Here is a 230,686-nt window from a genome sequence, read left to right as displayed (position 1 = left end):
ACCTACCCAGTTAATTAAATTAGCAGGAGGAGAATTATAAAGATTATAGTTTGTAAAAGCGATTGAGAAACTGAATAAAATTGGAAAAACAACTGAAAAGATCAGTAATAATAACGCCGGTCCACTAATTAAATACGGATAACCTTGATCTATTAAATTGAGATATTGTTCTTTTAAAGTGAATAAAGGTAATGACTCATCTCTTCTTTTTCCCACTCGGTATGCATCTCTTATGTTGAATCCATAGAAAGCTATACCAAACGCGACGACGATTACTGCTAAAATTCCCTGTGCTAATAGGAAAACAGAATTATCTCGAGGAACTTCTGTACCAAGTGTCACAATTCCCCATAAACCAATATTGAGTAAATCTGCAAAGACAAAGCCAAAAGCTATTGTCAGTACCAAAAACATAGCGCCTTTCAGCCATTGTCGATTGTAAAGTTGTCCCAATCCCGGAACGAGAGACAAAAGTGCTGCCTTATTTTTATGTTGCATGTTTCATGACCACCTTTTCCTTCTTCTTAACAGCAAAGGTATCTCCCTTAAGAGATACCTTTTACAAGCTCTATTAATTTCCGCTATGGTTTGCTTCTATCTGACTCTTGACTGACTCAACTGCCCCATCTAGTGCTGCTTTTGGTTCTTCAGAACCTGTCGCAATTGTTTGTAGTGCTGAATCTACAGGGGTCCATACTTCATTCATTTCTGGAATTCCTGGCATCAATTCTGCATATTGAGATTGCTCAGCTATTGCTTGTGCTGACTCACTTTCAGTAACGATTGGATCGTTAGCTAATGCTTCGATTGCAGGTACTTCCATTGTCTTTTCGTAACGAGTTAATTGATTTTCTTCGTTCGTCAACCATTCAACTAATTCTTGAGCAAGTTCAGGATACTGTGAGTAAGAACTTACGTTGTAACTTTTAACCCCTACAAATGAACTCATCTGATTGCCATCTCCTAGTTTAGGAAGTGCCATTACACCATAATCGATTCCGGCTTGTTCAAATGGCCCAAGGTTCCATGGTCCAGATATAACTGCTGCTGCTCTTCCTTCGCTGAATAAAGAATCCAAAACATTAATTCCTTGCTCCCCGATAATCCCACTTGGGAAAAGACCTTCTGCATAGAATTTTTGAATATATTCAGCTGCTTCAATTGCCCCTTCATTGTTTAAACCAATATCACTTGTATCGTAATTACCGTCATCATCCATACCGAAAACATAGCCGCCGTAACCACCCATAATACTTTGCGCGTAATAAATTTGATCCCATAATGCTAGGAATCCATAGTCATCGCCTTCAGTAGCCTCTTTAGAGAACTCATACCATTCATCCAGTGTTTCTGGTAGATTTTCTTCATCCACTAAGTCGCGGTTATAATATAAAATAGTCGTTTCAACTGCGTAAGGCAATCCATATACAACCCCATCTACTGTCTGAGACATCATAGCGGAATCTGTATACATACTTGTAACTTCTTCATCGACATTCAAAGCTTGAACCAAGCCTTCTGTTACAGCAGTGCCAAGGTTGTCATGAGGCATCGCAAAAACATCTGGTCCTGTTCCACCCGGTCCATCTAAGCGCAAGTCTTCAATATTATCTCCATAAGGTTTTTCTTGAACTTCTACTGTTACATTGTGTTCTTCCTCAAAAGCTTTAATGGCTTCTTCTGTCCCAACCATTTTGTCAACGTCTTCCCACATGACGATTGTCGCGCCGTCACTGTTTTCTGGGTCTGTTGACGTTTCACTACTAGATTCTCCAGGTCCACACGCTGCAAGAAGGGAGCTGACGATCAAACCACTACTCAATAAGTAAAATTTATTTTTCATAAAGTTACATTCCTTTCATCTCTTAAATCGATTGTCATTTAATTTACTTCTAAAGTATATAAAACCGTTTACCATATGTAAACGGTTTTATTTTACTTTTTTAGTAAAACATTTTACCGGAATGCAATCATATGGTTGTTTTCCGGACAATTAAATCAGATTCTATAAATAATTTTTTCCTGAAGGTTCTTTCTTCGAGAATTTGTTCCGACAAAAGCTTCATCGCATTCGATACTAAGGCGTTTACATTTATACTAAAGGTTGTCAGCGGCGGAGTAACGAATTTAGCTAAGCTGATATCATTGATGCTAATGATGCTGACTCTTTTAGGCACAGCGTACCCCCGCTTGTTCAAAACTTGAAGACATCCTAAGGCTATAGCATCAGACGCAACAAAAAACGCCGTTGGCATCTGATCATTCAGTTCGGAAATAGCCTGTTCCATTAGTTCAACACCTGTCTTAAATGTAAAACCGCGTTTAGTAAAAATATATTGTCTGTTCAACAACTGAATTTCTTCCATTTTCGCTACAAACTCTTTTTCTCTAATATCGGGATAATCTTTGTCTATATTTCTATCTACATAAGTTCCACCGATAAATCCAATCTTTTCGTGACCACTCTGAACGAAGTAATCAATTGCTCGGTCTGTTATTTCAAACAAATCAGGTCTAACAGAATCGTACTTAGTGGTTTCTGGAGAAGTATCTATGAAAACACCATTTTGAGTGATTGATTTCAAACGGTCTAATTCTTCTTTTTTAAAATTCCCTACTGCTATAAACCCTTGAATTGATGTTGGAACAACCTCTATTCCTTCTTCAATCGTATAGCAAGTAATTTCAATATTATATTTTTTTGCTTCTCTTTCGATTTCTTGCCTCATTTCTCCAAAATAGACATCTTCAAGTTCTGATTCTTGAGTCAACCAATAAAGAAAAGCAATATTTAATAGCGGAAAATCAAAGGTTTTTTTCCGATAACCTAATTTTTTTGCAGATTCAATCACTCTTTTTCTAGTAGTTTCCATAACGTTCAAGCTAGGATCGTTGTTCAATATTCTCGAAACCGTCGCTATAGATACTTTGGCATCTTCAGCCACTTTCTTTATTGTACTCATACCTTCACCTTCTCAATCTGTTTTACTATATAACTTGTGATGAGAGTATATTATAAAAGACGTCTAATAGTCTATTGGTAATAATACTTCAATTCACTGATCATCTCGTCAAGCAGCATTTCTTGGCAAGCTGGATTCCTTCTATCTTTCAATTCATCTTTTAAACAAGAGAAAATGTCCAAAGAATAGGTATTCAGTGTCTCGAGATCTTGGTCATTCAAGTGTTTATCTTTAGATCTCGAAGCGAGATAAGATGGAATGTCCATTTTCCAAGGTTGAGAGTTTTCTGGATACCGCATCAGTATGGTTTCCGCTCGCTTAATGCCTTCTGGGGTAATGTCTCCACAATATCTAATATCTGTTTCTTCTTCAGCAAGACGATCCAACAGTTCCATTGTTGCCAAGGTCAGCTTCCCTTGCGTACAAATCATAGGGACATTTGGAACTTCATCCAGAATACTTGAAAATACGACCGGGTTCTCAATCACCCATACAATTTGAGCTTCATGAGCTGGATAAGCAGCCACAATATTGATTAACTCTCGTATCGGAGCGTTCATCACACTATGTAAATGTGCGGCAGATTCCCACATAGGATGATATCCTTCTATCGTTTCTGCATAAAGATTCACTAGTGTTGTGTAGTTGGTAACATCGTCTCTCAAGATATTGAACTTTAATAAAAGCTGGTTCACTTCTTCGCTGCTCCCAGGAATGGTGACCGGCTCTATCGCATGGTATCTTGCATCTTCAGCAAGCACGTGAAGAAAAAGCTTTCCAAGAGTCGAATGGCGTTCGAAAGCGTGTGGTTCTCCGGCAACGATCTGCCCAAATAAGGCTAAACGGATGGGTCTTTCCGGTAATAGTCGAATGGCTTCAGAAAGATGTAGAACATGGTCTTCAAATACCTTCGGTGATTCAGAAATCAGCTGATAAATCCATTGGCTATCGTAGGTTCCCCTTTTAAGGTAATTGAACCAGCTTGTCAGTAGAGCATATTCTTTTTCAAGATAATCAAGGAAATTCTTCATTTCCTGATGCGGCTGCTTTCCTTCTGTTTCTTTAATACTCAGCATATCTTGGAAGTATTCTGTCAGAAACGCATCCAGTGATAAAGACAAATCGAACTGTTCCTGCATTCTGGCTTCAAACAGATTCGTGTCGATCGTTACAGTTTTATTATCTAAATCCAGGTCGGTTTTTAGAAATGTTTTAACAGGCTCAAGCTCTTCTTCTGTAAACTCTGAGACATCTACGGGTCCTAAAGGATGCTTAGCAGCGTCATATTCATTTTTGAATAACAAAAATAAATGAAAGAAGATTTCATTTGATTTGAAGTAGGTTAAAGCTCTTTTTATGGATTCAGGTCTATTCATGGGTCATTACTTCCTTTTTATTGAATTTATAAGTTTGATTAATAGAATATTCTTTATACTAAGCTGATTCTTTTCCTCTCAAAACACTTTATTTTCCTGATAAGGTCATTATAATGGATCGATAAGGTTATTCTTTAACAAAATATGTCAATTCCCGTTACAATTTGAAAAAACAGAGTGATTTCTCTCTAATATTGTAACACGTCTATGATAAGATATTTTTAATGATTCAAATGATTATCATGACAATTTGATAATTTTAATGACAAGATTCAAAGGAGATTGTTTAGTGAAGAAGCTTATACTTAAATTTGGTTCACTGTTTTTAGCATTTATATTTATATTTACACTGCTCGCTCCAACATATTCTGTTTTAGCTAGTAAAGAAACGGCTGACAGTGGCGAACTCGTTGATATCATCGTTCGTTATGAAGAAACCGTTCCAGATGCTGAAACGCTTGATCCAAGCTATCAAAATGTACGAACGCTCGACTTCCTACCGATTCAAACGATGACCGTTCCTGCTTCAGCAGTGAAAGAAATTAGCCAGAAAAAAGGCGTCAGACGAGTCAGTTACGATCAGGAAATGACAACTTCTGAAGACACGGAAGTTTCTAGTAGAGCTTTAACAGATAATGATTGGAATAATGAAATGGTCGGAGCTTTCGATGCTTGGGATGAAGGTATTACCGGAGCAGGCAGAAAAGTAGCGGTTATCGATACTGGATTTTACGATCATCCTGATATCACCTACGCTGGTGGATATAGTATTTTTGGAGAAGAAGATCCCTACACGAGTGATACAGATGGACACGGAACGCATGTTGCGGGTGTTATTGGCGCTTCTGCTCAGTCTTCTGTTCGAGGTATCGCTCCAGGCGTTCAATTATTTGGAGTAAAGGTGTATCCTTCTGGAGAAGGAAACTCTACTTCAGCCAGTAATTTATTAGCGGGTATTGAATGGGCTATTAGCCAAGGTGTTGACATCATTAACATCAGTTCTGGTTTTCAAAATCCGAATCAAGACATTCACGATGCTATTATTTCTGCCACAAATGCAGGTACCCTTGTTGTTGCCGCTAGTGGAAATGGATCTTCTGGTATAGATTATCCAGCTGCGTACCCAGAAGTGGTTGCCGTTTCTAGCGTGGATAGAAACAGAACAATTGCTAGTGACTCTAAGATTTCACTTGAAAATGAGTTGGCTGCACCTGGCCGTTCTATTAATAGTTTAAACAATACCGGAAGTGGTTACGTCGAAAACTCTGGTACCTCTCAAGCAACGCCGCATGTTGCGGGAATCGCTGCTTTATTAATGCAAAAACAAGGCACTCGACAAGTTCGTTCACTTCTTCGAAGCAACGCTACTGACCTTGGCCCTGAAGGTAGAGATGACCGTTATGGGTTTGGACTAGTGCGTTATTCAAAAGAAGTGCCTATTGAAGAAGAACCAACGGAAGAAACTCCAGAGGAAACCGTCCCTGAAGAAACGGAACCGGTTGAAGAAACCCCTTCTGAAGAAGTTGAAGAGGAACCTGAGACAGAACAACCTCAAGAAAACGAAGAAGAAGTAGAGACACCAACAGATTCAGAGCAACCGAGCACTGGAACTGAAACGGAGAGCCCTTCTGAATCTACAGATGTCCCTGAGGAGACAACACCTGAAGAAACTCCAGAAAACGAAGAGACCACTTCAGAAGAAGAACAACCTGTAGATATTTCTGAAAATGCTGTCTGGATTCGTCCGTCAGAAAGTAATGGAACAGCCTTGCTTTCTGAAGAAGACTTCGCATCTGTCGCAGACAATGGCGTAATCGCTGTTTCATTTGATGCTACGATGGAATCTATTGATCAACTTTCCTTAACGTCTGAACAAGTTCTTATGTTAAGAGAAAGAAACATCAGCATCTTGATTGCTAAATTGGATATGGAATGGCTCATTCCTTCAAGTAATTTCCAAGAAGGAGAAACGGTTTTAAGGTTCAGCAAAGATCTTTCACAAGAGGTTTCTAACATCGAAGAAGCTAAAAGCCCTCTTTATCAAATGAATATGACCGTAAATGGCGCAAGTATCACAGAATTCGAATCCGACATGACGTATCGCTTCTTTTCAGATGCTTCAGAAGAAAATCAAGATCACTTATATATCTGGAGTAACGATGAAGAAGAATGGATCATTCTAGATAGTACTTATAAAAATGGTGCTGTCGTTTCTAGTTTAAACGAAGTTGGAACGCTGGGTGTCTTCTCTCCTGCTGCTTTTGAAGAGACTGAAGAAGCAGAGGAAGAAGATATTGAAGAAGAAACAGAAGTCGACGAGGAAGAAACAGACGAAGAAGCTGTAGTGTCTGAAGATACACCGGCCAACAATAATCAAAACACAGAAGAGACTGAAGACACAGAAGCGAATCAAGCTGGCGTTTCTGATTCTGTAAACATCCCCAAGCCAGTTGTTATCATTAGCGTGGTGACCCTCGCATCATTTGGCGGAGGATTCTATTTCTTTGGTGGTAAACCAAAAATAAAATAGCTGAAATAAAGAATAGGAGAACCGAGCGATAGACTGCTCGGTTCTCCTATTTTTATAGTTAACTGAATCGATAAGACCCTCGACGTTTTTGCTTATTTCTAATGTAGTAAATGAGAGGATTTAAAATACTCAGAAATAGTATGGCTAAGTAAGTGTAAAAGCTGATAGAATCGCCTTCCAAGGAAAATCTATCTAGTAACTGATTTTCAATTACAAGCAGTACGCTAGCTATGACCAAATGAGTTACTGAAATCAACAAGATAGAGACCATGTTGATTTTGGAATCTCTTCCTTTGGGAATAAGAGAGACAATCAAAGTCAGCACCAGAAATCCTAGTAAAATATAAAAGATCGGACGAAATAGTGTAAAAGCTTCCATAGTTGCATTCAAGCTCCTTTCTCAGTAGTCTAAACTATATTTTACAGCGTACTGAGAACAAACACAATATCCGTTTGATGCTGAACAGATTACAATATACCTTCTAATATCCTAAACTCGTCCCTTTCGTCGGCTGGTGCCCTAAGTTCCAATTCTTAAACACTTCTGAAGGATGAATAATCGTGACTGGAATATCGCCCGATGCTTGATCGGCATCTGTTTGATTGATATAAAAAGTACTCAAATAAACTGGCGATTCAGCTATAAATCCTAACGATTCAAACCGATTATCCAATAGTCGGAACTGACTACCTGAAAGATGCGTCGGTTCGTTTGTATAAACGACCTCTCCTGTATAACGCCAAGCATATTTCTCTTCGTCTCCCATAGAAAAATAATGTTGCCGCCCAGTTGTTCCCAAATAGGTATACTCTATTTGTTCTTCTACTGGCTGTTCTTCGTACATATCCAACTCTTGAAAACGATCCAGCAGGTTCATAGACTGATAACTTTTTACGAGTTCTGGACTTTCCAAGACTTCGTAACCCATTATTTCGTAACGGTCTCTAACCCCAGCATTGACTAGGCTAGATTGCTCTAGCCAGTGACGATAGCTTGTGTGCTGAAAGTATCCATATCCAATAGCGCCTACTGCAGAAAGCAAAACAATCGCCGCTCCTATTTTTCTATTCTTACTTTTTTTATCTGTATAGTAAAAAAGAAATACGATGACAATTAAAAGAACCATTAAAACAACAAGTAATACCGGCAAGATCATCGTATAAAGCGTTTCTCCTTTTACCCAAAATTCATACATTTGTTTACCTTCTTTTTATTCAAATTTAACGCTGCAACCTCGTTACGATGTAATCCATTCTGTGAATGCCTCTGAAAACGGAAAAACTTCTGACGGAATCTCTTGTTCCGCTTGGTCAAACTCTTCTTGATTGATATAAATGGTTTCTAAATAATTCGGGGTACTTGGTGTGAATCCAAGCTGTTCAAATCGGTCATCATTCAATTCAAAAGAAATCCCTGTTATATGAGTTGTCTCTTCCGTAAACTCGACGTCCCCTGTATACCAGAAGGCATACCGTTCGTCGCCACCCAGCGAAAAGTAATGACGGTTGTCTCTTAAGCCTAAGTAGCGATTCGACAGTTCCCTGCTCTCTTTACGAACACGATACATATCTAACTGGCTATATTGTTCTCTTAAATCAATTCTCTGATAAGCTAAAGCCATCTTGGGATCTTCTAGTACAACGCTTCCCATAATTTCTCTCTGATTTCGAACACCGGGGTTGATATAAGCCGACTGCTCGATCCAATGTTGGTACTTTATGTGTTGCCAGACAGAAAAGACTAAGCTCCCTACAAAAATCGTTAAAAACATGCCCCCCATAATCTTTCTCTTCTTGCTATGTTTAGTCGTATAGTAAAAGATAAAGAGACCAACAATCAGGACTATAAAAAAAATAATGGCTACGATCGGCAACACTGTTCCATAAAAACATTCTGCTTGCTTCCAGAATTCGTACATCTTTTTCTCCCCCTTATGACCTTCTTATTCCCTTACTTCTATATCATTCTACTTTGATCAACTCTAGTGTATGAACCATCGGTAGAGATAAACGATCTCCTGTCTCAAGGTTCACTGTCGGTCTTTGGGTTTCAGCTTGTTCTATCGCTTCAAGTTGAAGCTGATATTCTGTTTCATTGAGATAACCGGCTTTTCGTTCCTCTGCGAGTTCTTCTTCGGTCATAGTAGCTTGAGGAACCGACAATTCAATAATTCTAGGTATCTGATCCCCTTGAAACCAGTACATGACGCCTACTCCAGGAGTAATGACGTTCGCAATTTCATATGTACCGGGATCAATCTGTTTTCCTACTTCATATTGACCAGTTATCAGTGTTGTACTCGTATCTACTTGCATCGAATCCTCATAATTAACCATGATTTCCGGATTTTCTCCGACTACTTTAATCAGATGACCTTCACGAAGATCTATATAGGCTTCTTTGATCCCTGCCGCATCATTGAACAAAGTTTCAAAGTAAAGATTGTCTTCTTCATCCATTATCGTTACTGTCCCTACATGAATGATCCGCTGATCAGGAGCAAAATTACTGTCTGCCCCCCTCATATAAACTCTACCAGCCGGTAAATCTTCACCAATTGTATATTGACCGGATTCTAAAAGAACGGGATCTCCCTCGGTAAAGTCCAGAGCCGGCTCGTTCAACGAAGGACTAAAGGGTTTTTGTAAATACAGTTTTTTATTCTCTCCAATGATTTCTCGGTGGTCTCTATAAGCAGCGACAGCTTCTTCGTCTATTTGGACAGGTTCTCCGTCATAAGTTGGTGTTCTAATACCCGCATAACCCGAGCATCCAGACAAGAACCCTATCAGCATAATCGTTCCAACCATTTGAGTGAGTTTACTCTGCTGTTTCAGCATTCGTCTGACTCCCCCTATCAAACGAATGAATTTCTAGTCCATAAATGTGCGAGTAGTATTCAGACGTGCCTAGTGGTCCGACTTTTAACTCTGTATTTTTCAGCGACCTAATTTGTCTAAACAACACTATCTGTTCTTCTTCGGTCAATGCGTCAACCGGAATACAAAGCATACTATTGCCTAAATGAATGGTCTCTTCAGGTAATAACATTGTCTGTTCCAAAATACGCACTTGTTCCTTTGAACAAACAACCTTGTAAAAATCCGGTTTCTGCTCATGATGATCATTGATTCTGAATAATGTCTTGTCTTTTAAGAAAAAGACTTTATCGGCATACTCATCTAAATTGTCCAATAAATGAGAAGCAACGATGATGATTTTCCCAGATTTCCTTAATTTAATTAAAATATCTGACACTAGTGAAACATTTTCTGGATCCAGACCATTCATTACTTCATCCATAAACATGACCGGTGTATTAGCAGCAACCATCATAGCAAAACAAAGTCTTTGTCGCATACCAAGAGAATAGGTTCTTACAGGTCGCCCGACATAGTCTCTCATCTGTAATTGATCAATAATATCATCCACAGCTAATTCTTTTCCTGACCAAACTTTTGCATACATTTGAATATGTTCGGTACCGGTAAAGTTTTCATATAGGTCATCTTGATTTGGAAAAAAAGTGATTTGTTTATGAAGTGCTAGTACATCTGCTTCTTTTTCTGTATATTGTTTCTCGTTCAAATAAACTTCGCCTTCTTGGACTGGAATAAAACGCATCACTGCGTTAAATAGAGTTGTTTTTCCTGTACCATTTGGTGCGACTAAACCAATGATGGTTCCTTTATCTACTGTAAAGCTGATATTTTCTAGTACCGTTCTCTTTCCATAAGCAATCGTTAAATTTTTCACGGTCAATGTCATAATGATTTTCTCCTTTTCAAACCGAGCGTCTGTGTCGGAATCAGATTAAAAATATAGTTGAAAATAAGCTCCAGAATCACCCAGAGTAAAAACAGGACGATTGGTAATTTCCAGATTTCTATTGCTTCTAATCCGTATAGTCTAGCGCTCGTTCCCTGAACGACTTGCTGAATATTAAAATAAAAAGAAGGTTGCCAAGAAGAGACGGACGTTAATTGCCCCCCAATTGCTGGAAGAAAATATAAGCCTGTTACAAGTAATATGGTTAAATAGATATTTCGAATCATCCAGCTTAGCCCATTCGCAATCAGTAATACGATAAAACTCAAAATCATGCCCGAGCTTAGCAAAATCAATGTATATTGCCAAATCGGAAGATATTCTATGGTCTGATTTAAATAAATGGGGACTGGATAGTTTAATGTTCCTGATGTCTCAAAAAACAGACTACTTAAATAGCTTGTAGCGACTCCTAGAAGTGTCACAGACCAGATGATTCCCCACAACATCAAACTCCGTGACCGCCATTGCCGCTTCCAAGAGATTGGAATTCCTTGAGTCACACTCCAGTTTTTGACTTGGTCTCTAGTAAACTGATCCCCCGCTAGAAGTGCGATGAAGATGAATAAAATGACTCCTGTTACTAACTCTACTTGCTGTTTCAAAATTTGTGAGGAGGCTAGCGGATTCCATTCAATATTCAAATCATCGACTTCAAGTGCTTCATAAAATTTCAAGTCTTTTTCTATTTCTTCTTCTGCTGGTAAATACACTTCTTTTAAAAGATCGAGTGACTCAAATTCCGTCGCGTTGTACAAAAATTGGTTGTTTTCAGCAATCTGACGACCGTTACTTAAATAATCAGAAACGACCTTTTCCACACCAGATACTGTATTTCCTTCTTGTTGTGCTAGTATGTATTGATTCAGTCCTATCAAAGTTGCATTTCGACCAAGTGCGCGCTGAACGTCTTCGCCCGTCTCCCCTTCAAAATGCTGATCGGGTATAAGCCTGAAGATTTGCTGTGCATCTGCATATTCTCCTCTTAGTTGCATAACCGGCAAAACCACTTCTTGCTGGCGATACAATAAAGAAAAAGTTCCGAAGAATAATAAAAACCCTACCGCTATGACTCTGGTTTTCCAATCTCGTACAATCTTTAACCACTCGAAATAGGCAATTTTTTTCATCCGACTCTCTCCTTATCGTACAAATTTCTGTCTTGTGATGTGTTTAGCAGTCAAATAAACCAGAACTTCCGCTATCAGGATTGTTATGCTTAAGACGAGTAGGCCTCGCATGTAAAAATCTCCTTCTAACATTGCTTCATTGACTCTTCCTGTAACAATTTTCCCAAAATCTAAATAGGTTTGAGGAAACCAGCTGATGTTGATTCCTAAGAGCTCAGTTGTTTCTACTCCATAATACAATTGTTGGAATAAAATCATGAAGGCACCACTGATCAAAACAACGACTTCTTGCTTGAATAGGAGACTAAAGATTGTATTCAATTTACTGATCAAGTAAAGAATCAAAAGGAAAAATGGAATTATCCTAATTAGAAACTGACCGATAGAAAACAGCTCTAGCGGACTCGTATAGATACTTTGATTCGTCTGATCAAACTGGAACAGACCTACAGGTAAAGAAAGGGTCCCGAAACCATAAAGGAGTCCGTTTAAGATAAAAAATATACCCGCAGAGATTAGATAAAATAGCAGAACAAACGACACTGCAGTTATTGACTGGATAAACAAGTAACCGGCCCACTTCATAGGCACGCCTGCTTTTTGAGTTGTTAACTTACGGTCTTTCACCGTAATATCGCTGATCATAAAAATTGCACCTAAACATAAAAGAACGGGTCCTAGACCGATGAGAAAAAGATGAATTTGCTGAAGACTCGTTCGATCGTGTACGATATGGAAATTCAATGCGTCTACTTCATATATGTATGCCTGATTCTTTATAGGCTGGAAAACATTCTCAGCTTCTCTCCCCATCACTGGAACGTTTAAATCAAGTGATTCCTGTACGATTACGCGCTCCGTAATGTCTGGCCTATAGTTGATTTCTAGATACCGCCTTGCATCTCCCTGCTGAAGCGCCGTGAGTAGTTGTCGTTGATTAAAGAATTCTGTACGAGCTGCTTCATAAGCTGAAGTCCCTGTCATAACAGCCGGAACAGTCTGCCCTTTTAGCAAAGCATCTTTGTACGTTTGCTCATTTCCAAGCATTTCTCGTTCAAGTTGCTGAACATCTACCTCTTCAAGACCGGCTGTATTGGGTAAGAGGACTATTGAGTACGCCAGCATCACTCCTAAAGTTAAGATCATGAAAAGCCGGTTCTTTTTACTACGCCACATATATTTAATTGTTTCAAATACAACTTCTCTGATCATTTAAAAAGCTCCTCCAAAATCTAAAAATGAATGGTTTATCATTTTATTCTCATCCAAAACTTACTAGATAAGTGTACCACAACCCAGACCTAATAAAAGGAACAATTTAACACAAACTTTTAGGGTATTGCCTTTTATAAACGGTTATATGCATAATATGTTTTAGTTACCTCATTTTCGTTTTGCTAATGAATTCTAGAAATTTTCTAAAGACTTTAGAATTGTAAGATTATTTAGATAGTTTTTTTAATAACCATGTATCACACGCTCCGTGTTCAGAACCTTCTAATGGTTGACTTAACGAAACAAATCCGTATTTTAGATAAAGTTGATTGGCAGTATCCAGTGACTTGAACGTCTCAATATACAGTTCTTCGTAGTCCTGTTTAGCACTCTCAATAATTTGCTTCATCAGCATACGCGCGTACCCATTTCCTTGTTCTTCGTCAAGAATATATAATTTCTGTAGTTCTCCGATTTTTTCATATTGGCCGAATGGACCAAAACCGCCGCCACCAATGATTTTTCCGTTTTTTTCTAAAACCCAATAGTCTGATCTTTTTGCTTTGTATACTTCAGATAAATGAAATAGATAAGGATCAAAGTAGGCTGTTCCAGAAATCGCTAGCCCTCTGTTTTTTAAACTCCTCTGAACAATTTCACCCATTATTTGGTCATCTTGTGGCTCAATTTTTCTAATCGTCAAACTCATGATCATCACTCCTTTAGCTAAGCATTATAATGAAGTATTGTCTTGTTCTCAAGACATATTTGTACAGGTCGTGGAATTGCTTTTGATATACTTAAGGATATAAGAGAAATTTTAAAGGAGCAGATAAATGATACGTTTTGAGAAAGTACATAAACGATATAATGAAGAAGCAGTCGTGTCAGATTTTTCTTTAGAAATTAAAGAAGGTGAGTTTTTCGTACTGATTGGTCCAAGTGGAAGTGGTAAAACAACTACTCTCAAAATGATCAATCAGTTGATCGACCTTTCAGAAGGTTATATTCGGATTGAAGGAAGACCCATCAGCGATTATGACTTACAGGAACTTAGGTGGAATATTGGATACGTTCTACAACAAGTAGGGTTATTCCCAAATATGACGATCGAAGAAAATATTCTGGTTGTACCAGAAATGAAAAAGTGGTCCAGAGAAGATATGACGAACCGCGTAACGGAGCTACTAGAGAGTGTAAAAATGGATCCTGATAGCTACAGACATCGTAAAACAACAGAATTATCTGGTGGTGAACAGCAACGAATCGGCGTCGTCAGAGCTTTGGCTGCTGACCCAGATATCATTTTAATGGACGAGCCTTTCAGCGCATTAGATCCAATAACTAAAAATAACCTTCAAAAAGATGTACTGCATTTACAGCGTCAACTTAAGAAAACTGTTGTCTTCGTTACACATGACATGCAAGAAGCCATCACTCTTGGAGACCGTATTTGCTTGATGAACAAAGGTAAGATTGAACAAGTCGGAACAGCTGAAGAAATTCTGAAGCACCCTGCCAACGATTTTGTTCGCCAATTTATTCAGACAGGTCTTCCAAATTATAAAGAAGAAAAATACGTACAGGACTTAATAGATGCAGGATTTTATAGTCAACCTCAAAACTTACCAAAAATTTCCGTTTCTGCCCAAGCAACTGTTGAAGAATTGACGATACTTCTTTCAGATCATGAGACAGTTTCCGTCAATCATGAAAATGAAGCACTTACTTACGCCGTATCCAAATCTAATCTGATCAGCTTTCTTGCAGGAGAAGCATCTGCATCAAAGGAGGCTAATAGTTAATGAATCTTATAGAAACCTTCCAGCAGCGCAGTGGTGATTTTTGGACAGCGCTCCTTGAACATATGCAATTATCGTTCATCTCTTTACTGATTGCCGTTTTAATTGCTGTTCCTTTAGGCATTATCCTGACCGAACATAAACGAATCGCAGAACCGATTATTCAGGTCACAGCAATTTTCCAAACAGTTCCTTCGTTGGCTCTTTTAGGACTATTGATACCGCTTATCGGAATCGGAACTTTACCAGCCGTCATTGCACTGGTTGTCTACGCTTTACTCCCTATTCTTAGAAACACGTACACTGGACTAGCAGAAATCGATCCAGCTATAGATGAAGCTGCTGACGCTATGGGAATGAGTCGTTTTAGAAAACTCATTCAAGTCCAAATTCCTATTGCACTTCCTGTTATTATGGCCGGAATCAGAACAGGTATGGTCTTGATTATAGGAACAGCCACAGTCGCTGCCTTAATTGGTGCTGGTGGACTTGGTAGTCTAATCCTTCTCGGAATCAACCGGGGGAACAACTCCTTGATTTTACTTGGTGCTATACCGGCTGCCTTATTAGCTATCTTTTTCGACTGGTTACTGAGCTACCTTCAAAAAACTTCCGTTAAAAAGACAGCCATTATATTAGGGTCCGGTCTTGCCTTAATCATAGGTATCATCTTTGTGCCACCCCTTCTTAATGAAGAAGATGATTTGATTATTGCCGGTAAATTGAATACCGAACCAGAAATTTTAATGAACTTGTATAAATTATTGATTGAAGATCAGTCTGACCTTACTGCTAGAGTTGAACCAAACTTTGGAGAAACGTCTTTTGTATTCAGCGCTTTACAATCAGGCGACATCGATATCTATCCAGAATTTACTGGAACTGTTATGGCTACTTTCTTTGATGATGTCCCTGAACCCGGCGCTTCAGCTGAATCCGTTTATATGGATGCCGCTGAACAATTGAATCAAGAATATGATTTGGCCTTTCTTGAACCAATGGACTACAACAATACCTACACTTTAGCTGTTCCAAGAGCGTTCGCAGAAGAAAACAATCTAGAAACGATTGCTGATCTTACTTCAGTTGCGGATCAAGTCAATGCGGGATTCACACTAGAATTCAATGACCGCGAAGATGGTTATCCAGGTATCCAAGATATGTACGGTATTTCTTTTGGAAATGTCCAGACGATGGAACCGCAGCTGAGATACACTGCCGTTGAGCGTGGTGATATAAACTTACTCGACGCTTATAGTACAGATAGCCAAATCGAAGAATATGATCTTGTTGTACTAGAAGACAATGAAGAATTATTCCCACCTTATCAAGGAGCTCCACTACTGAAAAATGAACTTCTAGAGGAATATCCGGAGCTAGAAGATATATTGAATACATTAGGTGGTCAAATTACTGACGATCAAATGCGTGCTATGAACTATCAAGTTGATTACGATGGTCAAACAGCAGAAGACGTGGCTAGAGAATTTTTAATTGAAGAAGGCTTAATAACAGAATAATATGCGTTAAAAAGACCCCAACTACCCGTCAGTTTTGAACAGATGGATAGTTGGGGTCTTTTTATACGTTTATCCAGTAGCGACTAAACATTTTTTCGTCTTTAATATCTGAGGAGATTTTTTGTCCCTGATGATTTTTGATCGTTCGTACACTACCCAAATTATCATCATCGGCTGTCAGTAATACACGCTCAATTCCTTTCTCTTTGAAGAGCGGTAACGTTTTACCCAGTATCAGATGAGCCAGCCCTTTTCTTCTGTGTACGGGAGATATTCCATAGCCAATATGACCACCGATATGTTTTAACTGGTCATTAAGCTGATAACGACAATTTATGGCACCGGCTATCTCTTGTTCTTCAAGAAACAGAAAGTATGTTTCAGAGGGTACCCCTTGTTCTGTTCCTTTTTCTGCTTGCATCAGTTTTTGTAGAAAATCTTGATATGTTTTTTCACCATGATCCGAAGAAGTTGGAACAATCTTTTCGTTTCCCCAAGTTTTAATGTAGTTTATATACGCTATTTCATCTGTAACTTTTAATTTCCTCAACTCCAAAACGAGGAAACCTCCTTTAGAACTTAGAATTGAACTCTGCTTTTACATCGGCTAAGAGTTGTTTGTCCATTATCAAATCAAGAGCTGTCTGTGTAAAGGCTGCAATGGTTTTTTCCATTCCTTCGTAAGCTGGTTCTGTCTTTGTATATTCTCTAAACTCGACTGTGTGTGCAGTCACGCTATTTCCGTTGCTAATCTCAAAATATGGATTAATAGCTGGAACGACTTGACTCACATTCCCCATATCCATGGAACCCATAGAATCTTTTTCTTCTGTGTCCATTTCAATTCCTAAACGCCTCATGTTCTCATTGTATTTTTCAGAAAGGGTTTTGTTTGTAATGAGATTTTGATAGCTTGCTTCGTAATGGCCCCACTCCATCTTGCAGTCAGCTGCTAGTGCTCCTGCTTCGGCACATTGAATCACCTTTTGTTTGAGTTCATTCAAATAGGGCATATCCATCGCACGCACATAAAACTCTGCTCTTGTGAAATCTGGAATAATATTTGCTGCTTCTCCACCTTGTTTAATGACACCATGAACACGTGCTGAAGGGTGAAGCTGCTGTCTAAGCGCATTGATGTTGTTAAATGTATTTAAACAAGCATCCAACGCATTTTTTCCTTCAAAAGGAGAAGCAGCGGCATGAGCGGTCTTACCGTGGAAGCGGAATTCAATCGCCTCCATCGCCATAGATGTTCCACTTGCATAATACCCGTCAGATGGGTGTGTGCAGAAAGCAACATCGATATCATCAAATGTTCCTGCCTCTACCATCGTCACTTTGTCGCCATTCGTTTCTTCGGCTGGTGTACCTAAGACAATAACCGTTCCGCCGACTTGATCGACCAATTTTGAAAGGACAATACCCGCTCCTGTATCCGTCGCCCCCAATAAATTATGACCGCATCCATGGCCAATCCCAGGTAGTGCATCATATTCTGATAAGTAAGCAATGGTCGGTCCCTCTCCCTTACCTTTATACACTGCTTTGAATGCTGTATCGATTCCAAGATATGGATATTCTACTTCAAATCCATGCTTTTCAAGTAACTCGACATGCGCTTTTGAAGAAAGGAACTCTTCGTGCCCTAGTTCTGGATGATCATAAATATATTCGCTTAATTTTCTTAATTCCGGACTTACGGACTGGATCAATTCTTGAATGTTTTCTGTATACTGATTCACTGACATAAAATTCTCCCGCTTTTAAGTTTTATTGATTAGTTTAATCTTGTTCTACTCGAAAGTCAATTCATTTTGCATAAATATTCAAATTTTATACAAACATCTCTTAATTTTTCAGGTGATTCCGTATAATATAATTGATCTAACAACATCCAATGCGTTAATGCAAACAATTCCTAATAGAGCCCAGTCGATCTTTTTTTCTGAACTTGTTCGCTCCTCTTCATTAGACTTTTTATACCTTATTTCATCGTAAACTTGCATGCTCAACCATCCAAAAATAATTACGATATAAAAGGGAGTCGCCTCTCTTATCATTGCATCTATAAAGTAACTATAGACCATTAAAATAACCATTATTACGACATATATAAACTTAAATATATATCCTTTCTTCAACTACAGCCACACCTTTCAGTCTTCTTAGCTTTAAACAACGAGCGTTTTAAATTCTTATTTCACTTTTTTTCATAAAATGATAGAGATTGAATATAAACCAGATGAGATGAATGCCGAGTAAAAAGACAGGCTGCCATGGCCAATTACTAAAGAATTGTATTCTCAGTTTATACTGTTCGTAACTTAGGTAAGCTACATACAAATTGCCAATCATCACGACAATAAGAAAAAGCTTTCTTCTCTCTATTTCATCTCTTCTCATTTTATTCACTCCTATTCTTTACTATAGTTGTGTTTCATCTTATGTATAGACTACTATAATGATACGCAAAAAGGGAGCAACGATTCGTTGCCCCCTTAGCTCTTCGTACTATTTTTCTATTCTGGTGATACAGATGCTTCATAGATTGAACTGATTGCATCCGATAAATGTTGATTAAATTCTTCTGTTGTCTGCTCAGCATTCAAGTCTTCAGATAAGGCTCTAGAGAAACTCGCAATCAATCCTTTGTTTTGAGAAAGTTTTTCATTTGCTTCTTCTCTACTGTATCCACCTGATAATGCAACGACACGCACAACATTTGGATGTTCCGTGAATTCAACGTACGTATCCACTTTACTTGGAATCGTCAGTTTGAGCATAACTTTTGTCTGTTCATCTAACTGATCCAAGTGTGTTTTAATTTCAGCTTTCAAAATTTCTTCTATCGCTTCTTTATCTTTACTGTAGACATCTACTTCAGGCTCAATGATTGGAACGAGTCCTGCTTCAAAAATCTGTTGCGCTACTTCGAATTGTTGGTCTATAACTTTTTTGATTCCTGATTCATTCGCTTCTTTGATTACTGAACGCATTTTAGTACCAAATACGTTGTGATCTACCGCTCTTTTGAGTAACTGATCCAAGTCAGGCATTGGCTTCATAATTTGAACGCCATCAACTTCTTCTGCTAGACCTTTATCGACTTTAAGGAATGGCACTACACCTTTTTCTTCCCATAAATAATCTGCCGTGTATTTATCATCAATCATACGGTCCATCGTATTTTCAAATAAGATAGCGCCTAGAATGTGGTCGGAAGTGAATGAGGGACTCTTGATTACACGCGTTCTCATTTCATGAACAACCGTAAACATCTCGTCGTCTGTGGAATAAGCTGTCTCCGGGACACCATAGGCTTCAAGTGCTTTAGGTGTACTACCACCACTTTGGTCCAATGCAGCAATAAATCCTTTCCCAGATTTCATTCGTTCTAATTGTTCTTTATTCAATTAAATCCTTCCTTTCATCTAATAACTTCTATTTTCTACATGTTAATTATAACGCTCATTTATTAGATTTTTAAAGGAAAGACACTTATCCTAGAGAAGTGTTAATTTTTTATGTGTGCTGTACTCCCTGTAGCCGTTTTCTCAACAACAATGTGCGCTGGAATTCTTGTTTTCAGTTCATCAACGTGTGAAATGATTCCAATCAAGCGACCTTTTTGATGTAAGTCTAGTAAAGTTTGAACAGCCATATCTAGTGAATCTGAATCAAGTGTTCCAAATCCTTCATCAACAAATAGCGTATCTACACTGACTCCGCCATTTTGATTCTGTATGACGTCACTGAGACCTAGAGCTAAGGCTAGAGACGCTTTAAAGGTTTCGCCTCCAGATAATGTATGCACACTTCTGGTCTTCCCTGTATAGTGATCAAACACTTCCATATCCAGTCCTTGTTTTCCAGAACCCTTACCTTTTTCCGTTTGTCTTTGAAGCTCATACCTATTATTAGTCATCTGGCTGAATCGTTGGTTGGCTGCTATCAGGATTTCTTCAAAATAGATGCCTAAAACGTATCGTTCAAATGAAATATAATCGGTTTGCTTGGCACCATTCGCCATGTCAGACAACATACCATATAGCTGGTACTCTTTTTCTACTTCACTACTCTGATTGTAGTAACCTTTGATTGTTTCTTCAGCTCGCTGATTTTGCGAAGTGGTTGTTAATAGTATATCTCTTTTTTGGTCCAATTCCTGAATTTTAGTTTTAATGTCAACTATTGCTTCTTCATAAACTGTTTTTTCTTCTAGTGACTCCAGTTGGTTTAAGTGCTCATCTAGTTGATTGATTCGATCTTGATTGACCAGTACCGATTGCTTATATGTTTCCACTTCTTCAGACCATGATACTTGTTGAGATTCTTCTAAAACATAGTCAGCAAACTTGTCTCCTAAGCTACTGACCTCTTTTATTTGCTCAAAATCTTTTTCAAGCTTTTCTTTGCGCAAAACGATTTCTTTCAGTTGAGATTCTGTTAATTCGATCGCCGTTTTCGTTGAAGCTAACTCACTTCTCAATTCATGCGTTTGATTTTGAAGTTGTTCATATTCCTTTTCCGTTTTTTCAATTAACTGTTCTTTTTCTCTGACTGCTTGTTTTAGTTCTTCTTTGCTTTCGCTAGATAGCTTATCTTTTAGTCGTTCTTTTTCTTCTATTATTTCCTGAAGTCTAGTCTTCGTGAATTCGATTGTCGACTGACATTGTTGCTGTTCTGTCTGAAGCGACTGCGCTTGCTTGCGTAATGCTTCTAGCTGTTCTTTCATTTCTGCTTCTTCACTAACCTCTTGCTCTGCTGTTTCAAGTTCTATTGCAAATCCGTTGACTGTTTCATTTATATTTTGTTCGTCTACTTTCGCTTTTTCGTATTCTGTCTTTGTTTGCGACTGTTCGATCTCAAGCTCTTCACAGCGACTAATAATATCTGCTTGAATATTATCTAATTTAGTCTCTATTTGCACAAAAGCAGTATTCGCTTGTTTTTCTTCTAATTCTAATGCCTCTACTTGTTCTTTTGTTGAAGTGCTTGCACTTGTTGTTGCTTTGTTTGGATGGTGAACTGATCCGCATACTGGACAGTCTTCTCCTTCAACCAAGCCTTCTGCAAGTGTACTGGCTAAATTCGTATAATACTCAGCTTTTCCTTTAACTAGTTTGAGATAGACCTGTTCCTTTTTTTCTTTAGCTGCTTCGCACTGAACGATGGCTTCCTGCTCTTTTTGTTGAAGCGTACAAACCTGCTCGAGCTGTTCTTTGCGATGACTCAGTTTAGTTAAAGTTTCTTTGGAAACGACCATAACTTCTTTTAATTCACCAATTTTAGTGCGTAGTTGTTCTATTGAGTCTAACGTCGCTTCACTTTTTTCAATACTCTTTGTTACTTTGATGAACTGCTTTTTCAACTCTTCTATCGTCTGCTGGTTTTTATCGATTGTCTTGTTTTGTTGTTCGATCAATTGATCTTTCTCATCAATTTGATCAATAATCGTTAACGCTTCATTCAATTTCGAAATGGCTTCTCGGATATTTTTCAGGTTATCAAAGTCTACTTTAACTGCTTCTAGTTTCACCGACTGCTCTGTTTCCTGCTTTTTCAGTGTCTCTTGTTGCTCTTTTAACTCAGCAAGTCTCACTTCTTGTTTCTTGAGTTGCGTTAAACTTTCTTCTAGCGTTGCTTTAGCATTTGCCACTTTTATAGCTTCTATATGTTGCTTTAAAGCGACTTCTTTCTGCTCTATACTTTGTCGTTTTAAATTGAGAATTGTTTGCTCTGCTAGATTCTTTTCTTTCTGTTCCAGCCAACTTAAAATCTGTTCCTGTTCTTTTAATGCCTGTTGGAATGTAAAGATGGTTTCTTTCGCCGAGTTCAATTCGTCTGATTCTTCTACAATCGTCTCTCTTAATATTTCTAGAATTCTTTTAATATCAAACTGCTCAATTGCTTTTGTCCACGTTTCATTCTCTTCTATTTCAATCGTTGAGAACGCTTGTTTCATTGCTTGTTCGTTACTTTTATACTGATCTGATAGAACTTTCGCTTTCGCTTTTAATCGGTCTTGAAATTGTTCGATTTGTTTTGTCTGAAAGATATTTCGGAAGATTTTCTCTTTGTCTCCACTATCGGATTCCAGCATTTTTTTAAATGACCCTTGTGGGAGCATGACGATTTGTCTGAACTGATCATACGTTAAGCCAATAATGTGTTGAATTTCGTCATTGGCCTCTTTTACTTTAGTCGTCACTTGATTACCTTTATGAAAGGCCACGTTGGATTGAATTTGTTTTGTTTTCGACCGCGTTCCAGGGCCAATTTGAGTGGGTTCACGGCGAATAAAATAGCGGTTTTCTCCTAATTCAAATTCCAGTTCCACGTAACTGAGATCCGTATCCTTGGCAAATTGAGATTTGAACGTATCTTTTTGTCTTGTATCTCCACTAGCTTGATCAAATAACGCATAAGCAATCGCATCAAAAATGGTTGTTTTACCAGCTCCAGTTGGTCCGCTAACTAGGAACAGAGATGATTGAGATAACTGTGTGAAATCAATTTCTACTTTCCCTTTATAGGGACCGAAAGCATTCATGACTAATTTTAAGGGACGCATTATATTTCTCCTTTTTGTACATCGTGCATAATCTGTTCTACTGCTGACTTTTGTCTGGTATCTAATGTTTCTTGATTGTACGTAGCATAAAAATCTTCAAATAATTCAACCATCGTTTTTTTCTGCAATGTTTGCTGGGTCTGTTTCGCTGCGTCTACATCTGAGCGTTCTCGACCAATATATTCCAGCCCCATCGCGAAAGGATAGCGTCTTCTTAACTGATTCATTGCGTCCATTACATAATCTTTATCTTCCAGCTCAAAAAACACATAGTCCTTTGATTCACTTTCCATTAGCGTATTAAAAGAGCCTCTAATCACTTGCATATCTCTCAGTGGTTCGATTTCAACGGGCTCAATATCTAATCGATCTTTCTCTATTTCTACAATCCAACTTTTCTTTTTATGCGGAACTTCAGATTTTGAATATTTCAAAGGTGAGCCACTATATCTGACTTTATCCCATTTCACTTTCTGAGCTTTATGCAAATGACCAAGCGCCACATAATCAAAGTCCTCGAAAATACTGGCATCCACAAATTCAGCGGTTCCTATACTTAGAGGTCTTTCAGATTCTGAATCTTCAACAGAATCTTTTGTCTGATTCACAATGTAACCATGAGCAATCAGGATATTGACTTCATCCAAGTTCATCTCCGCTTTGATCAATTCCACTTGCACTTTTGTAGCATCCTCTAGATCTTTGATATCTTCTCTTTCTAGTAATTTCCTGATTGTTACGTGATCCGCAAATGGCAATAAATAGAAGTTCACCCCATTAATGGTTACTTTTCTAGTAGTCTTTTTCAGTGTTCCTTCTATAAAAAGATCACTCGTTTCAAGCAATTCTGCACCGTATTCTAAGCGCTCGTTGCTATCATGATTGCCTGCAATCGCTAGAACAGGGATTTTCACTTCTTTAATCAAACGAGTGATGATTCTATTAGCTAATGTGACGGCTTCTTTTGGTGGAATTGCTCGGTCATATAAGTCTCCTGCCATAATAAGTACATCAACGTTCAATTGCTTTACTTTGTCTACTAATTGATTTAAATAATATTCTTGATCTTCTAGCATCGAAAATTCATTCACGATTTTTCCAATATGCCAGTCAGCTGTATGTAAAATTCTCATGTAACCTTCTCCATTCTCTGTTTGGTCCTCGCCTTTATTTTAACAAAAACCCTTTTCTATAGAAACATATATTTGGTTTACAGTAATTTAACTGTATTTACATTTTGAACCTGTTATAATAGGTTTACCGCTTACATCATTTAAAGGAAGGTGTCTTTATTATGTCACTAATCAAAAACATACGTATACCAGAATCTGAAAAAGGCTACGGTACCTTTCAGATTGATGCGATGGGCGATTTGTTTTTCAAGTATGAAATTACGTTGACTGGCCGCCCCAAACTATTACCTGAGCTTCTCATGGATGATTCTGTATACTTGAATCAGCAAAGTATTCGTCTAAATCCCGACTCTAATCTATTTAAGACAGCCGAACGTAATCTTACACACTATTTTGAAGAAAACGAAGAAACGCTACGGGAGTAGTTGATACCCGCAGCGTTTTTGTTTACTCTATTTCTATTTGTGATTGTTTTAAATAACTTTTGTTTTTCTCTGTAAATCGTGTGTTTGAAAACCAACTGATTCGTTCCACTAAATTGAATTTAATCAGTACAAGTGAAGTGAGATGAGTAGCAGCTAATGTACTCAAAAAGACGACCCAGCCTGAATGAACCCCGATCTTTTCACTCAAATCTTTTGAAAAGAGGTTCGCAAGCTCTATAAAAATCGGATGAATAAAGAAATAATAGATACTGAGCTGTTTTAATATATGTAAATTTTTATGCATCCAAATTGACGTGTTTTTTGCCCAGATAAATAGAAACAATGTTACTGGTATAAAAGATAGCATAAAGTTCTTATCTATCCCTTGATTAAAGTAAATGATACTCCCTTCCAAGCAAAGCAACACTAAGGATAAACACAATTTTCTCTTATAAAAATATTCAGAGAATAGCCCTTTTTGTTCTTCACTTGCAATAATGTATCCTGCGCAAACAAAGACCGGAACATAAAACAAGCCATTCCGACTCGTTAGAAAGACTGTTCGGTAGAGTTGATACCCTTCAAGTAGGATAGTGTTCTGCAGATACCCAGAATAAGTTTCAATCGAACCGGTTATGTATAAAGCTAACGAAATCATTAAAACAATTCGCATACTAAAGTACTGTTTCAGCTTATTAACTAAAAAAACGCCAAACAAGTATGCCGGAATGTACCACAAGTGATACCAGACTCCTGAGTAGATCATCCCCACAATGACCGCTAGTGGCGCCGCAATCATCGGCAAAGCCAACTCCATAAAATAACCATAACCTAAAGGTAAGTAAAAAAAACTCCACCAGATATATTGAACGATTGACCTCTTGAAATACCCTTCTTTTCGAGCCTTCCGCTTGTAAAAAGATGCCGAACAAATCAAAAAGAATGGAACAGCTAATCTACTGAATATACTCTTTTGGGTGAAGTGAAAAACATCGTTATAAAAGACTCTATTGGAATGCAATAAAATGACTAAAACCGAAAAAATAAATTGCATAACACTAATCATCGCAAAATTTAACGGGCGTTTATTTTCGATAGAAAATGCCTCCTTTTAAATTAATATCTGCGTTTATTTATACATAAACTATAGTATAAAATCAGCGAGCTCACAATCTAATTATTTCCTATATTCATAATAATCTAAAGACCTAACCGATTTTTGGTATACTAAATGAACGATAAACAGACTCATAGAATGAAGAGGGATAAAATGAGAAATATTAAAATGACCATTGAGTATGATGGTGGCCGCTATTCAGGTTGGCAAAGACTGGGTGATTCAGATAAGACCATCCAAGGCAAGATTGAAAACATCCTTTCAGAAATGACAGGAACAAAAATTGAAATTGTAGGATCAGGGCGTACGGATGCTGGAACACATGCTAGAGGACAAGTGGCTAATTTCAAGACAGAGTCGACGATGGATCTTCAAACCATGCAAGCGCATCTGATTCGTTACCTTCCGCAAGACATTATCGTTAAGGAATTAAAAGAAGTCCCTGAACGATTCCATTCTCGCTATCACGCTAGCGGGAAACAATATAGCTACTATATTTGGAATCAGGTCGTGCCTTCTGCATTTGAGCGTAACTATAGCTTTCACTATCCTGAGCAATTAGACCTAGATAAGATGAAGTCTGCTTGCGAGAAATTACTTGGAGAACATGACTTTATTGGCTTTTCCGCACTCAAAAAAACGAAAAAATCGACCATTCGAACGATAGACGAAATTACGATTCAAAGAGAAGGGGGTCTTTTGCATTTCACTTTTGTAGGTGAAGGCTTTCTGCATAAAATGGTGCGCATCATCATGGGCACTTTGCTAGAAATCGGTACAGGAGACTTGGAACCTGAAAGTATCGACGAAATCTTTGAAAGTGGCATTAGAAGCCATGCCGGAATAACCGTTCCTTCTCAGGGATTGTTTTTGGACGAAGTGTATTACAAATAACCTTTTAAAAGGAAGCTTGACTGCACAAACAGTTCAGCTTTCTTTTTTTACGCTGTTATGGCGCAAGTCCATAATATAGAATCAAAAAAACTAATTGGCCTAGATACACGATTCCACCTAATGCACCTGCATAAACACTAATGACGATCCCTCTTAACCAGTAAGACTGAATGTGTCTTACGATTATTTTGATAATATACCTTAAAAGAACGATGACAAATGGAATCGCTAATACAATATAGGCGATTTCTACAAATTGAGCAAACCTCTCATATGCCGGAAAGCCTACATTTGACGTAGTCATGAAATAGACCGATTGTCTTAACCATAGAAAAAGAAACACGCCTTGTAATACACCTGCTGAAATGGTCACACTTAACTTTATAGATTTCTTTTCCTTTCGAACACATATGTAGACAATTCCTACATAGATAAACGCCGATACCATAGCGAAGAATGGTTGCAAAGAAAACAAACGCTCACCCCAATTCATTTTTATGTAATTGATTAATAGTTTGAAAAAAATGTGATCCTAACTTAAAAATTCAGTGTAACTTTAGCCTCACCCTCTTTAAAAATATCTGCAATACTTTTACTTTCTATAAACCTTTTGATTAAGCGTTGACTCCAAACGCAATTGTCCATATCAGTAAATAGAGTGCGCCAAGTATAACTAAAATCCCTAGTATCATACTTACCAAAGCTGAAGATCTACTTTGTTTCCGAATTTTCATTCCAATAATTATTAATGAAATTCCACCAATTAAAAAGAGTACTCCTAGTAGAATCATCGGTCCTCTGGTTTCTAAAGCCTTTTGTATCGCTGTTAACATTTCCATGTGTCACTCCCAAATAGCATGCTTTTATTAAAAAAACACCAGCAAAGATTATCTAAAGTTCAGGATTTCTTTGCTGGTGTGTTTATTCTTCTTATAAATAAAATGGACAATGCGCTACTATGTTTATTCTTTATTTCTTGAAATCATACAATTTCGCACGTTTAATATCTTCTACTGTCTGCGTTCCTGCAAGTTGCATCACACGTCTCAAATCTGTTTCAAAATATTCGAGTACCGAGCGCACGCCTTTCCATCCGCCAAGTGCTAATCCATAAAGCATGGGACGACCGAGCGCGACAATGTCCGCTCCGCTAGCTATTGCTTTAAAAATATGTTCTCCACGGCGAACACCACTATCAAAGATAACCGGAACTTCTCCTCCAACAGCTTTAGCAATGCCTTTAAGTGTATCGAATGAACCTGGTGCCCCATCTAACTGACGGCCTCCGTGATTGGATACCCAGATACCTGCGGCACCTGCTCTGATCGCAATTAAAGCATCTTCTGGTGTTTGAATGCCTTTCACGATGATGGGTAATTCAGAGTAACTCGCTAGAAACTCCACATCTTTTGGACTGATTTTCTGCTTAGACTGTGCGTAAATATTATTCAAAGACATGTTTTCTCCACTACCCGTTAAATAACGAGAAACGATGGGCATACCAAATGGATAAACAAACTGATTTCGGATATCGGTTTCTCGGTTTCCACTTAAAGTCGCATCTGCCGTAAGGATAATTGCCGTAGCACCGTCTTTTTTTGCTTCATCTACAATCAATTTGTTCAATTCATCGTCTTTACTCATATACAGCTGGAACCAGCGTGGTGCACCATTTAGACCTTTTTCAATTTCTTCAAAAGTCGCCCCTGAATATGCACTGATAGACATAATTGTTCCAAATTCGGCAACACCTTTTGCTGTTCCCGCTTCTTTCGTTTCGTGCGCTAATCCATGTGCTGCGATCGGTGCCATAATAAACGGCGCTCTGATTTTATGTCCTAAGATGGTTGTCTCCAGATCAGGGTTCTCAACATCTGCTAGTACACGTGGCAGGACCCCTTTGTGGTTAAACGATTCAATATTCTGTTTCTTTGTAAACTCATCTCCGGACCCTCCAGAAATATACCCGTACCCACCTTTAGGTACAACTTCTTTGGCAGCTTCTTCCAATTCATACGTGTTCACGATATCCAAATCTTTAATTTCTGTTGGTGCTTGATAGTTTTCTTGATTTTCTATTGACATATTTTCACCCCTATATTTTGTAAGCGTCAATCGTATAGAATCCCTTTACTTTATTAAACGAAAATCCTCTGTCAAATATGCTTATACTTATTGTAAACCGTCATTTTTTAATAACTAACACTCCAGCACAGTGGGATTTAGCGTAAAATTTACAACTAGCCACACCTTTCAAAGCTTCTGTAATTTCATCGGCAACTAGGTAAAATTCCTCCTCATCCCAAGAATCCTGATAAGTTTGCCTGGACGCATTTAACGCTTCTCTTGTTTGATAAGCAACGTCTCCAATAAACAGTTCACCTTCATCTTTCAGTATACTGATCAACTTTTTAATAAAGGTCACTTTATCTTTATCAGATAAATGGTGGAGTGCATATGTACTGACGATAAAGTCACACTGATTTGTCGTGACCTTTTCAGGTAATCCATTAGAAATATCCCACTCCATTAGGTTGGCTGAGGGCATTTTCTCTTTTGCAATAGCAATCATTTTAGCTGAAAAATCAATTCCGCTTATTTCATGGCCTTTTTCGTATAACTTTTCCGTCAACGTACCTGTACCAAACCCTATATCCAATACTTTCGAATTTGGACGCTTCATGATCTCGTTGTAAATACTGTTCAAGACACTTTTATACCCAGCGAATGGATACGCATTATTTTCTTCCGTTACTTCTACTGTTTTATCATATTCTTCCGCCCACAAATCAAAGCCTGTGCTATCTAACAAATCATTTCCCCCTATGTTTCAAAAATCTTTACCTTTTTTAGTTGTTCGGATGGTGCTCTATCACAACTCTACCTTGTGCATCCAATAAAGGCGTTATACTACTCCCAGCCCCTACCCATGTTTGTAAATAATGTACGCCGGTTACTTGATCGACGACAATAGAATATTGTCCTAGATCATCGACTGCTTCGGTCGTTTTCACAACAAATCGTTTTTCAGTTGTATTTTCTGCATTATTTTTGTCTTTTCCAAACATCAAGGCTCACTCCATTCTTAATCTACTAGATAAGTCTACTGTATACCTTTACATCTATTATTTCAATCATCTTTAACAAAAAAATCTACAGCTAAGAGTTCTCATTCATTAACTGTAGATTATCTTTTAACGACCCATTTTGAATGTCTCTCGTAACAGCGGAATCAAATCATCTAGCGAATCAACGATATAATCTGTGTAAGCCGAAAGTTCCGCTCGTGTTCCCGCTCCTGACAAAACCGCGATTCCTGCGTGACCATGCTGGGAAAATTCCATATCCGCTACAGAATCCCCAATATGAATCACTTCATGCTTCTCTAGTCCCGTACTCATACAGAATGCATCCAGCATCTCAACATCCGGTTTCGCTCGGAATTGCTCACTTGTCCCTAGAAAGTCAATATCCTCTCTAACCCCAAGATACTGCGCCGTCCACTCTGTTACATCCAGGTCATCTGCCGTAGCGATTCCAATCTTGAAACCTGCTGTTTTCAATTCTTGAAAAAGGTCTTTTAATTTTGTCAGCGGAATCAGTGCTTCTGGATGCGCAATCGTCCATTTGTGGTAATGCTCACGCAACTATTTTAAAATGTCTTCTTGATCCATCTTGTTTTCTGACGAAATCACCTCAGCGATATCCATCGATGTCCCGCTAGCAATCGGACTATTTTATGTGTGTTTTACATGTAAAAACCAAATAACCCCACAAAGTTTAGTAAGCTATACACATAAGAAACGATACAACGAGGGACAGTATGAACGCAAGACAAGAAAATATCGTTAAATACTTTCCCACTCACCGAACGGTCAAAAACAACAAACTTGCAGAAGAGTTCAATTTTTCACTGGAAACGATCCGTAGAGATCTCATGTACCTTGAGAAACAAAACATCATCATCCGTATGCATGGCGGTGCTTATTTGAATAGAGAATTTGTTCATGAAACAGACTATTTATATCGTGCCAACTTGAATTCTGTTAAAAAGAAAGTCATCGCTGAAAAAGCCATTCATTTTGTGAAAGAGAATGAGGTCATTAGTCTGGATGTTAGTACGACAAATACTCAAATCGCTATTGAACTGACTCAGCATTTTAAAAATCTGACGATTCTGACAAACTCGATTGTAATCACCATTGAACTAGCGAAAAGAAGTTCCTTTCAACTGATTTTGCCAGGAGGTTCCGTTAGAAACGAAGAACTCTGTTTTGTAGGAGAATCTAGTGCGGGGTTTTTCAAGCAATTCCACATGAATGTGTTTTTTATGAGTTTCAGTGGTGTATCCTTGGAATCAGGATTTACAGATTACGGTTTTGGGGAATCACAACTAAAGAAAGCGATGTTCAAGCAAGCGAACCGTATCTACGGAATCGGCGACTCAAGTAAATTTAGTATCCATTCCTTACTGAATGTTGCACCCTTAATGGGGGAGGGTATTATTACGGACGACGCTCTTGAAGAAAGCACCCGTCATGATTTTGAAGTTTGTGGTGTAAATATTTTTTAGTAAATTAAATAAATAGTAGTATCTAATACTTACTGTCTATCCAAATACAACTAGCTTGCATCTAACCAGAATTTTTCGGTATATTAAAAGACAATCCTTTAGGGAAAAAAGAATATGAAGGATGCAATGTATGAAATATTTTATCGCAGATATGCACTTCTTTCACGAAAATGTCATTGAGTTCAGCCACCGACCTTTTGAGGATGTAGCTGAAATGAACGAGCAACTGATTGATAATTGGAACAGTGTCGTTCATTCTCCGAAAGACGAAGTTTATATAGTAGGAGATTTCTTATATAGAGGGACTGGCGAGCAAGCCAATGCCATATTGAAAAAGCTACGAGGTAAAAAATATTTAGTTAAAGGTAACCATGAACAATATCTTAAAGACAAAGAGTTTGATCCTAATCATTTTGAGTGGGTCAAAGATTACCACACGCTTAAATACTATAAAAGAAAATTTGTCTTGTTTCATTATCCTATTTTGGAATGGGATGGCTATTTCCGCGGAGCAATCCATCTTTACGGCCATGCACACGATACACAGACGCCTCACTTTGAAACAACCTTAGGACCAAGAGCCGTCAATATCGGAGCAGACATGATTGAGTATAAGCCTATTAGTATTGATGAGGTTATGGAACTGGTAGATACTAGGTTATCTGCAGAATGATCAATTAAAAAGTACGCAACAAGGTGACATCTGACAAACACTATAATGATTGAAAAAATAGACCTGCAGAAGAAATCGAAAATGATTTCTTCTGCAGGTCTATGCGTTTAAGTGAAACTTTGATTGTTTATAATACTTTATCTAAGAAGTCGCGTGTTCTTTCACTTTGTGGATTGTTAAAAATCTGTTCAGGTGTACCAACTTCAACGATATGTCCTTCATCCATAAAGACGATACGGTCTGCCATTTCTCTAGCAAAGCCCATTTCGTGTGTAACGACGACCATCGTCATTCCTTCTTGCGCTAATTTCTTCATTGCTCCAAGTACTTCTCCAACCATCTCAGGGTCCAAAGCACTTGTCGGCTCATCGAACAACATAATGTCAGGATCCATGGCTAACGCTCTGGCAATTGCCACACGTTGCTTTTGTCCACCTGATAATGAACTTGGATAAGCATCAGCCTTATCTTCCATACCAACGCTTTCAAGTAACTTCATAGCTAGCTTCTTACTGTCTTCATTCGACAGATTCAATAATTGTTTTGGTGCTAACGTAATGTTATCTGTAACGGATAAATGTGGGAATAAGTTGAATTGCTGGAACACCATGCCGATATTTTCACGAACTTTATTGATATTTTGAGAAGGATCTGTTAGGTCGTGATCGTCTACAATCACTTTCCCTCCGCTAACTTTTTCTAATAAATTCATACAGCGTAAGAAAGTACTTTTACCAGAACCAGAAGGCCCGATAATGACAACAACTTCCCCTTCTTTCACTTCTATATCAAGTCCTTTTAAGACTTCAAGATCTCCAAAACTTTTTCTTAATTGTTCTGTTTTAAGCTTAATCATTTGCTACTAATCTCCTTTCAATCAGATTAGATAGTTTCGTTAATAGGGTAATGACAATAAGATAGATTAACGCCACAATAATCCACATTGAACTAGATTGGAAATTACGGGCAATGATAATTCGACCTGTCTGTGTCAATTCTACGATTCCAATAACGGAGAGGATCGATGTATCTTTCAATGTGATAACGAATTGGTTAATCAGTGACGGAATCATAATCTTAATGGCTTGCGGTAATACGACTTTACGCATAGAAACTCCATAAGGTAACCCCAGACTACGTGCGGCCTCTAGCTGACCTTTTTCAACTGCAGCGATACCACCTCGAACTTGCTCTGCAATATAAGCCGTCGTATTCAGACTTAATGTAATAATCCCGGCTGTAAAAGCTGTAATTTGCAATCCGAACAACTGAGGAATCGAAAAGTACATAAAGAATGCTAATACAATCAACGGAATACCTCGTAAGATTGTTACATAGATATCTGCAATGACATTAAGCACTTTACTCGGTGTTGCACTGAACAAGCCAATAATTGTTCCGGCAAGGAGCGCAATTGCGAATGAAATCAATGTCAATACTAACGTGCGTCCCAAACCAGACATTAAGTTGCTAAAATTACTTTGTAGTAATCCGAGGAAGCCACTTGCTTGACCAGTTTGTACGCTATCTCCTAAATATTTTTCTGTAATTTCTTCATAAGTACCATTTTCTCTAATATTCACTAATCCAGCATTGAACATTTCAATCAACTCAGGATTCGCGCCCTTATTAACTGCAAATCCATAAGAATCTCCTTCTTCTGGTTGAGTTGGAAATCTTAGTTCTAACCCTTGCTGAATCGCATAAGCCATAACGGGATAATCTTCAAATACTGCGTCAGAGTGTCTAGAAACGACGTCTTCATACATACCTGACGAGTCTTCGAACTGGTTGATTTCAAAGTCATAACTTTCTTGAAGCTCACTAGCTAATTCCGCTCCAGTTGTTCCAACTTTTACTGCAACTGTTTTACCTTCAAGATCTTCGTATGAATCAATTTCTTCATTGTCTTCGCGGACGGCCATAACGGGACCTGCATCAAAATAAGGATCCGAGAAATCAAATGCTTCTTCACGTTCAGGCGTAATACTCATCGCCGCGATCATACCATCGACCTGATTCGATTCAAGCGCTTGAAGTCCTGCGCTGAAGTTCATCGGTCTTAAATCAAATTCAAATCCCTGATCTTCTGCAATGGCTGTAAGTATCTCAACGTCTATTCCTACATAATTTCCATCTTCATCCTGGAACTCAAATGGTGCGAATGTTACGTCTGTTGCAATGTTATATTGCTTCACCGGTTCTGCTGCATCCACTTTTACAGGAGATAAGGCTAGATTTAATAACAATGTAAATAAGAACAATATTCCTATTGTGACTTTATTTTTCCTTTTAATTTTCATAGTATTCATTAGTGCCCCTTTCAATTTTCAATACGACAATTATTTAATTATACAGCATGCATGCAACTGAAACAATCAAGAGAACCTCCTAGAACATTACAATTATTAAATAAATATGAGAATAACTTTAGATTATTAGTAAATACGCTTTACATGTCAATCGTTTTTTTTTAATACGCTACTATTAATTAGATAATAATGAATAGTATTAACTGAATACAATCTAAACTAATTTCCAAATTTTACAATTTTTTAGTATAAATATACAATTAAATGTATACGTTTATATCTAAACTCATTGATTCCAAATAAAAAATCTATCTTATACTAACGATAGATTTTTTAAGAGTTCTTTTATTAAGATATTCGATTGCCCGATTGGTAGTAACGCTATACAAATCTTGTTGCTCATACGCTTGAATCATTTCAAGATTATCTACAGTCCAGACAGATAATTGTATATTATTCTGATGACAAAGTTCAATCCACCCTTTTGAACAATACTCATAACAAAGATTCAGAGTATGCAATTTGTGCTTCCTACAAAAGTAATGTCCACATCAAAGTGAGCTCTCTTTAATTCCTTAACGGTATAAATATTGGGTAGACAGTTTTCAATATTATAAAAAATTTTATCTCTATCCCATACAAAAAGATGCGAAGGTTCAACAGTTCCTGAAAAGACTACTTGATCAAATAATTCTCGCTTCTCCGCAGTCCATTGTACTTCTGCCTCAAGCCCTTTTTCTTTCAAATTGCATTTGATTCGGATTCTTGAAGATCTTTTAGCAATATACTTAAAAACAGTGTCCAAATTTAATAGACAAGAAGTTAGATCTAATGAATATATCGGATCTTGACTCAGATAAAGTTGACCATTTTGCGCACGTCTTACATCTAGTTCTAGACAATCTATATTATAGTCAATCATTTTATCAATATATTCTAGACTATTGTTTGGTGTAGCATCACTTCCAGAATGAGCGGTAAGTAGCATCTGAGATTCCTCCCTTTCTTTAATACAATTTAAGTATAAAAATGCTTTGTAAACTTAATGGCCTATTTTTCGTTAATTCAATTACCTTTATTTATTAAATGAGTAAACCCTCTATAATCTATTTAATTGAGTTTATTTATCACTTTGATATTAATAAAAAATAGAAGATGAGCGATATATCACTCTTCCTCTATTTTTCACTTCTCTAATGTGTTAATTCAGTAGACTGTTCTTGTATTTCTTTCAGTCTATCTGGGTAGTCAGTTATAATTCCGTAAAGATTTGCAGCATTCGCTTTTTGCAGATCCGATACTTCATTGATTGTCCATGTATTGATTTTTAAATTCAATTTATTGATATGCTCAATGACTGTTTTATCCAGTTTACTCGCCAAAGGATGTAGATAATCCATTTCTAACTCTAGAGCTTTTTGGACAGTCTTTTCGTCACAATCGATTACTAACAGCCCCGTCTGAATTTCAGAGTCTAACTGTTTCACTCGACTCATATTTTCTACATGAAAAGAAGAAATGATAATCTTTTCTTTTACATTGAATAAGTCTATGAGCTCAAGAACTTTCTGTTCTAAACCAGTAGGATCACCGGAAGCTGTTTTTAATTCAATATTTGTTAATAATTCTGTGTCGGATACCCAATTTAAATACTCTCGAAGTGTTGGTATCTGTTGACCTAATACTTCTTCACATTTCTGAGAACCGATGGATAGCTGTTGAAGTTCTGCTAACGTAAAATTCCTTAACGTTCCTGTTCCGTTCGTCAACCGTTCCAGTGTATCGTCATGAAAAATGACAACTTCTTTGTCCCTTGTTAACTGAACGTCCAGTTCAATACCATCAGCCCCTGCTTCAACTGCTTTTTCAAAAGCGAGCATGGTATTTTCCGGGAACTGGCTACTGAAGCCTCTATGCGCAAAATTCAAACTACTCATGATATTAGAACCTCCTCTTTAGATGTTTCTTCTGATTCAAATGGCACACGGAGTAATGTTTGTTCTGTTTCTTGATCAAATAGATGCCACTTGTTGAAATCGACTTTCAAATGAACCCGATCTCCATAGGTTACGTCCGTATCTGAAGGTACTCTAGCAATCATTAACTGTTCTCTATCTTCTACATGAAAAAAGATATACGTATCGCTTCCCATATTCTCAATGTTTTCTACCGTGACATTGATTGTCTCACCATTTTCATCTTCTGAAAGTTCGAAAGCTTCTGGTCGGATACCAGCATAAACAGGTTGCGTTACCACTTGTTTCGGTAGTCTATTTTGAATACTACTCCCCATAGTCATGCTTTGGTTCTGGAAGTAGATATAACTTTTGTCATCCTCTACATGTAAAGTTGTAGGGAAAATATTCATTTGTGGACTACCGATAAACTCTGCAACAAATTTTGTTTTTGGGTAAGCATACAAATTCAGTGGCGTGTCTGCTTGTTCTAGTTCGCCATCATTCAAGACAACAATCCGGTCTCCCATTGTCATAGCTTCAGTTTGATCATGAGTGACATAAATAAAAGTCGTCTGTAGCTTACGATGTAATTTGACGATTTCAGAGCGCATAGCAACTCTAAGGTTGGCATCTAGATTTGATAATGGCTCATCCAGTAAAAACACTTTAGGATTACGAACCATCGCTCTCCCTAATGCGACTCGTTGACGCTGGCCGCCTGAAAGAGAAGCCGGTTTTCTATTTAGATATTCGGTTAGACCCAACACTTTTGCCGCTTCCCGAATCCGTTCATCTCTCTCTTCTTTTTTGATTTTCTGCATCTTCAAAGAAAATCCAATATTGTCGTAAATGGTCATGTTAGGATATAGTGCATAATTCTGAAAAACCATTGCGATATCGCGATCCTTAGAAGGAATATGATTCACTAATTGATCTTCAAAATATAATCCACCATCAGTAATCTTTTCTAACCCTGCAATCATTCTTAATGTTGTTGATTTCCCACAACCAGAAGGTCCAACAAAAACAACGAATTCTTTATCTTTGATCTGTAGATTCAATGGCTTTACTGCGACTGTATTTTTGTCATAGACTTTACTGACTTGTCGCAATTGTACTTCTGCCATGCATACACGCTCCTTTTAATTACTCGGGGGAATTTACTAAGTTATAGTTCTCTAACGCTTCGTTGATCTGATCAGCCATTTCTTGAGCAGCTGATTCGGGAGTAGCTGAACCATTTAGCATATTCTCAATTTCATTTTCAACAATTTGACGCGCTTCTGGAAAGACACTTAGGAAAGCACCTTGAGATTCTGGATTAGAAGCATGTAACTGGTCAATGGCTGTTTGGAATTGTGGGAATTCTTCGATATTTTGTTTAAATACTTCTTCTTCGTGAGTCGCTGTTGTAATTGGGAAATAGCCTGTTGCGGAAGCCCATTCAGCTTGAATTTCTGGCGTCACAAGATATTTAATAAATTCCCAAGAAGCTTGTGCCTTATCTGAGTCTTCGTTATCCATAGCCCATACAGATGCACCACCGATTGATACGCCACCTTGATCTTCTTCAGAAATAGCAGGAAGATAAGCTGTTCCAACTTCAAACTCTCCACCGACCTCACTCATTATAGAAGAAAGACTAGAAGTTGAACCGATCATCATTGCAGACTGACCAGATACGAACTCAGGAGACCCTCCGTCACGTCCAACATTCGGCGCTGCGCCTGACTCATATAGCGCATACCATTCTTCAAGAATATTTTGCATTGCGCCATTTTCAATGAATTCTACTTCTGTCGGAATCGCTTCACGACCATTTCCATTGTTTACAAATTCTTGTCCTTGTTTAGCAATGAATTGTTCTACAAACCAACCATATATAGTCAATGAAATCGGCATTTGCGCACCTGCTTCAGTTAAAGCATCTTGCATCTCACCAATTTCCGCTAATGTAGACGGCGCTTCTTCAATACCAGCTGCTTCAAATAATGCTTCATTATAATAAAGAACAGGTGTAGAAGAATTGAAAGGCATAGAGTATAAGTTGTCTTCTACAGTATAGTAAGCAGCAATATTCGGCTCGATTTGAGAAACATCATAGCTTTCTGCATCGATAAACTGTTGCATTGGAATCGTCAAATCAGAATCGATCATATACCGTGTTCCAATATCATAAATCTGAACGACATCAGCCTCCATGTTTCCTAAGGAAGCACTTCTCAATTTTGTGATTGCGTCATCATATGTTCCTTGGAATTCAGATACGACGGTGATGTCTTGATCGTTTGTTTCATTGAAGTTATCTACGATCGCTTCAAGTGCTTCTCCACCAGCACCACCCATTGCATGCCAGAACGTAATCGTTTGGCCTTCAGCTGACGCGTCTTCAGTGACAGTCTCTGATTGCTTGATTCCCGTATCTTCAGCCTGAGCTTCTGTATCTGCGTCGCCAGTTGAACATGCCCCAAGAGCAAGTAAACTTGTTGCGGATAAAGCAAGTGTTTGAATCCAATTTAGTTTTTTCATTATTTTTTCTCCTTTTTTTGTGTACGATTATTTTTATATCATTAACCTTTAACTGAACCTGAAAACAGACCTTTAACGAGTGATTTTTGTCCAACAACAAAAATCAGTAGTGACGGGATTAATACGATAACCACTCCCGCTAACATCAGCACAATCGATTCCGAATCTACGCTGTTCATCATGCTAACGCCTATCTGTACTGTCCGGTATTTATCCGATCCGGATACGAGTAGCGGCCACATATACATATTCCAGGCATTGATAAATGCATTTACAGATACGGCTCCTATTGCTGGTTTACTCAAGGGTAGAAGTATCTGGAAAATAAAGCGCAAATTACTACAACCATCTATTTTAGCTGATTCATATAATGCAATCGGAAAACTTTTGAAGAATTGTCTGAACAAAAAGATCGTTGTTGCCGAAGTCAAGAACGGTACAATCAGTGCCGGAAAACTATCTAACCATCCCCACTGACTAATTTGCAGATAATTAGAGACAATCGTTGCTTCTCCTGGAACCATTAAAGTAGCTAGAACTAAAGCGAACATCACTTCTTTTCCTTTAGAGTCTAAGAACTCAAACGAGAAGGCTGCAAGTGCTCCTGAAACTAACTGACCGCCCGTAATGGCTAATGCTACGACGAAAGAGTTGAAGATATACCTTCCTAAAGGCGCTACATTAAATGCATCTCTGTAATTAGAGAACTGCCACGTCTCTGGTAAAAATTGAAACGTTGAACGGTAAACTTCTGATGGTGATTTCAGTGACATTGTAACAGCGTAAAGTAGTGGAAATAGTACAATACTGACTAATATGATATTGATTCCGAGCAGCATGAATTTAGTTAAATTCTGTTTCATTTCCTGCTTTTTGATTAAGGCTAATTGTTCTTTATCTAAAACAAATGGTTGCGTACTTTCTTCTATATGAACAGCCAACTTAATTCCCCTTTCTCTGTGTTCTAAACATCAGCACAGTTAAAATAGAAATAATGATAAATAAAATGACTGATTCTGCTGATGCTAGTCCGAACCTGAAATTCTGAAAAGCATTGCGGTAAATATCATGTACGATGACATTCGTCGATTGCCCGGGTCCTCCAGAAGTCAGGATTCTAATTTGTCCAAAAGATTGAAAAGCTCCAATGATATTGACAACAATGACGTAGAAAGAAATATGCTTCAATCCAGGTAATGTGATATAGAGAAACTGATTCCATCCATTTGCTCCATCAACTGAAGCACTCTCGTACAAACTACTATCGATATTCGACATGCCGGCACTAAAGTACAAAAAATTAATGCCACTATTAAGCCACCCTGTTAACACGGCTACACTGATTAAGGCCCATTTCGGATCTGCCAGCCAGTTGATATTCGTTCCCAGCAGCTGATTGACTGCTCCGATATTTTGATTCAGCATAATTCCAAATACCATAGCAATCCCACTGGAAGCAATTGCCATAGGCATAGCGTATACAGTAGAAAAGAACCGAATACCAGGAAACGTTTTGTTACATAAAACGGCTGTTAAAAAGCCAAATCCCATCCCAATAACCAAGACGATAACCACGTACTGCATAGTGACCATCAAACTATTCATAAATGAAGCAGACGTTAATAGATCCGTATAATTTTTGAATCCTATAAAGACTTTTTCAATACCTCGGTTATCTGTCAGAAATAGACTACGGTAAATCGTTCGCAAGAATGGCCAGTATGTGAACATAAAAAAGATTCCAATAGCTGGTATTAAATACATATAAGGTTCTACAGACCATTTGCGTTTCTTATCTTTTGGGTTTATACCTTTTCCTTTGTCAGTAATGAGTGGTTGTTGATTGAGTTCCATAGCGTTCCTCCAATTAAAAATCCGTTTTCAATTCTTCCAACAGGATTATCTTAACAAGGCTATGTAAATTTTCAGCTCTTCTCCTTTGGTATTTTTGTTAAGATTGTAAATTTTTACTACATATTTATAGATTGCGTATTCTTTGTAAAATTACCGTGAATACCCTATATAACTCAGTCTTTATACGTTATGCTAATAGTTAACACACTTTGATAGGAGACTTGAATTTTATGTTTCGAAAATATCTTTCTGCCTTTATCGTTCTATTTTTATGTATTGGGATTGTTGTCTTACTTTATACAACAGTTTATTCAAAAAGATTTTCTCCTAAGCTACCTAATAACTTTGCTCTAATTGCCCATAGGGGGGCTAGTGCCTATGCACCTGAACATACTCTACCCGCATTTCAAATGGCATTTGAAATGGATGCTGATTATCTAGAAATCGACTTGCAGCAAACTAAAGATGGTGAACTGGTCGTCATGCACGATGAAACGCTGGAACGTACGACAAATGGCCAAGGATATGCGAGTGACTATACCTATGAGGAAATAGAAAACTTGGATGCCGGGACCTGGTTTAATGAAACCTATCCAGACAAAGCAGACAAGCAGTTCGAAAACACCCCGATAGTCCGTTTAGAGACGCTCTTTCAAGAATACGGACAGGATGCAAACTACTATATCGAAACAAAAAGTCCAGACCTCTATTCAGATATGGAAGAAACCCTATTGGCTCTCTTAGAGAAATATAATCTCTTAACTCATTCGGAAAAAACGAAAAATATTCTCATACAATCGTTCAGTGCTGATAGTCTTAAAAAAATACATCAGCTCAAACCTGAAGTCCCTTTAATTCAACTATATAATTTTAAAAACACACCAGCACAACTGACACCAGAAGAATGGCTTGATGTTTCCAGTTACGCTACTGGAATAGGCGTTAATTACACCGCATTAAATAAAGACTTTTCAGAAGAGATCACTTCTAAAAATTTATTACTCCATGTATACACAATCAATTCATACAAGGATGGTCTCTATGCTTATGAGATGGGCGCCGATGGCATTTTCACTGATGACTTAAAAGAATTTGAAAACAAGGATTAAAGCAGAATTAATAGGAATCTATTTTTCGTCAAAAAAGACTTATGCAGTTGCATAAGTCTCAAACGTCTTCTTTATCGAGTTATCTAATTTCTTCAAGAGCAATTCATCACGCTTAATGAGTCACTTTATTATTTTGTAAGTGACTCACTCTATTGGGATAATCCGTGATCAAACCATCCACTTCATTTGCCAGCGCTTCTTTTATACTCGCTTCTACGTTAATCGTCCACACATTAATTTTCAATCCCATTTTATGAATATGTTTAACAACCGTTTCATTTACAGCGCTTCCGAGTGGATGAATGCAATCTATACCCATCTCATAAACTTTTTGAATCTCTTTCTCGCTGCAATCCAAAACAAGCAAACCCGTTTGAGCCTCAGGTGCTAATTGTTTTATTCGGGCCAGACTTTCTTCGTGGAAAGAAGAGAATAAGATTTGATTCATACAGTTAAAACTACGTAGTGTTGTCACGACTTTTTGTTCTAGACCATTATCTTCACCTGAAAGGGCTTTTAACTCTATATTGGTTAACAATGGTGTACTTACTGACCACTCTAAGTACTCGTTCAAAGTTGGAATTTTGTAGTTCTCTGCACCTTCTCGTTCTTCTACATCAAAGGATAATTGGTTCAGTTCTTCTAATGTATGGTCCTTTACAAATCCGGATCCATTGGTTAATCGGTCCAGTTTATCATCATGGAAAACCACGACCTCTTTGTCACTTGTCAGCTGTACGTCTAACTCGATGCCATCAGCTCCTGCCTCAAGTGCTTTTTCAAAGGCAATCATGGTATTTTCCGGATATTCTCCGCTGAATCCTCTATGCGCATAATTTAAACTCTTCATCTTTTTTACTCCTCTTTTACGATTGATGCTAAAAATAATTACTTCAACAATCAATTGTCCATGTCATACTTTTAAATACTGGGCTCTCAGACTAAAAAAGCAGGGTAGCTTAAGCCACCCTGCTTTTTATTTTTTTAGAATAAGCTTTTTTTGAGTTTTTTGATTTCCATTACTTTTTTGACTTCCATTGCTTTTTTAACTTCTATCACTTTTAACGCTGCTACTGCAGCTCCAACCGTCATAAGTCCAATGGTTGAAAGTGCGGGATGTTTTTTTGCTTTCACCATAAGACTTTTCGGTCTATGCCAGCCTAAATTGCTACCTCTTTCGTATAGATCTTCTTTAGACTCGTATAAATTTCCTGCTTCTGGAGCCGGAGATGCTTGATCATCATCATAGTTTGTTTGGAATGTATTGATTTCCATCATTTTATCCGTAATTCTTGGATGTACCATCCCGAAGATAGAAAAGAATTTTGCTTGTGTACCTACATACATGTCGCGTTTTGGATGTTCAGCTACATGTAAAATCGCTTCTGCGACACTTTCTGGTGGGTAGACAATTCCTTTATGTGTTGGTTTTTTATCGATATAGCTGGTTGCGTGATCTGTATATGGTGTATCCACTCTTGCTGGATGTATCTGAGAAATAACGACCGGCGCATGCTCTTTTTCAAGTTCCATACGGATTCCATCTGTAAATCCTCTGATAGCATGTTTACTGGCAGAATAAATCGATTGTACTGGGAAAGCACGGTTGCCGACTACACTCCCTAGATTGATAATCGATCCTGGTTCTCCTTTTTCTTTGTAATGCGCAACGGCTTTTCTAGTTCCGTATACAATACCCCAGAAATTGATATCAAATAGATGACGCATATCTTCTACTGGTATCTCTGCAGAATATCCATATAGAGCTACTCCTGCATTATTTACCCAAGTATCAAATCCACCAAAGTGTCCAATAGCTCTATCTGCAATTTTATCGATATCTTCTTCCTTAGAAACATCTGCCACTACGTAAACAGACTCTGTTCCCCTTACTTTCAACTCTTTTTGAAGAATATTCAAAGCCTCTTCATTTCGAGCCGCAAGTACTAGTTTAACACCTTGTTCCGCTGCCATTCTTGCAGTAACAAGCCCAATTCCGCTTGTTGCTCCAGTGATCACCATCACTTGATTTTTTAATTTTTTCAACTTCAATTTCATACTGTTCAAAGGCATACCTTTATCAATTGTTCTCTGATTCACTTTCATACTCCTCCTTATAAATCGTTCGACTAGTTACTTTCTATCTTAAGGAAAAAATGTAGACGTATACAACTAATACGCTTAAAGTACGTACGATTATTTTTAACTTTTTTCTACTATCAGAATTTCACTGAAAAACTTGAACCGGTTTTATAAATCAGCCAATTTTTTAACACAAATGTCCATTAAATACTGTATACTGTGTATATCGTCATAATCTAAATCCAAAAGGTGAAATCCATGTCTGATAAAACAAAATCCAAAACCATTTCTTTTCTTGCTGCTTTTTTACTTATTCTAGGTCTTATGTTCTTAGCTGCAGAACCTTTGCAAAATCTTTTAGTGCAGCGGAGGAGCGCAGAAACATTAACAGTCACTACATCGGATATAGAACAAAACCTTTCTTACGATGGGGATTTTGATTTTGAATCCGTTGAAGAAGTCTCTATAACAGACGTTCTCAAAGCGCAGTTGTCTGATTCAGATTTACCTGTGATTGGTTCGATTGCCATTCCGGAAGTCGGCTTGCACCTTTCTATTTTAAAAGGTCTATCAAACAACAACCTTTTGAGTGGCGCAGGAACGATGAAACAAGATCAACAAATGGGACAAGACAATTACTCCCTGGCAAGTCACAACATGAAAGATCCTACTTTACTATTTGCACCTCTTCACAGGGCCGAAACAGGTATGAAAGTTTATCTGACAGATGCTTCAAATTTTTATGTGTATGAAATTGTTACCCATAAAATCATTGACCCCACGCAAGTATCTGTAATTGAAGATACAGATGAAGCCTTGGTCACCTTGATTACCTGTAATTATGATGGTGATAAACGACTTTTAACTCAAGGCACCTTACTAGACACTATTCCCGTTGACGAATCAGAAGAAATTGCCTCCTATTTTGATTTAAATGAATCTATCTAATCTAATTTTCATTTCACGCTAAAAAGCCACTACCCTAAATTTTCAGGGTAATGGCTTTTTTAGTCTTTGCTTAGTTCATTTTACTATTCTTATACTTGATTTTTTCTTTTTCTATTTTTGAAGAACAATGCTCCAGCAAGTCCGATTAAGCCTAAACCAATAGCTGTCAGAGTGATTGTATCTGCACTAGAAGTCTGAGGTAAGAACCCACTAGGTCTAGATGATGGTCCACGAACACTATCTCTACCTGGTACGATTCCAATTTGTCCTCTTCCTCCAGACATAACAACCGCGTCACTTCTCATTTCTTCACCGTCTCTTGTTACCTCAGTGTAGACTCTAATAACTTCTCCTGAAGCAACTGGTCTTCCTATTGGAATACTGAAACTTCCATCAGGTAATACCACTATAACTTCAATTTTAGAACCTTCTGGATAAAATGGAAAGGTTTCAGAAATCTTAATAATAGTTGGAAGATTCCTGTGGTATGATATTAGGGAGTATTTTTTAAAGAATGGAAGGAGATAAGATGTCAGTGATCGTTTTAGCAGGTATGATCGGCGCAGGTAAAAGTACATTTACAACATTTATTTCAGAGGAATTTCAAAGTAAGGCTTTTTATGAGCAAGTAGTTGATAATCCTATTCTTGAAAAGTTTTATGCTGATCCAAAGAGATGGGCCTTTTCTTTACAGATTTTCTTTTTGAATACGCGTTTTAGAAGTATCAAAGAGGCCTTAGTCCATAGACACAATGTTTTAGACCGCTCAATTTATGAAGATGCTTTATTTACTAAAATTAATTATGAAGAAGGCAATATGAGTGAGGCTGAAATGATTCTTTATACAGATCTTCTGGAAAATATGATGGAAGAGCTTCAGGATATTCCTAAAAAAGCCCCAGATTTATTAATTTATCTGCGTGGATCTTTGGAAACGCATTTGAATAGAATTCAAAAAAGAGGACGCTCTTTTGAACAAGTTGATGGTAATCCTGAATTGTTGGAGTATTATACTAAATTACATAGTCGTTATGACGATTGGTTTAATGCTTACGATCAAAGCCCTACATTAGTGATTGATATTGATAAGATCGATCTTGACCGCAATGAAGATAAAATTTATGTTATGCAAGAAATCAAATCTGCATTGACTGAGCATTCTATTTAGTAAAAGATGACTGAAACGTAAGGAGGAACTCGCATGCAGACAGAACTTTACTTTTCAGAAGTCGTTTATGACCATTGGTCGTTTTACATTCTCGCTAACAATAATGGATTGATTTTTGTGGGGTCTTCTCCTAAGAATAAAGAGGAACTTGAAGGTTGGGTGAGTCGTTTACCGTTCAAGACGACTTTAGCGAGGGACGATCAAAAACTTTTTCTTTATATTCAGCAATTTGAAGAGTATCTTTCTAAAAAAAGAGAAAATTTCACTTTTCCTGTCGAACTCATAGGTACACCATTTCAGATAATGGTTTGGAAGGCGTTGCTTGGGATCCCTTATGGCCAGACAGTCACCTACAGTGATATTGCAGCTACGTTAAACAAAGGTGCCACTCATTCCAGGGCAGTTGGAACAGCTATCGGTAAGAACCCTTTACAGATTGTTTATCCTTGTCACCGTGTGGGACCAAAAAACGGTGCACCTAGAGGTTTTCGAGGTGGGTTACCGATGAAAATGGACTTGCTTGAATTAGAAGGCAACAAATAAAAAGACCGTAATATCCTCTATTTAAACAAGAGGATATTACGGTCTTTTTTTCTTTTTTATACGACTGCGTATAATGCTATGAAAGCTATAGAATTATTTAACATATGATAAAAAATAGAAGCTTCTACACTTTTTGTTCGTTTAGCTGCGTAAGCAAACATGAAGCCCATACCGATATAGGTAAAGGCAGACGGGATATTCGTTGGGACGTGAAACGCTCCAAATATAATTGAGCTGACAATAACAGAAATCCAGGAAGCATCCAGTGAATCACGACGGAATAAAATCAACCCTCTAAACAACCATTCTTCAACGATGGGAGCAGCAATCACAACCATTAAAAACATCACCCATGCGGGCGTCACTCCAACAAGTTCTTCGATAGCTTCTTGATTAATAGCTTCTGAATTCTCGAAAACCATAGACAGTAATGTACTTCCGATATTCAAAAGAATAAATGAAACAGGTATGTACCAAGCTAAAAATTTCCAATCCTGTGTATTTAATCCCGGGATCACTTTCCAATCTTCACGACTAAGTTGTTTTCGATTGATTAATGGAATCTTTCTACCAAGAATGATTAAAGGTAAAATAAATAACGGTAATATAGAAGCAACTGAGCCTACGACATTTAATACTGGCTCCATAGCCTCAAGAAGCTCAGCTTGTGAAAGACTTGCGACAGCGTCTGCATTGGTTGCTAAAAGAAGTATGGGAACAATAATACCTAGTATTAACTGCAATGCAATCGGAGAAAGCAACCACATTAACGCTTGTTCTCTCTTTAATATCTTTCTTAAGGGATATCCTTCAAAAATGTTCATTTCATTCTCCTTCAAATTAAGTTTATACCTTATAGAATAGCAAACTACCCCTTTAAAAGATAGTCTATTTTAGTACAAAAAAAGCATCAAGAATAGTCTCGATGCTTTCAATCATGGTTTTAATTATACTGAATAGTTTGGTGCTTCTTTTGTTATATGAACATCATGCGGATGGGACTCTTTAAGACCCGCTCCAGACATTTCGATAAACTGTGCATTTTCTCTCAGTTCTTTCAAGTTTGCTGCACCAACATAACCCATACCAGAACGTAATCCGCCAACTAATTGGAAGATAATATCTTGAACGCTACCTTTGTACGCAACGCGTCCCTCGATTCCTTCTGGAACCAATTTATTTGCTTCTGTTTCGCCACTTTGGAAGTAGCGGTCACTTGATCCTTTTTGCATCGCTCCTAGACTTCCCATACCACGGTAGGTTTTAAAACGACGACCTTGATAAATTTCGAATTCACCAGGAGATTCATCTGTTCCCGCAAGCATACTTCCGAGCATGACTGCATGTCCACCCGCAGCTAGTGCTTTTGCAATATCACCTGAATATTTGATTCCGCCATCTGCAATGATTGGTTTACCATATTCTCTCGCAACTGAAGCTGAATCGTAAATCGCAGTAATTTGAGGAACTCCAACACCTGCAACCACTCTTGTTGTACAAATTGAGCCAGGTCCAATCCCAACTTTTACGACATCCGCGCCAGCTTCAAACAAGGCACGTGTACCTTCTGCTGTTGCAACGTTACCTGCAATCAGTGTAACATCAGAAAACTCTTCGCGGATTTTTTTCATTTCTCTTAATACACCCGCGCTGTGGCCGTGTGCTGTATCGACTACAATAACATCCACTCCAGCGTCAATCAGCGCTTGAGCACGCTCAAAGGTGTCTTTGGTAATACCTACAGCAGCACCTGCTAATAAACGACCATGTTTATCTTTTGCTGCATTTGGAAACTGCGTAATTTTTTCAATATCTTTGATTGTAATTAAACCACTCAACCAGCCATTTGCATCAACCAAAGGTAACTTTTCGATTTTGTGTTCTTTCAATAAAAGCTCTGCTTCTTCAAGTGATGTACCTTCAGGAGCGGTCACTAAATTCTCTTTTGTCATCACGTCTTGAATTTTTTCATTCATATCTGTAATAAAACGCATGTCGCGGTTTGTTAAAATCCCAACAAATTTTCTATTTTCCATTGTTTCTACAATCGGTACACCACTGATTCGATAAGTTGACATTAGTTTTTCAGCTTCCGAAACCAAATGTTCTGGAGTAAGGAAGAATGGGTCAATGATGACACCAGATTCCGAACGTTTTACTTTTCGAACTTCTTCGGCTTGTTGTTCTACTGTCATATTTTTATGAATGATTCCAAGACCACCTTGACGAGCCATCCCAATGGCCATCCCTGATGCCGTAACAGTATCCATACTAGCACTTAGAACCGGTAGATTTAATTTAACAGAGTCTGATAGTTCTACTTGTAAATTGACATCGTTTGGTAAAACGTGACTTTCTGCTGGTAGTAACAGCACATCATCAAACGTAAATCCTTTTTTATTGAATTTCGTTTCCCAATTTCCCATATTTTCTCCTCCAATTATACTTTATCCCTTAGCTATCGTAATTTTTAATAACTAAATTACCACCCATATCTGGTCAGGTCAACACCCATTTCACCCATGTAAGAACTTTCTAATAAACTTAATAGAGAATTTCATTGTTAGCGCTACAATAGCGAACTATTTGTCTGCAAATTAATTTATAATACGTATTTAAAACCCCAATTTAGATTGCATTTACTCTCTATGGATGCAAAAAAGAGCCTTTCCAAAGTTTAATTTGCTTCGAAGAGACTCTTTTGCAATTTACTTTTAAAATAACGTTCCTTGGGTATTTAACTTGCGTTTCAAATACCATTTAGCTGCAATTGCCACAACACCTATGACTAAAGTAATTGGTGAAGGAATAACTGGATTGATTGCTTCTGGAATCAGCGCTCCTAGAGAGATGAAAAGTACAAAACCCATCATCGCTAATACTGTCGCCAGAATATACTTGATGAATCCACCTTTTTCTCCTGGTACCGGTGCATACTTGGTAATGATCATAAAGGCAAAACCACCTAAAACAAAGTTTAGAATGAGTACCATTAATTGCATACCTACTGCTTGACTATCTCCTCTACCAAACATTCCAGAAATCCCTGAAAGGATCGCAAACATTCCACCTAACAGTAATCCACCATCAATGTACAGCTTCCAAGGTTCTGATCGAACGACCTCTTTTTGTTCACTGGATGTTGGATTCTCTGTTAAATAATTTGCTTGGTCTGTTACAGTTCCGTAAATTTTACGAGCTGTAAGGTGATGATCTTGTTGTTCAACAATGTTCTTCAACATATCATTAAAGATGAGTGTTTTTCTTTCTTCTGAAACACCGCGCTCATCCAAGCTTCGGTTTAGTTTCAACATATACTCACTATTTTTATTTGTAAGCTGTTCTCTCATTCTTGCATTTTCTTCTTGCTTAGTCGCCAGCTCAGCGATTTTTTCTGGCTGTTCGACAGGCTCTTGTTTCTTTTTATTGAACAAGATGATGTCCCCCTTTAAATATGTGCATTCTTATACGTTGAATCTGAAAAGAATGACATCTCCATCTTGTACGACATATTCTTTTCCTTCTGAACGCAATTTACCCGCTTCTCTTGCCGCTTTTTCGCTTCCTAAAGCGTCGTAATCAGCATAGGCAATTGTTTCAGCACGAATAAATCCGTGCTCAAAGTCACTATGAATCACACCTGCAGTTTGTGGAGCTTTCATGCCTTTACGGAATGTCCACGCCCGTACTTCTTGTTCGCCTGCAGTAAAGAATGTTGCAAGTCCCAGTAAGTCGTAAGAAGAACGAATCAATTTATCTAGTCCAGGCTCTTCTACGCCAAGATCTTCTAAAAACATCGCTTTTTCTTCATCGTCTAGTTCAGCGATTTCTTCTTCGATTGCTGCAGAGATGGTTACAACTTCTGCTCCTTCTTCAGCAGCAATACTTTTCACTGTTTCCAAGTAGGCATTACCTTCTGCATCCGCAATGTCTTCTTCTGCAACATTGGCTACGTACAAAACAGGTTTACTTGTTAACAAGAAGAGTGATTTCACAATCGGCAATTCTTCTGGTGTAAATGAAAGCATTCTGACTGGTTTGCCTTCTTCTAAAACAGGAATGATTTTTTCTAGTACAGCTACCATTTCCATAGACTCTTTGTCTTTGGATTTAGCTTGTCTTTTAACGCGATCGTAGCGTTTTTCCACTGCGTCTAAGTCTGCAAGCGCAAGTTCCAAGTTGATAGTTTCGATATCATCAGCTGGATTTACGGATCCAGATACATGCGTAATGTTTTCATCTTCAAAACAACGAACCACGTGACAAATTGCGTCTACTTCACGGATGTTAGCTAGGAACTTGTTTCCTAGTCCTTCCCCTTTACTGGCACCTTTTACAATACCTGCAATATCTGTGAATTCAAAAGTAGTGGGAACTACCTTTTTAGGATTAACGAGTTCTTTTAATCTGTCTAGTCTACGGTCTGGTACTTCTACGATTCCTACGTTGGGGTCAATAGTCGCAAACGGATAATTTGCTGCTTCGACTCCTGCTTTTGTAATGGCATTAAATAATGTCGATTTTCCGACGTTTGGTAAACCGACGATTCCTGCTGTTAAAGGCATTCTTTGTATTCACCTTTCTTTTCCTCATAATTTTTAGTCTAGCTATTTTACAGAATAATTAAGATTCAGTTGCATCTGCTTTAACTAGAACCTTTTTCATTTTTCTTTCAAACTCTCGTCTAGGCATCAGTACTAACTGGCCGCATCCCTCACATTTTACACGGATGTCCGCGCCCATTCTAATAATGGCCCAACGGTTTACACCACAAGGATGCTTTTTCTTCATTTCAACGATGTCATTCAGTTCGTATGCTTTATCCATTTGCTTTTGCCTCCTGAATCAATCAAAATCAATATTTAAATCTTCTAATATCCGATTCAAATCATCTTGAGAGACATACTCAATTTCAATCTTACCTTTTTTACCTTTTTCTCGTATCACTACGCTCGTTCCAAATTTATCTGTTAACAATTCTTCCGAACGTTTGATGTAAATAGATTTATCTACTTCTACTTTTGCGCTAGGCTCTGTTTTAGGCTTCTGATTTGCTTCCGCTACCAGAAGTTCTAATTGTCTTACTGTAAGGCCTTCTTTAACCGTACGTCTTGCAAGTTTTGTTAGTTTTTTCTTATCTTTAAGACCTAGCAGTGTTCTCGCTTGTCCGTTAGACAATTTGTTTTCCTGAAGAAGATTTTTCACTTCTATCGGTAATGTTAATAATCTCAAATGATTGGCGATGTAAGAACGGCTTTTGCCTAGTTTTTCGGCTACTTTTTCTTGAGTCATAGACAATTTTTCCATCATCATATTATAAGCTTCCGCTTCTTCAAGTGATGTCAGATCTTCCCGTTGCAAGTTTTCAAGTATCGCAACTTGCATCATAACTTCTTCGTCTAATTCACGAATGATAGCTGGAACCGTCTCTTTTCCAGCAATCTTAGATGCTCTAAAGCGACGTTCTCCGGCTATAATTTCATATCCTTTTACGGAAGATTTTCTCAGGATAATAGGTTGAAGTACACCAGATACCTCGATAGAACTCGCAAGCTCGTTCAGTGCTGCCTCATCAAAATGTCTTCTAGGTTGATAGGGATTCGGACGAATTTCATCAAGTGCAATCAATTCTACACGCTCGTCGTCACGATTCACTTCTTTTTCGAAATCTGGCACATCAAACAATGCATCGATTCCACGGCCTAATCCTTTTTTCTTATTTACCATTCGTCATCACTTCCTTCGCTAACTCTTGGTAGACTTCTGCACCTTTCGACCTTAAATCATAGTCAATGATCGAAAGTCCGTAACTTGGTGCTTCGGACAAGCGAATGTTTCTTGGGATGATTGTATTGTAAACTTTTTCGCGAAAATATTTTTTCACTTCGTTAACGACTTCGAATCCAAGGTTTGTTCTTGCATCCAGCATCGTTAAGAGTACGCCTTCTACTTTCAATTCTTTATTGAAATGTTTCTGAACAAGGCGGACCGTATTCAATAACTGACTCAATCCTTCAAGCGCATAGTATTCACACTGAACCGGAATCAAGACAGAATCACTCGCTGTAAAAGCATTGATTGTCAAATGACCCAAAGATGGCGGGCAATCAATCAATACATAGTCATAACCTTCATCAATGGTTTCAATCGCTCTTTTAAGTCGTGTTTCTCTAGCCATAAGACTCGTCAGTTCAACTTCTGCTCCTGCCAGTTGAATCGTAGCAGGTACAATAGAGAGATTTTCTCTACTAGTAGGCAAAATGACTTCTTCAAGAGGTACTTCGTTAATTAAAACATCGTAAATATCTCTATCAACTTCTCCTTTACGAATGCCTAATCCACTTGTAGCATTCCCTTGTGCGTCCATATCAATCAATAATATTTTCTTCCCTGCATAAGCAAGTGATGCACCCAAATTGACAGTCGTAGTTGTTTTACCTACACCACCCTTTTGGTTCGCAACGGCAATAATCTGCGCCATTTGAATCCTCCAGACTTTCATTTTCTAATTATAATGGGGTCTTGTTTGGTGTTCCTGGTTTTCTAGGGTATTTGTTTGGTGTTTCTTTCTTTTTGTCGATCATAATAATGTGTCTTTCGCCTGCTTCGCTTGGCAACTCAAAAGAAAAGTCATCTTTGATCTTCCCACCAAGTGTAGCAATGGCTTTTTCTGCGTCCTTTAATTCTTCAGGCGCATGTGCTGCTTTCATCGCAATAAAGGATCCACCTTTTTTAACAAGTGGCAAACATAATTCAGCAAGAACGCTCATTCTAGCAACCGCTCTAGCGGTTACAAAATCATAAGTTGCTCTATACTGTTTGTTTTGACCAAACGTTTCAGCGCGGTCATGCAAGAGCTCTACACCCGTTAAGTTCAGTGCATCTACGACAACTTCTAAAAAGTTGATTCTTTTTTTCAGTGAATCTACGATTGTGATCGATAATTCTGGATAAAGAATTTTCAGGGGGATACTGGGAAAGCCAGCACCTGAGCCTACATCGCATAAGCTGTGGACCCCTTTACTAAAATCTACATAAAGTCCAGCTGTCAAAGAGTCGTAGAAATGTTTTAGATACACTTCTTCTTGCTCTGTAATGGCAGTCAGATTGATTTTTTCATTCCATTCTTGAAGTAGTTCTAAATAAAGTTTGAATTGAGTCATTTTTTCGTCAGTGATTGGCAAACCACGACGTTCTAACTCGGCTCTAAATTCTTCTGGATTCATAACCAAAACTCCTTTTATATTGACTCGTGAAACAGCTATTTGTTTCACAAAATCACTCTCTTCACTTTATACTAAATCCCTTATGAATACAATGCTTTGAGCGTAATTGTTTCATAAAAACCACAAAAAATCGGACACACTTCTGTACAAAATTCAATCGTAATCAAAATTCACTGAATTCCTTTGTATCTCTTTAAAAAAGTGTTCTACTTTATTTAATCAGCCTGTTAAACGATCTTACAATATAAATGAAATATCTATATGTACATTTGGTATGTCAACACTTTTTTGAACAAAAATTATAAGGTGTAAATGATGATTGAGTTCACTTTCCTTCTGCCTCTCTAACTGAATGAGAGGCTAGTTTCGACCAGCTGGGGAACAACGGATTTGCAGACTTCCATTTCAGACTGTTCCTGTTCCCAATCTTTTCGATAATCGATAGGAGATTCGTAGTCCAATGATCCATGTGGGCGAAAATGATTCCACCAATGGACGTAGTCCATAAGTTGGACCTGCAGTTCATAGAGTGTATGGAATGTGTTGTCGTAGACAAATTCAAACTTAAATGATTTATACGTGGACTCCGCTACGGCATTGTCGTAAGGATTCCCTTTTCTACTTAACGAGCGCACAATATCAAAGGTATCCAGTAACTCATCAATAGTATGGTTGTCGAATTCTTTTCCCCGGTCAGTATGGAACACGTTGACCGTATGTAAATCACCCTTAACTGTAGCGAGAGCCTGCAGGACTAAGTCAGCTGTCTTATTGGGACCAGCAGAATACCCGATGATCTCGCGGTTAAACAAGTCTAAAATAAAACAAACATAGAACCACTTATTGGCAACTTTGACATAGGTCAAGTCCGTGACGATAGCTTTCATCGGCTCTTTCGGATTGAACTCACGGTTCAATGCGTTTTCAATCTTCGCTTGATTGACTCCACTCTTTTGTGGTTTGTATGATGGTCTATCATACTTGGACACCAGATGAAACTTTTTCCTAATGTGTCCAATTCTCCGACGAGATACGATAAACGCACGCTTCTTCAATCTTTTCTTCAGTTTACGCGTGCCATAATTGTTTTTGCTTTTGGCAAACTCTTCAATAATCGCTTGTTCGAGTTCCGCGTCACTTTCTTTCTTTATTACTTCGTAATAATAAGATCCTCTACTGATCTTAAGGGCACGGCACATCGCTGATATAGAATAGTTATGTTTGTTGCGTTTGATTACTTCGACTTTCGCCCGAATATCAGCGCCGCTTGCTTTAAAATATCATTTTCCATCTTAAGCTGGGTATTTGCTTTCCTTAATTCTTTCAATTCTTTCTGTTCAGGTGTTAAGTTATCTCTTTCTTTGAATGAACCGGTTTGACTATGTTGACGTACCCATTTGTCAAAAGCCGATCCTGTAAGATCATATTCTTCTATGATTTCTTTTCTTGATTTTCCTGCTTTGTGTAAATCAACAATTTGTTTCTTAAATTCTTCTGTATAAGTTCGACGTGGACGACGAGTAGACATGATAGATTCCTCCTGTGTATGTTGTGTTTAGTATACACACCTTATCTTTTCTGTCCAACTGAGTGTAACCTATCCAATTTAACCCTATTTCAAATAGTTAAAATGAATCGTTATATGGTAATCCAATCCAATAAATAGTATAATTTTAATAAATTGAACTTAACAAAAGAGGGTAACTATGGATCATTTCGAAGAGAACCAAGCACCTTTTAATCAACTATCCGGAAAGCTACTTCGAAAGATACGAGAATCAAAAGGGTATACTCAAAAGCAAGTTGCTCAAGGCATCATGCGTCAATCTACTTATTCTAAAATTGAGCGAGAAGAGACCGAACCTTCTGCTCCAAAATTGTTCGCAATCTTAGATCGCCTTGAAATGACAGTGGAAGAATTTTTATTCATTCAAGGAAACTACAGCCATTCTAAAAAAGGTACGCTCGTTTATGCATTTATTTCTCAAAGTTACAACGATCCTAAGGAATTAGAGAAATTGAAGGACGAAGTTTCTCATTACTTGAAATACAATGAGGACCCCATTATTAAAGACATCGAAGCAATCTATACCGGTTTAATCGTCTTTGCTCAAACTCACGATATTCGACTAGCTAGAAAATATGTTCAGCCTGTCTGGAATCGTCTTGAACGCTTTGATGAATGGAGACTCACTGAAATTTATCTAGTAAATAATATCTTGTACTTTTTCAATGCAGACTCAGCCATCCATATCTCAGATAGAGCAATCACCCAATTAGATAAGTACGAAGACTATAGAGCTAGTAACGATTTAAGATTCAATTTTCAGTTTAATCTTGTTTACTTATTGATCGATAACCATCAATATAGTAAAGCTTTAACCTCTTTAGAGAATTTGATTCTTTATGCAAAAGAATTAAAAAAACATGATATGCTTGCGGTCTGTTATGCCAGAAAAGGCGTCTCTTTGATCCAGTCTGGAGATCCTACCGGAGAAAAATGGATCCGTAAAGGAACAAATATACTCGAAGTTATAGAAGAAGAGAATTTGAAGCAACGCTTAGAGGAAGAAGTTCGAGTGTTTTTAGCATGATCCCTTTACGCAATCTTTACTAAACACCCTCAAAAGGGAACAAAAAAATCAAATTGGTATAGCTTGTTCCCCTTTCTCAACAAATTTTAACATTATATGACTATAATTTAAAAACCGTTTTCTTTTGTAGTACAATTAGACACAAGTTATGAAATTGACGGCTTGACTCCTATCTATTTTTTCTCCTTGCTTAAAGCCGATATAAGTCGATTCGTAGCATGATAAATGCCTCTACCCTAGCGTGTATAATGCCTCTCAACTTTATATGCGCGACCCTTAAAAGAGTCTGGACTGAAAAGTTCAGGCTCTTTTGTTGTGTATAAGGATGTTTAATTCTTTTATTTTTTTCGTCAGCTAAGAGCAATTTGCTCGTTTTTCTCCTTTTCACTTCAGATAATTAATCTCCTAAATCAAACCACAACCAATCACTTCTTATTCGTAAGTAGATCAACTCAAAATCCCCTCTGTTAATGCCGTTCTTACGCCATTTACCTCGCTTGATTCGTTTCCAAAATAGTCCCTTTAAAATGACATTTGAGAATCTTTTTATTTTATGTATACTGTACAGGAAGAACAACATTTCGCGAGAGGGAGCTAACTTCTCATTTACTGAAGGTGCGCAGCTTAAAGAGCTCGTCATCGACTAGGAGGATTACTTTAATCATATGTGGCAGTTTAAACAATTAGAAGAATTAAGCGCTAAAGAGCTTCATTCGATTTTAAGAGAACGTACCAAGGTTTTCGTTGTAGAACAAGGAGCCGCTTTTCAGGAAGTGGATGATATTGATCTACAAGCTATCCATTTGGTTAAACGGTGTAAAGACACCATCAATGCTTATTGTCGAATCTACTATAAAGACAATAAGATCTGGCTTGGTCGTGTTCTTGTACCTGAGCATTCCAGAGGAATCGGAAACGGAAGAGAATTACTTAAAGTCGCTTTAAATTACATTTCCGTTCGTTATCCTAAAAGAGAAGTTCAGATTCAAGCAGAAGCTTACTTGAAAGATTTTTACGAATCATTTGGGTTTGAAATCATTTCCGATATGTATTACGACGAGAACATTGCTCACTACGATATGTTGCTTAAAGTAAGAGAACCCATTGCATTGACAGAAATTTAAGCACCCCCACTAATATTGGTATATATAATACAAATTGGTATAGGCATCTTTCTGAGGAAAGATGCCTATATTTTATGATTTTCTAGTTTTTATAGATTTAACGATCATATCTTGAAAAGGCAACACCGGTTTCTTTTCCGTTCACCTTTGTAAACCCATTTTTCTCATAAAATTTAATCGTTTTTTCCGTATCTTCTGTCATTAATACTTTTTGAGGAATCTGTTTGTTACCAGATAATATCGTTTGTAATAGATGACTTCCGATCCCTCTCCCTTGATAAGCTTTTTTCACTAAGATATCTTGAATGTACATAATATAAACACCATCTCCAACAGTTCTAACTAATCCTACAAGTTCCTCTCCCTCCCAAGCAGAAATCACTTGTAGTGCGTTTGGTACGATTGCATCAATGATGTTCTTTTTTTCAGTATATGCCATCCACCCAGCATCTACGTACAGTTCTCTGACTTTCTCCGTCTGTATAGCTTTTGTTTCTTTATATGTAACCGTCATTTTTTACCTCTTTCTTATATTTTACTTAATAGTTCTATCTTCATTCTACTAAACTATTATTGTAAGATAAATGAAAAGAACAGATCCGGCTAAAGCCTTATCTGTTCTTCACGCTTCATTCTACTTATTAAAATCAAACCATCCTTGTGTTTGATTCGCTACTTTTACCAGCATCAACATGACCGGCACTTCTACAAGAACACCGACAACCGTTGCTAATGTGGCACCGGAATTAAGCCCAAACAAAGAAATAGCAACTGCTACTGATAGTTCAAAAAAGTTACTTGCGCCAATCATTGCAGAAGGTGCTGCGATATTATAAGGTAATTTACAAGCATATGCTCCAAAGTAGGTTACCCCAAAAATAAGCAACGTCTGCAGAATCAGAGGAATTGAGATCAGTACTATGTGTACCGGATTCTGAACGATTCGCTCTCCCTGAAAAGAGAAAATAATGATCAGTGTCAATAATAATCCGGCCATCGTTACTCGGTCAAACTTACTGACAAAGGTTTTTTCGAAATAATTCTCTCCTTTATTACTGACAACAAGCTTTCTAACAACGATCCCTAGCACTAGAGGTACCACTACAAACAAAACGGTTGATAGTAATAATGTATTCCAAGGAACAACTACATTTCCAACACCGAGTAGAAGTGCTACGATCGGTGCAAAAAGAACTAAAATAATGATATCATTCACCGACACCTGAACCAGCGTATAGGCAGGATCTCCATTTGTCAGTTTGCTCCATACAAACACCATTGCCGTACAAGGTGCCGCTCCGAGCAAGACTGCTCCCGCAATGTATTCTCTCGCTAGTTCACCTTCAATCATTCCATTGAATACAATCAGAAAGAAAAAAGAAGCGATAAAAAACATTGTAAACGGCTTGATCAACCAGTTGACGGTCGTCGTCAGAAAGAGTCCTTTAGGTTTCTTGGTTGCGTTCATGATGCTTGCGAAATCGATTTTGAGCATCATCGGAAAAATCATAATCCAGATTAAAATGGCCGTTGGAATCGATACTTGGTAATACTCAAACCGACTTAACAGTTCTGGAATCTGCGGAACAAATTGTCCAATCATAACCCCTATTACCATACATAACAGAACCCATACGGTTAGATATCGTTCAAATACACTAATGTCTTTCTTTGCTACTTTACTCATCATTTCCTCCAATTTACTTCATCAATATTTTTTGATTAAGCTCTCTAAAAAAATCGCTATCTCCGACCATGTCTCCAGCTGATTACGCAGAAGACATGATTGGATAAGCGTACTATTTAATGTTTGATACTATTTTTATAATACTGATAGTTCGTATGTCCACCAGATAATACATAGACAGTTTTAAATCCAACGTTCAGTAATACATTTTGGGCAGTATTACTGGTTACGCCTTTGTTGCAGTAAACGACTGTTGGCAGATTCTTATCAAGCGCTTCAAGTCCTTTACGCAATTCCGGCATAGAAAGATGCATCGCTTGTTCTACATGAGCTTTTTCATACGCCGACTTAGAACGCACATCAACGATTTGAATCGGTTTCTGTTCCTTCAAGTGCGCCAACAGTTCTTCAGGTGTTATCACTGGAAGTTCATGACGGGCATTTTCCAGTACCATCCCTGTATAATGCACGGGATCTTTGGTTGTACTGAATGGCGGCGCATAAGCCAAATCCAGGTGGAATAGGTCTTCTGCATTTGCCTTAAAAGTGATAGCTGTTGCAAGAACGTCGATCCGCTTGTCTACACCCTCTGGACCAACAATCTGCGCTCCCAGCACCCTACCAGTCTCTTTGTCAGCGACACCTTTGATCAGAAGATTTTTTCCGCCAATATAGGTTGCATGAGCCGGTTTGATATTATGAATCACAATTGGGTTGAACCCTGCTTTTTGAGCCTCTGAATAGGATAATCCTGTGTAGCCAACCGTTAAGTCAAACAAGCGGAAAATACCCGTTCCAAGCGTTCCTTTAAAGGATAAAGAACCTCCTGTAAGATGATCACCTACTATTCGTCCCATTTTATTTGCTGTAGATCCTAATGGATGATACGTTGGTTTTCCAGTAATCAGATGATAACTTTCAGCAACATCTCCAACAGCATAAATGTCTTTTTCGGACGTCTGCATAACCGTGTTGACGCTTATTGCTCCTGTATCACCAAGTTTGATTCCTGCTGCTTCTGCTAGTGAAGTACTAGGTCTAACACCTACTGCCAAAATGACAAGATCTACCGGAATATCCTTTCCGTTAGCTGTGTGCAGCTGCGTTACTTTCTGATTTCCTTCTAAAGTTTCTACTTTATCTCCCAAGTAAAGATCCACTTCATTTTCTTTTAGCTTTTCTTGTAAGTGATAAGACATATCTGGATCGATTTTTGGAAATACTTGATCTGCTAATTCGATGATCGAAACGTTTATCCCTTTTTGGGTAAATTGTTCAGCCATTTCTAAACCAATAAATCCTGAACCAATAATCGCCGCATGTTTGACTTCATTATTTTGCATATACTGATCGATTTTTTTCGTATTGTCCATCGTCTTTACATGAAAGACATTTTCAAATGTCCCTTGATTGAATGGCGGAGGTGTCAATGAGTAAGATCCAGTAGCTAAAATCAGTTTATCATAAGCTTCTGTTTTCGTATTTCCAGTTTCTTTGTTGAACACTTCTATTTCTTTTATTTCAGGATGAACTGCAGTAACACGATGATTTGTATGAATATCAAATTCGAACCGTTTTTTGAACCACTTTGCATCTCTGGGAATTAGTTCGTCGACCGTATCCACTTCTCCACCTAAAAAATAAGGCATTCCACAAACTGAATAAGATATATCATGACCTTCTTCATAAACGACGATTTCAGCTGTTTCATCATTTCTTCTTGCCTTTGCAGCGACAGAAGTTCCTGCAGCAACTGAACCGATAATAACGATTTTCATAAATTAATCTCCTATTAGCAGCAGTCTTCCTCTGCAGATTTTAAAAAGTAGCAAAACTGATCAGAAAGTAGTTCGTTTGTTTTATCTTCGTCTACCCAATAATAACTCCATGTTTTTGAAATTTCTTTCTGGATTAACTCGGCATTCAATAAAATTTTCAAATGATAGGACAGCTTGGACTGCGGTAAATCGAGTAATTCTTCTAAATCACAAACGCAAGATTTCCCATTCATTGCTAGTAAGTGTAAAACGGATAACCGTATTGGATCGGACAGTGCTTTGAATTGTTTTGCGTAAGTCGCTACATCCGGTAAATCGATTTTTGTCGTTTTAATATGAGACATCGCTTATCTCCTTAATCAAATCATTTTGATGAAGCAATCATATCAATTATAATTTCAAATTTCAACCAGAGAATTGTAAAGTTTGTAAATTTCCCTTTAAGCATAGATATGCCTTTCTTTTTATTGTATCTTTGAATAGACTGTACAATACACTGACAATAAGGAGTCTAAATCATGCAGCAAACTTTAAAAAATTCTACGATTACTTGGAAAACTTTTCTGATTGATATTTTCATCTGTTCTCTGGGAGCATTCGGTGGACCCGAAGCACATTACAGTGTTTTTACCGACCAACTCGTCACAAAGAAACAGTATCTCACTGAAGAAGAATTGGTTGAATTAATCGCCTTATGTAGTTTCCTTCCAGGACCGAGCAGCACTCAGACAATCGTTGCCATTGGTCACAAGACGGGCGGCCCTTTGCTGGCTTTTTTGACCATGCTTGTCTGGGCATTTCCTGCATTAGTGATTATGACCATATTATCTTTTTTATATCAGTTTCTAGATATGCAAGATATCTCAACTGATATCTTACGCTACATAGGACCGATGGCTGTTGGTTTCATTATTGTAGCCTCTTACCGTATCGGTAAAAAAGTCATCAAAGATCAACTCACTTTAGGCTTACTCGTTTTCGGTGCTACAACAACTTACTTTATAAGAGATCCTTGGATTTTCCCTTTAGTATTGACCATCGGTGGTCTGGTGAGTGTCTTCGCTTCAAAAGAAAAGCAATTATGGAACCGTGTTGCACTCAAACCGCCTTATGGTTATCTCGCTTTATTTTTATTTTTCACAGGCATTTCTTTGATTCTCGCTACAGTTTTCCAAAATGAACTGATTCACATTTTCGAGCGTTTCTATCGTTATGGCTATCTTGTCTTTGGTGGTGGCCAAGTCATTATTCCCGTTATGTACAGCGAACTTGTAGAAGTTAATCAGCTGATGAGCAGCCAGGAGTTCTTGACGGGTTACGGCTTAGTTCAAGGTATACCCGGGCCTATGTTTAGTTTCAGTGCTTACGCAGGTGGCTTATCCGTTCAAGCAGACTCTGCTTTTCTACAAGTTTTAGGTGCGATTGCTGGTGGAATTGGTATTTTTCTTCCCGGTCTACTGTTGATTTACTTTGTCTATCCTATGTGGGCATCTATCAAAAACATTAAAGGATTTAAAATTGCTTTAAAGGGTGTAGCTGCAGTAGCCGGTGGACTGATCGCGATAGCGGCTGTCTTATTGACTCAACAAAGTGGTCTGAGTTGGGATAATCTTCTGATTACAATAACCACTGTATTACTACTGATTACAAGAAAAATCCCTGCTCCAATCATTGTTTTGATTGTACTATCTATCGGCTTCTTTTTCTAACCGTAAAAAGTAGTTTCGTATTGTTTAAGAACGTGCCTGAAACCCGCATAAAATCGAGGTTTGTTGAAAGCTGATTGTGTATCGTACATTTTCATTTTGGCTTTTATCGCAAATTAAAACACCGGATAAACACCAACTATTTCTCTAAAAGTACACTTTTCTATAAAAAATGTGCTGCAAGGATTATTTTAGCCTTACAGCACACTCGAATTTGCAAAGTGTACCCGCTTGGAGCACACTAATTTTATTCAAATTTTGGTAGTCTTTTCTTCTAGTAATCTTCATTTCTACCTCACATCATCCAAGGCTTGACTGATGGCACTGGCTACCTTCTCCGCTGTTGCATTGTAGACATGGGCATAAATATCTTCTGTGGTTTTTGTGTTGGAATGCCCTAAATGCTCTGAGATGAACTTGATTGGTACTCCGGCATTGATGAGCAGTGAAGCATTAGCATGGCGCAAGTCGTGAACGTGTAAGTTCGGTAAGTCATGCTTCTTCAGCAGTTTCTTCAAGGTCGAGTTAAGATAAACCCCGCTAATGTATTCTCCCTCCATACCTGTTACCACCGCTCCTCGTTCAATCCATTTTGACCCTAGCGACTCTTTGTATTCTTCTTGCCACTTCTTATGCTCTTTTAGAATGGTAATGAGTTCAGCGGGTATCGCAATCATTCTTAGACTTGATTTGGTCTTTGGAGTTGACAGCTTGTACTGCCCGTCTGCCCGGTAAAGGGTGTATCGAACATGAATGGTTCCCCTTTCCAAGTCAACATCTTTCCAGTGAAGCCCACAAAGTTCTCCCGACCGCATGCCTGTGTACATTAGTGTGGTCAGTGCCACTCTTGCATTGTTGTTGGGTACCTCTTCTAAATATTTTAGAAGCTGCTTGCATTGTTTATCATCAAGGAACAGTTTTTCCTTTTCTGTCCCCCTTGGCGAAGTGGCGTGTACCACCGGGTTCTTCCATATAATATCCTTCTTAAGTGCGGTGCTAAATATGGATGATGTGGCGGTTCTGACTCTGGCAATAGAAGTGCTATCAATTCCCTTTTCTTCATCAGCTCTTTCTTCCTCGATAAACAGATCGTTCAGCTTTTTGCCAAATGCCCCTGCAATCTTCTCGGCGGTTGCCTTGGACACACGACCGCCTCTAGCGGCTGTTTTGATGGTACCTAGGGAAAGACCAGCCTTTCTTGCAGTCGGCCTTCTTGTCCCGTCACCAAGCAACGATGGGTCTTTCATGATATAGAATCTGCTGATTTTCCCTCGCTTGTGGAGATGGTTCAGCATTTCATCAATTCTAGCGGTGGTAATGTCCTTGAGTTTCAAATGCCCGATGTATGGCAGGACATAACTCTTCATCAATTCCTTATTGGTGTACAGCGTTCTCTCCTTTAACTTGTGTGGTGCGATCTGTTCAAAGTACCATTCGCACAACTCGGAAAATCGCATGTTCTCATTGAAGTTTGTCATTCCCATACATTTTTTCTCAAATTCATAGGCAAAGGCTGTGGCTAGTTTTTCCGCTTTTTTCTCCGTGACATTTGGCGGTGGTGTAAATGTGGTGGTCTTTCTGATTTGCTTGCCTTCCATGTTATAGCCGAGAGAAACCATAATTCTATAGGTATCCCCTCGCTTTTTGATACTTGGCATTTCGTTTCCTCCTTCCTAGTGAGAATTCATTTCTCTTATGGTATCTATCACTCTAACGGTGTTATAAATCAAGTGAATAAACACCATTCTGTGTGACTATTTTCTTTAGTCCTCACGCAAAGAAATCCCCCGTTTTTCTAGTTCCTTCTTAATGAATTCATTTACATAAGCGTTCAAATCCCATGCCCAGTAACCCTCAACATTTAGGCCGGACATCATCTTTTCCTTCTCGTCTGGTGACATCTGCGCCAGCTTTTTTAAATTCTCCATTTTAAACGACAAGTCTTCTAAAAAACGATAAAAGTCCACATCTGATAAAAGCTCATCCAACACCGGTACAACTTCTGAATAAGATCCGAATTTGTCTGTATCATGTGCTCTTTTAATAAGGTTGACCGATCCTTCTGACAAACCAAGGATTTTATGTATCTCCTTGTTCTCAGAGCTGACTCCTGTTAGTAGATAATCCACAGATACATCAAAGTATCTCGCAATCTTATACAAGTTATCTGCAGTAGGCTGAGTAGAGCCATCCATATACAAACTAACGGTCTGTGGACGGATACCAATGGCTTTGGCCAGTGCCTTTTGTGTGGTTTTCTCCCCAGTGTGAGGATGCTCTTCCATCATGCTTCTTAAAGTTAAGGCAAAAATATTATCGAACCCTTTGAATTGATTTCCCACTAAACCCACCTCTATTTTTCTGTTTTACTTGAACTTTACTATTCTAGTTCTCTTATGCTTGTTATTTTGTTTTATCTGAATTACCATAAATTTATCAGATGAAACGAAATACTTCAAGCGAAAGTAAAGAGAAACAGAATTTATAGAAGGAGGTATGTTTCATGGATAAAAACACACTTGAAGCCGCTGCATGGGAAGAACGATTAAAATATTTTCGAGAGTGGCGCCGCAATAACGCTGATAAGGTGAAGAAACACAACCAGAACTACTGGCTGAAAAAGGCGGAGAAAAAACTCAAGGAGGAGAAGAACCGTGTCGGAAAACAAGAAACCAACCATGCTGACCGTAAGGGAAACCGCTAAAACAGGCATCCTCCCTGAACACGCCTTAAGGCTTTTACTTAAAGCAGGTAAGCTTCCCGCTATCTTCGTGGGCAAAAAGGCATACATCAATTATGAAAAATTATGCGAACAACTCAGTCAACTTGATGGCTCAGAAAAACCGGAAGGAGATGATATTTATGGATATCAAAATCGAATGTAAGAACTGCGATTATGTTGCCACAGTTGATGTAAACGGATTGATTAAATCCATGCATGACAGCATCGACAACGATTCCATCTATGCTGGATTTCTATGCAAGAAATGTGCAGATGAACTTTTTGATGAAGACTAAACGAAGAGGAGGTCGGCGGCTATGGAAATCAACGAATTAAAATAACAAAAGATTTGGGTATGTTGGCGTTATGAAATGCAAAAAGGCCGCCGTACCAAAGTCTTATACAACACCAAGGGCTATAAAACCGGCACTACAGAGGAGTATCAGTCTCAATGGACAACCTTTGATAAAGCTAGTGAAGCTGTAGAGCTTCATCAATTTGATGGTGTAGGTCTTGTCCTTCCATCTGGTATTGCTGGAATTGATATTGACGATATCGGTGCTGATAGTGAATTAGCTCAAGAAGTTAGAGTGCTGATGAACACCTATGAAGAACTTTCTCCAAGTGGCCAAGGCACCCATCACCTCTTTGAGGTGGATATCAATCAGATACCAGTTTCAATAAATAGTAACTCCATTAAGAAGCTGTCCAAAGATTACTATAGCAAGAACCCACACAACCAGATGGAAATTTACATCGGCGGACTAACTAGTCGCTACCTTACTTTTACAGGAAATGCGATTAGCGATCAGCCTTTAATGAATAGAACCAATGAAGCGCTCACCTTCTTGAACAGATACATGAAAAAAAGTAGTTTCATAGAGTCTGAGAATGTTGGTTTCACAGTTAATAACAATTTCGATATTATCGTCACCGCCAGAAAAGCCAAGAATGGCGAGAAATTTATAGCTCTTTTTGACAAAGGTGACATTTCGGACTACGGCAGCCATTCAGAAGCCGACCAAGCATTATGTAATATCCTCGCATTCTACTGCGGTGGGGATATGGAACAGATAGATAGTCTGTTCAGACAGTCCAAGCTATACCGGGAAAAATGGGAGCGTGATGATTACCGCACATCTACCATCGAAAAAGCCATTGAAGGTTGTCATGACCAGTTCTATACGGGCAGTAAGGACATGCCTTCTTACATTTATTACGATGAGCGTTCCAAACGCATAAAGGTTAACTGTCCCTTACTGGCAAGATACATTCGAGAAAACCTTCACTACATCTTCGTTCGTGATAGTGCCAAAGGTGGCGTTTTACGATATGTCTACGAGGATGGATGTTACAGGCTTTATGCGGATGAAATGTTAAAAGGCATCATTAAAAGTTACATTACATCCATTGATGAAAGTATCTTGCAGATGCGGGATGTAGATGAAGTGTTTCGTCAGATTACCACTGACTTGAAATTCAAAACCCATGGGGAACTGAATGCCGGTGAGGACATCGTTAATTTCCAAAATGGCCTACTTAGGCTTTCTGATATGAAGCTACTACCCCACAGTCCTGATGTGTTAAGCACCATCCAGATTCCTTGTGATTGGCTGGGCGAAGCTAAACCTACACCAGTCTTTGATCAGTTCATGGCTGACCTTACCAACAGTGATGAGGCAGTGCAGAATTTGCTCCTTGAGTTTATGGGAGTGACTCTCTCCAATGTAAAAGGACATCGTATGAAGAAATCACTTTTCATGGTTGGTAAAGGTGATACCGGGAAGTCACAGCTAAAAACTTTGACAGAACGATTATTGGGAAATGGCAACTTCATCGGGATTGATTTAAAAGAGATGGAGTCCCGATTTGGCACCGGTAATCTCTACAACAAGCGTCTTGCGGGAAGCTCCGATATGAGTTTCTTGACCGTTGGTGAACTTCGCATCTTCAAACAATGTACCGGTGGGGATAGTATCTTTGGAGAGTTCAAAGGACAAAACGGATTCGAGTTTATCTATAAAGGACTTCTCTGGTTCTGTATGAACCGCCTACCTAAATTTGGTGGCGATGATGGGAAATGGGTCTATGACCGCATCATGCAGGTCAACTGCAACAACGTCATTCCAAAGGACAAACAGGATAAGTTCTTGCTGGATAAAATGTATGCCGAGCGTGATGGCATTGTTTATAAAGCAATCATGGCGCTCAAGCAAGTCATTCAAAATGGATACATCTTTACAGAACCACAATGTGTTGAAAATGCCAGATCAATTTATATGGCGGATAACAATACCATCATTGCTTTCTTTAATGAATGTATGCAGCCTAGACCCTTTGAAAAAATCAAAGACAGCTGCACCACCGGTCGAGTCTACAAAGTGTATAAGGCATGGTGTGCAGATAACAATCATGGCTACGCAAAAACTGCAAAAGAGTTCCGCAATGAACTGGCAGATTATCTTGGCACCACTTTTGCAGATATGACCGTTCGCAGGGGCAAAGGCGGTACATTCTATCGTAGCTATACCTTAACAGATGAGGCAAAAGTCAATTATCAAAGCGCTTATGGCTATGATGAGTTGCCGCTTCTTTCATCCAACTAGTGACAAAGATGAATGTCAGGTGGAAGTTTTGATGACAGTAATTCCACAATATTTACTCTGACAAACCCAGTTATATCAACACTTTAAGAAAGGTTAGTGACAGTAGTGACAGTTCTTTTAACTTCTAAGGAAATATATAAAAATAAAATATATATAAGAAATGGTAGATATAAGAGTATAAAGGTAAAGTTGATGAAGTTGTCACTTCTGTCACCAAAATCACTTAATCCCTTGATATTAAAGGGTTTTAAAGAGTATTGCACATTCACACAACTGTACCTAACAATCACCGAATTGATAAAACTGTCACCAAATTTATGGATTGGGAGGTGAAGACCATGGAAGAAATCGATAAACTGCCAAGCCGAATAAGAAAAAATCTGGACTTAGAAAATTTTGAAGTGTTTCACATCATCCCACTGGGCAACTCGCATCCCGTTGTGGTGATGAGAGATAAACGGTCAGATGCTAAAGCTCATTGGTGCATCCAATACCAAGGCTCCGGCTATTACTTTCAGACACTGAATGAAGTCATACATTATTGCATTTCCCGTAACTGGGTTAAAAATCATAAAAATTAGGAGGAAACAAAATGACAAATCAAACTACTTATAACAAAGCATTCTGGAACACAATGAGAGGTCAAGTGGCCTATCCGACTGTGAGGGACATGGCTGATAGCACCGGGAGCTATCCTGCCCCAGATGAATTCATTGACAGCTACACGACAGCCCTTGAAAAGGAAAATCTATTTAGAAGAATCGCAACTGTGGTTAAAACTACATCCACAGAAGGAAAAATTCATGCGGTCACTTCAACCGGTACGGCTGCATGGGTAGACGAGAATATTGCCATCCCCGAAAGTGCCGACACGGTTACACAGTTCGCATTAGAGTCTTATAAACTAGCAAGTTTGACAAGGCTGAAGTAATCCTTTGTCAGTGACAACAAGTTCGACTTGGAGAAATATCTGAAGAACGAATTTGCCCGCAGGTTCGGTAGAGAGGAAGAAAACGCCTTTATAAACGGGGATGGCATCGATGCCCCTACTGGCATTTTGCACCCCACAGAAGGCGCACAAGTCGGCGTAACAGCGACAGAAACCGATGCCATCACCTATGATGAAGTGATCAAGTTGTACTTCTCACTTGATAAGCATTACCGTAAAAATGCAGTGTGGGTCATGAATGATGAAACCGCTCTTTACCTTCGAACGCTAAAAGACACAAACGGAAACTATCTGTGGAATCATGTAGATAACACCATTCTAGGAAAGCCGGTCGTGCATTCACCTTATATGCCGGGCATCGAGAGCGGCGAGAAAGCCATTGCCTTCGGTGACTTCAGCTACTATTGGGTGATTGAGCGTCAGCCGCTTACGATGAAGGTGTTAAACGAGAAATACAGTCTGGAAGGTCAGATTGGCTTTGCGGCTTTTAAGCGACTGGATGCCAAACTAATCATCCCAGAGTCTATCAAACTACTACAGTTATTATAATAGAAGAAAAGCGGGTAGGAGAAGACGTCAATGTCCACACTCCTACCCGCTTCTTTTTAGTTTGCATCCTTTTTAGGTCTCCCATGTTTAAAGGCTGCGTTGCCTGTTAGGTTTCGAAGCAAGAACTTCCTAAGCGCCTTGTACTCGTCCCCGATAAACCCTAGTCTTAATAGAAAGCATCTGAAATCGTATTTCTCATTCTCGCTTTTCTTTGGTGTGGAAGCCACTCGGTTTCGCTCGATGGCCATTTTGCATAAGGCTTCGGTGAACTGAGTGTAATGGGTCACTTCCTCGCTGTCCTCTGTTTTTGGAAACCATGGGAACTTTACTTTCACATCGTTTTCGATGATTCTTAAGTCCATGGTGCCGATGGCTTTGCTGATAAGTTCCCCTTTGGCATTTACGATCTTGTGCAGGTTCTCGATCGCCTTGTCTGTAAACATCTCTCTTGGCATGGCTACCTCAATGCCGTCAAAGGCATTCTCACCGTAATTTGTGGGCATGAAACCTTGTTCTTCGAGCACCGTGACCATTTTGTCCACCTCTGCGGGGGTCATGCTGTTATTTAGAATAACTGCCCCTTCCCGGTCAACTACTAAGTCTCCGATCTCATAAGCACATGTGGGAACGCCTTTATATTTGGGTATGGTGTTTAAGAACTCGCTGATCGCATGTACTAGTGCCTTCCTTGGTTCTCCTTTGACTTCATAAGTGATTTTAAATTCCATTCCTTATCATCCTTTCGTTTTTTGGTTACACCATATATCACTCTGAAGCCACAGAATAGCAAGTTATTTGTGTACGAAAAAAGAGACCATCAAAAGATGATCTCTTCTTCAACTAATGCGCCCGATTGGGGAAAATGAGATAATGTTTACTTCCAATAGCTTTTTTAATTAAAGCCCCCAATATAGTAAGCAAAGAAATAATAAAAAATCTTAACCAACTATATTGGGGGCTATTCTTAATACTCCTGTTATTTTAGTTAACGTCCATTCTTGTCCCAGTCTTCATACGAATCAAAATTATGATCAGGATCTACAAAGTCTCTTGCAGCTTCCATTAAGCTGCTGACACATCCTTTACATAAAGTCTCACCTTCTACCAGTAATTCTGAATCGAGTTGATTTTTGGAGAATTCTCCTCCACACTCATTACAAATATACTTTTTCATAAGTCTCCTCCTTTTCCAATTTAAAGAGCGTATCAAAATATCGATTATACAACAATAGTAATATAGCTTTTAATGAGTTGCAATTATAATAAAACATTCATCCTATTCAGATGAATTTTAACATAAAATCCATATTCTTTGTGTAATTGTTAAACTCTGCAATAACGGAACTATCTATCTCAAAACCCGCTCTCTGAATGTTTTTATTCTTCAATAGCAGTGTAGCGAGGGTATTCATACCCTTCGTTGTTGACTAATATTCGTTCATCAGTTTCCACATTTTTTACTCGGATGCAGCGAAGTTCCCCGGCTGCATTGCTACCGCCATTGTCTTTTTCTATCCAAGGCTGATCATCTAGAAAATCACTGCAAAACCTCATAAACTCGTGGTCACTTAATTCTACTTCTCGGATGACTGTGTAGTTTGAGCCAACCACCCCTCTTTTCTTTGCATCTTCCGTAGCTTCCTTTAGTTCCATGACATTAGTGAACTTTCGACCAAATAATGCTTTCATTGAAGCACCTCCTGTATTTTTTCATTACATACATCACTTAATTTTGCGAAAACGTCAAGTCAATTTCCACATTTTCCGGGCCAAAACAGCCTTAAATCGGGGTTTTAACAGGCAATTTAATAGCAAAAACATATACTATCAGACGAAATAAAAATAGCCACATAACCCGCAAACCCTTTAATAACAAGGTTTACAAGGCTATGTGGCTCTATTTTGGCACTTTCAGGGTACCCCCCTATCGAATTATGCGATTTTTCGCGTGTGGCTGGGGCGCGGTCGCCATATTGAAAGATGTAGAGATTTGACTCCCCCTATGGGTTAGAGGGTGAATAAAAGATTGCATATTTTCAGCTTATTGATAAGTTGTGATATTTAACAAAAGCACCCATTACTTTAAGTACACTAATTCACAATCCAAATTATAATTTTAACATAAATTGCCAATTACTTAGTTATTTATCAGAGGAATTAGCTTAGTTATTAGGGGGTGTTTTGCTAATGAATTATGCAGTTGACACAAGTTTATGTCATCTTGGTAAAATAAGTGCCAAATAAGTAGCCATTTCTCTTTCTTTTTGTAGATAAACATTGTTAAATCAACAAAAATTAGCAATCCATTTTATATGCTAATTGGATTGCTAAAAGGTTTGTTATTTTATGTTTTGTACTATTAAACTTAACACGTTAATGATGGCACGCTACTCTGCTTATATTTATTCAGTATGAAGTAACAATTGATCTAAATCCATTATTTTAATTTTCTTTTTCGGTAACTGTTTAATCAATCCAAGTTCTTCTAGAGTAGTAAATTTACGGCTGATTGTTTCTGGTGTGGTACCAAGATACGAGGCTAAATCCTTTTTGGACATTGGTAAGATAATCGTTGGACTATTGCCACTTCCCTTTTCAATATTCTCAGCTAAAAAGGATATAATGCGGGTTTCTACATTTTCAATCGCTACTTGTGTGGTTTGTTTTTCAGAATCCTTTAAACGCATCGTTACTTCTGACAGTATTTTTAATGAGATCTGCGGATATTCCACCAAATACTTCTGTAAATCACCTCGTTTAATTAAACAAATAGATGTATTTTGTAGTGCTTCCGCATAATTCTCATGAATACTTCCAGGTTGGAAAATGGCGACTTCACCTGTAAAATCACCAGGATTTAAAATGCGAACAAGTTGTTCTTTTCCAGAATCCGATAAGCGGTAAATCCGAGCCTTACCTGAATTGATAATATATAAGGTATCATCTTCCTGATCTGCACGGAATAACATTTCCCCTTTTTTAAGATGAAGTGTCTTGGCAGATTCCGCAATCAAATCCATTTGTGAGTCTTCCAAATGGTTGAAAATGGGAACAATACGAATACATTCTGCATGTCCATGTTGGTGATGACAACATTGGTTTTGTTCCAAAATAACCTCTCCCTTTTATAAAAAGCCTAAGAGGGCATCCTAGGCTTCCTTTCTATTCACTCGATTAAGCAGGTTTTACCTTTGATTTGACAACAGGATATCCTAAGTCTTCAATTGCCTTTTCGATATCGTTAATAGCGACTGCTTCTGAATCAAAATCTACTTTTACTTTACTTGCATTGAACATTACTTTCAAGCTATCTTGATTCACACCGTTTATTCCTTTCACCGCATTTTCAATCTTTTGGAGACAAGATGGGCAAGATAAGGTTTCTAATTGAATCGTTGCTTTTTGCATAAATCATTTCCCCCTTCATTTTTTAACGACCGTAAACCAATCTATTCTTTTGTTTTTGAGTTACTTTAAGCCTGATATGCTTTATCTACTTCTGATAACATCTCGAATGTGCCTGCATACGTTTCACATACATCTCCAGGAATGGTGTAGTTGTCTGTGATTTTTCGTAATTGAGCAAATTCAGCATCTAAGTCAGGTTTGTTCGTACCTGCGTCTTTTACTTTTCCACTAATTGTTTCAAACAATTCACGTACTTCAAAGGCTTCTGGGTGATTCTTACCATGGGCACGTGTAATTGCAGTGGTGTATAAATCCAGCTTTTCAAAATGGTTTGTTATTACTTCGTTAAATGTTTGTTCAGACATTATTCGTTCCCTCTTTCTTGTGGTTTTTTGGTCTTAGGCCGATTTTACTTTTGATTTGACGACTGGATATCCTAAGTCTTCAATGGCTTTTTCGATATCGTTAATGGTGATCGTTTCTGAATCAAAATCTACTTTTACTTTACTGGCATTAAATAATACTTTTAAGCTATCATGATTAACCCCGTTTAATCCTTTCACCGCATTTTCAATCTTTTGCATACAAGATGGACAAGATAATGTTTCTAATTGAATAACTGCTTTTTGCATGAATTATTTCTCCTTTCATCTTATCTTTGATTTTTTTGTTTTCCCTCTTCTTCTTTACAATTTAAGTATAGTTCAGGTTCAACGAAATGAATTTGATGCAAATCAAGTTTTAAGAAAAAGTAGGGGAGTATTTTGTTCTTCCTACCTGAATACTTCCCCTTTATCATTCATCAAGACTGCTTTCTATTAAAATTATTCTCTCAAACGGTATCGAAGCAATCTCATACCATTCAAGATGACTACTAAGATACTTGCTTCGTGAACCAACATCCCGATTGACATATTCATCCATTCACTAAATAGTAGGCTGGCAAGTAAGACTAATACCACACCAACTGCTATGGTAATGTTCTGTTTCATGTTTCTTGAAGTTGATTTTGTTAAGCCTAATGCGTGTGGTAAACGACTAAAGTCAGAATTCATTAAAACAACATCTGATGTTTCAATTGCAACATCTGTTCCACTTCCCATGGCAATTCCGATATCTGCTAAGGCTAGTGAAGGACTATCATTCACTCCGTCACCGACAAAGGCAATGATCCCGCCTTCTGCTTGCATTTTTTCGATATAAGCAGATTTTCCTTCCGGTAGCATATGACCATGTGCTTCTGTTAACCCAAGTTCTCGAGCAACTAAATCTACGGTTCCTTGGTTGTCCCCAGAAAGAACGACAAGGTTTTTGACCCCTAGTTTTTTCAGTTTTTGAAGATCTTTTTTAACACCTGGACGGATTTGATCCCGAATACCCATCAGAACGTTTAATTCTCCGTCGACCGCAGTTAACACAAGAGAATTCCCATTTTTCTCAAAGCGTTCGACGTCTTTTTTAGCTTTTTCGCTTAATTTCACATTTTCCTTTTCCATTAAAGCTACGTTACCAACGGCTATACGATGAACACCTATTTTTGCTACAATTCCGCCACCTTTAACGACTTCGGTTTCTTCAACAGTAGAGAAAGTTGTCTCGCCAATATCCTGTAGGACAGCTTTCGCTAGTGGGTGGTCCGATTCACGCTCCACACTTGCTAAATATCCTAGAACCTCTTCAGTATTTTTTCCGTAAAATTCTTTTTCGGCAACTTCAGGGTTTCCTACTGTCAATGTTCCTGTTTTATCAAAAACGATAGTATCTACTCTGCTAAAGTCATTGATAACTTCACTACCTTTTAAGAGGACACCATTACGTGCACCGTTTCCGATACCGGCAACGTTGGATACAGGAACCCCGATAACTAATGCACCTGGACATCCTAAAACAAGAATCGTGATAGCTAGTTCAATATCTTTTGAGAAAAACCAAACAATAAAACCAAGGACTAACACAGCTGGTGTATAGTATTTTGAGAATCGGTCAATGAAACGTTCTGCTTCTGATTTGGAATCCTGTGCCTCTTCCACTAATTCGATAATTCTACCAAATGTTGTATCTTCTCCAACACGATCAGCTCGAATTTGGATCGTTCCATTTTCTAAGATAGATCCTGCAAATACTTCAGAATCAACCTTTTTACTTACAGGTAGAGATTCTCCAGTAATACTTGCTTCATTAATGTGACCTTCACCAGTTAACACTGTTCCATCTACCGGAACTTTTGCACCCGTTTTAACTAATAAAATATCACCTTCGTCTACATCATCGACATCTACTTCTTCAAATTCTCCGTTTTCCATTTGCTTTAAAGCACTTTCTGGTGCCAGCTCTGTTAATTCTTTAATGGCAGAACGTGTTTTGTTCAAGGTACGCTGCTCCAAGTAAGAACCAAATAAGAATAAGAAAGTAACGATGGCTGATTCCTCATAATTTTGAATCAATACTGCCCCAATAACTGCAATGGTAACTAAAACATCAATACTGACAACTTTTACTTTTAATGCCTGATAGGCTTGGATTGCAATCGGCGCCACACCAAGAATGGATGCAATGATGAGCGACCAATTGAAAATGGCCATGTTGTCTAAGGAAAATCGTCCGAAGAATGCAAGTGCAATCAAAATTGCACTGATCAGTGTAATGGAATTCTTTTTACTTAATATATATCTTTGCATGTTGATTCCCTCCAATTTCATTTTCATTTGTATTCCTTGTTGATGACTCTAGTATAGGATGTTTCTATGAAATAAAAATTGATTCGAATCAAGTTCTATTGTAAAAGTGAAAAATTATAAAAGAACAGCAAAACAAAACCAACTGTTTTACGGAATAACTCTTATATATTATCGAACACCGACATACAATCACAAAAATTCAATATATTGTACATTCTTTATTCAGCAGGCTTTAGAAAAGTAGTTAGTTTAAGTGTACTCTTTCACATTATCCATTGGCGTTACTCAGAATTTGCTCCAATTACTAAACAAAAGCTAATGAAGATTGTGGAACAAGGTGCTGACCCCCAAAAGTTAGAGTTTTAATATTATGCAGCCGACTGGCTGGCTTGAGTTCGGTATTCTACTGGACTTAAGCCAGCCAGTTTTTTCTTTCTACGAGTGGTATTGTACCACTCAATATATTCGTCAATCTGTTCTCTTAGTTCTTCATAGCTTACTTTAGGTTCTCCGTGATACATTTCTTGCTTCATAATCCCAAAAAAGTTTTCTATAACGGCATTATCAGAACAGGTTGCTTTACGAGACATGCTCTGGAAGATTTTATTCTGTTTTAATAAATTTACCCGTTTTTTATGTTGATAGTGCCACCCTTGATCGGAATGAATCGTAGTGCGAACAGTAGCTTTTTGCTTTATCGTTTTAATAGCTTCTTTTAAAGGTTCCATTGCTAAATCTAAAACAGGACGCTTATTAATACTGTAAGAAATAATTTCACCATTATACAAATCTACTATGGGATTAAAATAAAGTTTTTGATCTCCAGTACATTTAAATTCAGTGATATCAGTCACTAGTTTCTGTAAAGGAATTGACGTATTAAACCGGCGGTTTAACTTGTTCTTGGCAACTTTTCCTACAGTTCCTTTGTAAGAGTTATATTTTCGAGTCTTACGTGTGAATTTAATACATTTCAACCCTAACTCCTTCATTAAGCGATCGACCTTTTTATGGTTGATTACTATTCCAGTGTCATTCAATTCGTCCGTGATTCGCTTATATCCGTAACGCTCTTTGGATTGATAGAATATATCAGTAATCTGTTCTTTTAAAGACAAATCGTAATCTTCTGCGCCTGTTCGTTTTATATGATAATGGTACGTAGCCTCAGGAATGCCCACAACTTTGAAAATATCTTTCAATCTATATCCTTCTTTTTTGAGCTCAAATGCCAACCTTGTTTGTGCTCTGCGAGGAAGGCATTTGGATTCTCCTCGTAAGCTTTTACCTTTTTTAAATAAGCGTTCTCTAACCTAAGAAGTTCATTCTCACGCTCTAGCTCTTGTTCTCTAGACATACTCTGACTCTTATTCACTTTTGTTTTTTTAGGTAATTTAGACATAGAAGGTCGTCCCTTTTTTTTAGGTTTCAGGCCTTCTATCCCTTCTTTGTTAAAAGCTTGATTCCAATTCGCAATAACAGAAAGTTCTCTGATTCCGAAGGAATTAGCCGTTTCTTGGTAGGAAGAACCTGTTCGTTTCATAAATTGTAATACATCTAATTTGAAATGAACAGGATAGACTTCTTTCGATTTCTTTGGGCTTAATCCTTCTTTTCCATAAGTTTTATAAAGGTTGGTCCATTTTCTAATAGGAGAAGAATCTGGTATACCGTACTTTTTAGCTAGTGATTTATATCCCAATTTGCCATTTTCGTATTCTTTTACAAGTTTTAATTTGAATTCTTGACTATATTTCGCCATGTAAAAAGCCCCCAAAAGTTAGAATGTTACTCTAACTTTTGGGGGTCGGTACACAACCTGATCCAGTTACCGGGTTTTTTTGGAATATCCGCCATGGGCTCAAATAGTTTGTTTAACAAACAGCTATCATCCTAATCACCTAAACAGGTAGTTTTGTTTAACATTTTGTCACGAATGTGTGAATAACTCAACTATTTAACGAAACCCTCCAAGCTATAATAAAAAAATGGTGCTCATCCAAACACTAACAGAAAGTGTAAAAAGGGCCGTTTTGTATTTCATCATTAATTTTCGTTTATTATCTTTAAACACCAAACAAACACCAACTCTAAATCAAAAGCGCGTAAGATAGCGTGTTTTCGGTCTTTGTTCCGTATCAGTGTGAATGTTTTCTAATATACTATAGCTAACTAAAATAAGATTAGGAGCGATCCAGATGTTAGATTTATTGGAAATGGTACTAGAATTTGTATACTTTTTAGTAACTTCGATGACTCGACACTATTTCAAGAACCAAAAAATCCATTCTTCTATCCGCTTAATTTCAGCACTGATTCTATTTGCTTTACCTCTTTTACTTTTAATGTATGCTACACCCACTTTTATAGAGTTAAATGAATGGTGGATCTATCTACTAGCGTTTTCACTAGAATTGTATCTAGGTTATCTTACCATCAAGTACGTTCGAGGCATTTTGCTTGGATTTGAAAAAGAATCTTAAAAAAATAGGCAGTCCTAATACCAGTTAGGATTGCCTATTTTTTCTATTTCATGATTTTTTTGATGATATCTATCCCTCTTTTAGCATTGGGATATCTAAAAGGATTATCAAATTTAGTTGTTTGCTTTAACAGACTTTTTTGATGCGTAAACGCATCAAAACTGCTTTTCCCATGATACGTACCCATCCCACTCGTTCCAACGCCTCCGAAAGGAAGATAAGGTGTAACGATGTGGAAAATCGTATCATTGATACAGCCTCCACCAAATGATAGAGAATTCACAATCTTATTCTCTATCTGTTTATTTTCTGTAAACAAGTAGAGCGCTAGCGGGTTAGGATTTTGTTTGACACCTTCTATGACTTCATTTATATCTGTGTATTCTAAGATCGGAAGTATCGGTCCAAAAATTTCTTCTTGCATGACTGTATCATCAAAAGTTACTTTTTCAAGAATCGTTGGTTCAATCACTAACGCTTCTCCTCTATTTTTCCCTCCATAGACAAGCTGTCCTTCTTTCAAGTAGCCTTTTAGTCTATTAAAGTGTTTTTGATTCACAATATGCGTGTATTGCTCGTTCTCGATTGGTTCGTATCCATAGAGTGCTTTCGTTTCTTCGATCACTCGTTCAAGGAAAGCTTGCTTAATATTCTTGTGTACATACACATAGTCTGGCGCCACACAAGTTTGTCCGGCATTCATAAATTTTCCCCAGGCTATTCTTTTAGCCGCCAGTTTTAAGTCGGCATCTTCGTGAACAATCCCGGGACTTTTCCCGCCCAACTCCAAAGTGACCGGCGTTAGGTGTTTTGACGCTGCTTCCATAACAATTTTCCCAACAGGCACACTACCTGTAAAGAAAAGATAGTCAAACTTTTCCGATAGTAGTGCTTTCGTTATTTCAGCATCTCCCTGAACAACAGTGATATACTCTGCAGGATAACAATCTGAGATCAACTCTGAGAGCACTTTTGAGGTCTCAGGAGTCAATTCGGATGGCTTAATCACTGCACAATTACCACCAGCAATCGCTCCAATTAATGGAGACAAGATGAGTTGAATCGGATAATTCCAAGGACCGATAATCAGTACAACTCCATAAGGGTCAGAATAAACAACCCCTTTGGAACCTGTATGCGTAAAGGCCGTTTTGACTCGCTTTGGTTTGATCCATTTTTTTAAATTTTGTGTGATGAATCTGATTTCTTGAAGAACGACACCAATTTCAGACGAATACGTTTCAAAAGCGGATTTATTCAAATCTTTTTTCAAAGCATCTATCAGTCTTTGTTCGTTTGAAACCAAGGCTTCTCTTAGTCGTTTCAATGCTTGTATTCTAAATTCCAGTGTTTTTGTTGTGCCTGATTCATAGAAAGCTCGCTGCTTAGTCAAAATTTCTCTATAGTTTTTCATCAGATCACTCCTACCTCTTTATCTGTTTTCTATAAGTTTAGTCTACAAGATAGAGATGAAGATAGTATTAAGACTTATCGATAAAAATAGAGAACGCAACAACATTATTTTTGACGAGTTAAATAATCGTTTCTAATTTACCGGCTTGTTTCTGGAGATTCTGAGACTCCGAATCGATTCGATTGAATTCCGTGATGGTTCCATCAATTTGTTTTTCACTCATCAAAATATGATCTTTTAACTGATCATTTCCTTCTACAACTAGATCAATATTATTTGTAACGGCTAGAATATCTTCTCCGATCGTATAAGCTGACTCAGAAACTTTTTGAGAAAGATTCTTCACTTCCTGAGCGATGACTCCAAATCCACGTCCATAATCGCCGGCATGAGCTGCCTCAATCGATGCATTAATGGCCAACAAGTTTGTGTTTGAAGCAATATCTTGAATGGTTTCAACGATACTCTGAATAGATTTATTTTTTTGTTGTAGTTCACTCAGATTACTTGTACTAACCGTTGATAAATCAATCATTCCTTTGCTTCCCGCTAATAGTTCCCTACCTTTTTTGATCCCTTCTTGAGAAGACTCTGTTAGCTTGCTAGACATATCTAGCAAGTCTGTTGTGACTGTTTCAATATTTTTTTGTCTCTCTGTAATATCTGTTGCTACTTTTGCGACCCCCACAACTTCCGTGTTGTCTGTATTATAGATTGGGAAATAGGTCGCCTCCAACCAAACTTCTTCTGCGTGTACATTACGACGAACAATTTTATCTTGAAAGCTCACACCATTCAATAAACTCGTCCACAATTCTTCATAGGCAGGACTATTTACAAATTCAGGGAAGCAGAACAATTTATGTTCTTTTCCGTATAATTCTTCTTTATGATACCCTAAAACATTCGCAAAATTATCATTCACATAAGTTACTCTTTTATTTGTATCAAAGCGAATGATTGCAATATTTTGTTCTAGTGCATTTACAATCAATTCATCTTGTAAACTACTTTTTTCAATACCTATACTCTCCATCATTTTCAAACGACTCCTCTATCTTCTTAGACTTTTCTATATTGTTGCCCAAGAATGCAAGATTTTAAGGGCGTCAAAAGTTGAAAGTAAGATTATTATATGTTCAAAATAGTTAAATGTCATTTAATACGAATTAGGAATAATGAAAATTCCTTTTGTTCATAAGTAGACTGAACGAAAAATTTTACAAAAATCGTTTATTCATTTGATATTTTTGTACGGAATAGTATAACTTATGAATAAATTCATCTTTTTTTGGACAATCTAATTGTACACAACAGATAAATTGTGACAGTTTTAAAAAATCAATCTTTTTTTCTTTTTCCCCTCTCATAAACAATGCATTATTTTGAAAATGACGTATAATAGAACGTAATGGGCATAAATTGCCTTATTGCGGTAAAGATCAAAAAGAAACGAGGCTATCATTAAATGATCACAGTAACAGATGTAAGTTTAAACTTTTCAGATAGAAAATTATTTGACGATGTGAATCTACAATTTAACAATGACAATTGCTACGGTGTTATCGGTGCTAACGGTGCTGGTAAATCTACCTTCCTAAAAATACTTTCTGGAGAAATCTCTCCAACTTCTGGAAATGTCTCTCTTCCAGCTGATAAACGTATGGCTGTTTTAAAACAAAACCACTATGACTTTGAAGAACAAACTGTTATCGATACAGTTATTATGGGACACAAACGCTTATATGAAATCATGCAAGAAAAAGATGCGATTTATACAAAAGCAGATTTCTCAGATGAAGACGGTATTCGTGCTGCTGAACTTGAAGGCGAATTCGCTGAATTAAATGGTTGGGAAGCTGAACCTGAAGCGATGACTCTATTAAAAGGTCTAGGTATTCCTGAAGCTTTACACAATCAAAAAATGAGCGAACTAACAGGTGGACAACACGTTAAAGCCTTACTTGCTCAGACATTATTCGGAGATCCTGATGTTTTGCTACTAGATGAGCCTACCAACGGTTTAGACGCACAGTCAATCAAGTGGTTAGAAGAATTCCTGATTAATTTTGATAATACTGTTATCGTTGTTTCCCATGACCGTCACTTCCTAAATAAAGTTTGTACGCACATGGTTGATGTCGATTTTGGTAAAATCAAATTATTTGTTGGTAATTATGACTTCTGGTTAGAGTCTAGTCAGTTAGCTTCAAAACTTGCTGCAGATTCTAATAGCAAAAAAGAAGAAAAAATAAAAGAACTTCAAGACTTTATTGCTCGATTTAGTGCAAATGCTTCTAAATCAAAACAAGCGACTTCACGTAAAAAAATGCTAGATAAAATCACTCTAGATGATATTCAACCTTCTTCTAGACGTTATCCATTTGTTGGATTTAGTCCAGAGCGCGAAATTGGAAATGACCTTCTGCGTGTAGAAAACCTTTCTAAAACGATTGATGGTAAAAAAGTTTTGGATAATATTTCCTTTAACCTTGGCAGAGACGACAAAGTTGCCTTCACAAGTCTAAACGACGTGGCTATCACGACCCTTTTCAGAATCATTATGGGAGAAATGGAACCTGATACCGGATCATTCCAGTGGGGTGTAACTACTTCTCAATCTTATTTACCAAAAGATACCTCTTCTGAGTTCAATAACAGTAGTTCAACAGTCTTAGACTGGCTTCGTCAATATGCTTCCAAAGAAGAGAATGACAATACTTTCTTGCGCAGTTTCTTAGGCAGAATGTTATTCTCGGGAGAAGAAGTATTAAAACAAGTATCTGTCCTTTCCGGGGGAGAAAAAGTTCGTTGTATGCTGTCTAAAATGATGTTAAGTAAGTCAAATGTACTCGTAATGGACGATCCGACAAACCACTTGGATTTAGAGTCTATTACGGCACTGAATAATGGATTGATCGACTTTAAAGGTGCTATTCTCTTTGGATCGCATGACCACCAATTTATTCAAACATTAGCTAACCGCATCATTGAAATTACACCTAACGGGGTCGTTGACCGTTCAGAAACAACTTATGATGAATTCCTAGAAAACAAAACTGTACAAGACCAAATCAAAGCGTTATACGCTCAATAAACAACGAAAAAGCCAAGTGCCGATTAGCACTTGGCTTTTTTTATAGGATAAGTACGTTCACTTTTGAAGGAACATCAGGTAATCATTTCTACTTTTCTAACTTTTTTAAAACAATTAAAACATCCAATTTTTATTTTGTTATTTTTCAGTTATATTATTTTTGCATTTTATCTAATATTGAAGCAAGTGATTGAGCAGGAGAAAACACATATTCTCCTGCAACGAATATACGATCACTCGTAAACCGTGCATAATAATTGAAGACAAAGGCACTTTGGATCACACCTTCTCTCTCTAACTTTCTCGCAATATCAGCGCGAGACTGACCTCTATCAATCTGTACAACAATTTGTTCTGTACTCGTTTCGTCTAATGGTTCAATCGCACCAACCCAATATCGATAACCTGACACCCCTAACAAAACGACTAAGAAGAACAAGAGATACTTGATCCTCCGGTAAAGCAAGTGCACTGATACAGTTTCTTTTGCACCTGATTTTAGATATTCAGCGCCTTTATTCATAACTATCTGAACCAGCTAGTGCTGATCCACTCCGCTTCTTCAAGTCAGTTTGTGGGTAATCTTTACTATATCGACCATCATCTTCCGATTCGTCTAACACGTCTTGGGCTTCAACGCCATCAGTAATATCATTAATGGTTTGCTCTTCCAATTCTAATGACTCAGATAAAGACTGTTGAATGTCTTCAAAACTACTTGGTTCAATTTTCACCAGGTCTCTTCCAGCATTTTTAAAGCTTGTCCATTCGAACACATGAGATTCTGTATCAAACGACTCATTCAAACCTGTCTGCAAGACACTTTTGATCTCGTTCATTTTCATGTTGGTTCTCATATTCGAACCGATACCTCTTAGAATATCATTGTACTTTGTAATAGAACCTAAATCAGTTGCTTTGTTAATAACGGATTTAATGACCAATTGCTGTCTTTGACCACGAGCAATGTCATCATCGATTTTTCGCGTACGTGCCAAAGCTAATGCTTGTTCACCATCTAATGTCTGCAGGCCTTTTTCAAGTGTAACGGCCTTGCTATTATCTTTAGAATCCATTTCTACAATATCGACCGGGACATCAACATCTATCCCTCCAAGTGCATCAATCACATCTAAAAACGAATGGAAATTAAAGGTAGCATAATAATTAACAGGTAAACCTAAAAAAGTCTCCACTGTTTCCACCACTGCATTTTCTTCTCCAATAGCATAGGCCGTATTAATCCGGTCCATCTTCACTTCTTGACCCTTATTCATAATCGGAACATAAGTATCTCTAGGAATTGAAACCATATCCAATTGATGCGTTTCGGGATTTACTGTCGCATAGATAATCGAATCCGCTCTTGCAGAACCAAGCCCTCTTTCATCATCGTCGTCAATCCCCATTAGTAAAATCGATATCGGCTCTTCAATCGGATTCACTTTTTCAACTGGTTCAGAACGCTCAATTTCTTGATAAGACGATTCGAGTATGTTCTCGGTTGTTTTGAAAAGATTCGCTGCATACGCAGCCCCACCTGCCAAAAGCATAACGAGCGGAACCACGAACAATAATATAAAACCTGTTCTTTTCTTATTCAATTTACGACTGCTCCGATTATGAGCATTTCTTTTTTTAGACATTTATAAAACTCCTTAAACCCATTTTAATAGAACGATGCGTGTTAAGTTTAGCTTTGAATGTAACAACCGTCACCGTACTTCAATCATTTAATAGCTTATCAGATGAAGATAAAGATTCTATGAAGATTGTTTGTGTTTAATTTTTCAACTAAAAATATAACTAATATCGAAATAAATATAACTATTCAAAATGTTTATATAGTCATATTAATATAGAATCAATGGAAAATTTTGGAGGAAATGGAAAGGAAATCGGAAAAAACAATGTAGAAAAACAAGTATCTGTCAAAAGAGAAAACAAGCACGTCGCACATAAAATCAATAGTAGAATTCTAAAAATCATCTAGTTATTCCAATTTTATGTCTCATCAGAAGGTACAAATGATTATAAAAAATGTAATAATGGAGGTGCAACAAATTGTAGCAGCCCGTCAAATCAACCTTCTTGATAAAAATAGTAAAACTAACCTAGCATTCCTTAGCTGTCTAGTTTTATAATGATGAAAAGGCAAATAGGAGAGTGGATAATGGAAATCGGTGAGCGTTTAAAAGAAAAAAGGTTATCAGCTTCACTGTCTCAAAAAGAATTGGGTGATATTTTACATGTGTCTAGACAGACCATATCTAGTTGGGAGGTTGGAAGAACCTATCCGGATCTTGAAATGTTAGTAGCAATCAGTGAATATTATCAAGTTCCACTGGATGAATTATTGAAAGAAGATTCAAATATCATAGAAGAAATTTCACGGAAGGTAAAAAAAAGTGAACGAAGAAAAGTATTAAATGTCGTACTCAGCGCACTATTATTGATCGTCATAGGTTTCAGTACAGCCTACTATTTAAATACGCGTCAACATACTCAAGTCAATGAAGAAGGATTAAGTCCGAATGACCTCATTGAATCTTCTTGGGAGTTGAATTATTCTCTTTCAAGAGAACTAGATCAGTCCTTCTTATCATTTGATCAAAATAGTGTAGCAATATATAGCTCTCATGGTTTCAATGGTACTTTGAGAAGTGATCAAGCGGAAGATGACTTACCCCTTGGAGCAAAGGAGTTACTTGAGAAAGGCATCGAAGACGGCACAAAAGAATATCTAAATATGACAATTAAATTGGATAAAAATTACTACGTCGTAGCAGCGAATGGTTATTCGCAACGGTTCAAAAAATTAAGTGACAGTATGATTCAAGACTTAGAAGGTAATGAATATCATAGAGTCGCTTCTGAGAATATCCATGATAGTTTACGTTGGATGGATGAGGTCATGCAGGAAGAAATGGCAAATGACTAGTTCAAATGGCCTCAAGAAATATTTATGATTTTTCAGCAGAAAAAGCTAGACATCGTTGAGTTGTTAAATCAGCGGTGTCTAGCTTTCTCTATATCCTTTAAGTACTGTTCACACTCTTTTGGGTGCTTGAACACAATTAACTTACAATCAATCGGTAATCCCGATTGAACAAGCTTGAATAACCTTTCCCGTCTCTGTGTTTTGAAATTCCAGACATATTTTAAAAATGGTAAATCGATTCTTTCTGGACAGCCCGGTGCCATATCCTCTCGGACTTTCCCGTAAGTACGAATTAATCGCTTCAAAACTCTATGAGCATAGATTCTACGCGGGTAATCAAGAAAAAATACATGGGTGCTTTTGGATAGTCTAGAAGGTAGCGTTATTCCGTAATTACCTTCTATAATCCAGCACTCATTCTCATCGAGAATACCATTTACCTCTCCCATTAACTTTTCTTTTGACTTCTCAACCCAGCCTGGATCAAAAAACAACTGATCTATATGGAAAACAGGTAATTCAAAAGCTTCCCCTAATTGTTTAGCTAACGTAGATTTTCCAGAACCTGAAGGTCCTACAATCGTGACTCGTTCCATCAGTTTCCCCCCTTAAAAAGCTTTAGGGTACTATTCTATAATTTTATTAAACGAAACGTCAACGGTTTCTAGATGGAATCACCTCCTAATATACCTGATTTATAGAAATACTCTTAAAGGAAAAGCTAAATATACTAACGCTGTTATTCTCTCACTCCAATATTTTCCATTCCTTCTTGCGCTTCAAATATTGGAATATCAAAGATTTGCTCGTTTGAGTAGTCTCCTTGAATAGAAAAACGAAAAACTGATTTATGGGTTAAATCATATGGACTGAGATTAATGGTAAAGAACCCTTCTGTATCTATATCCGGAGAAAACTCTAACTTTTCATATTCCGGTGGTGTATCCGCAGTAGCAAGAGAAAGTTCCACAGTATCTCCAGCATTTATCCTACCTTCATAAAACGTAGTATTCTTATGCACACCTGGAAGCATCAACTGTTCTAAGACGCTTTCATCTATACTTTCTCCTTCGGCAACCAGTTCTCGGTGATGTGCTTTTCTTTCTTCCTCACTCATGGAGGCAATTTCACTGGTGGCTGTATTCAGATCGTAAGGTCCTACCTCAATTTTTTTTACTTCACCTGTGGTTTTATTGATTTCATGCATTGAAATGATTGGCGCCCCTTTTGTTTCATCTGTAGATACAGAGGTATACATTGAAGCCGTATAAACCTCCCCCTCATCCACTATATTGAAATTATAAGACTCGGCTTCTGTAGGTCCACTTTGTTCGTTTATATAAGCGATCACTTTCTCTTTAGCCTCTTCTTCCGTCATCTCCGTATCTTCTTGGTTTGATTCATCTGATAAATCACTATCTGAGTTTTCTGAAGAATCTTCCTCAGCTTCTGTTTCCTCAACATCAGCGTCTTCTTGAGTCTGATTTGAGTCCGTTATTTCAGAAGTTTGTTCACTCTTTAATTCGTTTGTTTCATCGGTTTCAGCTGTTTCGTTATTCCCGCAAGCTGATAATAATAGTATCAATGTACTGAACAAAAACACTTTTTTCACCTAGTAATCTTCCTTTCGTCTAAATAGAATGTCTCTACAAAAAAAATTAGTACAAATCATAGTGGTTCTCATACTCTCTTACAAAAAACATAACAATGATACGCTACATTAACAACTCATATGATCTGCATTTATTTCACCTATTAAAGTTAGGATTTTTAAAAACCAGTATGCTATAGTTACATTACATAATACCCAGTTAACAGTCTGTAAACTGATGATTTCGCACCGCTTGATGATTTCAAATAATTGAAGGGAGATACATACTATGAAGATTAAATGGTTATTTTCTACACTATCACTCGCTGTTTTTCTAGCGGTCGGTGGCTGTTCCGATACAAATGGAGAAGTTAATGGAATCGAAAACACAGAGCAAGTTAATGAGACTAGTTCATCCTTTGTTTCTTTAGATTCCTCAGATATTAAGCCTCCAGAGTTAACCATTCATGCTGGAGACGAAGTTATTGAACCGATACTTGGTACATACAGTTGGAGTATAGAAAATGGTCAGGGAATAGAGGCCGATAGCGATAGCCCGCCAGAACTCGTCAAACTGATCCAACCTACATCTATAGATGCTCCTACACCGCTTGAACTAGACTTTGAAGAACAACCAAACACTATACATTAAACATCTGGAATGAAGATGGAACGGTTGAAAGTGTTCGGGATGGCGATATTTCTTCGATAGAAGGAGAAGCTGTCTTTGAGGTTTTGGCACAATGGGACGCTGGTTCAGCGAGATATGTATTTTTACTAGACATCGATTAATTTTTCTTATAAAAAATGTTTATACATCAAAAGGCAGTAACGTTTTCTCCATGAGAACGTTACTGCCTTTTTTGAATCGTTACTTATAATAGTACTTACCAGGATCGAACCAATGGTGCCTCCCTTTAAATAGCTTAAGAGCAAAAAAGTACCTCCATCAATGTCGAGATGCGATAATGAGCAGACTTAAAAACAGTAAGCAAAAAAATAAGCTTATTATTATACTGCTCCAACCATCTTTTTAGTTATCTTGGCTTCTTTTTAGTTCTAGTTTGATGGTCTTCTTCACGCGCCTCTACCCAAGTATGATTATCTTCAGGTACTTCTGCCTTGGTTTCCTTCACTGGAACAGCTCTATTGCTACTTTGGTCTTGAGATAACTTTGCATTTAGTCGTTGTATTTCAGCTTCTTTTTTCTGCAATTCGATCTGAGTTTCTGCATCTTGTTTCACTTTATCAACGGATTCTTTTCTTTCTGCCTCAGCTCGGTCCATCTCTTCTTCTTTATCTTTTAAAACTTTTTTGTTACGTGCAATCACAGAACTTGCTAACAACCCGGCTATGACCATACCTATTAAAAGCGTACCGACAATAAGCAACCATACTGGGATATTAAAACTAGTAAAATAAAGATCGATCATGACCATTTCTGCTATATTTAAATATGCAACGACACCCACTAATAGTAATAAAACGATTGCTAATACGATCATTTCTAATTCCTCCTATAACATAATGAATTGCAAACTCTTTATATGTTCATTTTAATTCTAAACGATAAAAAAACATAATCATACGCATGCAATGTACAGGGTAACTACTAAATATATTCTTTTATATAAGAAAATAACTAGTCTTAAGGAAATAAAAAAAGCCTTATAATCTTGTAAACCAACAATTGGTCAACGATTATAAGACTTTTTCAAATATGATGGTCCCTACTGGGCTCGAACCAGCGACCCCTACCTTGTCGATATGACTTGAAGCTTATATAAGAATTATAGTTTATTAACTCAAAATACACTGCTTTAACTTCTATCTATCTTGTGTCATTTTAATGAAACGTTTTGCTCCAAAATAACCCATTACGAGTATACTTACGCTTATACCTATTAAGCTATATAATAGTGGCATATGATTAAACTCTGGCGTTAAGACTGCTCTTAACGCTTCATTAACGTATAGAAGAGGGTTTATTAATACTATTTTCTGAAAGATGGGTGTTGCACTCAATGTATCCCATGAGAAGAAAATTGCTCCAGTAAATACTAAAGGCATTAAGAACCCTGGAAACATTGCGGCTACTTGTGTTGGCTTAATGATTGTCCCTACTAAAAGCCCTAAAGTGGCAGAACAGATACCTGCTAATATTAAAACAGGAAGTAGTAAAACTGCTTCTCTAAGTGACATTGTTATATTTAGAAATTCTGACATAAAGAGTAAAGAAATTGGTAATACAATCAGTCCACCAATCCAAGACTCAAGAAATCCTACAAACATTTTTACTAACGCAACTGTCCTTACATTTACAGGTGCTTGTAAACGATCTTCAATTTCTCTTGACATATTAAAATCCATTGTTAACGGCACTGCAGTTCCATGAATACCAGTTACTAAAATACTCATTCCTACCATTCCAGGGAACATTTGGTTAGGAAAATCTTCTTGCAAAATTCCTACCTTTGGAAGTACATATCCATAAATAAGAATAAGAATAAAGGGTAACATTGCTACTCGGAATACAAATTCCCACTTATCTCTTAGTTGAATTACTAAATCTCGTTTAATCATCGCTTTAATAGTTATATACTTTGAAGACTGACTGTTTTCCATATTAAATTTCATCCTTTCCAGTTAGATGAATAAAGACATCATCAAGAGAACTTGTCGTTAAACTAATTGTATTTAATTCCGCATCTAGTTGATTAATCCATTCTAAAATTTTATTAAAATCTGGATGGCTACTATCCATATACAAACGTAGTTGTTCATCATGAATATCCGCATTTTTTACTTCGGACATTTCTTTTGCTTGATCAACCCATTCAGGTTTTATATCGCTCATTTCTATATTGATTATACTATTACTTGGAATTAACTCTTTTAATTCACTTAATGTTCCAATTGCTTTGAGTTCACCTTCATTAACAATAGCAATACGATCACAAAGTTGCTCTGGTTCTTCCATGTAATGAGTTGTTAGAAAAATGGTAGCCCCATTCTTATTCAAATCTAAAATTTGCTCCCATAAAATCGAACGATATCCTGGATCTAATCCAGTAGTGGGTTCATCTAAAAAGATGATTTCTGGTTCATGCATAAGTGCTCTAGCAATTTTTAATCGTTGAGCCATTCCACCTGAATAAGTCTTAACATAGTCATGCTGTCTATCAGTTAAACCAAATTTTTCAAGATAAATATCTGCTCGTTTATTAGCAGTTTCTTTATCTACACCAAAATAATTTGCATGATAAATTAAATTTTCTCTAGCAGTTAGTCCTCTATCTAAATTGTTATGTTGAGCAACTAGACCAATTTTACTTCTTGCTGAGACTGGATCTTTTATAATAGATTTTCCATCAATATATATGTCTCCTTTTGTTGCACTCAATTGTGTAGTAATCATATTAATTGAGGTGCTTTTACCAGCACCATTAGGTCCTAAAAACCCAAATATTTCACCTCTATTAACTTCAAAACTAATCCCTTTAACAGCTTTAACCCCTTTGTCCTTTGAATTTCCAAAAGTTTTTGTCAAATTTTCTACTTTCAAAATTGGTTCAGACATTTTCTTCCTCCTATTTTATATAAATTTAATTAATTTATTATTCTATTTACTATTCCTATCTTCACTTGATTTATGATTGTTTCGATAAGTTTAATTTACTTGGAGTGAAGCCCTTTAGTCTCAAAGCATTCAACAAGACTGATATTGAGCTGAATGTCATGGCGAATGCTGCAAACATTGGGCTCATCAAAGGACCACCAAATATATACAATAACCCCATCGCAATCGGAATACCTACTACGTTATAGATGAATGCCCAAAACAGATTTTGCTTAATATTTTTAAGGGTCGCTTTACTTAATTCAATCGTTGTATTTACTTCTTGTACGTCGCTTCTCATTAAAACAACATCTGCAGACTCAACAGCTACGTCTGTTCCTGAACCAATGGCAATTCCAACATCCGCTTGAGCTAGTGCAGGTGCGTCATTAATTCCATCTCCAACCATCGCTACTTTTTGACCTTTTTCTTGTAGTTTTTTCACTTCATTGGATTTATCTTCTGGAAGTACTTCACTTAGAACTCGATCAATATTTGCTAGTTTGGCTACTGCATTTGCTGTTCGTTCATTATCACCAGTAATCATGATAACTTCAATATTTTTATTATGAAGTTCTTTGATTGCTGCGACACTTGTATCCTTTAATGTATCTGCTACAGCAATAATCGCTAACACACTGTCTTCATAAGCTAGATACATTGGTGTTTTTCCTTCATCTGCTAACTGATTTGACTTAGATAATAAGTCTCCTATTTCAAGTCCTATTTCTTCCATTAACTTTTTATTCCCAAAATAAACGAGTTTGCCTTCTACGCTGGCTTTTATACCACGTCCAGGAATAGCTTCGAAGTCTTCTGAGTCTATGATTGATATATTTTGTTCTTTAGCAGCACCTACAATTGCTTTAGCTAGTGAATGCTCACTCCCCTTTTCTGCAGAAGCAGCAATTTTTAAAATTTCACTTTCTGTTAGTTCACTATTGTTATTTAAAACAATATCTGTTAATTCAGGTTCTCCTTTTGTTAAAGTACCTGTCTTATCAAAGATAACCGTATCAACATCATGAACCGTTTCTAAAGCTTCTCCACTTTTAATTAAAACACCGTGTTCAGCCCCTTTACCAGTCCCGACCATAATTGCTGTCGGTGTGGCTAAACCTAATGCACATGGACAGGCAATAACTAGAACAGAAATTGCAATTGAAAGTGAAAATATAAAGGATTGCCCGAATATAAACCAAAGTATACTACTGACTAAAGCTAAAGCAATAACTGTCGGAACGAAGTATCTTGTAACAATATCCGCTAATTTAGCAATTGGCGCTTTTGATCCTTGAGCATCTTCAACAAGTTTAATGATTTGCGCTAAGGCTGTATCGCTACCTACTTTTGTTGCTCGATAATCAATTGACCCATTTTGATTAATACTAGCACCAACAACTTCATCCCCCTCCCCTTTTTCAACAGGGATACTTTCACCAGTTAACATAGACTCGTCCACAGCTGTTCTACCACTAATTACTTGCCCATCTACGGGCATTTTCTCTCCCGGACGTACGCGTATAATATCTCCAGCTACTACTTCCTCAATGTCTACTTCTCGCTCCTCTCCGTTATAAACAACACGAGCTTTTTTAGCTGCTAAACTCATCAACGTTTTGATTGCTTCTGACATTTGTCCTTTAGAACGCTCTTCAAGATATTGACCTAGAGAGTGCATCGTAATTAGCATAGCTGTTAATTCAAAGTAAAGCATCATTGCCAAATCATGTGAAGGATTTAGAATTATTCCGATCGTTACACCAATACTGTATACAAAGGCTGCTCCAGTACCTAACCCGATTAAAGAGTTCATATTAGGATGCCCCTTAATTAGGGTTCTAAAACCTTGTTGGAAATATTCTTTCCCAGTAACAATCACTGGAATGGTTAATGCTAATTGTACAATTGCAAATCCAATTGGATTTAAATGAGGGTCTATAGGTCTTGATAAGGTTATCCCGAATACCATTGGTCCCATTGCTAGTACCATTAGGGGGATCATAAAAATAAGTTCTATCCAAAATATTCTTTTATAGTGTTCTTCCTTCGACTCTTTATTATCATCTTGTTTACTTTGATCAGGATTTTGTATCTCAGATTTGAGACGTGCTTGGTATCCGGCATCAGAAACTTCTGCCTCAATATCTCTAACAGATACTTCAAGAGGATTATAGCCAACTGTCATTTTTTCACTCGCAAGATTAACATTAACTTCTTGTACGCCATCCATCTTATAAACAGTTTTCTCAATAGTTGATGCACAGCTTGCACACGTCATTCCTTCTAAAGCAAACACTTTTTTCTCCATTTCAGGAAGAACTAGTGTATAACCAGACAGATAAACGTCTTTCTTAAGCTGCTGGGGATCAAAGCCCTCCTCAGCCTTAATATTTAATTTTTCAGAAGCTAAGTTTACATTGGCAGAAATTACTCCAACTGTCTTCTGAGCTGTTCTTTCAACCGTGGATGCACATGTGGCACACGTCATTCCCTCAACAGGGTATACATTTGAACTCATCTTAATATCTCCTTTTAGTTTTTTATTGAAAATTTATAATACTTAAGACTAAAAATTATTTTAATGAAACTTCAACATTTTCCAGAAGAGTATATTCTTCTGGGTGATGGCATGAACACTGACCCTTGATACACTCACAAGTGATCTCTTTCGGAGCAAGTTTTCTTTTAGTGTATAAAATGTCTTCAATTACTTTAATATCTTCTTGTCCAATTTCTGCATCTTCAACCATCATTGCTATTACACTACCAGCTTTTTTATTACATACTTGAGAAAGTAAAGCTCTCCCTTCATTTTCTACACTTTCCTTTTCCGTTACAGCAGGAGTGTATATATAATGTCTACCTTGTAAATCAGTATTTAACATGCCTTTTTTTACTAATCTACCAATAACAGTTTTTGTTGTTCCTAATTTCCAGTCCATTTCTTTTCTCAATACAGAATGAATTTCATTACTTGTAGTCTCCTTCATCGCCCAAACAACACGCATCACTTCCCATTCCGATGGACTAATATTCGAACCTATCATAAGAACACCTCTTCATTTGGTTTACATTTGTAATCGTATATTTGAGTTAAAGTTTACAGTTGTAATCTTAAAATGTCAAGTACTTTTCTCTGGAAAATGTTATTAGGCTATTTGTTTACAGTCGTAATCCTATATGCTATGTTTTAAGTAGGATTACGACTGTAAACTTTTGTGATGTTTTTCAGGAGGAGAGGAATGATGTTAATTTTATTTTTTTCTCTATATAACCTTACTAAGTAAAAAGACAGTTCCTTCTTTAATAAATACTCTTAATATATTTGTATTGCCTAATTGCAAGATTGCAATTAGGTTTTTTTATGTTTTAAAACTTTTTGAAAATTATGCAACATTTTACTCTTTTGTGTCGGGCTATTGTATGAAGGGGGTGAAATGTGATGAAACCTTCCACTTTTAAAAGAGGGATTGAAAAGGAATTCGATTATATCTGTAAGCAACCCATTCGTGATGAACAAAAGGATTATCGAAAGTATCTAAGACGTCTTTCAAAGAAAGAAACCACTTTCTCCATGTTTGATGAACACTTCATCAATCAATTTTCGACAACTGACCATAAACCTTCTGACTATCATACTTTTTCCATTAATCAACTTCCTATCCATATAGAAAATGATTTATTAGCGAATGCACTCAAACAATTATCAAGCAAAAAACGAGAAATTCTCTTACTCTATTACTTTTTAGAACTAGACACCCAACAAATCGCAGATATTCTAAAACTCCATCGTTCAACCGTCTATCGCAATCGAAAGGATGCATTAAAGAGTATCAAACAATTTATGGAGGAGAACGCTAATGAAAACTTACCCTAAAATTTCCTTTGAGATTATTGTTCCCGCAACAGATGGTGATTCAAAATCTATTCATCAAATCCTAAAACATTATGAAGGCTATATCGCAAAACTTTCCTTACGTCCAATGACGGATGAATATGGTAACCAACGGATGATGGTAGATGAAGAATTACATGGATTACTCACCACACGTTTAATCAAGAAAATACTCGACTTCGAAATTGACTAAATAAAAAGTTTGCTTTCAATAATAGGAGTGATCATTCATATCTTACTCAATTATCTATGCTGATCCGCCTTGGAAATACAGACAAAACAAAGGAAAAGGAGTCGCTGAAAACCATTATCCTACTATGACGACTACTGACATCTGTAACTTAGACATTCACTCTATTTCAGATAAACATGCGACATGCTTTTTGTGGACAACTTTTCCTAAGCTGAAAGAAGGTCTCAAAGTACTGGAGGCTTGGGGCTTCTCTTACAAAACGGTTGCTTTTGTCTGGGTGAAACAAAACAAAGTAAAAAAGACCTTCTTTTTTGGACTCGGTTACTGGACACGATCAAATGTTGAAATCTGTTTGCTTGGAGTCAAAGGCAAACCTAAACGAGTTTCAAACAAAGTGCATCAGCTAATTATTAGTCCCCTTGAACAACACAGTAAAAAACCAGATGAAGCCAGAGAGAAAATCGTGGAACTGATGGGCGATTTACCACGAGTAGAATTATTTGCCAGAAATCAAACAGATGGATGGGATGTTTGGGGAAATGAAGTCCATTCCTCCCTACAACTCAATACACAAATAAAAAGAAAAGAGGAATAAATATGGAACTAAAATTTGTTGTACCCAATATGGAAAAAACATTCGGACAGTTGGAATTTGCTGGGGAAGGCGAGATTAATCAGCGAAGAATGAATGGCGAAATGATCGTTCTCTCCCGCACTTACAATCTCTACTCAACCGTTCAACGAGCCGATGATATTGCGGTCACTCTACCTGCACGAGCTGGGGAAAAACTGTACGAATTCGAAGAAAGGGTTGCGCTAATCAATCCACGTATTACCGCAGAGGGCTATAAAATTGGTGAACGAGGGTTTACCCGTTATATCCTACAAGCAGACGATATTGTGAAAGCTTAAAAACAAAAAAACTATAAAGGAGATTTTTTATATGAGACTTGCGAATGGAATTGTATTAGATAAAGATGCCACGTTCGATACCTTAAAATTTTCAGCCTTACGCCGTGAAGTACGGGTTCAAAATGACGACGGTACGGTATCCGAGAAAATTAAAGAACGCACTTATGACCTAAAGTCCAAAGGACAGGGATGCATGATTCAAGTCAGTATTCCTGCCAATGTCCCTTTAAAAGAATTTGATTACAATACAGAAGTGGAATTAATCAATCCTGTTGCGGATACCGTTGCGAATGCGACGTTCTTTGGCGCTGAGGTCGATTGGTTTTTAAAAGCCGATGATCTTGTCTTGAAGAAAAATAAAGGCAATACCCCACCAAAACCGCAACCGAAGAAAGACTAACATTACTCACTTGAAAGGAGCACCTCTGCCATGATCCATTTCTTTACTCGTGGAAAACGTATCAAGCCAAAAGATAAACACCTTGTGTTAAACACGAGTTTATCCATTCTATTTCCACTCTTTTTAACGATTGTACTTCTCTTTCATGGCAGAGAGTTGGCTCAAATCGAGTGGAAAACCCTCCCCGAAACCCTACAAAGAGGAAATCTCCCCCCCTACCTTTCTTCTCTCCTCTTTTCTGTGGGGATCGCTTTATTCTTTTGTTTACTCGTTACGTTACTGTTTATTTATTTTCAAAGAGACCGAGTCAAACAACTCTATCATCGTCAAAAACTGGCTCGCATGTTACTGGAAAACAAATGGTACGAGTCTGAACAAGTGAAAAAAGAAACCTTGTTTGATAAAAGCAGTCAAAAGACCAAAGAAAAGATTACGCACTTTCCAAAACTTTACTACAAATTAAAAGATGGACTCATTCATATTCGAGTAGAAATTATCTTAGGAAAATACCAAGACCAACTACTTCATTTAGAAAAGAAATTAGAAAGTGGGCTTTACTGTGAATTGGTCGAAAAAGAACTGAAAGATTCCTATTTGGTGACAGCGTTTCTCAAGGGCAACGGATTGGCACCATGGGAACAACAGGAACCTCTACAGGAGTGCATTTAGATTTTAAAATTATGCTTAATGGGGAACATGTCGACCCCGCTCCATATATCGGACTCTAACTTAAATCACGGAAGAAGGGATAAATGATTATGTTCTTTAAGAAGAATAAGAAAAATAAAAAAGTAAAAGTAAAAGAGAAAAAGGCAAAACAACTGACTATCAATCCTAGAAAGAAACTCGTACTTTCATTGTGGATTTTATTAGGGATAAGTTTTTCCTTTGCGATTTATAAGCATTTTACAGCAATCGATACCCATACCATTCATGAAAACACAATAGTGGAGCGTGAACTTAGAGATACCAACAGTATTGAAAATTTCGTCTGTGAATTTGTGAAAGTGTATTATGCATGGAATGGAAATGAAGACGAGTTGGAAGAAAGACAGGAAGCATTGGAAAACTATTTACCGGAAGACTTGCTTTCTCTTAATAGTATTATGTTAGACAGTGACATCACAACTACTTCCTCCATCCGAAATGTTCAAATTTGGTCAATTGACCAACAAACAGATAATGACTTTGACGTGACGTTTTCAGTCACACAACGAATTACAGAAGAAACAGAAGAGGACGAAGAAGAAACCATTCATACCGCTTTTGAAATCAGAGTGCATGTCGATGAACAAGGAGATCTAGTGATTGTTAATAACCCAACTCTCACTACTATTCCTTCAAAATCTCTATATCAACCCACTCCCTTAGAAAATGATAATTCGATCGACTCTGACACACGAGAAGAAATTGACGAGTTCCTCTCGTCCTTCTTCACCCTGTACCCAACTGCGAGTCAAAGCGAATTGTCTTACTATATTGAGGACAATATTTTACCCGCAATAGATAGAGAGTATATATTCTTAGAATTAATTGATCCTGTTTATGTACAAGAAGATGAAAATGTTCGAGCTACGGTCACAGTACGGTATCAAGATGATATTACACAATCTAATCAGCTATCTCAATACGACTTTCTATTAATAAAGAATAGTACATGGAAAATTATCGAGTAAATACTGGTTTTTATAAAATAGAAAATTGATACTCTGACTACAACGTTTTTACTCTCCCACATTATATATTCCCTTCTTAAAATAATTCCACGAAAGGACAGATTATATTATGTCTATAGAAGAAAAACCCTTTCTCCAAATCAAAATTGACGACAGGATTATAGAAAATCATGTTAAAGATCAAATTCAGAAAAAACTAGAAGCAATTGGTACTGAAAAAGTCTTTTATACGTTTAATGACTTACAACAAATTACTGGTATGAGCAAAGGATTTATTGATAAAACATTCTTCCATGACTCTCGGTTCGAAAAAATACGTAGGAAAATTGGTAGGAAGTGGTTGTTCCCTGTCAAAGAGACACAATCTTTCTTGTTAGAGTGGATAAAAGAGCAGCCTCATCATTGAAATTACAAAGAACAGCTTATATACTTACAGTATGTAGGTTGTTCTTCTTTCATTCTTGAAAGGAGAAACAATTATGGCAATTGAACAGAAGAAATTAAAAAATGGAGAGAAAAGATACAGAGCAAGTGTTTACCATCTAGGAGATAGAATAAAGGGGGATTGGCACAAGCTTAATAATCAAGCTAAATATGATGAGGCAGTTTTGACTAAGGAACTGTCCGAAGGTCTCTTTGTTAAGAAGACATCTAAATTATTTAGTGAGATAACAGAGGATTACTTTTCTCTAATTGCTCCCAGAAATATGAATGAAACAAATTTGTATAATGAATGGTCTTTATATCAAAAACATATTGCGCCTACTTTTGGCTCAAGAAAAATTACTTCAATTAAGCCAATTGAGATACAAAAATGGCTTGCTACAAAAGAAAAAACATATGCCAATAGTTATGTCGTGCGTATGTGTCTGATTATGAATAAAGTGTTCAAACAAGCTCAATCATGGGAGTTTATGAAATTTAATCCTATGGATAGAGTAGATAAACCTAAGATTAAGTATAAGCGCTTTGATACTTGGACTAAAAAGGAAATCACGAAATTTCTTAACCAAGCAGAAGGCTACCATTCATATATAGTCTTTTGGTTAGCTATAAATACTGGGATGCGATTAGGAGAAATTCTTGGCCTTCATTGGTCAGATATTAATTTTCACGAAAAATATATTGACCTTACCGAAGGATTAGATCGACGGACAGGAAAAAGAACGTCTTTAAAAACAAAAGCTTCAGAGCGATATATTTACCTGTCAAAAAGTCAGATAAATATATTAAAAGAGCACAAAGTTTCTCAGACAATAGATACAGAAATTGTGTGTGCATCTAAAGTTGGGAGCTATATGATGCATCGTAATGTTCGTCGAGCAATGGAAACTATATGTAAAAAATCCGGGGTAAAGAAAATCAGGTTTCATGATTTGCGACATACCCATGCCACTCTCTTATCTCAAATTGAAAAAAATCCGCGAATTGTTCAAGAGAGATTGGGGCACGCTGATGTCCGTATGACTTTGGACGTGTACACCCATGTTCAAGATACCTCTCATAAACAATCGGCGAATTCTTTTTCTGATTTTTTGACGAAAAAATAAATCGTACCCTATGTCGTACCCGCGAGGTACTTTTTAAACAAAGGACTCTTACAAATGCTGTTATATCTAGTGGTCCCTACTGGGCTCGAACCAGTGACCCCTACCTTGTCGAGGTAGTGCTCTCCCAACTGAGCTAAGGAACCTTTTTTTCGTACTTTATTAGTATACTTCTTTTTATGATGCTTGTAAAGATTCACTTAAGTTAAAAAGATTCAATCCTTTTCTTTTTCTGCTTTGTACCTCATAATGAGAGTAACGAAATTCAGAAGGGACAGAACCAGATGGATACGAGCAAGTTAACGAAATTCTATAAAAAAATACATGAAGAAAAAGTTGTGGCACTTAAAGAGGCAGGTGTGATTTCTTTAGAGGAAGCCACTCTATTAACTGAAGAAGGTCTGGATTTAGATCCCTCAGTTGGCGAGCATATGATTGAAAACTATATTGGAAATTACTCTCTTCCTTTAGGAGTTTCAACTAATTTTGTAATCGATGACGAAGAGGTTCTTGTGCCGATGGCAATCGAAGAACCATCGGTCATCGCAGCGGCTAGTTTTGCGGCGAAGATGATTGGATCTGCTGGTGGCTTTACCACTGCAGTGACCGATCGTTTAATGATTGGTCAAGTGACTTTGAAGAACGTTCAGCATATAGAAAATGCTATTTCTGAAATCAAGAAAGCTGAACAAACGATTTTGGAACGTGCTAACGAAGCGCATCCTTCTATTGTCAAGCGTGGTGGTGGGGCAAAATCAATTGAAACACGCGTACTTGAAGCGGATCCTGAAGAAGGAACGCCAAGCTTTTTAGTCGTTCACCTTCACATCGATACACAAGAAGCAATGGGTGCCAACATCGTCAACACGATAATGGAAGGTATTGCGCCTTACATCGAAGAGCTAACTGGTGGCAAAGCATTATTACGCATTCTTTCCAACTATGCGACTGAGTGCTTGGCAACAGCAACTTGTACCATTCCGGCTCACAAATTAAAAACCGGTACGTATTCTGGAGAAGACGTGCGTGATCGGATTATTGAGGCGGCTCAAGTATCCTGGGCGGATCCTTACCGAGCGGTCACACATAATAAAGGCATCATGAATGGCGTCGATGCAGTCGTCATCGCGTCTGGAAATGACTGGAGAGCTATCGAAGCCGGTAGTCACGCCTATGCCGCTCGTTCTGGACAATATCGTGCACTTTCTAAGTGGCATGCCAACGATCAAGGAGATTTAGTTGGGACACTGACTTTACCGCTTGCGGTTGGAACCGTTGGTGGTTCGATCAGTATTCATCCTGGTGCTAAATTAGCTCGAAAAATCATGATGGATCCCGATGCTAAAAGATTAGAAAGCATTTTAGTATCCGTAGGTCTTGCTCAGAACTTCGCTGCCGTTAGAGCACTGGTTACGGATGGTATTCAAAAAGGACATATGGGATTACATGCTCGTTCACTTGCAATCAGTGCTGGCGCTAAAGGTCCACAGGTCGAAAAGGTTGCGGAACAACTGAAGCAAGCACCGCACATGAATTTACAAACAGCAAGAGACTTTTTAAAAGAGTTAACGTAAACAGGATGCACTAAAAAACGACCGAACCGCAGATCACGTTTCTGCTATTTGGTCGTTTTTTATTTGTTGTATCAACTAATTTTCGTCCCATTGGGTACTGCTTCATCCAGATTCAATAAGACGACTTGTTCGTTTGCGAGTACCCCTCCGAGAATCAATACTTCAGATTTATAGCCCGCAATCCGCATAGGCGGGAAATTGGTGACCGCTACGACTTGTTTTCCCACAAGCTGTTCGGATTCGTACCGATCTGTAATTTGTGCAGAACTCTGTTTAACGCCTAACTCATCGCCGAAATCAATGCGTACTTTATAAGCAGGTTTTCTGGCTTCTTCAAAAAACGTCGCTTCTAGTATCGTTCCGACTCTGATATCCAATGATTGAAAGTCGTCAATGTTTGCCATAAAAATCGCTCCCTACTGTTATTTACACTTTATGGTAGAGAACTGTCCAGACTTTTTCAATGATCTTTTTTATCGCTTTTCAACAAAAAGACGCTAGGAGATTTTTCTCACAGCGTCTTTCGCTTTATTTTCTTTTTTTATTCCAGAAAAACATACCTAAGCCACTACTTAAAAATAGGGATCCGACTAATCCGGTAATCGGGACCGCCATTCCTGTTTTAGGTAGCATCTGTGCTTTAGTCACATCCTCTTTTCCGTGAGAACGTGTGGGTTCCTCCGTTAATCGTACATGATGAGCTCCTTCGCTACTAGAAATAGCTTCACTCCTGCCTTCAGTTGCTTCTTCATTTAAATCCTCTGAAGTGTCTTCATCGACAGCTTCCGGACTTGTTTCCGGTTCCGTTACCGTTGGACTTTCCGTTTCAGGTACGGTAACCTCTTCGTCTGGTTGTGTCGCTGGTTCTTCTTCAACGGGCACTTCTGGGTCAATCCCTTCTCCAGGTACTGCTTCAACCGGTGCTTCAGGCACTTCCTCTACTGGAAGCTCTGTCTCTGGTTCCGGTTCTATCTCTGGATCTGGCACGACTTCCGGTTCTTCTTCCGGTACATCCACTGCCGTTATAGCTTGGCCACTGATCACACCATCTTGAACGGTCAATTGATACTCAATCACTGTTCCATCATAATAAGTAAAAGTTAAAGTATACAGGTCATCTGACAGAATTGACGTATATCTTGCCAGCATATCCACTGTATTTTCCTCTTCATTGGGTAAAAATTCACTACTGTGTTCTAGGAATCCCCACCAGTTGTTATTTGAAACAATGGCTCCTGCTTCATTTTGAGAAACCACTGACTTCAGTTGGCTTCCATTGAATGCTGTTGGGATACGGATGCCTTCGCTGACCGTGCCTTGTGCTTCAGACATCACCGGTGCTTCGCTATAAACGAGCGTTTGATACCAGTCTGCGCCACCGTTGAATTGCATTCTAAGGCTTGTTTCGCTTCCTGTCACACCACTGGTTCTTTCTAGCAATTGATTTAGATAAGCTTCTGTTAGTTGAAGCGTCGTTCCTTGAATCGTGTAATCCACACCTTCTGTTAAGGCAGTATCGCCTTCACTAATCACTTCCAGTGCTCGTCCATTCAATGTCAGCGGAATACTCACACCGCTTTCAAGGTCTGTAGGATTCAAGAATATTGTATCCAATCCTTCTGAATAAGCAGAACGCCCCTCCATTGAAGCTTCAATCATATTCCCAAATAACGCATTTTTCCATTCGTACGTATATCGATCGATATGCTGACCATTATCCCAAAGAATCAGGTTGAATCCTTTTTCCTCAGCATAGAAATTGATAAACTCCAAGAATTTCAGCGTTTCACCTAACTGGTTTACCTCGTCACCTTTATCATAACCTAGTAAACCGTACTCTCCGACCACTACACCAATTCCATTTTCCGTAAAGGTCGCAGCAATGCGGTCAAACACACTGATCAAACTGGTTCTGGCAGTGACACCATCCCACAATTCTTCGTCAAACTCCGTTGTTCCCAAGTTTGCACTGAATACCCACTCACTATAATAATGAATCGTCGCAATAATATTCTCATCTTCAAATTCAATGATTTGTTGGTACAAAGCATCCAATCTATTTTGCGCTGCATCAGTCACTAATGTGGGTAAAACGAGCATTCTTTCTGCATTTTGTCCACCTGAGTTTCGAACGATCGTATGGAACGAATCGTTGATTGTTTCAAGATGACTTAAAGCAGTCGCTTCATCATCTGTATAGAATTGTGGTTCGTTAATCGATTCAAACATGACACGTTCGTCATAGTCTTTAAAATGATCTGCCAACTGTTCCCAGATTCGAACGTATTTCGTATAGTCTTCTGATTCTGTACTACCATCCCAATCTGCTAGCCAAATCCACGAATCATGGTGCACATTGACCATGACATACAGATCCTCTTCCAATGCCCAGTTGACAACTTCTTCATAGCGATCAAGGAAGGCTTCGTCTAGTTGATAATCAGACTCCGCTCCTCCAACGCGCATATGGGCCGTGAACGGCAGTCGAATACTGTCGTAACCTTTGTCTTTCACGCTGCTAATCAGTTCTCTTGTCACAACTGGGTTAGACCAAGATGTTTCGCCGGTATCCCCCGCTTCATCAAAGCCATCAAACGTATTTCCTAGATTCCATCCACTACCCATCGCCTCTACATAACGCTGAGACGGCGTATCTTCTGCTGCATGAACTTTCTTCGTTGAAGCCCAAGGTATCACGACCATTAAAGTAGCGAGTATTGCCATCAATCTTTTCATCATTGACTGTCCTCCCGGTTTTTTAGCAGTAAAAACATCGGATGTCGTTCTAAATGATTCGTCTGATTATGGTGCGATAAGCAAGTTTACCGCAAAAGGTTCAAGCGTTACCGTCTTCTCCACGGTCTCATCATTCAGCAGGTTCTTGTATCCTTCGAATGGAAGATCGATCTCGTGACGTGTTTCAGTATGATTCATCACAAAGTAATAGTGTTTCTCTTCTTTTACGCGACAAGCAATTTCTACCCCTTCTGGTAGATCATCAAAACCTTCAATGGCTTTCTCATTTAGTATATGTCCAATCAATTCATTCAGCAAACCTTGTTCCGGTACGGTCGCAACATACCAAGCTTCACCTTTGCCAAATACATTTTTCGTTACAGCCGGCATTCCTTTGTAGAAATCGGAGCCGTATTCCGCCACGACCTCTGCAGCTTCTGGATGAATGAGAACACATAACATCCGACACGTATAAGTCGATTGTTTGAAAAATTCTGATTGTGTATGCACAGCATTCGTTTGGTCAGGTGCTAAAGCATCGATTTCTTCTGCCCAGATACCTAGTACATTTCTTAGTGGACCTGGATATCCGCCTAAATGAACATTGTCACTTTGATCCACAATTCCACTCATAAAGGTCGTAACAAAAGTCCCGCCTGCTTCAACAAACTGCTCAAATTTTTCTGTCAGTCCTTCTTTTACCATATATAAAACAGGCGCAAGAACGACGTCGTACTGACTAAAATCGGACCCTTCATGAAGCATATCGACCGCTACTTGTTTAGCGTAGCATGCGTCGTAATAGTGCTGGATTTGTTCAACATAACGCAGATCAACCGTCGGACCACTTGTATACTCTAAAGCCCAGTAGGTATCCCAGTCAAAATAGATCCCTACTTTGGCTTTCGTTTCTGCACCAATCAACTGATCACCCAGTTGTTCCAATTCTTTTCCAAGCGCCGTGACTTCTCTAAAGACACGCGTATTTTCATATCCCGCATGTTCAATAACAGCGCCATGGAATTTTTCTACGGCACCTTTTGAGCGGCGAAGCTGGAAGAATTGAATCGTATCAGCGCCATGAGCAATTGTCTGGTAACTTTGCGCACGCATCTTACCAGGACGTTTTAATGAATTATAAGGTTGCCAGTTTTGTTGGCTTGGCGTTTGTTCCATCAACATGAAACTTTGTCCATCTTTCAGTCCACGCATTAAATCATGATTCATCGCTACATGACTAAGGGGGGTATTGTGACTTGGATAATTATCCCAAGAAACAATGTCCAACTCTTTTGCCCACTTAAAGTAATCAAGCCCCTTGTAGCTTCCCATCAGATTCGTTGTTGCGGGTGTTTCCTCGTCAAACAAGCGAATAATATCTCGTTCCATCTTGTAATTATCCAGCAGACCATCCGAATTGAATCGACGATAATCAATCGACAATCCTGCAAAGGCTGCGGCTGTATCGCTGATCCCATCACCTAAATAGTTTGGAGGAATAATGTCGTCAAAACTATAGAGTGTGTGGCCCCAAAAATGCATGTTCCATGCTTCATTAACTGCTTCGATAGAACCGTATTTGTTTTTTACCCAAACACGGAAAGCTTTTGCACAGTTGTCACAGTAACATTCGCCACCATATTCATTGGAAATGTGCCAAAGTTTGATACTTGGATGCTCTCCATACCGCTTAGCGAGTTTATAGACCAGTTCACTAGCGAATCGCTTGAAGTTTGGGCTGTTCGGACAATGATTGTGTCGATGTCCGAATCCATGTTTTCTACCTTCGAAATCTACTCGAGTAACGTCAGGATATTTTCTACACATCCAAGCTGGCAAAGCCGCTGTAGAAGTCGCTAATACAATATCCACGCCATCATTTGAGAGTCTTTCAACGATTTCATCCAGCTCTTCAAAATGATATTCTTCTTCAGATGGCTGTAGTTTCGCCCATGAAAAGACGTTGATCGTCGCTGAATTGATATGGGCTTTTTTAAACATACGGAGGTCTTCGTCCCAAATTTCTTTTGGCCATTGTTCTGGATTATAGTCTCCTCCGTATAGCATGCGGTCAAACAATTGTTTACTCATTGATGCCCTCCTGAAATATCTTATTTCGTTAACTGAATCTTACATTCTGATCCATCTAGATAAACCATTGTACCCAAATCAGTCGCTTCCATCTTGCCACTTTCAACTGAATCTACATCATGAACATTATGGAATAAAACAGCTTTTACATCTATGTTTTCAGCATTAACTGTATAAGCACCTTCAGAAAATTGAACGTGTGCTGTTCCGATGACTTTACCTGAACGGTCTACAATACGCGTTTTGGCTATTGCACCAACAGACAATTCAAAGACATGCAAAGTAACGGCTTCGGCATAGTTATATTCTGCTTGTGTATTTTGATTTCCTTCAACAATAATACTATTCGGTCTAGCGAGTAGTGGCAATCTATCATAGCCGTGTGTTTCGTTATGCCATTTTCCACCTTCGATTTTCTCATTCGTCAAATAGTTCGTCCATGTGCCTTCAGGTACGTAATAACTAACCGTTCCCTTATCATTAAAAATTGGCGCTACTAATAAAGAATCACCCAACATAAATTGTCTATCGAGCGTATGGCTCGTCATGTCTTCTGGGAATTCAAGAACCATCGAGCGCATCATTGGTATTCCTTCAGTCGCTACAACGGCTTGATTCATCAAGTACGGCATCAAGCTCAATTTCAGTTTTGTAAAGCTACGTGTGACATCTACTGCTTCTTCATCGTAGATCCAAGGCACTTTGTATTCTTTACTACCATGGTACCGACTATGAGAAGAAAGTAGGCCAAATTGTGTCCAGCGCTTGTACAAGTCAGGTGTACACCCTTCTTCAAATCCACCAATGTCATGACTCCAATAACCAAATCCGCTCATACCAAAGGATAAGCCCGCTCTTAATGACTCTGCCATGGATGGATAATCTGACGTACTATCTCCGCCCCAGTGGACTGGGAATTTCTGTCCCCCTACTGTCGCAGAGCGAGCAAAGACAACCGCTTCGTTGTTTTCGTTTTTAGATTTTGATAAGTCAAAAACAATTTGATTGTACAATTGTGTGTAATAGTTGTGCATCCGTTCAGGATCTGATCCATCATAGTAGACAGCATCTACTGGAATCCGTTCACCAAAATCGGTTTTAAACGAATCGACACCCATATCCATCAATTTCGCTAGGTGATTTTGATACCACGTAACGGCTTCTGGATTGGTAAAATCAATAATCGCTAGTCCTGCTTGCCATTTATCCCACTGCCAAACGTCTCCATTAGGTCGTTTGATAAAGTAGCCTTTTTCCATTCCTTCGTCAAATAATGGTGATTTTTGCCCAACATACGGATTGATCCAGACACAAATTTTAAGCCCTTTTTCCTTAAGTCTTGTCAGCATTTTCTGTGGTTCTGGGAATGTACGCTTGTCCCATTCAAAGTTGACCCATTCATATTCTTCCATCCACAGGCAGTCGAAATGGAAAACTTCCAAAGGAATGTCTCGGTCAATCATGCCATCGACAAAGTGATTGACCGTTGCTTCATCGTAATCCGTCAAGAAAGAGGTACTCATCCATAACCCAAATGACCAAGCTGGTGGAAGTGCCGGCTTACCGGTCAAATTCGTGTAATTTTCAAGCACTTCTTTCATCGAGTCACCTGCAATGATAAAGTACTCCATTTCTTCTCCAGGCACGCTGAATTGCACGCGAGATACTTTTTCACTCCCGATTTCGTAACTGACTTTTTTAGGACTGTTGACGAATATGCCGTAGCCTCTATTTGTCATATAAAAAGGAATATTTTTATAGGCTTGTTCTGTTCCTGTTCCACCATCTGCATTCCAGATATCGACTGTCTGGCCATTTTTAACGAAAGAAGTAAAACGTTCGCCTAGTCCATAAACCAGTTCACCTACGTCGATGGTTAGTTGTTCACTGATATAAGATTGATTTTCAAGTGGCTTGCGAATATACGCTTGCCCTCTAGATTTACTGGAGGTTAACACTTCTCCGTCTTTTTCAAAACTAATTTCAAATTGATTGCCTTTTTTAACGTGAGCAGAAAGTGCGCCACTTTTCAGTGAAGCTTCTGTTTCTCCATCCGTAATTTCAACAGAAGGATTTTGTTTATTCAGTTCAAATGATGGGCCTACTGCAACAGATCCTTTGTGATGATAAACTTTGACACCTATAATATTTTCGTGTGGTGAACTCAGTTCTACCGTCATCATGCCTCCATCCAACGTACCACCTTTATCTGCGATATGTCTGAATGGTGCATACACGGTTAGTTTTTTATCTGTTTTTCTTGTTGCATATACATGGGCTGGGTAATCAACTTCGTATCCTTCTTTAACCAGCCATCCTCCGTCTAGAAACTTCATCCTGTCACTCCTATTTTATATTTTCGCCATTTTGTTCGATGACATCTTTGTACCAGAAATAGCTTTTCTTCGGTATTCTCTTCAAATCTTTTTCATCTTGTTCTGTTCGGTTGACGAAAACAAAACCATAGCGTTTCTTGTAGCCATTCAACCAGCTTAGTAGATCCGTGAACGACCAAGCACAATAGCCAATCATTTCTACGCCATCTGTAATGGCTTTTTTCATCTCGACAACGTGTTGATTAAGGTAATCAATGCGGTAATCGTCATTGATCTCGCCTTCTTCTGTCAGCATATCCTTTGCACCTAAGCCGTTCTCTGTTACGAAAATCGGAAGGCCATATCTTGCGTAAACTTGTCTAAGTGCTAAACGGAAACCAACTGGATCGATTTCCCAGCCCCATTCTGTTTTTTCAAGATATGGATTATCAAGTGATTGATACATTGGAATCTCAGGACTTTGCGATTGTTCTTCTTTTGGTTGCATCAAGTAAGGATCCGTTGACGAGAATTTCTTATCCTGTTCATTATCCTGCGCAGGCTTTTCAATCTTATTCTGCTTAACCGTTCCACCGTGATAATAATTGATTCCAAGAAAGTCTGGTTTTGCTTTTTTTAGTAGTTCCTTGTCTTCTGGTGTTACAGTCGGTGCGATACCTTTGCGCTCCAGCTGTTTGAAGACCGCTACTGGATATCTCCCTTTACAATAAACATCTAGCCACCAACTATTGCTAAATTCATGCGCATTTTCTGCTGCTAGCACATCACTTGGATCTGCAGTCAGTGGATAAACCGGGCCGTAACCGAAGCTTGGACCAATCTTTCCATTAGAAACCATTTCTTTGAATAAAACAATAGCTTCTGCATTCGCCAGATTGATAATGTGATTGGCTTCAAACATCCGCTTCGTATCCGTTACATTTGGCGGATGTGTTGCCCATCTATAGCCCATGCTTGTAAAGACATTCTGTTCATTAAAAGTAACCCAATAACGCACCTTTTCTCCTAATCGTTCATAAAGCACTTTACAATATTCTTTGAAAGCCGAAATCGTCTCTCTAGATTCCCAGCCATTATATTTTTCTTGAAGTGCAAGCGGTAAATCCCAGTGATATAAAGTCAACACCGGTTCAATTCCGTATTTGTTCAGTTCATCTACTAGATTTTCGTAGAAAGCTAATCCTTCTTCGTTAACCTGACCTTCTCCATCCGGCAATATTCTAGCCCATGACACGGAGAAACGGTAAGCTTTTAATCCCATATCCGTCATCAGTTTGACGTCTTCTTTGTAGCGGTTGTAGTGATCGATTGCCACATCTCCATTGGTACCTTCGTACGTCTTGCCTTCTATTTTAGTGAATTCATCCCAGATAGACGGTCCCTTTCCATCTGTATCATACGCCCCTTCTATCTGGTAAGCCGCCGAAGCTGCTCCCCATAAAAAAGATGACGGGAATGCATCTAGTTTCTCTTGATACATGTTAGGCTCCTTTTTCTTCGCTTATTTTTGTATTGATTTTATCTATTAAAAAGATCCACGCTCCAATAATACCCGCATCGTTTCTATAAACTGCTGTTTCGATTTCTGTGCGGTGGTCATCCCAGTGAATATTTTTTTCCAATTGCTTTTTGAGGATTGGAAGCAGTTTAGGATTCGCACTAATCCCACCGCCGATAACGATTCTTTGTGGATTAAACGAGACTGAAACATTGAATAGGCCTGTCGCTAGGTAATACGTCCAGCGATCAACGAGCGCGTTAACTTCATTATCCGTATTCATCTCTTCTAAAATCGTTCGAGCATCCACCAATGTTTCTTGTGAAACATTTTTCAGTGCTTTATATTCTCGAATCAAAGCGGCAGTAGAAGCGTATTCATGCATCGTTTTGTCGGGGTGTTGGTCAATCCCCATACGCATCATGCCAAACTCTCCGATTTTGTACTCATTTCCATACAAAATATTTTGGTCATAAGCAACGGCGCCTCCGATTCCTGTCCCTACGGTCATCAAGACAACATCTCTCAGTCCTTCGGCTGCACCAAATGTTAGCTCAGCCATTAATGCACATTTTGCATCGTTCTCCACAAAAATTGGATACGATATGTACTGAAGCAACAATTCTTGTATGTTTTTTCCATACAAATGTAAAATTGCTCCAGCTGTAATCAGTTTCCCTGTACCTCTTTCCACTACGCCAGGAATACTCACGCCTACTCCTTGAATGGTCTTTGTTTTTTCATACAAGAGGATCTGATTAACCATCGATGCGACAAAATTTTCTGTATTAGTATGAATTGTTGGAAAAAATCCTTGTTTTAAAATATCGCCCTTATCATTGATTAAAGCGTGCTTACAGTTGGTACCACCGATGTCAAAACAAATATAGGCCATCGTTCATGCTCCTTCACAGTCTGATAAAAAAAGAGATGAAAAGTATATGTTCCTATAAAAGGAGGATATATACTTTTCATCTGGTTGAACAAGTTATTCAGTTTCTCCCCATAGTTCTAGTCTACCTCTAATGATTTCCGTCATTTCAGCATTTGCATCTTCAATACCCATTGATTCCAATTCAGCTTGCATTTCTTCCCAGATACCATCAAAATCTGCTGGATTTGCTAGGATAGCTTCTGTGATTTTTTGAGTTGTGTAGTCATCTGCTCTTTGTTGAATCACATTAACGTTACTTCCTGTCGGTAAAGCGATCTCCCAAGCACGACCATGTTTCGGTGTTTCAAGGTCTTCAGTTGCTGGGAATAAATCTACCCAAAGATCAACCCCATATCCTTCCAGTGCTTCTTTTTCAGGTTCAGAATACTGTGCGATAATGTCATCTGCGCCCATTCTACCGATTGTTTGTCCGTTAGAATCTTCTGCTGCAGAACCCCATTGTGGGAACGGGTGGATATAAGCTCCAACTCCTGATTCGATTGAATAGTTTGGATTCGTTTGAGCATTTTTAAGGTCTTCTTCTAATTGAACGCGTTTGCCGTCTACGATTTCATAATGGACGCCTTCAACACCCCAGTTCATTAAGATCTGAGCTTCTTCTGTTGCAAACCAATCTAAGAACTCAAAAGCTTCTTCTTGATGTTCTGATCCAGATGTAATAGACACACCTGTCATCCCTGTGAAGCCATAATCTTTCAATGTTTGAACTTCAGTATCTTCGTCCAAACCTACAGGTAGTGGTGCCCATAAAGACCACTCATCTTCATCTGCTCTGAGTGCTGCTTCTGCTTCTGTGAAGTTCCAGTCCTGATCGGCAATACCAAGTACATTACCAGAAGAAAGTTTAGATACGTATGTGTCATTTGTATGTGTGAATGACTCTTCATCCAACATGCCCTTCGCATTCATGCCGTTCAACCATTCAAAGTATTGTTTTAACTCTGGACGCTGGAATTTATACGTTGCTTCTCCGTCATCTGCTACATACCATTGACCATCACCTTCAATACCGCCTACTGCACTTGCTGGATCTCCAACTGTAATCAACCAACGCCAGTCACTACCAGAAAGAGACAGTGGAATCCATGGTTCGCCTTCTTCATTAGTTGGATGCATTTCTATATATTCTGTTAAGGCATTTTCGTAATCTTCAAGCGTATTGATTTCTGGATAACCAAGCTCCTTTAAAACTTCCATTTGAAGTCTCAAAGTACCACTTGTTTCTAGATACATATTTTCAACACCAGCAGTTCCTACATGGTAAATACTTGGATCATCTGAACTACGTCTTAAACGATCTAACTGATCGCCGTACATGGCTTTAATATTGTCTCCCTTTTCTTCGATCATATCTTCTAAAGGAATCACACCACCAGAATCAATTAGTTGATTGATTCCCCCTTTTCCATAAATCAAGTCTGGATAATCCCCACTGGCAATCATCAGTGCAACAGCTTCTTGGTCATCTCCCCCAACTGGATAAGAAAATTCGAGTTTCACACCTGTTTTTTCAAGAATTTCTTGTGCCACAGCATTATCGAATGGGTCATTTTGACTCATATCTGCACTGAACATAGTGAGTGTCAGTACGTCATCATCACCATCAGCTGATCCTGAATTGCCTTCACCATCACTGTTACCATTACCACAAGCTGCTAACAAGAATAAACTGGACAACATAATTGTGCTTTTTAACGTAAGTGCTTTCATTATTTTCTCCTCTTTTCCTCTTCTTTTTTAAAACTGCTCAAGCTCATTGATTATTTTACTGCGCCAAGCGTTAGTCCAGATACGAAGTATTTCTGGAGGAATGGATATACACAGACAATCGGGAAGGTTACGATGATCGTGATGGCCATTCTAATGGATTCAGGATTGACTCGTATGGCGGTTCCTCCTGTTTGACTTAGACCACTAACATCCGCGGCTCTCATAGAAGAGGCATTGTTCAGAATCTGCATCAATTCATACTGCAAGGTTGTCAAATTGACATTGGCCCCTGCATAAAGATAAGTATCGAACCAGTTATTCCACTGCCCAACAGCTACGAACAAGGCAACGGTCGCAAGTACTGGTACACAAAGCGGCATGATGATTTTAGAGAAAATTGTAATCTCGTTTGCGCCATCCATTTTAGCGGATTCTTCCAGTGCTTCTGGTAAGCCATCAATAAAGGATCTTATCACTATGACATTGAAAGCATTAATTAGTCCTGGGATAATGTATACAGAAAATGTATTGACCAGCCCTAAACCTCTAATAACCAAGTAAGTTGGAATCAAGCCTCCACTTACATACATCGTTAAAACAAGTAGAATACCCAGTGGTCTTCTTAATACATAGCTTTTTCTACTTAAAATATAGGCTAATACCGCACAACAAAATGTTGCTGAAATCGTTCCAAGAACGGTTCTTAATACGGAATTCCTAAACGCAATCAATAGATTATTATTAGAACCAAATACCTCCCGATAATTCTGTAAAGTGAATTCTCTCGGGAAAATCGTTAGCCCCCCTCTTGCTGTATCTACAGAACTATTGAAAGAAATTGCAAGTACGTGTAGGAAAGGATAAAGTGTCACGATGACAACGATAACCATCAGTACTGCAATCGCATAATCTAGTGGGGTTGCGCGGTCGCTCCATTTTTTCTTCTTTTTCTTTGTCACAACTTTTTTCATTGGTGTATCCATATTGACCCTCCTTTCTACATAATTGAAATGTCGCTGGTTTTCTTAGCAATTGAATTAAAGGTGAAAATCAAGGCAATAGAGATAACAGATTTGAAGATCCCAATCGCTGTACCGTAAGAGTACCTAAACATTCCGATACCGTAATCTAACGCATATTTTTCGATAACAATCGCTGCATCTGCTACAATGTTATTTCCTAAAAGCATTTGTCGTTCAAATCCGATATTGATAACATTTCCGATATTCATAATCATCAGAATCACGATAATCCCTTTTATTGATGGTAACGTGATGTGCCACATTTTCTGGAGACGACTTGCCCCATCCACATGAGCGGCTTCGTACATTTCCTGATCAATACTTGTCATCGCTGATAAGTAAATGATGGCATTCCAGCCTGTTGACTTCCAAACATCTGCACCTGTTACAATTCCCCAGAACATATTCGGTTTAGCCATAAAGTTAATGGGCGAACTTGTAATGTTTAAGAATTGTAATAGCTCATTGACGACACCTGTATTGGCTAGAACGGTTGTGACTAAGTTTGCTACAACAACCCAAGATACGAAATGTGGTAAATAGGAAATTGTTTGTGTGAACTTTTTGAACCTTGAAAATCTTAATTCATTCAGTAATAGAGAAAACGAGATAGCTGTACCTGTTCCGAATATGAGTCCTAATCCACCCATGCCTAATGTGTTTTTTAATGCTGTGTAAAATAGTGAGTCATTGAATAGTGCCGTGAATTGCTTGAGCCCTACCCAATCAGATCCGAAAAATCCGTTTTGCGGTCTGTATTCCTGAAAGGCTACCAACCACCCAATCAGTGGTGTATAAGCGAAAATCAATAACCAGATAACAAATGGTAAGGTCATTAAGATTAATAGTTTTTGTCGTTTAATAGCTGCCCATGTAATTCTTTTTTTCGGTATTTTTCTTGGCCTAGATTTGACCAATCCCTGCTTCTCCACGTCCATTACTTTGGAAGATTCCATCTATACCACCCTCTTTGTTTTATTTCTTATCCTTATAATAATTGATAACGCTTACAATTAATATAGTACTATTCAGCCCTCAACATAGTAAAAAATGGACACTTTATCAAAAAGTAACCATTTTTTACGGATAACCTATTCAACTCATTGAAAATCATGCATCAGCTTTTCCAGTACTTTATGATTGCTTCGCATAAAGTAATAGCTGGCGATCGCAAACAAGCACAATAGCGCATAGCCAGCGAATCCATAAAGGATCACTATAAAAGCGACAAGTAAAAACAATAAAGACAGTGAGTTTAGTTTATTTCTGAAGAGTAGTAGGATGGAAAAAATCATAAGATTTTTAGTGGTCACTTCAAAGCGCGCTAGAATTGAGAAAGCATAAATCATGGTCACCATCATAATCGCTAATACAATCAAGCTAACGACCGTTAAAAAAATCCACCCGCGTTCTAGTACGTATAAGATATCTACGCTTAAAACGATAAGTAAAGCAATCATAATCAACCAATACTTCGTGCTTTCCTTGAAGTTATCTAGGTAGGCTTTCCAGTAGTCCTTTGTGGGCTGAATCGTCTTTTCTCTGTAGAGTTTCCCCATCGCATAAAAAAGCGCAGTCAAGCTCGCACCAGTTGGAATCAGTGCCACCCCGTAAATGAGTACATTAGAAATACTCAGCGGTAATAGAATAAGCGCCAGTAGGATCAGTGTATTGCTGACTAGAAAATAGGCATTCGTTAATAAAAAGTAGTAGATGTGCTGAGTAACCTTATAAAAAAGTGTGTCTGTGGAACTTTTCTCTTTCATTCAACTTCCTCCTGCTGGTTTTTCTGGTAGCCTTTTGGACTAACCCCAAACTGTTTTTTGAATTTCTTATGGAAATAATCATAATTGGAATACCCAACCATCTTGGCAATTTCGTAAACGTACAGTGAACCTTCTTCTAGAAACTGCTTCGCTTTATTAAGTCTGATTGTATCCAGATAGTCATGGTAACTGACTTTCATATCTGCTTTGAATTTCTTCCCTAAATAAGATTGACTGTAGTTAAAATATTGTGCCAATTCTTTTAAATTCAAATTTAAATGATAATTTTTCCTTGTATATCGTTTGATCTCTTCTACGATATCTTGTTTTTCGAAAGCTTCGTAGAAAAATCTGCCAAAATCGTAGAAAGTGAATTTCAAGAAGTGAGCTGTCTGGTCAATAGAAGACTCTTTCCAGATAATAGATAAGATTTTATCTTTTTCAATTTCCTTGACTGGTTTATGCATACTTTCTTCTAGAAATTCAACACATTCAATAAAAATATATGACCAATCTCTTTTAACTTCTTCAACTGATTTGTTTGAATGTTGAAAGAACGCGACACATTCATCTAATACGCTCTCGATTTGTTTTTTATTGTTATCTTTGATCGCTTTTTTGAGTTTTGTCAGTAACTGATTGACCGAGAGTGGATAAGCCGCTTTCTTTTTTAAAAGAGAGCTGAGTAGTATTTGTTCATTCGGAAAAATATAAGATAAGTTATCCAGTCCTCTGATTTCGTCATAAAGGACCGGCAGTTCTTCACTTTTTTCGGTCACTGAGCTGATCTTCAACTGAACACTTTCTACTTCGCTGAAACGTCTCACGACACGCTCGAATTGATGCTGTTCTTCGCTACAGATCAGCAATAAGATTGTTCTGCCATCAGTATACGTATAAAAGTGTTCTTCTCCAATCAATGTTTTTTCAAAATCCAACAGCACCTGCAGATCGACACGGGCTTCACTACTAGAAATTTTCATCAATCGAAATGTCTGATATCGATTTAAGAGACTTAGATCAAATGCTTTTTCTCTATACATGATGTAAGAGAATAATTGATTTGCAAACAAGTATTTCTCTACATGTGTACGTTCTGTCTTTCTCGTTTGCTCTTCTTCAATTTGCGATTTGATTTTTCTCAAAATTTCTGTGAGCTGCACATCATCGATTGGCTTCAGTAAATAATGGAGCGCCCCTAAGGACACAGATTTTTGTGCATACTCAAAATCTGAATAGCCCGATAATACAATGAATTTCGAATGTAGTTGACGCTTTTTTGCTGCTTCGACCATCTCTAGACCATTTAATCCTGGCATTCTAATATCTGTGATCACTAGATCTGGCTTTTTTTCTTCAATAACATCCAGTCCTGCTACACCATTATCTACAGAATCGATAATTTGAAACCCTTCTTTTTTCCAATCAATAATATACGCCATGCCTTCTCTTACAATCGGTTCATCGTCCACTAAAACAACCGTGTACATGTTATTCCTCCTGTCGATTAAGGTGTTCTTGTATAGGTAATCTGATCTTCGCTACTGTGCCTTCTCCTTCAACGCTATCGATAGATAATCCAGAACTTGGACCATAGGTGAACCGTATACGCTGGTGTACATTGTAAACCCCTAGATGACTACTATCCCCATTAGAGGCCAATAGCGCTCGAATCTGTTCCAACTGATCTAACTTCATTCCAATTCCATTATCTTTTACTGTGATCTCAAGGTAACCGTCTACTTCTACTACTTTAATCTTAATATTCCCTTTATCAATCTTTGGTTCAATCCCATGAATAAAGGAATTTTCCACAAGTGGCTGAATGATCAATGGTACGATCGTGTAGTCGTGTTGGGTAGTATTTTCGATTTCGTAATCAATATGTTCACCGAATCTCAGTTTTTGAATTTGTAAATACAGTTCAGTGAATTCGAGCTCTTCACTCAATTTCGTTTCTTTCTGTTTTCTTTCCAATGATTTTCGCATCAGTTTACTGAGAATCATGACAATTTCCGCGACTTCTCGGTCCTGATTTCTTAGTGCTTTCATTCGAATCATTTCGAGTGTGTTATACAAGAAATGGGGATTGATCTGACTTGCGAGCATTTTGAACTGTGCGTCTTTTACTTGCAGCTCCCAGTCTTTCTCATTCACAATATGTTCCGCATTCAGTTTCATCAGGTCTTCGATACTTCTCGTTGTCATCACCAAATGTTTGTATACATCAGATAACTCGTCATTACCTTTGATGGAAGGCGGAATCGTAAATTGTCCGGCAGCCACCATTGTCATTGCGTTTTTCAATTTGATGATCCGTTTGTTAAAGGTTCGAATGAAAATCGCCAGCATCAATATGCTCATACTTAAAACCGCTAAAATGATCATGTAGGCTAATCGTAAATTTCTATTCACATCCTGCAATATACTATCCGTAGGTACGACACCCACGACCTGCATTTGAGAATCTAAGGTTTTAGGAATGTGAACGTCTCGAATGTTCAAGGTAAATTCTCGGTCATACCGCTGAGAGTCGAGTGCTTCATAATTGCCTTCTGTGTCTTCAACGGCGTCTAGAACGGGTCTATATTGGTTATACGTATCCTGAATATTGTCATATTCAGGATAGCTGTAAAGCGGGGTTTGGTTGTTCAATGTGATAAAGACGGTACTCGCTGAATCAGCTAGCAGACTTTTGACCATGTTCTCATTTACTGCAATCGTCAGCACACCGACTAGCTCGTAGTTTCGATAGACCGAACGAATCAGGTTCAAATGCTGATCTTTTGTAATCCCGTCTTCCAAAACGAGCCATTCGATGCCACCATTTCCACTTACACTGCTTTGGTACCAATCGGTATTTTTGATGGTTTCGTTAGCGTTATAAATGCCTGTCGTACTTGTCAGTGTGTCATTATCAACGTAAAAGCGAATGTGCTCAATTTCATCATAGTATCGCAAATAATCTTCAAACATCTGGTAGCGCTGGTAAGCTTCGTATACATCAAAAGGATTTGCGTATTGCGTTTGAACAAGATCAGCTAAGTCTCCATCCTGATAAATCCAGTCAGAAACATTCGTGACGGACGACAAAAGCGTTACATAGTCCATTTGGATCCGCTCGTTGTTATTTTCAATCTCCGCCATTTTATTGTTGATCAGATTGGTTCGGATACTAGCTGTCAAATAAATGCCAACAAGCAAAATTGGAATAATCAGCATGATGAAATAAGAACCAAGTAATTTTTGCTTGATCGAAATGTAACGTCCTTGTTTAGTTGGTTTCTCCATCAGACACATCCTCTAGCGTGGTGAACTGTAAGTCAATCGTTTGCGCTTTTTGATTGGTCAAAACGACTTGTATGTCATCTATATTTGTTTTTCTCTGAGTATATTGCTGCTGCAACTGAACTGAAACCGTCTGGTCTAGGTCCGACTGTAAGGTTAAACGGCAGGTTTTTTCTTTCCCTACTAAATCCCAATCCAGTTTTTCCACGCGTATATTTTTGGGCAAGCGAATCCCTTTTAAAGATCCCTTATTCAACCAACTCGGTGTTGCTTTAAATAATGTCAAAACGTCATCTGCCTCTGAATAGATCAGAGCATCATGAAGGACTTTAGGGAAAGAGCCATTTGCATCCACATTGAACACATGAGCTTGGTTATAGTGAGCTGTCGCAAGCGACGGGAAAAAAGATTCATTGATAACGAGTTCGCGCAACGCAGCTTCCACTTCATTGGGTCTTTCAAGCGCAATTCCACACATTGCTGCATGAATTCTACCGTGAGAAGAACTTGTATCGCCATCTTCACTCAACAACCAAGCTTCGATTCGTTTATCGAATGCTTTATTCGCTGCTTCCCATAAAATAGGTGATTTACGGTCAATTTCTTTGCTTTGAAATACAGGATACAAATTAGAAAAATGACGATGATTAAAGTGCTCGGCCTTGGTTTCATCAATCCATTCTTTTAAAATACCATCCGAATCCATCATGTAATCCGGTAGCTGGGTCAATAATACCTCATATTTTTCAGGGACTGGTTCATCAAGTAGCTGATAAGCTTTTTGTAGATTCCAAATCGTTTCTTTGATGACGGCGATATCCATTGTCGCCGTATCCCCCATTCCATTCTCAGCGGAGTAGCTTGGTCGCAAATGGACTTTTCCCTTTTGAATCGTTAAGAAATCCTCGTAGAACAAGAGTGTTTCAATATAAAAAGGTATCGTAACTTCTTTTAGAAAAATCTTGTCTTGTGTATATTCAAAATACTCATCGTAAAAGTGACTCATCCAACCCGCCCCGGCAGTCCATAGAACCATCGGCCATTCGCTATTCCAATGCACATGGAGCGCACGTGTACTTGCATGAACAGGCATTAGGTATCCGCGACATCCATAATAACGAGCAGCATTCTCTTTGAAATCCTCGTCATAGTCTGCCATTTTGTTGAACAAGCCATCAAACTGTTCAAACAATCCAAGACTAGCTAAAGAAGCAATAGCAAGCTGAACGTTGGTGTCCAAGGTGTAATCCCCACTCCAGGCAGGCGAAAAGTCTCCGCCCCAAATCCCTTGAAGGTTTGGCAGAGCTTCCCCAGTCATAGATTGGATGACATAACGACTTGCATCGTACAGTTTCTCATACAGCACCAAAGGAACAGTATGCGTTTCGCGCATCTCTTCAACAATTTCTTTCAAAGACTTTCTTCTCTCTTCATCATTAACAAGCGTTAATGAAACTTGATTGTAAGTTGCTTGGAATTCCTGAAGGTGCACTCGCTGAATCTGGTCAAAATCATCCACACTATTGGTTATAGCTTCCGGATGGATAGATAAAGCAAAACAGACGGATCTTGTCTGATTGATTTCAACTTGATTTTGATGAACAGCAACGGTTCCTTCTGAAATGGTCCAGTCCAAGCTAGAGACGTAACTAGTTTGATCAAGATAGGTCGATTTTTGAACGAGTCTACATTCTGTCATTTGAACGATTTCCTGATTCAGCTCAGGGTTCTGATAATCTTTCAGCGAAAAAGATACATCGAAAGGATCATTCGATTCAATTTTTAAATACAACGCTCCGTTTGCTTTGGAACAAAAGAGTGTCTTTTTGAATCGTTGCTTTTTTGCCTCAAAAGTCTCAATCGCTAGACCTTTTTCATAGTCTAGTTGTCGCTGAAAGTCAGTAACAAATTTTCCGTCTACTTCTATCTCTAACTGAATCTCACTGCCCGGATGGTAAGGATCACTCATCGTTAACCCTTGATAGCCTTTTTCTAAAGCGACTTTTTCAAAGTATTCGACACCTTTTTGATAACCTTCTGCTTCAATGACCGCTCTAAGCGAGTCCAAGTGATCTGACATATCTGGAATGTTGTTCATCTTATTTTGTTTTAGAAATAATGTGTGGTGGTTTGCGACTAAGCTGAATACATTTGGCGAACCAAATAATATGCCGCCCAAAGCACCATTCCCAACGATATAACCGTCTTCCCACTTCTCAGCTGGCTTCGTACTCCAAACACCTTTAGTTAAAAAATCCGTCAATCTAACCGCCCCTTATATGTAACCGCTTAATTTTTATAGAATTATAACATACAATTTCAGGCGTTTATAGATAATTTCATTATCCCCTTTATCTTGATGGATACAATTCGTCACAGTGATTGTCAATTTTTTTTAAAAATTTATGTAATTATCGTCATTTTATGTAAAAGAAGAGTGAAATCTTATAGCAGATTTCACTCTTTTTATTTTAACCAAATATTGCCTATTTTATCCCGTTTTTCTTTCCATGTTCATCTTAAAATTGTTTCATCAAGTTAGCCATTTCAATCGCTCCTGTAGCTACTTCAAAGCCTTTATTTCCTGCTTTGGTTCCCGCTCTTTCAATCGCTTGTTCGATTGTATACGTTGTGAGTACGCCGAATAACACGGGTACGCCTGTACTGTCAGAAGCTGAAGCCACGCCTTTTGATACTTCAGCACAAACATGATCATAGTGTGAAGTTGATCCTTTAATAACCGCACCAAGTGTAATGACTGCATCATACTGACCTGTAGCCGCCATCTTTTTAGCCACCAAAGGAATTTCATACGCCCCCGGTACCCATGCAACATCAATGTCCGTTTCTTTCATACCATGTCTAATGAGTGCATCTACTGCCCCGTCCAATAATTTGGACCCGATAAATTCATTAAATCGAGCAATGACAATTCCAATTTTCAAATCTTCTGCAATCAAATTTCCTTCTAATACTTTCATATTTTTTCCTCCATAAAAGGTATCATTATAAGTAATGACCCATTTCTTCTTTTTTTGTTCGTAGATAAGCCTGGTCATAGATATTTGATTCTATACTGATAGGTACTCTATTTTCAATCGTTAATCCATAGGCTTTTAAACTAGATACTTTTAAAGGATTATTTGTCATCAAATTTAGTCGATTGACTCTCAAATCATCGAAAATTTGTTTACACTCATGATACTCTCTAGCATCGACTGGTAATCCTAATAGTATATTGGCTTGAATCGTATCGTGACCTTGATCTTGTAGAGCATATGCTCTAATTTTATTGATCAAGCCTATGCCTCTACCCTCTTGTCTCATATATAGTAGAATCCCTCTACCTTCATCTGCAATCTTCTTCATGGCTAATTCTAGTTGTTCTCCACAATCACACTTTTTCGATGCAAAAACATCTCCTGTCAGACATTCCGAGTGCACTCTACACAACACCGGCTCTCCGTCACTGACATCTCCCATTACAAGCGCGATATGATGCTCATTCGTATAAGCATGCTGATAAGAGTGTATCGTAAATTCTCCGTACTTCGTTGGCAATTTCGCAACAGAATCCTTACTCATTACTTGTTCCGTTTTCTTTCGATACTCCACTAAATCTTTGATCGTACCAATTTTCAACCCATGCTCAGACGCGAAACTGATTAGGTCATCCCTTCTTGCCATTGTTCCATCCTCATTCATGATTTCACAACACAATCCAACTGGCTTTAAGCCGGCAAGACGAGCGAGGTCGACTGTCGCTTCTGTATGCCCAATTCTTTTTAGAACACCTCCTTTTACTGCTTCAAGTGGAAACATATGACCCGGATGCTTGAAATCTTTAGCTTCTGTTTTTTCTTCCACAAGCTTCAATGCTGTGATCGATCTTTCATAAGCTGATATTCCTGTAGTTGTATCTTTAAAATCGATTGAAACGGTAAAGGCAGTACCATGGTCATCCGTGTTTCGATTAACCATTTGAGATAAGTCGAACTTATTTGTATATTCTCGTGTCATAGGAATACAGATGAGTCCTCTAGCATATTTAGCCATAAAGTTAACATTTTCTGGCGTTGCAAATTCTGCTGCACAAATAATATCTCCTTCATTTTCTCTATTTTCGTCATCTACGATAATGACGTTTTTTCCGTTTTTGATATCTTCAATTAGTTCTTCTATATCATTAAACATACGTGTACCTCCGTCTAAATAAATCCAGCATTCAATAAAACACTCTCTGTTATTGAAGACTGATTTGTTGCTTTTTCACTTGATACTTTCAGCAGTTTTTCTACGTATTTCCCAATAAGGTCACATTCTAAATTAACCAAATCACCAACGCTATGTTTAAGCAATGTAGTTTCTTCAGCAGTATGTGGAATGATGGATACAGAAAAGGCCGTGTTTGTTACTGAAACGACAGTCAAGCTAATGCCGTCTAGAGCAATTGACCCTTTTTCGATTATATACTTGAGAATTTCGAGTCCAGTTTCTATGGTTACCCAAACTGCATTTTCTTCCTGGCGATAGCTTTTAATGATGCCCGTTCCGTCAATGTGTCCACTGACCATATGACCACCTAACCTTGTTTCTAAAGTTAATGCACGTTCTAAATTTACAGGAGATAGATTCATTAACTGTTGAAAATTTGTTCTAGTTATTGTTTCAGCCATGACATCTGCTTCAAAGGCTTGCGCAGTCATCTTTTCTACGGTCAAACAAACGCCTTGAACCATAATGCTGTCCCCGATTTTTGTTCCTTGTAAGGTTTTACTCGCACTAATGGTTATTCGGCTAGATTTTTGAGACTTTCTGATGTTTGTCACTGTTCCAATTTCTTCAACTATTCCTGTGAACACCTCAATTCCTCCTCTTACAAATATCCTTCTACCAAAATATCTTCTCCTAGTTGGCTTAGCTCATACGTTTTAAGTTCCAAAGCTGCGCTGATTTTCTGAATACCTTTCCCTCCAATAGGCGATAAGGCGTTTTGACCTCCAAATATTTTAGGTGCAATGTACACGGCAACTTTATCTACCACACCAGCTTCAAATGCTGCTGCATGAGTTGAAGCCCCGCCTTCAATTAGTAGACTATCGATACCAGCTTCCACTAAAAGCGTCATTAGTTTTTTGAAGTCGAATGTTCCGTCATCTAACTGCATTAATAAAACCTGCACACCCTTCTGCTTCAGTCGATCTATTTTCTCAGCACAAGCTGACTCGGATGTAACAATAATCGTAGGCGCTAGATCTAAAGTCCGAAGAATATTTGATGACTCTGGTATATTCAAGTTCTTATCTAACACAACCCTTATAGGATTCGACAATCCTTCAATGCGACAGGTTAGTAGCGGATTATCTTTAAGTACTGTTCCAATCCCTATTAATATTGCAGCTACCTTTCCTCTAATTTTATGCGTATGATTTCTAGATTTTTCAGATGAAATCCATTTGGATTCTCCTGATTCAGTAGCAATTTTCCCATCCAACGTCATTGCATACTTCATAATGACAAAGGGTTTTTTAGTTGTAATAAATTTATTGAATACCTCGTTTAACTTTTCACTTTCTTCTCGAAGTACGCCTTCTCTTACTTCAATACCTGCTTCTTGGAGAAGTTGAATGCCTTTACCGGCTACCAATGGATTGGGATCCTTTGCAGCTACGACAACTTTTTTTATCTTGCTTTCAATAATTAAATCCGTACAGGGCGGCGTTTTCCCGAAATGTACGCAAGGTTCAAGTGTGACGTAAATGGTTGCACCTTCCACCGGTTCAGTTGCGTTTTTAATAGCGTTAACTTCAGCGTGCGGTCTCCCGTATTGTTCATGATATCCATGACCTATGACTCTTCCTTCTTTAACAATAACCGCCCCAACGAGCGGATTTGGTGAGGTTTGTCCCCTACCTTTTTCTGCTAACATCAATGCGATTCTCATATAGAATCTGTCCATATAGATTCTCCTTCCATCAAAAAAAGCCCCAAATCTTTATGAGATTCAGGGCTTGGCTTTTGAAATTAATGGTATTCAAATAAACAGACTCCTAGTATACGATTGCTCCTATACAGTAGAGAACGCTAAAAACCCTGGAAAAAAAATTTCCCAGGGCATTCTGAATACAACTAGCTCTTATCCTAAAAGTCAAAAATTACAGACTCTCAGAATATTCACTATATCATTCAATGTCTTCTTTCATCCAGACTATACTGTCGGCTTCGGAATTTAACCGAATCTGCCTTGCGGCTCGTGGGCTTTACCACCGGTAGGGACTTTCACCCTGCCCTGAAGACTATTCACTTTTGTAAGTCTAAGAATAAAGAGTCAAAAATCTTTTGTCAATAATTTTTTTCTTTGTATAAACATCTCCACTTTTAAAAAAGCTAATTATTTATTAATCATTTCCACCATTACAGTCCATAATACGAATGTTTGATGTCTACCAAGTCTTTTTGAATAGATACTTAGAAATGCATTTAAATTCCAAAATTGATATTCAATGATTAGGATCGATTCGTGTATTTAACCTATTTAAGTTTTAGAAAGATTTGTAAATTTCCACATATCATAATAAATTTGAAAATCACTCAATTCTCTACTAAAAGTTACCGATTATATGATAGCTTTTATTATACGCTTATTTTTCTTAATGCGTTTGGTTAACATAACAAGTCTCTAAGAACCGTTACCCTATAAAAATAACCATTAATTTGTTCCATTACAGAACAAACTAGCGGTTATCATTAAGCAAAAAAGTTTATTGCTTTTTTAAATTTCTTTTTGCGGAACCTTTTTTTGCTTAATCCGTTTTTTCGGATTCATTTTGATCATGATACAGCCAATAACTACGGCTTCCGCCACTACATAAGAGGACCATACACCGGTCATCCCGTAAAGATGGCTTAATAATAATACAGCTGGAATAATAATAAACCCACCTCTAAGCAAGGAAAAGAATAATGCTAGCCTTGGTTGATCTGTTGCACTGAAATACGTCGTCAAAATTGTATTGGCTCCTGCGAAGAAAAATCCGATAAAGTATATCAAAAGACCCACAATCGCCATCTCTTTTACGTGGAGATTCTGGTCACTATTAAAAGCAGAAATAATACCGTCTCTAAATATAAAAGTCGAGACATAAATCAGTGTGCTAATAGAGAGTGCTGTGGCTATTGAGAGTGTTAATACGTGTTTCATCTTGTCCAAGTCTTTGAGCCCGTAGCTATCACTTAAAAGCGGCTGTGCTCCTTGTGCGACCCCTGTAAACAACGATAATACAACAAAGGAGATGTTGGCAACAATCCCGTAAGCGGCTAACCCTAGATTTCCTTCAAGCATAAAAATAATGGTATTAAAGGAAAACATAACAACCGCTGCCGCAATTTCATTGATAAATCCAGCTGCACCTAAGTAACAGATATCTTTCATTACTTTTAGTTGAATCCCTTGGAAAACAAATTTCAGCTGATTCGTCGGACGTCTAAAGTGAATGCTTAAGATAGCCAAACTACTAATTGGTGCAATACTCGTTGCTAGAGCTGCTCCAAACATTCCCATATCTAATGGGAAAATAAAAATATAGTCCAAAACAATATTCAAGAAACTGCCCAGTAACATGCCGTACATTGCTAGTGACGGGTCTCCATCATTTCTAACAAAAGATTGCATGGCATTATTCAAAATAAAAAATGGAGAAAAGAATAGTAGTGTTCTCAGGTAGATAGATGTATTCGCGAATGTTTCGTTGTTAGCACCAAGCATATGTGCAATATTGTCCGCTCCTATGACACCTATAACAGAAAACACAATTCCCACAATCACACCAAATAGAAGAGATTGTGTGTAAACACTTTGGGCTTCTTTGGTCTTTCGCTGTGCATTCAGTATACTAAAGCGCGAAGCACCACCTAGTCCCAGCATCAGCCCGATACCGTGAATCACGCCATAAGCCGGTATACTTAAATTCAAAGAAGCGATCCCGTTGGAGCCCAGAGCTTGTGCGATAAAAAAAGTATCCGCTAGAATATATAAAGAAATTCCGATCATACCTAAAACATTTAAGCTGACATATTTGAAAAATAATTTATTGGTATTCATTTAAACCCTCCGCAGCACGGTTTAATTATTCTCAACCGGCGCTTTCCACTTATAATAAAAAGCTGCATCTTTTCCAAGATGCAACTTCTCGAGTATACTATATTTTATTTTGTTCCGCTAACTAATCTAGATCTTAGTTTGTTTGAGAATAGTTCCACTAAAAGAATGAGTACGACTAACCCAATCAGAATAGATCCAACTTGGTTCCAACGGTAAGATCTCATGGCAAAAATCAATGGTGCACCGATACCACCGGCACCAACCAACCCTAAAATCGTCGCATCACGCAAGTTCATATCGAAACGATAAATGGTTGTTGATAGGAAGCTTGAGAATAGTTGAGGTAAAATACCATAACGAATTTTCTGATACGTAGTACAACCCATTGAAGTCATCGCTTCTAGTACACCGCGGTCTAGATTTTCAATAACGTCGACGTACAGTCTAGAAATCATACCAATCGAAGTGATCGACATTGTGAGTACCCCTGCGTAAGCACCTGGACCTGTTACACGGATAAACATAATCCCGTAAACCAGCGAAGGAATCGTACGAATAAAGATCACAACCAGTCTTGTGATATAAGCCACTGGTCCACTAACTACACTTGGCGCCATCAAAAATGAAATTGGAATAGCTAGTAAAGAACCAAATACTGTTCCCAGTAAAGCGATCGCAATTGTCTCATACAATAGATAAGGTACACCTTGCGTTGAAAAGTCGAATAAAAATTCTAAATCCGGCGTTACAATCCCTCTGACAATGTTGACTGCAAGGCCTGTTCCTTTTTGATCTAAGCCTGTAATATCGACCCCTATAAATGACCAGATTAGAAGAGCCAATATAATGATGGATATTGTCACAAAGTACAATTTACGGTTTGGAGCTTTGTTATATTGTGTTTGAATTGCTTCGTTCATTTAACTCTTCCTCTCTAAGACAATTTACGTCTGAAGTATTCACTGATACGTTCAATAATGAACACTACAATCATTAAGACTAAAAGAACCATTCCTACACTAGGATAGTCTCTCCAGCCCAGACGCTCATTAAGAACTAGACCGATACCACCAGCACCTACATATCCTAAAATTGCCGCGTATCTAACGTTTCCTTCAAATGCATACAGTGATACTGACAAGTATGTCGGCAATACTTCTGGAATAATCGCATATCTGAAAGCTTCTACCTTCGATAATCCCATCGATTCGTTTGCTTCAAAAGCGCCCATGTCGACATTTTCAATATGTTCATACATTAGTTTTCCGACATAAGAAGAGGTAAAGATGAAAATGGATAACATCCCTGCCATTGTCCCTAATCCGAATAAAAAGGTGAAAATTAATGCCAGAACCAATGTTGGTAAAGTTCTTAAAATACTTAAGAAGAATTTGAAAAATCCATTAACGAATGCATTCTTAATAATGTTGCTAGATGAAAGTAAGGCTAGTGGTACAGCTACTAGAGCACCAGCAAGCGATCCTAATAAAGACATTTGAATGGTATCGAATAAGGGTCCCCAAATGTTTGAAAGAAACTCAAAGTTAGGTGGGAACATTCCAATAATAATAACAAAAAACTGGTTACCACGTTTTAATAGTAAAGATAAGTCTGCACCGGTCGTTCTAAATGAAGCATACGTAGCAATCAGCACAAGCAAGAGAATCAGTGGCGTTCTAGAAGCTCTTTGTTTGACTGTTTTACCATTTTCCAATGTGTAAGTTTTCGGCTTGAAAATCTTATCGTAAACTGTTTCTTCCAATGTTTCTCCTCCTTACACTTTTGCTTCTTCAGGATCATCCATGTGCGGAACTTCAGTCAAACTACCATAGATGTTGTTCAACACATCTTGTGTCACATCTTCTGATTTCCCGTCATAAACGACTTCACCTTTACGAACGCCGATAACGCGGTCTGCGTATTCCAAAGCTAATTCAACGTGGTGAATATTGATCAAAATAGACATTTCCATTTCCTGATTGATACGTTTGAAATCGTCCATAACAACTTTTGCCGTTACCGGATCTAAAGAAGCTACAGGCTCATCTGCTAAGATGATTGAAGGGTTCTGAGCTAATGTACGCGCGAGCGCTACACGTTGTTGTTGTCCACCAGATAATTGATCTACACGGTTGTAAGCTTTATCTAAGATACCGACTTTATCCAATGCTTCAAGAGCTGCAATCTTTTTATCTTTAGGAAATAATCCTAATGTTTTTCTCCAAAAAGACAATTCTGGAACAGAAGAAACCAGCACATTATTTAATACAGTCGTTCTCGTTACAAGGTTGAAAGATTGGAAAATCATACCGATTTTACGGCGGAAGTCCCTAACTTGTTTTCCTCTTAAATTACTTACATTTACTCCGTCTACATTTAATGTACCTTCATTGATTTCATGCATACGATTAATACAACGGATCAAAGTAGATTTACCTGCTCCAGACAAGCCGATAATCGCTACAAATTCTCCTTGTTCAATCTTCAGGTTTACGTCTTTTAATGCAGTAACCCCATTTGGATAGGTTTTATTTACATTAATAAATTCAATCATAATTCACGTTGTCCTTTCTAAGACATACTCAAAAAGAAAGCCAGGAGATTGAGTCTCCTAGCTTGATCTTTGGGTATTGAGTATTAAGTTTAATGACTTCTATTGATTAGTTTGTTAGATCTCTAAGGATTTGTTGTGCTTCACGCTCAACATCATAATCTGAACTCTCAGATTTTTCGTATCCTTCGTGAGAGTAGATAGCGATAATTTCTTTACCTTCATCTGTGTTTGCAATGTTGATGAATGCATCTTGTAATGCTGCTTTTAAATCATCTGTCATAATATCAGAGTTTTTACTTACACTAATTGTATCGTTATAGATACCAGGTGTTACGCCAATTACGTCTGTAGAATCCCAAATTGTGTCTTCTCCACCGAAAGTACCTTCCCAGTCTTCAACATAGTCACGACGAGCATCTGCATACATTACTGCAACGTCTGCTTGTTCAGTCGCAAGACGAGATACTGAAGTTCCATATGAATCTGCTTGAGAGATTTGGCTCAAGTCAGATAGAGACTGTTCGTAATTTTCTTGCATCCAAATTGTTGGATAAATGTATCCAGCTGAAGAAGAAGAACTCATAACACTCCAAGAAGCAGAGTCTAAATCTTCCCACGTTAATTCTTCGCCATTATTTACTTTGTCTGCTAATTCACGGCCTTTTGCAGAAGGGCCTGCTACTAGGATTGAACGGTAGTAAGTTACTTGTTCATCCGTTGGGTCAGTTGGTTTATTTGCATTCCATTCAGCAGGGTCTTCAGAATCATTGCTTAAGCCTGCACGAGTTGAGGTTAAGATAACATCTGCTCCGTCATCGTAAAGGACATAAGTTCCACCAGGTAAGAATCCTACATCTACAGAACCTGCAGACATTGCTTCTCCAACAGCTTCATAGTCAGTTCCGACATCGATTTTAACGTTGCCAATTTCGTATCCTAAGTCAGCCATCTCGTCTTTAAGGATGTCTTCTAAGGGTGCAGTTGCAGCTACGATTTCTTCTGGATCACGTGAAGGTACGAATTGAACAGAAAGCTCTTCAATTGCTACGTTTCCATCTTCGTTTGTTTCTTCAGAAGCTGAGTTGTCGTCGCCACCATTTCCACATGCTGCTAGTACTAAAGTTGAAGCAAAAGTAATTCCTAAACCTTTTAACCATTTATTAGACAAAATTTTTTCCTCCTAGTTTTAACTAAGTACAACTTTACAATTATTTCAAATATGCATATTTCTTGTCCCTTTAGAATAGTAACATTCGATATTACAAAAGTCTACTCAATTTTGTGAATATTTTTCTATAAACGCATATTAAAACACGAACAATCGAGCCTGCTTTTATGACAAACTACTGCAATTTGTACAAATTCCCTTTTCTGGAGATTTAGTATACCCTTTTTTTAAAGAACCTTTCTATCAATTTTATGTAAAAATCGCGTAAAGAAAAATAGTGAAATTTGAAAATCTGCTCATTCTTCAGTAGAATGAAAAGGCGTATTTGCAATTTTATTTATAGAAAGGATTTTAATTACCTATGATCAAAGAATTCAAAGAATTTATTGCTAGAGGAAATGTACTAGATCTCGCTGTTGGTCTTGTAATGGGGTCTGCCTTTACTGCTATTGTTAATTCACTCGTAGAGTTCATTATTACACCTATCATAGTTGCTTTGACAGGTGAGGCAAAAATCGAAGATTTATCTATGGATATTGGTAAAGCGAGTTTACAATATGGAGAGTTCATACAAGCCGTTATCAATTTTTTCTTGGTGGCCCTCGTACTCTTTTTTATAATCAAATTTGTTAACACACTATCACGTAGAATCAAACCGGAACCAGAAGAGACACCTGTAGAAGCACCTACGGTAGAAGAGTTATTGGAAGATATTAGAGATTTACTAGCTAAAAAAGATACAGACTAATTAAAATAGAAGGTCCTCTAATCTAGTTTTAGAGGACCTTCTATTTTTGTTTTTTACTTTATCAGTTCTTTAAACTGACGAGCAGACTCTCCTTCGAGCCTGAAGACCGTATGTGTATCTACCCAATTCATTAAAGAGAGCTGAGTTGGATCTTCTTGCCACCAAATAGAATAGGTTTCAGATTCATCATCTTCCCATTCAACAACCATCTTATAGTTCGGATCTATCATGTCTACAATTCCATCCATCTGAGTTGCAGTAGACAACATCGAGTTTACGATTTCTAGTTCACTTTCATTTGAAGAACCATATAAGTACTTTTGATCAATATCGTCTGTTTCTGTTATGACTACACTAATAATTTCATTCGTTTCTTCTACTGGTTCGACTGTCTCATTTGTTTCTGGACTACTACATCCCATTAAAAACAAGGACAAGATCATCCATTTACCTATTCTCATGGTTTTCTCCTCATCAAAGCTTATTTTGGAATCTATTCGATACCTTGATTATATTGAAACCATTGATAAACGTCACCATAAAAATCCATTTAAAAACAAAAAAAGAAAAACCTTCATTTTTGAAAGTTTTCCTTTATCTGTTTAATCAACATCTGTGTTTCTAATGATTACAGCAGCACCCATTCCGCCACCGATACAAAGTGAAGCGATCCCGTATTTTAGTCCTTTGCGCTTCAATGTATATAACAAAGTCACTAAGATGCGGTTGCCGCTTGCACCAATTGGATGGCCTAAAGCAATTGCGCCACCATGGAGATTGGTTTTTCGTTTTAACGCTTCTTTATCTACTTCAAAAGCTTCAGACAATTCCTGAATCACGGCTAGACTCTGTGAGGCAAAAGCTTCATTCAACTCTAGCAGATCGATATCTTCAAAAGACAGACCCGATTTCTTCAACGCTTGTTTTACTGCAGGTACTGGTCCCATCCCCATAATAGAAGGATCGACGCCACCTTGACCGATTGCTACAATTTCAGCTAGCGGCTGGATGTCGTGCTGCGCCAAATAGTCTTCGCTCACGATGACCGTCGCGCTTGCGCCATCGTTTAAACCAGAAGCATTTGCTGCGGTTACTGTACCGTCTTTCTTGAATGCTGGTCTCAAAGACTGCATCTTTTCAAGATTCGCATTGCGATTTGGATATTCATCTGTATCTACAGTGATTTCTTTCTTGCGTCTTGAAGTCCAACTGACGGGTACAACTTCATCATTAAATGTGCCTTCATCCAGTGCAGTCAATGCTCTTTGTTGAGAATCATATGCGAAAGCATCTTGATCTTCACGAGATATTTCGTATTGTTCTGCAATATTTTCAGCTGTTATACCCATGTGATAACCTTCAAATGCGTCTGTTAGGCCGTCATGAACCATGTGATCAATAGTCTGGAAGTTCCCCATCTTGATTCCGTCACGTGTACGCCCTGGCAGCAAATAAGGTGCTTGACTCATCGATTCGGTTCCACCTGCTACAACCACATCATATTCTTCTGCGCGAATACCTGTGAAAGCATTCATGACCGTTTTGAGTCCACTACCGCAGACCATATTCGTACTGTAAGCAGGAGTCGTTTCCGGTATTCCAGCTTTAATCGACGCTTGTCTCGCTACACCTTGACCTTGACCGGCGGACAAAACGTTTCCTAAAGACACTTCATTGACCTCTGAAGGATTGATGCCACTTTGACTTAATACACCTTCAATAGCCGTTTTTCCTAAATCTGAAGCAGATACGTCTTTTAAAGCACCCAAAAATGAACCGATTGGTGTACGTTTAGCACCTGCTATATATACTTTTTGCATAAAAGAAACGTCTCCTTTATTTAAAGTTAACTTTTAAGTTCACACTGTTCAGCCGCCTGGTTAGTTTTTACCATAATGACGAATGTTCGCTTGAACACCTTTCAGTACAACCGTACCAGAAGTTGTTTCTAGAACGTCTAATTCGATGTCTGTTTCATCTTTTGGTAAGGCTTGTTGTAAAATATTTTCGTACTCTTCTATAGATAATTCACGACGATTACTCAGTAACGCTTCGTGTTCATCTTTCAACATGTGTTCTTTGTATCCAGTTTTAACTTTTCCACTAAAGAATTCTCCAACCCCACCAGAACCATAGCTGAATAAACCGATACGTGCGTTTTCTGGAAGTTGAGGTCCTTGTTCTAGTAAAGATAACAAGCTTAAATAAAGAGATCCTGTATAAATGTTTCCTACTGCTTTGTTGTAAGAAATGCTTGGCTCATAATATCCCATCAGACGAGCAGCATCTTCTTCGGAAGCGTTTTCCGTTAAAGCTTTTAATGCCTTTTTGCCCATTTTAGTGTACGGTACATGGAAGCATAATGCTTCAAAATCACTAAGGTCGCGGTTGTTTCTTTCTTTGTACTCACCCCAAACATCTGTTAAGAAGTTTAGGTAAGCTTGATTCGAGAATTTACCATCTACTATGGCATAGTCCGAGTGTAATGGACGCCAGAAATCCGAAATATCTTCTGACATAGATACACTATCCGTATCCAGTGCTAAAATGCGAGGATTAGCAGATAAGACCATTGCGACAGCACCTGCACCTTGTGTTGGTTCTCCGCCAGTATTTAAACCATATTTTGCAATATCTGTTCCTAATACAAGCACTTTGCGTTCAGGATGCAATGAAATGTGTCCCATGGCCATAGTAATCGCAGCTGTTGCGCTATAACAAGCTTGTTTCAATTCAACTGAACGTGCATACTTTTGAATGTCAGTTAAACGGTGTACCCACACAGCCCCAGATTTTGAATGATCCACGCCAGATTCTGTTCCTAATAAGACAAAATCAATAGCTTCTCTATCTTCTTCATCCAAAACTTCAAGTGCTGCATTCGCAGCCATGGTTACCGCATCTTGAGACAATGGCGCTACAGCCATTTTTTCTTGACCAATTCCGATCGTATACTTAGCCGGTTCGACACCTCTAACCTCAGCCAGCTTTTCCATATCTATAAAAAATTCAGGGGTATAAAACCCGATTTTATCTATTCCGATTTCCAAACGATCGTCCTCCTACGTTTCCTTTTTTATGCATCGTATTTATCATCTTGCCTCTATTATAAAGGAGCTTCTTAAAAAAAGAGTTAAGAATTATAAAAGCGCATTACTTGTTATGTGGTCAACTTCTATCAGATGAATTTTCTCAATTATATCGTAACATAGGAAATACCTCTAATTAGTATTATATGCTCAAAAACTATAAATTATCCTGCTGGTTAAAGAAGCGTACAAGATTAAACTCTATTTTCTAAGCTCGTTATCTACTGATCATAGGCAGCAAGACGTGATTGATGATTCCCATAAAAAATGAAATCCAGGTTGCCATCATAAAAATCGACCAGACATCCCGTTTTTCTTTAGGTGTTTTAACTCATTTCCACGTAATCATTAACGCTGCAATGAAGACTAAACTGGTTACTAATACGTACGGAAACTGAATCAGAAATAAATTTGTTTTAAAGAAAAACTCTAATAGTATAATCGGTAAAAGGATTAGCCCTATAAGCATTTTAGAAAGTAGGCGGTCTTTTCTGGAAGTCTGTTTTGCATAGATGCCTTTTGTAAAATATTGAATATCATTCCTACAGCAACCGCAATCCCCACAATCCGAACCACAAAACTGACAACATCAACACTTGAATTTCCTACTGCGAAAGTGAAGAAAAAGTAGAAGCTAAATACAACCCCAAGCATTTTCAAGACTCCTAGCCAATCAAATCTTAAGGTAGCTAACAATTCATCTGCCGATAACTTTGGATCTTTGCCAAAGTAACTTTCTGCTGATACACCTTCTTTTTGAGCTTTAAGTGTATCCTCTAGTACTTGCAGTAAGAATTCTTCTATTTCTTTTTCATTTTTGAAATAACTACCGTATCTAACGTAATCTGCTAATTTTTGATAATATTTTTGATTTTCTATGTACAAAGTTTTACTAATCTCTTCATTGCGTTCAACTAACGCTTTGACACTTTCTGTCTTTTTCATGGTTCGCCTCTTTCTATTCGACCGTCATTCATGAGTTTTACTACAGGTAATTCAGTGTTCCGATTATTAAAGAACCCCATAATAGAACCATGGCCACAAGCCAGTCTACTTTGCTCTCATTTTTGTAAACAAACATCAAAATCGTCACTCCTAAAGCAACCACAAATACTATACCCGCAAAAATAGCAAAAGGAATTTCAATTGTCCATGTTAAAAATTCTATCTGATCTCTTAAAATCCCTACTAGTGCGAATGCTATACCAGCTAACGCACCTCCAGCAAGGAGTCTCAACAATGTATCCATTTCACTAAAAACGTCCCACTGAAGCAACTTTTTCATGATCCCCCAGAAGACAGCTGTTTGCACGGTTAGCGTAATAAGATCAACGATATCTATTGAAAATCTGTTTAAAGCAAAATTGATTAAGAATACAACATACAAATAAACACCAACTGTTTTTAGAAGTTCTTGCGGTCTATTTTTTAGCTTGGATAAAAAGTTAATTGCAAATTCTTTGGGCTGATTGTTTACATATTCGTTAACAGTCTCTCCATCTTTTTGTGCTTCAATCAATTCGTGAAGAAAGCCATTCAGTTTAGTCTCTAATTCCATCGGGTTTTTAAATGTATTTCCGAATTGAATATAGCTTTCAATCTTAGCAAATTGTTTTTTGTTTTCTTCTGTGAGTCTTTTCTTGAATTGCTCATTTTTTTCATGTATTTCTGTATGTTTCACTGAATCTCCTCCTAAGAGTATTTAGACAACTTTTTCGTACTAACATTTAGAGAAATTTAATTAAACCGATAATTGAAGATGCCACTAAAAATAAAAGAGGTAACACCCACGCTTTACGTTCTTCTCTGGGTAACATAAAAAATTTCCATATAGTGCCTATTAAACATATAATCAAAATCCCCCAAGATACCGTAAGAGGTACGTTAAGAAGCAACTGATAAGGTAGCATCGTTTCAGCAATCATGCCCAGAGCAAATATGCTGAGAATGATTACCATAAATAGACCGTCTTTCCATTTTGAGGAGGTCTTCGTAAAGCTATCCATTTCAATCCACTTAAAGACTGCAAAAACAGCTACATAAATGAGGAATGATCTAGATAGTACCGTAACCAGATTTAAACGTGTAGCCATAGTGATAATATTATTTAATATATTGAGGACTAGTGTAAAACCAACGATCCAAGAGCCTAACTGCAAATGATCTACCCAATTTCGTTCTAAGTTAGTGAGTATCTGATTTGCATGAGATCTTGGGTCTTTTCCGAAGTATGCCTCAGCCGTGACACCTTCTCCTTGGGCACTGATTAGGTCTTGAAGAACCTGCATCAATATTTCTTCTACTTTTTCTTCATCCTTAAGCCAGCTTCTAACCCTCATATAAACAAGCATTTCTTCGTAATATGCTTTGTTTTCTTCAGTCAGTTCTTCTCTAAGTTCATTATTTTGCTGGATCACTAATTTAGTATCATTCATATTATCTCCTCCTTTAATCTATCAAATGATGAACGCTGCTTTCCAGCTCTTTCCAGCTCTGAACGAAGTCGTCACAATAGTCTCTGCCTTTCTCGGTTATCTGATAGTATTTTCGGTCTGGTCCATCTGATGACGGTTTTTTGACACTTGTCGTCAATTGATTTTTTTCGAGTTTTTGTAAAATTGGATAAACTGTCCCACCAACAATGTCTTCAAATCCAGATTTTTCAAGTTGCTGTACCAGTTCGTATCCATAGACTTCTTTTTCTTTAATAATCAATAAAACGCATCCTTCTAGGACACCTTTTAATAATTGAGTCTTCTTCATTCCATCACCTTAATCTTCACTAGGTTGTATTGCTTAGTAGTTAACATCATCTTACTTTATCTAATCTAAGTTGTAAAGCATAGTAGTAAAATGATAAAAACTCGAGCAAAGGAATATCCTCTTTTGCTCGAGTTTTTACTGTTACTCTATCGGTACTTCACTATCTTGATTTTTGAACTGCACTACACAATTTAAGAGATAACTTATAGGGTAAATTACAGTGTAAGTGATTAAGAAAAGATCTAGACGATCTCTTAATAAGAACAAAAGAATCAAGAAAATCACTAAGAATACGAGTTGCTTTTGCTGATTACACTTATCTTCAAAAAATTTATGTTTGGTGAATGTAACATATCGATTCATCTAGTCTAACGTCCCCTCAGTCTTAAAGAATCTCGATGATTTCCTTTTTGCTTGCAGCATTCGCTGGTGCATAACTGAAAATCAGACCGACCAGAGCGGAAACGCCGATACAGATAACAATCGTCAATACATCTATTCCCGTTGAAAAAGGTAAGAAAACTGAGGCGATGCCGGAGAAAAACCATCCTAGCAAATAGCCCACAATGCCACCAATACTCGTCATCATCACGCCTTCTAGAACGAATTGTGCTCGAATACTTTTCTGAGAAGCACCTAGTGCACGTCGAATCCCGATTTCTTTTGTGCGTTCAGATACAGAAATATACATCATATTCATAACGCCGATTCCAGCTATAAATAGTGAAATACCAGCCACACTTGCAACAAACAAGGTGATACCTCTCAATACTTGAGAAAGACCATCATCCAAAGCAGACATATCGAAATACTCGTAACTTCCCATATTACGCATCGTTCCATCTTCTTCTAAAAGGAACACTGTCTCATCCGCTATTTCTGAAGGAAGGTAGCCTCGGTCGACTGTAATACTGATTTCATTTCCTACAGAAAACTGATCATGATAACGTTTATAGGTGTTTAAAGGAATTTCGATTTCTTCAGACATAAAGCCACCTAAAAAACCTGATGTATCAATTTCATCTCCGTGCACACCAACAATCGTGTACAATTGACCGCCTAGCGTTAATCCTTTTCCAATCGCATCTTCTTCTGTACTATATACGTCTTGAATTAGTGAAAAAGGTACAACGGTCACTCTTTTTTCTCGATCATTATCAATAGAATCCAGCGATCTACCTGCTATTACTGGTCTTCCTTGCTCTTCTGTCAGCGTAGCATCTGCATAACCTTCTTCTCCATCAATCATTGTATCTAAAGAGGCATACATATAATCCGTGTTCACGACTTCTACATCATTCACCCCTGGAAGATAGCGAATGGATTGCAAATCCATATCAGAATATAAAGGTTCATTTGTCTCGTACATCCATTCTGGATCAGTTGACTGAAATTGAATATTGACAGTTAACAGTTCTCCTTCGTCAGGATTTAAAGAGTCCAGAACATAATTCTCAAATCCTCTACCGATAGACATGATTGTACTAACCGCCGCAATCCCGATGACAATTCCGATCATCGTTAAAAAACTACGTTTCTTATTTCTAAGTAGCGCGTTCCACGCGCCTTTAAAAAATACAATAGGCTTCATTTTCTTACCTCACTTCTTCGGTCAATACGCCATCCTGCATATGAACGACTCTGTTACAGTACTCGACCGTAGAAGGATCATGCGTGACTAAAATAATGGTCACGCCTTCTTCTTCATTTAATGTTTTGAATACGTTCATAATGTCACTGGATGTCTGTGTATCTAACGCACCTGTTGGTTCATCTGCTAATATGAAATCCGGATCATTGATGATTGCACGCGCGATTGCAGCTCTTTGTTGCTGGCCACCGGACAATTGTTTTGGATATTTCTTACCCTTGTCTCCTATTCCTAATTTCTCAAGGAGTTCTTGAACTTTACTTTTAGTCTGAGAATAATTCCAGCCATCATAAAGTAACGGTAATTCAACATTTTCTTCAATCGTTAAGGTCTCAATTAAATTAAATTGTTGAAAAACAAATCCTACCCGCTGATTTCGTAAGTGAGATAGATCTGCGTCTCCTTTAGACGTCACAATTTCTCCTTCAAGGTTGTAATTCCCTAAATAATGACGGTCCACAAAACCAATCAAATTGAGTAAAGTTGATTTCCCAGAACCAGAAGGTCCCATGATCGCTAGAAAGTCTTTTTCCCTCACTTCAAGATCCACATCTTTTAATACCGGAATCCAGTCGTTATCTGCTTTGTACGCTTTACGAATTTTTTCCAGCTTAATCATAAAACACACCGACTTCGTCTCCATCAGCCAGTTCCATATCCGGATCCATAATCACTTCTTCATCCATTTCAAGACCGGATTCTAGGATATACAAGCTTCCATCCTCAGTGACTTGAACCTCGCGGCGTTCTACAATACCTTCATTATGAACAAAGACAATAGTCCCTTCTTCTTCTTCGATTACGACCGACTGCGGTAAGTAAACGATCCCTTCATCCACTCCGATTTGAACAGAAAAGCCGTATTGAATAGATTCTTCTGGAATAACAGTAAAAGGATATCTGGAAGAAGAAGAACCTCCTTCACTACTTGCTTGCATGGGCAACGTACTCAGTTTTGTAACGGTACCGCCTAAAACTCTATCTGAAGTGATCAAACTGATTTCCACTGTATCCTCTAAAGTGATTTTGTCGTAATCATACTCAGAAACAGATGCATCGATTTTCTGTTCTTTTGACATCAAACGAATAACTGGTTCCTCACTTGCTTGAATACTTGAAATGTTCGGTTGATTCAACTCGATAATCCCATCAAAATTCGCTTGAACCGTTGTTGTAATATCTCCACGTAACCGCTCGATTTCAAATTCTATATCTTCCATCTGTTCGTTCAAATCTCTTATAGACATTTGAGCAGAATCAACTGTAGCGTCTGCTTCCGCTTTATCCGACTCGTAACGCAAAAGATCATTTTGAGCTGTGTCTAGTTCTGTATTCACCGTAAACTGTTCACTTTCTTCGTCTACCTGGTCTAATTGACTTTGTCCGGCAGATTCAATTGTACGGTTACTTTTAGTGATATTTGCGTCCGCTGTTTCGGATGCTTTACGCGCGTTAGCCAGTTCGGTTTCAGCTTCAGAACGCCTTTTTTCTAATCGACTATACTGACGATTTTGTTCATTTAATAATTGCTGATTTTCTTCATTTGTATATGTAAATAAGTCTGTGCCTTCTTCTACTTCTTGACCGTTTTCGACGAGTAGTTCACCAATAACTCCGTTTGACGCATCGTAATATTCTTCTTGAACTTCGGATGCTTGAACGATCCCATCAAATAATACTGGATCTTCTTCTCTAACGGTATAAATAGAATAAAACTGTTCTGTTTCAGTCCCAATAGCAGAACCCTGAAAAGCTTGAACGATAAAAAAGATGGCAATCAATACAGCAATGATGCCTACTGTAATTAACCCCTTTTTATCACCAACCCGCTTAGAAAAAGAGCGAGTAGGTGTTGGTTTAGTAGATTTTTTCAATTTTTCTGTCCTTCTTTCAATTAAAGTAAAATATTGTTTCCGATGGTTTGAATGGCAATCGCCAAGACAATTCCAATAACCAACCATGCTACTCGAACAATTATGATGGCACGTTTGATGTGACTTTCTTTTTCTTCACCTGAGAAATAAAATAGTAAAAATACCACAGTCGTTATTACACTGACTACAGACCCCAAAATTAAGTTTTCTGCATATCCAAGCTGTCCGACTATAAAGTTGATGACCGCTCCAATTGCACCTGAATAAAATAGCGCAGACCAGATGTCATATTTATAAACATATTCTTCTTTTGAGACCCATTGAGTTGGAAATTTTATAAAGGCGTATTGAATTGCTGTAGCAATGACCAAGAAAATTACACCAACTATTGCGCCAATGACTCCAAAAGCAGCCAGAGATTCTGTATCAATACCTTCTGGAATCATTGAATCTGTCAGAAACACTTCATATACTGCTATTCCAAGTACAACGACTACGTATATTGCTAGCGCCCCCCATGGAAAGGTCTTGCTTTGATTAACGGTTACTTCTTCATTCATTAAGTATGCTCCTTTAAATTTAATGATCTATTTTTTCCACAACTTATCCATAAATCGTCATTCGTCTCCCAATCAACACTCCTTTTTGACTTTTATTGTACAGCTGATTCTCGATGAGAAAATATGCTTAAAATAATTGAATAAAACGATCATCATGTGTTTCAACGTACAAAGTCTCGAACTATTAAAATTGTACCAAAACCTCAATAACATAACAATGTTCTTCTAAATAGAAACCGAACATATTTAACAGGTAAATCATACCTATCATTGAACATCACTAAATAATGTTTTTCTTGTATCTTATGTAAACACTATACGCTATTTAACTCAAAACAATGAGCAACGATTCGTTGCCCCCTTGTCAAATCAACTCAATCGTAACGAATTCTTATCTTGTCCTCTATTTTTACCCATTTTAGAAACAAGCTTTTAGATTTCGGCTAGTTTTTTTAGACGGATGTTATTTAGTTTAGAGTAGTATAAATTAGAAGATTTCATCTTCTTACCTTTTGTATTTTTGAATTTGTAAGTGCTTCTTGTTTGAAAGTTCGATAACATTCGCTATAATGAGGAGAAAGAACTATTAATGCAATTAGATATTAGGAGGAAATGACTATGAAATTTATCAAAGGCGCACTATTTGGTGCAGTAGTAGCTTTATTATTCGCACCTAAAAGCGGTAAAGAAACACGTGGAGACATTTCTAAAATGATGAACGAGAAAAAAGACATGGCAAATGACTATGCAAGCATGGCTAAAGGAAAATCAGAAGAAGTTTCTCATGCAGCAAGTGAAGCAACAGAAAACATCAAGATTACTTTAGCTAAAACAGCACAAGATCTTAAAGAACAATTGCATTCTGCATCTGAAGATATCAAATCTGAAGCTGTAAGTGCTTCTGAAGATGTAAAATCAACAACAAAACAAGCTGCAAACGACGTTTCAAAAGAAGTCGATAAAGCATCTAACAACTCTAACAACAACTAATCTTTTTAGTCTGAAATTAAAACCATCCAACTGGGTTGCCCCCATTTGGATGGTTTTTTTATACTACTATAGAAATATGCTTGAATATAAAAAGGAGCGTTCATAATGAAACAGAAAATCGTTGGCATTCTTTTGTTTAATGAAGTTGAAGTGCTAGATTTCGCAGGACCTTTTGAAGTCTTCTCCGTTACAGAAGATCATTCTGAAAAAGATAAACCTTTTAAGGTTGTTACGATTTCTCAAGATGGCCAGATGATTAAAGCTAGAAACGGCCTTCGCGTACTACCTGATTACAGCTTTGAGAGTCATCCAGATTTGGATATTCTTGTCGTCCCCGGTGGATATGGAGCACGTGAAATTGAACTACATAATCAAGACTTACATCAATGGCTAAAAGAACAAGATCAAAAAACGGACTATACGACTTCTGTCTGTACCGGTGCATTCCTACTAGCGAAAGCGGGGCTACTTGAAAATAAAACAGTAACGACGCATTTTAGTGCTTTAGACAGGCTAGCGGATAACTTCCCCTCGCTTAACGTAAAACGAAACACAAAATTTGTAGATGAAGGTCACATCCTAACATCTGCAGGCATTAGTGCGGGCATTGAATTATCCCTTTACCTTGTCGGTAAAATTTTAGGTGCTTCTACAGCCAAAGAAACCGCCAAACAAATGGAGTATGATAGTCAATATACAAATTAACGTTGGCAATTTCTCTATTTTTTCGAGGTAACCTGTGTTCCAGCCAAAAGATCTCCTAAATGACGTCGGTCTTTCCGAAAAAATCCCATCCCGAATAATATCAATCCTAGAAGAATACCCGCATTGGTCAACAGAATTGAACCAATCGTTTCAAATTCTGTGTAGATTCCTTCAATGACACCTAAGTGTGCAAGTTGCCAAGGAAGAAACTTAACAACATTTCGAATTAAGCTTCTCCAGAACGATCGGTTCATATACACCACTTCAAGCTTTGCTTTTCGCTTACCAAATGTTCCAAAAGGCTTCTTATAGTCCATGACCGTAAACCAAATAACAATCGGAATAACTGACTCTACCGTCGCAACGATTTTTGCTTGATCCATTGTAAAGTTAGGTACACCATCTAGTACGAAAAAATAAATAATCAAATTTACGATCAATAATCCTATTAGATAGACTAGGATTGCTACATAATCTACTACCAATTCTTTCAATCTAATACTCCAGTTTATCGAATTATACTTTTTCACAACAATCCCTCCAGTTTGTCGTAACGAATAGAACAAATACAAAAAAGCCAACCGTTCACGTCAGATTTCAATCCACTGTAAGTAAGTTGGCTTATTGTGCGTTATTTGAATTGTTTTACGGTTTCACACGACGTAAAAAATTTACGAACTATAATGCTCGATTTGCTCTCTTGAATATTTTATTTGATCAATAATTTTATCATAGTTTTTTGAAGCATACGCATAGAATAAGATATCTACTAAAATAAACTGAGCGTGTAAAGAACTGGTCGCGGCACTTCTGACGGCTCCTTCTTGTGCTCTAACGTGTTGTAGTGAGATGTCTGCCTTTTTCGTTAAACTATTTTTACCAAACTGGGTTAGTGCAATCGTTTGACTCCCATTTTCTTTAGCCAATTCCATGATTTTGACAATTTCCTTTGTCTCTCCTGAATTGGAAATCCCAATAAAAACCTGCCCTTTTTTTGTAGAAGACATTGCTGCAAGCAAGGCATGTGGATCTTTGAAACTGATACATGTTTTTCCGATTCTACTCCATTTGTGCGCAATATTTTCTGCTACCAAGCTCGAAGCACCGATTCCAAATAGATAGATGATGGAAGAAGCTTTCATAACTTCTACCGCTTCCAGTAAAGGTTGCTCTTGAATAACAGAAACCGTATCTTGCATCGTTTGAAACGCGTTTCCAAGCAACTTATCCATAATATCTTCCAGCGGTTCGTCTGGCGTGATATCTGAATAACCGACCGGATTGCTTTGTGTGACTTCTCTTGAAATCAGCACCTTGAGCTGAGTGAAACTTGAGATATCTACTCGCTTACACAACCTGATAACGGTAGCAGCACTCGAATCAGAAGCTTTTCCTAACTTGGAAGCCGTCATGTTCACGACTTCTTCTGGCTTATCTAAAATAAACTGAGCAATTTTCTTTTCCGCTTTGGGTAGTTGGTCTGCAATACTATTGATTCTTCCTAAAATGTTTTTCTCCGTCATATGATCCGTCCTTTGATGCTTCTAGTGAACTAGCTTTTATTGTGTTGATTGAATGGACTGACGTACGCGACCATTATGTTTTTCTAGCAGCGCATTTGCATTTTCCACGGTTGTGTTGGCTAGAATCTGAACGATGGCTGTTTTGACAGAACCGGATTCTTGGTAGTACTTTTCAGCTTCTTCAAATGAGCACTCTGTCGCTTCCATAATGATTCTTTTGGAACGATCAACCAATTTTTCATTTGTCGCCTGAACATCGACCATCAAATTCTCGTAAGCTTTACCCAATTTTACCATAGTCACTGTAGAGATCATATTCAGCACAAGTTTCTGAGCCGTCCCAGCTTTTAGTCTCGTAGATCCAGTTAATACTTCTGGGCCAGTTGCGACTTCTACAGGGAAGTTTGCCAGCTCACTGATGGCTGCATCTGCGTTATTGGAAATGGAACCAGTTTGAGCACCAACGGAATGCGCATAACGAAGTGCCCCTTTTACGTAAGGCGTTCTTCCACTTGCGGCAATACCGATCACGACATCTTTTTCGCTCAATCTGACACGTTTCAAATCTTCTTCGGCCAATTCTGAAGAATCTTCTGCTCCTTCTACCGCTTCTACGACTGCTTTTTCTCCACCGGCTATGATGCCTTGCACCCATTCAGGTGAAATACCAAAAGTCGGAACACATTCTGCTGCATCTAGTATCCCTAAACGCCCACTTGTTCCAGCGCCAATATAAAATAAGCGTCCACCTTTTTCCATACGTTCGAATACCGCTTCAATCAATTGGTTGATTGCATCAAGATTCTCCTGGATGACAGTTGGAACAGTCGCATCTTCTTCATTCATCAATTGCGTCATTTCTTTTATAGATAAGCGGTCCAATTCCATTGACTTTTGATTTCTATTTTCTGTACTCATTTACTCTGATTCCTCCATAAATTGAAATTTTACGCCTTCAGTAATGTACTCAAGTAATCCCACTGAGTTCTCTTGAATTCTTGCGAGTACATTGACTTTATCATCTGTAGGTAGCGCTCTTTTTGTGATCTGTAGTTCGCCCTTATATCTTCCATATAAATCGTTATCCAGTGTTACAGTTCCAATTGGTCGATCCTTCACAACACTTGGTTGAATGCTCTTTGTTTTCAGTACAATGCGAGAATCTTCTGAGCGAATCACATCTCTAGCCACGTCTTGTCTATTTTGATGGATAGCATAAAAGTTTTCTGGAAGCTCCTTCGACAATAATTGAACAGGAAGAATCATTAAACCTTCTTTTTCCCATTTAACGATTCTATCCAGAGCATTTTCGGTCATCATGATGTCTCCAATCAAAACTTCATCTACAAGGTAATGTTCCTTTAGTTCTAGATAAGCAAGTAAAGGATCCGTTTCTCTATGTGCTTCCAATGTTGGTAGTCCAGCATAAATCGGACCTCTTTTCTTTAAATCACCTGGAATAAAAGCTTGAATAGTGAATCCTTTTTCTTTTAAAAACTGATTTCTTCTGAGAAAAAAGGCCAAGTCCAATCCTGTGTTTTCTCTAGGATAGTAATTGTGGCATACCGTAATATTGGTGAGATCCAAACCAGCTTCTATTAAGGACTGGCACGTTTCTTCAGTAATTGTACTGGCGTTCAATACAATCTCAAAAGTGTCACTGAGTTGTTTGATTTCTTTGTGAGAAAAACCATAATCCATTCTCAAACTTGTCACGCCAAGATCTGTAAAAAAAGCTGTTGCTTCTTCTTTAGATAGACCGTACTGCTCAAGTGTTCCTGCTGAAACATCGACCGTAAGCGTCATATGATTCAATTGGATTTTGGATAGAATCTTTTTAAGTCCAATTAAGGTTTGTTTAGGATTCTCTTCTGGTATATGAAGAGAGGTGAATAGCTTTTTGATGCCTCTCATGTGTAAAATATCTATTATTTTAAGATTCATTTCTTCGCTCTCTGACAAATAAATCGATGCTCCCAGCATAATCGAACATCCTCTCTGCTTCGCAATAGTTCATTTCCACTTTATTATGTATGAAATGAAATAATATTTCAATTTTTACACTACTATTTTAGTGATTTGTTTTAATTTTAAATGTACTTGATGATCTGTTGACATTGTTATCCGATAGGAATAGAATACATTTATGAATATTATTACGAATTAGAGATAAATTTATATGAGGTAAATATTAGGAGGGTAAAAAATGAAAAAAACAACGAGTATTCATCACGTCTCCGCAATTGTTGGTAATCCTAAAGAGACTGTCGCCTTCTATTCATCCGTTCTTGGATTACGATTGATCAAAAAAACGGTAAACTTTGACGATCCAGGAACGTATCACTTATATTTCGGAGATGAAACAGGAAGCCCTGGAACGATCATGACCTTTTTCCCATGGCCAAATGCTTATAAAGGAACTGTTGGGACTGGACAGGTTGGTACGACCTTCTTTCAAGTGGATACAAGAGCGTTGGATTTCTGGTTAGAGAGACTCCAATCTTTTAATATTGAAGTTGCTCGCGAAACAGTATTTGATGAAGAAACACTTTACTTCAGTGATCCGCACGGCTTGAGTTTAGGTTTAATTGCACGTTCCGGATCCCTCGCTCATCCATGGGCATCTTCAGACATTCCCGATGATAAAAAGATTTTAGGATTCGCAGGCGCTCAATTATTATCAACGCATGTAGACAAAACATCAGAATTGGTCGAACAATTTTTTGGGTTTGAACAAGTAGCAGAGTCTGCCACCTATACTAGATTCAAAGCTAGCGAACAAGTTGGGCATACGTTGGATATCAAAAAAGTAGAACCCGTTACTGGAAGTTTCGGAGTCGGTACTGTTCACCATATTGCTTTTCGCGCAAAAGATGAGGCGGATCAATTAGAATGGCAAAACTTCTTAATGGATAATGGTTACCCAACGACCGAAATCAAAGATCGTGATTATTTCAAAGCAATGTACTTCAAAGAACATGGAGATATCATTATGGAAATCGCTACAGATACACCTGGATTTTCTGTCGATGAACCTATAGAGCAGTTAGGCGAAATGCTTCAGCTTCCTGAATGGTTAGAGTCAAAAAGAATACTGATTGAACATCACTTACCACCATTAAGCTAACGTAATAAAAAAGTATTTGCTTCTCTTTTAGTTAGATGTCTCATTTGCTTCTCTACAAAAAAAGGCACAGAATCGATCCTCCTGGGACAGATACTGTGCCTTTTTTGTGTTATCCATTCTGTTCTACTTCCGTTTCTGCCAATTCATCGATTGCTAGATTTGCCATTGTAACGAATCGTTCATTTTGTTGAATATCGAATATAAATGCAGCTTTCTTATACGATTCGACCGCTTGGCGAACTTGATCCAAATGTTCTAAACAATACCCTTTTTGATAAAAGAAATCCCCCAGTAAAAAGAGTGTATTGTTTTGGATCAGCAACTCAAGTCCCTGCAATACTTTCTCCAGTGACTCTCGATTTTTTTCTTGCTTGGAAAGGCATAAAGAATAGTTTAATAATAATTTTGCTTTTTTCTCGTGTCCCATCCATTCTGAGAAAGACTCGAATCCTTTTTGATAGTATTCTTCCGCTTTCTTGTATTCGTGAATTCTTTGATACTGGTTTCCGATACTATCAATGATTTCGACACGTAATTCCCCTTTTTTCGTGCCTTCTTCGATTGAGATCAGATGATTGAGCGCCTTTTTGTAATCTCCATCTCTGTGAGTATACAACAGCCCTTTAATCCACTCGAAAAATAGCTTATCATCCCCTACAGATATCGCTATTAACTCGTGGTTCGTCTCCACTAAGTACGCAACCGAATCATACTCTCTACGGTCAAGGTGTTGTCGAATCATTTTACCTAACTGACTCACTTGAGAATGTCTGATTTCCAAGGAATCTTCTCCATAAAAGAAGCTCATAGGTGTATCCATTCTATCCGCAAGTTTTTCCATCAGATCTCGACTAGGTCGGACTTTTTGTTTCTCAAGTCGACTAACCATAGCTTGCGTACAGATACCCTCAGCGAGATCGATTTGTGTCATGCCAATTTCTTTTCTTCTTCTTTTGATTTTCTCCCCTAATCTCATGTCATGATGCCTCGTTCCCTGTGTAATATAAATATAATTATAATAATCTCATTATACCTAAGCTCATCTGACATTTCTATACTTTTTTTTGGAAATATATAAGAGATATTGAATAGTATAGTTGGTTTCCTTGTATGAATCTTACAAAGTAATTGACTGATTATTTTTTTCACTGACTTTTTTTATAACTCATGATTTTTGAAAATAAAAAACCTGACCCACCAATTGAGTCAGATTTTTAGAAACTTTTTTATCTTTTAGATGGTTCAATCATGTGAAGATCTCTCTGTGGGAAAGGAATTTCGATGTCATGTTCATTGAATTTTTCAAATATCTTGAACCTCAAATCACTTGGCACACGGAATTCTCTTTCGTCCGTCTGCTGGTCGATCCAGAACCAAACCTTGAAATCCAAAGAGGAATCTCCAAAATCTTCGAAGAACACTCTTGGTTTTGGGTCGTTTAATATATTGTGCCATTTCTCTTCTCTTAATTCTACAACAGATTCTTCTAGCAATCTTTTTACTAGTTTAACGTCACTATCATAAGATACGCCCACCTGTATGGAAATTCTTAAACGAGTATCCGCATAGGAACGGTTGATAAATTTTTCTTCTAAGAAAAATGAATTTGGAATGATCATACGCTCGTTCGCTCTTGTCCGTACAATCGTTGCACGCATTTTAATTTCTTCAATGTCCGCAATCGTATCATCGATAATGATGCGGTCGCCCACTTTTACTGGACGCTCAAACAAAATAATCAGACCTGAAATAAAGTTAGACATAATATTTTGAAGTCCAAACCCAATCCCAACTCCTAATACACTGACGACCACGGTCAGGCTTGTTAGATTAAATCCTAAAGAAGAAAGAGCTACTAGAATCGCAATCGCTACGACCACATATTGAAATAATGTATTGAATGTTGCCTGCATGCCTCTATCTAACTCGTATTTAGAATATAGAGTAGGGAGAACGTAGCGTTTAACTGCATTTGAAAACCGGACAGCAATCACAACAACAAACAAAACAGCTAAAATCAAGAAAATTGAGACGTTCGTCTCTCCGAAAACAAACAGCGTATCGTAGAGCCAAGGCGTATTCGATAAGTAACTCAATAGGAAAATGATGAGTAGAAAAAGCGTACTCCAGTTGAGAAATGTTTTCCATAAGGCGACCAATCTTTCAGATTGAATCAATCGTTCTCCAATTTGCTTTAAAACAAGCCTGATAATAAATATTCCAATAACGCCAAAGATTCCACCTAGCCAGTACGATAATCCTACGTCATTTAAATATTCGATCCAATTCTCAAACACTGACACACACTCGCCCCTTTAACTTTATTTATTTACCATTGTATCAAATTATGCGCTAAACCTCTAAGAACTCGCTGGTATCTAATCTTTTAGAGGTCTGTTTACGCAAACGCATCATCTTGTTGTATTGCACTTTGAACAAGAAAAACGCACTATAAACACTGGCAACAGGTGCTGCTAATACAAAGATAAATAAACTCATTTCAAAGGTAGCATAGAGAATCAGTAAAACCACTAAAAGAGAACTGATAGAATAAAGGATTTTTGCAAAAACTAGCTGATGCATTCGTTTGAATTTCCACCAAACGGGCATATTAAAATGTGCTTGAAAAGAGAATAACTGGATTATCATGGTCAAGACATAAAAAAGTAAAACCAGAAAGATCGTGAACATCATAAAACTGATAGACCAGCTATAAAATAACCCTACTCCTACACCAACAAGTGCACCTGTAAGCATAATGCCCGTCAAGAAACTTTCTTTGTAATTTGTTATAAAGTAGGTCCAGAAAGATTTCAACGTTAAACTTCCTTTGTCTAAGATAAGATCTCTGACAACGCAGAACAAGGCTTGCGTACTAGGATAGAAAAATACCGGGAGTGTCCATATCAATAATGGTCCTAAAATATAATAGCTACCCAACTGAGTAACGACCAATATTTGCATAGTCAATAGAATCACTGGAATATTCAACATTAACCAGAATAAATTGAATAAAAAAAGTGTCGTCAGCTTATCTGAAAGCTCATATAATGTGAAATAGAATTTTCCTTTTGCCATTCGTTTACTCCTTTACTGGCGCTGCTCTATTTAACCGCACCTTCTGCTACACCTTCAACAATCTGTTTTTGAGAAGTGAAGTAAAAAATAATTACAGGGATGATTGCAATGGTTAATCCCGCTAAGGCCAAATGCCACTGTCTTGTATATTGTCCGAAGAAATAAAACATTCGAATCGGAATGGTTTGACTACTGTTTCCTAGTACTAGTGAGGGAAGCAAGTAGTCATTCCAGATCCAGATAACATTTAAAATCGCAACTGTTACGGATATTGGTTTAAGTAACGGGAAAATAATCCGCCAAAAAATCTGTAGCTTATTAGCACCATCCATTCTAGCTGCTTCATCTAGGGTAACGGAAATTCCTGTCATCGCTCCGTGATATAAAAAGATCGATAAACTACAACCGAAACCAAGATACATATGGATTAGTCCAACGCGATTCAACATGCCAATTTGACCAAAGTTTGAGGTCAACGGAATCATAACGGATTGAAAAGGAATTAGCATAGCCGCAACGAATAGCAGTAGAATCATGCTACTCAACTTACTTTTATTTCTCGCTAGTGCATATCCAGCCATTGAAGAAAAGAGAATGATAATGACCACACTCGCTACGGTAATCATCAACGAGTTGAAAAATGAACGCACAAACTGTAAATCTTCAAAAGCTTGCTGGTAATTCGCAAAATTCAATTCTGAAGGAGGGGTCAACACATTTGAAAAAATTCCTCTTGGGTCTTTGAAACTATTCACGATCATCAAATAAAATGGAGAAACCCAAACGAATCCCAGTAAAAGACCGAAAACTTCTAGTACATAAATCGACCATTTTTTCTTTTTCATTATAGGTCCACCTCTCTTTTCTTATTGTAGTAAACTTGACTCAGAGAAATGATTGCTACAATGACAAAAAACACAATGGCTTTTGATTGACCGTAAGCCATTTGATTTCCAGAAAAAGCAGTATCTACAATATTCATGGCAACCATTTGAGTGGAATTATAAGGTCCTCCACCTGTTAAAGATAAATTCTGATCATAAATTTTAAACGAATTGGACAACGTTAAAAACATGGTTACGGTAAATGCTGGTGCAATCAAAGGAAAAATAACGTGTCTGAATTTCTGACCTGGTGTCGCCCCATCAATTTCTGCAGACTCCATTAATTCTTTGGGCACGCCTTGTAAGTAGGCAATGTAAATGATCATAATATAACCTGCCATTTGCCATACCGTCAGAATCACGAGTCCCCAAAATCCCGTTGCCGGCGTCGACAACCAACCTTTCAGAACTTCGGCACCTATGACATCTCCTATTGTAGAAAAAACGCGGATAAAGATAAATTGCCAAATAAATCCCAGAATCAATCCACCAATTAGATTCGGCATAAAAAAGATGGTTCTTAAAAGATTGCGGCTTTTCAGCTTACTCGTTACTAGTAATGCCAGTCCCAAGCCAATAACGTTCAGTAAAATAATACTTGTTAAAGCGAATCGAACTGTAAACCAGAGAGATTGCAAAAATTGCTCATCGCCAATCAATCTACGGTAATGATCTATTCCTACGAATGCTGTGAAATTTAATCCGTCCCAATTCGTAAAAGAATAGAAAACGCCCATAAGGACAGGTACAATAACGACTAGTGATAAACTAAGTAGAACAGGGGTTATAAATAACCAGAATGTCATTTCTTTGTTTTTCATCTTAGGACTTCCTTTCTAACAATCATACATTCAGCTGATGATTAAATTGAAAAGAGCCATTTTTTAATGTACCAAACGACTCTCTTTCAATATCCTATTATTGTCTCATCGACTCCCAAGCTTCTTTTGAGGATTCAATAGCTTCTTCCCACGTCATTTCTCCGCCGATATAGGCTTGGAGGTTCGGTCCAAATTCATTTAACTGATACCCAGTCGGGAAGCCAGTAAAGACCCAACCTAACGTATCTCCACTCTGAGAATAGTCATAAACAATTTGAGAAAGTGGATCACTAATTTCCAGATCTTCGTATCCTTCATAAGCTGGAACGAAATTAAATTCTGATACGACAAAGTCTTTTCCTACATCGGATAAATACATCCAGTCTAAAAAGTCTTTTGCAGCTTGAACAGTTGCATCATCATTATTATCATTCACTGCCCAGTAATTTGGAACACCTACCGGTAAACGGTCTTCGTACCCTTCTAACGGAATCGGAATCATCCCTACATTAGACTCCGCAAATTCAGGATCCATTTGTTCTAACGTCGGATAAATCCAGTTTCCTTGTTGAATCATTGCAACTTGTCCCAATGAAAAATACTCTTCAACTTGTTGAGAATAATCCAGACTCAATACGGGTTCGATTGAATAATCCACCTGTAAATCTAGCATTTGCTGAAACTCGTCTGCTCTTTCAAAAGCCAGCGTTTCTGCATTGTAAGCTTCGAGTGGACTTTCGTTCAGTTCTGGAGATAAATAAACATTCGCCAAATGATCTCCCATAACCCAGCTTTCAGCTCCCGGTAAAGCAAATACGGCTTCGATTCCCAGCGTCTCTTTTTGACTGTCAATTGTCTCTACAGCATCTCTCAACTCTTCATAAGTCGACAGTGCTTCCGGGTCAATTCCTGCTTGTTCAAACACTTCCATATTGTAGACGAATCCGTATCCCTCAAGGTTATACGGAATCGCATCGATTCTTCCGTCATCATGGGTAACATTTTCGATCGTTCCTTCTAAGGCTGCCGCTGCTGTATCTGTGTCAGACATATCGGCCATCGTATCCTGGAATTGCTCAATTTCATTGGGACCCGCAACACTAAAGATATCCGGTTCGTCCCCTGATGAAAACCTTGTCGTGAGTTGTGTGAAATAATCCGTTCCTCCACCTACAGAAGTGATCTCGATTTGAACGTTATCATTTTCTGCCATATATTGATCTGCTAATTCATTGAACTGCGTGTTAAATTCAACTTTCCCTTGCATGATATTCAGTTGAATCGTCTCGCCACTTGAATCGTCGTTTGACCCCATACCACCTGGTCCAGCGCCATCCTCATTTCCACAAGCCCCTAAAAGTAATGCACAAGTTCCTACAAAAAACACTTTGCTACCGTTAGTCAAATTATCCTGTATTAACATATTATTCTCCTTTCTTATTACCCTAACGTCCCTTATCTGCCGATTAATCTTATGTGCTCAGTAAGATTCTATTTCTTAATAATTTAACTTTAATACAACCGCTTCCACTTTTGCAATTCAAACGATCATACTTTCTCTAGCTTCTATGAGTTTTGATTTCAAAAAAATAAATAAGTGGAGCCCGCATCCGTCTTCATTCTTATACCTAGCATAGCTTTGGAGTGATAATTTTAATTTTATTACGATTTTATTTATCTGACTGTTTGTAAACCCTTTCCATTAGTGACATAATAGGTTATCATGTAAAGTTTTTCCGTATATTTTTATTAAAAACAGGAGGTTGCAAATATGCTAAAAGAAACCGTTAGAACCATTGGATTTGTGAACAGTCATAAATCCGGCGAAAAGCGCATTGCCCTATTACCTAAAGACATTGTGCAACTCAAGCATACAAAAGCCTTATTTTTTGAAGAAGGTTATGGAAGCGATTTAAATATAACTGACTCGGAGTACTCTGAATTGGGTTGTCAAATCGTACCTAGAGAAATTGCTTTAGCTCAAGATATCGTCTGTGATCCTAAAATTGGAGATTCGACTTTTATTAAAGACTTACTTCCAGGTCAAACCTTATTTGGATGGGTTCATGCTGTTCAAAGTGAAGAAGTAACCGATACTTTAATTGATAATAAGCTCTCTGCTTATGCCTGGGAAGATATGTATGAGGACAATCGTCATTCTTATTGGCGGAATAATGAACTTGCAGGAGAAGCTGCGGTCATGCATGCTTACCAGTCCAATGGTGTTATGCCGTATGATACAAAAGTCGCTATTTTAGGACGCGGTAATACAGCTCGCGGAGCACAAAGGATCCTGACTAGCCTTGGCGCAGATATCAAAGTATATAATCGTAATCAAGAAAAACTGTTCCAGAAAGAAATGACAGAATTCGATGTGATCGTCAATGCCATACTGTGGGATACGTCACGCGAAGATCATTTGATTTATCAATCTGATTTAAATCGATTCAAGCCCGGCACGATGTTGATTGACGTTAGTTGCGACGAGCACGGTGCCATTGAAACCACTGTCCCTACTTCTCTTGAAGATCCCATCTATGAAATAGATAATGTCATCCATTATGCAGTCGACCATACACCCACTATTTTTTATCGTTCTTCATCAAGTGCTATCTCCACTGAAACAGTCAAGTATATAGATGATTTAGTCGAAAATCGTCCCAATGAAATTTTAGATAATGCCCTGATTGTCGACAACGGATTAATCATAGACGAACGCATCAATCAATACCAGAACAGAACGCTCTCTGAAGAAATGAATGTACTGGATACAGAAGATTCTACCTCACTTAGCTAAAATTAACTTTCAATAGAATCGTACAAAGTATAAAGGCCATTGTTATTAGGTGCCTATTCCCAGTAGTTATATCCATCTGACTACCTGGAATAGGCACTTGGTGATGGTAGTGAATACTATAAAAAACCACTGAACGTTAGATCATCACTCTAACATTCGGTGGTCTTTTTATCGTATACATTTTTGCTTTGTTTAATATAACTCTCCTTACTGTAACTTTACCAAACTAAACTCACTCCTCAGTGCTCTCGCTTGACTGAGCAAAATACACGTAGCATAATTAACAAAACGTATGTTACCAATGATGTACGGAATGGAGAGTGGATTATGGGTAAGAAAAAGAATAAAGCCAAAAAGAAAGAAGAAAAGAAAGCTAGAAAAAAAGAAAAAGAAAAAAGTGATTTACCCTTAGAAAAGAATCCAATAGAAGCAAAGAGCCTTTCAGAAGTAACAAAACTCTCAAGTTTACCCGAATTGGAAAAAGAAAAAAAGGGCTCCATGAACCTTTCAATTACTCCTACTAATAAAAAGAAATTAAAGGATATGGCTCAATCAGTCAATATGAGCGCTTCCGAATTGATTGCTTACTGGATCAATAACCAAAAAGAATAAACTTTACACTTAGAATCTGAAGAAGGCTTTAAGTTAGACTTTCATCCTTTTATCTTTATACTTTAAATTATATTAAAGAAGGAGGTGTTGATATGAAAACATTAGACAATATTGCTTTAGCTCTTTTAATTGTTGGCGGTTTGAACTGGCTCTTAGTAGGTCTTTTTGAATTTGATTTAGTAGCTACGATTTTTGGTGGAGAGACAGCGCTCTTATCTAAAATAGTTTATATTGTTGTTGGGGTATGTGCTCTTTATTCATTAAAATTCTTCCCTCTAATCAATTCTGATACAACCTCTACACGTAATGAGCGTTAATAAGAATATTAATTTTCTAAACATGAAAAAAGAGTAGAATCATACTCTTTTTTCGTGTTTTTTATGTTTCAAAATCCAATGATCATAATCAGATAAAAAGTACATTATCCTTGCTAAAAAAGGTAAGATGAAAATCATTTAGTTAAAGAATATTTCATTGTAATAGTAATCAATATTACCAGCGTCTTCATAAGTAAACTGTTTATAGAATGTTCCTCTTACAAAATCACATCCTTCTCTCACTTTTTTTATACATCAAAACATTAACTAATTTTCTTTACCTAAAGTAACAATAGGGTATACGATTGAACTACAATACTTTGAGACGAGTGACAACCTAATTACTATTTTTTATATGAGAAAAGTACAAAAAAGAGCAAAATCCAGAGTGAGATTTTGCTCTTTTTATTGTTCATACAGATTAAAGTAATAGCATTTATCAATTACATAATACCGTCATATTTTTTAATTTACATGTTTGACTAATATATAAGTGTTACTAGAGCTTCGCCATCTTTAAAGATATCTGCAACGCTTTTACCTTCTATATATAATTTGCTTAAATTTTCTTCAGTAACATCTGTAAATTCTTCACCTATCTGAGTTGTTTCTTTCCATAATACATGTTTATCTCCGTGAGCACTATCAAGGAAGTATTCTTTTCCAAGGTAATCGAATTGTACTTCTCTTCCCCATGTCAAACAAAATATCAAGGTTTCTAAATTCATTATACCCGTTGAATGTTCAATATCTTCGAGATTCACTGATCCTCCTCCTATCTTTGTTAATGTCCAGTCCTATTGCCGCCTGGAAAAGTATGTCTGTGGGGAAATTTATGCTTTCCAGGATGGAAATAGTCAATGTCTAAGTCGGCCTTACCATTTTTATCATAATACCTTCTTTGTTTAAGTTTACCATCTTGGAGTAAATCCTTAGAAGATAAACCACTACCAGTATACGGTAATGCGTTGTCTCTTTGTCCTACTTTTGTGCGCTTAGAAGAGTGATTGTTAGTTTTTGTTCCGTTTTTCTTATGATTGTTATATGCTCTTTCAGTGAAATAAACGCGTATTTTTGTGTACGCCCAAAATCCTACACCTATAGCAACTCCAGCCACAATAATAGTGCCTGCTTGAGTTATAACAACTGCACCAACTCCTGCAATAGCCCATTTACCAGCAACCACCGCTGTATACTTTATCCCCGGTGCAAGCGCAGCTCTAGTAAACATTTGTCCAGGTTCTGACTCCACACTTTCTTTTTCAAAATCTTGCAAGTCAGATTCATCTACTTCTACTTCTACAGCCGTTTCAAGTAAATCGCCAAATTCTTCTTGCGTATAATAAGTACCATTTATGCTTATTCCATATTCTGATAATATAACATCAGCTTGTTCATTTTCAATATCGCTATCTGTTATATCTTCTTCGTAAGTGTTTTCTTCATAAGTATCATTTACCATTTCATCTTCCGTAGTACTATCTGCTGAATCAATTTCAGCAGCGTAAACATATAATCCTGTAGTTCCGAAAATCTGAAACATCATAATAATTGTTAGCAGTGAGATTAAGCATTTTTTTAAAATCTTCATAAATCACCTCTTCATTTTATTATATGACGATATTACAAGGTGATTGTAGCATTGTATTACATATATATTTCAATATCATTAAAATAAAGTCAAAAAAATGAACAAAATGTGTCTAAACTCTTTTAGCTTAAATTTATTGTCTGCACATTCATTTGTAACAATAGGGTATAGTCTATTGTTACATACTCTAATAGTCGACCTATCAGCATTTTTTTCCGTAACAATAAAGTTGATTGGTTTAGAGATACTGAGAATCATAGTATTCAAATACGTAGAATTGAGTTTGATATTTTTGAGAACATAGAAGAGGAATATATTCTTGACTTGGGTCAATACGGTAGATAAATAAGTAATGACTTTTATCTAGTCAATGATACACAAATAACCAATTGAACTTAATAAAAACTTTTCTAAAGATTATAAGGGGCTGGGAAAAAACTCCCCTAAAATGAATACATCCCTCGACCAATTTTGAGAAAAAATGGTCGAGGGATGTTTCTTTTATAAAGACAAAATGAGCCCCACCGGCTATAATTGAAGTACCAACAGCAATTAAAGGAGGGGCTCACTTTGTATCAAGAGTATAACACAATGGAAACTGCTTTAACACTACAACTAGACTTCACTATTCCCGAGGATCACGAAGCACGTCTTATCAGTCGTTTCGTTGATTCTATTCCTGCGGAATTTCTTCTGGAAGAAACATCTCATACGGGACGTCCTGCGTTTCACCCTGCCATGTTACTTAAAATGTGCTTATTTGCCTGTAGTCGTTCTACTTTTTCAGGTCGTACGATTGAACGCATGAATGACGAGTCCATTCCAATGAAATGGCTGACCGGCGACACATCCGTTACCTATAAAACAATCAATAATTTTCGTTCGAGTGAACATGCCAAGCGCCTGATCAAATACGCTTTCGTCCTGTTCACGTCACTACTCCAAGAGAACGGCCTGCTTCAAGAAGAGGCCTTGTTTATTGACGGCACAAAACTTCAAGCCGATGCCAATATTTACTCCTTCACTTGGAAGAAAGCCATCGATCGTTATGAAGCAAAGCTGAACGAGAATGTCGAAGCATTGTATGAAACCATGATTCAGTCACAAGTGAATATCTGCCTTTCAAAAGAGCAGTTAGACACATCAGAAGGCATTGAAACGCTGATTGATGCGATTGACACCTCACTAGAAGCGGTTGAAGAATCTATCCAAGAAGAAACACAGATTCCCAAAGGTGGTTCTATACACAAACGACGTCGTCGTCTGTTAACAAAGCACCGCAACAAGTGTGTCAAAGATTACCTGCCGCGAAAACAGTCATACGAAGAAGCCCGAGCAACCTTTGATGGACGAAACAGTTATTCCAAAACGGATAAAGACGCTACGTTCATGTGTATGAAAGAAGATCCCATGAAAAACCGCGAATTGAAACCCGGGTATAACCTTCAAGTCGCTTCTAATAATCAATATGTTATTGACTATGATATTTTTTCAAATCCTACGGATACGCGAACGCTGCTTCCTTTTTTATCAACCATTTCCACACTGGACTTGTTCAAGTATATTGTCGCAGATGCCGGATATGGCAGCGAAGAGAACTATGAAACGATCATCGATGATTATGAAAAGGTTCCTTTAATCCCTTACGGCATGTATCACGCAGAACAAAAGAAAAAATATAAACGAGATCCGAAACGACGGGATAATTGGTCCTATGACGAAAAAGAAGATGCTTATACCGATCTAGACGGCGTGCGGTTTAGCTTTACCCACTACAGCACACGTGTGGACAAGCAAGGGTATACACGTCAGTTTAAAGTATACACAGCAGACAAAGAACAAATGGATGACCGGCTGAATGCTCTAGCCAAAACCCCGAAGGGGAACCAGAGACAAACATCGGTGAATTACAATTGGGAATACTTTAAACATCAAGCGAAAGAACACCTGGAAAGTGACTACGGAAGACGTATCTACGCCCAACGAAAGATTGACGTAGAAACCATTTTTGGTCGGATGAAAGGTGTCTTTGGCATGCGACGCGTTCATGTCAGAGGGAAACAAGCCGTTCATAATGACATTGGCTTGATGTTTATGAGCATGAATTTAACGAAACTGATCCTTGAACTCCGAAGAAAAGGAGGGCATACTTTTACTCCTTCAGAAAAAAGACAAAAGAACAATGAAGACCATCTAAAACCGACGGTTTTCATTGTTCTTTTTATTTGTCAGAAGCTGGTTTTTTCCCAGCCCCTTATAAGATAAAATAGCATAGTTTCCTTCTATAAGCACCAAACCAACCTCTGCAGTCAAATCGTATTCTTCATCTTTATCAAAACTCCAGAAAGTCTTGTCCAAGAGTACAGAACGAGGGATCTCTTCCTGTACTGATTCCACTTCGTCTTGAGATATTTGGTTTGGCTCTGCAGTTTCTTCTGACGTCTCTTGAAGATTGCTTTCTTCAGTCGCTGTTTTAAAAGCATCCTCTACCTCAGTGTCCGTTGAGCTACAGCCTGCTAGTAATCCTAAACCGATCATGCAAACATATCGCTGCTCTCCCTCATTGGTTTGATGGTCCTTCTATTCAAACTATAGCACAATAAGAATTCAAGAAACCACAGTTATCCTTAATCATTAATCTTTATCTCTATTTTGAAAAAATGAAGCGATAGTATCTTTTTACAATAAAAAAGATCACTGCCTTATTAAAACAGGCTAAAGCCTCGGAACTATCACTTGACTGAGTAATATGTACGTAGCATAATTGACAAAACATACGTTACCGCTTATACATAATAAAAAAATGGAGAGTGAATTATGGGTAAGAAAAAAAATAAAGCCAAAAAGAAAGAAGAAAAGAAAGCTAAAAAGGCTAAGAAAAAAGAAATAGAAAAAAGTAGTTCGCAATTAAAAAATAGTCCAAAAGAAGCAAAGAGCCCTTCCGAAATAACGAAACCCTCAAGTTTACCTGAATTGGAAAAAGAAAAAAAGGCTCCATGAACCTTTCAATCACGCCTACTAATAAAAAGAAATTAAAAGATATGGCTCAGTCCGTCAATATGAGCGCTTCAGAATTGATTGCTTATTGGATTGAAAATCAAGAACGATAATAGTTAAATTTAGAATCTGAAGGTAGTGTTTAACAAGTTTATCATAATTATTAAATAGTCATCCAAAATAAACACTATTCTTTTAAAGTATCTTAGACCACAATTAAAATGCAACATTCTATATAATGTTGTATGCAAAAGAACCTAACCATACTTTTTTAATTTAATAACGATTCTATCAATTTGTATACACCAATACAAAATACACTTTCCTGTAGGAAAGTCAGTTAATGATTATGGCTCATTTCCGTATATTATAATCCGATGTCTACTCTAATGTTATTGATAAGTATTAAAAAAACCGTTTGAAAATTTTTCTCAAACGGTTTAGTTAAAAGTAAAGTCAAAGATACGGAAACCTTACCTTGTTTTTATTGTTTTTATTGTTTTTATTGTTTTTATTGTTCGCGTAATCCATTTTTCAGTTTCTACAACCAAGAAAACAATCAAGCCAATCAGGACTGGGTACAGCCAATATTGTCCCTCAATAGAGACCGTTCCTAAAACAGACTGCATAAAGGGTAAATAAGTTACACCAATTTGAATGGCAATTAATAAAGCTGAAACAATAAAGGCACTTCTATTAGCAAAGAACCCTTTACCAAAGGCAAATTCAATTTCTTTTCTACAGTTAAACAAGTAGAAAATCTGAGAAATAACAATAGATTGGAAAGTGATGGTATTGATGATTTCTTGATTATAACCACTATCAATCATGGTCGTGTTCATAAATAAAACACTCCCACCAACCAAGACAGAAACATAGAAAATTCTGAAAATATAATACGGACTCAAAATTCTAGTTTTCTTAGGTCTAGGTGGTTTATCCATTGTACTAGGGTCCAATTTCTCAAACGCTAAAGCAAGAGAAATGGTTACGGATGTCATCATATTGATCCACAAGATTTGAATAGGCGTAAGTGGCATTGATAAACCGAGCATAATAGCTGCAAAGGTCAAAAGTGCTTCTGCTCCGTTTGTTGGTAAAATAAACAAGATAGATTTCTTGAGATTATCATATACAAGTCGACCTTCTCTAACCGCTTCAAAAATTGTTTGAAAATTATCGTCAACTAGAATCATTTCAGAGGCATCTTTTGCAACTTCTGTGCCTTTTATACCCATTGCGACACCAATATCTGCTCGTTTCAAAGCAGGTGCATCATTTACACCATCACCTGTCATAGCGACTGTAAGATCATTAGCTTGTAAGGCTCTCACTAATGCAACTTTATTTTCAGGACTAGTCCGTGCATAAATATCATATTCTAAAACAGCTTTTTTTAGTTCTTCATCAGACAGGTCGTCGAGCTCATTACCCTCAAGAGCCTTTTTACCGTCCCCGATACCCATTTGTTTTCCAATTGCCATTGCAGTATCGCGGTGATCGCCAGTAATCATTTTGACTTTGATTCCTGCTTTTTGAGCGCTTTTAATGGCTTTAATTGCATCTTCTCTAGGAGGATCAATGATTCCAGCCAGACCAACCACTTCTAATCCTTCTACTAAATCATCGTGATCAATAGTTTCTTTATCGCTGCTGACTTTTTTATAAGCAACACCGATTACTCTCTCTCCCTCTTGGGCCCTTTCAGACATCTTGTTGTTCCAGAAATCGATAGAGTCTTGCTCTGCATTAGAGAAAGCAAGATCGAAGAGTCTATCTGGAGCACCTTTGACCCAGATCATTTTTTGATTATCTACTTCAACTAGCGCAGCCATATATTTGTATGACGAATCGAATGGTATTTTTTCAATAATATCATGACGGGGAATTTCTTCGGTAGCCTTTTCAGATAGGGTAATTAAACACCCTTCAGTAGGGTCTCCAGATACAATCCATTGCCCATCATCATCTTGACGGATATGTGAAGTGTTAACTGTCTTGACCATACTTAAAAATTGTTTTAGTAAGTCGTTTTGTGAAGGCAACACAACTTGTCCATCCTGTTTAATATCGCCTTCTGGTGCGTAACCAGTTCCGGTTACGTTAAAGGATTCATTTTCTAGATGAACGGTCGTAACTGTCATTTCGTTTTTAGTTAATGTTCCAGTTTTATCGGAAGCAATAACGGAAACAGCACCTAACGTTTCTACAGAGGGTAAACTTTTCACAATTGCGTTTTGATCAGCCATCGATCTTACGCCGATAGAAAGAATGATAGAAAGGATAGCGGGTAAGCCCTCAGGGATCGCACCCACTGCCATACCAATAACATAAAGGATCAATTCATAAGAATCATAGTTTCCAATGAAATAACCATAAGCGAAGGTTAAGAGCGAGATTACGAGGATTGCGATGGAAATCATTTTACCTAGACTATCTGTTTGTTTGAGTAAGGGTGTTTTTACTGATTCCACTTCGGAAATGGATGTATTGATTTTACCTAGTTCGGTACTTTGAGCTGTTTCAACAACGATACCAGTTGCATAACCTGAAGCAACTGCAGTTCCTGAAAAGACCATATTCAATCTATCTCCAAGAGTTGTTTCTTTTGGAAGGGATTCAGCTGATTTTTCAACCGAAGAGGATTCTCCAGTTAGTGCAGATTCTTCTACATTGAAGTTCGAGGTATAGTCTAATCTTATATCGGCTGGAACTTTGTCTCCTGCTTTCAAGATCACAATATCCCCAGGGGCTAATTCTTTCGCGTCAATATCGTAGCGTTGACCATCTCTTAGAACCGTTGCTTGGGATGAAAGTAAATTTCTAATGTTGTTCAGTTCTTTTTCTGCTCGGCTTTCTTGGAAATAACCGATGGTGGCATTTACGATTACTACAGCAATGATGACAACTGTATCTAATCGGTGATTTAATAGGAAGGTAATGATTGCTGCGAGAAAGAGGACGTAAATCAATATGTCGTTAAAATGACTTATAAATTTTTTCCATTCAGGAATCGTTTCTTTCTCAGGTAGTTCGTTTCGACCGTGGGTCTCTATTCGTGCTCTTGCTTCTTTTTCTGTTAACCCTGATTCTAAATCGGTTTCCAGCGTACTAACGACTTCCGATGACTCTAGGTGATACCACTTTCTATTTTCAGGCATTGCTCATCTCCCTTTCACATAATACAAACCATTTATAAATTGTTATATACTTTATTTAGATGGTATGTATTAATAGTATAACAAAAAAGATAGGTCATTGAAACCTGTTACAAAAAGTAAGTGTTTTTATTTAAGCTGGAAAGTATACTTTAAAAATTTTTTTATAAAGAAAAAAATTCTCGTCTACCAACTTATTAACGGCGTATCGTAAACCAATATTTTTATATATGATTTTAATATTTTTATTTATAGTTTTTTTCGCAAATTTCAAGTCTAAGTTAGTCACTTAGTTAAAAAAGATATTTGACCTTAATTGTTAGTAGGTTGTTGAAGGATATAGTCGTCATTTCTTTAGCACTAACGTGCTTAGACCATTTGGGGCAACAAGCGTAGAGCATTGGCAAAACAATCAAGAGGGGTTTTATAGCCAAGTATTTTCCGAGGATAGTCATTCATCCATTGTTGTATTCTCAAGCATTGAGTTTCACTAAAATGGCTGATAGCTTTACCTTTTGGAATAAATCGGCGGATAAATTTATTCTGGTTCTCGCTTGTGCCTCTTTCCCACGAAGCATACGGATGACTAAAATACACTTCAAGCGTCTCTTTCAGCGCTTCGTGAAGCCCTACAAACTCAGATCCATTATCCGAGGTGATGGTCTTAAATACTTTAGAAAATGTATCACCGGCTTTAAGCCGTAATTGTTGGATTGCCTGATCAACGGATTCTTTATCTTTACCTCTGAGCTTAAGGATGATTTCAAAGCGTGTTTGACGTTCAACTAACGTCAATAAAACCGAATCGGTTTTCACTTTATTTCCGACAACTGTATCGATTTCCCAGTGTCCAAAAGTCTGTCTATTATCAATTTCTGGAGGTCTTTGTTCAATAGATTGGCCTAAAATTCGTTTGTTTGTTCGTCCTCTATAAGAAGTGTCTTTTGGTTTTCGTGATAGTTTTTCAAGTAGATCTATATTCTTGGTTCTCATGATCCCTTTGTCAATCCATCCATAAAGAGTCGTCGTACAGGGAATAATAGAAGAATCAAACAAGTCATGTGTTTTAGCAAACCCAACGACTACATCTGGAGACCACTTTTCCCGTAACAGTTTATCATCTGCCCACTCAATAAACGCATCCGAATCAGCCCATTTTGGCCGACGGCCGCAGTTCAATTGAAGCCTATCATAAGCAGCTTGTCCGGCATTAGGATCGTAGTTAGTCGAATAGTAGTCATATAATTTACCGTTTTGCTTTTGACGTTTAAGTTGAGTAATGGTTCCACGATGAATCTCGCTATTAATCGTTTGTGGGACACGTCCCAGAGCTTTTGCAATCCCGCGATTTGAGTAGTTCTCGTTCTTTAAAATAGCGATTTGAGATCGTTCTGAATAAGATAAGTGTTTTCCCTTACGTGCTGTTGTGTTATTGTTAGAGTGCGTCATGTGAATTCATCCTGTCTATTGAGAGTTAGTGGTATAACTTCAATATAACATGAAATTCGCATGGCGTTTTTTTATGGGTTAGCCTAAGTGGCTAACTTCATTATAAAATCCAGCTTTTTTATAGTTTTAAATTAAAAACGAAAAAAACTTATAAAGTAGTTAACTGCTGTTTATGGTTATCCCATGAGCGGTGGAAGTAGAAAAATTTTGTACTACATTTATCCTAAAACATTACAAACTCAAGAAGCTTGGGCAGCGAAACAATAATATTCTATATAGCGTCATAAATACTAACCTAAGGAAATCCATTTAATAGAGCATAATCTATTAAATGGGTTTCCTTTTTTTAAAACTATTTTCAAAACGCAACATTCTACAAGATTGTTGCGTCCCAAACCTTGCTAGAACAGAGTATTTATTTTGTTTTTTTTCTAACGGAATAACTCATCAAAATGAAAAGCATTGTTGCATTATTATGAAGCTGAATACAAATACTTCTACCACAGAAAAATATCTATAAACTTCTTGGAGATAATATCTGAAATATGGATAAGTTATCTTTTCTCGTAAAAACTCCGCCAAATAAACCTTGAACGGGTTTCTTCAGCGGAATTTTGTTTTTATATGAAGTAGCTACTTAACTTACTGATCATGGTATTCTTTACAAGCTTTTTCGCATTCGCGACAAGCTGCTGCACACTCTTGGCAGTGTTGCATTTCATGATTTTCGCATTCTTCCGCACAGATACCGCAGGCTTTTGCACATGAGGCTACTAGGTCAATGAATATTTCGCTTTCTCTATGGGCAAAGTCTGCTACGATTCCGCACATATCTGCACATACGCGGTCTGTTCGGATACAGTTCGCCATCATATTTACATCGTCTTCTTTTAAACAGGCATCAAAACACTCGTTACACGCTTTTGCACATGCAGCTACTTTACTGACTAACGTTCCAACGGCTTGGCTCATTATACTTCACTCCTATTGTATTTTTATTTTCTATCTTTAGTCTACGCCCTGTTCAATCTCATGGCAAAAATAACGCTTAAGCATAAAAAAAGAAGCCATGCATCAAGTCCGCGGCTCCTTGCTTTAAATGAATCAATTTATTATATTTTCGCTACACTGCCTTGTTCCATGTAGACCATTAAGGTCGAAATATCTGATGGCTTGACACCACTGATTAGGCCTGCTTATGCGGATTCCCATGTTTAATATTGGTAGTTTACTGGTAGTCTATTTTTCTAAGACTCTTGGTCTATAATTTGGCTACCCCAAAAGAAAATCAATAAACGTAAATAAACCTAGTAAAAGGATAACATAAATAACAAAACGTCTAAATTTATCGACCTTGATTTTCGAATAGAAATAATTTCCTAATACAATAGCAATTACAACTGCTGGAATAGAAGCCAGATAGTACAATCCTACTTCTTTAGTCCAAAACCCACTCAAATAGTGGCTAAAAATAATTAGTATACTCGAGATCAAAAAATGAGCTTGTACATTTTCTTTAAATTGCTTGGGAGACCAGTCTTTCATTGTACTATAGAGTACAATAGGAATTCCATTCATATTATATGCACTTCCAAGCATACCCGAGGCGAAACCAAATGGAATAGTATAATTAAGGTGTTGATGATCATTACCTATCTGTATTTGTTTTTTACTCGAACTTAGTATTGAATAAATAGAATATACAATTAGTAAAGAGCCTAGTATCAAATTTATCCAACGCTTTTCTACAAAATGGACTAATAGCAGCCCAAAAGGAATACCCATAATTGTGGAGATAGCCAACCATTTTAAAATAATAATATCTAATTGTTTCCAGCTATTGAATAAAGAAAATAAGGCTACAGTAAATCCTACTAAACCGACCAAAGCTACCGCTGACGAAAAAGGAATCGGTAGTAATGCAAGCAGTGGCATACTGATGACAGAATCTCCAAATCCAAATGTCGCACGCATTAGAGATCCTAAAAATACTGATCCCACAACCAAAAAAATTAACTGTATTTCCATACGTCCTCCAAGTTATTCAAATTAATCTTTATAAACCAAAATAATATTTTCTAAAAATAGATTAAAGGTAACATATTTTAAATGAAAGATTCAAGATTGTTTAGCATCTTTAAAGTTTGTGCAAAATAAAAAGTTGCAGAAAACTGCAACTTTTTTTACCAATCTCTATAAAATTGATTATACTTTCGCTACACTGCCTTGTTCCACGTAGACCATTAAAATTGAAATATCTGATGGATTCACGCCACTGATTCGGCTTGCTTGTGCGATTGTTTCTGGTTGGATTTTTGTTAATTTTTCGATAGCTTCCGTTGCGATTCCATTGATCGAGCTATAATCGATGCCTTCTGGAATTCGTTTGTTTTCCATCCGTTTCACTTTATCCGCTTTGCGGAATGCTTTCTCAATATAGCCTTCATACTTGATGAAGATTTCAACTTGTTCCATCACTTCTTTAGATAAAGGTTCTTCTGTTGGCGCAAATTGAATGATATCTGAATACTTGACATAAGGACGACGAATGAAGTCATAAACCAAAATACCATCTTTTAATTGTGGCTCACCTTTTTCTTCAAGATAAGCAGCAACATCTGTCGGTTTCAGGCGAACTTTTTTCAGACGAGCCAGTTCTTGTTCTACTTGCGCTTTTTTGTCTAGGAATAACTGATACCTTTCTTCTGAAAGGAGTCCTAGTTCACGACCAATTTTACTTAATCTGAAATCTGCATTGTCGTGACGCAATAGTAGACGGTATTCTGCACGTGAAGTTAGTAAACGATAAGGTTCATTCGTTCCTTTTGTAACTAAGTCATCGATCATAACGCCGATATAGCCTTCGTTACGTTTCATTACGAATGGTTCTTCTCCTTGAACAAGACGCGCTGCATTGATTCCAGCCATTAGACCTTGTCCGCCCGCTTCTTCGTAACCAGAAGTTCCGTTCATCTGACCGGCAGTAAATAATCCACTGATCATTTTTGTCTCAAGTGAAGGACGTAATTGGTATGGTTTAACCACATCGTACTCGATAGCATAACCTGTACGCATCATTTTCGCATTTTCTAGACCTTCTACTGAATGTAAAACAGCTAGTTGAACATCTTCAGGAAGTGAAGATGATAAGCCTTGTACATAAACTTCATCTGTTGTTTCACCTTCTGGTTCTAAAAACAATTGGTGACGCGGTTTGTCAGAGAAGCGCACAACTTTGTCCTCGATCGAAGGGCAATAACGAGCGCCAACACCTTCAACGATTCCTGTAAACATCGGTGCACGGTGCAGATTTTCACGAATGATATCGTGAGAAGTTGTACTTGTATACGTTAACCAACAAGACGTTTGGTTTTGCAGATATTTTTCATCTGGCGTTTCAAAACTAAAGTGATGAGGCTCTAAATCTCCTGGTTGTTCTTCTGTTACAGAATAGTCGATAGAATCTTTGTGAATTCTTGGTGGTGTTCCTGTTTTGAAACGGTCCAAGTCAAAGCCAAGTTCTAGTAGATTCTCAGATAATTTGATGGAAGGTTGGGTGTTATTCGGACCAGAAGAATATTTCAATTCCCCGATCACAATTTCTCCACGAGAAGACGTACCCGCTGTTAAAACAACGGCTTGAGCACGGTAAATCGCACCTGTATTTGTAATAACGCCTTGAATGACATTGTCTTCAACGACCAATTCATCAACGATTCCTTGTTTCATATCCAAGTTTTCGGTTCTTTCAATCGTACGTTTCATTTCAATGGAATACAGATGTTTATCTGCTTGCGCGCGTAAAGCACGTACAGCAGGTCCTTTAGCCGTATTGAGCATACGCATTTGAATATAAGTCTTGTCGATATTGCGCCCCATTTCGCCACCTAGAGCATCCATTTCACGTACGACGATCCCTTTAGCAGGTCCGCCAATCGATGGGTTACATGGCATATGAGCAACCATATCCAAGTTGATCGTAATCAGTAAAGTCTTTGAACCCATTCTTGCGGCTGCAAGTGCTGCTTCTGATCCAGCATGACCAGCACCGACAACGATAACATCGTATCTTCCAGCTTCATAAGTTTGCATCGAGTTGTTCCTTTCTAATATAAAGTCCGTTTATAAGGTTAATGGTTTATTTTCCTAAGCAGAATTGACTGAATAGTTGCGTGATCAATTCATCTTGTACACTATCTCCAGTGATTTCACCTAATAAGTCCCAGGCTCTAGTCATATCAATCTGCACTAAATCGACTGGCATACCCGTTTCAATACCTTCTATGACGTCATTGAAAGCATCAACTGTCTCATTCAACAAGGCAATATGGCGTACATTTGATACATAGGTCGCATCACGCTCGCCTGTTTTTCCTGAAAAGAATAAGTCAGCGATTTTTGCTTCCAGATCGTTCATACCAGCGCGTGTCACAATAGAGGTTTGGATAATACTTGCTGGATCAACAAGCTGCTTCAACTCGTCCATATCCAACTTTGTTTCAAGATCCATTTTATTTAAAATCACGATTCTATGGTGTTCTTCTGTTGCTTCGATCAGTAATTTGTCTTCTGGTGTCAACGCTTCGTTCTGATTGAATACTAGTAAGACTAAGTCTGCTTCTTTTAAAGCTTTACGACTACGTTCAACACCGATTCGTTCGACGATATCTTCCGTTTCACGAATACCTGCTGTATCAATGAGTCTAAGCGGTACCCCTTTAACACTGACATATTCTTCCACAACGTCACGCGTTGTTCCGGCAATTTCTGTCACGATTGCTTTATCTTCTTTGATCAAGACATTCAGCAAACTGGACTTCCCAACATTCGGTCGACCAATAATTGCCGTTGCGAGTCCTTCACGCAAGATTTTCCCTTGGCTTGCTGTATCGAGTAAAGATTCTACTTGTGCTTTTACTTTTTCTGCTTTTTCGACGAGTAGTTTCGCTGTCATTTCTTCTACATCATCGTACTCTGGATAGTCAATATTCACTTCTACCTGAGCTAGCGTGCTCAAGATATCCTGACGTAGGTTTCTGATCAAGCGTGAGAGATCTCCATCAAGCTGTGTGACCGCCATATGCATCGCTCTGTCCGTTTTCGCACGAATCACGTCCATTACCGCTTCTGCTTGAGATAAATCGATTCTACCGTTCAAGAAAGCCCGTTTTGTGAATTCACCAGGTTCCGCTAGACGTGCGCCATTATGCAAAACCGTCTGCAATACGCGGTTAACGGCTAGTACACCACCGTGCGTATTGATCTCAATCACATCTTCACGCGTATAGGTCTTTGGTGCTTTCATCACAGAGACCATGACTTCATCGATCTGTTCTTCAGTTTTCGGATTCACGATATGACCATAATGAATCGTATGCGTTGGTTGATTTTTTAAAGTTTTCTTTCCTAATTGGTAGACACGGTCTGCGATTTCCAGCGCTTCGTCTCCACTGATTCGAACAATCCCAATACCGCCTTCACCAGGAGGGGTAGAAATTGCTGCAATAGTATCAAATTCGATTGCCATTTTAAGGTATTCCTCCTATTTTTCTTCACAAAAAAAGTGCCTGGTCCACCCCAATAATGCCTAATTAAATAGACCTGAGGTGGAAAAGCACTTTCACTACTTTACCACTATTTAACTTGCTCATATTCTGTCTTGCTCAACACTGTAAATGATATAAGGAATGAATAAAAAAGTCAACCACTTAACTTATTTTTTATTAGTAAATTGTGAACAGAAATTTTCAAAATGTTCACCGATTTCTCGCTTAAACCAGCTCTTCTTCTACATCTTTCATCGCAGTACGGTTAACACGTTCTTGTGTGACTTTTTGTTCCACGAAATCGAGTAACTTTTTATTTAAGGCCCTATCTGCATAGGTTGGTGCTTGATCCAATGATTTTTCAGCTTTCTCAAGCCAGTTTTCTGCTTGATTCAGATCTTTGTCGATCCAGAAAGCCATTGCTGCTTTGATTCTATAGGTTTCCAGCTGATTTGTTTTTAGATATTGTTGGAATAATGGATCTTCTTTGATTTCATCTTGAATCATTGTATCTTCCGTTTCCATTGTAAGGTGGCAGAATAAATAATCTCTTGAGATCTCCATCTGATAAGGTTTGACCATTTGCAATCGTTGATTCCATAACGGTTCGATTAATTCCAATGCATGTCCAAAATTCTCTGCTTCTAATTCTCGATTGATCTGAACGAGTACTGTATAAGCATTGAATTGTTCTGTCATGGGTTCGTTAGGATTTTCAATCAATTCATGATCTTTGATCTCTCCATACATTTTTCCATTGATAAAGTCTCCACTGAGTCTTAACTGCTGAAAGAGTTGAGGTCGCTTATTAGGATCCATCTTTAGTCGTTTCAAGGTATTTCCATCTGTAATACTAAAAGGAATCAAGTTTAGGATACCAGTGAATAGCCCCGTCAAAATAAAGCTATAAAGATATACAGATCGAAACCCTATTAAAACAAAGACTAACCCGATGGCAGCCGTAATAAAATTGGCCAAAGCTCCTCCAAACAAGTAAAGGCGGTACGGTGGATTGTCGTCTCGTTCTGCTGGAATCATTAAACATTGTCCACCCGTTCCAGCTATCGAAAATTTTGCTATTCTGTATTGATGTTGCTCTTTTACGAGGGCCCAGTTTGCGATTCTGAAGAATGAAAATTGATATCCTGAAACTTTACCCGCAATCAAGTGACCCATTTCATGAATGATAATATGAAGGAAACCGAAAACTGCGATACTGATTAAAATAAGCCCTGCTCGAATCAGTAACCATCCTATGTCTAAGTCTGTCATGGTTGCATGATACCCAATCCAGAAACCGATAACAGCAAAAATTGCGATATATAATGTAATTAAAACCTTTTTCACTTGAACACCTCTCAACTAAACCGTATTTTCTCAATTATAGATCAAAGTTCTACTATACACTACGATTTATTTTTTTACTAAAAAAGTGATGATTTATGGTAGAATCCTATAGAGAATGAATAAAGGAATGGATCACTTGAGTAAATTTCATGAAATATTCGTCGATATTGAATCCGCAATTTTAAACCAAACGTATAAATCTGGAGATCTACTCCCGAGCGAAAATGATTTGACAAAACAATACAATGTTTCGCGTGAAACAATCAGAAAAGCCTTAACGCTGTTACTAGAAAGTGGCTATATTCAAAAGAAGCAGGGAAAAGGTTCTATCGTTTTGGACGTTAAACGGTTTGATTTTCCGATCTCTGGCTTAACCAGTTATCAAGAACTTCAAAACGCTCAAAATATTTCTAGCCAGACCCTACTAATCGAAAACAAGATCACTAAAATTCCTAAGCACATTGCTGAGTTTTTAAAAGTTCCTGAAAGTACGGAAGTCCATACGGTGATTCGTGCTCGAAAAGTTAATCAGGAAGTTGTGATACTAGACAAAGACTATTTACTGACTTCGATTATAGAAGAACTACCAGATGAAGAAGCAGAAAATTCTCTTTACCATTATATCGAACACAAATTAGGCCTGAAAATCGGATACGCTAGAAAAGAATTCACCGTTGAACCGGTTACCGATGAAGACCGATCCATCATGTCTCTTCATGATGACCATCATATTGTGGTAACCAGAAGCGATGTTCATCTCGAAGACACGAGACTGTTTCAATACACAGAGTCTCGTCATAGACTGGATAAATTTCGCTTTGTCGATTTTGCTAGAAGACGCGGACCACAAACTTACTAAAACACAAAAAGAGTGACTCGATGCCTATTAGGGCAGCAAGTCACTCTTTTTTAACGATCCATTAGTGAGTGGTTCCACCAATCGCTTTTAAATCTTCTTTTCCATCAAAAGCAACGATGGCTTCGATGGCTTTTGTAATACCCGAAGCGATATCTTCAAGATTCATGGCTGGTTTACCGGGTTTATCCAACACTTGTGAAGGAATAAATGGCACGTGCATAAATCCTGCTTTAATTTCTGGATATTTTTTATCGATCATATATTGTACTTGATACATAATATGGTTACATACGAATGTTCCTGCAGAGTTAGAAACGGATGCCGGAACACCTGCTTTTTTCATCTCTGTCACCATTGCTTTAACGGGTAATTGAGTAAAATAAGCAGCTTCTCCATCTTCTTTGATGGCTACGTCAATTGGCTGATTCTCTTCATTATCAGGAATTCTAGCATCATCTACATTGATGGCTACACGTTCAGGAGTCAATTCAAATCGTCCCCCAGCTTGACCAATGTTCAGGACATAGTCAGGTTTGAACGCTTCAATGGCCTCATCTGTTACTTCTGCACTTTTTCCAAATACAGTAGGAATCATAACTTTTTTAATTTCTGCTCCATTAATGGTATCAGGGATTTTCTTTACTGCTTCCCATGCCGGATTTAAATTTTCTCCGCCGAATGGATCAAATCCTGTAACTAAAATTTTCATATTCATCGCTACCCTTCTTTTATCATTATATCAGAAATACTCGATTCAATAGAAGTTCTCTGTCTTAAAACGCCCAGAAGTACATTAAAATGACATGGAACACAATCATAATTAAAGCCATAGGAATCTGTTCTTTGATGACGCCATTTTCATTTTTCATTTCAAGTAAGGCTACTGGCAAAGCATTAAAGTTTGCTGCCATTGGTGTCATAAGCGTTCCACAAAATCCGACCGTCATCGCTAAAGCTCCAGCTACTGCTGGATCTCCACCTTGTGAGATTACAAAAGGAATACCAATTCCTGCTGTGATGACCGTAAAGGCTGCGAAGGCATTCCCCATAATCATGGTAAAGATAACCATTCCAGTTGAGTAAGCAATAACGCCGACCAAAGGATTTCCTTGTGGTAAGAAACTAGAAATTCCGTTGGCAATCACGTCGCCGACTCCAGCTTGAGTAAAGATCACACCTAATGCAGCTAATAACTGCGGTAAGAAGCCGACTGGACCAACTTGCTGAACCATTCTGTTTCCATCTTCTAATGCACTGTTAGGAGAAGATTTCGTAATGATCATTGCTACGATCAAAGAAGTCACCGCTCCAATACCAATTCCCGCTTGTCCCCCAAGTGGTGTAAACTGAGCCACTCCAACAGCGACTACAGCCAGTACAACTACAGGAAGAAAAACCCAATTCCCAAGTTTTTTACTAGATGCTTGTGCTTCTTCTTCTGTTACTTGTTTTATATGTCCAATTTTCACTTGTTTTAGTAGTGTCAATACACCAACAATCAGTAAAATCGCTCCAGTGATTTCAAAAGGAATATAATTCCCCAAAGCGAATGTAATCCCAAGCAGTAACCAGAACAATGCAGTTCCAATTTTAGCTGGGTGCGTTTTGTCTGTTGCGACTTTAAAAGCTACATAGGCAAGCAATAAACCAACAAGAATGAAAAAGAACTCCAATAAATTATTTACAAATGCTTCCATTATGATTTACCTGCCTTTTTCTCTTGATTTGCTTGATTGTATTTGCGGTTCATTTTACGGTCAAATAGAATATTAGATACCACGACTATTACAAGTGCAAAAAGCGCTACTGGGATAGTCGCAATAACAATATCTATAGGAGAAATCACGTATCCTAAAGAGTCCATCGTACTGGTAATCAACAAGACACCCGAAGCTGCAATAAACGTATTCTGCGCAAAGAAGTTCCCAAAATTCTCTGTAGCTGCGGAACGCGCTTTGATTTTTTCTGTATCTTCTTCACTGATTTCCCCATATTTTGTCTTAGCGGCTGCTTGAGACATTGGTTCGATCAATGGACGAACGAATTGTGTTTGTCCTTGCATCCGAATAGAAAATGTACCCGCTAGTTCTCTGAAGACCATGTAGATTGAGAAGAGTTTTCCCGCTGTGATTCCATTGATGTTCTCAAGAATTCTAACAGCTTGCTGACGCAATCCCGCTCTTTCTGCGATCCCAATCATCGGTAGCGTTAGTAAGAATAACGTCACTAATCGATTATTAACAAAAGCTTCCCCCATAATAAAAAGAAACTCGAAAAATGAAATGCCTGATACTAGTGCTGTAACAAGTGCTGCAATCAAAACAACTGCAATCGTGTCGAATTTAAAAATGAACCCAACAACGATAATTAAAATACCAACTAACCGTATAATTTCCATACCTATCCTTCTCCCAACTAATTATATAAATGCCTCAATTTTTAAAATCATAGCACCTAAAAACAAACGAGTCAAAATTTGAGAGCGTTAAAAATACAACTAGCGTTTTCTCATTGTTAAGATACTTTCTACCTATAAAAAAGCAATCTATGATAGTAAAGGCACTTACTGTCATAGACTGCTTCAAGTTATCATTCAATTAATTTAATAAAAAAGCGATGGTTTCGTACGGTTGCATCACTAATGTTGATTCTAACGGTCTCTCTTCTTTATTTCCCAATACATATTGTGCATCCATTTCTAATAAAGGACGAGGTATATCGATTATCGCTTCATCTGCATAAAAGTGATTCAACACAAGTAGTTTTTGATTTTCATACGTTCTAACGTAAGCAAAAACACTTTGATGACCCAGTTCAACGGGTTCATAAGAACCTTCTTGAATGATTTTGTGTTCTTTACGTAATTGGATCAATTGTTTATAGTAAGCGCGAATGTTCTTGCTGACGCCTTCGCTCTCTGCATTACGTTCTTTGTAATTCTCAGGAATCTTCAACCATGGTTTTCCTTCTGTAAAACCAGCGTTTTCAGAAGCATTCCACTGCATCGGTGTTCGTGCATTGTCTCTAGATTTAAACTGGATGATATCCATAATTTGATCTTCTGGCAGTCCATCTTCTTTTAATTTCTGATACGCATTATGTGTTTCTATATCTAAATAGTCATCAATATGCTTATAATTCGGGTTCGTCATTCCAATTTCTTCACCTTGATAGATAAATGGCGTCCCTCTTAGGAAATGGATGGTCTGAGCCAACATCGTCGCTGTTTCGAAAGGATACTTCTCGACATCTCCAAACCGACTATTCGCCCGTGGCTGATCATGATTGTTCCAGAAGACTGCATTCCAGCCTCCGCCTTCATCCATTCCTCTCTGCCATTCATCCAACAGTTTTTTTAATTCTAGGAAATCAAACGGTTGCGTTGTCCATTTTTCGCCATCTTTATAATCCACTTTCAAGTGGTGAAAGCTAAAGATCATCGACAATTCGTCCCGTTCAGGATTAGAATACTGTACGCCATTTGCTACAGTTGTTGAGCTCATTTCTCCAACTGTAATCACGTCTTCATACTTGCCGTATGTTTCTCTATTCAATTCGTGAATATACTCGTGGACGATGGGTGTATCTGTGTAATGAGATTTTCCAACACCATCATCTGCATCTTTTAATTCTTCGTCTTTTCCAATCACATTCAGAACGTCAAAGCGAAGTCCTTTCACACCTTTTTCCAACCAGAAGTTGACGGCATTGTAAAGTTCCTGACGAACTTCTGGGTTTCGCCAATCTAAATCTGCTTGGGTTTTATCGTATAGATGTAAGTAATACTGATCTGTATCTCCAAATTTAGACCACGCCTCTCCGCCAAATTTAGATTCCCAGTTTGTTGGAAGACTACCGTCCGCTTTTCCTTCTCTTAGAATATAATAGTCTTGGTATTTCTTTTCTCCCTTTAAAGCTTTTTGAAACCACTCGTGTGCTGTAGACGTATGATTCAATACCATGTCTAACATTAGGGAAATACCTCGTTTTTTGGCTTCTTCTACAAGTGTATCGAAATCTTCAAAAGTGCCGAACATCGGATCAATAGATGTATAATCTGCTACGTCATAACCATTGTCGTTTTGAGGTGACTTGTAAAAAGGATTCAGCCACAACATATCTACACCTAAATCTTCTAGATAAGGTAGCTTTTCAATAAGGCCTTTCAAATCACCCATTCCGCTTCCATCCGTATCTTTAAAGGATTTTGGATAGGCCTGATAAATTACTTTGTCGTGAAAATGTGTCATCGAATTCTTCCCTTCTCTATTTATAGAAAAAGGACCGATTCTTAAGTACCGGATATTCGTCTAAATAAATGCTCTAGACAGCTTCGGTCTTATAGAACCAATCCTTTTCTAACGATTAATGATTCTTTCTTTAGAATTTAAACTTACCACTGTTAGGTGGCGATTACGAATCTTTTGCTCGATTATTGACCTAACTTAGGAATTGGTAAGTTTGTATTTTCCCATTTAGTCAAGATGCCTCTTTTTTCAAAGAAAATTGTTAAGATAATGGGAACTACAAATGCAACGGCCATCGCAATCAAGAATCCTACCATAGAATCTGGCTGAATACTCAAGAATCCTGGAAGTCCTCCAACTCCAATAGAATTCGCTGTTACATTCATCGCTACAGAAATCATACCCGCAAAGGCTGAACCAATCATTCCTGCCACAAATGGATAAACAAATTTAATATTGATACCAAATAGTGCCGGTTCCGTTACCCCTAGATAAGCGGAAATAGCAGCTGGAATAGATACCTGCTCTTCTTTTTTGTTACCCCAGTGCATAATGATCATACCTAGAACGGCAGATCCTTGAGCGATATTTGATAATGCAATCATCGGCCACAAGTTTGTTCCACCGTAGTCTGCAACTAATTGTAAATCGATTGCGTTAGACATATGGTGTAGACCTGTAATAACTAGTGGTGCATACAAGCCACCAAAGACGAATCCAAAGATCCAACTAAAGGTTCCTGAAAGTCCCCAGTTTACTACTTGAGAAAGACCTGTTCCGAGTGTCCAACCAATCGGTCCAATAACAGCGTGTGCAATAAAAATTGTCGGAAGTAATGCAAACAGTGGAACGAAAATCATAGAGATGGCTTCTGGAATAAACTTACGTAACCATTTTTCAAGGTATGCTAGCAAGAACCCAGCCATCATCGCTGGAATAACTTGTGCTTGGTATCCGATTTTATCTAACTGGAAGAAACCAAAGTCCCATTGTGAAATGTCTCCAGCAAGGATATCTTCTACCCCGTATGCATTCGCTAATTGTGGAGAGACTAATGTAAGACCTAAAACGATACCTAATATTTGAGTGGTGCCCATTTTTCTTGTAACACTCCACGTAATCCCTACAGGTAGGAAATGGAAAATCGCTTCACCAGGAAGCCACAAGAAGTCGTTAACGCCTGCCCAGAATTGAGAAACATCGACGATCTTATTGAAAACGGGAGCACCAGCATCGGTTACTTGGGGTACGCCATCTACGATTAATCGTCCTAAAGACTCAAATTCTATTCCTTCTAATACATTACGAAATCCTAATATTAAACCACCAATAATAATTGCGGGAATAAGTGGCGTAAAAATTTCAGCTAAAGCACCCATGAGTCTTTGTAGCCAGTTCATGTTTTGTGTGCTTGCTTTTTTTACATCATCTTTAGAAACACCTTCAAGACCGGAAACATCTGAAAATTCATTATAAAAATCTGCTACTCTGTTACCAATAATGACTTGAAACTGTCCAGCTTGAGTGAACGTTCCTTTTACTGATGGAATCTCTTCTATCCTCTTGACGTCTGCACCAGATGGATCGTCTAGAACAAATCGCATTCGGGTCGCACAATGCGTTACAGCGTTAACATTTTCTTTCCCGCCAATAGCATCCAGCAACTCTTTAGCATCATTCTTAAAGTCTGCCATGTTGTTTCCTCCTAAATATGGTTTTAACTTGTATATACAAGTTGTCTGTTAACGTTACTATACTCCAAAAACTTTTTGGATGCAACCGTTTTTATATTTTATCTCCCCTCTCTTACGTGTCGGTGTGTTCTGTCTATTCTCTCCTTGTTCTCTTCAGGACAATTTTATCATTTCGATTTCGATTTCGGTTAATAAAAAGCCCTTCAAGCGACTGTATGAATACTCAGTACTTGAAGGACGATCTATTTAATTTTATAAATGAAGCAACTTTCTTAAATCACCGACTAAATAAAGGGATCCAAATACAACGATAATTTCTTCTTTTTCGGCTTCCTTTTCGATGTATTGCTGGATATCTTCCACTGATTTTACAAATCTTGCAGATTGTCCTCTATTATTCAGTACAGTAGCGACTTCTTCTGCATCAAATCCTCTCCAGGGATCTGGTGACACCGTTAAAAATCGTCTCGCTATATCTGAGACAACTTCGATCATATCTATATAGGCTTTATCTTTCATCATACCTACTATAAATGTAACTTTTTGATCAGGAAATAAACTTCGGATGTTCTGACTCAATAGCGCGACACCTTGTTCATTATGTGCACCATCTACTAAAACGAGTGGTTCTTCCCGTAACACTTCCATCCTGCCAGCCCAGAATGCTTTTTCCAGTCCTTTTCTAATGGCTTCATCTGTAATCATTTCATACGTTGCTTTTAAATGTAAGGCTGTCTCTATGGCTAGCGTAGCATTTGAAAGTTGGTGGACACCCACCATCTTGATTTTCAGATTCTTGTACTGCTTGTAGTTGAATTCCTGTCCTTTGACAGACGCAGATAACTGTTCAATATCAGACTGGTTCAATACCTTAAGCTCTGCTTGTTTTTCCTGTGCATGTTCTTCAAAAACCATTTGCAACTCGTTTCCACAATCATAAACAACTACAGAACCGTTCCTTTTAATGATTCCAGCTTTTTCCTGAGCGATTTCTTTTAAAGTATGTCCGAGCATATTCATATGATCTAGGCCAATCGATGTAATGACCGCCACTTCAGGTGTTTCAATAATATTCGTTGAATCTAGTCTTCCGCCAATTCCCGTTTCCAGCACAACTAGATCGCAATTTTGACGACTAAAATAAACAAACGCAACAGCTGTCAGTATTTCAAATGAATACAGTTTTTCAGACAATTCTGCTTCAACTTCTTCTACATAAGCTGCTACTTTTTCAGTACAGTCAATAAAGTCCTGATCGGAAATGAATGTCTGATCCACTTGAATGCGTTCGTTTACGACTTCAAGATGTGGAGACGTAAAGAGCCCTACCTGCATACCGGCTTCTCTTAGAATCGAAGAAATAAAAGAAGCTGTAGTCCCTTTGCCATTTGTTCCTGCTATATGAACAAATTTTATCTGATTTTGCGGATTACCTAGTTTTTGCATCAAGCTCGCCATGCGGTCTAGATTTTCTTTTTTTCCATTTCCGCGATTTGTATTTACAAGTGCTGTAACTTCTTCCATATTCATAAACCACGCCTACATTTCTAAGTTTTTCTTTATTATACAATCGAGTAGCCAGATTGTCGAAAACGACTACAATCTATTGCATCATTTCATCTTATTTATACTCATAATAGTCTTGTGCATGGACAACTTCAAACCCAACCGACTCATATAATCCTAAAGCGCGGTCATTTTTTGTTTCCACATCCAGATGAACAGAATACCCCTTTTCGCTTTCTTGTATAACGATCGATTGTAGCACCTTGCGACCGATTCCTTTCTTTTGATACTTTGGCAAGATTGAAAATCCATAAATCCAAGCCTCCGTTTTTTCTCTTGTGACACGAATTTTACCGACTGACTCATTGTAAACTTCAATCATGAACACATCTGTATCTTCTTCGCCATTGATTCTACTTTCCATCTCTACTGCATCTTCTCTTAAAATATCAAAGGATTCTACATCAAGCTGAACCCGTCTATCTAAATCCGAAAGAGTCGCTTTGCGCAACACGAAACCGGTTGTCACCTCAAGAGGCTTTGGCTTCCATTTCATTTGGTGTTCCGTAAAAGCATAACTTGCTCTTCGTTTTTTCAAAAATTGTTTAGCTGATTGAGAACTAGCTGGTGCATTTAATAGAATTCTTTTATAGCCTTTCTCTCTCACGACCCGCATCGCTTCCGCAAATAACTGCGTGAAATAAGCCTTCTGGCGCTCACGAGGCTTCACCATCCCCGTCACTTCAACGGTTGACCCGAATGCGTACAAGCCTATAAAAGCAATCAGTTCATTCTCTTTATAATAAAGAAAATCGTTTTGGTCATCTTCGCGTGCACGCAGCATTTCCCAGTTTAGCTTGAGCTCTAACTCGTCGAAAGCCTCTACTTCTTTTTGAAGCTTTTCAATATCTAAAAGTTGCTGGTTTGTAAGCATATGTATCTCCTTAAAAAAATTTTTTATTTTTATCTAAAGCCTTAATGTCCACTTTTAACGATTGATAATATAAATCTAATTAACCAAAAAATAGTCATGCATAACCGAAGTTAGACATGACTATCTTAAATAAAGAACGATTATTCTTCAGGTTCCACTACTAGATAACGATGAGGTTCTTTGCCTTCAGAGTGTGTTTGGATACCTTGATGATGATTCAAAAAACGATGAATTAACTTTCTTTCGTGCGCAGGCATTGGTTCAAGAACAACTGGGCGTTTGGTGTGTTTCACTTTATCTGCTGTTCTTTTAGCTAACTGCTCAACGGTTTTTTGACGACGATCTCTATACGCTTCTGCATCCACTTTAGCGAAAAATTTCGAATCAGCAAGTTGATGTAATTGAATCTGAGCAAGCGTCTGTAAGCTGTTCAAAACCTTACCATGACGGCCAATGACTAAGCCAGCATCTTCTGTTTCTATATTGTACTGAACTTTTTTCCCTTGTCTTTGTACATGAACAGAAACATCTTCAATACCCATCTTATTTGTAACATCTTTCAAGTACTCCGCTACTTGCTGAATACCTTCAGCATCTTTTTGTTCAATTTCTCTTTGTTGTTCTTCAGAAATCGCCGGCTTCACTTCTTCAGAATCTTCTGTAGAAGCCATTACAAGTGGCTTCTCATCTGAGGATTGATTCCTAGTTTCTTCGACTTCTTCGGGACTTTCTGCAACGGGTTCTACAATTTCTTGGTCAGAAGATGGTTCTGTTCCTGTCTCACTTTCAACAAATAGAGGTTTTTCAGGAGCTGGTTTGTCCTTCGGCAAAATGTCTTCTGCAGAAAAAGAAGATTCAAATACACTTTTGATTCCACTTGTTGCTTGCTTTCTCTTAACAACGACGACCGCATCTTTTTGCCCAATTCCCAAAAACCCTTTTTTACCAGGTTCTGTTACTTCAATATCTGCTTGCTCTATTTTTAACCCCAAAGCTTTTAATCCTTTTTCGATTGCAGCTTCTGTTGTAGGTGCCTGTGCTGTATATTTATCAATCACGAATAATGCCCTCCGTTCAACGATAGGTATGTTTATTCAATCAAATCATATCAAACATGTACCTTAATTATTTTCTTACGTTACGCCCCAATTTTTGCGCTTTCTTCATAGCTCTTCTACGTTCACGTTCAGCTTCTCGCTCTTGTTCTTCCTTCAGTTCACGCTCTCGACGCGCTTTGAATGGATTTTGTAAAAGTACAGTCTGTAGTGCTGCAAATCCATTGGATGCTGCAAAGTAAAGTGCTAGCGCACTAGATAATCTGAATGTGATCAACACAATGAACAATGGCATAATGTATGTCATGACTTTTCCGCCAGCTTGCGGTCTTCCCATGCTCATCAAGTAGGAGTTTGCTAGTGTGAAGATACCGGCTAAAATCGGCAAGATCAAGTAAGGATCCGGTGCACCTAAGTTGACCCATAAGAAGTCGCCTGTTCTAAGAATCGGCGTTCTATTCACTGATTGATACAATGCGATAAAGACGGGCATCTGAATCAGCAATGGTAAGAATCCTAAATACGGATTAACGCCTGCATCTTTATAAAGTCTTTGTTGCTCTTCTCTTAATTTCTGTTGTGTTTCAGTATCTCTTGAAGAATATTGTTCTCTTAATTCTGTCATCTGCGGATTAATTTCGTTCATCTGTTGCATATTTTTCTGCTGGAAATGCGTGATTGGAATCAGCAAAGCACGAATAAATACTGTTACGAGGATAATCCCCATACCGTAACTATTATTGAATAGTCCAGATACCCAAATAATTAACTGAGCAAAATTATAAATTACGACGCCCTCCCAAAATCCTTCACTTTGAGCAGTAACATCGCTTGTACCACAAGCAGCTAAAACAAATACGACTGCAAGCATGCTGAACATCAATAGCAATCGCTTACGTTTTTTTACTATAGTAGACATTTCTTTCCTCTTTTCCAAAGTCTTGTGCGCTAGATTAATTATAAATCAAAACCAGCTTTTAGAACATCCTTATTTTAAAAATGATACACGTTCATTTACTCACTGATCGTCATTTTAGCCAGTTTCAAAACATGTAATAAGCTTTTTTTTACTTCAACATAAGACATACTAGTTGCTGGATTTCTTGCTATAACGAGAAAATCTCTCTCTTGTTTCAATAAATTTTCTTGATCGAACTCTGTCAGTGCGTGTCTGATTTTTCTTTTTACGGCATTACGAGTTGGTGCGTGACCTAATTTTTTACTAACAGAAATCCCTACTCTAAAATGGGCTTGATCTGGCTTTTCTAATACATAGACGACAAACTGGCGATTCGCCACAGACTTTCCTTTATGGAAGACTTTTTGAAAATCGGCTTCTTTTTTAACCCGGTAAGCTTTTCTCATGACCAGTCACCACCTGCCTTTACTTGATCCTTTTTCTCTATGATTCTTATCTCTACACTTTGACAACAAAAAAAGGCGACGCGCTCTTATTTTAATAAGAAGCTATCGTCGCCTTTTATTTCTTATGCTGAAATGCGTTTTCTACCTTTACGACGTCTTGCTTTCAATACTCTACGTCCGTTTTTTGTACTCATACGTTTACGGAAACCGTGTACTTTTTGACGCTTACGTTTTTTAGGTTGATATGTTAATCCTTGTTGTGACATTGATCATACACCTCCTGAATCATTGCTATATCTCTGTTTACTATTTAAAGGTTACAAAATGCTATCTAAATTTTGCATCATAACATAGACAGACTATATCAGTTTAAGAAAATAGATACCATTTGTCAAGTCTTCCTTTGTAATTTAACTGTTTGCTTTTAAATTTAGACACATTTTCAAATAATAAATAAGCTGATTTCATGCACATTTTTATCCACAGGACAGTTAGTAACTATATCTTTATTTTTAACTGTTAACAACTTTATACATGATTCACCCACAATTTCAGCCTGTGTATATAAAGTTATCCACAGGGTTTTCCGGAATGTTAACAACTCATTTGCAGATTGTTGTTATAGTGTTTATGAGTGTTAAGTTATCCACAATTCTTGTTGAGTATTTCTGCAAAACTTGAAACTATACACAAACCCTGTTCCCGTGTGGATAACTATTTTCAACAGGTTCTGAATTATTTATCAACAATTTCACTCAGTTGTGGAAAACTTATCTCATCCATGATAAAATAAAAAAACATTCATTGAGACGAGGAGGAACAGAATGAATAACCCGCATCCCTTGTGGATACATTTACAAGATAAATTTAAACAATCTCTATCTAAAGTTAGTTTTGATACATGGATCCAAAGCGCAAACCTCGTCCGAGTTACGGATAACTCCGTTACTATAGAAGTTCCGTCTACTTTGCATAAAGAATATTGGCAGAATAATCTGACTACCAGAATGGTAGAGTACCTTTATGAATATTTCGGCCGCGAAATTTCTCCACTTTTTGTAACCTCTGAAGAACAGGCTACACATGAAGAGAATGAAGAACCGCAGCAGAGAGAACCTTTTGATCAGATGAATATGGTTTCCAGTACTTTGAACAGCAAATATTCTTTTGACACTTTTGTTATCGGAAAAGGTAATCAAATGGCTCACGCAGCTGCATTAGTTGTCGCGGAAGAACCAGGAACGATCTATAATCCACTTTTTTTCTACGGTGGCGTAGGACTCGGAAAAACTCATTTGATGCACGCGATTGGGCATCAGTATTTACAGATCAATCCAAATGCTAAAATCAAATATGTATCAAGTGAAAATTTTGCAAATGACTTCATTAATTCTATTCAAAATAGAACGCAAGAAAAATTTAGAAGACAGTATAGAAATGTAGATCTTCTATTAGTAGATGATATCCAGTTTTTTGCTGACAAAGAAGGTACTCAGGAAGAGTTTTTCCACACCTTTAACGCACTTTACGATGATCGTAAGCAAATCGTATTGACTAGTGACCGACTACCAAATGAAATACCAAAACTTCAAGAAAGACTGGTTTCTAGATTTGCTTGGGGACTATCCGTTGATATTACACCTCCGGATCTTGAAACAAGAATCGCAATTCTTAGAAAAAAAGCCAATGCAGAAGGACTTGAAATTCCAAATGATACATTGAGCTACATCGCCGGACAAATTGATTCAAATATTCGTGAATTAGAAGGTGCTTTGGTTAGAGTACAAGCTTATTCAGCTATCCAAAGAAATGATATTACGACGAGTCTAGCCGCAGATGCACTCAAGAGTATGGTCAAGAAAGACAAGAATCAAGATATTTCAATCGCAACGATTCAGCAAACAGTCAGTAAGTTTTATCAGATTTCACTTGTTGATTTAAAAGGCAAAAAGCGCGTTCGTCAAATCGTTCTTCCAAGACAGATTGCAATGTATCTATCTAGAGAAATGACAAATAACTCTTTACCTAAAATCGGAAAAGAGTTTGGTGGTAAAGATCATACTACGGTTATTCACGCGTACGAAAAAATCGAGCAGGCAATCAAAAAAGATGCCGACTTGAAACATGAAATTGAACAGATCAAAAAGAGTCTGCAATAATTTTTTTATTATACCTAGGATTTCCACCTGTGTATAACCTGATACTTTCTACACAAAGTTACCCACAGGTTATCCACAAGTGGAAAACTTTTGTCTCTAAGGGTTTTTTAGCTTTTCCACAGTATACACAGGCCCTACTACTATTACTATATTATTTATATAAATATATATAGGCATTCTGCCAGAATTAAAGATGATTCAAAAACATGAAACAACAGCACATTATGCTATACTTACAATAAGAAAAATGCACGGAGGGATTCTATGAAATTTTCTATCAAACGAACGGCTTTTCTAAAAAAATTGAGAGATGTTCAACTTGCAGTATCTTCAAGAACGACAATTCCGATATTAACAGGAATCAAATTGGTTGCAGATGCAGAAGGCGTTAAACTGACCGGTAGTAACTCTGATATCTCAATTGAAACCATTATTTCAGTTCATGATGAAAAAGCTGAATTGAAAATTGAAGAAGAAGGTAGTATTGTTTTACAACCTGCTCGTTTCTTCAGTGACATTGTAAACAAGTTGCCAGATGAAACATTCTCTATTGAGGTAATGGATCGCGTTCAAACGGCCATCACTTCAGCTTCCTCTTCTTTTATTATCAATGGACTGGATGCAGCTAATTATCCACACCTACCAGAAATCGATACGGACCAAGCATTTACTTTACCCGTTCAGTTGTTGAAAACTATTGTTAAACAAACCGTTATTGCGGTATCTTCACATGAAAGTCGTCCGATATTAACAGGCGTGAATCTTTCTTTAAAAGAAGGCAGACTAAAAGCCGTTGCTACAGATAGTCACCGCTTAAGTCAAAGAGTCATTCCTTTAGAATCTGCTGGAGATTTCTCTTACAACATTGTAATCCCTGGAAAGAGTCTTCAAGAATTATCAAGATTACTAGATGATTCTCTTGATGAAATTACAGTTGCGATTGCAGAAAACCAGATTTTATTCAAAACAGAAGATACACATTTCTATTCAAGACTTTTAGAAGGGAACTATCCGGATACAGATCGCCTGATTCCTGATGCTTCTTCTACACAGATCACACTAGACGCACAAGTTCTTCTAGGTGCTGTAGAGCGTGCTTCTCTTTTATCACATGAAGGTAAAAACAATGTGGTTAAATTATCAGTGAAGCAAAATGAATTGGAAATAACCGGAAACTCCCCAGAAGTCGGAAGAGTGAATGAAGATGTGTCCTTCAAACAGATCGAAGGAGAAGAAATGGAAATCTCATTCAATCCTGATTATCTGAAAGCTGCGCTGAATACATTTGGTGCTGTTGAAATTACGATAAAACTCATTTCAACTTTGAGACCTTTTGTATTGGTTCCAAGTGATGATAACAGAGAATTTATCCAGTTAATTACACCAATTCGTACATCTTAAGATCCTAAACAAAAATCCTACTGAGTCGATCTGGTCTATATGGACCCGATACTCAGTAGGATTTTTTTGTCTGACAGATTTTTTTAAGACGAAAACAGATAAAAATACACAAATTTACATTCTGAGCGTATTTCGAGTAAAAATATCATTTTTCTTTTTATCTATCAAAAATCTATCAGAGGCCATTATTTTCCGTCAAAATTTGTATTAGCCTCTTTTTTGGGGTATAATAGAGAAAGAATAGTATGAAAAAAATCGTAGAGTTTTGTGACGTATTTTTTACTTTAAGGAGCCGATAAAAGGTGCATACCCCAATTCAAATAGAAGAAGTGTATATTACATTAGGCCAATTTCTGAAACACGCGAATGTGATCTCAAGTGGAGGAATGGCTAAGCCGTTTCTAGAGCAGTTTGAAGTCTTTGTTAACGGAGAACCTGAAAACAGACGAGGAAAGAAACTTTATGACGGTACAGTAGTAGATATTCCAGAAGTAGGTAGTTTTGTAGTTGAATCTTTAAAACATGAGGACGCCTGATGTATTTAAAAGACCTCCAACTAAGAGGTTACCGCAACTACGATAAAGCCGAAGCTGTATTTTCTCAGAATATCAATGTGTTTCTGGGAGAAAATGCTCAGGGCAAAACGAATATGATGGAAAGTATCTATGTACTCGCGATGGCCAGAAGCCACCGTACAGCAAACGATAAGGAATTGATCGGTTGGGATCAGGAATTTGCAAAAGTAACGGGTCGAATCGAAAAATCGCAAGGTGGCTTCCCACTGGAGATTATTCTCTCCAAAAAAGGAAAGAAAGCAAAACTGAATCATCTAGAACAAAAAAAGCTCAGTGCCTATATTGGTCATCTGAACGTTATTTTGTTTGCGCCAGAAGACTTGTCTCTTGTCAAAGGATCGCCTTCTGTTAGAAGAAAGTTTCTGGATATGGAGATGGGGCAGATGAGCCCGATTTATCTTCACCATCTTGTTGAGTATCAAAAGATGCTCAAGCAGCGTAACCAGTATCTGAAACAAGCGAGATTCAAAAATAAAATCGATCAGACCTATTTAGATGTCTTAACAGATCAGCTAGCTGCAGAAGGTGCAGAAGTTCTTACTGAGCGATTTAAATTCACCAAGCGCCTGCAGGAATGGGCTGAACCGATACACAAATCTATTTCTCAGGAAAAAGAACAGTTACGTATCGAATACGCATCCTCTATACCGGTTAATTCTGAACAAGATAAAAACCAACTGATGCAAGACTTGTTGGAGCAATTCAGCAAGAATCAGCAAAGAGAGCTAGATCAAGGAACCACAGTAAGTGGCCCCCACAGAGATGACCTCCGTTTTTACATCAACGACAAAAATGTCCAGACTTATGGATCTCAAGGACAGCAGCGAACGACTGCACTTAGCGTGAAACTTGCAGAAATTGAATTAATGTTCGAAATGACGGGAGAATATCCTGTCTTATTACTCGACGACGTATTAAGTGAGCTAGACGATGATCGACAAACGCACTTGCTTAAATCCATTCAAGACAAGGTTCAGACATTTTTGACAACGACGAGTTTGGACGGAGTAAAAAAAGAATTATTGAATGACCCGCGGATTTTTAATGTATCAGATGGGCAGATTAAAATGGAGAGTGAATAAACTTGGCAGATGAACAATTGACTCCAAAAGAAGTCGTAGAAATACGCGAAGAATACGATGCAAGTCAGATTCAAGTACTGGAAGGTCTAGAAGCTGTTAGAAAAAGACCCGGAATGTATATCGGATCGACAGGTGAAGCAGGACTACATCACCTAGTATGGGAAATTGTAGATAACTCAATAGATGAAGCTATGGCAGGTCACGCTGATAAGATTGAGATTGTCATTGAACCCGACAACATCGTAACCGTTACAGATGACGGACGAGGTATCCCAATCGATATCCAGCAAAAAACAGGTCGTCCAGCAGTAGAAACGGTCTTTACGATCTTGCATGCTGGTGGTAAATTCGGCGGCGGCGGATATAAAGTATCTGGAGGATTGCACGGTGTAGGTTCATCTGTAGTAAATGCTTTGTCGGAGTACCTTGAAGTGAACGTCCATAAAAATGGAAAAGTCTACAATCAGCGCTATGAACGTGGTGCAGTGATGTATGACCTTAAAGAAACGGGTACAACGGACAAACGTGGAACAGAAGTAGTCTTCAAAGCAGATGCAGAAATTTTCAAAGAGACAACTGTTTATGATTTCCATAAATTATCGACTCGTGTAAGAGAATTGGCTTTCTTGAATAAAGGATTAAATATCTCGATTGAAGATCGCAGAGGAGAAGAGCCTGTACGCTTGGATTACCGTTATGAAGGCGGAATTCAAAGCTACGTAAGCTATTTGAATCAGACAAAAACCAATTTATACGAAGAGCCGATTTTCCTTGAAGGAGAACAAGAAGGTATCGTTGTAGAAGTAGCCTTACAACATACAGATGGCTTCCATATGAATATTATGAGCTTTGCAAATAATATCCACACCTATGAAGGTGGGATGCATGAGTCAGGATTCAAAACTGCTTTAACGCGAATCATCAACGACTATGCTCGCAGAAACAAGATTTTAAAAGAAAATGACGATAATCTGACTGGTGAAGATGTTCGAGAGGGCTTGACTGTCGTACTCAGTATCAAACATCCAGATCCACAGTTTGAAGGACAGACAAAAACAAAACTGGGTAACTCAGAAGTGCGTACAATTACGGACCGACTATTCAGTGAGCATTTTGATCGCTTCTTAATGGAAAATCCGACTGTTGGTAGACAGATTATTGAAAAAGCCTTGTTGGCAGCACGTGCGCGCTTGGCAGCTAAACGTGCCAGAGAAGTTACGCGTAAGAAAAATGGTTTGGAAATCAGCAACCTTCCAGGAAAACTGGCTGACTGTTCTTCTAAAGATCCTGAAAAATCAGAAATTTTCATTGTTGAGGGAGACTCCGCTGGAGGTTCTGCAAAACAAGGAAGATCAAGACTATTTCAGGCGATTTTACCCATCAGGGGTAAGATTTTGAACGTAGAAAAAGCTTCTATTGACCGTATTTTAGCCAATGAAGAAATCCGTTCGTTGTTTACAGCGATGGGTACAGGATTCGGCGAAGAATTTGAAATCGATAAAACAAGATATCATAAACTGATTATCATGACAGATGCGGATGTAGATGGTGCGCATATTCGTACACTGCTACTCACACTGATTTTCAGATATATGAGACCCGTTATCGAAGCAGGATTCGTATATATCGCTCAGCCACCTTTGTATCAAGTCAAACAAGGTAAAAAAGAAGTTTACTTGGATACAGATAAACAATTAGAAGCATACTTGAAAGAAATTCCACCAACACCAAAACCAGACATTCAGCGTTACAAAGGTCTAGGGGAGATGGATGCGGAACAACTTTGGGATACAACAATGAATCCTGAGAACCGTCGCTTACTCCAAGTAACCGTTGAAGATGCCATTGAAGCGGATATGGTATTTGATATGTTGATGGGTGAAAAAGTAGAGCCTCGTCGCGTGTTCATTGAAGATAACGCTCAATATGTTCAAAATATTGATATTTAAGTTAGGATCACTAAATAATCTATCAAAACAACTATACCGTGTGCAAAATTCTCTGTCTTGACGTTGACACACGGTATTTAAGTTGTAAAAAGCTCGATGAAAACAAGGAGGAACAAATACTTGGCTGAAAATAGAGAAGCACGCATGGAATCGATCAATCTTGCTAGTGAAATGAAAAATTCATTTCTAGATTATGCAATGAGTGTTATTGTTTCCCGTGCCTTACCTGATGTTCGAGATGGTCTGAAACCTGTTCACCGCCGTATTCTTTACGGAATGAATGAATTAGGTATGACACCCGACAAAGCTTACAAAAAATCTGCTCGTATCGTTGGAGACGTAATGGGTAAGTATCACCCCCACGGTGACTCTGCGATTTATGAATCCATGGTGCGTATGGCACAAGACTTCAGTTATCGTAACCCTCTAGTTGACGGACACGGAAACTTTGGTTCAATAGATGGCGATAGTGCAGCAGCAATGCGTTATACAGAAGCGAAAATGAGTAAGATCGCTATGGAAATGCTTAGAGATATCAATAAAGATACGATTGACTATCACGATAACTATGATGGTTCTGAAAGAGAACCAGATGTCTTGCCTGCAAGATTTCCGAATTTACTGGTAAACGGTGCTTCTGGAATTGCGGTAGGAATGGCTACAAATATTCCTCCACATAACTTAAGAGAAGTGATTGCTGCTTGTCGTATGTTGATGGACAACAGTGAAGCAACAGTGGCTGAATTGATGGAAGTATTACCTGGACCGGATTTCCCGACAGGTGCGATGGTGTTAGGTAAGTCTGGTATTCGAAAAGCATACGAGACTGGTCGTGGATCAATCAAAGTTCGTGCAAAAGCACATATTGACATACTTAAAAATGGTCGTGAACGCATTATCGTTGATGAACTGCCTTATTTAGTCAATAAAGCAAAACTAGTAGAACGTATAGCTGAATTAGCTCGAGATAAGCGCATTGAGGGCATTACAGACTTAACAGATGAATCAGATAGAGATGGTATGCGCGTGGTCATAGAAGTCCGTAGAGACGTCTCAGCGAGCGTTATACTGAACAATTTGTATAAGTTGACACCGATGCAAACCTCTTTTGGATTCAATATGCTTGCAATTGTAAATGGTATCCCTAAAACGCTTGGAATAGTAGAGATACTAACAGAGTATTTAAAACACCAAAGAATCGTTATCCGTAGAAGAACAGAATACGATAAGCGCAAAGCAGAAGCGCGCGCACATATTCTAGAAGGCCTGCGTATTGCACTGGATCACATCGATGAAATCATCTCAATCATTAGAGGTTCTCAAACTGGCCAAATTGCTAAAGAGACTTTGATGGAAAGATTCGACCTTTCTGAACGTCAATCACAAGCAATACTTGATATGCGTATGGTCCGTTTAACAGGACTAGAAAGAGAGAAAATCGAAGGCGAATATCAAGAACTGATTTCTACAATTGATGATTTAACAGATATTCTGGCTCGTCCAGAACGTGTAAATGAAATCATCGAAGTAGAGCTGGAAGAAATTTCTGAAAAGCATGGCGATGATCGCCGTACAGAACTTCTAGTTGGTGAATTATTAAGCCTTGAAGATGAAGATTTGATTGAAGAAGAAGAGATTGCGATTACCTTATCTCACAATGGATATATGAAACGCATGGCCATTTCAGAGTTTAAAGCTCAAAACCGAGGCGGTAGAGGCGTGAAAGGTATGGGGACGAATACAGATGACTTTGTAGAGACCTTATTAACCTGTTCGACGCATGATTTACTCTTATTCTTTACGAATACTGGTAAAGTATACAAAGCTAAAGGATATGAGATTCCAGAATACGGCCGTACAGCTAAAGGTATTCCGGCAATTAACTTCCTGGGTATAGATAATAGCGAGAAAATTCAAGCCATTATCAATATGCGTGGAGAAGCGAAAGAAAATGAACACTTATTCTTTACAACTCGTAAAGGGACTGTCAAACGTACAGCCTTAAGTGAATTCATGAATATTCGTACAAGCGGATTAAGAGCCATCGTCTTAAGAGAAGAAGATGAATTGATCGATGTGTCCATGACTAATGGAGATCAAAACATTATTATCGGTACACGAGATGGTTATGCTGTTAGCTTCCATGAAACAAAAGTAAGAAGTATGGGTAGAGCAGCTGCAGGTGTCCGAGGAATCAACTTAAGAGCTGACGATGATGTAGTCGGAATGGATCTCTTAAACGAAGATTCAGAGGTATTGATCATCACAGAAAATGGATACGGTAAGAGAACGGCTGCTAGCGAGTATGCTATTCGTGGTCGAGGCGGTAAAGGTGTTAAAACAGCCAACGTTACTGAGAAGAACGGTCCTCTAATCGGTCTTAAAACAGTAGATGGACATGAAGATATCATGTTGATTACAAACGGTGGAGTCGTTATTCGATTCCACGCTACAAATATTTCTCAGACAGGCCGAGCAACTCAAGGTGTTCGATTGATGCGTCTGGAAGAAGGCAATAAAGTATCCACACTCGCTAAAGTAGAACCTCAAGAAGAGGAAGAACTTGAAGTGAGCGAAGTGGAAGATCCGACAGTAGAAATACTAGAAGATAACCTTGAAACTGAAACAGAAGATCATACTGAAGAGTAGTATGATTTCTAAAAATTAAATGATCGTCGTTCTATTCGGTTTGATCAAGCTGAATAGAATGATGGTTTTTTTATTTAAAATCATACAAATTACTAAAATAATGTTGCTTAAGATATCCCGTTATGCTATAATTGTTCGGAGTGAGTACTCTTTAGAGAATACTCTCCTTGCTCTTTCAAATGAGAGGGCCAAAGTCCATAAGGAGGTGACAGTCAACGATGAGTCAATCAGCGAAATATGAAATTTTATATATTATCCGTCCAAATATCGAAGAAGATAACAAAAAAGCGTTAGTAGAACGTTTCGAAACAATCTTAAAAGATAATGGTGCTGAAGTTACTGAATCAAAAGACTGGGCGAAACGTCGTTTTGCATATGAGATCAAAGGATACCGAGAAGGTACTTACCGCTTGGTAAATATTGTATCTGAAGATGCAGCAGCAATTAACGAATTCGAACGTCTAGCTCGTATTAACGAAGATATTCTTCGTCATATGATCGTACGTTTGGAAGACTAATATGTTTCACGTGAAACATATAGGTGTTGCAAAGTAATGATGTAGAAAGGAGCCCAACCAATGATTAATAATGTCGTACTAGTTGGAAGATTAACTCGTGACGCTGAATTACGTTATACAGGTAGTGGTACAGCTGTAGCTTCTTTTTCTATAGCGGTTGAACGTACTTTTACAAACGCTCAAGGAGAAAGAGAAACAGATTTCATTAACTGTGTAGCTTGGAGAAAAACTGCAGAAATTATTTCTAATTTCACTCGCAAAGGTTCTCTGGTCGGTGTAACGGGACGTATTCAAACACGTAATTACACAAACAATGAAGGTCGTAAAGTATATATTACCGAAGTTGTCTGTGAAAATTTCCAAATGTTGGAACCTAAGTCTGTAACAGATAAACGTAGTCAAAATGACAACGATTCTTCTGGATCAGGGTCAAGTTACTCTAACAATAATGCAAATTATTCAAATCAGAACAATTATTCTCAACAGAATAATAGTCAAGCTCCTGGAAATAATCAGAACAAAAACAATTTTGCAAACTTCGATGAGGATCCATTTGAAAAAAATGACGATCCAATTGATATTTCAGATGACGATTTACCGTTTTGATTCATAACTAAAGAAGGAGGAGTATAAAATGGCAGGACGCAGAGGCGGCAAGAAGCGCCGGAAAGTTGATTTCTTTGCAGCAAACCATATCGAATATATTGATTATAAAGATACTGATTTGTTGAAACGTTTCATTTCTGAACGCGGTAAAATTTTACCACGTCGTGTAACTGGAACTTATGCAAAGAACCAACGTAAATTAACTAAAGCAATCAAACGTTCACGTATCATGGGATTACTTCCATTCGTAACTGAAGATTAAATAGATATTTAAAATCGTAGCAGATTATCTGTTGCGATTTTTTTATTTCGAATGTTTCACGTGAAACAATCAGGTAGTAACCTTTTCTGTCAGTCTAGAATAAAAAGACAAAAAATGTTAAGATATAGTAGTCTAAATATTGAAACAGAGGAGACAATATGAAAAGAGTCAATGAAGAAGAATCTCTTCCAAGGTTCCTAGATCGACCATTCATGCGCATGATGATTCTATTTGCCATTTTAGCTATCGTAGTATTAACGATACTTAGTTTTATTGCTAATGTGTGGGTAGGCATGCTCATGCTTTTAATCGCAGTGACAATCTTTTTGGTAGCCTGGAGATTCGGAAAAGAATACGTAGAAGAACTGAATTCTTATATATTAAATCTATCTTATAGAATTAAGCGTGGAGAACAAGAAGCCTTAATTAAGATGCCTATTGGAATAATACTAATCAATCAGAATGAAGAGGTCGATTGGGTTAATCCTAACATGCAAACTCAGTTGTTTAGTGAAGAGAGCGTGCTAGGGAAACATATTAGTGAAGTCAACGAAGACATCTATAAACAAATTAAGAACTCGGGTGAAACAAAGACTGAGTTACTTGAATGGAATAATAAGATATTCCAGATAATTGTACAGGAAGACATCCATGCAATTTATTTAATGGATATTACGGAATATGCTCAAGTGAAAGTGAAATATGAAGAAGCGAGACCCGTTGTAGGCTGGCTCTTTCTTGATAATTACGATGAAGTCGTTCAAGGGCTTGATGACCGTGGAGTATCAGGATTTAATAGTTTGCTGACAACCTATTTATCAAATTGGGGTAAGCAACATAGTATTTTTTACAAAAAAACTTCTGAAGATAAATACTTCCTTTTATTAAATAGAAGTGAGCTAGAAAGAATAGAAAATGAAAAATTCAATATCATAGACAATATTAGAGATAGAACGTCAAAACGTAATTTACCGCTTACAATCAGTATAGGCATTGCTTATGGAGATGATGACTTTGATAAACTTGCTGAACTGGCACAAAGCAATCTGGACTTAGCCCTAGGTCGTGGTGGAGATCAAGCTATCGTTAAAGAGGTTGATCAAGAACCAAGATACTATGGTGGTAAAACGAATCCGATGGAAAAACGTACAAGAGTACGTTCGAGAATGATTAGTCAAGCTATGCAAGAATTAATCAAAGGAAGCGATCAAGTGTTCGTTATGGGCCATAAGAACCCAGATATGGATGCTATCGGATCTTCGCTAGGTATAGCCCGTATTTCCATGATGCTTAAAAAGAAATGCTGGGTCGTTATTGATCAAGATGACTTAAGTAATGATGTAGGCAAGCTGATGAATGAAATTGAGAAACAAAACCAAGTGAATCAGAATATCATTTCTCCTGCCGAAGCTCAAAATATCATTACAGAAAATGATTTAGTTGTTTTAGTAGATCATCATAAACCTTTGCTATCCATTGCACCAAACTTGCTTAAGAAAACGAAGAAAAATATTGTTATCGATCATCATAGACGTGGAGAAGAGTTTACCGAAAATCCATTACTTGTCTATATTGAACCATACGCTTCTTCAACAGCCGAACTGATTACAGAGTTGTTCGAATATGTATCGTCGGATGGTGAACCAATCAACCGTATTGAAGCGACTGCCATGCTAGGTGGTATTATTGTAGACACGAATAACTTTAGCTTACGTACCGGTTCAAGGACATTTGATGCTGCTAGCTACTTGCAGTCAGTCGGAGCAAATTCTACAATGATTCAGAGATTACTGAAAGAAGATCCAGAAACTTATCTGAGACGTAGTAAGTTAATTGAAACAATTGAGTTTGTTCATGAAGGTGTGGCGGTTGCACATGGAAAGGATCAACAGATTTATCCGCCTGTTACATCAGCACAAACTGCGGATACGATGTTGAGTATATCAGGTGTTGAAGCAGCCTTTGTTATTACAAAACGTTCAGATGATATGGTTGGAATCAGTGCAAGAAGTCTAGGTAAGATCAATGTACAGATCATCATGGAAAGAATGGGTGGAGGCGGACACTTGTCCAATGCAGCTACTCAAATAGATGGAAAATCAGTACAAGAAGTAAGAGAAGAATTAATAGCACAAATTAAAACAGCATTTGAATAATTTAAATAAGAGGAGCGTTTAACTATGGAAGTAGTTTTATTGAAAGATGTCAAAGGTACTGGAAAAAAAGGCGAAATCAAAAATGTATCAGACGGATACGCTAATAACTTTTTATTGAAAAAAGGATTGGCAAAAGAAGCTACAAATTCAGCAGTAAAAGAATTATCTGCTAAGAAAAATGCTATGAAGCGTGAAGAAAATGAAATTTTAGAAGCAGCTAAACAAGATAAGAAAAAAATAGAAGATAATGCAATCGAACTTCATGAAAAAGCGGCAGAAGATGGCCGACTATTTGGATCGGTTACGACTAAACAGATTGCTAAAGAGCTAGAAAAACAACTAGGTATTAAAGTTGATAAACGCAAACTGAATCAACCAATACCAATGAGAGCGGTAGGGTCTCAAAATGTAGAAGTGAAATTACACAAAGAAGTTACTGCAGAATTAACAGTTCGTGTAACAGCAATAGACTAATCAGCAAAAGGGAGAGGCTTTAGAGGCTTCTCCTTTTTCTCTGCTGTTAAAGAGAAGATGAATAAAGTAATCAGAACAGTAAACGATTGTTCCCTTATATACTTTTAGAATGAGATATTGTACAATTAAGAATGAATTTGTAACCTATAAGGTGCGAAAGGAAGAATACACATTGGCTATGGAACCATTAGGCGATCGTCTACCACCACAAAATATTGAAGCCGAGCAATCTGTACTGGGATCTATTTTGCTAAACCCAGAAGCACTGATTCCGGCGATGGAATACATTGAGTCGACAGATTTCTATCGTCGCGGACACCAACTGATTTTTCAGACGATGATTGATTTAAGTGAGCGGAACGAAGCAATAGATGTTGTGACGATTGCGGATATGCTGGAATCAAGAAATCAGCTTGAAGATATTGGTGGGACACCTTATTTGGCTGATATAGCGACTACAGTGCCGACAGCTGCAAACGTAGAATATTACTCCAAGATCGTTGAAGAGCGTTCTATACTGCGTCGTTTGATCCAGACAGCGACAGAAATTGCCTCAAGAGGATATGACGAAGCAAGTGATCTTCCTAACCTTCTAGATGATGCGGAAAGAAAGATACTTGAAGTGTCCGAAAAGAGAAGTCGTAGTGGATTTGTCAATATCGAGACAGTTTTAAGAGAAACCATCAATAATATTGATGAACTATTTCAAAATGATGAAGAAATCACAGGAATTTCTACCGGATATAAAGCTTTAGACCAGATGACTGCTGGATTACATGAAGATGAGCTGATTATACTAGCAGCGAGACCGGGTGTGGGAAAAACAGCATTTGCTTTAAATGTAGCTCAAAATATTGGAACGAAAACAGATGAAACGGTTGCGATTTTTAGTTTAGAGATGGGTGCTGAGCAACTAGTCAACCGTATGTTATGCGCGGAAGGCACCATAAATGCTTCGAATTTAAGAACAGGAAAGCTGACTGAAGAAGAGTTCACTAAGTTATTTGTTGCAATGGGTAGTCTTTCTAAGGCAAATATTTATATTGATGATACTCCAGGTATCCGTACAGCAGAAATTAGAGCAAAATGTCGTCGCTTGAAGCAAGAAAGAGGTAGCTTAGGTTTAGTCGTAATTGATTATCTTCAACTGATTGAAGGTTCGGGTAAAGAAAGTCGTCAGCAGGAAGTATCGGATATTTCTAGGCAGTTAAAAAAATTAGCTAAAGAGTTATCGGTTCCTGTTGTTGCCTTGTCACAGCTTTCTCGTAGTGTAGAGCAAAGACAAGATAAACGACCGATTTTGAGTGACTTGAGAGAGTCAGGATCGATTGAGCAAGATGCGGATATCGTTGCCTTTCTATACCGAGAAGATTATTACCGTAATGAAGATGAGGAAGATGAAGAAGAGTCAGGTGAAGATAATGTAGTCGAAATTATCTTGGAAAAAAACCGTTCTGGAGCGCGCGGGACGGCAAAACTTTTATTTATCAAAGAATACAACAAATTTTCTTCACTAACCTATTATCCGGAAGATCAAATACCGGAATACTAAGGTCATATTGATGAGTAAATCCGTATTAAATTAAGTTGAAATAATATAACTTGATCTAGTACGGATTTTTGTATAGGTTGAAGAAGAAGAGGCATTAGATTTTGATATTACGATGTAAAGAAGAACCTTTACCTTCTTATAAGATGAAATCACAAATAAGGTGTTTCATTGCAAAGGATATATGGTAGAATAGAAGTGTTATTGAAGATAACAATTGATGCAAAAATAGATTAGGGGGACACCTCCATTTAAAGACAGATAACAAGGATAAAGCGAATAGGACAATTCTATTCTTATATCAGTGTATCGTTTGTCTGGATAATGGAGTACTGTCTCCTTTTATAATTTCAAGCATTAAATATTTTTAGATGAGGTGGACAAATGTCGTCGGTCGTAGTTGTTGGAACACAATGGGGAGACGAAGGTAAAGGTAAAATTACCGATTTTTTAAGTGAGAACGCAGAAGTTATTGCGCGTTATCAAGGAGGAGACAATGCAGGTCACACAATCATATTTGATGGTGTAACATACAAACTACATTTAATTCCTTCAGGTATCTTTGCAAGCAGCAAAATCAGCGTGATCGGTAATGGTGTGGTCATTAACCCTAAATCTTTGGTCAATGAATTACAATACTTGCATGATAGAAATATTACTACAGATAATTTACGTATTTCAGATCGTGCACACGTTATCTTACCGTACCATATTAAAATGGATCAATTGCAAGAAGATTCTAAAGGAGACCAAAAGATTGGTACGACCATTCGTGGTATCGGACCAGCTTATATGGACAAAGCTTCTCGAATCGGAATTAGAATTGCAGATCTATTAGATAAAGACATTTTTGAAGAGCGGTTAAGAAGTGTACTGGAAGAAAAAAACCGTTACTTTACTCAAATTTATAACTCTGAACCAATTGAATTTGATGAAATTTTTGAACCTTATTATGCATTCGGACAGCAATTCAAACAATACGTCTGTGATACTTCAGTTGTATTGAACGACGCGTTGGATGCCGGCAAACGAGTATTATTTGAAGGTGCACAAGGTGTGATGCTGGATATTGATCAAGGAACATATCCTTTTGTAACGTCTTCTAATCCTGTTGCCGGTGGTGTAACAATCGGAAGTGGCGTGGGCCCTTCTAAAATCGATAAAGTCGTTGGTGTATGTAAAGCTTATACATCACGAGTTGGAGATGGACCTTTCCCAACAGAATTAAACAATGAAACAGGACAGTTTATACGTGATGCCGGTAAAGAATACGGAACAACAACTGGACGTCCGCGTCGTATTGGTTGGTTTGATAGTGTCGTTATGCGTCATGCTAAGAGAGTTTCTGGTATTACGAACCTTTCTCTGAACTCTATTGATGTATTGTCAGGTTTAGATACCTTGAAGATCTGTACAGCTTACGAGCGCAATGGTGAACACATTCTTCATTATCCAGCTAGTTTAAAAGAGTTAGCTGAGTGTAAACCAATCTATGAAGAGCTTCCAGGTTGGAGCGAAGATATTACAGCATGTAGAACACTGGAAGAGTTGCCAGAAAACGCACGTAACTATATTCGTCGTGTATCTGAACTTACTGGTGTTCATATCTCAACATTCTCAGTTGGACCAGATCGTGATCAGACAAACGTACTAGAAAACGTATGGTCACCAGTATCTTAAACTAAATGCAATTAAAAAAAGCATCCCGCTACCCTGTTCCAGTCCTTACAGACTGAAACAGGGTAGATCGGGATGCTTTTTACTTATTTAAGTTGATTTGTATAATCTAAATGCTCAAAAGTATGCGGTTCTCCGATAGCAACGAGTATACTTTTGGGTGAAATCTTTTCGTCGGGTGAAATATTTACTTGCAGTTTTTCACCTTCAGCATTTTTCATTCCAATGACGTTGATACCGTATTTGTTTCGCAGATCTAATTGTACAAGAGATTTTCCAACCCATTCTTTTGGTGTCAGGAATTCAATAATCGCATTATCTTCATCTAATTCGATAACGTCTAATATTTTGTTTCTCATAAGATTACGAGCAACACGGTCACCCATTTCTTTTTCTGGACGAATAATTTCGTGGGCACCGACTTCCAGAAGGATTTCTTTGTGCACTTTGTTTTTTGCTTTTGCAATAATTTGTTTGATGCCTAGCTTTTTGCAGTTGAGTACAGCTAGTACACTGGCTTCCAAGTTAGATCCTGTACCGATAACCACAGTATCACATTTTTCAAATCCGATACTTTTCAATAAATCCAGATCAGTAATGTCTCCTTGGACACCTTGGACAACGTATTCTTCTACACGGTTTACATCCATCAAATCTTTATCAACGGCAATCACATCAAAGTAGTGTTCGCCTAGTTCTTTTGCAATAGTCGATCCAAATACTCCAAGACCTAATACGCCAATTATCTTATTCAATTTGTTCTCTCCTATCTTACCCTATAATGATGTTTCCAGACGCATATACTTTTGGTTTCTGCTTGCGTTCGAATTGGCCAAGTGCTGTGAAGATTGTGATGGGGCCTAGACGACCAATAAACATCATAAACATAATCACTGTCTGACTTCCACGAGATAAATCAGGTGTCAGATCAGCAGATAAACCAACTGTTCCTAAAGCAGAAACAGCTTCAAAAAATAGATATTGAAGGGGAACTGTTTCATCAAAAATCGACATCAAAGACATCCCAACAAAATTCAAAATCACAAACATTACGACAATCACTAGGGCTCTTTTCACAATCTCGTTATCCAATGTTCTTTTCTGATAATGCACATGTTGCTGACCGGTAACCTCAGCCCAGATCAATTTCACGACGAGGGCAACTGTAGAAGTTTTTGCACCCCCGGCTGTACCACCTGGTGATCCACCGATGAACATAAAGACGGTCATAAAGATAATCGTAAACAAATGTAGATTCGTATAGCCTACAGTTGCGAAACCAGCCGTACGCAATGTGACGGCCTGGAAGAAGGTTGCCTGGATTTTACCAGAGAAACTAAGGCTGCCAAGTGTTGTCGGATTATGCCACTCGGAAAGCATGAATAATATCATTGCTGCAGCAATCAAAAACAGTGTCCAGTTCAGAACTAGTCGAGTGTGCAGTTTCAGTCTTCTGTAACGACCTCTCAAGTCAATCCAACTTCTAACAGCGATAAAACTCTTGAAATTTTGAGCGAGATCAAACCAGATAGAAAATCCAATTCCTCCGACAATAATGAGTAACGGAATCACAATATTAACGATGGGAACATCTACAAAGCCTTGTAAACTGTTCGTACCAAGGTTATCGAATCCCGCATTATTGAAAGCTGAAATAGAGAGAAAGATAGATGTAAATAATCCTCTGGCCCATCCAAACAGGGGTACGAAATGGAAGGTGAGTAAAAAAGCACCGATTCCTTCTATAAGGAAAGTGTATTTCACTACGGATAAAAGGAAATTCCTGAAATTTATCATACTCCCACTATTTAAAGCTTGTCTTAGTGTTACTTCGTCTTTCATACTGACACGGCGTCCTAGCTGCATCACGATTGTTGCAACCAACGTGATCAGACCAAGTCCTCCGAGCTTGATTAGGACTAAACCGACGATTTGTCCAAAGATGTTATACGTATGCGCAAGAGGCTCAGTGAAAAGTCCAGTCACACAAACCATTGAGACGGCAGTAAACAGGTGATCAAAGTAAGTCGCTTGAGACCCAATCTGCTGACTAAAGGGCATAGATAATAAAATCGATCCCACAAGAATAACAAACGCAAAACTTAAAACGATTTTAAAGGGGATGGGTAAATTTGAAAAGCGATTCAACAATCGTCTCATACAATCATTTTTCCTTTCTGGTACTAAAAATCAATATCTAGATTGTATCTCTAGAATCGTTAAAATACAAGGAGATTCCAGTAAAAACTAGCGGACTTGTGAATAGAGAAGCGCTGTTTTGTCACCAAGAGATCTTATTAAAGTGAAAAGATCCTAAATAAGCCTGTCGTCTAAGGTTTACGAGACGTTCCAGTTGTTTCTTTTTAAAGATAAAGATAAAATTATATCGTTAGGGTGTTTACTTTATAACACTGATTGTAGGAGGAGAGAACATGGAATATAACGGTACTATGATGCAATATTTTGAATGGGATCTGCCAAACGATGGTACGCACTGGAGAAAATTGAAAGACGAAGCAGCTCATTTAAGAAATATCGGCATTACAGCAGTATGGATTCCACCTTGTTTCAAAGCATTGAATCAAGAAGATGTAGGATACGGTATCTATGATCTCTATGACCTAGGTGAGTTCGATCAGAAAGGAACCGTTAGAACAAAGTACGGCACAAAAGAAGAACTATTAGAGGCTATCCATACGTTACACGAGCATGGGATTCAAGTTTATGCGGATGTTGTTTTAAACCATAAAGCAGGAGCAGATTCTACAGAAACCTTTGGAGCTGTTCCAGTAAATGAGGAAAATCGTCATGAAGAAATTGGGGAACCAAGAGATATTGAATCTTGGACATACTTCAATTTTCCAGGCAGACAAGGAAAGTATTCTGACTTTGAATGGCATTGGTATCACTTCTCAGGTGTCTCAGATGATGAAATTTCAGGAGAGCAAGGAATTTATAGAATAGAAGGCGAAGGAAAAGGTTGGGCACCAGATGATACGGTGTCAACAGAATTTGGAAACTTCGACTACTTAATGTTTGCAGATATTGATTATAGTCATCCAGAAGTGATTGAAGAAACAAAAAATTGGATCCGATGGTTTATAAAAGAAACAGGGATCGATGGGATTCGACTGGATGCTGTTAAACATATTGATAATAGCTTCATGAAAGATTTGATTGACGGTGTTCGTGCTGAATTTGGAGAAGACTTCTTTTTCGTGGCAGAATACTGGCACCAGAAATATAAAGCGTTAGAAGAGTATATGGAAGATCTTGACTACAACACTTCCATGATGGATGTAAGATTCCATTATGCACTACACGAGGCTTCTCAGTTGAAAACAGATTTTGACTTACGAAGATTATTTGATGGAACGCTTTATAAGAGAAACGCTGAACAAGCAGTAACGTTCGTTGAGAATCATGATTCTCAGCCTGGACAATCTTTGGAATCTTATGTCGAACCATGGTTTAAGCCACTAGCATACGGAATTGTATTGTTAAGCACTTATGGCTATCCGTGTGTGTTCTACAGTGATTATTACGGGTATAGTGGAGACGTTGACTATGATGGATGTCCAAGTGATATTGAAAAGCTGATGCGCGTAAGAACGGAATATGCTTACGGTGAACAGTATAATTATCTAGACCATGCTACTTGTATAGGATTTACGCGTACAGGTGATAAAGAGCATCCCCACGGGTGTGCAGTCGTTATTTCTAGTGGAGATGAAGGATTCAAGGAAATGACTGTTGGAGACTTGCATGCAGGTGAAACTTATATAGATATTTTGGAACATCGAGAAGAAGAAATCCTTATAAATGAGGATGGTTCCGCAATTTTTCCAGTAAACGCTGAATCGATCTCTGTCTGGGTTCTTAAACAACAATAAAGAAAAGACAGTTAGAATGCGAAGATCATAAATCTCCGCGGTTCTAACTGTCTTTTTTATAGACTATTTTTGCAATTAGTTATTCGGGTTCATTTTTTGTGAAGCTTCTTTTTCATCTGCAAGATGGTCTTTGTCTAACTTGAAATCTTCATTGTTAGATAAGTGGTTATCGTGTAAAGCTTCGTCTACTTTGTCTTTAGGAATTGCTTGGTCTGTTGAAGGTTCAAGTGGTGTACCTTTTACATCACCAAGACGTTCGTCATCATACATTGCATGAGAAGCCGTTGCAGGATCAATCACTTTATCTGATTTTGGTTCGATTGAAGCATTTCTTTGCGCAAGATCTCTTTCGATTTCTTCAATTGTTTCATTTAACTGGGCTTGTCGAGCATCCATCTCCGCTTGTTCAGACTGTAATTCCATATCTGCTTCAGCATAAGATTCTCTGAAATCTTCAACAAGTTGCTGCGCTTTTTCACCGCTAGAGTCTTTCAGTTTTGTCGCTTCAGATTTTAATTCTTTGCGGAACTGATCTCCTGTTTTTGGAGCAAATAATAAAGCTGCAAATGCAGAAGCAGCACTCATCATCAATGCTTTTGCTAAACTTACTTTTGGCATAATGTGGATCTCCTCTCAAATTGGGTTATTCATTTGTGTAACGAGCTTTTTGTTTATGGAAAGTACGTTTGAATGCTCGAGTGAATGTTTTAGCAACCATTGGACCATCCGTTTTCAATTCATCAGTAGTGTTTTTGGCAATACCTTTTGAATAGTCACTACTATGATCTTTCAAGTAAGTGAGTGAATCGCTCAAACTAGAAGCGTGGGTAGAGAGTTCATCAAATCGCTGCATCTTGATTGTTGCAACTTTCTGAAGATCTTTAACGCGTCCTTTGACTTGATTAACTTTGGTTTGAACAGCATCGGCTTCCACTGTAAAGTGTTCGATATGGTCATTTACAGTCGACTGCGTTTCTTTTATATTGTTGAACGTTGGTTTCATCTTCTTAAATGTAGTTAAACCGATTGCGACGAGTGCAATCAAAGCTACACCTAAAATGACTAGAGCAATAATATATGCTATTGACATCATAATGCCTCCTTTACGTAAGCTAGTTTTTATTTGTAGTTTCTATAAATAGAATACCACGAACAGTCTCATAGCAACAAACAGAAGCTACGACTAAAAGATATTGCTTGAAACAGCTTTAGTTGTTAGAATAGTAGCAACATACAGAGTTACAGATTTAATCGTAACTTACAAAAAGGAGAAAAGCATGACAGACGAGAGAGTGAAGGATTCTGAGATTGAAATGAATGATACAAAGGATTCTCGGCATAAGCTATCTTTACGTGCAGTTTCAGACGGAGAAGTCTTATCGATAGAAGAAGTACCAGATGAAATTTTTGCTCAGAAAATGATTGGTGAAGGGTACGCCATCAAACCAACTTCTCAACTGGTCGTTGCGCCTATTGATGGAAAGTTGATAGAAGTTGCAGATGCGAAACATGCCTATTATATCGAAACAAAAGAAGGCTTGAAAATTCTGATCCATGTGGGAATCGACACATTGCTGTTGAATGGAGAAGGGTTCAAGACTAAATTGAAGAAAGATGACCAAGTCAAAGCCGGAGATGCATTGGTAGAGTTTGATGAAGAACTGATTACCAAAAAAGGCTTTAATACAATTATTTCGGTTATCGTACTGGATGACCTGGCTTTTGAAATGACTCAGGTACTGAATCTGACGAAACAAGCTAAAGCAGGAGAAACGGTGGCAGTGGAAATTGATTTGCAGAAGTAAGGATCTGTCGTATTTCTTTGAAAAATTGAACCGTGCTCATAGGTGCTGTATACTTGGTCTAGATTACAAGAATTGAAAAGAGAACATAAGAATATGTTTCTGAGGAGGAGCATCACTTGAAAAAAATATTAGTCGTAGATGACGAAAGACCAATTTCAGATATTGTTAAATTTAACCTTGAAAAAGAAGGATTCGAAGTTTTTACTGCATATGATGGAGAAGAAGCTGTAGAGAAAGTAGAAGAACACTCCCCAGATTTGATCGTACTAGATCTGATGCTGCCGAAAATGGATGGACTTGAAGTTTGTCGTGAAGTCAGAAGAACACATGATATTCCAATCATCATGGTTACCGCTAAAGATCAGGAAATTGATAAAGTTTTAGGGCTAGAACTTGGAGCCGATGACTATGTAACGAAACCATTCTCTAACAGAGAATTAGTCGCCCGTGTTAAAGCAAACCTGAGACGTCAATCTTCTGTACAAACAGCTGAACCAGAAGTACCAGAAAGCAATGATATTGAAGTGGGCGATTTAGTCGTTCATCCAGATGCGTACATTGTTTCTAAGCGTGGAAGTACAATCGAATTGACCCATAGAGAATTTGAGTTACTACACTACCTTGCTAGACATATCGGTCAGGTCATGACCAGAGAGCATTTACTTGAAACGGTATGGGGATATGATTACTTCGGAGATGTCAGAACGGTTGATGTTACTGTAAGACGTTTGAGAGAAAAAATCGAAGATAATCCGAGTCATCCAAACTTCTTAGTAACTAGACGAGGGGTAGGATACTATCTGAGGAATCCTGAACAACAGGAGAAATAAACTTATATGAAAAAGAAGATTCATTTTTATCAGTCAATCAATACCAAAATCGTATTTATTATTGTTATGCTACTTGTATTCGCCCTGCAGATTATCGGGGCGAATTTTGTTACGACAATGGAACAAAAGTTGGTCGGGAACTTTAGAAGTGACCGTCAGACACAGATGACGTTTCTTAAAAGTACTATTTTACCATTACTAGAAAGCCATCAGAGCGAAGAAGAAACGGAAACCAATCCAAGAGAAGAAATTAACCGCCTCTTGATGGAATTTTCAGGGAATAATATCACGGAATTACAAGTGGTTAGTCCGAGTATGGTCATCATAGGAATTAGTGATAGTACCCAACAGAGTATGATTGGACAAATTTCAAATGATGCAGACGTCAGACAAGCACAATTAACAAGTACGTCTGTCACAAAGCAAGATCTTGATCCAACTTCTCAAGCTAGAAGGTGGAAAATTGTCGAGCCCATTTATTCGAGTACAGATTCAGAGGAATTTTTAGGTGTCATCGTACTCGAAAGTAACATCGAAACTGTCTATACGCAAGTTTCAGAAATTACCATGACCTTCTTGCAATCTTCTTCTGTCGCGATTATTTTATCGCTGATTTTAGCGAATTTAGTGGCTAGAGCGTTGACCAAACCCATCAAAGAAATGCAGATCCAAACACGTGCTATCGCAGAAGGCGACTATTCGGGTATGTTGACGGTATATGGAGATGATGAATTAGGAGAATTGGCCTTTTTGATCAATGAATTGTCAGACGAAGTAGCAGAGGCACAAGAGTCTATCGATTCAGAGCGTCGACGCTTAGATAGCGTACTGACCCATATGACCGATGGCGTTATTGCTACAGATCGACGAGGAAAAATCGTCATCGTAAACAATATGGCCGAAAAAATGCTTGAAGTGTCGGGAGAAGAAGTGAACGGCAACAATCTTCTAAAAATCTTAGGTGTAGAAAAAGAACTGACGCTAAGACGCTTATTAGAGGAGCAAGAAGACATTTTGATTAATGCTTATAGCGATGGTCTACCTACAATTCTTAGAGCCTCTTTCTCGCTTATTCAAAGAGAAACTGGCTTTATCAGCGGAATTGTTTGTGTGCTCCACGATGTAACCGAGCAAGAAAAGATCGAAGAAGAACGGAAACAATTCGTTTCCAACGTATCTCACGAATTAAGAACACCATTAACCAGTATGCGTAGCTACATTGAAGCTTTGGCAGATGGTGCTTGGCAGGATCCGGAGCTAGCGCCGAGGTTCCTTGAAGTGACACAAAGTGAAACAGACCGAATGATTCGTATGATTCAAGATCTTCTACACTTGTCTAGAATTGACTCAGGTAAAAGTGAGCTGGAAGTAGAACTCGTTGATTTAACAGAATTACTGGATCATGTACTGAACCGATTTGATATGTTGATTCATTCCACAGAATATGAAGGAAAACATTACCGAATTAATCGAAATTTACTAGATGAGCCCGTATTTGTTGAAATGGACACGGATAGAATGATCCAAGTATTGGATAATATTATGAATAATGCACTAAAATACTCACCAGATGGCGGTGTGATCACAGGAAGTATGCGTCAGACAGCACAATCTGTGATTATCAGTATCACTGACCAAGGAATGGGTATACCTAAGAATGATCTTGTTAAAATATTCTCTAGATTTTACCGAGTGGATCGTGCTCGCTCACGTGCGATGGGTGGTAGTGGTTTAGGATTGGCGATTTCTAAAGAAGTGGTTGAACAACATGGCGGAAGAATCTGGGCAGAAAGTGCGGAAGGAAAAGGTACAACGTTCTACTTATCCCTTCCTTACATCCCATTTGAGGAGGATGAGTGGGCATGACATGGACACATATAAAGCACGTACTACTCGGCTTTTTGATTGGATTGAGTCTATTCCTTAGTTATAACTTGATTGTTACCGGAACACAACTCAACTCACCATCGTCTTCTGGAAACAATCAGACACCCGTATTGATTGACCGAACATTATCAGAAGTCTTTTCACCCAATCAAGTTATTTTACATGAAATCTCTGAGGGACCAAAGATGGCATCCATGCAAGAGGCAGAAGGCTTGATCAATACAAGCTACGAAAATATGACGTTTAGAGGCGTAGAAGCGCCTGAAACATTAACGAAGGCGGATTATCTGCAATTAACTCAAGGCAGTTCTTGGATAGAATTTGTATTTAATGCACAGATTCCTTTTGGACTATTTGAAAAGGGCTTTGAAAACTTACCTTCAGACTATGAAGATCGAACCTTTAATCGCGTGCTCTTCAACTTAAATGAAACAGATCGAGTATTGTTTTATGACATGAGTGAAGAACGCGTTTATGGAATAGAAGAGGCTGTGATTACCAACAATGTAATTGAGGCTTTTAGAGCGTCCGAAGACATTGTCTATACAGAAGCTGAGGCTTTGAATTTAAATCAAATCGTCTATGCTCCAAAAGAGAACTTGACGGTACCTTACCGTAATTACCTTGTTGAAAGTCTGCCGAACAGCTTATATGTCAGTATGCTGATTGATACATCACAAGCTGAAACACAGACACTTGATGAAGGGCTAAGAATTTACGACTTACAACAAGAAGTCATGATCAATGATAATTTGCATGTATTGTCCTATCAAAGGCAGAGAACAAGCTTTGACGAGCTTTCTTTAGATGAACGGTTAACGAGAAGTTTTGAGGAACTGAACAGAGTTGAAAACTGGACAGAAAAGTCACAGTATCAGTCTTACAATATGCAGACAAATGAAGTGACATTCCAGAGATATCTTGAGGGACTTCCCGTATTCAGCCCACAACAGAAAGAAGCCACGACAGTCGTTACGTATGTCGAATCTGGTTTGAAAAACTTAAGTGTGCCGATGCGGATTATCCAAACGCCGATTACGCCGGATGAATTTGTAGACAAAGAGTTACCAAGTGGACAAGAAATTGTTACAAGACTAGAATCTGTAGAAGTAGAAGCTTCAGGAATAGAGGATTTGGAGATTGGACTCACTTGGGTTGAAAGTGAAGAAGAATCTCGTCTGATCCATTTTGAGCCAAACTGGTATGTCAAACTTGAAGGCGACAATAACTGGTACGAAGTTGAACGATATATAGAATTGCAGGGGGAACAAATTAATGGACTTTAAAAAAATTGAAAATATTTTTCTATTGGCCTTTGTCTTCCTGAATGTCTACCTCCTAGTGAGTTATATTAATCGAACGGGGATGCAATATGCAAACTCTCCATCTGAACAAATCAACATCATTAGAGAAATGCGGGAGATGGGTATACAGATACCGGGGAACTTGTCTGATGATAATCTTGATGTCCACTATATGCAAGCGAACAGCAATAGTTTGATTCAAGACAATGTCAATTCACTTGAAAATCAAGCTGGATCTGTTACATCAGATGGAACGCTGTATACAAGTATCTTGTCTGAACCAATAGAAATAGAAGGAGATCCAAGCGAGGGAGTCACTGATCAGCAACTAGAAAAGCTACAATCATTCGTCAATAGTCCTTCCATTTTATTCGGAGATCAGTACGCTTTCTTGAGATACGATAATGAAGAAAATCGATTTATTTTTAGTCAGATGGTCAATGGAGCACCTGTTGGAGACGGTACGTCGGAAATTTCGTTTTACTATGGTAGAAGTGATGGAGATATTATCTCTTATCAACAAACGTATGCTGGACCCATGCAGCAACAAGGTGATTCTGTAGAAGTGATTTCTGCAAAAGAAGCTGTGGAGTTTCTATTCCAGAGTAATGAATTAAGTTCGAATGCAGTCATTTCCCAACCCATTCTTACCTACCAGCGTACGCTCGCGCTAGAAGATTTGAGTATATATGGGCCAGTATGGCTCGTACCTGTAACGGAAAGTAGTGAGAGCAGGGTTTTAAGGGTTAATGCAAAAGATCGAACGATTATTTCGGATCCTACTGAGTCAAATGACGCAATCCCAGAACCGGTTATAGATGCAGAAGATGAACCAGACGAAGAGGAAGATACTGAACCTGATCAAGATTAAAAAACAAACAAATTTGTTTTAAAAGAAAGACTGCCCCTTTAGTTGAAACTGTCTGATATTGTTTAGATGGCTTCTTGTTTAGGGGCGTTTTTTATTGTAAGATAGACAATGATCAAGTACCGGAGAGGATTTTTGAAATGTTAGAATCTGAACAGTCTGGACTGAAAATAAGCGTATTAGCCAGTGGGAGTACTGGAAACATCACTTATATCGAATCAGATAAAGTTAAACTATTAGTCGATTGTGGGTTCAGTGGAAAAAAAGCCACTGAATTATTGAAACAGATTGACCGTCGACCAGAAGACTTGGATGCCATCCTCGTCACACACGAACACAGTGATCATATAAAAGGTGTCGGAATCATGGCCCGTAAGTATGATTTGGACGTCTACGCAAATAAAAACACATGGACAGCTATGGAACCTAAATTAGGTAAAATCAAGCTGGAACAAAAACATCATTTTGATTTGGAAAAGACAATGACGATTGGCGATATTGATGTCTCAAGTTTTGGCGTATCGCATGACGCTGTCGATCCGCAGTTTTATACATTCCAAAAAGATAATAAACGGTTTGTTATGCTGACAGATACAGGATACGTGAATGACCGGACGCGAGATTTTGTAAAAAATGCGAACGCCTATCTATTTGAAAGCAATCATGATTTGAGTATGCTGAGAATGGGACGTTACCCGTGGTCTTTGAAACAAAGAATACTAGGGGACAAAGGACACCTTTCAAACGAAGATGGTGCATTGGCACTAGCTGAAATCGTTGGAGATAACACAGAAAGAGTCTATCTTGGGCATTTAAGTAAAGAAAACAATTTAAAAGAGATTGCCTATTCTACGGTGGAAGAAATTCTGATGCAAAAAGGAACAGGGGTTAATCATAAGTACACCCTTTTTGACACAGATCCTGTTGAATCTTCCCCATTATTTACTTTATAAATAACTTTTAAAACGAAGATAGGAACGATTCCAAACGGAGTTGTTCCTATCTTTTTTTGAATATGAGTATTTGATTAAGGAATATCTTCTTAGAATCGGATAATTATGATAGAATGATGAAAAGCATTTTAAAACCGTAAAGGGACGTGAATCCGTTGACTGCAAAAGCATACATTGATCAAGTACTAGCTGAAACAAAAGAAAAGCACGCCGGAAAAGAAGAATTTATTCAGGCTGTGGAAGAGTTTCTCCCAACACTTGAACCGTATTTGAATGATCACACTGAGATTGTTGAAAAAAATCTCCTTTCTCTTATCGTTGAACCAGAAAGACTGATTCAGTTCCGTGTACCGTGGCAAGATGATGAAGGTAAATGGCAAGTGAATCGTGCTTACCGAGTACAATATAACTCCGCAATTGGACCGTATAAAGGCGGATTGAGATTCCACCCAACAACTAACGAAAGTATTGTAAGATTTTTAGGATTTGAACAAATTTTCAAAAATAGTCTGACAGGACTCCCAATCGGTGGCGGTAAAGGGGGAAGTGATTTCGATCCTAAAGGAAAAACGGATGCGGAAGTCATGAGATTCTGCCAGAGCTTTATGACGGAATTCCAGAAACATATTGGACCAGACATCGATGTTCCAGCTGGAGATATCGGTGTAGGTGGAAGAGAAATCGGCTTCTTATTTGGTCAGTATAAACGGTTGAATGGATTTTCTGCTGGTGTGTTAACAGGAAAACCAGTTAGCTCATGGGGAAGTCTGGCAAGAACAGAAGCAACTGGATATGGTCTTGTATATTTTGTCCAAAATGCGCTAGAAGACAGAAATGATTCTTTCAAAGGCAAAAAAGTCGTGGTTTCTGGTAGTGGAAATGTTTCGATCTATGCGATTCAAAAAGCACAGGAATTAGGCGCAACCGTATTAACGTGTTCTGATTCTTCGGGATATATCTATGATCCAGAAGGCATTGATTTAGAACTCGTAAAAGATATCAAAGAAGTTCGTCGCGGACGTATAAAAGAGTATCTAGAACAACATCCTGACGCAACTTACGTGGAAGGTTCTGTCTGGTCACTTAAAGAATCCTATGATATCGCCTTACCCTGTGCGACACAAAATGAGATCGATGCAGAACTGGCACAAAAAATGGCGGATGCAGGTGTTAAAATCGTTGCTGAAGGCGCAAATATGCCTTCAAGTAAAGAGGCAATTGATTTGTATCAAGACCAAAACATTCTTTATTGTCCAGGAAAAGCAGCAAATGCGGGTGGTGTAGCTGTTTCAGCACTTGAAATGGCACAAAACTCTGCAAGACTGGCTTGGTCCTTTGAGCGAGTAGATGACGAACTGAAATCTATTATGAAAAACATCTATACAGCTTGTAGTGAAACAGCTATTAAATATGCTGAAAAAGATAACTTGATGGCTGGAGCGAATATTGCTGGATTCGACCGTGTTGTTCAAACCATGTTATCGCAAGGACTCGTTTAGACCAACTTTAAAAAGCATCAGCTTATCTCTCTTGTATTCAATGAGGAGATGAGTTGATGTTTTTTTGATAAAAAAATCCTTAAAGTCAAAAAAATATAGATTCTTCACAAGATATGATAAAATACGGTTGATATAGAGCGATTTAGTCTACATTTGTTCAAATAAAATTCAAAAGAAGATTGTACAATCATATCGAAAGCAAGTAGTGGTGAAGAGAGGAAGGATCACATGTCTAAATTAAATATAAAATCATTAATGGTGGTTGGATTGACATCGACTTTACTAGTTGGTTGTGATGCAATGAACCAAGGTCAAGACAACGGTGTTACCGAAAATCAGACTGGAAACGTCAATGAAGAAGGCGACGTAGCCGTTTCAGAAATGAGAGTAGATGTTTCTTCAGGTGTTACAGATGCAGTGAGTACAATAGATGATGCAGTTGTTTCGGTTATCAACTTGCAACAAGCCGCACAGAATCCTTATGGTTGGTACGGAGGAACGCAAGATGACACGGTAGAGGGAGAAGAAGATCTTCAAACAGTCGGAACCGGTAGTGGAGCCATTTACAAAGTAGACGGAGACACAGCGTATGTCTTTACCAATAATCATGTTATTGACGGATCAGACGCCGTAGACGTTCTTTTGAAAGATGGTACACGAGTACAAGCAGAAGTCATCGGAGCGGATGTATGGACAGATTTGGCCGTATTATCGATTAGTTCAGAAGACATTAGTTCAGTAGCGGAATTTGGAGATTCCAATAACCTTAAAGTCGGTGAACCAGCCGTGGCGATTGGTTCTCCATTAGGAACAGACTTTGCTTCATCTGTAACGTCAGGAATCGTTTCAGCTGTTGAAAGATCTGTACCGGTGGATACAGACGGAGACGGAACGTATGACTGGGAAATGACAGCGATCCAGACGGATGCAGCAATTAACCCAGGGAACTCAGGTGGTCCACTTGTTAATATAGCGGGACAAGTTATCGGAATCAACTCAATGAAAATTTCGACTTCAACAGTAGAAGGAATGGGATTTGCGATTCCAAGTAACGATGCAGTCGATATCATCAATCAACTAGAAAATTCAGGTGAGATTACACGCCCTGTACTTGGTATTGGCATGGTCGATCTTGCGATGATCTCTCAACAACAAAGAGAAGCTGTGCTCAATGTGCCAGAAGATATAACAGGCGGAGTTGTGATAGCTGAAGTAACAGGTGGAAGTGCCGCAGAAGAAGCGGGTCTAGCTCAAAATGATATCGTCGTGAAATTCAATGGAGTCGACGTAACAAATGGGGTAGAATTAAGACAACAAATCTATGACACAACAGTTGGAGACGACGTTGAAGTAGAGTACTACAGAGACGGTACATTAGAAACCACAACCATCAATATGAGAGCATCAAACGAAGTATTATAAAATATAAAAGAGACCTGCAGAGATCAATCTGCAGGTCTTTTTGTACACAGTGTGTATAACGTTGTGCGTAACTATTTGGAATTGTGGATAACTATAAGAAGTAGATTGAGAAGACAGTAAAATAAATAGAAATAAAGTTATCCACAGAATTCTGAAAGGCTGTGCGTAACTTATTGAAACAGATGTGTATCTAGTACACAAACGTTTCTTTAACAAGGTATAAGTTCTTTTAAAGAACGAGTTAGAACATAATAAACGCTGTGCATAACTACTGATTTTGAACGAGCAAAAAATTTAAAAGAAAGCACTTAAAAAAGGTGATTAGGCGAAAATATGGGGAACAAACCTGTGTATATGTGGATAACTTTTGTGCATAAGTGTGAATTACGGTGGAAAAAAGACCTGATCTTGTTGAGGAAACAAGGTCAGGTCTTGGATAGTTGGGTCATATAATTTATTTTGCGATTGCAGTTTTCTTAACTTCTACGTTACCATCGATTGCTCTTGAATAAGGACAAACTTGGTGTGCTTTTTCAACTAATTCTTCTGCTTCTTCTTGCGTTACGTTTTCGATTTCTACTGTTAATTCAACAGCTAATCCAAAGCCTTGGCCTACTTTTGCAATACTTACATCAGCAGTTACAGTTGAATTGATTCTTTTCTTAGCTTGTCCAGCGACTAATTGAAGTGCGCTATCGAAACATGCTGAATATCCAGCAGAAAATAATTGTTCAGGATTGGTTTTGCCTTCTTCGCCGCGTCCACCTAGTCCTTTAGGTACAGTTAGCTCTAAATCTAAAACGTTATCTGAAGATTTGACATGTCCTTGACGTCCACCAGTTGCTGTTGAGGTTGCAGTGTATAATGCGTTTGACATTTGAATCACCTATCCTTATTAATTATTTGCTTACAATTAGATTGTACACAACCTAATTAAAGAAGTCAAACTATATAAACTTACTTTATAAATTGATATAATTAAAGTTAGGAGTGATGAGCATGTCAAATGAATTATTAAAATTAGAAAATCAGTTGTGCTTTTCTTTGTATGCCACAACAAGACAAATGACAAAAATTTACCGTCCTTTATTAAAGGAATTAGATATTACGTATCCCCAATATCTAGTCTTACTTGTTTTATGGGAAGTAGATAAAATCTCGGTAAAAGCAATGGGAGAGCGCCTGTTTCTTGATTCAGGTACGTTAACACCCATGCTGAAACGAATGGAAGAACACGGTTTGATTAAACGGGTGCGTTCAGCTGCAGATGAGCGTGTTGTTGAGGTCAGCTTAACAGAAAAAGGAAAAGAAGCAGAAGAAAAAGCAGGCTCTATTCCGATTAATTTTTATAAGCATCTCAATTTGGAAGAAGAAGAATTTTTCCAGTTGAAAAAAATCTTATCTAAAATGATGGGCCGATTTGGCGAGTAAGGTGGCATAAAATGGATATTACGATTATTTCTGTAGGTAAGTTAAAAGAAAAATATTTGATTGAAGGCATCAAAGAATACGTGAAGCGACTAGGTGCTTACACAAAATTTAAAATCGTTGAAGTACCCGACGAAAAAGCGCCAGAAGAATTAAGCGCGGCAGAAATGATACAAGTCAAAGACAAAGAAGGCGAAAGAATACTTGCAAAAATTCCAAGCCAGGCTTATGTTTTTTCGCTTGCGATCAAATCAAAAGAACGCTCATCTGAATCGTTCTCCAAAGAAATCCAACAACTGATGCTGCATGGAAACAGCAGCATCGTCTTTGTGATCGGTGGATCGCTCGGATTAAGCGAAGCCGTCATGAACCGCAGCGACGAAACTATCTCCTTCGGTAAAATGACGTACCCACATCAGCTAATGAGACTGATTTTGATAGAGCAGATTTACCGTGCATTTAGGATTATGCGGAATGAACCGTACCATAAGTAAATGAGGTTTTTTTAAGGTCATTAAAATTATTATTGTATTAGGTATGCTGTGAATTTAAATTAGATGGGATAGAAATATAGTTAATACTGAGTGAACATGGTGCATAGGAACTAGCATTCCATCGTATAATTTAACAGAACAATTCTAGAAAGAGCCTAAATCTTAATCAAAATGGGTTAGGCTCTTCGTTTACGAATCAGTACCACTTAGAAAGTATTACCACTGACTTTCCGCATGTCAAAAACATACAATTTTGATTTTTTGTTTTTTGAAACATAGGCATTAGAAACAAGTCATTTTCACGTGATTTTCCCCAAAATAAAGGCGATAAATCTGTTCTCACCACTCTTTTTACTCGGAAAAAAAGTGGTAGGAAGCCAAAAATCCCCTCTGTTTTTTAAAAAATAGTCTTTTAGCGAATATGCTGTTCCATCTCGATGATCGGCGTGATCAAAATCGCTAAATCAAAGCCGGCCCAGTCTACGGCATGGTGAATTTGCGGACGTGTGGGTTCTGCAATATAACGATCGTTGCCGATTGCCATGGTCATCAGGCGGTCCAATGTTTCGACAATTGCTTTGACGGACGGTGTTTTCGTTTTTTTATTGCCGGGCGCAATCCAATCTTCTTGGCGCTCTGCTAATGAGCGCCGAACACGGTACTCCAAATACGATAAAAGCAGGAGCACAAGGTAAAATACGTAGCTCAACGCCATCACACGCGTCGGATTTTTCAAGTAGACGCGATGAAAGACCATCGGATCTTTTAAGAGACGAAACCGCGTTTCCACCCGACTTTGCTTCTTGTAAAGAAGCAGCTTTTCTTCGGCTGAGTGCGTCATATCGGGGCTGCTGATTAACACAAAACAAGAAGCCATGTGACGTTCTCTTTCTGCGAAAGCAGGGTGAATCGCCAGGTCGCTAAAGGACAAAGCGTATGTCGTCATTTCTTCTGCGACACGGTCTTTTTTTGGACGGCCTGGTCCAGTGTGAGAAAATGTTTTGACAGATGTGACAGTGCCTTTCACATCAAATCCTTGCTCGTAGATGGCACGAATACTTTCATCTAAAGCCGTACGTGCATCTGCTCCGCAACTAAATAGCGGCTTTTCTTTCTTTTTCAGTTCTTTCATGAGCTTTTTTTGCATCTTTGCCCAGTTTTTTTGCAACGTACCTTCTTTTTTCGTTGCTAATTCCTTGGACCATACAACGGTGAGTGGATACATCGTTTTTCGTTGAGCACATGGTACTCCGAAAGTTGTGTACAAGCGGTATTCCTTTTCATTTGGTGTTTGAAACGCGCTCCATTCCGTTGACCGCATGGCTTCTTCTTTGGCCGACTCTGTTACACTGAATGTATCAGGTATCCGGGAAAGAAATTGGATCTGCTTCTGTTCCATAGCCGCAAGATTGTCTTTTGTAATCAAGCTGCTGTCGAGCACAAAAGGTGCTCGTTGTCCGTTTTCTTCGAAAACCTGACTCATCTTTTGAATCGCTTGTATGCTCCATTTTTGATCAGAAACATTGCCGGAAAAGACTTGTGCAAACAATGGAAGTCCCTTTTGCTGGACACCTAATCCGATTTTCAGTTGTTTCAGATCCGGCCGGTGATCTTTGCTGTACCCATGGGCAAGCACAAAGGAATCGTCTGCAGGCTGATCATACACGCCCTGAACAGATTTTGACGTGGTATCCGCGTGGATCACTTGAATGTCTTCTTTGTGCTTCAGAAGAAGTTGCACGGAGATGTCCATGCACAATTGTTCTAAATCAAGATCCGCCAACTTGTCTAAGGCACGTCCGTAGGCGTCATCATTCAAGTGATCCGGCGTGATCGATGTGTGGCGAAAAAGCAATTCCCAGTCCTGGTCCCGCCAGTATTCCTGTAAGCGCACAAGCGGAATTGTGCCGTGTGTAGACATGATGGCGGCAACTAAGCTTTCGATTAAAAAACCGGGAGACACCTTGGTATTGTCTTCCCTCCACTGCACTCTTTGATCAATGGTTTCTTGAATATGAGCAAGCCGGGCCATGGCGAAGCTGATTGGTAGCGCACCGGCATGGATAGGTTTGATCATCTTGTTGTGGATTCATAGAAGTCGTCCTTTCTCGAAAACGTATCATGATTTATCATTTGTATTCGAGAAAAGAAAATGGACTCCTTCTTAAATTCCTAATTGTAAGAATTAGACATGCGGAAAGTCAGTTACCAATATTCAAATTCCATTAAAGAATCTTAAAGTGAGTTTATGTGTACATGCTATTGTAAGTGAAAAGAAATAATTAAATATAATGATAGTGAACAATACATGCTAGAAAGAGTTACCGATAATAATCATGAAATTTAAATGAATATGTCAGTACATTACATCTTAAAAAGAGAACAGGGATATATTTGTGAATTCCAATATAATTTAGTCTGTTATGTTAGATTTTCTCAACAATATCGAGATGGTTACAGATGTTTAATTTCATTCTGATAAAACAATGATATGGAATCTCTGCCAATTTGTTTTGAACGATAAAGAGCGTCGTCAGCTTTACTAATTAGTTGATCTTTTTCTACTAGATTTGCAGAAGTAGAATGGGCAATTCCGATACTAATTGTTACTGTATCTGTAACCGTTGAAGTTTTATGTTGGATTTTTAATTTATGAATGACATCATTCATATCTTTAGCTATATCAACAGCTTCTTCAACGGATTTCCCATCTAATAAAGCAAAGAATTCTTCTCCGCCATACCTTGCAAAGAACCCTCCAACCATATCCAATCTATTTTTCAATGATTGAGCGACTAATTTTAGTACCTCATCCCCTTTTTGATGACCATATGTATCATTAAAAAGCTTAAAACAATCTATATCGATCATAAATACTGTAATTGGCCTCAATAAATCCTTGTTTATCTCCCAAACCTCTTCATAATTTTGGTTGAGTGACCGTCTATTCGGAACATTTGTTAGAGTATCAATGTTTGAAAGAATTTCGAGCTTCTGATTCAGTTGTTTTAGTTCATTTTGTGATCGCTCCAGTTGAGAAGTTCTTATTTGCACTTTTTCCTCAAGGGTGTTATTTAGTTCTCCTAAACGAATAGACAGGGTTTCAACTTTTTGAAAGGTAGATGCATATTTAATAGCAAGAACGATGGACTGAGCAAAGATAAAGATATATAATCCAACACTTGTAAAATCACCTGTATGAATCAATTCATTGTAATAAAGGACATCATTTAAGGCTGTACAAGTAAAAATGACGGTTGAGATTAATAAAACCCTTACACCTGGAACATTTCGCTTCCACGCTTTGGTCAATTCAAAAAGTACATACAACATTATCGCTGTCATGATCAGTTGATAAAAGTTAATCGTATACGAAAAAACTTTAGCAGGTGTAAATAAGACAAATAAAGAATAAAGTAAACTTATAAAAAAGAACATTTGTAAAACGGATTTTTTAATATAGTTAAGAAACATTGCATTGAGAAACAATAAAAATACTGGAAACGCGATTGAAATCGTCCAATATTCGATTTTTCTATGCCATTCCCAAGAGAAATTAGGGAGTAGATCGGTTAAAACTACCTCGCCGACTATCAGCGAGCGAAGAGCAATTAGTAAACAAAGAATCCCAAAATAGAGAGCAGCTCGATCTGTTCTACGTAGAATATAAATAACAAAATGGTAAAATCCGAAAATAGTTAAACCACCAATAATAAACATTTCTTTAAGCATTCGTTTCTCAGCCATACTTATTAACTCTTCTGCATTTCCGAACAAAAACTCTCCCCAAATTCCACCGTTTCGTTCAGAGTAATTGGAAACCTGTAAAACTAGATCAAATTCTGGCTTATCTAAATCAAGAGCGATGACTTGTGGATTAGAGGTTGGGCGTTCATCTTTTGACCTCATACCAATTTCACCAATTTGACTCACTAATTTCCCATTGATCCATAGTTTCGATGCATTCGAAATAAGCGGTACATAAAGTCCCTTAGGAGTTGATAAGCTCTCCTCATTTACTTTTATTTTAAGCGTATATGTGGCGTGTCCCTCACCTGGTAATGTCTCATTGTTTATTTCAGAACCCCTCCAAATATGAGGAAATGAAACAAAAGTTGAAGGATTATCCGGTACCTTTTCCGGTTTGAGGAATTTATGCCAATATAAACCCCACTCCCCACTCATCTCTACATAATTGTGCTCTTCAAAATTTATATCACGTAAATCAAGTACCCCATTTTTTGCTGTTATCTCATTACCATGAACTGCAAAATTAACAGTTGGAGCAACTGTCAAACAAGTAAACACCATCAGAAACAATAATAAAAGGAATTTTTTAATTCTTTCCACACTTATCTCTCCCCTCGTCTTTTGGTGCGACCATTCCTTAGATGTCAAAAACGAAGTATAAATATACAGTAGACACATGTATTTTAAACAGAACAAATGAAATGGATTTCATATAACAAAGTAATAAAGAAAACATAGCAAAAATAGATAGTTTTCAATTGATGAATAAATTGAAGTGTTAAGAATTCTTTTTGAACAACCTCTTTAATTACACTTATTCTACAACTATATCGAAACCTAAATATTTTATACAGAAGAATCCTTAAAACGAAGTTGACTTAGTCCCATTATGGCTTAAGTGCTAACCGGGGACAAGGACTTACTCACAAATGTCGATTCCCAAACGAAATAATATTTAGCGTCTCTTCATCCACAAGGAAGACTAGGAAAACCTGAAGAAATAGCGAAGGCAGTTTTTTTCTTAGCAAGCGATGATGCTAGTTCTGTGAACGGTGCAACACTTCTTGTTGATGGCGGCTATACTGCAAAGTAACAGGATTTTTGAAAGAAGTATTAAAAAACCTCATTTAGATACATCATGGTGAACCTTATCATAAGTAGTAGTTTATATACATTAAGTAATGGTAAGTAGAAAAAATGAACGCAAATTGGCAAATGCCAGTATGCGTTCATTTAAATATTCAAAAAATTATTTTGCGCGCTTGACTTCAATTCTATAACCATCAGGGTCTGTCACGAAGAAATAAGACGGTGTGCCGCCTGAAAGTCCTTTTAATTCACCTGTTTCGTAAGCAGAAGCTTTACAGATTTCGTGCATTTTTTCTAAGTCTCCAACAGTTACACCTAGATGACTGAAGCCATCTCCTACAGTGTATGGATCTGCATCGTAGTTGTAAGTAAGCTCAATTTGTACAGAAGAACCGGGAGAGTTTAGATAAACTAAATCAAATTTATTTTCAGGAAATTTTCTGTGGCTAGCCACTTCGAAATCAAATAGATTCGTATAGAAGTCTAAAGTAGCCTCAAGATCTCTAATACGTAGGCAAATTTCAACAAGTGCTTGTTCCATAATATCATCCTCCAATAATTTATTATCTTTATTCTAGCATGAATAGGTCATCTGCGCACATTTCACCAGTGAAACAATTGTTGGATTAAATGATTTGAGGACTCCAATGTATGGCAGAATAGCGCAGAAAAAAACATTATAAAAACTATAAAAAGATCTCTATTTATTTCTATACAATAAAATAGAGGTCTTAATTTTTGTTTTATCAAAAAAGTTTGTAAGATTTTGACAGTTAATGCGTCTTATACGTAGGAGGTGAGAAAGTGGTGGAACTTGAGGAGATATATTCATTATATTTTAAAGATGTCTATTTCTTTGCATATAGCTTAACCAAAGACAAGCATCTAGCAGAAGATATTACGTCTGAAACCTTTTTAAAAGCATTAAAATCCTTGGATAGTTTTAAAGGTGAGAGCGATATACGTGTATGGCTTTTTCAGATCGCTAAAAATACTTATTACTCCTACTTAAGGAAGTCTAAAAAGGAGACGGGACTTGATTCACTGGAAGAGATCAAAGCTGAAACAGATATTGAAAAAACTGTTTTTGCAAAAGAAGAATCGATGAATATACATAAAGTTCTACATCAGCTTTCTGAACCTTACAAGGAAGTTTTCACATTGAGATTGTTTGGAGGATTAAGTTTCAAACAGATAGCTGAACTATTTGACAAAACGGATAATTGGGCTTGTGTGACTTTCTATAGAGCGAAAACAAAAATAAGAGAAGAAATGAGGAAGAACGAATGAAGGTATCCTGCGATGTTATAAAAGATCTTATTCCATTGTACGCGGAAGGTATGCTGAGTGACGACACTATCCAACTGGTAGAGTCGCATCTGGAAGACTGTGAAGAATGTCGACATATGCTGAATGAATTAAAACAGCCCTATCAGGCTCCTTTAGATACTAACGCTATGCCTTTGCTAAAGGTGAAGGCTGCATTAAGAAAGAAAAAATTAGTAACAATCATTCTGACTTTTGTTTTTGCACTACTATTTTTTACCATTTTCTTTGCTTTTGTGACTGAACCAAAATACATTCCGTATAGCCAAGATATCATTCAAGTAGACGAACAATCAGATGGTTCCGTCGTTGTTGAATTCAGTGGGAAGGTATCGGACTATCAACTGGATCGATATTCGGTAGAAGGAGAATCTAATATGTCTTATCGTTTAACTACTTGGACAAATAGTTTAGATGAATTCTTCCAGTCGAACGAGGTCGATTCTATTTTGCTAAACACAGAAGATGAAATAGTCTCATCTGTTTATTATGATCAGAATGACGGGTCAGAATACCAATTAATATATGGGATTGATGAAAACCCAAATGGGGGAACAGTTACTTTGCCGCGATTGAATCTATCTTATTATCTTGGAGCAGTTATTATATTTAGTGGGTTATGTCTGGTCGTGGTCTTGTTGTTTAGGCAGCATAAACAAATTGTTGAGCTATCCTTTAAGGCATTTTTACTGCCTGTAGCGTATGTTATAGCCCACTTAATCATCATGGGGATGTCTTCCGCCTCTTATCATTCAACAAGAGATTTGCTAGCTATTATATTGATTACGATGCCACTATATGCCTTGATGTTACTTGGACTAAGCCTTTATTCTATAAGCAGAGAAAGAAACCGTATCGAGAAAATTAAATAAAGTAGAAGCCACTGCCAACTAATAGAATATAACGTAATTCTAATTTTTATATTTAATAGTAAAGGTAAAAAATAATCTTTATCTTTATAAAGTAATAGCTTTCCAACATAAATTAAACTAATATTACGGTAAATAGTACCAATAGAGGAGTCGTGAGATGAAAGGATTATCCTTTGAAATTCCCAATATGCAGGGAAAGTATTTACTTGATATTTTGGAAGAAACGAATCTAAAAGATATGAACTGGTGGATAGGCGGAGGAGAATCTTATAAAATTCAAAACAATACATTAGGAGATTCTCTTTTCTCTGAAGAGTGGGAGATGGATAAAATTGGCGGAGAAAAACTGCACAAATTGATATCACAACAAGAGTACTATCTTATCTTTTGTGACTTAAAAGGCTTTCCAAAGAATTCAGATGCAAAAGAAGTCTCAACATATGAAGAATTTTTGGAAAGTGACTGTCAGTTTGTATTGAATTTGGTAGATTCCTCGTATACAACAATCTACTCTAAGAACCAGATGACGATTGAGAACTTATATACAAAAGCAATCATTTTAGGATATGAAAATGTGAGTTACTTAGAAGACGAAATTGATGGAAATACTACGCTTATTGCATTTTAAATATCAAGCAGAATTACAAATGAATAATGGCTCGATAAATCTAATTTAAGAGGTATAAAGATGAGAAAAAACAAGCAATTACTATTCACAAAAGTTCTGTACGGTGTGTTTTTCATTGCAACGATTCTTTCACTTATTATAGTTTATATAGATTCAGATAGTGACCTGTTGTTCAAGTTTGTTTCAGCCTATGTCTTTCTGGCATTTTTTATGGTGCTGTATATTCCAATAGTAACGATTAAAAATTTGAAAGTGTTCAAATGGCGGGACATAAGAAAGAGTTTGGTTACGTTTATCATTCTTTTTTTGTCGTTTAGCGTTTTGAATTATGGATTCAACTATATGTTTAGGCCTGAATCACTAGACCTCATCAAAACACTTTCTGTAAGTTTTGGTCTATCTGCCGGTATTGCTTTTTTTGATTTCACATTCCTCAAAGAAAACTCCACAAAATATAAAGGTTAAGGATGCTCAATCTAAAAAAGTAGTTAACAAACAAGGGAATACAAAGAACTGAGCTTAAGTAGAAACCTTTTATAGAGTGGTTTCTGCTTTTTATTTTCATGAAAAATGTTTATTGATTCGAATGAGAGTGGTAAACTCTAGACTACAGAAGAATCTGTTATAATCATTCAGCGTAGAAAAAGAAAGCAGGAAAATATGAATAAGCAATCATTTGAAACATTTGAAATTAGCCCAGAAATATCAAAAGCATTAACGAGTTTACGTTACTTCCACCCGACAGCGGTACAGGAAGCGGTTATTCCATTGGCCTTAGAGAAACAGGATGTTATTGTCGAGTCTCAGACAGGTAGTGGAAAGACCGTTGCTTTTGGTATTCCACTTTGTGAACAAGTAGAGTGGGAAGAAAACAAACCGCAATCTTTGATCTTAGTTCCAACTAGGGAATTAGCGCTACAAATCAAAGACGATCTTATGAATGTAGGTCGATTGAAGCGGATAAAGGTTACTGCGGTGTTTGGTAAGTCGCCTTTTAAAATACAAAAATCTGAATTGAAACAAAAAAGTCACATTGTAGTTGGCACGCCGGGCCGTATTTTAGAACATCTAAAAGAAGGTACATTGGTAGTCGATAAAATCAGCAGCTTGGTTTTAGATGAAGCCGATGAAATGTTGAATATGGGCTTCATTGAACAGGTAGAAGAAATTATTGGCCATTTACCGACAGAACGCCAAACGATGCTATTTTCTGCGACAATGTCATCAGAAATCAATCGTTTAGCTAGCTTTTACATGAGAGATGACCGAGCTTCTGTGAAAATGGAAGCATCAGTGGAAAACACGCCTAAGATTTTACACTCTTATATTAACGTAGAAGAGTCTTCTAAGGAAAAACTGCTTTTAGACTTACTAACGATTGAGAACCCAGATGGCTGTATCATCTTTTGTAATACCAAAGACGCAGTAGACTCTGTTGTAAAATATTTGGACGAAGCCGATCTGCCAGTCGATAAGTTACACGGTGGTATGGATCAAGATGACCGCTTGGATGTAATGGATGAATTCCGTTCTGGAAAACTACGTTACTTGGTGGCGACAGATGTAGCTGCTCGTGGAATTGATATCGACAATGTGACACACGTTGTAAACTATGATGTTCCTGTTGAAAAAGAGAGCTATACGCACCGAACAGGCCGAACCGGTCGAGTAGGTAAAACAGGACTAGCCTTAACGATGGTCAGTAATACTGACAGAAGACGCTGGCAGGAAGTTCGTGACTATACATTTGATGGTAATCAAGAGCTTACGGAAATAACGGCTCCTAACGAACGTACAGTTACTCGTGCCAAGGCAGCTTTTGAAAAGAAAATAAACACACGTATTGCACCTAAAATCGCCCGTAATCAAGAGTTGAATAAGGACATCACTAGAGTTTACTTTAACGGTGGGAAAAAGAAAAAACTGCGCGCTATTGATTTCGTTGGGACATTAACGAGTATCAGAGATGTGTCAGCTGAAGATATAGGGATTATTACGATTCAGGAAAATGTTACCTATATCGAAATCATGAATGGTAAAGGGACTTATGTCATTTCCGAAATGCAAAACCGCACAATTAAAGGAAAAAATTTAAAAGTAAATAAAGCACGTAAGTAAATAGAAGCGTGCTTTGCGATAAACACATTATTTTTCAACTAATGAAAAATAATGTGTTTTATACTATCTTAATTTTTATCTACTAGTAAAAGCCGTATTACTCAGATAAAATAAGCATAAGATTGAATTTACATAAAAAGAGTTAACTGTACGGGGGACTGAAATGAGCAAAATAGTGAGCAGTATGTTATCGCTACTCAGTTTGACAACTCTTTCGGCTTGTTCAAGTTTAGAAGAAGTGACTGTAGTAGAAGAAACCCAGCAAGACGTTAATGATGCGGAAAGCATAGAACAATCTTTTATCCAAAATGACGAATTAGTCCCTGATTTGCGTACAGAAGCTCCTTCTGTAAAACGGATAAGTGCAGGCTACGATGTGCAAATGGACTTTGAATATATGTATGAAGAAGTCTTTTGGGGTGTTGAAGAAAATGAGGATTTACCGTACCAATTTCCTTTTGTCCATCCAGGTATTGTAAATGTTGGAGACAGTATTATAGTCGATTGGAGCGCAATAGATCCACAACCTTCTGATATTACTTTAATTGAAGCAAATCCAGATGATGATCCTGTAATAATCAGTGAAAAGAATGTTTCCGAGGGTAGAAATATAATGATTGAGATTGGTGAAGAAGAAATCGGAAAACAATATGCTCTTCAGTACTTATGGAAAGATGGAGAACTCGTTGCTGGAAAAACGATGCTGAATTTTAAAGTTGAATAAATAAATTTATACTGTAATAGACGTAAGTAAGCCTCGATTAAGTAGTCCTATATGATCTTTATCACTTATTTAAAGGAGACGACAATATGGAGCCATGGACATTTGAACCGCCGACAGAACATTATGATGAAAAGCTTGCAACGATAGATGATAAAATTTGTCAGTTAATGAAACAACGTAAAGTACTATCGAATGATAATCCAAGTTTTCCGACCAGAAAATACATTACGGACTGGTCAGAAAAATATGGCTTTAATGAAGAATTTTTAAATACGGTATTTTCAGACTTGTTAAATGAAAACTTATATAAACCTAAGGTAGAACCAAAGAATTTTCTTAAGAATATTCCTATTTTAAAAGCTTTTGAGAAAGAGGATATTTTTTATTTTGTTACTTTGATTCGTCAGTTTGAGAATGCCAGTGTGGTCGAATTAAATATCAGTGATAAGATCATCGGCGACACATCTGAATGGAATCACCCTGAGGAGCACTTAGAACTTTCAATTAAAGCAAAAGGTAAAGAGTTTGATTGTATAAACGATGGAGGCGGAGGTATCCCAGGAAGCATGACGAATACCTTTATAGTATCGCCTGCTTTACCTGATGATGTATCCGAATATGAGTTAATATTCCAAGCGTATAAAACAATTTTTGCTAAAGATGCAATCTTTGAATTTACTATTTGAGAATTGCAGATAAGGGAAAGGAATCATAGTGATAAAAAGATTTGAAATGAGTAAAGGAGCCACTGTATTTACTGTTACATTTGTAGTGTACTTCTTGATGCTGTCTTTAAGCTCGGGTGAAAGTATATCGACAATCATTTTTACATCAAGTTACGGAAGCTTTGTAGTCGCTTCTGTTGTTTCTGTTGTTTACAAATTATGTTCTCATATTAAGCGACTAATAAAAACGTAGGAATCTAAATAAAGTAGATAAGGAGTATACAATGAAACTACTACTATTAACAATCTGCAGTTTAGTTCTTTTTGCTTGTCAGTCAGAAGGTGCCACTGGAGAGTTTATAGCTAAGATTATATCTCTTAACGAAAATAGTGCAGTCGTTCTTGCAGAAGATCTTTCTGGATATCCTGGCGGAGCAGAAATTAGTGTATCCTTGTCAGAAGGAGAAGACTGGGAAATAGGAGACGTTGTACGGGTTGAATATAAAGGCGGATTTATGGAAAGCCACCCTATGCAGATTGATCAGAAAAATGTTGAGAAAATAGAATAAAATAAATTCTGATTGAACTTGATATAGTTTCAATTCAAAAGGGACTCCAAAGATTTACGGAGTTTCCTTTTTTTGTTCTATCCGCTAATCATTTTTGAGTAGAGATGTTGATTAGACTACATTTTGAAGCGCTTGTTGTATAATAAAAGTTAAGATCTTTGAATGCTATCAAAAGCACTCTTAAAAAAGTAAAAGACAATTATTTGAAAAAGGCATGTCAAAATTAGGGGTTGAGGAAGGGACAATGCTAAAAGAAAAACGATACATCATTGGATTTATATTGGTGAATGCATTCATACTAATAGGATGGAATATCCTATTTAGAAGCAATGAATGGTTGGCAAGCCTAGATATTCTTGTCCTTCAAACAATAGCAGTAGCATTTTGTTTTATCCAGTTCTATAAAGCATATAAAAAAACGCATAGTCAGCAGAAAATATTTTGGCATTTATTAAGTATAGGTACGGTGTTCTATCTTATTGGAAACTCACTTTGGCTATTTATGCAAATTATAAATGGAGGATTTTTATCTACGAGTGTCGAATTCTTTTTTTGGTTATTAGCCAGGATCATTTATCTAGTTGCTTTGTTTTATCGTATTAGGAGAATCAATACGACTAAATTCAAGAAAGTCTATTTTTTCAATATTCTGATTTTCATGATTACTACAGTTGCTATAACGATTTACTATCTGATAGAACCGACAGTGAATTATGCAGAACATTCAGTAGTAGCGATTATCATAACTTTGATGTACCCAACTATTAATTTGAGCATCCTATTAATGATTTTTATTCTTTCCTATCTGGTTCATAAAAAAATAGAAAGTAGCGTTATGTTGTTTCTTATAATGGGTTTTGTGATGACCTTTATTGGGGATACGTATTATTCTTATTTAGAGACCTACAATAGTTATTATCCAGGGAGCTTGGTTAATTATTTCTGGCTTATCGGGACATTCTTGCTTGGTCTTACAGGGTACTATGCAAAGAGGAATAGAGAAGTACGAGACTTATCTACTGAAGATTTTGATTTACAGAAAGTAGTTATTAATCCTTATATTAGTACATTGGTGCTAATCATTCTCGTCATCAATAGTTATGATTGGGCTGTGAATGCGCTTAGCTTCGGTGTACTGATTGTAATAGGGATGATTATTATCCGTCAATTATTTATCATAAAAGAAAATGGGGAGTTAATAGACGAATATAGTTATTTAGCTTATCATGATCCTCTGACCAATCTAAGCAATCGGGCTAAATTCACAGAAACACTTGAACTTGAAATGGAAAGAGTACAAGATAGAGAAATTTCATTGTTATTAATTGATCTCGATCGATTTAAAGTTGCCAATGATACACTCGGTCATCAAATTGGAGACGAAATTTTAGTAAAAGCTGCAAAACGTATAGAAGAAGTCCTTGAGCCTGATATGCAGGTCTTTAGATTGGGTGGGGATGAATTTGCAGTCATTATTCTTCAGAAAACAGATTCGAGATGTAAGGGAATGGCAGAGAAGATTCTTCAAAATATTCAAAAACCATTTAAGATTAATGATTATGAAGTTAGTCTTACAGCCAGTATAGGTATTAGTGTTTTTCCAAAAAACGGCAAATCCTACGAAGAACTATTCAAATTTGCGGATACGGCAATGTACTTGGCTAAAGATAGTGGAAAGAATGGCTTCAAATATTATGATGATGATTTAAGCGAGGTAATGGGGCGTCGGTTGAGAATCGAAAGTGATTTAAGAAAAGGGCTAGAAAAGAATCAATTCAAGTTGTATTATCAGCCGAAAGTAGACTTATTATCCAGAGAAATGATTGGGATGGAAGCTTTACTCCGTTGGAATCACCCAGAATTTGGATGGATTTCTCCTGAAGAGTTTATTCCTATTGCAGAAGAAACAGGGCAAGTTGTAGCCATTGGAGAATGGGTTCTAAGGAATGCCTGCAAGCAAAACAAAATTTGGCAAGAAAAAGGATTACCCGCGATAAAAGTCTGCGTCAATGTATCGGTTAAGCAATTTCAGCATGGTGGACTCTTGATGATTATTGAAAAGGCACTTGAAGAATCTGGTCTACAGCCGCATTATTTAGAAATAGAAGTTACTGAAAGCATTATGCAAAATACGAGCGAAACGAGTGAAGTGCTACATCAAATCAGAGAAATGGGTATAGAAATTGCCATCGATGACTTTGGAACAGGCTACTCTTCATTAACTGTCATTCAACAACTACCAATTGATACCATTAAACTAGATAAATCTTTTATAACCGGTATCAAAGATGACAACCAAAACAACAACCAAATAGATATGGTAAAGACTATCATCACATTAGGAGAGAATCTAAAATTAGA

The 230,686-nt window shown here is 37.8% G+C and carries 218 protein-coding genes, 1 tRNA gene, 4 pseudogenes and 1 riboswitch (2 of these 224 only partly in view); of the genes and pseudogenes, 79 read left to right on the top strand and 144 right to left on the bottom strand.

Annotation, left to right across the window (positions count from 1 at the left end; translation table 11 throughout):
* The 4 genes from LG377_RS01775 to LG377_RS01760 all read right to left on the bottom strand — a co-directional run.
* A protein-coding gene (locus LG377_RS01775) for a sugar ABC transporter permease (RefSeq protein ID WP_225743013.1) crosses the window boundary here: on the bottom strand, positions 1-498 show its start. It extends 759 nt beyond the left edge of the window; the window shows 498 of its 1,257 coding nt (coding positions 1-498); it begins with the start codon at positions 496-498; its stop codon lies off the left edge, out of view.
* Between the two features lie 73 nt (positions 499-571).
* Positions 572-1,843, bottom strand: a complete 1,272-nt coding sequence (locus tag LG377_RS01770) for an extracellular solute-binding protein (protein ID WP_225743012.1) — start codon at positions 1,841-1,843, stop codon at positions 572-574.
* 127 nt (positions 1,844-1,970) lie between these two features.
* Complete coding sequence (locus LG377_RS01765) at positions 1,971-2,963, bottom strand: LacI family DNA-binding transcriptional regulator (RefSeq protein ID WP_225743011.1); 993 nt, start codon at positions 2,961-2,963, stop codon at positions 1,971-1,973.
* A 71-nt stretch (positions 2,964-3,034) separates the two neighbouring features.
* The gene (locus LG377_RS01760) at positions 3,035-4,339 is read right to left on the bottom strand and encodes a TIGR02679 domain-containing protein (RefSeq protein ID WP_225743010.1); all 1,305 of its coding nucleotides are present in this window, start codon (positions 4,337-4,339) and stop codon (positions 3,035-3,037) included.
* Positions 4,340-4,628: 289 nt separating this feature from the next.
* On the opposite strand from LG377_RS01760, the gene LG377_RS01755 reads away from it, so the two are divergent.
* A complete protein-coding gene (locus LG377_RS01755; RefSeq protein WP_225743009.1) occupies positions 4,629-6,869 on the top strand; it encodes a S8 family peptidase in 2,241 nt (746 codons plus the stop codon).
* 58 nt (positions 6,870-6,927) lie between these two features.
* On the opposite strand, the gene LG377_RS01750 is transcribed toward LG377_RS01755, so the two are convergent.
* From LG377_RS01750 to LG377_RS01715, 8 genes are all read right to left on the bottom strand, one after another.
* Positions 6,928-7,248: a hypothetical protein gene (locus tag LG377_RS01750; RefSeq protein ID WP_225743008.1), complete on the bottom strand. Its 321-nt coding sequence runs from the start codon at positions 7,246-7,248 to the stop codon at positions 6,928-6,930.
* 103 nt (positions 7,249-7,351) lie between these two features.
* Positions 7,352-8,065 carry a hypothetical protein gene (locus tag LG377_RS01745; RefSeq protein ID WP_225743007.1) on the bottom strand — a complete coding sequence of 238 codons (714 nt, stop codon included), beginning with the start codon at positions 8,063-8,065 and terminating at the stop codon, positions 7,352-7,354.
* A 42-nt stretch (positions 8,066-8,107) separates the two neighbouring features.
* Positions 8,108-8,788, bottom strand: coding sequence for a hypothetical protein (locus tag LG377_RS01740; protein ID WP_225743006.1), 681 nt, complete (start codon positions 8,786-8,788; stop codon positions 8,108-8,110).
* A gap of 43 nt (positions 8,789-8,831) precedes the next feature.
* A complete protein-coding gene (locus tag LG377_RS01735; RefSeq protein ID WP_225743005.1) occupies positions 8,832-9,710 on the bottom strand; it encodes a hypothetical protein in 879 nt (292 codons plus the stop codon).
* Positions 9,691-10,638: an ABC transporter ATP-binding protein gene (locus LG377_RS01730; RefSeq protein ID WP_225743004.1), complete on the bottom strand. Its 948-nt coding sequence runs from the start codon at positions 10,636-10,638 to the stop codon at positions 9,691-9,693. Before LG377_RS01730 ends, LG377_RS01735 begins: the two co-directional genes overlap by 20 nt.
* A complete protein-coding gene (locus LG377_RS01725) occupies positions 10,635-11,828 on the bottom strand; it encodes a hypothetical protein (RefSeq protein ID WP_225743003.1) in 1,194 nt (397 codons plus the stop codon). The genes LG377_RS01730 and LG377_RS01725 overlap by 4 nt, the downstream gene beginning before the upstream one ends.
* Before the next feature lie 12 nt (positions 11,829-11,840).
* Positions 11,841-13,040 carry a hypothetical protein gene (locus LG377_RS01720; protein ID WP_225743002.1) on the bottom strand — a complete coding sequence of 400 codons (1,200 nt, stop codon included), beginning with the start codon at positions 13,038-13,040 and terminating at the stop codon, positions 11,841-11,843.
* Between the two features lie 229 nt (positions 13,041-13,269).
* Positions 13,270-13,752 (bottom strand): GNAT family N-acetyltransferase, encoded by a 483-nt coding sequence (locus LG377_RS01715; RefSeq protein ID WP_225743001.1) that lies wholly within the window; start codon positions 13,750-13,752, stop codon positions 13,270-13,272.
* A gap of 127 nt (positions 13,753-13,879) precedes the next feature.
* On the opposite strand from LG377_RS01715, the gene LG377_RS01710 reads away from it, so the two are divergent.
* The gene (locus tag LG377_RS01710; RefSeq protein WP_305067543.1) at positions 13,880-14,848 is read left to right on the top strand and encodes an ABC transporter ATP-binding protein; all 969 of its coding nucleotides are present in this window, start codon (positions 13,880-13,882) and stop codon (positions 14,846-14,848) included.
* Positions 14,848-16,365, top strand: coding sequence for an ABC transporter permease/substrate-binding protein (locus LG377_RS01705; protein ID WP_225743000.1), 1,518 nt, complete (start codon positions 14,848-14,850; stop codon positions 16,363-16,365). The genes LG377_RS01710 and LG377_RS01705 overlap by 1 nt, the downstream gene beginning before the upstream one ends.
* Before the next feature lie 61 nt (positions 16,366-16,426).
* On the opposite strand, the gene LG377_RS01700 is transcribed toward LG377_RS01705, so the two are convergent.
* The 5 genes from LG377_RS01700 to LG377_RS01680 all read right to left on the bottom strand — a co-directional run bounded on the left by LG377_RS01700 (position 16,427) and on the right by LG377_RS01680 (position 24,075).
* Positions 16,427-16,921 (bottom strand): GNAT family N-acetyltransferase, encoded by a 495-nt coding sequence (locus LG377_RS01700; RefSeq protein WP_225742999.1) that lies wholly within the window; start codon positions 16,919-16,921, stop codon positions 16,427-16,429.
* Between the two features lie 16 nt (positions 16,922-16,937).
* A complete protein-coding gene (locus LG377_RS01695; protein WP_225742998.1) occupies positions 16,938-18,116 on the bottom strand; it encodes a M20 family metallopeptidase in 1,179 nt (392 codons plus the stop codon).
* A gap of 771 nt (positions 18,117-18,887) precedes the next feature.
* Positions 18,888-19,781, bottom strand: a complete 894-nt coding sequence (locus LG377_RS01690) for a fructose bisphosphate aldolase (protein WP_225742997.1) — start codon at positions 19,779-19,781, stop codon at positions 18,888-18,890.
* 101 nt (positions 19,782-19,882) lie between these two features.
* Complete coding sequence (locus tag LG377_RS01685; protein ID WP_225742996.1) at positions 19,883-22,942, bottom strand: AAA family ATPase; 3,060 nt, start codon at positions 22,940-22,942, stop codon at positions 19,883-19,885.
* Positions 22,942-24,075, bottom strand: a complete 1,134-nt coding sequence (locus tag LG377_RS01680; protein ID WP_225742995.1) for an exonuclease SbcCD subunit D — start codon at positions 24,073-24,075, stop codon at positions 22,942-22,944. Before LG377_RS01680 ends, LG377_RS01685 begins: the two co-directional genes overlap by 1 nt.
* Before the next feature lie 161 nt (positions 24,076-24,236).
* Between LG377_RS01680 and LG377_RS01675 the strand changes: the two genes are divergently transcribed.
* On the top strand, positions 24,237-24,500 hold the full coding sequence (locus LG377_RS01675; RefSeq protein ID WP_225742994.1) for a hypothetical protein: 264 nt from the start codon (positions 24,237-24,239) through the stop codon (positions 24,498-24,500).
* Between the two features lie 22 nt (positions 24,501-24,522).
* Here LG377_RS01675 and LG377_RS01670 read toward each other — a convergent pair whose 3' ends face one another.
* Entirely contained in the window at positions 24,523-25,554 is a 1,032-nt protein-coding gene (locus LG377_RS01670; protein WP_225742993.1) for an acyltransferase family protein, read from the bottom strand.
* A gap of 216 nt (positions 25,555-25,770) precedes the next feature.
* On the opposite strand from LG377_RS01670, the gene truA reads away from it, so the two are divergent.
* Positions 25,771-26,511: a tRNA pseudouridine(38-40) synthase TruA gene (gene truA / locus LG377_RS01665; protein ID WP_225742992.1), complete on the top strand. Its 741-nt coding sequence runs from the start codon at positions 25,771-25,773 to the stop codon at positions 26,509-26,511.
* Positions 26,512-26,566: 55 nt separating this feature from the next.
* On the opposite strand, the gene LG377_RS01660 is transcribed toward truA, so the two are convergent.
* The 6 genes from LG377_RS01660 to LG377_RS01635 form a co-directional block, all read right to left on the bottom strand.
* Positions 26,567-26,986, bottom strand: coding sequence for a hypothetical protein (locus LG377_RS01660; RefSeq protein WP_225742991.1), 420 nt, complete (start codon positions 26,984-26,986; stop codon positions 26,567-26,569).
* Between the two features lie 139 nt (positions 26,987-27,125).
* Positions 27,126-27,350: a DUF308 domain-containing protein gene (locus LG377_RS01655; RefSeq protein ID WP_225742990.1), complete on the bottom strand. Its 225-nt coding sequence runs from the start codon at positions 27,348-27,350 to the stop codon at positions 27,126-27,128.
* 130 nt (positions 27,351-27,480) lie between these two features.
* Positions 27,481-28,596: a lactate oxidase gene (locus tag LG377_RS01650; protein ID WP_225742989.1), complete on the bottom strand. Its 1,116-nt coding sequence runs from the start codon at positions 28,594-28,596 to the stop codon at positions 27,481-27,483.
* Positions 28,597-28,696: 100 nt separating this feature from the next.
* Entirely contained in the window at positions 28,697-29,323 is a 627-nt protein-coding gene (locus LG377_RS01645; protein ID WP_225742988.1) for a class I SAM-dependent methyltransferase, read from the bottom strand.
* Between the two features lie 37 nt (positions 29,324-29,360).
* The gene (locus LG377_RS01640) at positions 29,361-29,579 is read right to left on the bottom strand and encodes a DUF6440 family protein (protein ID WP_225742987.1); all 219 of its coding nucleotides are present in this window, start codon (positions 29,577-29,579) and stop codon (positions 29,361-29,363) included.
* A gap of 126 nt (positions 29,580-29,705) precedes the next feature.
* The gene (locus LG377_RS01635; RefSeq protein ID WP_225742986.1) at positions 29,706-30,158 is read right to left on the bottom strand and encodes an HAD family hydrolase; all 453 of its coding nucleotides are present in this window, start codon (positions 30,156-30,158) and stop codon (positions 29,706-29,708) included.
* Between the two features lie 176 nt (positions 30,159-30,334).
* Here LG377_RS01635 and LG377_RS01630 point away from each other — a divergent pair, with 176 nt between their 5' ends.
* Positions 30,335-31,084, top strand: a complete 750-nt coding sequence (locus tag LG377_RS01630) for a DeoR/GlpR family DNA-binding transcription regulator (protein WP_225742985.1) — start codon at positions 30,335-30,337, stop codon at positions 31,082-31,084.
* Between the two features lie 130 nt (positions 31,085-31,214).
* The gene (locus LG377_RS01625) at positions 31,215-31,757 is read left to right on the top strand and encodes a metallophosphoesterase (protein WP_225742984.1); all 543 of its coding nucleotides are present in this window, start codon (positions 31,215-31,217) and stop codon (positions 31,755-31,757) included.
* A gap of 127 nt (positions 31,758-31,884) precedes the next feature.
* On the opposite strand, the gene LG377_RS01620 is transcribed toward LG377_RS01625, so the two are convergent.
* The 8 genes from LG377_RS01620 to LG377_RS01585 form a co-directional block, all read right to left on the bottom strand.
* Positions 31,885-32,613, bottom strand: a complete 729-nt coding sequence (locus LG377_RS01620) for an amino acid ABC transporter ATP-binding protein (RefSeq protein ID WP_225742983.1) — start codon at positions 32,611-32,613, stop codon at positions 31,885-31,887.
* Positions 32,606-34,069: an amino acid ABC transporter substrate-binding protein/permease gene (locus LG377_RS01615; protein WP_370632528.1), complete on the bottom strand. Its 1,464-nt coding sequence runs from the start codon at positions 34,067-34,069 to the stop codon at positions 32,606-32,608. Before LG377_RS01615 ends, LG377_RS01620 begins: the two co-directional genes overlap by 8 nt.
* A gap of 508 nt (positions 34,070-34,577) precedes the next feature.
* A complete protein-coding gene (locus LG377_RS01610) occupies positions 34,578-35,057 on the bottom strand; it encodes a hypothetical protein (protein ID WP_225742982.1) in 480 nt (159 codons plus the stop codon).
* Between the two features lie 205 nt (positions 35,058-35,262).
* On the bottom strand, positions 35,263-36,006 hold the full coding sequence (locus LG377_RS01605) for a glycerophosphodiester phosphodiesterase (RefSeq protein WP_225742981.1): 744 nt from the start codon (positions 36,004-36,006) through the stop codon (positions 35,263-35,265).
* The gene (locus tag LG377_RS01600; protein ID WP_225742980.1) at positions 36,003-37,154 is read right to left on the bottom strand and encodes an ABC transporter ATP-binding protein; all 1,152 of its coding nucleotides are present in this window, start codon (positions 37,152-37,154) and stop codon (positions 36,003-36,005) included. Before LG377_RS01600 ends, LG377_RS01605 begins: the two co-directional genes overlap by 4 nt.
* A 19-nt stretch (positions 37,155-37,173) precedes the next feature.
* Positions 37,174-38,556 carry an ABC transporter substrate-binding protein gene (locus LG377_RS01595; protein ID WP_225742979.1) on the bottom strand — a complete coding sequence of 461 codons (1,383 nt, stop codon included), beginning with the start codon at positions 38,554-38,556 and terminating at the stop codon, positions 37,174-37,176.
* A 41-nt stretch (positions 38,557-38,597) separates the two neighbouring features.
* Positions 38,598-39,497: a carbohydrate ABC transporter permease gene (locus tag LG377_RS01590; RefSeq protein ID WP_225742978.1), complete on the bottom strand. Its 900-nt coding sequence runs from the start codon at positions 39,495-39,497 to the stop codon at positions 38,598-38,600.
* Position 39,498: 1 nt separating this feature from the next.
* Positions 39,499-40,410: a carbohydrate ABC transporter permease gene (locus LG377_RS01585; RefSeq protein ID WP_225742977.1), complete on the bottom strand. Its 912-nt coding sequence runs from the start codon at positions 40,408-40,410 to the stop codon at positions 39,499-39,501.
* A 230-nt stretch (positions 40,411-40,640) separates the two neighbouring features.
* On the opposite strand from LG377_RS01585, the gene LG377_RS01580 reads away from it, so the two are divergent.
* A complete protein-coding gene (locus tag LG377_RS01580) occupies positions 40,641-41,519 on the top strand; it encodes a glycerophosphodiester phosphodiesterase family protein (protein ID WP_225742976.1) in 879 nt (292 codons plus the stop codon).
* 112 nt (positions 41,520-41,631) lie between these two features.
* Here LG377_RS01580 and LG377_RS01575 read toward each other — a convergent pair whose 3' ends face one another.
* Both LG377_RS01575 and LG377_RS01570 read right to left on the bottom strand, forming a co-directional pair.
* Complete coding sequence (locus LG377_RS01575; RefSeq protein WP_225742975.1) at positions 41,632-42,369, bottom strand: glycerophosphodiester phosphodiesterase family protein; 738 nt, start codon at positions 42,367-42,369, stop codon at positions 41,632-41,634.
* A gap of 134 nt (positions 42,370-42,503) precedes the next feature.
* On the bottom strand, positions 42,504-43,619 hold the full coding sequence (locus LG377_RS01570; protein WP_225742974.1) for an SDR family oxidoreductase: 1,116 nt from the start codon (positions 43,617-43,619) through the stop codon (positions 42,504-42,506).
* A gap of 240 nt (positions 43,620-43,859) precedes the next feature.
* Here LG377_RS01570 and LG377_RS01565 point away from each other — a divergent pair, with 240 nt between their 5' ends.
* Positions 43,860-44,549, top strand: a complete 690-nt coding sequence (locus LG377_RS01565; RefSeq protein WP_225742973.1) for a class A sortase — start codon at positions 43,860-43,862, stop codon at positions 44,547-44,549.
* 89 nt (positions 44,550-44,638) lie between these two features.
* On the opposite strand, the gene LG377_RS01560 is transcribed toward LG377_RS01565, so the two are convergent.
* Positions 44,639-44,956 carry an LPXTG cell wall anchor domain-containing protein gene (locus LG377_RS01560; RefSeq protein ID WP_225742972.1) on the bottom strand — a complete coding sequence of 106 codons (318 nt, stop codon included), beginning with the start codon at positions 44,954-44,956 and terminating at the stop codon, positions 44,639-44,641.
* A 107-nt stretch (positions 44,957-45,063) separates the two neighbouring features.
* Here LG377_RS01560 and LG377_RS01555 point away from each other — a divergent pair, with 107 nt between their 5' ends.
* Positions 45,064-45,717 (top strand): deoxynucleoside kinase, encoded by a 654-nt coding sequence (locus LG377_RS01555; protein WP_225742971.1) that lies wholly within the window; start codon positions 45,064-45,066, stop codon positions 45,715-45,717.
* 33 nt (positions 45,718-45,750) lie between these two features.
* Positions 45,751-46,260, top strand: a complete 510-nt coding sequence (locus LG377_RS01550) for a methylated-DNA--[protein]-cysteine S-methyltransferase (RefSeq protein ID WP_225742970.1) — start codon at positions 45,751-45,753, stop codon at positions 46,258-46,260.
* 56 nt (positions 46,261-46,316) lie between these two features.
* Here the strand turns inward: LG377_RS01550 and LG377_RS01545 are convergent, their stop codons facing one another.
* The 9 genes from LG377_RS01545 to LG377_RS01505 form a co-directional block, all read right to left on the bottom strand.
* Positions 46,317-47,084, bottom strand: coding sequence for a CPBP family intramembrane glutamic endopeptidase (locus LG377_RS01545; RefSeq protein WP_225742969.1), 768 nt, complete (start codon positions 47,082-47,084; stop codon positions 46,317-46,319).
* A gap of 123 nt (positions 47,085-47,207) precedes the next feature.
* Entirely contained in the window at positions 47,208-48,686 is a 1,479-nt protein-coding gene (gene guaB / locus LG377_RS01540) for an IMP dehydrogenase (RefSeq protein WP_225742968.1), read from the bottom strand.
* 288 nt (positions 48,687-48,974) lie between these two features.
* Complete coding sequence (locus LG377_RS01535) at positions 48,975-49,694, bottom strand: DUF1129 domain-containing protein (RefSeq protein WP_225742967.1); 720 nt, start codon at positions 49,692-49,694, stop codon at positions 48,975-48,977.
* A gap of 30 nt (positions 49,695-49,724) precedes the next feature.
* Positions 49,725-50,825, bottom strand: coding sequence for a redox-regulated ATPase YchF (gene ychF / locus LG377_RS01530; RefSeq protein ID WP_225742966.1), 1,101 nt, complete (start codon positions 50,823-50,825; stop codon positions 49,725-49,727).
* A 58-nt stretch (positions 50,826-50,883) separates the two neighbouring features.
* The gene (locus tag LG377_RS01525) at positions 50,884-51,087 is read right to left on the bottom strand and encodes a DUF951 domain-containing protein (protein ID WP_225742965.1); all 204 of its coding nucleotides are present in this window, start codon (positions 51,085-51,087) and stop codon (positions 50,884-50,886) included.
* Positions 51,088-51,105: 18 nt separating this feature from the next.
* Positions 51,106-51,987 carry a ParB/RepB/Spo0J family partition protein gene (locus LG377_RS01520; protein ID WP_225742964.1) on the bottom strand — a complete coding sequence of 294 codons (882 nt, stop codon included), beginning with the start codon at positions 51,985-51,987 and terminating at the stop codon, positions 51,106-51,108.
* On the bottom strand, positions 51,977-52,741 hold the full coding sequence (locus LG377_RS01515; protein WP_208559432.1) for a ParA family protein: 765 nt from the start codon (positions 52,739-52,741) through the stop codon (positions 51,977-51,979). The genes LG377_RS01520 and LG377_RS01515 overlap by 11 nt, the downstream gene beginning before the upstream one ends.
* Positions 52,742-52,769: 28 nt before the next feature.
* Positions 52,770-53,486 carry a 16S rRNA (guanine(527)-N(7))-methyltransferase RsmG gene (gene rsmG, locus LG377_RS01510; RefSeq protein ID WP_225742963.1) on the bottom strand — a complete coding sequence of 239 codons (717 nt, stop codon included), beginning with the start codon at positions 53,484-53,486 and terminating at the stop codon, positions 52,770-52,772.
* 344 nt (positions 53,487-53,830) lie between these two features.
* Positions 53,831-55,014, bottom strand: a protein-coding gene (locus tag LG377_RS01505) for an IS3 family transposase (RefSeq protein ID WP_225742962.1) whose coding sequence is annotated in 2 segments (ribosomal slippage) — positions 53,831-54,729 and positions 54,729-55,014 — 1,185 coding nt in all. Because the reading frame shifts where the segments join, the coding sequence is not laid out codon by codon here.
* A gap of 178 nt (positions 55,015-55,192) precedes the next feature.
* Between LG377_RS01505 and LG377_RS01500 the strand changes: the two genes are divergently transcribed.
* Both LG377_RS01500 and LG377_RS01495 read left to right on the top strand, forming a co-directional pair.
* A complete protein-coding gene (locus tag LG377_RS01500) occupies positions 55,193-56,080 on the top strand; it encodes a helix-turn-helix domain-containing protein (protein ID WP_225742961.1) in 888 nt (295 codons plus the stop codon).
* A gap of 665 nt (positions 56,081-56,745) precedes the next feature.
* Positions 56,746-57,204, top strand: a complete 459-nt coding sequence (locus LG377_RS01495) for a GNAT family N-acetyltransferase (protein ID WP_225742960.1) — start codon at positions 56,746-56,748, stop codon at positions 57,202-57,204.
* Positions 57,205-57,301: 97 nt separating this feature from the next.
* Here LG377_RS01495 and LG377_RS01490 read toward each other — a convergent pair whose 3' ends face one another.
* The 4 genes from LG377_RS01490 to LG377_RS01475 form a co-directional block, all read right to left on the bottom strand.
* Positions 57,302-57,718, bottom strand: coding sequence for a GNAT family N-acetyltransferase (locus LG377_RS01490; RefSeq protein WP_225742959.1), 417 nt, complete (start codon positions 57,716-57,718; stop codon positions 57,302-57,304).
* A gap of 120 nt (positions 57,719-57,838) precedes the next feature.
* Positions 57,839-58,894 carry an ACR3 family arsenite efflux transporter gene (gene arsB, locus LG377_RS01485; protein ID WP_225742958.1) on the bottom strand — a complete coding sequence of 352 codons (1,056 nt, stop codon included), beginning with the start codon at positions 58,892-58,894 and terminating at the stop codon, positions 57,839-57,841.
* 113 nt (positions 58,895-59,007) lie between these two features.
* On the bottom strand, positions 59,008-60,669 hold the full coding sequence (locus LG377_RS01480) for an FAD-dependent oxidoreductase (RefSeq protein ID WP_225742957.1): 1,662 nt from the start codon (positions 60,667-60,669) through the stop codon (positions 59,008-59,010).
* Between the two features lie 14 nt (positions 60,670-60,683).
* Positions 60,684-61,013: a helix-turn-helix transcriptional regulator gene (locus LG377_RS01475; protein WP_225742956.1), complete on the bottom strand. Its 330-nt coding sequence runs from the start codon at positions 61,011-61,013 to the stop codon at positions 60,684-60,686.
* Positions 61,014-61,187: 174 nt separating this feature from the next.
* On the opposite strand from LG377_RS01475, the gene chrA reads away from it, so the two are divergent.
* On the top strand, positions 61,188-62,378 hold the full coding sequence (chrA, locus tag LG377_RS01470; RefSeq protein ID WP_225742955.1) for a chromate efflux transporter: 1,191 nt from the start codon (positions 61,188-61,190) through the stop codon (positions 62,376-62,378).
* A 287-nt stretch (positions 62,379-62,665) separates the two neighbouring features.
* Here the strand turns inward: chrA and LG377_RS01465 are convergent, their stop codons facing one another.
* Complete coding sequence (locus LG377_RS01465; protein ID WP_225742954.1) at positions 62,666-64,033, bottom strand: site-specific integrase; 1,368 nt, start codon at positions 64,031-64,033, stop codon at positions 62,666-62,668.
* A 105-nt stretch (positions 64,034-64,138) separates the two neighbouring features.
* On the bottom strand, positions 64,139-64,717 hold the full coding sequence (locus LG377_RS01460) for a helix-turn-helix domain-containing protein (protein WP_160549540.1): 579 nt from the start codon (positions 64,715-64,717) through the stop codon (positions 64,139-64,141).
* 161 nt (positions 64,718-64,878) lie between these two features.
* On the opposite strand from LG377_RS01460, the gene LG377_RS01455 reads away from it, so the two are divergent.
* The 6 genes and pseudogenes from LG377_RS01455 (at position 64,879) to LG377_RS01430 (ending at position 69,201) form a co-directional block, all read left to right on the top strand.
* The gene (locus tag LG377_RS01455) at positions 64,879-65,079 is read left to right on the top strand and encodes a hypothetical protein (protein ID WP_225742953.1); all 201 of its coding nucleotides are present in this window, start codon (positions 64,879-64,881) and stop codon (positions 65,077-65,079) included.
* Entirely contained in the window at positions 65,030-65,260 is a 231-nt protein-coding gene (locus LG377_RS01450) for a hypothetical protein (RefSeq protein ID WP_160549538.1), read from the top strand. Before LG377_RS01455 ends, LG377_RS01450 begins: the two co-directional genes overlap by 50 nt.
* On the top strand, positions 65,238-65,393 hold the full coding sequence (locus LG377_RS01445) for a hypothetical protein (RefSeq protein ID WP_225742952.1): 156 nt from the start codon (positions 65,238-65,240) through the stop codon (positions 65,391-65,393). The genes LG377_RS01450 and LG377_RS01445 overlap by 23 nt, the downstream gene beginning before the upstream one ends.
* Before the next feature lie 75 nt (positions 65,394-65,468).
* The gene (locus tag LG377_RS01440) at positions 65,469-67,703 is read left to right on the top strand and encodes a phage/plasmid primase, P4 family (RefSeq protein ID WP_225742951.1); all 2,235 of its coding nucleotides are present in this window, start codon (positions 65,469-65,471) and stop codon (positions 67,701-67,703) included.
* 338 nt (positions 67,704-68,041) lie between these two features.
* Entirely contained in the window at positions 68,042-68,284 is a 243-nt protein-coding gene (locus LG377_RS01435; RefSeq protein WP_160549536.1) for a hypothetical protein, read from the top strand.
* 11 nt (positions 68,285-68,295) lie between these two features.
* Positions 68,296-69,201 (top strand): annotated as a pseudogene (locus LG377_RS01430) (phage major capsid protein).
* Positions 69,202-69,257: 56 nt separating this feature from the next.
* Here the strand turns inward: LG377_RS01430 and LG377_RS01425 are convergent.
* From LG377_RS01425 to LG377_RS01380, 10 genes are all read right to left on the bottom strand, one after another.
* Positions 69,258-69,929 (bottom strand): virulence protein, encoded by a 672-nt coding sequence (locus LG377_RS01425; protein WP_225742950.1) that lies wholly within the window; start codon positions 69,927-69,929, stop codon positions 69,258-69,260.
* A gap of 257 nt (positions 69,930-70,186) precedes the next feature.
* Positions 70,187-70,375 (bottom strand): hypothetical protein, encoded by a 189-nt coding sequence (locus LG377_RS01420; protein ID WP_225742949.1) that lies wholly within the window; start codon positions 70,373-70,375, stop codon positions 70,187-70,189.
* A 203-nt stretch (positions 70,376-70,578) separates the two neighbouring features.
* A complete protein-coding gene (locus LG377_RS01415; RefSeq protein ID WP_225742948.1) occupies positions 70,579-70,890 on the bottom strand; it encodes a hypothetical protein in 312 nt (103 codons plus the stop codon).
* Positions 70,891-71,603: 713 nt separating this feature from the next.
* Complete coding sequence (locus tag LG377_RS01410; protein WP_225742947.1) at positions 71,604-72,311, bottom strand: Crp/Fnr family transcriptional regulator; 708 nt, start codon at positions 72,309-72,311, stop codon at positions 71,604-71,606.
* A gap of 64 nt (positions 72,312-72,375) precedes the next feature.
* Complete coding sequence (locus LG377_RS01405) at positions 72,376-72,609, bottom strand: heavy-metal-associated domain-containing protein (RefSeq protein WP_026907428.1); 234 nt, start codon at positions 72,607-72,609, stop codon at positions 72,376-72,378.
* 65 nt (positions 72,610-72,674) lie between these two features.
* Positions 72,675-72,974, bottom strand: coding sequence for a hypothetical protein (locus tag LG377_RS01400; RefSeq protein WP_026907429.1), 300 nt, complete (start codon positions 72,972-72,974; stop codon positions 72,675-72,677).
* A gap of 33 nt (positions 72,975-73,007) precedes the next feature.
* The gene (locus LG377_RS01395) at positions 73,008-73,241 is read right to left on the bottom strand and encodes a heavy-metal-associated domain-containing protein (RefSeq protein ID WP_029333960.1); all 234 of its coding nucleotides are present in this window, start codon (positions 73,239-73,241) and stop codon (positions 73,008-73,010) included.
* A gap of 192 nt (positions 73,242-73,433) precedes the next feature.
* On the bottom strand, positions 73,434-75,287 hold the full coding sequence (locus LG377_RS01390) for a heavy metal translocating P-type ATPase (RefSeq protein WP_225742946.1): 1,854 nt from the start codon (positions 75,285-75,287) through the stop codon (positions 73,434-73,436).
* Between the two features lie 368 nt (positions 75,288-75,655).
* A complete protein-coding gene (locus LG377_RS01385; RefSeq protein WP_225742945.1) occupies positions 75,656-76,522 on the bottom strand; it encodes an IS3 family transposase in 867 nt (288 codons plus the stop codon).
* Positions 76,486-77,049 (bottom strand): helix-turn-helix domain-containing protein, encoded by a 564-nt coding sequence (locus LG377_RS01380; protein WP_225742944.1) that lies wholly within the window; start codon positions 77,047-77,049, stop codon positions 76,486-76,488. The genes LG377_RS01385 and LG377_RS01380 overlap by 37 nt, the downstream gene beginning before the upstream one ends.
* 436 nt (positions 77,050-77,485) lie before the next feature.
* Here LG377_RS01380 and LG377_RS01375 point away from each other — a divergent pair, with 436 nt between their 5' ends.
* Positions 77,486-77,770: a hypothetical protein gene (locus tag LG377_RS01375; protein ID WP_225742943.1), complete on the top strand. Its 285-nt coding sequence runs from the start codon at positions 77,486-77,488 to the stop codon at positions 77,768-77,770.
* Positions 77,771-77,813: 43 nt separating this feature from the next.
* Here the strand turns inward: LG377_RS01375 and LG377_RS01370 are convergent, their stop codons facing one another.
* Complete coding sequence (locus LG377_RS01370) at positions 77,814-79,184, bottom strand: aldehyde dehydrogenase (RefSeq protein ID WP_225742942.1); 1,371 nt, start codon at positions 79,182-79,184, stop codon at positions 77,814-77,816.
* A 118-nt stretch (positions 79,185-79,302) separates the two neighbouring features.
* Positions 79,303-80,223, bottom strand: a complete 921-nt coding sequence (locus LG377_RS01365; protein ID WP_225742941.1) for a methyl-accepting chemotaxis protein — start codon at positions 80,221-80,223, stop codon at positions 79,303-79,305.
* Between the two features lie 429 nt (positions 80,224-80,652).
* Between LG377_RS01365 and LG377_RS01360 the strand changes: the two genes are divergently transcribed.
* A complete protein-coding gene (locus LG377_RS01360; protein ID WP_225742940.1) occupies positions 80,653-82,281 on the top strand; it encodes an ABC-F family ATP-binding cassette domain-containing protein in 1,629 nt (542 codons plus the stop codon).
* Between the two features lie 154 nt (positions 82,282-82,435).
* On the opposite strand, the gene LG377_RS01355 is transcribed toward LG377_RS01360, so the two are convergent.
* Positions 82,436-82,804, bottom strand: a complete 369-nt coding sequence (locus LG377_RS01355; RefSeq protein ID WP_225742939.1) for an endolytic transglycosylase MltG — start codon at positions 82,802-82,804, stop codon at positions 82,436-82,438.
* The gene (locus tag LG377_RS01350) at positions 82,797-83,927 is read right to left on the bottom strand and encodes an LCP family protein (protein ID WP_225742938.1); all 1,131 of its coding nucleotides are present in this window, start codon (positions 83,925-83,927) and stop codon (positions 82,797-82,799) included. Before LG377_RS01350 ends, LG377_RS01355 begins: the two co-directional genes overlap by 8 nt.
* A gap of 527 nt (positions 83,928-84,454) precedes the next feature.
* Here LG377_RS01350 and LG377_RS01345 point away from each other — a divergent pair.
* Positions 84,455-85,222, top strand: coding sequence for a helix-turn-helix transcriptional regulator (locus LG377_RS01345; protein WP_225742937.1), 768 nt, complete (start codon positions 84,455-84,457; stop codon positions 85,220-85,222).
* Between the two features lie 68 nt (positions 85,223-85,290).
* Here the strand turns inward: LG377_RS01345 and LG377_RS01340 are convergent, their stop codons facing one another.
* Together LG377_RS01340 and LG377_RS01335 are read right to left on the bottom strand one after the other, a co-directional pair.
* Positions 85,291-85,818, bottom strand: a complete 528-nt coding sequence (locus tag LG377_RS01340) for a hypothetical protein (protein ID WP_225742936.1) — start codon at positions 85,816-85,818, stop codon at positions 85,291-85,293.
* Between the two features lie 143 nt (positions 85,819-85,961).
* Entirely contained in the window at positions 85,962-86,834 is an 873-nt protein-coding gene (locus tag LG377_RS01335; protein ID WP_225742935.1) for a hypothetical protein, read from the bottom strand.
* Positions 86,835-87,102: 268 nt separating this feature from the next.
* Between LG377_RS01335 and LG377_RS01330 the strand changes: the two genes are divergently transcribed.
* Positions 87,103-87,465: a hypothetical protein gene (locus tag LG377_RS01330; RefSeq protein ID WP_225742934.1), complete on the top strand. Its 363-nt coding sequence runs from the start codon at positions 87,103-87,105 to the stop codon at positions 87,463-87,465.
* Between the two features lie 385 nt (positions 87,466-87,850).
* Here the strand turns inward: LG377_RS01330 and LG377_RS01325 are convergent, their stop codons facing one another.
* The 5 genes from LG377_RS01325 to LG377_RS01305 form a co-directional block, all read right to left on the bottom strand.
* Entirely contained in the window at positions 87,851-88,318 is a 468-nt protein-coding gene (locus tag LG377_RS01325) for a LapA family protein (protein WP_225742933.1), read from the bottom strand.
* Between the two features lie 322 nt (positions 88,319-88,640).
* A complete protein-coding gene (locus LG377_RS01320) occupies positions 88,641-89,438 on the bottom strand; it encodes an ABC transporter permease (RefSeq protein ID WP_225742932.1) in 798 nt (265 codons plus the stop codon).
* A gap of 1 nt (position 89,439) precedes the next feature.
* On the bottom strand, positions 89,440-90,393 hold the full coding sequence (locus LG377_RS01315) for an ABC transporter ATP-binding protein (protein ID WP_225742931.1): 954 nt from the start codon (positions 90,391-90,393) through the stop codon (positions 89,440-89,442).
* Between the two features lie 70 nt (positions 90,394-90,463).
* Positions 90,464-92,953 (bottom strand): heavy metal translocating P-type ATPase, encoded by a 2,490-nt coding sequence (locus LG377_RS01310; RefSeq protein WP_225742930.1) that lies wholly within the window; start codon positions 92,951-92,953, stop codon positions 90,464-90,466.
* Positions 92,954-93,008: 55 nt separating this feature from the next.
* Positions 93,009-93,482, bottom strand: coding sequence for a CopY/TcrY family copper transport repressor (locus LG377_RS01305; protein ID WP_225742929.1), 474 nt, complete (start codon positions 93,480-93,482; stop codon positions 93,009-93,011).
* 395 nt (positions 93,483-93,877) lie between these two features.
* Between LG377_RS01305 and LG377_RS01300 the strand changes: the two genes are divergently transcribed.
* The 10 genes and pseudogenes from LG377_RS01300 to LG377_RS01255 all read left to right on the top strand — a co-directional run bounded on the left by LG377_RS01300 (position 93,878) and on the right by LG377_RS01255 (position 99,061).
* Positions 93,878-94,312: an RNA polymerase sigma factor gene (locus tag LG377_RS01300; RefSeq protein WP_225742928.1), complete on the top strand. Its 435-nt coding sequence runs from the start codon at positions 93,878-93,880 to the stop codon at positions 94,310-94,312.
* Positions 94,296-94,523, top strand: coding sequence for a helix-turn-helix domain-containing protein (locus LG377_RS01295; protein ID WP_225742927.1), 228 nt, complete (start codon positions 94,296-94,298; stop codon positions 94,521-94,523). The genes LG377_RS01300 and LG377_RS01295 overlap by 17 nt, the downstream gene beginning before the upstream one ends.
* A 37-nt stretch (positions 94,524-94,560) precedes the next feature.
* On the top strand, positions 94,561-95,118 hold the full coding sequence (locus tag LG377_RS01290; RefSeq protein WP_225744607.1) for an MT-A70 family methyltransferase: 558 nt from the start codon (positions 94,561-94,563) through the stop codon (positions 95,116-95,118).
* Positions 95,119-95,120: 2 nt separating this feature from the next.
* Positions 95,121-95,435 carry a YdcP family protein gene (locus LG377_RS01285; protein WP_225742926.1) on the top strand — a complete coding sequence of 105 codons (315 nt, stop codon included), beginning with the start codon at positions 95,121-95,123 and terminating at the stop codon, positions 95,433-95,435.
* A 31-nt stretch (positions 95,436-95,466) separates the two neighbouring features.
* The gene (locus LG377_RS01280; protein ID WP_225742925.1) at positions 95,467-95,835 is read left to right on the top strand and encodes a YdcP family protein; all 369 of its coding nucleotides are present in this window, start codon (positions 95,467-95,469) and stop codon (positions 95,833-95,835) included.
* Positions 95,836-95,865: 30 nt separating this feature from the next.
* Positions 95,866-96,432 (top strand): annotated as a pseudogene (locus tag LG377_RS01275) (ATP-binding protein); the annotation flags it as partial.
* Positions 96,432-96,563, top strand: a pseudogene (locus LG377_RS01270) (peptidoglycan DD-metalloendopeptidase family protein); the annotation flags it as partial. The pseudogenes LG377_RS01275 and LG377_RS01270, both read left to right, overlap by 1 nt.
* A gap of 27 nt (positions 96,564-96,590) precedes the next feature.
* Positions 96,591-97,511, top strand: coding sequence for a conjugal transfer protein (locus LG377_RS01265; RefSeq protein ID WP_370632557.1), 921 nt, complete (start codon positions 96,591-96,593; stop codon positions 97,509-97,511).
* Between the two features lie 109 nt (positions 97,512-97,620).
* A complete protein-coding gene (locus tag LG377_RS01260; RefSeq protein WP_225742923.1) occupies positions 97,621-97,917 on the top strand; it encodes a hypothetical protein in 297 nt (98 codons plus the stop codon).
* Between the two features lie 73 nt (positions 97,918-97,990).
* Positions 97,991-99,061, top strand: a complete 1,071-nt coding sequence (locus tag LG377_RS01255; RefSeq protein WP_225742922.1) for a site-specific integrase — start codon at positions 97,991-97,993, stop codon at positions 99,059-99,061.
* Positions 99,062-99,131: 70 nt separating this feature from the next.
* Here the strand turns inward: LG377_RS01255 and LG377_RS01250 are convergent.
* A tRNA-Val gene (locus LG377_RS01250) sits at positions 99,132-99,204 on the bottom strand.
* A gap of 138 nt (positions 99,205-99,342) precedes the next feature.
* Between LG377_RS01250 and LG377_RS01245 the strand changes: the two genes are divergently transcribed.
* Complete coding sequence (locus tag LG377_RS01245) at positions 99,343-100,632, top strand: hydroxymethylglutaryl-CoA reductase, degradative (protein WP_225742921.1); 1,290 nt, start codon at positions 99,343-99,345, stop codon at positions 100,630-100,632.
* A gap of 71 nt (positions 100,633-100,703) precedes the next feature.
* Here LG377_RS01245 and LG377_RS01240 read toward each other — a convergent pair whose 3' ends face one another.
* The 22 genes from LG377_RS01240 to LG377_RS01135 form a co-directional block, all read right to left on the bottom strand.
* Positions 100,704-101,036: a tRNA-binding protein gene (locus LG377_RS01240; protein WP_225742920.1), complete on the bottom strand. Its 333-nt coding sequence runs from the start codon at positions 101,034-101,036 to the stop codon at positions 100,704-100,706.
* Positions 101,037-101,160: 124 nt separating this feature from the next.
* Complete coding sequence (locus tag LG377_RS01235) at positions 101,161-103,371, bottom strand: cellulase family glycosylhydrolase (RefSeq protein WP_225742919.1); 2,211 nt, start codon at positions 103,369-103,371, stop codon at positions 101,161-101,163.
* 63 nt (positions 103,372-103,434) lie between these two features.
* Complete coding sequence (locus LG377_RS01230; protein WP_225742918.1) at positions 103,435-105,459, bottom strand: beta-galactosidase; 2,025 nt, start codon at positions 105,457-105,459, stop codon at positions 103,435-103,437.
* A gap of 20 nt (positions 105,460-105,479) precedes the next feature.
* Entirely contained in the window at positions 105,480-107,795 is a 2,316-nt protein-coding gene (gene yicI, locus LG377_RS01225) for an alpha-xylosidase (protein WP_225742917.1), read from the bottom strand.
* A 10-nt stretch (positions 107,796-107,805) separates the two neighbouring features.
* On the bottom strand, positions 107,806-109,275 hold the full coding sequence (locus tag LG377_RS01220) for a glycoside hydrolase family 1 protein (protein ID WP_225742916.1): 1,470 nt from the start codon (positions 109,273-109,275) through the stop codon (positions 107,806-107,808).
* Between the two features lies 1 nt (position 109,276).
* Entirely contained in the window at positions 109,277-110,188 is a 912-nt protein-coding gene (locus LG377_RS01215) for an ROK family protein (protein ID WP_225742915.1), read from the bottom strand.
* 93 nt (positions 110,189-110,281) lie between these two features.
* Positions 110,282-111,958, bottom strand: a complete 1,677-nt coding sequence (locus LG377_RS01210; protein WP_225742914.1) for an ABC transporter substrate-binding protein — start codon at positions 111,956-111,958, stop codon at positions 110,282-110,284.
* 50 nt (positions 111,959-112,008) lie between these two features.
* Positions 112,009-112,941 (bottom strand): carbohydrate ABC transporter permease, encoded by a 933-nt coding sequence (locus LG377_RS01205; protein ID WP_225742913.1) that lies wholly within the window; start codon positions 112,939-112,941, stop codon positions 112,009-112,011.
* 14 nt (positions 112,942-112,955) lie between these two features.
* Entirely contained in the window at positions 112,956-113,936 is a 981-nt protein-coding gene (locus LG377_RS01200) for a sugar ABC transporter permease (protein WP_225742912.1), read from the bottom strand.
* A 144-nt stretch (positions 113,937-114,080) separates the two neighbouring features.
* Positions 114,081-114,746 (bottom strand): DUF624 domain-containing protein, encoded by a 666-nt coding sequence (locus LG377_RS01195; protein WP_225742911.1) that lies wholly within the window; start codon positions 114,744-114,746, stop codon positions 114,081-114,083.
* Entirely contained in the window at positions 114,743-116,236 is a 1,494-nt protein-coding gene (locus LG377_RS01190; protein WP_225742910.1) for a response regulator, read from the bottom strand. The genes LG377_RS01195 and LG377_RS01190 overlap by 4 nt, the downstream gene beginning before the upstream one ends.
* A gap of 1 nt (position 116,237) precedes the next feature.
* Positions 116,238-118,037 (bottom strand): histidine kinase, encoded by a 1,800-nt coding sequence (locus LG377_RS01185; RefSeq protein WP_225742909.1) that lies wholly within the window; start codon positions 118,035-118,037, stop codon positions 116,238-116,240.
* Complete coding sequence (locus LG377_RS01180) at positions 118,021-120,297, bottom strand: glycoside hydrolase N-terminal domain-containing protein (RefSeq protein ID WP_225742908.1); 2,277 nt, start codon at positions 120,295-120,297, stop codon at positions 118,021-118,023. Before LG377_RS01180 ends, LG377_RS01185 begins: the two co-directional genes overlap by 17 nt.
* A gap of 256 nt (positions 120,298-120,553) precedes the next feature.
* A complete protein-coding gene (ribE, locus tag LG377_RS01175; RefSeq protein ID WP_225742907.1) occupies positions 120,554-121,015 on the bottom strand; it encodes a 6,7-dimethyl-8-ribityllumazine synthase in 462 nt (153 codons plus the stop codon).
* A 25-nt stretch (positions 121,016-121,040) separates the two neighbouring features.
* Positions 121,041-122,228 (bottom strand): bifunctional 3,4-dihydroxy-2-butanone-4-phosphate synthase/GTP cyclohydrolase II, encoded by a 1,188-nt coding sequence (locus LG377_RS01170; protein ID WP_225742906.1) that lies wholly within the window; start codon positions 122,226-122,228, stop codon positions 121,041-121,043.
* 14 nt (positions 122,229-122,242) lie between these two features.
* The gene (locus LG377_RS01165; protein ID WP_225742905.1) at positions 122,243-122,896 is read right to left on the bottom strand and encodes a riboflavin synthase; all 654 of its coding nucleotides are present in this window, start codon (positions 122,894-122,896) and stop codon (positions 122,243-122,245) included.
* 14 nt (positions 122,897-122,910) lie between these two features.
* Positions 122,911-123,993, bottom strand: coding sequence for a bifunctional diaminohydroxyphosphoribosylaminopyrimidine deaminase/5-amino-6-(5-phosphoribosylamino)uracil reductase RibD (gene ribD, locus LG377_RS01160; RefSeq protein ID WP_225742904.1), 1,083 nt, complete (start codon positions 123,991-123,993; stop codon positions 122,911-122,913).
* Between the two features lie 228 nt (positions 123,994-124,221).
* Positions 124,222-124,335: riboswitch (FMN riboswitch) on the bottom strand.
* Positions 124,336-124,806: 471 nt separating this feature from the next.
* Positions 124,807-126,135, bottom strand: a complete 1,329-nt coding sequence (locus tag LG377_RS01155) for an MATE family efflux transporter (protein WP_225742903.1) — start codon at positions 126,133-126,135, stop codon at positions 124,807-124,809.
* Between the two features lie 104 nt (positions 126,136-126,239).
* A complete protein-coding gene (gene phnE / locus LG377_RS01150) occupies positions 126,240-127,055 on the bottom strand; it encodes a phosphonate ABC transporter, permease protein PhnE (protein ID WP_225742902.1) in 816 nt (271 codons plus the stop codon).
* 14 nt (positions 127,056-127,069) lie between these two features.
* Positions 127,070-127,897, bottom strand: a complete 828-nt coding sequence (gene phnE / locus LG377_RS01145; protein WP_225742901.1) for a phosphonate ABC transporter, permease protein PhnE — start codon at positions 127,895-127,897, stop codon at positions 127,070-127,072.
* A gap of 12 nt (positions 127,898-127,909) precedes the next feature.
* The gene (gene phnC / locus LG377_RS01140; RefSeq protein WP_225742900.1) at positions 127,910-128,689 is read right to left on the bottom strand and encodes a phosphonate ABC transporter ATP-binding protein; all 780 of its coding nucleotides are present in this window, start codon (positions 128,687-128,689) and stop codon (positions 127,910-127,912) included.
* 106 nt (positions 128,690-128,795) lie between these two features.
* Complete coding sequence (locus tag LG377_RS01135; protein WP_225742899.1) at positions 128,796-129,857, bottom strand: phosphate/phosphite/phosphonate ABC transporter substrate-binding protein; 1,062 nt, start codon at positions 129,855-129,857, stop codon at positions 128,796-128,798.
* A 361-nt stretch (positions 129,858-130,218) separates the two neighbouring features.
* Here LG377_RS01135 and mscL point away from each other — a divergent pair, with 361 nt between their 5' ends.
* Complete coding sequence (gene mscL / locus LG377_RS01130) at positions 130,219-130,605, top strand: large conductance mechanosensitive channel protein MscL (RefSeq protein ID WP_225742898.1); 387 nt, start codon at positions 130,219-130,221, stop codon at positions 130,603-130,605.
* A 53-nt stretch (positions 130,606-130,658) separates the two neighbouring features.
* Here the strand turns inward: mscL and LG377_RS01125 are convergent, their stop codons facing one another.
* The 11 genes from LG377_RS01125 to LG377_RS01075 all read right to left on the bottom strand — a co-directional run bounded on the left by LG377_RS01125 (position 130,659) and on the right by LG377_RS01075 (position 140,542).
* Positions 130,659-131,066, bottom strand: coding sequence for a hypothetical protein (locus LG377_RS01125; protein ID WP_225742897.1), 408 nt, complete (start codon positions 131,064-131,066; stop codon positions 130,659-130,661).
* A 141-nt stretch (positions 131,067-131,207) separates the two neighbouring features.
* Positions 131,208-132,425 carry an acetyl-CoA C-acetyltransferase gene (locus LG377_RS01120; protein ID WP_225742896.1) on the bottom strand — a complete coding sequence of 406 codons (1,218 nt, stop codon included), beginning with the start codon at positions 132,423-132,425 and terminating at the stop codon, positions 131,208-131,210.
* Between the two features lie 60 nt (positions 132,426-132,485).
* Entirely contained in the window at positions 132,486-133,655 is a 1,170-nt protein-coding gene (locus LG377_RS01115; protein WP_225742895.1) for a hydroxymethylglutaryl-CoA synthase, read from the bottom strand.
* A gap of 498 nt (positions 133,656-134,153) precedes the next feature.
* Entirely contained in the window at positions 134,154-134,639 is a 486-nt protein-coding gene (locus tag LG377_RS01110; RefSeq protein WP_225742894.1) for a hypothetical protein, read from the bottom strand.
* A 40-nt stretch (positions 134,640-134,679) separates the two neighbouring features.
* On the bottom strand, positions 134,680-135,375 hold the full coding sequence (locus LG377_RS01105) for a hypothetical protein (RefSeq protein WP_225742893.1): 696 nt from the start codon (positions 135,373-135,375) through the stop codon (positions 134,680-134,682).
* A gap of 46 nt (positions 135,376-135,421) precedes the next feature.
* On the bottom strand, positions 135,422-136,129 hold the full coding sequence (locus tag LG377_RS01100) for a DUF1129 family protein (protein ID WP_225742892.1): 708 nt from the start codon (positions 136,127-136,129) through the stop codon (positions 135,422-135,424).
* A gap of 13 nt (positions 136,130-136,142) precedes the next feature.
* Positions 136,143-136,457, bottom strand: a complete 315-nt coding sequence (locus LG377_RS01095; protein WP_225742891.1) for a PadR family transcriptional regulator — start codon at positions 136,455-136,457, stop codon at positions 136,143-136,145.
* 385 nt (positions 136,458-136,842) lie between these two features.
* Positions 136,843-138,048, bottom strand: a complete 1,206-nt coding sequence (locus LG377_RS01090) for an ABC transporter permease (RefSeq protein WP_225742890.1) — start codon at positions 138,046-138,048, stop codon at positions 136,843-136,845.
* A 4-nt stretch (positions 138,049-138,052) separates the two neighbouring features.
* Positions 138,053-138,727, bottom strand: coding sequence for an ABC transporter ATP-binding protein (locus LG377_RS01085; protein ID WP_225742889.1), 675 nt, complete (start codon positions 138,725-138,727; stop codon positions 138,053-138,055).
* Entirely contained in the window at positions 138,720-139,982 is a 1,263-nt protein-coding gene (locus LG377_RS01080; protein ID WP_225742888.1) for an efflux RND transporter periplasmic adaptor subunit, read from the bottom strand. The genes LG377_RS01085 and LG377_RS01080 overlap by 8 nt, the downstream gene beginning before the upstream one ends.
* Positions 139,983-140,002: 20 nt before the next feature.
* On the bottom strand, positions 140,003-140,542 hold the full coding sequence (locus tag LG377_RS01075; protein ID WP_225742887.1) for a hypothetical protein: 540 nt from the start codon (positions 140,540-140,542) through the stop codon (positions 140,003-140,005).
* Between the two features lie 618 nt (positions 140,543-141,160).
* Between LG377_RS01075 and LG377_RS01070 the strand changes: the two genes are divergently transcribed.
* Positions 141,161-141,532 carry a YtxH domain-containing protein gene (locus LG377_RS01070; protein ID WP_225742886.1) on the top strand — a complete coding sequence of 124 codons (372 nt, stop codon included), beginning with the start codon at positions 141,161-141,163 and terminating at the stop codon, positions 141,530-141,532.
* Between the two features lie 105 nt (positions 141,533-141,637).
* Positions 141,638-142,237, top strand: a complete 600-nt coding sequence (locus LG377_RS01065) for a DJ-1/PfpI family protein (RefSeq protein ID WP_225742885.1) — start codon at positions 141,638-141,640, stop codon at positions 142,235-142,237.
* A 14-nt stretch (positions 142,238-142,251) separates the two neighbouring features.
* Here the strand turns inward: LG377_RS01065 and LG377_RS01060 are convergent, their stop codons facing one another.
* The 4 genes from LG377_RS01060 to LG377_RS01045 form a co-directional block, all read right to left on the bottom strand.
* Entirely contained in the window at positions 142,252-142,767 is a 516-nt protein-coding gene (locus tag LG377_RS01060) for an RDD family protein (protein ID WP_225742884.1), read from the bottom strand.
* 141 nt (positions 142,768-142,908) lie between these two features.
* Positions 142,909-143,760 carry a MurR/RpiR family transcriptional regulator gene (locus LG377_RS01055; RefSeq protein WP_225742883.1) on the bottom strand — a complete coding sequence of 284 codons (852 nt, stop codon included), beginning with the start codon at positions 143,758-143,760 and terminating at the stop codon, positions 142,909-142,911.
* 36 nt (positions 143,761-143,796) lie between these two features.
* Complete coding sequence (murQ, locus tag LG377_RS01050) at positions 143,797-144,678, bottom strand: N-acetylmuramic acid 6-phosphate etherase (RefSeq protein ID WP_225742882.1); 882 nt, start codon at positions 144,676-144,678, stop codon at positions 143,797-143,799.
* A complete protein-coding gene (locus tag LG377_RS01045; protein ID WP_225742881.1) occupies positions 144,679-145,743 on the bottom strand; it encodes a MupG family TIM beta-alpha barrel fold protein in 1,065 nt (354 codons plus the stop codon). It lies immediately after the preceding gene.
* Positions 145,744-145,966: 223 nt separating this feature from the next.
* On the opposite strand from LG377_RS01045, the gene LG377_RS01040 reads away from it, so the two are divergent.
* Positions 145,967-146,887 carry a VOC family protein gene (locus tag LG377_RS01040; RefSeq protein ID WP_225742880.1) on the top strand — a complete coding sequence of 307 codons (921 nt, stop codon included), beginning with the start codon at positions 145,967-145,969 and terminating at the stop codon, positions 146,885-146,887.
* A 109-nt stretch (positions 146,888-146,996) separates the two neighbouring features.
* Here the strand turns inward: LG377_RS01040 and LG377_RS01035 are convergent, their stop codons facing one another.
* The 6 genes from LG377_RS01035 to LG377_RS01010 all read right to left on the bottom strand — a co-directional run bounded on the left by LG377_RS01035 (position 146,997) and on the right by LG377_RS01010 (position 153,093).
* A complete protein-coding gene (locus LG377_RS01035; RefSeq protein ID WP_225742879.1) occupies positions 146,997-147,863 on the bottom strand; it encodes a helix-turn-helix domain-containing protein in 867 nt (288 codons plus the stop codon).
* Between the two features lie 250 nt (positions 147,864-148,113).
* Positions 148,114-149,190, bottom strand: coding sequence for a mechanosensitive ion channel family protein (locus tag LG377_RS01030; protein WP_225742878.1), 1,077 nt, complete (start codon positions 149,188-149,190; stop codon positions 148,114-148,116).
* 49 nt (positions 149,191-149,239) lie between these two features.
* Positions 149,240-149,965, bottom strand: coding sequence for a DUF624 domain-containing protein (locus tag LG377_RS01025; protein ID WP_225742877.1), 726 nt, complete (start codon positions 149,963-149,965; stop codon positions 149,240-149,242).
* Between the two features lie 26 nt (positions 149,966-149,991).
* The gene (locus tag LG377_RS01020) at positions 149,992-150,810 is read right to left on the bottom strand and encodes a carbohydrate ABC transporter permease (protein ID WP_225742876.1); all 819 of its coding nucleotides are present in this window, start codon (positions 150,808-150,810) and stop codon (positions 149,992-149,994) included.
* On the bottom strand, positions 150,810-151,670 hold the full coding sequence (locus LG377_RS01015; RefSeq protein ID WP_225742875.1) for a carbohydrate ABC transporter permease: 861 nt from the start codon (positions 151,668-151,670) through the stop codon (positions 150,810-150,812). Before LG377_RS01015 ends, LG377_RS01020 begins: the two co-directional genes overlap by 1 nt.
* 97 nt (positions 151,671-151,767) lie before the next feature.
* A complete protein-coding gene (locus tag LG377_RS01010) occupies positions 151,768-153,093 on the bottom strand; it encodes an ABC transporter substrate-binding protein (protein ID WP_225742874.1) in 1,326 nt (441 codons plus the stop codon).
* Between the two features lie 348 nt (positions 153,094-153,441).
* Between LG377_RS01010 and LG377_RS01005 the strand changes: the two genes are divergently transcribed.
* The 3 genes from LG377_RS01005 to LG377_RS00995 all read left to right on the top strand — a co-directional run bounded on the left by LG377_RS01005 (position 153,442) and on the right by LG377_RS00995 (position 155,396).
* A complete protein-coding gene (locus LG377_RS01005) occupies positions 153,442-154,467 on the top strand; it encodes a N(5)-(carboxyethyl)ornithine synthase (protein WP_225742873.1) in 1,026 nt (341 codons plus the stop codon).
* Between the two features lie 327 nt (positions 154,468-154,794).
* A complete protein-coding gene (locus LG377_RS01000; protein ID WP_225742872.1) occupies positions 154,795-155,079 on the top strand; it encodes a hypothetical protein in 285 nt (94 codons plus the stop codon).
* 92 nt (positions 155,080-155,171) lie between these two features.
* Positions 155,172-155,396: a DUF378 domain-containing protein gene (locus LG377_RS00995; RefSeq protein WP_225742871.1), complete on the top strand. Its 225-nt coding sequence runs from the start codon at positions 155,172-155,174 to the stop codon at positions 155,394-155,396.
* Positions 155,397-155,878: 482 nt separating this feature from the next.
* Here the strand turns inward: LG377_RS00995 and LG377_RS00990 are convergent, their stop codons facing one another.
* Positions 155,879-156,160, bottom strand: coding sequence for a hypothetical protein (locus LG377_RS00990; protein ID WP_225742870.1), 282 nt, complete (start codon positions 156,158-156,160; stop codon positions 155,879-155,881).
* 20 nt (positions 156,161-156,180) lie between these two features.
* Positions 156,181-156,987, bottom strand: coding sequence for a hypothetical protein (locus LG377_RS00985; RefSeq protein ID WP_225742869.1), 807 nt, complete (start codon positions 156,985-156,987; stop codon positions 156,181-156,183).
* Positions 156,988-157,557: 570 nt separating this feature from the next.
* Here LG377_RS00985 and LG377_RS00980 point away from each other — a divergent pair.
* A complete protein-coding gene (locus LG377_RS00980) occupies positions 157,558-159,252 on the top strand; it encodes an IS1182 family transposase (RefSeq protein ID WP_225742868.1) in 1,695 nt (564 codons plus the stop codon).
* Here LG377_RS00980 and LG377_RS00975 read toward each other — a convergent pair.
* Positions 159,181-159,525: a hypothetical protein gene (locus LG377_RS00975; protein ID WP_225742867.1), complete on the bottom strand. Its 345-nt coding sequence runs from the start codon at positions 159,523-159,525 to the stop codon at positions 159,181-159,183. The two genes, LG377_RS00980 and LG377_RS00975, sit on opposite strands and share 72 nt — an antisense overlap.
* Positions 159,526-159,804: 279 nt before the next feature.
* On the opposite strand from LG377_RS00975, the gene LG377_RS00970 reads away from it, so the two are divergent.
* The gene (locus LG377_RS00970; protein ID WP_225742866.1) at positions 159,805-159,987 is read left to right on the top strand and encodes a hypothetical protein; all 183 of its coding nucleotides are present in this window, start codon (positions 159,805-159,807) and stop codon (positions 159,985-159,987) included.
* 470 nt (positions 159,988-160,457) lie between these two features.
* Here the strand turns inward: LG377_RS00970 and LG377_RS00965 are convergent, their stop codons facing one another.
* The 7 genes from LG377_RS00965 to LG377_RS00935 form a co-directional block, all read right to left on the bottom strand.
* On the bottom strand, positions 160,458-163,145 hold the full coding sequence (locus LG377_RS00965) for a cation-transporting P-type ATPase (RefSeq protein ID WP_225742865.1): 2,688 nt from the start codon (positions 163,143-163,145) through the stop codon (positions 160,458-160,460).
* 366 nt (positions 163,146-163,511) lie between these two features.
* On the bottom strand, positions 163,512-164,591 hold the full coding sequence (locus LG377_RS00960; RefSeq protein ID WP_225742864.1) for an IS30 family transposase: 1,080 nt from the start codon (positions 164,589-164,591) through the stop codon (positions 163,512-163,514).
* A 642-nt stretch (positions 164,592-165,233) separates the two neighbouring features.
* Positions 165,234-165,563 (bottom strand): four-helix bundle copper-binding protein, encoded by a 330-nt coding sequence (locus tag LG377_RS00955; RefSeq protein ID WP_225742863.1) that lies wholly within the window; start codon positions 165,561-165,563, stop codon positions 165,234-165,236.
* A gap of 300 nt (positions 165,564-165,863) precedes the next feature.
* The gene (locus LG377_RS00950; RefSeq protein WP_225742862.1) at positions 165,864-166,619 is read right to left on the bottom strand and encodes a sulfite exporter TauE/SafE family protein; all 756 of its coding nucleotides are present in this window, start codon (positions 166,617-166,619) and stop codon (positions 165,864-165,866) included.
* Positions 166,620-166,796: 177 nt separating this feature from the next.
* Positions 166,797-168,683: a tRNA uridine-5-carboxymethylaminomethyl(34) synthesis enzyme MnmG gene (gene mnmG / locus LG377_RS00945; RefSeq protein ID WP_225742861.1), complete on the bottom strand. Its 1,887-nt coding sequence runs from the start codon at positions 168,681-168,683 to the stop codon at positions 166,797-166,799.
* A gap of 46 nt (positions 168,684-168,729) precedes the next feature.
* A complete protein-coding gene (gene mnmE, locus LG377_RS00940; protein WP_225742860.1) occupies positions 168,730-170,118 on the bottom strand; it encodes a tRNA uridine-5-carboxymethylaminomethyl(34) synthesis GTPase MnmE in 1,389 nt (462 codons plus the stop codon).
* A 244-nt stretch (positions 170,119-170,362) separates the two neighbouring features.
* Positions 170,363-171,484 carry a site-2 protease family protein gene (locus tag LG377_RS00935; protein WP_225742859.1) on the bottom strand — a complete coding sequence of 374 codons (1,122 nt, stop codon included), beginning with the start codon at positions 171,482-171,484 and terminating at the stop codon, positions 170,363-170,365.
* Positions 171,485-171,620: 136 nt separating this feature from the next.
* On the opposite strand from LG377_RS00935, the gene treR reads away from it, so the two are divergent.
* Positions 171,621-172,343, top strand: a complete 723-nt coding sequence (gene treR, locus LG377_RS00930; protein ID WP_225742858.1) for a trehalose operon repressor — start codon at positions 171,621-171,623, stop codon at positions 172,341-172,343.
* A gap of 61 nt (positions 172,344-172,404) precedes the next feature.
* Here treR and pcp read toward each other — a convergent pair whose 3' ends face one another.
* The 11 genes from pcp to rpmH form a co-directional block, all read right to left on the bottom strand.
* On the bottom strand, positions 172,405-173,052 hold the full coding sequence (gene pcp, locus LG377_RS00925; RefSeq protein WP_225744606.1) for a pyroglutamyl-peptidase I: 648 nt from the start codon (positions 173,050-173,052) through the stop codon (positions 172,405-172,407).
* A 64-nt stretch (positions 173,053-173,116) separates the two neighbouring features.
* The gene (locus tag LG377_RS00920; protein ID WP_225742857.1) at positions 173,117-174,040 is read right to left on the bottom strand and encodes a DUF979 domain-containing protein; all 924 of its coding nucleotides are present in this window, start codon (positions 174,038-174,040) and stop codon (positions 173,117-173,119) included.
* On the bottom strand, positions 174,040-174,741 hold the full coding sequence (locus LG377_RS00915; protein WP_225742856.1) for a DUF969 domain-containing protein: 702 nt from the start codon (positions 174,739-174,741) through the stop codon (positions 174,040-174,042). Before LG377_RS00915 ends, LG377_RS00920 begins: the two co-directional genes overlap by 1 nt.
* Before the next feature lie 199 nt (positions 174,742-174,940).
* The gene (gene treC / locus LG377_RS00910) at positions 174,941-176,593 is read right to left on the bottom strand and encodes an alpha,alpha-phosphotrehalase (RefSeq protein ID WP_225742855.1); all 1,653 of its coding nucleotides are present in this window, start codon (positions 176,591-176,593) and stop codon (positions 174,941-174,943) included.
* Between the two features lie 182 nt (positions 176,594-176,775).
* Complete coding sequence (gene treP, locus LG377_RS00905; RefSeq protein WP_225742854.1) at positions 176,776-178,284, bottom strand: PTS system trehalose-specific EIIBC component; 1,509 nt, start codon at positions 178,282-178,284, stop codon at positions 176,776-176,778.
* A gap of 252 nt (positions 178,285-178,536) precedes the next feature.
* Positions 178,537-179,814 carry a folylpolyglutamate synthase/dihydrofolate synthase family protein gene (locus LG377_RS00900; RefSeq protein WP_225742853.1) on the bottom strand — a complete coding sequence of 426 codons (1,278 nt, stop codon included), beginning with the start codon at positions 179,812-179,814 and terminating at the stop codon, positions 178,537-178,539.
* Between the two features lie 91 nt (positions 179,815-179,905).
* Positions 179,906-180,724 carry a GNAT family N-acetyltransferase gene (locus LG377_RS00895; RefSeq protein ID WP_225742852.1) on the bottom strand — a complete coding sequence of 273 codons (819 nt, stop codon included), beginning with the start codon at positions 180,722-180,724 and terminating at the stop codon, positions 179,906-179,908.
* 140 nt (positions 180,725-180,864) lie between these two features.
* Complete coding sequence (gene jag / locus LG377_RS00890; RefSeq protein WP_225742851.1) at positions 180,865-181,782, bottom strand: RNA-binding cell elongation regulator Jag/EloR; 918 nt, start codon at positions 181,780-181,782, stop codon at positions 180,865-180,867.
* Positions 181,783-181,849: 67 nt separating this feature from the next.
* Positions 181,850-182,698 carry a membrane protein insertase YidC gene (gene yidC / locus LG377_RS00885; protein ID WP_225742850.1) on the bottom strand — a complete coding sequence of 283 codons (849 nt, stop codon included), beginning with the start codon at positions 182,696-182,698 and terminating at the stop codon, positions 181,850-181,852.
* Positions 182,699-182,793: 95 nt separating this feature from the next.
* Positions 182,794-183,144, bottom strand: coding sequence for a ribonuclease P protein component (gene rnpA, locus LG377_RS00880; protein ID WP_225742849.1), 351 nt, complete (start codon positions 183,142-183,144; stop codon positions 182,794-182,796).
* Between the two features lie 122 nt (positions 183,145-183,266).
* Entirely contained in the window at positions 183,267-183,410 is a 144-nt protein-coding gene (gene rpmH, locus LG377_RS00875; protein WP_072693642.1) for a 50S ribosomal protein L34, read from the bottom strand.
* Between the two features lie 558 nt (positions 183,411-183,968).
* Here rpmH and dnaA point away from each other — a divergent pair.
* From dnaA to LG377_RS00810, 13 genes are all read left to right on the top strand, one after another.
* Positions 183,969-185,303 (top strand): chromosomal replication initiator protein DnaA, encoded by a 1,335-nt coding sequence (gene dnaA / locus LG377_RS00870; RefSeq protein ID WP_225742848.1) that lies wholly within the window; start codon positions 183,969-183,971, stop codon positions 185,301-185,303.
* Between the two features lie 264 nt (positions 185,304-185,567).
* Positions 185,568-186,704, top strand: coding sequence for a DNA polymerase III subunit beta (dnaN, locus tag LG377_RS00865; protein WP_225742847.1), 1,137 nt, complete (start codon positions 185,568-185,570; stop codon positions 186,702-186,704).
* 302 nt (positions 186,705-187,006) lie between these two features.
* Positions 187,007-187,240: a S4 domain-containing protein YaaA gene (yaaA, locus tag LG377_RS00860; RefSeq protein ID WP_225742846.1), complete on the top strand. Its 234-nt coding sequence runs from the start codon at positions 187,007-187,009 to the stop codon at positions 187,238-187,240.
* Entirely contained in the window at positions 187,240-188,361 is a 1,122-nt protein-coding gene (gene recF, locus LG377_RS00855) for a DNA replication/repair protein RecF (protein WP_225742845.1), read from the top strand. Before yaaA ends, recF begins: the two co-directional genes overlap by 1 nt.
* 17 nt (positions 188,362-188,378) lie before the next feature.
* Positions 188,379-190,310: a DNA topoisomerase (ATP-hydrolyzing) subunit B gene (gene gyrB / locus LG377_RS00850; protein WP_370632556.1), complete on the top strand. Its 1,932-nt coding sequence runs from the start codon at positions 188,379-188,381 to the stop codon at positions 190,308-190,310.
* Positions 190,311-190,454: 144 nt separating this feature from the next.
* Complete coding sequence (gene gyrA, locus LG377_RS00845) at positions 190,455-192,959, top strand: DNA gyrase subunit A (protein WP_225744605.1); 2,505 nt, start codon at positions 190,455-190,457, stop codon at positions 192,957-192,959.
* Between the two features lie 218 nt (positions 192,960-193,177).
* Entirely contained in the window at positions 193,178-193,477 is a 300-nt protein-coding gene (gene rpsF / locus LG377_RS00840) for a 30S ribosomal protein S6 (protein WP_225742843.1), read from the top strand.
* A 60-nt stretch (positions 193,478-193,537) separates the two neighbouring features.
* A complete protein-coding gene (gene ssb, locus LG377_RS00835; RefSeq protein ID WP_225742842.1) occupies positions 193,538-194,083 on the top strand; it encodes a single-stranded DNA-binding protein in 546 nt (181 codons plus the stop codon).
* 28 nt (positions 194,084-194,111) lie between these two features.
* Positions 194,112-194,345 carry a 30S ribosomal protein S18 gene (gene rpsR, locus LG377_RS00830; RefSeq protein WP_225742841.1) on the top strand — a complete coding sequence of 78 codons (234 nt, stop codon included), beginning with the start codon at positions 194,112-194,114 and terminating at the stop codon, positions 194,343-194,345.
* A gap of 158 nt (positions 194,346-194,503) precedes the next feature.
* Positions 194,504-196,501, top strand: coding sequence for a DHH family phosphoesterase (locus tag LG377_RS00825; RefSeq protein ID WP_305067540.1), 1,998 nt, complete (start codon positions 194,504-194,506; stop codon positions 196,499-196,501).
* A 24-nt stretch (positions 196,502-196,525) separates the two neighbouring features.
* Positions 196,526-196,975 carry a 50S ribosomal protein L9 gene (gene rplI, locus LG377_RS00820; RefSeq protein WP_225742840.1) on the top strand — a complete coding sequence of 150 codons (450 nt, stop codon included), beginning with the start codon at positions 196,526-196,528 and terminating at the stop codon, positions 196,973-196,975.
* Positions 196,976-197,153: 178 nt separating this feature from the next.
* Positions 197,154-198,527 carry a replicative DNA helicase gene (gene dnaB / locus LG377_RS00815; protein ID WP_225744603.1) on the top strand — a complete coding sequence of 458 codons (1,374 nt, stop codon included), beginning with the start codon at positions 197,154-197,156 and terminating at the stop codon, positions 198,525-198,527.
* A 381-nt stretch (positions 198,528-198,908) separates the two neighbouring features.
* Complete coding sequence (locus LG377_RS00810; RefSeq protein WP_225742839.1) at positions 198,909-200,204, top strand: adenylosuccinate synthase; 1,296 nt, start codon at positions 198,909-198,911, stop codon at positions 200,202-200,204.
* A gap of 83 nt (positions 200,205-200,287) precedes the next feature.
* Here the strand turns inward: LG377_RS00810 and LG377_RS00805 are convergent, their stop codons facing one another.
* Together LG377_RS00805 and LG377_RS00800 are read right to left on the bottom strand one after the other, a co-directional pair.
* Positions 200,288-200,956, bottom strand: coding sequence for a TrkA family potassium uptake protein (locus LG377_RS00805; protein ID WP_225742838.1), 669 nt, complete (start codon positions 200,954-200,956; stop codon positions 200,288-200,290).
* A 16-nt stretch (positions 200,957-200,972) separates the two neighbouring features.
* Positions 200,973-202,361 (bottom strand): TrkH family potassium uptake protein, encoded by a 1,389-nt coding sequence (locus LG377_RS00800; protein ID WP_225742837.1) that lies wholly within the window; start codon positions 202,359-202,361, stop codon positions 200,973-200,975.
* 272 nt (positions 202,362-202,633) lie between these two features.
* Here LG377_RS00800 and LG377_RS00795 point away from each other — a divergent pair, with 272 nt between their 5' ends.
* Positions 202,634-204,094, top strand: coding sequence for an alpha-amylase (locus LG377_RS00795; protein ID WP_225742836.1), 1,461 nt, complete (start codon positions 202,634-202,636; stop codon positions 204,092-204,094).
* A 75-nt stretch (positions 204,095-204,169) separates the two neighbouring features.
* Here LG377_RS00795 and LG377_RS00790 read toward each other — a convergent pair whose 3' ends face one another.
* Together LG377_RS00790 and LG377_RS00785 are read right to left on the bottom strand one after the other, a co-directional pair.
* Positions 204,170-204,712 (bottom strand): YtxH domain-containing protein, encoded by a 543-nt coding sequence (locus LG377_RS00790; protein ID WP_225742835.1) that lies wholly within the window; start codon positions 204,710-204,712, stop codon positions 204,170-204,172.
* Positions 204,713-204,737: 25 nt separating this feature from the next.
* On the bottom strand, positions 204,738-205,184 hold the full coding sequence (locus LG377_RS00785; protein ID WP_225742834.1) for a DUF948 domain-containing protein: 447 nt from the start codon (positions 205,182-205,184) through the stop codon (positions 204,738-204,740).
* 187 nt (positions 205,185-205,371) lie between these two features.
* Between LG377_RS00785 and LG377_RS00780 the strand changes: the two genes are divergently transcribed.
* From LG377_RS00780 to LG377_RS00745, 8 genes are all read left to right on the top strand, one after another.
* Positions 205,372-205,899, top strand: coding sequence for a PTS glucose transporter subunit IIA (locus tag LG377_RS00780; RefSeq protein WP_225742833.1), 528 nt, complete (start codon positions 205,372-205,374; stop codon positions 205,897-205,899).
* 116 nt (positions 205,900-206,015) lie between these two features.
* Entirely contained in the window at positions 206,016-206,729 is a 714-nt protein-coding gene (gene yycF / locus LG377_RS00775) for a response regulator YycF (protein ID WP_225742832.1), read from the top strand.
* A gap of 6 nt (positions 206,730-206,735) precedes the next feature.
* The gene (gene walK, locus LG377_RS00770; RefSeq protein WP_225742831.1) at positions 206,736-208,595 is read left to right on the top strand and encodes a cell wall metabolism sensor histidine kinase WalK; all 1,860 of its coding nucleotides are present in this window, start codon (positions 206,736-206,738) and stop codon (positions 208,593-208,595) included.
* On the top strand, positions 208,592-209,902 hold the full coding sequence (locus LG377_RS00765) for a YycH family regulatory protein (protein WP_225742830.1): 1,311 nt from the start codon (positions 208,592-208,594) through the stop codon (positions 209,900-209,902). Before walK ends, LG377_RS00765 begins: the two co-directional genes overlap by 4 nt.
* Positions 209,892-210,791, top strand: coding sequence for a two-component system regulatory protein YycI (locus tag LG377_RS00760; protein ID WP_225742829.1), 900 nt, complete (start codon positions 209,892-209,894; stop codon positions 210,789-210,791). Before LG377_RS00765 ends, LG377_RS00760 begins: the two co-directional genes overlap by 11 nt.
* Before the next feature lie 137 nt (positions 210,792-210,928).
* On the top strand, positions 210,929-211,741 hold the full coding sequence (locus LG377_RS00755; protein WP_225742828.1) for an MBL fold metallo-hydrolase: 813 nt from the start codon (positions 210,929-210,931) through the stop codon (positions 211,739-211,741).
* Between the two features lie 155 nt (positions 211,742-211,896).
* Positions 211,897-213,240, top strand: coding sequence for an NADP-specific glutamate dehydrogenase (gene gdhA / locus LG377_RS00750; protein ID WP_225742827.1), 1,344 nt, complete (start codon positions 211,897-211,899; stop codon positions 213,238-213,240).
* A 228-nt stretch (positions 213,241-213,468) separates the two neighbouring features.
* On the top strand, positions 213,469-214,662 hold the full coding sequence (locus tag LG377_RS00745) for a S1C family serine protease (RefSeq protein ID WP_225742826.1): 1,194 nt from the start codon (positions 213,469-213,471) through the stop codon (positions 214,660-214,662).
* Positions 214,663-215,116: 454 nt separating this feature from the next.
* Here LG377_RS00745 and LG377_RS00740 read toward each other — a convergent pair whose 3' ends face one another.
* Positions 215,117-215,539: an organic hydroperoxide resistance protein gene (locus LG377_RS00740; protein ID WP_305067539.1), complete on the bottom strand. Its 423-nt coding sequence runs from the start codon at positions 215,537-215,539 to the stop codon at positions 215,117-215,119.
* 122 nt (positions 215,540-215,661) lie between these two features.
* Between LG377_RS00740 and LG377_RS00735 the strand changes: the two genes are divergently transcribed.
* Both LG377_RS00735 and rlmH read left to right on the top strand, forming a co-directional pair.
* Positions 215,662-216,093, top strand: coding sequence for a MarR family winged helix-turn-helix transcriptional regulator (locus LG377_RS00735; protein ID WP_225742825.1), 432 nt, complete (start codon positions 215,662-215,664; stop codon positions 216,091-216,093).
* An 11-nt stretch (positions 216,094-216,104) separates the two neighbouring features.
* A complete protein-coding gene (rlmH, locus tag LG377_RS00730; protein WP_225742824.1) occupies positions 216,105-216,584 on the top strand; it encodes a 23S rRNA (pseudouridine(1915)-N(3))-methyltransferase RlmH in 480 nt (159 codons plus the stop codon).
* A gap of 412 nt (positions 216,585-216,996) precedes the next feature.
* Here the strand turns inward: rlmH and LG377_RS00725 are convergent, their stop codons facing one another.
* Together LG377_RS00725 and LG377_RS00720 are read right to left on the bottom strand one after the other, a co-directional pair.
* Positions 216,997-218,661 carry an IS1634 family transposase gene (locus LG377_RS00725; protein ID WP_225742823.1) on the bottom strand — a complete coding sequence of 555 codons (1,665 nt, stop codon included), beginning with the start codon at positions 218,659-218,661 and terminating at the stop codon, positions 216,997-216,999.
* 377 nt (positions 218,662-219,038) lie between these two features.
* Positions 219,039-220,934 carry a diguanylate cyclase gene (locus LG377_RS00720; protein ID WP_225742822.1) on the bottom strand — a complete coding sequence of 632 codons (1,896 nt, stop codon included), beginning with the start codon at positions 220,932-220,934 and terminating at the stop codon, positions 219,039-219,041.
* A 355-nt stretch (positions 220,935-221,289) separates the two neighbouring features.
* On the opposite strand from LG377_RS00720, the pseudogene LG377_RS00715 reads away from it, so the two are divergent.
* Positions 221,290-221,427 (top strand): annotated as a pseudogene (locus LG377_RS00715) (SDR family oxidoreductase); the annotation flags it as partial.
* 156 nt (positions 221,428-221,583) lie between these two features.
* Here the strand turns inward: LG377_RS00715 and LG377_RS00710 are convergent.
* The gene (locus LG377_RS00710; RefSeq protein WP_225742821.1) at positions 221,584-221,964 is read right to left on the bottom strand and encodes a VOC family protein; all 381 of its coding nucleotides are present in this window, start codon (positions 221,962-221,964) and stop codon (positions 221,584-221,586) included.
* A gap of 263 nt (positions 221,965-222,227) precedes the next feature.
* Here LG377_RS00710 and LG377_RS00705 point away from each other — a divergent pair, with 263 nt between their 5' ends.
* From LG377_RS00705 to LG377_RS00665, 9 genes are all read left to right on the top strand, one after another.
* The gene (locus LG377_RS00705; protein WP_225742820.1) at positions 222,228-222,713 is read left to right on the top strand and encodes an RNA polymerase sigma factor; all 486 of its coding nucleotides are present in this window, start codon (positions 222,228-222,230) and stop codon (positions 222,711-222,713) included.
* On the top strand, positions 222,710-223,621 hold the full coding sequence (locus tag LG377_RS00700) for a zf-HC2 domain-containing protein (protein ID WP_225742819.1): 912 nt from the start codon (positions 222,710-222,712) through the stop codon (positions 223,619-223,621). The genes LG377_RS00705 and LG377_RS00700 overlap by 4 nt, the downstream gene beginning before the upstream one ends.
* 157 nt (positions 223,622-223,778) lie before the next feature.
* On the top strand, positions 223,779-224,249 hold the full coding sequence (locus LG377_RS00695; RefSeq protein WP_225742818.1) for a DUF2691 family protein: 471 nt from the start codon (positions 223,779-223,781) through the stop codon (positions 224,247-224,249).
* A 60-nt stretch (positions 224,250-224,309) separates the two neighbouring features.
* A complete protein-coding gene (locus LG377_RS00690; protein ID WP_225742817.1) occupies positions 224,310-224,714 on the top strand; it encodes a hypothetical protein in 405 nt (134 codons plus the stop codon).
* 195 nt (positions 224,715-224,909) lie between these two features.
* Entirely contained in the window at positions 224,910-226,367 is a 1,458-nt protein-coding gene (locus LG377_RS00685; protein WP_225742816.1) for a DEAD/DEAH box helicase, read from the top strand.
* Positions 226,368-226,530: 163 nt separating this feature from the next.
* The gene (locus LG377_RS00680) at positions 226,531-227,091 is read left to right on the top strand and encodes a hypothetical protein (protein ID WP_225742815.1); all 561 of its coding nucleotides are present in this window, start codon (positions 226,531-226,533) and stop codon (positions 227,089-227,091) included.
* An 86-nt stretch (positions 227,092-227,177) separates the two neighbouring features.
* A complete protein-coding gene (locus tag LG377_RS00675; RefSeq protein ID WP_225742814.1) occupies positions 227,178-227,777 on the top strand; it encodes a hypothetical protein in 600 nt (199 codons plus the stop codon).
* Between the two features lie 263 nt (positions 227,778-228,040).
* The gene (locus LG377_RS00670; RefSeq protein WP_225742813.1) at positions 228,041-228,325 is read left to right on the top strand and encodes a YobA family protein; all 285 of its coding nucleotides are present in this window, start codon (positions 228,041-228,043) and stop codon (positions 228,323-228,325) included.
* A gap of 244 nt (positions 228,326-228,569) precedes the next feature.
* Positions 228,570-230,686, top strand: the 5' portion of a protein-coding gene (locus tag LG377_RS00665) for a bifunctional diguanylate cyclase/phosphodiesterase (protein ID WP_225742812.1). 142 nt of this gene lie beyond the right edge of the window; the window shows 2,117 of its 2,259 coding nt (coding positions 1-2,117); its start codon is at positions 228,570-228,572; the stop codon falls past the right edge of the window.

The sequence above is a fragment of the Marinilactibacillus sp. Marseille-P9653 genome (assembly GCF_916618885.1).
Taxonomy (GTDB): Bacteria; Bacillota; Bacilli; order Lactobacillales; family Carnobacteriaceae_A; genus Marinilactibacillus.
Note: the sequence above shows the minus strand (reverse complement) of the source record. Positions and strands in the feature narration are given on the sequence as shown.

What these genes read in the sequence shown, in the direction of transcription:
- LG377_RS01435 (WP_160549536.1), top strand. Translation starts at nt 68,042, where the DNA reads ATGGAAGAAATCGATAAACTGCCAAGCCGAATAAGAAAAAATCTGGAC.
- LG377_RS01340 (WP_225742936.1), bottom strand. Translation starts at nt 85,818, where the DNA reads ATGGAACGAGTCACGATTGTAGGACCTTCAGGTTCTGGAAAATCTACG.
- LG377_RS01685 (WP_225742996.1), bottom strand. Translation starts at nt 22,942, where the DNA reads ATGCGTCCCTTAAAATTAGTCATGAATGCTTTCGGTCCCTATAAAGGG.
- LG377_RS01615 (WP_370632528.1), bottom strand. Translation starts at nt 34,069, where the DNA reads ATGAATACTATGAAAATTAAAAGGAAAAATAAAGTCACAATAGGAATA.
- LG377_RS01015 (WP_225742875.1), bottom strand. Translation starts at nt 151,670, where the DNA reads ATGAAAAACAAAGAAATGACATTCTGGTTATTTATAACCCCTGTTCTA.
- LG377_RS01600 (WP_225742980.1), bottom strand. Translation starts at nt 37,154, where the DNA reads ATGGCAGAAGTACAATTGCGACAAGTCAGTAAAGTCTATGACAAAAAT.
- pcp (WP_225744606.1), bottom strand. Translation starts at nt 173,052, where the DNA reads ATGAAAATTTTAGTTACAGGATTTGATCCATTCGGCGGAGAAAATTTA.
- LG377_RS01735 (WP_225743005.1), bottom strand. Translation starts at nt 9,710, where the DNA reads ATGCTGAAACAGCAGAGTAAACTCACTCAAATGGTTGGAACGATTATG.
- LG377_RS01605 (WP_225742981.1), bottom strand. Translation starts at nt 36,006, where the DNA reads ATGAGTAGTTTGAATTTTGCGCATAGAGGCTTCAGTAGCCAGTTCCCG.
- LG377_RS00960 (WP_225742864.1), bottom strand. Translation starts at nt 164,591, where the DNA reads ATGACGCACTCTAACAATAACACAACAGCACGTAAGGGAAAACACTTA.
- LG377_RS01695 (WP_225742998.1), bottom strand. Translation starts at nt 18,116, where the DNA reads ATGTCAGTGAATCAGTATACAGAAAACATTCAAGAATTGATCCAGTCC.
- LG377_RS01155 (WP_225742903.1), bottom strand. Translation starts at nt 126,135, where the DNA reads ATGAATACCAATAAATTATTTTTCAAATATGTCAGCTTAAATGTTTTA.
- LG377_RS01480 (WP_225742957.1), bottom strand. Translation starts at nt 60,669, where the DNA reads ATGAAAATCGTTATTATCGGTTCAGTTGCTGCAGGAACTTCTGTCGCT.
- LG377_RS00680 (WP_225742815.1), top strand. Translation starts at nt 226,531, where the DNA reads ATGAGCAAAATAGTGAGCAGTATGTTATCGCTACTCAGTTTGACAACT.
- LG377_RS01185 (WP_225742909.1), bottom strand. Translation starts at nt 118,037, where the DNA reads ATGGAGAAACCAACTAAACAAGGACGTTACATTTCGATCAAGCAAAAA.
- LG377_RS01765 (WP_225743011.1), bottom strand. Translation starts at nt 2,963, where the DNA reads ATGAGTACAATAAAGAAAGTGGCTGAAGATGCCAAAGTATCTATAGCG.
- chrA (WP_225742955.1), top strand. Translation starts at nt 61,188, where the DNA reads ATGCAGCAAACTTTAAAAAATTCTACGATTACTTGGAAAACTTTTCTG.
- LG377_RS01455 (WP_225742953.1), top strand. Translation starts at nt 64,879, where the DNA reads ATGGATAAAAACACACTTGAAGCCGCTGCATGGGAAGAACGATTAAAA.
- LG377_RS01350 (WP_225742938.1), bottom strand. Translation starts at nt 83,927, where the DNA reads ATGTCTAAAAAAAGAAATGCTCATAATCGGAGCAGTCGTAAATTGAAT.
- recF (WP_225742845.1), top strand. Translation starts at nt 187,240, where the DNA reads ATGTATTTAAAAGACCTCCAACTAAGAGGTTACCGCAACTACGATAAA.
- LG377_RS01320 (WP_225742932.1), bottom strand. Translation starts at nt 89,438, where the DNA reads ATGGAAAACAGTCAGTCTTCAAAGTATATAACTATTAAAGCGATGATT.
- LG377_RS01400 (WP_026907429.1), bottom strand. Translation starts at nt 72,974, where the DNA reads ATGTCTGAACAAACATTTAACGAAGTAATAACAAACCATTTTGAAAAG.
- LG377_RS01555 (WP_225742971.1), top strand. Translation starts at nt 45,064, where the DNA reads ATGGAAGGAGATAAGATGTCAGTGATCGTTTTAGCAGGTATGATCGGC.
- LG377_RS01370 (WP_225742942.1), bottom strand. Translation starts at nt 79,184, where the DNA reads ATGAAAAACTATAGAGAAATTTTGACTAAGCAGCGAGCTTTCTATGAA.
- ribE (WP_225742907.1), bottom strand. Translation starts at nt 121,015, where the DNA reads ATGAAAGTATTAGAAGGAAATTTGATTGCAGAAGATTTGAAAATTGGA.
- LG377_RS01125 (WP_225742897.1), bottom strand. Translation starts at nt 131,066, where the DNA reads ATGAGAATAGGTAAATGGATGATCTTGTCCTTGTTTTTAATGGGATGT.
- LG377_RS01120 (WP_225742896.1), bottom strand. Translation starts at nt 132,425, where the DNA reads ATGCAAAAAGTATATATAGCAGGTGCTAAACGTACACCAATCGGTTCA.
- LG377_RS01495 (WP_225742960.1), top strand. Translation starts at nt 56,746, where the DNA reads ATGTGGCAGTTTAAACAATTAGAAGAATTAAGCGCTAAAGAGCTTCAT.
- LG377_RS01100 (WP_225742892.1), bottom strand. Translation starts at nt 136,129, where the DNA reads ATGAATGATACTAAATTAGTGATCCAGCAAAATAATGAACTTAGAGAA.
- LG377_RS01750 (WP_225743008.1), bottom strand. Translation starts at nt 7,248, where the DNA reads ATGGAAGCTTTTACACTATTTCGTCCGATCTTTTATATTTTACTAGGA.
- LG377_RS01040 (WP_225742880.1), top strand. Translation starts at nt 145,967, where the DNA reads ATGAAAAAAACAACGAGTATTCATCACGTCTCCGCAATTGTTGGTAAT.
- LG377_RS00975 (WP_225742867.1), bottom strand. Translation starts at nt 159,525, where the DNA reads ATGATCGGTTTAGGATTACTAGCAGGCTGTAGCTCAACGGACACTGAG.
- treP (WP_225742854.1), bottom strand. Translation starts at nt 178,284, where the DNA reads ATGGCAGACTTTAAGAATGATGCTAAAGAGTTGCTGGATGCTATTGGC.
- LG377_RS00745 (WP_225742826.1), top strand. Translation starts at nt 213,469, where the DNA reads ATGTCTAAATTAAATATAAAATCATTAATGGTGGTTGGATTGACATCG.
- LG377_RS01260 (WP_225742923.1), top strand. Translation starts at nt 97,621, where the DNA reads ATGTCTATAGAAGAAAAACCCTTTCTCCAAATCAAAATTGACGACAGG.
- LG377_RS01255 (WP_225742922.1), top strand. Translation starts at nt 97,991, where the DNA reads ATGGCAATTGAACAGAAGAAATTAAAAAATGGAGAGAAAAGATACAGA.
- phnE (WP_225742902.1), bottom strand. Translation starts at nt 127,055, where the DNA reads ATGAACGAAGCAATTCAAACACAATATAACAAAGCTCCAAACCGTAAA.
- LG377_RS01315 (WP_225742931.1), bottom strand. Translation starts at nt 90,393, where the DNA reads ATGTCTGAACCAATTTTGAAAGTAGAAAATTTGACAAAAACTTTTGGA.
- LG377_RS01360 (WP_225742940.1), top strand. Translation starts at nt 80,653, where the DNA reads ATGATCACAGTAACAGATGTAAGTTTAAACTTTTCAGATAGAAAATTA.
- LG377_RS00780 (WP_225742833.1), top strand. Translation starts at nt 205,372, where the DNA reads ATGACAGACGAGAGAGTGAAGGATTCTGAGATTGAAATGAATGATACA.
- LG377_RS00670 (WP_225742813.1), top strand. Translation starts at nt 228,041, where the DNA reads ATGAAACTACTACTATTAACAATCTGCAGTTTAGTTCTTTTTGCTTGT.
- walK (WP_225742831.1), top strand. Translation starts at nt 206,736, where the DNA reads ATGAAAAAGAAGATTCATTTTTATCAGTCAATCAATACCAAAATCGTA.
- LG377_RS00735 (WP_225742825.1), top strand. Translation starts at nt 215,662, where the DNA reads ATGTCAAATGAATTATTAAAATTAGAAAATCAGTTGTGCTTTTCTTTG.
- LG377_RS01240 (WP_225742920.1), bottom strand. Translation starts at nt 101,036, where the DNA reads ATGGCAAACATTGACGACTTTCAATCATTGGATATCAGAGTCGGAACG.
- LG377_RS01215 (WP_225742915.1), bottom strand. Translation starts at nt 110,188, where the DNA reads ATGGCCTATATTTGTTTTGACATCGGTGGTACCAACTGTAAGCACGCT.
- LG377_RS01725 (WP_225743003.1), bottom strand. Translation starts at nt 11,828, where the DNA reads ATGAAAAAAATTGCCTATTTCGAGTGGTTAAAGATTGTACGAGATTGG.
- LG377_RS01375 (WP_225742943.1), top strand. Translation starts at nt 77,486, where the DNA reads ATGTTAGATTTATTGGAAATGGTACTAGAATTTGTATACTTTTTAGTA.
- LG377_RS01550 (WP_225742970.1), top strand. Translation starts at nt 45,751, where the DNA reads ATGCAGACAGAACTTTACTTTTCAGAAGTCGTTTATGACCATTGGTCG.
- LG377_RS00690 (WP_225742817.1), top strand. Translation starts at nt 224,310, where the DNA reads ATGAGAAAAAACAAGCAATTACTATTCACAAAAGTTCTGTACGGTGTG.
- LG377_RS01325 (WP_225742933.1), bottom strand. Translation starts at nt 88,318, where the DNA reads ATGATCGTATTAGCAATCGTTTTATTACTATTAGTGGGTGTCGTTGCA.
- rplI (WP_225742840.1), top strand. Translation starts at nt 196,526, where the DNA reads ATGGAAGTAGTTTTATTGAAAGATGTCAAAGGTACTGGAAAAAAAGGC.
- LG377_RS01625 (WP_225742984.1), top strand. Translation starts at nt 31,215, where the DNA reads ATGAAATATTTTATCGCAGATATGCACTTCTTTCACGAAAATGTCATT.
- LG377_RS01565 (WP_225742973.1), top strand. Translation starts at nt 43,860, where the DNA reads ATGTCTGATAAAACAAAATCCAAAACCATTTCTTTTCTTGCTGCTTTT.
- LG377_RS00700 (WP_225742819.1), top strand. Translation starts at nt 222,710, where the DNA reads ATGAAGGTATCCTGCGATGTTATAAAAGATCTTATTCCATTGTACGCG.
- LG377_RS01035 (WP_225742879.1), bottom strand. Translation starts at nt 147,863, where the DNA reads ATGAGATTAGGGGAGAAAATCAAAAGAAGAAGAAAAGAAATTGGCATG.
- LG377_RS01610 (WP_225742982.1), bottom strand. Translation starts at nt 35,057, where the DNA reads ATGCTACTTACCGCTCATTCTGGAAGTGATGCTACACCAAACAATAGT.
- LG377_RS00895 (WP_225742852.1), bottom strand. Translation starts at nt 180,724, where the DNA reads ATGCTTACAAACCAGCAACTTTTAGATATTGAAAAGCTTCAAAAAGAA.
- LG377_RS01675 (WP_225742994.1), top strand. Translation starts at nt 24,237, where the DNA reads ATGTCACTAATCAAAAACATACGTATACCAGAATCTGAAAAAGGCTAC.
- LG377_RS01380 (WP_225742944.1), bottom strand. Translation starts at nt 77,049, where the DNA reads ATGGCGAAATATAGTCAAGAATTCAAATTAAAACTTGTAAAAGAATAC.
- LG377_RS01065 (WP_225742885.1), top strand. Translation starts at nt 141,638, where the DNA reads ATGAAACAGAAAATCGTTGGCATTCTTTTGTTTAATGAAGTTGAAGTG.
- LG377_RS01520 (WP_225742964.1), bottom strand. Translation starts at nt 51,987, where the DNA reads ATGGTAAATAAGAAAAAAGGATTAGGCCGTGGAATCGATGCATTGTTT.
- LG377_RS00950 (WP_225742862.1), bottom strand. Translation starts at nt 166,619, where the DNA reads ATGGAAATACAGTTAATTTTTTTGGTTGTGGGATCAGTATTTTTAGGA.
- LG377_RS00920 (WP_225742857.1), bottom strand. Translation starts at nt 174,040, where the DNA reads ATGGAAGCATTTGTAAATAATTTATTGGAGTTCTTTTTCATTCTTGTT.
- LG377_RS01680 (WP_225742995.1), bottom strand. Translation starts at nt 24,075, where the DNA reads ATGAGAATTTTACATACAGCTGACTGGCATATTGGAAAAATCGTGAAT.
- LG377_RS00995 (WP_225742871.1), top strand. Translation starts at nt 155,172, where the DNA reads ATGAAAACATTAGACAATATTGCTTTAGCTCTTTTAATTGTTGGCGGT.
- LG377_RS01310 (WP_225742930.1), bottom strand. Translation starts at nt 92,953, where the DNA reads ATGAGTTCAAATGTATACCCTGTTGAGGGAATGACGTGTGCCACATGT.
- LG377_RS01715 (WP_225743001.1), bottom strand. Translation starts at nt 13,752, where the DNA reads ATGAGTTTGACGATTAGAAAAATTGAGCCACAAGATGACCAAATAATG.
- LG377_RS00965 (WP_225742865.1), bottom strand. Translation starts at nt 163,145, where the DNA reads ATGCCTGAAAATAGAAAGTGGTATCACCTAGAGTCATCGGAAGTCGTT.
- LG377_RS01580 (WP_225742976.1), top strand. Translation starts at nt 40,641, where the DNA reads ATGTTTCGAAAATATCTTTCTGCCTTTATCGTTCTATTTTTATGTATT.
- LG377_RS01525 (WP_225742965.1), bottom strand. Translation starts at nt 51,087, where the DNA reads ATGGATAAAGCATACGAACTGAATGACATCGTTGAAATGAAGAAAAAG.
- LG377_RS00955 (WP_225742863.1), bottom strand. Translation starts at nt 165,563, where the DNA reads ATGAGCCAAGCCGTTGGAACGTTAGTCAGTAAAGTAGCTGCATGTGCA.
- rlmH (WP_225742824.1), top strand. Translation starts at nt 216,105, where the DNA reads ATGGATATTACGATTATTTCTGTAGGTAAGTTAAAAGAAAAATATTTG.
- LG377_RS01295 (WP_225742927.1), top strand. Translation starts at nt 94,296, where the DNA reads ATGAAAACTTACCCTAAAATTTCCTTTGAGATTATTGTTCCCGCAACA.
- dnaB (WP_225744603.1), top strand. Translation starts at nt 197,154, where the DNA reads ATGGAACCATTAGGCGATCGTCTACCACCACAAAATATTGAAGCCGAG.
- LG377_RS00685 (WP_225742816.1), top strand. Translation starts at nt 224,910, where the DNA reads ATGAATAAGCAATCATTTGAAACATTTGAAATTAGCCCAGAAATATCA.
- LG377_RS01445 (WP_225742952.1), top strand. Translation starts at nt 65,238, where the DNA reads ATGGATATCAAAATCGAATGTAAGAACTGCGATTATGTTGCCACAGTT.
- LG377_RS00915 (WP_225742856.1), bottom strand. Translation starts at nt 174,741, where the DNA reads ATGGAAATTATACGGTTAGTTGGTATTTTAATTATCGTTGTTGGGTTC.
- LG377_RS01770 (WP_225743012.1), bottom strand. Translation starts at nt 1,843, where the DNA reads ATGAAAAATAAATTTTACTTATTGAGTAGTGGTTTGATCGTCAGCTCC.
- LG377_RS01170 (WP_225742906.1), bottom strand. Translation starts at nt 122,228, where the DNA reads ATGTTTAATGATATAGAAGAACTAATTGAAGATATCAAAAACGGAAAA.
- LG377_RS01025 (WP_225742877.1), bottom strand. Translation starts at nt 149,965, where the DNA reads ATGGCAAAAGGAAAATTCTATTTCACATTATATGAGCTTTCAGATAAG.
- LG377_RS01730 (WP_225743004.1), bottom strand. Translation starts at nt 10,638, where the DNA reads ATGACATTGACCGTGAAAAATTTAACGATTGCTTATGGAAAGAGAACG.
- truA (WP_225742992.1), top strand. Translation starts at nt 25,771, where the DNA reads ATGAGAAATATTAAAATGACCATTGAGTATGATGGTGGCCGCTATTCA.
- rpmH (WP_072693642.1), bottom strand. Translation starts at nt 183,410, where the DNA reads ATGTCACAACAAGGATTAACATATCAACCTAAAAAACGTAAGCGTCAA.
- LG377_RS01640 (WP_225742987.1), bottom strand. Translation starts at nt 29,579, where the DNA reads ATGTTTGGAAAAGACAAAAATAATGCAGAAAATACAACTGAAAAACGA.
- LG377_RS00825 (WP_305067540.1), top strand. Translation starts at nt 194,504, where the DNA reads ATGAAAAGAGTCAATGAAGAAGAATCTCTTCCAAGGTTCCTAGATCGA.
- dnaA (WP_225742848.1), top strand. Translation starts at nt 183,969, where the DNA reads ATGAATAACCCGCATCCCTTGTGGATACATTTACAAGATAAATTTAAA.
- mscL (WP_225742898.1), top strand. Translation starts at nt 130,219, where the DNA reads ATGATCAAAGAATTCAAAGAATTTATTGCTAGAGGAAATGTACTAGAT.
- LG377_RS01670 (WP_225742993.1), bottom strand. Translation starts at nt 25,554, where the DNA reads ATGCAATTTATTTTTTCGGTTTTAGTCATTTTATTGCATTCCAATAGA.
- LG377_RS01545 (WP_225742969.1), bottom strand. Translation starts at nt 47,084, where the DNA reads ATGAACATTTTTGAAGGATATCCCTTAAGAAAGATATTAAAGAGAGAA.
- LG377_RS01355 (WP_225742939.1), bottom strand. Translation starts at nt 82,804, where the DNA reads ATGAATAAAGGCGCTGAATATCTAAAATCAGGTGCAAAAGAAACTGTA.
- LG377_RS01365 (WP_225742941.1), bottom strand. Translation starts at nt 80,223, where the DNA reads ATGATGGAGAGTATAGGTATTGAAAAAAGTAGTTTACAAGATGAATTG.
- LG377_RS01085 (WP_225742889.1), bottom strand. Translation starts at nt 138,727, where the DNA reads ATGATTAAGCTGGAAAAAATTCGTAAAGCGTACAAAGCAGATAACGAC.
- LG377_RS01745 (WP_225743007.1), bottom strand. Translation starts at nt 8,065, where the DNA reads ATGTATGAATTTTGGGTAAAAGGAGAAACGCTTTATACGATGATCTTG.
- LG377_RS00790 (WP_225742835.1), bottom strand. Translation starts at nt 204,712, where the DNA reads ATGCCAAAAGTAAGTTTAGCAAAAGCATTGATGATGAGTGCTGCTTCT.
- LG377_RS01345 (WP_225742937.1), top strand. Translation starts at nt 84,455, where the DNA reads ATGGAAATCGGTGAGCGTTTAAAAGAAAAAAGGTTATCAGCTTCACTG.
- dnaN (WP_225742847.1), top strand. Translation starts at nt 185,568, where the DNA reads ATGAAATTTTCTATCAAACGAACGGCTTTTCTAAAAAAATTGAGAGAT.
- LG377_RS01070 (WP_225742886.1), top strand. Translation starts at nt 141,161, where the DNA reads ATGAAATTTATCAAAGGCGCACTATTTGGTGCAGTAGTAGCTTTATTA.
- LG377_RS01585 (WP_225742977.1), bottom strand. Translation starts at nt 40,410, where the DNA reads ATGGAACTCAATCAACAACCACTCATTACTGACAAAGGAAAAGGTATA.
- LG377_RS01195 (WP_225742911.1), bottom strand. Translation starts at nt 114,746, where the DNA reads ATGAAAGAGAAAAGTTCCACAGACACACTTTTTTATAAGGTTACTCAG.
- LG377_RS01305 (WP_225742929.1), bottom strand. Translation starts at nt 93,482, where the DNA reads ATGATAGGTTCGAATATTAGTCCATCGGAATGGGAAGTGATGCGTGTT.
- LG377_RS01245 (WP_225742921.1), top strand. Translation starts at nt 99,343, where the DNA reads ATGGATACGAGCAAGTTAACGAAATTCTATAAAAAAATACATGAAGAA.
- LG377_RS01595 (WP_225742979.1), bottom strand. Translation starts at nt 38,556, where the DNA reads ATGAAAAAACTAAATTGGATTCAAACACTTGCTTTATCCGCAACAAGT.
- ribD (WP_225742904.1), bottom strand. Translation starts at nt 123,993, where the DNA reads ATGGACAGATTCTATATGAGAATCGCATTGATGTTAGCAGAAAAAGGT.
- LG377_RS01055 (WP_225742883.1), bottom strand. Translation starts at nt 143,760, where the DNA reads ATGACGGAGAAAAACATTTTAGGAAGAATCAATAGTATTGCAGACCAA.
- LG377_RS01020 (WP_225742876.1), bottom strand. Translation starts at nt 150,810, where the DNA reads ATGAAAAAGAAAAAATGGTCGATTTATGTACTAGAAGTTTTCGGTCTT.
- LG377_RS01415 (WP_225742948.1), bottom strand. Translation starts at nt 70,890, where the DNA reads ATGAAAGCATTATTTGGTCGAAAGTTCACTAATGTCATGGAACTAAAG.
- LG377_RS01425 (WP_225742950.1), bottom strand. Translation starts at nt 69,929, where the DNA reads ATGGAATTTAAAATCACTTATGAAGTCAAAGGAGAACCAAGGAAGGCA.
- rnpA (WP_225742849.1), bottom strand. Translation starts at nt 183,144, where the DNA reads ATGAGAAAAGCTTACCGGGTTAAAAAAGAAGCCGATTTTCAAAAAGTC.
- LG377_RS00970 (WP_225742866.1), top strand. Translation starts at nt 159,805, where the DNA reads ATGGGTAAGAAAAAAAATAAAGCCAAAAAGAAAGAAGAAAAGAAAGCT.
- LG377_RS00985 (WP_225742869.1), bottom strand. Translation starts at nt 156,987, where the DNA reads ATGAAGATTTTAAAAAAATGCTTAATCTCACTGCTAACAATTATTATG.
- gyrA (WP_225744605.1), top strand. Translation starts at nt 190,455, where the DNA reads ATGGAATCGATCAATCTTGCTAGTGAAATGAAAAATTCATTTCTAGAT.
- LG377_RS01395 (WP_029333960.1), bottom strand. Translation starts at nt 73,241, where the DNA reads ATGCAAAAAGCAGTTATTCAATTAGAAACATTATCTTGTCCATCTTGT.
- LG377_RS01500 (WP_225742961.1), top strand. Translation starts at nt 55,193, where the DNA reads ATGGATCATTTCGAAGAGAACCAAGCACCTTTTAATCAACTATCCGGA.
- LG377_RS00740 (WP_305067539.1), bottom strand. Translation starts at nt 215,539, where the DNA reads ATGTCAAACGCATTATACACTGCAACCTCAACAGCAACTGGTGGACGT.
- LG377_RS01465 (WP_225742954.1), bottom strand. Translation starts at nt 64,033, where the DNA reads ATGCCAAGTATCAAAAAGCGAGGGGATACCTATAGAATTATGGTTTCT.
- LG377_RS00675 (WP_225742814.1), top strand. Translation starts at nt 227,178, where the DNA reads ATGGAGCCATGGACATTTGAACCGCCGACAGAACATTATGATGAAAAG.
- LG377_RS01630 (WP_225742985.1), top strand. Translation starts at nt 30,335, where the DNA reads ATGAACGCAAGACAAGAAAATATCGTTAAATACTTTCCCACTCACCGA.
- LG377_RS01620 (WP_225742983.1), bottom strand. Translation starts at nt 32,613, where the DNA reads ATGATTAAGCTTAAAACAGAACAATTAAGAAAAAGTTTTGGAGATCTT.
- LG377_RS01490 (WP_225742959.1), bottom strand. Translation starts at nt 57,718, where the DNA reads ATGACGGTTACATATAAAGAAACAAAAGCTATACAGACGGAGAAAGTC.
- LG377_RS01200 (WP_225742912.1), bottom strand. Translation starts at nt 113,936, where the DNA reads ATGGAATCTTCCAAAGTAATGGACGTGGAGAAGCAGGGATTGGTCAAA.
- LG377_RS01230 (WP_225742918.1), bottom strand. Translation starts at nt 105,459, where the DNA reads ATGAGTAAACAATTGTTTGACCGCATGCTATACGGAGGAGACTATAAT.
- LG377_RS01705 (WP_225743000.1), top strand. Translation starts at nt 14,848, where the DNA reads ATGAATCTTATAGAAACCTTCCAGCAGCGCAGTGGTGATTTTTGGACA.
- LG377_RS01095 (WP_225742891.1), bottom strand. Translation starts at nt 136,457, where the DNA reads ATGAAGAAGACTCAATTATTAAAAGGTGTCCTAGAAGGATGCGTTTTA.
- LG377_RS00800 (WP_225742837.1), bottom strand. Translation starts at nt 202,361, where the DNA reads ATGAGACGATTGTTGAATCGCTTTTCAAATTTACCCATCCCCTTTAAA.
- LG377_RS01420 (WP_225742949.1), bottom strand. Translation starts at nt 70,375, where the DNA reads ATGAAAAAGTATATTTGTAATGAGTGTGGAGGAGAATTCTCCAAAAAT.
- LG377_RS00695 (WP_225742818.1), top strand. Translation starts at nt 223,779, where the DNA reads ATGAAAGGATTATCCTTTGAAATTCCCAATATGCAGGGAAAGTATTTA.
- LG377_RS01575 (WP_225742975.1), bottom strand. Translation starts at nt 42,369, where the DNA reads ATGAAGAGTTTAAATTATGCGCATAGAGGATTCAGCGGAGAATATCCG.
- phnC (WP_225742900.1), bottom strand. Translation starts at nt 128,689, where the DNA reads ATGATTGAATTTATTAATGTAAATAAAACCTATCCAAATGGGGTTACT.
- LG377_RS01440 (WP_225742951.1), top strand. Translation starts at nt 65,469, where the DNA reads ATGCAAAAAGGCCGCCGTACCAAAGTCTTATACAACACCAAGGGCTAT.
- LG377_RS00900 (WP_225742853.1), bottom strand. Translation starts at nt 179,814, where the DNA reads ATGAATATGGAAGAAGTTACAGCACTTGTAAATACAAATCGCGGAAAT.
- LG377_RS01000 (WP_225742872.1), top strand. Translation starts at nt 154,795, where the DNA reads ATGGGTAAGAAAAAGAATAAAGCCAAAAAGAAAGAAGAAAAGAAAGCT.
- LG377_RS00760 (WP_225742829.1), top strand. Translation starts at nt 209,892, where the DNA reads ATGGACTTTAAAAAAATTGAAAATATTTTTCTATTGGCCTTTGTCTTC.
- mnmE (WP_225742860.1), bottom strand. Translation starts at nt 170,118, where the DNA reads ATGGCAATCGAATTTGATACTATTGCAGCAATTTCTACCCCTCCTGGT.
- LG377_RS01405 (WP_026907428.1), bottom strand. Translation starts at nt 72,609, where the DNA reads ATGCAAAAAGCAACGATTCAATTAGAAACCTTATCTTGCCCATCTTGT.
- LG377_RS00755 (WP_225742828.1), top strand. Translation starts at nt 210,929, where the DNA reads ATGTTAGAATCTGAACAGTCTGGACTGAAAATAAGCGTATTAGCCAGT.
- LG377_RS01720 (WP_225743002.1), bottom strand. Translation starts at nt 13,040, where the DNA reads ATGATCAGAGAAGTTGTATTTGAAACAATTAAATATATGTGGCGTAGT.
- LG377_RS01475 (WP_225742956.1), bottom strand. Translation starts at nt 61,013, where the DNA reads ATGTCTCATATTAAAACGACAAAAATCGATTTACCGGATGTAGCGACT.
- yicI (WP_225742917.1), bottom strand. Translation starts at nt 107,795, where the DNA reads ATGAAGTTTCTAGACGGAGGATGGCTGGTTAAAGAAGGATACGAAGTT.
- LG377_RS00725 (WP_225742823.1), bottom strand. Translation starts at nt 218,661, where the DNA reads ATGATCAAACCTATCCATGCCGGTGCGCTACCAATCAGCTTCGCCATG.
- LG377_RS00765 (WP_225742830.1), top strand. Translation starts at nt 208,592, where the DNA reads ATGACATGGACACATATAAAGCACGTACTACTCGGCTTTTTGATTGGA.
- LG377_RS01235 (WP_225742919.1), bottom strand. Translation starts at nt 103,371, where the DNA reads ATGATGAAAAGATTGATGGCAATACTCGCTACTTTAATGGTCGTGATA.
- LG377_RS00710 (WP_225742821.1), bottom strand. Translation starts at nt 221,964, where the DNA reads ATGGAACAAGCACTTGTTGAAATTTGCCTACGTATTAGAGATCTTGAG.
- LG377_RS01300 (WP_225742928.1), top strand. Translation starts at nt 93,878, where the DNA reads ATGAAACCTTCCACTTTTAAAAGAGGGATTGAAAAGGAATTCGATTAT.
- LG377_RS01740 (WP_225743006.1), bottom strand. Translation starts at nt 8,788, where the DNA reads ATGTACGAATTCTGGAAGCAAGCAGAATGTTTTTATGGAACAGTGTTG.
- ssb (WP_225742842.1), top strand. Translation starts at nt 193,538, where the DNA reads ATGATTAATAATGTCGTACTAGTTGGAAGATTAACTCGTGACGCTGAA.
- guaB (WP_225742968.1), bottom strand. Translation starts at nt 48,686, where the DNA reads ATGGGAAATTGGGAAACGAAATTCAATAAAAAAGGATTTACGTTTGAT.
- rsmG (WP_225742963.1), bottom strand. Translation starts at nt 53,486, where the DNA reads ATGAATCCAGAAGAATTTAGAGCCGAGTTAGAACGTCGTGGTTTGCCA.
- yidC (WP_225742850.1), bottom strand. Translation starts at nt 182,698, where the DNA reads ATGTCTACTATAGTAAAAAAACGTAAGCGATTGCTATTGATGTTCAGC.
- LG377_RS01005 (WP_225742873.1), top strand. Translation starts at nt 153,442, where the DNA reads ATGCTAAAAGAAACCGTTAGAACCATTGGATTTGTGAACAGTCATAAA.
- LG377_RS01045 (WP_225742881.1), bottom strand. Translation starts at nt 145,743, where the DNA reads ATGCTGGGAGCATCGATTTATTTGTCAGAGAGCGAAGAAATGAATCTT.
- ychF (WP_225742966.1), bottom strand. Translation starts at nt 50,825, where the DNA reads ATGCCTTTAACAGCAGGAATCGTCGGTTTACCAAACGTCGGAAAATCG.
- LG377_RS01515 (WP_208559432.1), bottom strand. Translation starts at nt 52,741, where the DNA reads ATGGCGCAGATTATTGCCGTTGCGAACCAAAAGGGTGGTGTAGGTAAA.
- LG377_RS01210 (WP_225742914.1), bottom strand. Translation starts at nt 111,958, where the DNA reads ATGAAAGCACTTACGTTAAAAAGCACAATTATGTTGTCCAGTTTATTC.
- LG377_RS00810 (WP_225742839.1), top strand. Translation starts at nt 198,909, where the DNA reads ATGTCGTCGGTCGTAGTTGTTGGAACACAATGGGGAGACGAAGGTAAA.
- treC (WP_225742855.1), bottom strand. Translation starts at nt 176,593, where the DNA reads ATGACACATTTTCACGACAAAGTAATTTATCAGGCCTATCCAAAATCC.
- rpsR (WP_225742841.1), top strand. Translation starts at nt 194,112, where the DNA reads ATGGCAGGACGCAGAGGCGGCAAGAAGCGCCGGAAAGTTGATTTCTTT.
- mnmG (WP_225742861.1), bottom strand. Translation starts at nt 168,683, where the DNA reads ATGCAAACTTATGAAGCTGGAAGATACGATGTTATCGTTGTCGGTGCT.
- LG377_RS01090 (WP_225742890.1), bottom strand. Translation starts at nt 138,048, where the DNA reads ATGAAGCCTATTGTATTTTTTAAAGGCGCGTGGAACGCGCTACTTAGA.
- LG377_RS01280 (WP_225742925.1), top strand. Translation starts at nt 95,467, where the DNA reads ATGAGACTTGCGAATGGAATTGTATTAGATAAAGATGCCACGTTCGAT.
- LG377_RS00795 (WP_225742836.1), top strand. Translation starts at nt 202,634, where the DNA reads ATGGAATATAACGGTACTATGATGCAATATTTTGAATGGGATCTGCCA.
- LG377_RS01190 (WP_225742910.1), bottom strand. Translation starts at nt 116,236, where the DNA reads ATGTACACGGTTGTTTTAGTGGACGATGAACCGATTGTAAGAGAAGGC.
- LG377_RS01710 (WP_305067543.1), top strand. Translation starts at nt 13,880, where the DNA reads ATGATACGTTTTGAGAAAGTACATAAACGATATAATGAAGAAGCAGTC.
- murQ (WP_225742882.1), bottom strand. Translation starts at nt 144,678, where the DNA reads ATGAGTACAGAAAATAGAAATCAAAAGTCAATGGAATTGGACCGCTTA.
- LG377_RS01650 (WP_225742989.1), bottom strand. Translation starts at nt 28,596, where the DNA reads ATGTCAATAGAAAATCAAGAAAACTATCAAGCACCAACAGAAATTAAA.
- LG377_RS01760 (WP_225743010.1), bottom strand. Translation starts at nt 4,339, where the DNA reads ATGAATAGACCTGAATCCATAAAAAGAGCTTTAACCTACTTCAAATCA.
- LG377_RS01390 (WP_225742946.1), bottom strand. Translation starts at nt 75,287, where the DNA reads ATGCAAAGATATATATTAAGTAAAAAGAATTCCATTACACTGATCAGT.
- LG377_RS00785 (WP_225742834.1), bottom strand. Translation starts at nt 205,184, where the DNA reads ATGTCAATAGCATATATTATTGCTCTAGTCATTTTAGGTGTAGCTTTG.
- rpsF (WP_225742843.1), top strand. Translation starts at nt 193,178, where the DNA reads ATGAGTCAATCAGCGAAATATGAAATTTTATATATTATCCGTCCAAAT.
- LG377_RS01110 (WP_225742894.1), bottom strand. Translation starts at nt 134,639, where the DNA reads ATGAAAAAGACAGAAAGTGTCAAAGCGTTAGTTGAACGCAATGAAGAG.
- LG377_RS01205 (WP_225742913.1), bottom strand. Translation starts at nt 112,941, where the DNA reads ATGGATACACCAATGAAAAAAGTTGTGACAAAGAAAAAGAAGAAAAAA.
- LG377_RS01010 (WP_225742874.1), bottom strand. Translation starts at nt 153,093, where the DNA reads ATGTTAATACAGGATAATTTGACTAACGGTAGCAAAGTGTTTTTTGTA.
- LG377_RS01655 (WP_225742990.1), bottom strand. Translation starts at nt 27,350, where the DNA reads ATGGAAATGTTAACAGCGATACAAAAGGCTTTAGAAACCAGAGGACCG.
- LG377_RS01330 (WP_225742934.1), top strand. Translation starts at nt 87,103, where the DNA reads ATGAAGATTAAATGGTTATTTTCTACACTATCACTCGCTGTTTTTCTA.
- LG377_RS01220 (WP_225742916.1), bottom strand. Translation starts at nt 109,275, where the DNA reads ATGTATCAAGAGAAACTAGATGCATTCCCGTCATCTTTTTTATGGGGA.
- LG377_RS01075 (WP_225742887.1), bottom strand. Translation starts at nt 140,542, where the DNA reads ATGAATGAAGAAGTAACCGTTAATCAAAGCAAGACCTTTCCATGGGGG.
- arsB (WP_225742958.1), bottom strand. Translation starts at nt 58,894, where the DNA reads ATGATGAGTAAAGTAGCAAAGAAAGACATTAGTGTATTTGAACGATAT.
- LG377_RS01285 (WP_225742926.1), top strand. Translation starts at nt 95,121, where the DNA reads ATGGAACTAAAATTTGTTGTACCCAATATGGAAAAAACATTCGGACAG.